Annotated in this window: 232 protein-coding genes, 2 tRNA genes and 7 pseudogenes (1 of these 241 running past the window's edge); 86 read left to right on the top strand and 155 right to left on the bottom strand. The window is 36.8% G+C overall.

Annotation, left to right across the window (positions count from 1 at the left end):
- The first annotated feature begins 178 nt into the window (after positions 1-178).
- Both ACHJH3_RS02050 and ACHJH3_RS02045 read left to right on the top strand, forming a co-directional pair.
- Entirely contained in the window at positions 179-1342 is a 1164-nt protein-coding gene (locus ACHJH3_RS02050) for a major outer membrane protein (protein ID WP_407063366.1), read from the top strand.
- A 321-nt stretch (positions 1343-1663) separates the two neighbouring features.
- A complete protein-coding gene (locus ACHJH3_RS02045; protein WP_407063365.1) occupies positions 1664-2095 on the top strand; it encodes a Dps family protein in 432 nt (143 codons plus the stop codon).
- A gap of 230 nt (positions 2096-2325) precedes the next feature.
- On the opposite strand, the gene ACHJH3_RS02040 is transcribed toward ACHJH3_RS02045, so the two are convergent.
- From ACHJH3_RS02040 to ACHJH3_RS01995, 10 genes are all read right to left on the bottom strand, one after another.
- Positions 2326-3549 carry a glucose-6-phosphate isomerase gene (locus tag ACHJH3_RS02040; protein ID WP_407063380.1) on the bottom strand — a complete coding sequence of 408 codons (1224 nt, stop codon included), beginning with the start codon at positions 3547-3549 and terminating at the stop codon, positions 2326-2328.
- Positions 3536-4372 carry a UTP--glucose-1-phosphate uridylyltransferase GalU gene (gene galU / locus ACHJH3_RS02035; RefSeq protein ID WP_407063364.1) on the bottom strand — a complete coding sequence of 279 codons (837 nt, stop codon included), beginning with the start codon at positions 4370-4372 and terminating at the stop codon, positions 3536-3538. The genes ACHJH3_RS02040 and galU overlap by 14 nt, the downstream gene beginning before the upstream one ends.
- A gap of 137 nt (positions 4373-4509) precedes the next feature.
- Positions 4510-5229 carry a fumarate reductase iron-sulfur subunit gene (locus ACHJH3_RS02030; protein WP_169940168.1) on the bottom strand — a complete coding sequence of 240 codons (720 nt, stop codon included), beginning with the start codon at positions 5227-5229 and terminating at the stop codon, positions 4510-4512.
- Positions 5222-7228 (bottom strand): fumarate reductase flavoprotein subunit, encoded by a 2007-nt coding sequence (locus ACHJH3_RS02025; protein WP_407063363.1) that lies wholly within the window; start codon positions 7226-7228, stop codon positions 5222-5224. The genes ACHJH3_RS02030 and ACHJH3_RS02025 overlap by 8 nt, the downstream gene beginning before the upstream one ends.
- 16 nt (positions 7229-7244) lie before the next feature.
- The gene (locus ACHJH3_RS02020; protein ID WP_172199803.1) at positions 7245-7946 is read right to left on the bottom strand and encodes a fumarate reductase cytochrome b subunit; all 702 of its coding nucleotides are present in this window, start codon (positions 7944-7946) and stop codon (positions 7245-7247) included.
- A 93-nt stretch (positions 7947-8039) separates the two neighbouring features.
- Positions 8040-8867 (bottom strand): prolipoprotein diacylglyceryl transferase, encoded by an 828-nt coding sequence (gene lgt / locus ACHJH3_RS02015; protein WP_407063362.1) that lies wholly within the window; start codon positions 8865-8867, stop codon positions 8040-8042.
- A complete protein-coding gene (locus tag ACHJH3_RS02010) occupies positions 8864-9421 on the bottom strand; it encodes a hypothetical protein (protein WP_407063361.1) in 558 nt (185 codons plus the stop codon). The genes lgt and ACHJH3_RS02010 overlap by 4 nt, the downstream gene beginning before the upstream one ends.
- A gap of 35 nt (positions 9422-9456) precedes the next feature.
- On the bottom strand, positions 9457-11625 hold the full coding sequence (locus ACHJH3_RS02005; RefSeq protein ID WP_407063360.1) for a heavy metal translocating P-type ATPase: 2169 nt from the start codon (positions 11623-11625) through the stop codon (positions 9457-9459).
- Positions 11626-11627: 2 nt separating this feature from the next.
- The gene (locus ACHJH3_RS02000) at positions 11628-11831 is read right to left on the bottom strand and encodes a heavy-metal-associated domain-containing protein (RefSeq protein WP_407063359.1); all 204 of its coding nucleotides are present in this window, start codon (positions 11829-11831) and stop codon (positions 11628-11630) included.
- The gene (locus tag ACHJH3_RS01995) at positions 11828-12382 is read right to left on the bottom strand and encodes a GNAT family N-acetyltransferase (RefSeq protein ID WP_407063358.1); all 555 of its coding nucleotides are present in this window, start codon (positions 12380-12382) and stop codon (positions 11828-11830) included. Before ACHJH3_RS01995 ends, ACHJH3_RS02000 begins: the two co-directional genes overlap by 4 nt.
- A gap of 120 nt (positions 12383-12502) precedes the next feature.
- Here ACHJH3_RS01995 and ACHJH3_RS01990 point away from each other — a divergent pair, with 120 nt between their 5' ends.
- The 3 genes from ACHJH3_RS01990 (at position 12503) to ACHJH3_RS01980 (ending at position 15175) form a co-directional block, all read left to right on the top strand.
- Positions 12503-13210, top strand: a complete 708-nt coding sequence (locus tag ACHJH3_RS01990; protein WP_172199815.1) for a YebC/PmpR family DNA-binding transcriptional regulator — start codon at positions 12503-12505, stop codon at positions 13208-13210.
- A 9-nt stretch (positions 13211-13219) separates the two neighbouring features.
- Positions 13220-13714 carry a peptidylprolyl isomerase gene (locus tag ACHJH3_RS01985; protein WP_173030723.1) on the top strand — a complete coding sequence of 165 codons (495 nt, stop codon included), beginning with the start codon at positions 13220-13222 and terminating at the stop codon, positions 13712-13714.
- 135 nt (positions 13715-13849) lie between these two features.
- Positions 13850-15175, top strand: coding sequence for a cation:dicarboxylate symporter family transporter (locus tag ACHJH3_RS01980; protein ID WP_169940150.1), 1326 nt, complete (start codon positions 13850-13852; stop codon positions 15173-15175).
- 63 nt (positions 15176-15238) lie between these two features.
- Here the strand turns inward: ACHJH3_RS01980 and ACHJH3_RS01975 are convergent, their stop codons facing one another.
- Complete coding sequence (locus ACHJH3_RS01975) at positions 15239-16528, bottom strand: dicarboxylate/amino acid:cation symporter (protein ID WP_407063357.1); 1290 nt, start codon at positions 16526-16528, stop codon at positions 15239-15241.
- Positions 16529-16952: 424 nt separating this feature from the next.
- On the opposite strand from ACHJH3_RS01975, the gene pepT reads away from it, so the two are divergent.
- Positions 16953-18185 (top strand): peptidase T, encoded by a 1233-nt coding sequence (gene pepT, locus ACHJH3_RS01970; RefSeq protein ID WP_407063356.1) that lies wholly within the window; start codon positions 16953-16955, stop codon positions 18183-18185.
- 46 nt (positions 18186-18231) lie between these two features.
- On the opposite strand, the gene ACHJH3_RS01965 is transcribed toward pepT, so the two are convergent.
- From ACHJH3_RS01965 to ACHJH3_RS01880, 18 genes are all read right to left on the bottom strand, one after another.
- A complete protein-coding gene (locus ACHJH3_RS01965; RefSeq protein ID WP_407063355.1) occupies positions 18232-18612 on the bottom strand; it encodes a LysE/ArgO family amino acid transporter in 381 nt (126 codons plus the stop codon).
- 106 nt (positions 18613-18718) lie between these two features.
- The gene (gene dcuC, locus ACHJH3_RS01960; RefSeq protein WP_407063354.1) at positions 18719-20008 is read right to left on the bottom strand and encodes a C4-dicarboxylate transporter DcuC; all 1290 of its coding nucleotides are present in this window, start codon (positions 20006-20008) and stop codon (positions 18719-18721) included.
- A gap of 90 nt (positions 20009-20098) precedes the next feature.
- Positions 20099-20803: a dipeptidase PepE gene (gene pepE, locus ACHJH3_RS01955; protein WP_407063353.1), complete on the bottom strand. Its 705-nt coding sequence runs from the start codon at positions 20801-20803 to the stop codon at positions 20099-20101.
- A 453-nt stretch (positions 20804-21256) separates the two neighbouring features.
- Positions 21257-21745 (bottom strand): heme utilization cystosolic carrier protein HutX, encoded by a 489-nt coding sequence (gene hutX / locus ACHJH3_RS01950; RefSeq protein WP_407063352.1) that lies wholly within the window; start codon positions 21743-21745, stop codon positions 21257-21259.
- A gap of 103 nt (positions 21746-21848) precedes the next feature.
- Positions 21849-23039 carry a DUF4857 domain-containing protein gene (locus ACHJH3_RS01945; protein WP_407063351.1) on the bottom strand — a complete coding sequence of 397 codons (1191 nt, stop codon included), beginning with the start codon at positions 23037-23039 and terminating at the stop codon, positions 21849-21851.
- Entirely contained in the window at positions 23036-23716 is a 681-nt protein-coding gene (locus ACHJH3_RS01940) for a hypothetical protein (protein ID WP_407063350.1), read from the bottom strand. Before ACHJH3_RS01940 ends, ACHJH3_RS01945 begins: the two co-directional genes overlap by 4 nt.
- The gene (locus ACHJH3_RS01935; RefSeq protein ID WP_407063349.1) at positions 23716-24558 is read right to left on the bottom strand and encodes an ATP-binding cassette domain-containing protein; all 843 of its coding nucleotides are present in this window, start codon (positions 24556-24558) and stop codon (positions 23716-23718) included. Before ACHJH3_RS01935 ends, ACHJH3_RS01940 begins: the two co-directional genes overlap by 1 nt.
- Positions 24559-24567: 9 nt before the next feature.
- Positions 24568-25437, bottom strand: a complete 870-nt coding sequence (locus tag ACHJH3_RS01930; RefSeq protein ID WP_407063348.1) for an energy transducer TonB — start codon at positions 25435-25437, stop codon at positions 24568-24570.
- Positions 25434-25817, bottom strand: a complete 384-nt coding sequence (locus tag ACHJH3_RS01925; RefSeq protein WP_407063347.1) for an ExbD/TolR family protein — start codon at positions 25815-25817, stop codon at positions 25434-25436. The genes ACHJH3_RS01930 and ACHJH3_RS01925 overlap by 4 nt, the downstream gene beginning before the upstream one ends.
- Complete coding sequence (exbB, locus tag ACHJH3_RS01920; RefSeq protein WP_407063346.1) at positions 25817-26245, bottom strand: TonB-system energizer ExbB; 429 nt, start codon at positions 26243-26245, stop codon at positions 25817-25819. Before exbB (ACHJH3_RS01920) ends, ACHJH3_RS01925 begins: the two co-directional genes overlap by 1 nt.
- Positions 26246-26250: 5 nt before the next feature.
- Entirely contained in the window at positions 26251-28851 is a 2601-nt protein-coding gene (locus tag ACHJH3_RS01915) for a TonB-dependent receptor plug domain-containing protein (protein ID WP_407063345.1), read from the bottom strand.
- Positions 28852-28876: 25 nt separating this feature from the next.
- Entirely contained in the window at positions 28877-29095 is a 219-nt protein-coding gene (locus ACHJH3_RS01910) for a hypothetical protein (RefSeq protein WP_407063344.1), read from the bottom strand.
- Positions 29092-30660, bottom strand: coding sequence for a PepSY-associated TM helix domain-containing protein (locus tag ACHJH3_RS01905; RefSeq protein ID WP_407063379.1), 1569 nt, complete (start codon positions 30658-30660; stop codon positions 29092-29094). The genes ACHJH3_RS01910 and ACHJH3_RS01905 overlap by 4 nt, the downstream gene beginning before the upstream one ends.
- Positions 30661-31850: 1190 nt before the next feature.
- A complete protein-coding gene (locus tag ACHJH3_RS01900; RefSeq protein ID WP_407063343.1) occupies positions 31851-32063 on the bottom strand; it encodes a hypothetical protein in 213 nt (70 codons plus the stop codon).
- A 2-nt stretch (positions 32064-32065) separates the two neighbouring features.
- Positions 32066-32377, bottom strand: a complete 312-nt coding sequence (locus ACHJH3_RS01895) for a hypothetical protein (protein WP_407063342.1) — start codon at positions 32375-32377, stop codon at positions 32066-32068.
- A 188-nt stretch (positions 32378-32565) separates the two neighbouring features.
- Positions 32566-32820, bottom strand: a complete 255-nt coding sequence (locus ACHJH3_RS01890; protein WP_407063341.1) for a hypothetical protein — start codon at positions 32818-32820, stop codon at positions 32566-32568.
- A 43-nt stretch (positions 32821-32863) separates the two neighbouring features.
- Complete coding sequence (locus ACHJH3_RS01885; RefSeq protein ID WP_407063340.1) at positions 32864-33121, bottom strand: hypothetical protein; 258 nt, start codon at positions 33119-33121, stop codon at positions 32864-32866.
- A gap of 200 nt (positions 33122-33321) precedes the next feature.
- Entirely contained in the window at positions 33322-33465 is a 144-nt protein-coding gene (locus ACHJH3_RS01880) for a hypothetical protein (RefSeq protein ID WP_407063339.1), read from the bottom strand.
- A 90-nt stretch (positions 33466-33555) separates the two neighbouring features.
- Here ACHJH3_RS01880 and ACHJH3_RS01875 point away from each other — a divergent pair, with 90 nt between their 5' ends.
- The 5 genes from ACHJH3_RS01875 (at position 33556) to ACHJH3_RS01855 (ending at position 35234) form a co-directional block, all read left to right on the top strand.
- The gene (locus ACHJH3_RS01875; protein WP_407063338.1) at positions 33556-33726 is read left to right on the top strand and encodes a hypothetical protein; all 171 of its coding nucleotides are present in this window, start codon (positions 33556-33558) and stop codon (positions 33724-33726) included.
- Between the two features lie 347 nt (positions 33727-34073).
- A complete protein-coding gene (locus ACHJH3_RS01870) occupies positions 34074-34325 on the top strand; it encodes a hypothetical protein (RefSeq protein WP_407063337.1) in 252 nt (83 codons plus the stop codon).
- Positions 34322-34615, top strand: coding sequence for a type II toxin-antitoxin system RelE/ParE family toxin (locus tag ACHJH3_RS01865; RefSeq protein WP_407063336.1), 294 nt, complete (start codon positions 34322-34324; stop codon positions 34613-34615). Before ACHJH3_RS01870 ends, ACHJH3_RS01865 begins: the two co-directional genes overlap by 4 nt.
- A 126-nt stretch (positions 34616-34741) precedes the next feature.
- Positions 34742-34957, top strand: a complete 216-nt coding sequence (locus ACHJH3_RS01860; protein WP_407063335.1) for a ribbon-helix-helix protein, CopG family — start codon at positions 34742-34744, stop codon at positions 34955-34957.
- Positions 34947-35234, top strand: a complete 288-nt coding sequence (locus ACHJH3_RS01855) for a type II toxin-antitoxin system RelE family toxin (protein ID WP_407063334.1) — start codon at positions 34947-34949, stop codon at positions 35232-35234. The genes ACHJH3_RS01860 and ACHJH3_RS01855 overlap by 11 nt, the downstream gene beginning before the upstream one ends.
- Positions 35235-35363: 129 nt before the next feature.
- Here the strand turns inward: ACHJH3_RS01855 and ACHJH3_RS01850 are convergent, their stop codons facing one another.
- The 3 genes from ACHJH3_RS01850 to ACHJH3_RS01840 all read right to left on the bottom strand — a co-directional run bounded on the left by ACHJH3_RS01850 (position 35364) and on the right by ACHJH3_RS01840 (position 37782).
- Entirely contained in the window at positions 35364-36104 is a 741-nt protein-coding gene (locus ACHJH3_RS01850) for a hypothetical protein (RefSeq protein WP_407063333.1), read from the bottom strand.
- Between the two features lie 10 nt (positions 36105-36114).
- On the bottom strand, positions 36115-36906 hold the full coding sequence (locus tag ACHJH3_RS01845) for a HipA family kinase (protein WP_407063332.1): 792 nt from the start codon (positions 36904-36906) through the stop codon (positions 36115-36117).
- Positions 36907-36999: 93 nt separating this feature from the next.
- Positions 37000-37782 carry an XRE family transcriptional regulator gene (locus tag ACHJH3_RS01840; protein ID WP_407063331.1) on the bottom strand — a complete coding sequence of 261 codons (783 nt, stop codon included), beginning with the start codon at positions 37780-37782 and terminating at the stop codon, positions 37000-37002.
- Positions 37783-37884: 102 nt separating this feature from the next.
- Between ACHJH3_RS01840 and ACHJH3_RS01835 the strand changes: the two genes are divergently transcribed.
- From ACHJH3_RS01835 to ACHJH3_RS01825, 3 genes are read left to right on the top strand one after another with little or no spacing between them, the layout of a single operon-like run.
- Complete coding sequence (locus ACHJH3_RS01835; RefSeq protein ID WP_407063330.1) at positions 37885-38067, top strand: helix-turn-helix domain-containing protein; 183 nt, start codon at positions 37885-37887, stop codon at positions 38065-38067.
- 51 nt (positions 38068-38118) lie between these two features.
- Positions 38119-38343, top strand: coding sequence for a hypothetical protein (locus ACHJH3_RS01830; protein WP_407063329.1), 225 nt, complete (start codon positions 38119-38121; stop codon positions 38341-38343).
- Complete coding sequence (locus ACHJH3_RS01825; protein WP_407063328.1) at positions 38344-38550, top strand: hypothetical protein; 207 nt, start codon at positions 38344-38346, stop codon at positions 38548-38550. It begins immediately after the preceding gene.
- On the opposite strand, the gene ACHJH3_RS01820 is transcribed toward ACHJH3_RS01825, so the two are convergent.
- Positions 38519-38713 (bottom strand): hypothetical protein, encoded by a 195-nt coding sequence (locus tag ACHJH3_RS01820; protein WP_407063327.1) that lies wholly within the window; start codon positions 38711-38713, stop codon positions 38519-38521. The two genes, ACHJH3_RS01825 and ACHJH3_RS01820, sit on opposite strands and share 32 nt — an antisense overlap.
- A gap of 255 nt (positions 38714-38968) precedes the next feature.
- Between ACHJH3_RS01820 and ACHJH3_RS01815 the strand changes: the two genes are divergently transcribed.
- From ACHJH3_RS01815 to ACHJH3_RS01805, 3 genes are all read left to right on the top strand, one after another.
- Entirely contained in the window at positions 38969-39532 is a 564-nt protein-coding gene (locus ACHJH3_RS01815; RefSeq protein WP_407063326.1) for a BRO-N domain-containing protein, read from the top strand.
- Positions 39495-39599 (top strand): phage antirepressor KilAC domain-containing protein, encoded by a 105-nt coding sequence (locus tag ACHJH3_RS01810; RefSeq protein ID WP_407063325.1) that lies wholly within the window; start codon positions 39495-39497, stop codon positions 39597-39599. Before ACHJH3_RS01815 ends, ACHJH3_RS01810 begins: the two co-directional genes overlap by 38 nt.
- Positions 39600-39784: 185 nt before the next feature.
- Complete coding sequence (locus ACHJH3_RS01805; protein WP_407063324.1) at positions 39785-40462, top strand: tape measure protein; 678 nt, start codon at positions 39785-39787, stop codon at positions 40460-40462.
- A 138-nt stretch (positions 40463-40600) separates the two neighbouring features.
- On the opposite strand, the gene ACHJH3_RS01800 is transcribed toward ACHJH3_RS01805, so the two are convergent.
- Positions 40601-41794 carry a PDDEXK-like family protein gene (locus tag ACHJH3_RS01800; protein WP_407063323.1) on the bottom strand — a complete coding sequence of 398 codons (1194 nt, stop codon included), beginning with the start codon at positions 41792-41794 and terminating at the stop codon, positions 40601-40603.
- Positions 41795-41907: 113 nt separating this feature from the next.
- On the opposite strand from ACHJH3_RS01800, the gene ACHJH3_RS01795 reads away from it, so the two are divergent.
- Positions 41908-42141 (top strand): hypothetical protein, encoded by a 234-nt coding sequence (locus ACHJH3_RS01795; protein WP_407063322.1) that lies wholly within the window; start codon positions 41908-41910, stop codon positions 42139-42141.
- Here the strand turns inward: ACHJH3_RS01795 and ACHJH3_RS01790 are convergent.
- Positions 42133-42519, bottom strand: coding sequence for a type II toxin-antitoxin system death-on-curing family toxin (locus ACHJH3_RS01790; protein WP_407063321.1), 387 nt, complete (start codon positions 42517-42519; stop codon positions 42133-42135). The two genes, ACHJH3_RS01795 and ACHJH3_RS01790, sit on opposite strands and share 9 nt — an antisense overlap.
- Before the next feature lie 569 nt (positions 42520-43088).
- On the opposite strand from ACHJH3_RS01790, the gene ACHJH3_RS01785 reads away from it, so the two are divergent.
- A complete protein-coding gene (locus tag ACHJH3_RS01785; protein WP_407063320.1) occupies positions 43089-44435 on the top strand; it encodes an ATP-binding protein in 1347 nt (448 codons plus the stop codon).
- 134 nt (positions 44436-44569) lie between these two features.
- On the opposite strand, the gene ACHJH3_RS01780 is transcribed toward ACHJH3_RS01785, so the two are convergent.
- From ACHJH3_RS01780 to ACHJH3_RS01725, 12 genes are all read right to left on the bottom strand, one after another.
- Positions 44570-44902, bottom strand: a complete 333-nt coding sequence (locus tag ACHJH3_RS01780) for a hypothetical protein (RefSeq protein ID WP_407063319.1) — start codon at positions 44900-44902, stop codon at positions 44570-44572.
- A gap of 45 nt (positions 44903-44947) precedes the next feature.
- Positions 44948-46444 (bottom strand): NERD domain-containing protein, encoded by a 1497-nt coding sequence (locus tag ACHJH3_RS01775; protein ID WP_407063318.1) that lies wholly within the window; start codon positions 46442-46444, stop codon positions 44948-44950.
- A gap of 172 nt (positions 46445-46616) precedes the next feature.
- Entirely contained in the window at positions 46617-46901 is a 285-nt protein-coding gene (locus tag ACHJH3_RS01770) for a hypothetical protein (protein ID WP_407063317.1), read from the bottom strand.
- 85 nt (positions 46902-46986) lie between these two features.
- On the bottom strand, positions 46987-47274 hold the full coding sequence (locus tag ACHJH3_RS01765; protein WP_407063316.1) for a metallophosphoesterase: 288 nt from the start codon (positions 47272-47274) through the stop codon (positions 46987-46989).
- A gap of 266 nt (positions 47275-47540) precedes the next feature.
- Positions 47541-48857, bottom strand: coding sequence for a tyrosine-type recombinase/integrase (locus ACHJH3_RS01760; RefSeq protein WP_407063315.1), 1317 nt, complete (start codon positions 48855-48857; stop codon positions 47541-47543).
- A gap of 144 nt (positions 48858-49001) precedes the next feature.
- Positions 49002-49092 (bottom strand) — tRNA-Ser (locus ACHJH3_RS01755).
- A gap of 147 nt (positions 49093-49239) precedes the next feature.
- Positions 49240-49482, bottom strand: a complete 243-nt coding sequence (locus ACHJH3_RS01750) for a helix-hairpin-helix domain-containing protein (protein WP_169940124.1) — start codon at positions 49480-49482, stop codon at positions 49240-49242.
- On the bottom strand, positions 49469-50170 hold the full coding sequence (gene pyrF, locus ACHJH3_RS01745; protein ID WP_407063314.1) for an orotidine-5'-phosphate decarboxylase: 702 nt from the start codon (positions 50168-50170) through the stop codon (positions 49469-49471). Before pyrF ends, ACHJH3_RS01750 begins: the two co-directional genes overlap by 14 nt.
- The gene (nusB, locus tag ACHJH3_RS01740; RefSeq protein ID WP_169940121.1) at positions 50167-50562 is read right to left on the bottom strand and encodes a transcription antitermination factor NusB; all 396 of its coding nucleotides are present in this window, start codon (positions 50560-50562) and stop codon (positions 50167-50169) included. The genes pyrF and nusB overlap by 4 nt, the downstream gene beginning before the upstream one ends.
- Position 50563: 1 nt before the next feature.
- Positions 50564-51034, bottom strand: coding sequence for a 6,7-dimethyl-8-ribityllumazine synthase (ribH, locus tag ACHJH3_RS01735; protein WP_170019359.1), 471 nt, complete (start codon positions 51032-51034; stop codon positions 50564-50566).
- Positions 51035-51036: 2 nt separating this feature from the next.
- Complete coding sequence (gene kdsA / locus ACHJH3_RS01730) at positions 51037-51837, bottom strand: 3-deoxy-8-phosphooctulonate synthase (RefSeq protein ID WP_407063313.1); 801 nt, start codon at positions 51835-51837, stop codon at positions 51037-51039.
- Complete coding sequence (locus ACHJH3_RS01725) at positions 51837-52727, bottom strand: DMT family transporter (RefSeq protein WP_407063312.1); 891 nt, start codon at positions 52725-52727, stop codon at positions 51837-51839. Before ACHJH3_RS01725 ends, kdsA begins: the two co-directional genes overlap by 1 nt.
- Before the next feature lie 107 nt (positions 52728-52834).
- Here ACHJH3_RS01725 and der point away from each other — a divergent pair, with 107 nt between their 5' ends.
- From der to ACHJH3_RS01695, 6 genes are read left to right on the top strand one after another with little or no spacing between them, the layout of a single operon-like run.
- The gene (der, locus tag ACHJH3_RS01720) at positions 52835-54223 is read left to right on the top strand and encodes a ribosome biogenesis GTPase Der (protein ID WP_407063311.1); all 1389 of its coding nucleotides are present in this window, start codon (positions 52835-52837) and stop codon (positions 54221-54223) included.
- Positions 54213-54737 carry a shikimate kinase gene (locus ACHJH3_RS01715; RefSeq protein WP_172199848.1) on the top strand — a complete coding sequence of 175 codons (525 nt, stop codon included), beginning with the start codon at positions 54213-54215 and terminating at the stop codon, positions 54735-54737. The genes der and ACHJH3_RS01715 overlap by 11 nt, the downstream gene beginning before the upstream one ends.
- A 4-nt stretch (positions 54738-54741) precedes the next feature.
- A complete protein-coding gene (trpS, locus tag ACHJH3_RS01710; protein ID WP_172199850.1) occupies positions 54742-55707 on the top strand; it encodes a tryptophan--tRNA ligase in 966 nt (321 codons plus the stop codon).
- A gap of 8 nt (positions 55708-55715) precedes the next feature.
- A complete protein-coding gene (gene serS, locus ACHJH3_RS01705; protein WP_407063310.1) occupies positions 55716-56960 on the top strand; it encodes a serine--tRNA ligase in 1245 nt (414 codons plus the stop codon).
- Positions 56960-59323 carry a tetratricopeptide repeat protein gene (locus tag ACHJH3_RS01700; RefSeq protein ID WP_407063309.1) on the top strand — a complete coding sequence of 788 codons (2364 nt, stop codon included), beginning with the start codon at positions 56960-56962 and terminating at the stop codon, positions 59321-59323. Before serS ends, ACHJH3_RS01700 begins: the two co-directional genes overlap by 1 nt.
- A gap of 28 nt (positions 59324-59351) precedes the next feature.
- The gene (locus ACHJH3_RS01695) at positions 59352-59714 is read left to right on the top strand and encodes a DUF1963 domain-containing protein (protein WP_407063308.1); all 363 of its coding nucleotides are present in this window, start codon (positions 59352-59354) and stop codon (positions 59712-59714) included.
- 142 nt (positions 59715-59856) lie between these two features.
- On the opposite strand, the gene ACHJH3_RS01690 is transcribed toward ACHJH3_RS01695, so the two are convergent.
- The 25 genes from ACHJH3_RS01690 to wecB all read right to left on the bottom strand — a co-directional run bounded on the left by ACHJH3_RS01690 (position 59857) and on the right by wecB (position 87438).
- Positions 59857-60576, bottom strand: coding sequence for a vWA domain-containing protein (locus ACHJH3_RS01690; RefSeq protein WP_407063307.1), 720 nt, complete (start codon positions 60574-60576; stop codon positions 59857-59859).
- A gap of 101 nt (positions 60577-60677) precedes the next feature.
- The gene (locus ACHJH3_RS01685; protein WP_407063306.1) at positions 60678-62201 is read right to left on the bottom strand and encodes a 2-isopropylmalate synthase; all 1524 of its coding nucleotides are present in this window, start codon (positions 62199-62201) and stop codon (positions 60678-60680) included.
- Between the two features lie 139 nt (positions 62202-62340).
- On the bottom strand, positions 62341-63075 hold the full coding sequence (gene pssA, locus ACHJH3_RS01680) for a CDP-diacylglycerol--serine O-phosphatidyltransferase (RefSeq protein ID WP_253908137.1): 735 nt from the start codon (positions 63073-63075) through the stop codon (positions 62341-62343).
- Positions 63075-63704, bottom strand: coding sequence for a phosphatidylserine decarboxylase (locus tag ACHJH3_RS01675; protein ID WP_407063305.1), 630 nt, complete (start codon positions 63702-63704; stop codon positions 63075-63077). Before ACHJH3_RS01675 ends, pssA begins: the two co-directional genes overlap by 1 nt.
- A 3-nt stretch (positions 63705-63707) precedes the next feature.
- Positions 63708-65672 carry an ATP-dependent zinc metalloprotease FtsH gene (ftsH, locus tag ACHJH3_RS01670; protein ID WP_407063304.1) on the bottom strand — a complete coding sequence of 655 codons (1965 nt, stop codon included), beginning with the start codon at positions 65670-65672 and terminating at the stop codon, positions 63708-63710.
- A 14-nt stretch (positions 65673-65686) separates the two neighbouring features.
- Positions 65687-66523, bottom strand: a complete 837-nt coding sequence (locus tag ACHJH3_RS01665; protein ID WP_407063303.1) for a 50S ribosomal protein L11 methyltransferase — start codon at positions 66521-66523, stop codon at positions 65687-65689.
- On the bottom strand, positions 66523-66888 hold the full coding sequence (locus tag ACHJH3_RS01660) for a chemotaxis response regulator CheY (protein ID WP_169940107.1): 366 nt from the start codon (positions 66886-66888) through the stop codon (positions 66523-66525). Before ACHJH3_RS01660 ends, ACHJH3_RS01665 begins: the two co-directional genes overlap by 1 nt.
- A 237-nt stretch (positions 66889-67125) precedes the next feature.
- Positions 67126-68265, bottom strand: coding sequence for a glycosyltransferase family 4 protein (locus tag ACHJH3_RS01655; RefSeq protein ID WP_407063302.1), 1140 nt, complete (start codon positions 68263-68265; stop codon positions 67126-67128).
- Positions 68252-69835, bottom strand: coding sequence for a heparinase II/III domain-containing protein (locus ACHJH3_RS01650; protein WP_407063301.1), 1584 nt, complete (start codon positions 69833-69835; stop codon positions 68252-68254). Before ACHJH3_RS01650 ends, ACHJH3_RS01655 begins: the two co-directional genes overlap by 14 nt.
- On the bottom strand, positions 69832-70839 hold the full coding sequence (locus ACHJH3_RS01645) for a glycosyltransferase family 2 protein (RefSeq protein ID WP_407063300.1): 1008 nt from the start codon (positions 70837-70839) through the stop codon (positions 69832-69834). Before ACHJH3_RS01645 ends, ACHJH3_RS01650 begins: the two co-directional genes overlap by 4 nt.
- The gene (locus ACHJH3_RS01640; RefSeq protein WP_407063299.1) at positions 70829-71851 is read right to left on the bottom strand and encodes a GDP-mannose 4,6-dehydratase; all 1023 of its coding nucleotides are present in this window, start codon (positions 71849-71851) and stop codon (positions 70829-70831) included. The genes ACHJH3_RS01645 and ACHJH3_RS01640 overlap by 11 nt, the downstream gene beginning before the upstream one ends.
- A gap of 12 nt (positions 71852-71863) precedes the next feature.
- A complete protein-coding gene (rfbH, locus tag ACHJH3_RS01635) occupies positions 71864-73198 on the bottom strand; it encodes a lipopolysaccharide biosynthesis protein RfbH (RefSeq protein WP_407063298.1) in 1335 nt (444 codons plus the stop codon).
- A 1-nt stretch (position 73199) separates the two neighbouring features.
- On the bottom strand, positions 73200-74072 hold the full coding sequence (locus ACHJH3_RS01630; protein ID WP_407063297.1) for an NAD-dependent epimerase/dehydratase family protein: 873 nt from the start codon (positions 74070-74072) through the stop codon (positions 73200-73202).
- The gene (rfbG, locus tag ACHJH3_RS01625; protein ID WP_407063378.1) at positions 74072-75163 is read right to left on the bottom strand and encodes a CDP-glucose 4,6-dehydratase; all 1092 of its coding nucleotides are present in this window, start codon (positions 75161-75163) and stop codon (positions 74072-74074) included. Before rfbG ends, ACHJH3_RS01630 begins: the two co-directional genes overlap by 1 nt.
- Before the next feature lie 8 nt (positions 75164-75171).
- A complete protein-coding gene (gene rfbF / locus ACHJH3_RS01620; protein WP_407063377.1) occupies positions 75172-75945 on the bottom strand; it encodes a glucose-1-phosphate cytidylyltransferase in 774 nt (257 codons plus the stop codon).
- A gap of 13 nt (positions 75946-75958) precedes the next feature.
- On the bottom strand, positions 75959-76423 hold the full coding sequence (locus tag ACHJH3_RS01615) for a serine O-acetyltransferase (RefSeq protein ID WP_407063296.1): 465 nt from the start codon (positions 76421-76423) through the stop codon (positions 75959-75961).
- Entirely contained in the window at positions 76416-77576 is a 1161-nt protein-coding gene (locus tag ACHJH3_RS01610) for a hypothetical protein (protein WP_407063295.1), read from the bottom strand. Before ACHJH3_RS01610 ends, ACHJH3_RS01615 begins: the two co-directional genes overlap by 8 nt.
- Positions 77569-78708 carry a glycosyltransferase gene (locus ACHJH3_RS01605; RefSeq protein WP_407063294.1) on the bottom strand — a complete coding sequence of 380 codons (1140 nt, stop codon included), beginning with the start codon at positions 78706-78708 and terminating at the stop codon, positions 77569-77571. Before ACHJH3_RS01605 ends, ACHJH3_RS01610 begins: the two co-directional genes overlap by 8 nt.
- A 1-nt stretch (position 78709) precedes the next feature.
- Positions 78710-79714 (bottom strand): acyltransferase family protein, encoded by a 1005-nt coding sequence (locus ACHJH3_RS01600; RefSeq protein WP_407063293.1) that lies wholly within the window; start codon positions 79712-79714, stop codon positions 78710-78712.
- Positions 79707-80483, bottom strand: coding sequence for a polysaccharide deacetylase family protein (locus tag ACHJH3_RS01595; RefSeq protein WP_407063292.1), 777 nt, complete (start codon positions 80481-80483; stop codon positions 79707-79709). The genes ACHJH3_RS01600 and ACHJH3_RS01595 overlap by 8 nt, the downstream gene beginning before the upstream one ends.
- Positions 80458-81696, bottom strand: a complete 1239-nt coding sequence (locus tag ACHJH3_RS01590; RefSeq protein ID WP_407063291.1) for a glycosyltransferase family 4 protein — start codon at positions 81694-81696, stop codon at positions 80458-80460. The genes ACHJH3_RS01595 and ACHJH3_RS01590 overlap by 26 nt, the downstream gene beginning before the upstream one ends.
- Positions 81683-82867 (bottom strand): O-antigen ligase family protein, encoded by a 1185-nt coding sequence (locus ACHJH3_RS01585; RefSeq protein WP_407063290.1) that lies wholly within the window; start codon positions 82865-82867, stop codon positions 81683-81685. Before ACHJH3_RS01585 ends, ACHJH3_RS01590 begins: the two co-directional genes overlap by 14 nt.
- Before the next feature lie 316 nt (positions 82868-83183).
- Positions 83184-84587 carry a mannose-1-phosphate guanylyltransferase/mannose-6-phosphate isomerase gene (locus tag ACHJH3_RS01580; protein ID WP_407063289.1) on the bottom strand — a complete coding sequence of 468 codons (1404 nt, stop codon included), beginning with the start codon at positions 84585-84587 and terminating at the stop codon, positions 83184-83186.
- A gap of 504 nt (positions 84588-85091) precedes the next feature.
- Positions 85092-86309: a UDP-N-acetyl-D-mannosamine dehydrogenase gene (gene wecC, locus ACHJH3_RS01575; protein ID WP_407063288.1), complete on the bottom strand. Its 1218-nt coding sequence runs from the start codon at positions 86307-86309 to the stop codon at positions 85092-85094.
- Entirely contained in the window at positions 86299-87438 is a 1140-nt protein-coding gene (gene wecB, locus ACHJH3_RS01570) for a non-hydrolyzing UDP-N-acetylglucosamine 2-epimerase (RefSeq protein ID WP_407063287.1), read from the bottom strand. Before wecB ends, wecC begins: the two co-directional genes overlap by 11 nt.
- 933 nt (positions 87439-88371) lie before the next feature.
- Here wecB and ACHJH3_RS01565 point away from each other — a divergent pair.
- Positions 88372-88710 carry a tyrosine-type recombinase/integrase gene (locus ACHJH3_RS01565; protein WP_407063376.1) on the top strand — a complete coding sequence of 113 codons (339 nt, stop codon included), beginning with the start codon at positions 88372-88374 and terminating at the stop codon, positions 88708-88710.
- A 101-nt stretch (positions 88711-88811) separates the two neighbouring features.
- Here the strand turns inward: ACHJH3_RS01565 and hisA are convergent, their stop codons facing one another.
- The 19 genes and pseudogenes from hisA to galE all read right to left on the bottom strand — a co-directional run bounded on the left by hisA (position 88812) and on the right by galE (position 109214).
- Positions 88812-89522, bottom strand: coding sequence for a 1-(5-phosphoribosyl)-5-[(5-phosphoribosylamino)methylideneamino]imidazole-4-carboxamide isomerase (hisA, locus tag ACHJH3_RS01560; RefSeq protein ID WP_407063286.1), 711 nt, complete (start codon positions 89520-89522; stop codon positions 88812-88814).
- Positions 89522-90142 carry an imidazole glycerol phosphate synthase subunit HisH gene (gene hisH / locus ACHJH3_RS01555; RefSeq protein ID WP_407063285.1) on the bottom strand — a complete coding sequence of 207 codons (621 nt, stop codon included), beginning with the start codon at positions 90140-90142 and terminating at the stop codon, positions 89522-89524. The genes hisA and hisH overlap by 1 nt, the downstream gene beginning before the upstream one ends.
- Positions 90139-91038: a PDC sensor domain-containing protein gene (locus tag ACHJH3_RS01550; RefSeq protein ID WP_172199873.1), complete on the bottom strand. Its 900-nt coding sequence runs from the start codon at positions 91036-91038 to the stop codon at positions 90139-90141. The genes hisH and ACHJH3_RS01550 overlap by 4 nt, the downstream gene beginning before the upstream one ends.
- Positions 91039-91040: 2 nt before the next feature.
- Positions 91041-92816 (bottom strand): polysaccharide biosynthesis protein, encoded by a 1776-nt coding sequence (locus ACHJH3_RS01545; RefSeq protein WP_407063284.1) that lies wholly within the window; start codon positions 92814-92816, stop codon positions 91041-91043.
- Positions 92816-93904: a UDP-N-acetylbacillosamine transaminase gene (pglE, locus tag ACHJH3_RS01540; protein WP_407063283.1), complete on the bottom strand. Its 1089-nt coding sequence runs from the start codon at positions 93902-93904 to the stop codon at positions 92816-92818. Before pglE ends, ACHJH3_RS01545 begins: the two co-directional genes overlap by 1 nt.
- A gap of 11 nt (positions 93905-93915) precedes the next feature.
- Positions 93916-94521: an acetyltransferase gene (locus ACHJH3_RS01535; RefSeq protein ID WP_407063282.1), complete on the bottom strand. Its 606-nt coding sequence runs from the start codon at positions 94519-94521 to the stop codon at positions 93916-93918.
- Complete coding sequence (locus ACHJH3_RS01530) at positions 94508-95113, bottom strand: sugar transferase (RefSeq protein WP_407063281.1); 606 nt, start codon at positions 95111-95113, stop codon at positions 94508-94510. The genes ACHJH3_RS01535 and ACHJH3_RS01530 overlap by 14 nt, the downstream gene beginning before the upstream one ends.
- Positions 95106-96221 carry a glycosyltransferase family 4 protein gene (locus ACHJH3_RS01525; protein WP_407063280.1) on the bottom strand — a complete coding sequence of 372 codons (1116 nt, stop codon included), beginning with the start codon at positions 96219-96221 and terminating at the stop codon, positions 95106-95108. Before ACHJH3_RS01525 ends, ACHJH3_RS01530 begins: the two co-directional genes overlap by 8 nt.
- 244 nt (positions 96222-96465) lie before the next feature.
- Positions 96466-98820: an STT3 domain-containing protein gene (locus ACHJH3_RS01520; protein ID WP_407063279.1), complete on the bottom strand. Its 2355-nt coding sequence runs from the start codon at positions 98818-98820 to the stop codon at positions 96466-96468.
- The gene (pglJ, locus tag ACHJH3_RS01515) at positions 98810-99937 is read right to left on the bottom strand and encodes an N-acetylgalactosamine-N,N'-diacetylbacillosaminyl-diphospho-undecaprenol 4-alpha-N-acetylgalactosaminyltransferase (protein WP_407063278.1); all 1128 of its coding nucleotides are present in this window, start codon (positions 99935-99937) and stop codon (positions 98810-98812) included. The genes ACHJH3_RS01520 and pglJ overlap by 11 nt, the downstream gene beginning before the upstream one ends.
- Entirely contained in the window at positions 99934-100977 is a 1044-nt protein-coding gene (locus ACHJH3_RS01510) for a glycosyltransferase (protein ID WP_407063277.1), read from the bottom strand. The genes pglJ and ACHJH3_RS01510 overlap by 4 nt, the downstream gene beginning before the upstream one ends.
- Positions 100974-101903 (bottom strand): glycosyltransferase family 2 protein, encoded by a 930-nt coding sequence (locus ACHJH3_RS01505; protein ID WP_407063276.1) that lies wholly within the window; start codon positions 101901-101903, stop codon positions 100974-100976. The genes ACHJH3_RS01510 and ACHJH3_RS01505 overlap by 4 nt, the downstream gene beginning before the upstream one ends.
- A 56-nt stretch (positions 101904-101959) precedes the next feature.
- Positions 101960-103021, bottom strand: a complete 1062-nt coding sequence (locus tag ACHJH3_RS01500) for a glycosyltransferase (protein WP_407063275.1) — start codon at positions 103019-103021, stop codon at positions 101960-101962.
- Positions 103022-103117: 96 nt separating this feature from the next.
- The gene (locus ACHJH3_RS01495) at positions 103118-103879 is read right to left on the bottom strand and encodes a glycosyltransferase family 25 protein (RefSeq protein WP_407063274.1); all 762 of its coding nucleotides are present in this window, start codon (positions 103877-103879) and stop codon (positions 103118-103120) included.
- Between the two features lies 1 nt (position 103880).
- The gene (locus tag ACHJH3_RS01490; protein WP_407063273.1) at positions 103881-105398 is read right to left on the bottom strand and encodes an MATE family efflux transporter; all 1518 of its coding nucleotides are present in this window, start codon (positions 105396-105398) and stop codon (positions 103881-103883) included.
- Between the two features lie 3 nt (positions 105399-105401).
- Positions 105402-106634 (bottom strand): Vi polysaccharide biosynthesis UDP-N-acetylglucosamine C-6 dehydrogenase TviB, encoded by a 1233-nt coding sequence (gene tviB, locus ACHJH3_RS01485; RefSeq protein ID WP_407063272.1) that lies wholly within the window; start codon positions 106632-106634, stop codon positions 105402-105404.
- 1 nt (position 106635) lies between these two features.
- On the bottom strand, positions 106636-107058 hold the full coding sequence (locus tag ACHJH3_RS01480) for an ecotin family protein (protein WP_407063271.1): 423 nt from the start codon (positions 107056-107058) through the stop codon (positions 106636-106638).
- A pseudogene (locus tag ACHJH3_RS01475) lies at positions 107055-108234 on the bottom strand (UDP-glucose dehydrogenase family protein). Before ACHJH3_RS01475 ends, ACHJH3_RS01480 begins: the two are co-directional and overlap by 4 nt.
- On the bottom strand, positions 108231-109214 hold the full coding sequence (gene galE / locus ACHJH3_RS01470; protein ID WP_407063270.1) for a UDP-glucose 4-epimerase GalE: 984 nt from the start codon (positions 109212-109214) through the stop codon (positions 108231-108233). Before galE ends, ACHJH3_RS01475 begins: the two are co-directional and overlap by 4 nt.
- A gap of 248 nt (positions 109215-109462) precedes the next feature.
- Here galE and nrfH point away from each other — a divergent pair, with 248 nt between their 5' ends.
- The 3 genes from nrfH (at position 109463) to ACHJH3_RS01455 (ending at position 112047) form a co-directional block, all read left to right on the top strand.
- Positions 109463-109966, top strand: a complete 504-nt coding sequence (nrfH, locus tag ACHJH3_RS01465) for a cytochrome c nitrite reductase small subunit (protein ID WP_407063269.1) — start codon at positions 109463-109465, stop codon at positions 109964-109966.
- Positions 109967-109986: 20 nt separating this feature from the next.
- Entirely contained in the window at positions 109987-111669 is a 1683-nt protein-coding gene (locus ACHJH3_RS01460; RefSeq protein WP_407063268.1) for an ammonia-forming cytochrome c nitrite reductase subunit c552, read from the top strand.
- Positions 111670-111807: 138 nt separating this feature from the next.
- On the top strand, positions 111808-112047 hold the full coding sequence (locus tag ACHJH3_RS01455) for an XRE family transcriptional regulator (protein WP_407063375.1): 240 nt from the start codon (positions 111808-111810) through the stop codon (positions 112045-112047).
- Between the two features lie 97 nt (positions 112048-112144).
- On the opposite strand, the gene ACHJH3_RS01450 is transcribed toward ACHJH3_RS01455, so the two are convergent.
- Genes ACHJH3_RS01450 through ACHJH3_RS01440 form a run of 3 tightly spaced genes read right to left on the bottom strand, consistent with a single transcriptional unit; the run spans position 112145 to position 115129 of the window.
- Entirely contained in the window at positions 112145-112999 is an 855-nt protein-coding gene (locus tag ACHJH3_RS01450) for a DNA ligase (protein WP_407063267.1), read from the bottom strand.
- Entirely contained in the window at positions 112996-114054 is a 1059-nt protein-coding gene (locus tag ACHJH3_RS01445; protein WP_407063266.1) for an NAD-dependent epimerase, read from the bottom strand. The genes ACHJH3_RS01450 and ACHJH3_RS01445 overlap by 4 nt, the downstream gene beginning before the upstream one ends.
- 55 nt (positions 114055-114109) lie before the next feature.
- Positions 114110-115129 carry a 3'-5' exonuclease gene (locus ACHJH3_RS01440; protein WP_407063265.1) on the bottom strand — a complete coding sequence of 340 codons (1020 nt, stop codon included), beginning with the start codon at positions 115127-115129 and terminating at the stop codon, positions 114110-114112.
- Between the two features lie 212 nt (positions 115130-115341).
- On the opposite strand from ACHJH3_RS01440, the gene ACHJH3_RS01435 reads away from it, so the two are divergent.
- Positions 115342-115797, top strand: a complete 456-nt coding sequence (locus tag ACHJH3_RS01435; protein ID WP_407063264.1) for a glycosyltransferase family 9 protein — start codon at positions 115342-115344, stop codon at positions 115795-115797.
- Positions 115798-115837: 40 nt separating this feature from the next.
- Here the strand turns inward: ACHJH3_RS01435 and ACHJH3_RS01430 are convergent.
- A pseudogene (locus ACHJH3_RS01430) lies at positions 115838-115969 on the bottom strand (D,D-heptose 1,7-bisphosphate phosphatase); the annotation flags it as partial.
- A 120-nt stretch (positions 115970-116089) separates the two neighbouring features.
- Here ACHJH3_RS01430 and ACHJH3_RS01425 point away from each other — a divergent pair.
- The 3 genes from ACHJH3_RS01425 (at position 116090) to ACHJH3_RS01415 (ending at position 117340) form a co-directional block, all read left to right on the top strand.
- The gene (locus ACHJH3_RS01425; RefSeq protein WP_169940034.1) at positions 116090-116398 is read left to right on the top strand and encodes a c-type cytochrome; all 309 of its coding nucleotides are present in this window, start codon (positions 116090-116092) and stop codon (positions 116396-116398) included.
- Positions 116399-116519: 121 nt separating this feature from the next.
- Positions 116520-116831, top strand: coding sequence for a c-type cytochrome (locus tag ACHJH3_RS01420; protein ID WP_407063263.1), 312 nt, complete (start codon positions 116520-116522; stop codon positions 116829-116831).
- Between the two features lie 206 nt (positions 116832-117037).
- Positions 117038-117340 (top strand): c-type cytochrome, encoded by a 303-nt coding sequence (locus ACHJH3_RS01415; RefSeq protein ID WP_407063262.1) that lies wholly within the window; start codon positions 117038-117040, stop codon positions 117338-117340.
- Between the two features lie 4 nt (positions 117341-117344).
- Here the strand turns inward: ACHJH3_RS01415 and ccoS are convergent, their stop codons facing one another.
- Both ccoS and ACHJH3_RS01405 read right to left on the bottom strand, forming a co-directional pair.
- Positions 117345-117566, bottom strand: coding sequence for a cbb3-type cytochrome oxidase assembly protein CcoS (gene ccoS, locus ACHJH3_RS01410; RefSeq protein ID WP_169940028.1), 222 nt, complete (start codon positions 117564-117566; stop codon positions 117345-117347).
- A gap of 11 nt (positions 117567-117577) precedes the next feature.
- Positions 117578-119962 (bottom strand): heavy metal translocating P-type ATPase, encoded by a 2385-nt coding sequence (locus tag ACHJH3_RS01405; RefSeq protein ID WP_407063261.1) that lies wholly within the window; start codon positions 119960-119962, stop codon positions 117578-117580.
- A 152-nt stretch (positions 119963-120114) separates the two neighbouring features.
- Between ACHJH3_RS01405 and ACHJH3_RS01400 the strand changes: the two genes are divergently transcribed.
- From ACHJH3_RS01400 to ACHJH3_RS01370, 7 genes are all read left to right on the top strand, one after another.
- Positions 120115-120492, top strand: a complete 378-nt coding sequence (locus ACHJH3_RS01400) for a RidA family protein (protein WP_407063260.1) — start codon at positions 120115-120117, stop codon at positions 120490-120492.
- A gap of 31 nt (positions 120493-120523) precedes the next feature.
- On the top strand, positions 120524-121609 hold the full coding sequence (locus ACHJH3_RS01395) for a threonine synthase (protein WP_407063259.1): 1086 nt from the start codon (positions 120524-120526) through the stop codon (positions 121607-121609).
- A 131-nt stretch (positions 121610-121740) separates the two neighbouring features.
- Positions 121741-122502, top strand: a complete 762-nt coding sequence (locus ACHJH3_RS01390; RefSeq protein ID WP_407063258.1) for an acyl-CoA dehydratase activase — start codon at positions 121741-121743, stop codon at positions 122500-122502.
- Positions 122499-123611 carry a double-cubane-cluster-containing anaerobic reductase gene (locus ACHJH3_RS01385; RefSeq protein WP_407063257.1) on the top strand — a complete coding sequence of 371 codons (1113 nt, stop codon included), beginning with the start codon at positions 122499-122501 and terminating at the stop codon, positions 123609-123611. Before ACHJH3_RS01390 ends, ACHJH3_RS01385 begins: the two co-directional genes overlap by 4 nt.
- Positions 123612-123632: 21 nt before the next feature.
- Positions 123633-124592, top strand: a complete 960-nt coding sequence (locus ACHJH3_RS01380) for a sugar ABC transporter substrate-binding protein (RefSeq protein WP_407063256.1) — start codon at positions 123633-123635, stop codon at positions 124590-124592.
- Positions 124579-125325 carry an ATP-binding cassette domain-containing protein gene (locus ACHJH3_RS01375; protein WP_407063255.1) on the top strand — a complete coding sequence of 249 codons (747 nt, stop codon included), beginning with the start codon at positions 124579-124581 and terminating at the stop codon, positions 125323-125325. Before ACHJH3_RS01380 ends, ACHJH3_RS01375 begins: the two co-directional genes overlap by 14 nt.
- On the top strand, positions 125318-126259 hold the full coding sequence (locus ACHJH3_RS01370) for an ABC transporter permease (protein ID WP_407063254.1): 942 nt from the start codon (positions 125318-125320) through the stop codon (positions 126257-126259). Before ACHJH3_RS01375 ends, ACHJH3_RS01370 begins: the two co-directional genes overlap by 8 nt.
- A gap of 28 nt (positions 126260-126287) precedes the next feature.
- On the opposite strand, the gene ACHJH3_RS01365 is transcribed toward ACHJH3_RS01370, so the two are convergent.
- Complete coding sequence (locus ACHJH3_RS01365) at positions 126288-127397, bottom strand: cation diffusion facilitator family transporter (RefSeq protein ID WP_407063253.1); 1110 nt, start codon at positions 127395-127397, stop codon at positions 126288-126290.
- A 174-nt stretch (positions 127398-127571) separates the two neighbouring features.
- On the opposite strand from ACHJH3_RS01365, the gene rho reads away from it, so the two are divergent.
- Positions 127572-128915 carry a transcription termination factor Rho gene (gene rho, locus ACHJH3_RS01360; RefSeq protein ID WP_407063252.1) on the top strand — a complete coding sequence of 448 codons (1344 nt, stop codon included), beginning with the start codon at positions 127572-127574 and terminating at the stop codon, positions 128913-128915.
- Between the two features lie 37 nt (positions 128916-128952).
- Here the strand turns inward: rho and ACHJH3_RS01355 are convergent, their stop codons facing one another.
- Positions 128953-130776 carry a DNA polymerase III subunit gamma/tau gene (locus tag ACHJH3_RS01355; RefSeq protein WP_455424388.1) on the bottom strand — a complete coding sequence of 608 codons (1824 nt, stop codon included), beginning with the start codon at positions 130774-130776 and terminating at the stop codon, positions 128953-128955.
- A gap of 302 nt (positions 130777-131078) precedes the next feature.
- Positions 131079-132185: a transcription termination factor NusA gene (gene nusA / locus ACHJH3_RS01350; protein WP_169940006.1), complete on the bottom strand. Its 1107-nt coding sequence runs from the start codon at positions 132183-132185 to the stop codon at positions 131079-131081.
- Positions 132186-132330: 145 nt separating this feature from the next.
- Here nusA and ACHJH3_RS01345 point away from each other — a divergent pair, with 145 nt between their 5' ends.
- The 7 genes from ACHJH3_RS01345 to ACHJH3_RS01315 are packed head-to-tail and all read left to right on the top strand — an operon-like array spanning position 132331 to position 137054.
- Positions 132331-132573: an HP0268 family nuclease gene (locus ACHJH3_RS01345; RefSeq protein ID WP_407063251.1), complete on the top strand. Its 243-nt coding sequence runs from the start codon at positions 132331-132333 to the stop codon at positions 132571-132573.
- The gene (gene miaB / locus ACHJH3_RS01340) at positions 132570-133883 is read left to right on the top strand and encodes a tRNA (N6-isopentenyl adenosine(37)-C2)-methylthiotransferase MiaB (protein ID WP_407063250.1); all 1314 of its coding nucleotides are present in this window, start codon (positions 132570-132572) and stop codon (positions 133881-133883) included. The genes ACHJH3_RS01345 and miaB overlap by 4 nt, the downstream gene beginning before the upstream one ends.
- Positions 133864-134499 (top strand): lysophospholipid acyltransferase family protein, encoded by a 636-nt coding sequence (locus ACHJH3_RS01335; RefSeq protein WP_407063249.1) that lies wholly within the window; start codon positions 133864-133866, stop codon positions 134497-134499. The genes miaB and ACHJH3_RS01335 overlap by 20 nt, the downstream gene beginning before the upstream one ends.
- Positions 134492-134944: a hypothetical protein gene (locus ACHJH3_RS01330; protein WP_407063248.1), complete on the top strand. Its 453-nt coding sequence runs from the start codon at positions 134492-134494 to the stop codon at positions 134942-134944. The genes ACHJH3_RS01335 and ACHJH3_RS01330 overlap by 8 nt, the downstream gene beginning before the upstream one ends.
- A 55-nt stretch (positions 134945-134999) precedes the next feature.
- Positions 135000-136010 carry a hypothetical protein gene (locus tag ACHJH3_RS01325; RefSeq protein ID WP_407063247.1) on the top strand — a complete coding sequence of 337 codons (1011 nt, stop codon included), beginning with the start codon at positions 135000-135002 and terminating at the stop codon, positions 136008-136010.
- Positions 136010-136534: a hypothetical protein gene (locus ACHJH3_RS01320; RefSeq protein WP_407063373.1), complete on the top strand. Its 525-nt coding sequence runs from the start codon at positions 136010-136012 to the stop codon at positions 136532-136534. Before ACHJH3_RS01325 ends, ACHJH3_RS01320 begins: the two co-directional genes overlap by 1 nt.
- On the top strand, positions 136527-137054 hold the full coding sequence (locus tag ACHJH3_RS01315; protein ID WP_407063246.1) for a hypothetical protein: 528 nt from the start codon (positions 136527-136529) through the stop codon (positions 137052-137054). The genes ACHJH3_RS01320 and ACHJH3_RS01315 overlap by 8 nt, the downstream gene beginning before the upstream one ends.
- A 10-nt stretch (positions 137055-137064) precedes the next feature.
- Here the strand turns inward: ACHJH3_RS01315 and tilS are convergent, their stop codons facing one another.
- From tilS to panC, 3 genes are read right to left on the bottom strand one after another with little or no spacing between them, the layout of a single operon-like run.
- Positions 137065-138063 carry a tRNA lysidine(34) synthetase TilS gene (gene tilS / locus ACHJH3_RS01310; protein WP_407063245.1) on the bottom strand — a complete coding sequence of 333 codons (999 nt, stop codon included), beginning with the start codon at positions 138061-138063 and terminating at the stop codon, positions 137065-137067.
- Entirely contained in the window at positions 138056-139387 is a 1332-nt protein-coding gene (rimO, locus tag ACHJH3_RS01305) for a 30S ribosomal protein S12 methylthiotransferase RimO (RefSeq protein ID WP_407063244.1), read from the bottom strand. The genes tilS and rimO overlap by 8 nt, the downstream gene beginning before the upstream one ends.
- Position 139388: 1 nt before the next feature.
- On the bottom strand, positions 139389-140210 hold the full coding sequence (gene panC / locus ACHJH3_RS01300; protein ID WP_172200040.1) for a pantoate--beta-alanine ligase: 822 nt from the start codon (positions 140208-140210) through the stop codon (positions 139389-139391).
- Between the two features lie 118 nt (positions 140211-140328).
- Between panC and prfB the strand changes: the two genes are divergently transcribed.
- The 8 genes from prfB to ACHJH3_RS01260 all read left to right on the top strand — a co-directional run bounded on the left by prfB (position 140329) and on the right by ACHJH3_RS01260 (position 147120).
- Positions 140329-141429 carry a peptide chain release factor 2 gene (gene prfB / locus ACHJH3_RS01295; RefSeq protein ID WP_407063243.1) on the top strand — a complete coding sequence of 367 codons (1101 nt, stop codon included), beginning with the start codon at positions 140329-140331 and terminating at the stop codon, positions 141427-141429.
- 20 nt (positions 141430-141449) lie between these two features.
- The gene (locus tag ACHJH3_RS01290; protein WP_172200043.1) at positions 141450-141767 is read left to right on the top strand and encodes a type II secretion system protein; all 318 of its coding nucleotides are present in this window, start codon (positions 141450-141452) and stop codon (positions 141765-141767) included.
- Between the two features lie 35 nt (positions 141768-141802).
- Positions 141803-142417: a tetratricopeptide repeat protein gene (locus tag ACHJH3_RS01285; protein ID WP_407063242.1), complete on the top strand. Its 615-nt coding sequence runs from the start codon at positions 141803-141805 to the stop codon at positions 142415-142417.
- Between the two features lie 271 nt (positions 142418-142688).
- Complete coding sequence (gene exbB / locus ACHJH3_RS01280) at positions 142689-143117, top strand: TonB-system energizer ExbB (protein ID WP_169939982.1); 429 nt, start codon at positions 142689-142691, stop codon at positions 143115-143117.
- The gene (gene exbD, locus ACHJH3_RS01275) at positions 143104-143484 is read left to right on the top strand and encodes a TonB system transport protein ExbD (RefSeq protein WP_407063241.1); all 381 of its coding nucleotides are present in this window, start codon (positions 143104-143106) and stop codon (positions 143482-143484) included. Before exbB (ACHJH3_RS01280) ends, exbD begins: the two co-directional genes overlap by 14 nt.
- Positions 143450-144286: an energy transducer TonB gene (locus ACHJH3_RS01270; RefSeq protein ID WP_407063240.1), complete on the top strand. Its 837-nt coding sequence runs from the start codon at positions 143450-143452 to the stop codon at positions 144284-144286. The genes exbD and ACHJH3_RS01270 overlap by 35 nt, the downstream gene beginning before the upstream one ends.
- 61 nt (positions 144287-144347) lie before the next feature.
- Positions 144348-144899, top strand: a complete 552-nt coding sequence (locus ACHJH3_RS01265; RefSeq protein WP_407063239.1) for a gamma-glutamylcyclotransferase — start codon at positions 144348-144350, stop codon at positions 144897-144899.
- Position 144900: 1 nt separating this feature from the next.
- Positions 144901-147120: a tetratricopeptide repeat protein gene (locus ACHJH3_RS01260; RefSeq protein ID WP_407063238.1), complete on the top strand. Its 2220-nt coding sequence runs from the start codon at positions 144901-144903 to the stop codon at positions 147118-147120.
- Between the two features lie 91 nt (positions 147121-147211).
- Here ACHJH3_RS01260 and ACHJH3_RS01255 read toward each other — a convergent pair whose 3' ends face one another.
- The 10 genes from ACHJH3_RS01255 to gap form a co-directional block, all read right to left on the bottom strand.
- Entirely contained in the window at positions 147212-147349 is a 138-nt protein-coding gene (locus tag ACHJH3_RS01255; RefSeq protein ID WP_169939972.1) for a FeoB-associated Cys-rich membrane protein, read from the bottom strand.
- A 52-nt stretch (positions 147350-147401) separates the two neighbouring features.
- On the bottom strand, positions 147402-148223 hold the full coding sequence (locus ACHJH3_RS01250; RefSeq protein ID WP_169939970.1) for a DUF4198 domain-containing protein: 822 nt from the start codon (positions 148221-148223) through the stop codon (positions 147402-147404).
- A 25-nt stretch (positions 148224-148248) separates the two neighbouring features.
- Positions 148249-148557, bottom strand: coding sequence for a hypothetical protein (locus ACHJH3_RS01245; protein ID WP_169939968.1), 309 nt, complete (start codon positions 148555-148557; stop codon positions 148249-148251).
- 26 nt (positions 148558-148583) lie between these two features.
- A complete protein-coding gene (gene feoB / locus ACHJH3_RS01240; RefSeq protein WP_407063237.1) occupies positions 148584-151082 on the bottom strand; it encodes a ferrous iron transport protein B in 2499 nt (832 codons plus the stop codon).
- A gap of 7 nt (positions 151083-151089) precedes the next feature.
- Complete coding sequence (locus ACHJH3_RS01235; protein ID WP_407063236.1) at positions 151090-151329, bottom strand: FeoA family protein; 240 nt, start codon at positions 151327-151329, stop codon at positions 151090-151092.
- A gap of 155 nt (positions 151330-151484) precedes the next feature.
- A complete protein-coding gene (locus ACHJH3_RS01230; protein ID WP_407063235.1) occupies positions 151485-152516 on the bottom strand; it encodes an NADH:flavin oxidoreductase/NADH oxidase in 1032 nt (343 codons plus the stop codon).
- 269 nt (positions 152517-152785) lie between these two features.
- Complete coding sequence (gene fabI / locus ACHJH3_RS01225; RefSeq protein WP_407063234.1) at positions 152786-153607, bottom strand: enoyl-ACP reductase FabI; 822 nt, start codon at positions 153605-153607, stop codon at positions 152786-152788.
- Between the two features lie 139 nt (positions 153608-153746).
- The gene (locus ACHJH3_RS01220) at positions 153747-154433 is read right to left on the bottom strand and encodes a triose-phosphate isomerase (RefSeq protein ID WP_407063233.1); all 687 of its coding nucleotides are present in this window, start codon (positions 154431-154433) and stop codon (positions 153747-153749) included.
- Positions 154430-155635, bottom strand: a complete 1206-nt coding sequence (locus tag ACHJH3_RS01215; protein ID WP_407063232.1) for a phosphoglycerate kinase — start codon at positions 155633-155635, stop codon at positions 154430-154432. Before ACHJH3_RS01215 ends, ACHJH3_RS01220 begins: the two co-directional genes overlap by 4 nt.
- Positions 155636-155637: 2 nt before the next feature.
- Positions 155638-156636: a type I glyceraldehyde-3-phosphate dehydrogenase gene (gene gap, locus ACHJH3_RS01210; protein ID WP_407063231.1), complete on the bottom strand. Its 999-nt coding sequence runs from the start codon at positions 156634-156636 to the stop codon at positions 155638-155640.
- 155 nt (positions 156637-156791) lie between these two features.
- Here gap and nadD point away from each other — a divergent pair, with 155 nt between their 5' ends.
- From nadD to ACHJH3_RS01190, 4 genes are all read left to right on the top strand, one after another.
- Positions 156792-157352: a nicotinate (nicotinamide) nucleotide adenylyltransferase gene (gene nadD / locus ACHJH3_RS01205; RefSeq protein ID WP_407063230.1), complete on the top strand. Its 561-nt coding sequence runs from the start codon at positions 156792-156794 to the stop codon at positions 157350-157352.
- A complete protein-coding gene (gene rsfS, locus ACHJH3_RS01200) occupies positions 157328-157654 on the top strand; it encodes a ribosome silencing factor (RefSeq protein WP_169939945.1) in 327 nt (108 codons plus the stop codon). Before nadD ends, rsfS begins: the two co-directional genes overlap by 25 nt.
- A gap of 89 nt (positions 157655-157743) precedes the next feature.
- Positions 157744-158094: a hypothetical protein gene (locus tag ACHJH3_RS01195; protein ID WP_173030614.1), complete on the top strand. Its 351-nt coding sequence runs from the start codon at positions 157744-157746 to the stop codon at positions 158092-158094.
- 11 nt (positions 158095-158105) lie between these two features.
- Entirely contained in the window at positions 158106-158573 is a 468-nt protein-coding gene (locus ACHJH3_RS01190; protein ID WP_407063229.1) for a hypothetical protein, read from the top strand.
- On the opposite strand, the gene ypfJ is transcribed toward ACHJH3_RS01190, so the two are convergent.
- From ypfJ to ACHJH3_RS01175, 3 genes are all read right to left on the bottom strand, one after another.
- On the bottom strand, positions 158570-159430 hold the full coding sequence (gene ypfJ, locus ACHJH3_RS01185; RefSeq protein ID WP_407063228.1) for a KPN_02809 family neutral zinc metallopeptidase: 861 nt from the start codon (positions 159428-159430) through the stop codon (positions 158570-158572). The two genes, ACHJH3_RS01190 and ypfJ, sit on opposite strands and share 4 nt — an antisense overlap.
- A 79-nt stretch (positions 159431-159509) precedes the next feature.
- Positions 159510-160277 carry a tetratricopeptide repeat protein gene (locus tag ACHJH3_RS01180; RefSeq protein ID WP_407063227.1) on the bottom strand — a complete coding sequence of 256 codons (768 nt, stop codon included), beginning with the start codon at positions 160275-160277 and terminating at the stop codon, positions 159510-159512.
- Between the two features lie 67 nt (positions 160278-160344).
- Positions 160345-161346 (bottom strand): YeiH family protein, encoded by a 1002-nt coding sequence (locus tag ACHJH3_RS01175; RefSeq protein ID WP_407063226.1) that lies wholly within the window; start codon positions 161344-161346, stop codon positions 160345-160347.
- A 166-nt stretch (positions 161347-161512) separates the two neighbouring features.
- Between ACHJH3_RS01175 and ACHJH3_RS01170 the strand changes: the two genes are divergently transcribed.
- On the top strand, positions 161513-162130 hold the full coding sequence (locus tag ACHJH3_RS01170) for a sugar transferase (protein WP_407063225.1): 618 nt from the start codon (positions 161513-161515) through the stop codon (positions 162128-162130).
- Positions 162131-162138: 8 nt separating this feature from the next.
- Here ACHJH3_RS01170 and argS read toward each other — a convergent pair whose 3' ends face one another.
- The 16 genes from argS to ACHJH3_RS01090 all read right to left on the bottom strand — a co-directional run bounded on the left by argS (position 162139) and on the right by ACHJH3_RS01090 (position 177493).
- A complete protein-coding gene (gene argS, locus ACHJH3_RS01165) occupies positions 162139-163725 on the bottom strand; it encodes an arginine--tRNA ligase (protein WP_407063224.1) in 1587 nt (528 codons plus the stop codon).
- A gap of 8 nt (positions 163726-163733) precedes the next feature.
- Positions 163734-163961, bottom strand: coding sequence for a Sec-independent protein translocase subunit TatA/TatB (locus ACHJH3_RS01160; protein WP_169939924.1), 228 nt, complete (start codon positions 163959-163961; stop codon positions 163734-163736).
- Positions 163962-164000: 39 nt separating this feature from the next.
- A complete protein-coding gene (gene gmk / locus ACHJH3_RS01155; RefSeq protein ID WP_169939922.1) occupies positions 164001-164612 on the bottom strand; it encodes a guanylate kinase in 612 nt (203 codons plus the stop codon).
- Positions 164613-164614: 2 nt separating this feature from the next.
- Positions 164615-165940, bottom strand: coding sequence for a hypothetical protein (locus tag ACHJH3_RS01150; protein WP_407063223.1), 1326 nt, complete (start codon positions 165938-165940; stop codon positions 164615-164617).
- A 55-nt stretch (positions 165941-165995) separates the two neighbouring features.
- Entirely contained in the window at positions 165996-166766 is a 771-nt protein-coding gene (fliR, locus tag ACHJH3_RS01145; RefSeq protein ID WP_407063222.1) for a flagellar biosynthetic protein FliR, read from the bottom strand.
- Between the two features lie 326 nt (positions 166767-167092).
- Positions 167093-167740, bottom strand: coding sequence for an ABC transporter ATP-binding protein (locus ACHJH3_RS01140; protein ID WP_407063221.1), 648 nt, complete (start codon positions 167738-167740; stop codon positions 167093-167095).
- 2 nt (positions 167741-167742) lie between these two features.
- On the bottom strand, positions 167743-168807 hold the full coding sequence (gene tsf, locus ACHJH3_RS01135; RefSeq protein ID WP_407063220.1) for a translation elongation factor Ts: 1065 nt from the start codon (positions 168805-168807) through the stop codon (positions 167743-167745).
- Positions 168807-169601: a 30S ribosomal protein S2 gene (gene rpsB, locus ACHJH3_RS01130; RefSeq protein WP_169939912.1), complete on the bottom strand. Its 795-nt coding sequence runs from the start codon at positions 169599-169601 to the stop codon at positions 168807-168809. Before rpsB ends, tsf begins: the two co-directional genes overlap by 1 nt.
- Positions 169602-169890: 289 nt before the next feature.
- A complete protein-coding gene (iadA, locus tag ACHJH3_RS01125) occupies positions 169891-171030 on the bottom strand; it encodes a beta-aspartyl-peptidase (protein WP_407063219.1) in 1140 nt (379 codons plus the stop codon).
- A gap of 79 nt (positions 171031-171109) precedes the next feature.
- The gene (locus tag ACHJH3_RS01120; protein WP_407063218.1) at positions 171110-171832 is read right to left on the bottom strand and encodes a tetratricopeptide repeat protein; all 723 of its coding nucleotides are present in this window, start codon (positions 171830-171832) and stop codon (positions 171110-171112) included.
- Positions 171833-171906: 74 nt separating this feature from the next.
- Entirely contained in the window at positions 171907-172512 is a 606-nt protein-coding gene (locus tag ACHJH3_RS01115) for a tetratricopeptide repeat protein (RefSeq protein ID WP_407063217.1), read from the bottom strand.
- 4 nt (positions 172513-172516) lie between these two features.
- The gene (locus ACHJH3_RS01110) at positions 172517-172732 is read right to left on the bottom strand and encodes an acetyltransferase (RefSeq protein WP_169939904.1); all 216 of its coding nucleotides are present in this window, start codon (positions 172730-172732) and stop codon (positions 172517-172519) included.
- 103 nt (positions 172733-172835) lie between these two features.
- Positions 172836-173591 (bottom strand): DUF4198 domain-containing protein, encoded by a 756-nt coding sequence (locus ACHJH3_RS01105; protein ID WP_407063216.1) that lies wholly within the window; start codon positions 173589-173591, stop codon positions 172836-172838.
- Positions 173592-173819: 228 nt separating this feature from the next.
- Positions 173820-174530, bottom strand: a complete 711-nt coding sequence (gene pgeF, locus ACHJH3_RS01100) for a peptidoglycan editing factor PgeF (protein WP_407063372.1) — start codon at positions 174528-174530, stop codon at positions 173820-173822.
- 8 nt (positions 174531-174538) lie between these two features.
- The gene (ribE, locus tag ACHJH3_RS01095; RefSeq protein WP_407063215.1) at positions 174539-175147 is read right to left on the bottom strand and encodes a riboflavin synthase; all 609 of its coding nucleotides are present in this window, start codon (positions 175145-175147) and stop codon (positions 174539-174541) included.
- A 102-nt stretch (positions 175148-175249) separates the two neighbouring features.
- On the bottom strand, positions 175250-177493 hold the full coding sequence (locus tag ACHJH3_RS01090) for a molybdopterin oxidoreductase family protein (protein ID WP_407063214.1): 2244 nt from the start codon (positions 177491-177493) through the stop codon (positions 175250-175252).
- A 405-nt stretch (positions 177494-177898) separates the two neighbouring features.
- Between ACHJH3_RS01090 and ACHJH3_RS01085 the strand changes: the two genes are divergently transcribed.
- Positions 177899-178537 carry a Crp/Fnr family transcriptional regulator gene (locus ACHJH3_RS01085; RefSeq protein WP_407063213.1) on the top strand — a complete coding sequence of 213 codons (639 nt, stop codon included), beginning with the start codon at positions 177899-177901 and terminating at the stop codon, positions 178535-178537.
- 116 nt (positions 178538-178653) lie between these two features.
- Here the strand turns inward: ACHJH3_RS01085 and ACHJH3_RS01080 are convergent, their stop codons facing one another.
- Genes ACHJH3_RS01080 through ACHJH3_RS01030 form a run of 11 tightly spaced genes read right to left on the bottom strand, consistent with a single transcriptional unit; the run spans position 178654 to position 189005 of the window.
- Entirely contained in the window at positions 178654-179508 is an 855-nt protein-coding gene (locus ACHJH3_RS01080; protein WP_169939892.1) for a formate/nitrite transporter family protein, read from the bottom strand.
- Positions 179502-179957, bottom strand: a complete 456-nt coding sequence (locus ACHJH3_RS01075) for a hydrogenase 3 maturation endopeptidase HyCI (RefSeq protein ID WP_169939890.1) — start codon at positions 179955-179957, stop codon at positions 179502-179504. Before ACHJH3_RS01075 ends, ACHJH3_RS01080 begins: the two co-directional genes overlap by 7 nt.
- Complete coding sequence (locus ACHJH3_RS01070) at positions 179957-180301, bottom strand: formate hydrogenlyase maturation HycH family protein (protein WP_172201493.1); 345 nt, start codon at positions 180299-180301, stop codon at positions 179957-179959. The genes ACHJH3_RS01075 and ACHJH3_RS01070 overlap by 1 nt, the downstream gene beginning before the upstream one ends.
- Positions 180298-181122: an NADH-quinone oxidoreductase subunit B family protein gene (locus tag ACHJH3_RS01065; protein ID WP_169939886.1), complete on the bottom strand. Its 825-nt coding sequence runs from the start codon at positions 181120-181122 to the stop codon at positions 180298-180300. Before ACHJH3_RS01065 ends, ACHJH3_RS01070 begins: the two co-directional genes overlap by 4 nt.
- Positions 181119-181658, bottom strand: coding sequence for a formate hydrogenlyase complex iron-sulfur subunit (locus ACHJH3_RS01060; protein ID WP_169939884.1), 540 nt, complete (start codon positions 181656-181658; stop codon positions 181119-181121). Before ACHJH3_RS01060 ends, ACHJH3_RS01065 begins: the two co-directional genes overlap by 4 nt.
- Positions 181655-183391: a hydrogenase large subunit gene (locus tag ACHJH3_RS01055; RefSeq protein WP_169939882.1), complete on the bottom strand. Its 1737-nt coding sequence runs from the start codon at positions 183389-183391 to the stop codon at positions 181655-181657. The genes ACHJH3_RS01060 and ACHJH3_RS01055 overlap by 4 nt, the downstream gene beginning before the upstream one ends.
- Before the next feature lies 1 nt (position 183392).
- A complete protein-coding gene (locus ACHJH3_RS01050; protein ID WP_172201495.1) occupies positions 183393-184868 on the bottom strand; it encodes a hydrogenase 4 subunit F in 1476 nt (491 codons plus the stop codon).
- Between the two features lie 2 nt (positions 184869-184870).
- Positions 184871-185515, bottom strand: a complete 645-nt coding sequence (gene hyfE / locus ACHJH3_RS01045) for a hydrogenase 4 membrane subunit (RefSeq protein ID WP_172201496.1) — start codon at positions 185513-185515, stop codon at positions 184871-184873.
- A gap of 1 nt (position 185516) precedes the next feature.
- Positions 185517-186437 carry a respiratory chain complex I subunit 1 family protein gene (locus tag ACHJH3_RS01040; protein WP_169939876.1) on the bottom strand — a complete coding sequence of 307 codons (921 nt, stop codon included), beginning with the start codon at positions 186435-186437 and terminating at the stop codon, positions 185517-185519.
- A 10-nt stretch (positions 186438-186447) separates the two neighbouring features.
- Positions 186448-188415, bottom strand: a complete 1968-nt coding sequence (locus ACHJH3_RS01035; RefSeq protein WP_407063212.1) for a proton-conducting transporter transmembrane domain-containing protein — start codon at positions 188413-188415, stop codon at positions 186448-186450.
- The gene (locus ACHJH3_RS01030; protein WP_169939872.1) at positions 188412-189005 is read right to left on the bottom strand and encodes a 4Fe-4S dicluster domain-containing protein; all 594 of its coding nucleotides are present in this window, start codon (positions 189003-189005) and stop codon (positions 188412-188414) included. The genes ACHJH3_RS01035 and ACHJH3_RS01030 overlap by 4 nt, the downstream gene beginning before the upstream one ends.
- 691 nt (positions 189006-189696) lie before the next feature.
- On the opposite strand from ACHJH3_RS01030, the gene mnmG reads away from it, so the two are divergent.
- From mnmG to ACHJH3_RS01015, 3 genes and pseudogenes are all read left to right on the top strand, one after another.
- Entirely contained in the window at positions 189697-191568 is a 1872-nt protein-coding gene (gene mnmG / locus ACHJH3_RS01025) for a tRNA uridine-5-carboxymethylaminomethyl(34) synthesis enzyme MnmG (protein ID WP_407063211.1), read from the top strand.
- A 60-nt stretch (positions 191569-191628) separates the two neighbouring features.
- Positions 191629-192729 (top strand): annotated as a pseudogene (locus ACHJH3_RS01020) (cache domain-containing protein); the annotation flags it as partial.
- A gap of 351 nt (positions 192730-193080) precedes the next feature.
- Positions 193081-193587 (top strand): annotated as a pseudogene (locus ACHJH3_RS01015) (methyl-accepting chemotaxis protein); the annotation flags it as partial.
- 44 nt (positions 193588-193631) lie between these two features.
- Here the strand turns inward: ACHJH3_RS01015 and ACHJH3_RS01010 are convergent.
- A complete protein-coding gene (locus ACHJH3_RS01010) occupies positions 193632-194039 on the bottom strand; it encodes a helix-turn-helix domain-containing protein (protein WP_407063210.1) in 408 nt (135 codons plus the stop codon).
- 2 nt (positions 194040-194041) lie between these two features.
- The gene (locus ACHJH3_RS01005; protein ID WP_407063209.1) at positions 194042-194584 is read right to left on the bottom strand and encodes a hypothetical protein; all 543 of its coding nucleotides are present in this window, start codon (positions 194582-194584) and stop codon (positions 194042-194044) included.
- Between the two features lie 115 nt (positions 194585-194699).
- Between ACHJH3_RS01005 and ACHJH3_RS01000 the strand changes: the two genes are divergently transcribed.
- From ACHJH3_RS01000 to ACHJH3_RS00975, 6 genes are all read left to right on the top strand, one after another.
- Positions 194700-196796 (top strand): TonB-dependent receptor, encoded by a 2097-nt coding sequence (locus ACHJH3_RS01000; RefSeq protein ID WP_407063208.1) that lies wholly within the window; start codon positions 194700-194702, stop codon positions 196794-196796.
- Between the two features lie 18 nt (positions 196797-196814).
- Positions 196815-197573 (top strand): DUF4198 domain-containing protein, encoded by a 759-nt coding sequence (locus ACHJH3_RS00995; RefSeq protein ID WP_407063207.1) that lies wholly within the window; start codon positions 196815-196817, stop codon positions 197571-197573.
- A 250-nt stretch (positions 197574-197823) separates the two neighbouring features.
- On the top strand, positions 197824-198327 hold the full coding sequence (gene petA, locus ACHJH3_RS00990; RefSeq protein ID WP_169939863.1) for a ubiquinol-cytochrome c reductase iron-sulfur subunit: 504 nt from the start codon (positions 197824-197826) through the stop codon (positions 198325-198327).
- A gap of 9 nt (positions 198328-198336) precedes the next feature.
- The gene (locus tag ACHJH3_RS00985) at positions 198337-199602 is read left to right on the top strand and encodes a cytochrome b (RefSeq protein WP_169972779.1); all 1266 of its coding nucleotides are present in this window, start codon (positions 198337-198339) and stop codon (positions 199600-199602) included.
- Positions 199599-200627 carry a c-type cytochrome gene (locus tag ACHJH3_RS00980; protein ID WP_407063206.1) on the top strand — a complete coding sequence of 343 codons (1029 nt, stop codon included), beginning with the start codon at positions 199599-199601 and terminating at the stop codon, positions 200625-200627. Before ACHJH3_RS00985 ends, ACHJH3_RS00980 begins: the two co-directional genes overlap by 4 nt.
- A gap of 122 nt (positions 200628-200749) precedes the next feature.
- Positions 200750-201079: a YnfA family protein gene (locus tag ACHJH3_RS00975; RefSeq protein ID WP_349304360.1), complete on the top strand. Its 330-nt coding sequence runs from the start codon at positions 200750-200752 to the stop codon at positions 201077-201079.
- Between the two features lie 37 nt (positions 201080-201116).
- On the opposite strand, the gene ACHJH3_RS00970 is transcribed toward ACHJH3_RS00975, so the two are convergent.
- The 6 genes from ACHJH3_RS00970 to gpmI all read right to left on the bottom strand — a co-directional run bounded on the left by ACHJH3_RS00970 (position 201117) and on the right by gpmI (position 206533).
- Positions 201117-201665, bottom strand: a complete 549-nt coding sequence (locus ACHJH3_RS00970) for a DUF4198 domain-containing protein (protein WP_407063371.1) — start codon at positions 201663-201665, stop codon at positions 201117-201119.
- Positions 201666-201730: 65 nt separating this feature from the next.
- The gene (gene accA / locus ACHJH3_RS00965) at positions 201731-202672 is read right to left on the bottom strand and encodes an acetyl-CoA carboxylase carboxyl transferase subunit alpha (RefSeq protein ID WP_407063205.1); all 942 of its coding nucleotides are present in this window, start codon (positions 202670-202672) and stop codon (positions 201731-201733) included.
- A gap of 1 nt (position 202673) precedes the next feature.
- Entirely contained in the window at positions 202674-203885 is a 1212-nt protein-coding gene (locus ACHJH3_RS00960) for a beta-ketoacyl-ACP synthase II (protein ID WP_407063204.1), read from the bottom strand.
- A gap of 31 nt (positions 203886-203916) precedes the next feature.
- Positions 203917-204150, bottom strand: coding sequence for an acyl carrier protein (acpP, locus tag ACHJH3_RS00955; RefSeq protein WP_169939845.1), 234 nt, complete (start codon positions 204148-204150; stop codon positions 203917-203919).
- Positions 204151-204203: 53 nt separating this feature from the next.
- Positions 204204-204947, bottom strand: coding sequence for a 3-oxoacyl-ACP reductase FabG (gene fabG / locus ACHJH3_RS00950; protein ID WP_407063203.1), 744 nt, complete (start codon positions 204945-204947; stop codon positions 204204-204206).
- Between the two features lie 125 nt (positions 204948-205072).
- Positions 205073-206533 (bottom strand): 2,3-bisphosphoglycerate-independent phosphoglycerate mutase, encoded by a 1461-nt coding sequence (gene gpmI, locus ACHJH3_RS00945; protein ID WP_407063202.1) that lies wholly within the window; start codon positions 206531-206533, stop codon positions 205073-205075.
- Between the two features lie 74 nt (positions 206534-206607).
- Here gpmI and mraY point away from each other — a divergent pair, with 74 nt between their 5' ends.
- From mraY to ACHJH3_RS00885, 12 genes are all read left to right on the top strand, one after another.
- A complete protein-coding gene (mraY, locus tag ACHJH3_RS00940) occupies positions 206608-207672 on the top strand; it encodes a phospho-N-acetylmuramoyl-pentapeptide-transferase (RefSeq protein ID WP_407063201.1) in 1065 nt (354 codons plus the stop codon).
- Positions 207672-208916: a UDP-N-acetylmuramoyl-L-alanine--D-glutamate ligase gene (murD, locus tag ACHJH3_RS00935; RefSeq protein ID WP_407063200.1), complete on the top strand. Its 1245-nt coding sequence runs from the start codon at positions 207672-207674 to the stop codon at positions 208914-208916. The genes mraY and murD overlap by 1 nt, the downstream gene beginning before the upstream one ends.
- A gap of 66 nt (positions 208917-208982) precedes the next feature.
- Positions 208983-209058, top strand: a tRNA-Phe gene (locus ACHJH3_RS00930).
- A 218-nt stretch (positions 209059-209276) separates the two neighbouring features.
- Positions 209277-210560: a tyrosine-type recombinase/integrase gene (locus tag ACHJH3_RS00925; RefSeq protein ID WP_314399719.1), complete on the top strand. Its 1284-nt coding sequence runs from the start codon at positions 209277-209279 to the stop codon at positions 210558-210560.
- A gap of 73 nt (positions 210561-210633) precedes the next feature.
- Positions 210634-211620, top strand: a complete 987-nt coding sequence (locus ACHJH3_RS00920; RefSeq protein ID WP_407063199.1) for an AAA family ATPase — start codon at positions 210634-210636, stop codon at positions 211618-211620.
- A 345-nt stretch (positions 211621-211965) separates the two neighbouring features.
- Positions 211966-212316, top strand: coding sequence for a ribbon-helix-helix domain-containing protein (locus ACHJH3_RS00915; RefSeq protein ID WP_407063198.1), 351 nt, complete (start codon positions 211966-211968; stop codon positions 212314-212316).
- Between the two features lie 374 nt (positions 212317-212690).
- Positions 212691-213701 (top strand): DNA adenine methylase, encoded by a 1011-nt coding sequence (locus ACHJH3_RS00910; RefSeq protein WP_407063197.1) that lies wholly within the window; start codon positions 212691-212693, stop codon positions 213699-213701.
- Positions 213698-214600, top strand: a complete 903-nt coding sequence (locus ACHJH3_RS00905; protein ID WP_002953027.1) for a DNA adenine methylase — start codon at positions 213698-213700, stop codon at positions 214598-214600. Before ACHJH3_RS00910 ends, ACHJH3_RS00905 begins: the two co-directional genes overlap by 4 nt.
- Before the next feature lies 1 nt (position 214601).
- Positions 214602-216221 carry an AlwI family type II restriction endonuclease gene (locus ACHJH3_RS00900; RefSeq protein ID WP_002953024.1) on the top strand — a complete coding sequence of 540 codons (1620 nt, stop codon included), beginning with the start codon at positions 214602-214604 and terminating at the stop codon, positions 216219-216221.
- Complete coding sequence (locus ACHJH3_RS00895; protein ID WP_223154715.1) at positions 216218-216589, top strand: nucleotidyltransferase family protein; 372 nt, start codon at positions 216218-216220, stop codon at positions 216587-216589. The genes ACHJH3_RS00900 and ACHJH3_RS00895 overlap by 4 nt, the downstream gene beginning before the upstream one ends.
- Positions 216582-216713, top strand: coding sequence for a hypothetical protein (locus ACHJH3_RS00890; RefSeq protein ID WP_258032803.1), 132 nt, complete (start codon positions 216582-216584; stop codon positions 216711-216713). Before ACHJH3_RS00895 ends, ACHJH3_RS00890 begins: the two co-directional genes overlap by 8 nt.
- 421 nt (positions 216714-217134) lie before the next feature.
- The gene (locus ACHJH3_RS00885) at positions 217135-217347 is read left to right on the top strand and encodes a MerR family transcriptional regulator (protein ID WP_002953022.1); all 213 of its coding nucleotides are present in this window, start codon (positions 217135-217137) and stop codon (positions 217345-217347) included.
- Positions 217348-217813: 466 nt separating this feature from the next.
- On the opposite strand, the pseudogene ACHJH3_RS00880 reads toward ACHJH3_RS00885, so the two are convergent.
- Positions 217814-218380, bottom strand: a pseudogene (locus ACHJH3_RS00880) (methyl-accepting chemotaxis protein); the annotation flags it as partial.
- 612 nt (positions 218381-218992) lie between these two features.
- Positions 218993-219874, bottom strand: a pseudogene (locus ACHJH3_RS00875) (cache domain-containing protein); the annotation flags it as partial.
- Between the two features lie 301 nt (positions 219875-220175).
- Here ACHJH3_RS00875 and ACHJH3_RS11310 point away from each other — a divergent pair.
- Positions 220176-221009: pseudogene (locus ACHJH3_RS11310) on the top strand (cache domain-containing protein); the annotation flags it as partial.
- 153 nt (positions 221010-221162) lie between these two features.
- Positions 221163-221879 (top strand): methyl-accepting chemotaxis protein, encoded by a 717-nt coding sequence (locus ACHJH3_RS11305; protein ID WP_455424389.1) that lies wholly within the window; start codon positions 221163-221165, stop codon positions 221877-221879.
- A 123-nt stretch (positions 221880-222002) separates the two neighbouring features.
- Here the strand turns inward: ACHJH3_RS11305 and ACHJH3_RS00865 are convergent, their stop codons facing one another.
- Together ACHJH3_RS00865 and ACHJH3_RS00860 are read right to left on the bottom strand one after the other, a co-directional pair.
- Positions 222003-222410 carry a hypothetical protein gene (locus tag ACHJH3_RS00865; RefSeq protein WP_407063195.1) on the bottom strand — a complete coding sequence of 136 codons (408 nt, stop codon included), beginning with the start codon at positions 222408-222410 and terminating at the stop codon, positions 222003-222005.
- Positions 222410-222781, bottom strand: a complete 372-nt coding sequence (locus ACHJH3_RS00860) for an L-arabinose ABC transporter (protein WP_407063194.1) — start codon at positions 222779-222781, stop codon at positions 222410-222412. The genes ACHJH3_RS00865 and ACHJH3_RS00860 overlap by 1 nt, the downstream gene beginning before the upstream one ends.
- A gap of 84 nt (positions 222782-222865) precedes the next feature.
- On the opposite strand from ACHJH3_RS00860, the gene ACHJH3_RS00855 reads away from it, so the two are divergent.
- Positions 222866-223164: the 5' portion of an ATP/GTP-binding protein gene (locus ACHJH3_RS00855; RefSeq protein ID WP_407063193.1), read on the top strand. Its footprint extends 214 nt past the window's final position; the window shows 299 of its 513 coding nt (coding positions 1-299); the start codon lies at positions 222866-222868; its stop codon lies beyond the right edge, outside the window.

Below are 223164 nucleotides of genomic sequence, written 5' to 3'. Positions count from 1 at the left end.
TAAAAATTAAAAATATTTATATCCTAAGTAAGGGGTATTACAAAGCTTAAATATCAATGAAGTATTTTAACAGAGCCTCTATAATATATATACTAAATTTCATATGTTTTTAAGCTAATTAAATAGCTTTTTATGCTACTATTGCTTCGTGTATTTTAAAATTCTAAAAGGAGTTAAAATGAAACTAACTAAAATTAGTCTAGCGACTTTAGTTGCTCTAGGTGCTTTCTCAAGCGTTGCAAGCGCAACCCCGCTTGAAGAAGCTATTAAAAATGTAGATCTTTCAGGTTTTGCAAGATATAGATATAATAACACAAAAACAAAACCAAGCATTGAAAGCACAGAGGCTGAGCATAGTTTTTGGTCAATACTAACATTTAAAGCTGCGCTTGATGATAATTTCTTTGGTGTTCTAAGCTTGAGATATAGTTCATCAGACGGGTCAGGTAGTGCAACTGCCGGAGACACGACTAACACAACAAGCACGTTTGCAGTCAATGAATTCTATCTTGGTTATACTAGAGATAACACCACCTTCACTGCAGGTAAGCAGGTTATAGGAACATACTTCACGGATGATGAAGCCGGAACAGGTATCAAGATTGTAAACACAGACATAAAAGGTCTTACTCTTGCAGCTCTTGCATTTGATGCTCTTGAGAATAGTGGCGAAACAGATAGCGAAATTAAAAACACTGCTCCTAATGCTTTTCAAAACAATCTTTACGGTGTTGCCGCTATCGGCTCATATGATCCTGTAAATTTCCAACTATGGTATGCTACTCTTGTTGATGTTGCAAGCCTTATAGCTGCCGACGTTTCTTTTAGCTTTGATATAAACGAAGGAACAAGTTTTGGTCTTCAAGCTCAATATGGACACACTAATGTAGATGATAAAGTTGTTCCTGCTTATCAAGATACAGACTTTTATGCTGCGGAATTAAGTACGGGACTTTTTGGGGCCGACTTATCTGCAGGATATATCGGCTGGAAAGTAAAAGACAGAGCAAATGGTTTTTCAACTCTTGAAGATCAAGGAGAATTTATAAGCCCTGCTGAGCAATATCTTGATTATACAGCTCTTAATGGAAAAGCAAATTTCTGGTTCCTAACTGCAGGATATATGTTTGATAAATTTGGTATCGGAGCTGATTACCTAAAAGGTAATGTGAAAGACGATACTAATAACAAAACAAAAGTTGAAGAGTATGTGGGTAGACTATCTTATGATTATAGCTCAAAACTAACATTTGAGAGCTGGTATTCTCATTTAACAACAAAAGTTAATACTAATAAAGAAAAATCTGAGAAATTTAGATTTCAAGCTAAATACTCATTCTAATTTTTCTTATTACCTTGAGCGAATTATTTCGCTCAAGGCTGTTTTAAAATCACATATTTATTACAATTTTTTGTATCTACAGTAGAAAATATATCAAGCAATTAAATTATTTTTGTAAAAATTCATCTAACTTTATTTAAAAGCATAAGCTATTAAAGTTGTCTATGTAAATATTGCCAATTTAATTCCATCTATTAACCTACATACTATATAATATATTAAACAAAAATACAAATAATAAAAATTATTATTTAAAAATAATTTTTATTTAAGAATATTTTGCTATAATTCCTCATATAAAATTTAAAACAAGGAGACAATATGTCAAAAGTTATCGAACAACTAAACCAAATTCAGGCTGATGCTCATGCATTATTTATCAAATTTCACGACTATCATTGGAATGTAAAAGGTATTCAATTTTTTAGCATTCATGAGTATACAGAAAAAGCATATGATGAATTTGCTGAAATTTTTGACGAAATGGCAGAAAGAGCTATTCAATTAGGCGGTAAAGCTATAACATGCCCTGAAGAGTTAAATAAACGCTCTCACATTAAGCCTGAAGGTAAAAATAGCTATACTCCGACAGAAGTACTAAAAGGAGTTTTAGCTGATTATAAACACTTGCTTGGCGAATTTAAAAAACTTGCAGAAGTTGCAGATGGTGATAGCACGACAGTTGCAATCGCAGAAGACAATATAGCGAAATACGAAAAAGCTATTTGGATGCTTGAAGCTACTTTAGCTTAATAAATCTTCAATTTAAGGGGCTCAATACCCCTTAAATTTTTATTCTTTTTTCTTTAATCTTTAACTTTTATTATATAGGTAAAGCCTAAAGTTAAGTATCTAGTCAGTGTTTAATTCTAAAGTATCTTTTTTGGCTCCAAATAAAATAAAGGCTTGACCACAATTTATTTTTAAGAGATCGGTATGCTTAAAAACCTTGCATAATCTCTAAAAAGACTACGTATGCAAATTCATCTTCCAAGCATGGTTTTTAAAATTCTTTTTCCCACTTCCACGCCCGGCTGATCGTAAGTGTTTATTCCAAGCATTATTCCTGTTGCTGAAGTTAAAAGCTCGTAGTAGTATATCAGATATCCTGCGTGCCACTCATCAAGCTTGCTTACTGTGATCACGTCTACGCTTATACCCTCTTGTATGAGTGCGTGAGTTGTAGCATCGCATTGTGCGTTTATGAGGGAATTTAAGCTGATGTCGTTTGCAAAATCACACTCTTCGAGGTGTTTTAGGCTCAAATTCGGCGTTATCGCAATGCTATTTTGATCCTCAACTTTGATAAAAGTTACCGTCTTATCTTTAACTCCGTCCATTATGAGTTGCAAAAACGAGTGTTGATCGCGTGATCCGATAAGCCCCACCGGTGTTAGTCCATATCGCTTAAATCCCTTTTTCTTACCCAGGCTTTCCGCCCAAAGTTGCACATACCAGTCATTAAATGCGAGCAATCTATCCGAATAGCTAAATATCACGTTTATTTTAGCGCTTTTATGCGTTGCGTAGTGATATGCCTTATGCATTAAAGTATCGTCTTTATCGCTTAAAAATTGCTTTTTGCACTCTCTTGCGCCTTCAAGCAGGGCTTTTATGTCATATCCGCATAGACTTAGAGGCACTAATCCTATCGCGCTTAGCACGCTAAAGCGACCGCCTACGTTTTTTGGGATATTAAAATAAGTTATTTGATTTTCTTTAGCATAGATTTCAAGCGGAGAGTTCGGATCCGTGATGATAAGAAAATTTTGGCTTAAATTTTCAGGCTTGAAACGCTGTAAAATACACTTAAAAAGTGTGATAGTTTCTATGGTCGTGCCTGATTTTGACGATATGATAAATAGGCTTTTTTTAAATTCTATCTTTTTCATAAGTTTTTCAAAGCTAAATCCGTCTACATTATCAAGGAAGTAAAGCTCTCTTGAGCCATCTTTTGTTTCGGCTTTTAGCATTTGCTTGAGTGCTTTTACCCCAAGAGAGCTGCCGCCTATGCCTACTAGCACGACATTTTTTATATCGGCGAATTTGCTTTCGATATTTTTTATTGAAGCCAACATATCGTTTCCAAGCTCTGGTAGGTGATAGTATCCTATATCCCCACTTTCCAGTTCGTCATTCATGCGCTTGGCGTAAGAAGTTATCGTGTCTAGCGGTGTTTTTTTAAAGTAGAGGTTATTTTTTACCATCTTTTTGCAACTTTTCATAGAAGAAATTCGTAGCCTCGACAAAACCTGTCACGTTTCCGCAGTCAAAGCGTCTACCCTTAAATTTATAAGCTAGTACCATGCCATCTTTTGCTTGCTGCATAAGAGCATCGGTTATCTGTACTTCACCATTTTTGCCCGGTTTTGTCTGCTCTAAGATGGCAAAAATATCAGGTGTCAGTATATATCTTCCGATGATGGCTAAATTTGTAGGCGCATCTTCTACGTTTGGTTTTTCGATCATATCATCAACCATTATCAGGTCGTCTTCTATATATCTTCCGTTTATTATGCCGTAACTGCTGACTTGCTCTTTTGGCACTTCCATAACGGCTACGATGGAGCAGCGATATTTTTCATAAATTCTTACCATCTGCGTAAGTATACCAACGCCTTGTTCGTTGATACAAAGATCATCTGCGAGTATAACGCCAAAAGGCTCATCCCTTACGAGAGTTTTGCCTGTGTGTATGGCGTTGCCAAGCCCTCGCATACTCTCTTGACGCGTAAATGAAAATGTGCATTTTGCCATGAGATCGCGAATTTCGGTTAGTAGATACTCTTTGTTTGTGCCTGAAATTTGATGCTCAAGCTCGTAGCTTATATCAAAATAATCTTCAAGCGCACGCTTGCCGCGCCCTGTTATAAACGCCATGTTTTTCATACCGGCTTCCAAGGCCTCATCAACACCGTAATGAATAAGAGGCTTAGTAAGTATCGGTAGCATCTCTTTTGGAAGTGATTTTGTCGCAGGCAAAAATCTAGTACCGTAGCCAGCGGCAGGAAAAAGACATGTTTGTATCATAAAATTTCCTCTAATTTTTATGATATTTTAACGAAGCCTTACTAAATGCTAAATTAAGAGTATAAAATATAAAAATAAATGTTGAAGATATTATTGTATAAAAAGAGAGGAAAATACCTCTCTTTAAAATTAGGCTTTTATTTAATTACAGCCATCTTTCTACGCATATATGCGATTTTGCTTTGAAGCGGAAGGTGTTTTGGACAGTTATCCTCACACGCTAGCAAGGTCATACAACCAAACACTCCGTCATCATCGCCTATCAGCTCATAAAAGTCCTCATCGGTTCTCTTATCAAGTGCATCGATCTTAAATCTCGCAACACGGTTAAGCCCCACGGCACCGATAAAATCAGGTCTCATGATCGCAGTTCCGCAAGCGGCTACGCAAATTCCGCACTCTATACATCTATCAAGCTCAAAAACCTCTTGCGCCACTTCAGGCTCGACTTTTTCTTCAAGCTTGCTTATGTCGGTCTCGTGATCGGTATGTATCCAACTTTCTACGCGCTTACTCATAGCGTTCATCCAGTTACCCGTATCTACACTTAGATCTTTTAAAAGCTTAAACACAGGAAGCGGCATAAGCTCGATAACTCCGCTTTCAAAATCTTTAGTAAGAGTTCTGCAAGCAAGCACAGGCTTGCCGTTTACCAGCATTGCGCAACTTCCGCAAATTCCCGCGCGACACACAAAGTCAAAGCTAAGATCAGGATCAAATTTCTCACGAATTTGATTAAGCGCGATAAATAGCGACATACCCGGTGTCTCCTCAAGCTCATAAGTCGCAAAATGCGGCTTTGAAATTTTGCTTAATGGATTATATTTAAAAGCTTTTATCGTAATTTTTCTACTCATATCCTATACCTGCTCTTTCATTTGGTGCTTTATATTTTGGTTGTAACTCATAAGGCATAAGCGCATCTTGAATTTCATATCTGCCTTTGCCTTCTGCCTCCATTTTAGCGCGAATTTCATCAACTTCTTTTTGGCGAACTGCGCTATCTGGGTGCTCGATGATGTTTCCTTTGGCTCCGTATCCTCTAAATGCAGGTGGAATTTCCATCTTCATTATATCAAGCGGTTCGTATTCAACTGTTGGCATTGTAGCGCCCTCTTTCCAGCTTGTTAGAGTTCTGTTTAGCCAGTTTGCATCATCCCTTTTCGGATAATCCTCTCTACTGTGAGCGCCGCGACTTTCGGTTCTTAAAAGCGCGCCGTAAGCTACACAAAGAGCAAGCTTTAGCATCTTTGGTACGCGGTAAGCCTCTTCAAGCTCAGGATTGCCAAATAGATTTTTGTTTGCAACTTTAACGTCAAGCGAGTGTTTATAAAGCTCTTCAAGCTCTCTTACGGCTGTCTCAAGCCCTTCGCCCGTTCTAAAGATCGCAACATAATCCCACATGATGTCTTTCATCTTGTTTTTGATCTCAAATACGTTAAATTTACCCTCTTTATCAAGGAGTCCTTGCAGGTAGTCGTTTTGAGATTTTACGAATTTTTCTATATCTTTTGTATTTATCTCTATATCGTGGCTCTTGCAATAATCAGCAAAATAATCACCCACAATCATACCCGCAACAACCGTTTCAGAAACAGAGTTTCCGCCAAGGCGGTTAAATCCGTGCATATCCCAGCAAGCAGCCTCGCCGGCGCTAAATAAGCCTGCTAATGTCGGGCTTTCGCCGTTTGGCTTGGTTTTAATACCACCCATTGAATAATGCTGCATAGGAAGTATCGGTGCCCAGCCTTTACCGATTCCGTTTTCATCAAGTTCGGTATCCGCAGGATCTATGCCGTTAAATATCTCGCAAATTTCTTGAACGTCGCGTAAATTTTTCTCGATATGCTCACGGCCAAGTATGCTTATATCAAGCCACACGTGCTCGCCGTAAGGGCTTTTTACGCCTTTGCCTTTTCTTATGTGCTCCATGATACGACGACTTACGACGTCACGGCTTGCAAGCTCTTTTTTCTCAGGCTCATAATCAGGCATAAAGCGGTATCCGTCCACATCACGCAAAATTCCGCCGTCACCGCGACAACCTTCCGTTAATAAAATTCCGCTTGGAACGATCGGTGTCGGGTGAAACTGAACCGCTTCCATATTACCAAGTTGCGCGATACCTGTTTCAAGAGCGATCGCAGCACCGATACCTTCACAAACTACGGCATTTGTGGTGTGTTTATATACTCTTCCATATCCGCCTGTTGCTATCAAGGTGCCTTTTGAAACGTAAGCAGTGACCTCGCCATTTACTAAATCTCTTACGATAGCGCCGTAGCAGCGGTTGTTTTGGTGGATTAGAGCGATAGCCTCTTTTCTGTCATGAATTTCAACGTTATGTTTTAACGCCTCGTTTGCCACGGCAAAAAGCATAGTATGACCCGTAGCGTCAGCCGTATAGCAGGTTCTCCATTTTTTAGTACCGCCAAAGTCGCGGCTGTGAATAAGTCCGTGAACCTCTTCTTTTTCTACTATGGTTGTCTTTTGTGCGTTGATAATAGCACTTCTTTCGCCTTTAGTAATTCTCGTCCAAGGCACACCCCAAGCGGCAAGCTCACGGATAGCTTTTGGAGCTGTTTGACAAAACATTCTAGCCACTTCTTGATCGCAACCCCAGTCGCTTCCTTTTACCGTATCGGCAAAATGCACATCCTCATTATCGCCTTCACTCATTTTAGAATTTCCAAGGCTCGCTTGCATACCGCCTTGAGCAGCCGCAGAGTGAGATCTCTTAACAGGAATTAAACTCAAAACGATAGTGCTAAGTCCCTTTTCTCCTGCGGCAACCGCGGCTCTAAGTCCTGCAAGTCCGCCGCCTATAACCAATGCATCACAATATTTTATATTCATTACTAGCTCCTATCTACTAACTAAGGCTGATCCAGACAAAGTCCGCAATCAAAGCGATCACGGCTAGTCCGCCAAAAACCGCAAATATAACTGTTCTAGCCTTATTTCTCTTAGCTAGCATTTCGGCTCTATTAACACCTTCTATACTCACCCATTTTACATATAGTCTATACATACCTACACCTGCATGAACAACCATGAAGACAAGTAAAGCAAGGTAGAAAAACTCAAGTCTAGCAAAATTTAAAGCAGAGCTATCGGCAGTGATATGCCCGCCAAAAACTATATCCACTAAGTGTCCGCTTGCTGCGAAAAATAGCGCGAATCCGGTTAAAAACTGAAACCACCAAAGTGTAGTATCAAGGTGTCTGATGCGATCTTTATGTCCTCTAAACATCAAATACTGTCTAAAATTCGCAGGAAATTTTCGCATAGCCAAAAACGCATGAGCGATAAAAACTACAAAAATTATAGCCGCTATTACGTTTGTAATCCACCAAGTGGACTCACCAAACAGAAATTTAGCCTCGGCAAAACCTACAACCGCATTAAAAGCGTCCTTGCCAAACAAGATAGTTGATGTAAAAACCATATGACAAAGAATAAAACAGGCGAGAATAAATCCCGTGATACTCTGCCATCTGTCCCAAACCGCCGGCAAACGACTTTTTTTGCAGTCCGCCTGCCTCCCCAAGAAACCTTCGATTAGCCCACTCATGAGCACTCCTATATTGAAATTTGTTATTAATAACTTATAATAATTTTAAATTATAAATTTAAAATTTAATTGTTATATTATCACAAAGCAACTTTAAATAGATTTAAAATTTTGTCTATTTTTATCTCTTAAATAGAAGTAAGCAAGCACTCCTGCAAGAAGCATCGCAAGAGATAAAATTTGGCCCATCGAAAGACCTAAAAATACAAAGCCAAGCCCGAAATCAGGCTCTCTGTAAAACTCGCATATAAATCTTGCGATAGTATATAAAATAGCATATAAAGCTATGAGTTCGCCGTCAAATTTCTTAAATTTTCTATAAGTAAATAAAATTAAAAATATCACGATGCCTTCTAAAACAGCCTCATAAATTTGAGAAGGGTGTCTAAGCATACCTGCTACATATATCCCCCAAGGTACGTCCGTAACCCTACCAAAGAGCTCTTGATTTAAAAAATTTCCGATCCGTCCGAAAAAATATCCAAGCGGGATACTGAGCGCAACCAGATCAAGCAAAGCCCAAGTATTTTGCTTGTATTTTTTACAAAACGCCCACGTAGCAAGCAAAAATCCAACTACCGCACCATGATAACTCATGCCGCGAATTCCTACGAATTCTCCGTTGTAAAAAGGATTAAAAATTTGCCAAGGCTGAGTTATATAATAAAGTGTATTTGGATCGTAAATGAGTATATATCCGACTCTAGCGCCTAAAATAACGCCTATCTCAACCCAGAAAAAGTAATTATCAAGAAGCGAATTTGAGATATTAACCTTGTCAAATTTAACGATAAATTTAGCCACACCAAGTGCGACAAGTAGAGCCAAAACATACATCAGCCCGTACCAATGAACACTTATACTAAAAATTTTAAAAGCTACGGGATCAAAGTTATTGTAAATTTCGTTCCACCAACTCATCTAGGAACGACCCTTATCTTAAGAGTCTTTTCAAGTCCGCCGGCAAAATCTTCAAAAAGATATCCAAGTCCGCGGTAAAATTTGCTTTTTGCCTCTTTTTGAAGCGTAGGAGCTAGTTTTGCAGCATAAGGAAGCAGATATGAGCTTAAAAACACGCCTAAAATTTCCTCTGTCTTTTCATTGGCTTCAAGCTTTAAGATAGCCGATAAAAACGATAGCTGATTGCTTATGCTGTCTATCTTTAAGGATTTTAAATTCGGCTCAAATCCGCAAATTTGATAAAGCTTAGCAAGCCTTTCATCATCACCTTTGAAAAAATATGTAGCAACAAAATACTTTTGCAAATTCTTAAAGTCAGCCTCTATATCCTTTATATCCTCGCTCTCAATCGCTTCTTTATAAAGAGATCTTCCTTTATTATTGGCTTCGGTATCATTTTGCAAAAACCACTCGCCGTTTTTCTTGATCTGTTCAAAAATTTTGTCACTTAACGAATTTGAAAAACCGACAGCAAAAACTCTACACACAACCGAATAAAATTCGCCAAGCTTCATGATAGTCCTTTTAAATTTTTGTGATTTTACTAAATTTAAATTTTTTTAAACCTTAGGCGAATCGAATTTAAAACAACGGTTACCGAGCTAAAGCACATCGCAATCGCTCCATAAACAGGAGTTAAAACTATCTTAAATACCGGATAGAGCGCGCCTGCAGCCACTGGAATGCAGATTAGATTGTAGATAAACGCCCAGAACAAATTTTCCTTGATCGTTTTCATCGTATCTTTAGCCAAATTTATCGCTTTAACAACGCTTTCAAGGTCATTTTTTATAAGAACTATATCGCCCGCGTCCTTTGCGATGTCGGCTCCACTGCTCATAGCTATGCCTACATCGGCTTGCTTAAGCGAAGGCGAATCGTTTATACCGTCTCCGATAAATACAACCTTGGCATCCTTTTGAAGCTCTTTGATAATCTCAAATTTTTCATTAGGCAAAACTCCTGCAAAGACCTTTTCGATACCGATCTTTAGCGCTACGTTTTTAGCGGTAAAAACATTATCCCCCGTTAGCATCACAGGAATTATATTTTTATTTTTCAGTTCGTCTATAATCTCTTTAGCATTTTCCTTTAAGGTATCGCTAAGACTTATAAATCCTACGAATTTTTTCTTTATCGCAGCCAAAACCACGCCGTTTCCGTCATTTTGCATCTTTAAAATTTGCTCTTTTGAAGAATCGGGAATCTCTATGCCAAATTCTTTCAAAAAGCCTTCATTGCCCACGACTATCTCGCTTTCATCAAGGCTTCTTATGCCTTTTCCTGCGATATTTTCAAAACCGCTGTCGTTGCCTAAAATTTTAAGATCAAGCTCGTTTGCATACTCAACAATCGCTTTTGATATAGGGTGCGAGCTTTTTGCTTCAAGAGCTGCGATTAGAGCCAAATCATCTTCGTTTATATCGGTAAAATTAACCGAAATTTCACCTTTTGTAAGAGTGCCGGTTTTATCAAATATCGCGTATTTAGCGGTGTGAAGCACCTCTATAACTTCGGGATTTTTTATCAAAATTCCGTTTTTAGCGCCCAAAGAAAGTGACGAGATAATAGCAATAGGCGTAGCAAGTCCAAGCGCGCAAGGACAAGATATGATAAGTACGCAAATCGCACTTAAAACGCCTTGCATAGCATTTCCGGTAACTGCAAACCAGATCAAAAACGTAACCACGGCTATAATAATAACGGCCGGCACAAAGATATTTGCAACCCTATCGGCAAATCGACTAATCGGCATTTTTTTGGTGCTGGCATCGCTTAATAGATGTAAAATTTGAGCTAGCAAAGTTTGATTTGACGGCTTTGTAACTTTTACATTCAGATAGCCGTTTGTGTTTATAGTACCTGCGTTTACCTCATCGCCCGTTTTTTTATACACAGGCAGGCTCTCGCCCGTAAGCATAGACATGTCAAGCTCGGCTCCGCCGTTTATAATAACTCCGTCGCAAGGCACGTGAAAGCCCGCTTTTACCATTACGATGTCGCCTATTTTTAGGTTTTGCACATCTGTTTCTACGGCTTGTCCGTCAGGCTTTAGCACTAAAGCTACCTTAGGAGAAAGATCCATAAGGCTTTTTAGATAATCTCCCGCCCTAGCCTTTGAGCGCTCCTCAAGAAATTTGCCAAGCAGGATAAAAGTAATAATCATTGCAGAGCCTGAAACATACATATGGCGCATATTTTCAGGCATCAAATTTGGGGCTAAAAAGACAAACACCGAGTAAAGAAACGCCATCAAAGTGCCAAGCGCTACAAGCACGTTCATATCGTAGTTTCTGTTTTTAAGCGCACCGTAAGCGTGTACGAAAAACTCCTTACCGCAAACCGCAAGCGCGATAAAAGCCAAAAATAGCATTACAAACGCCTTTAGCTCGCTCATAGCGCCCGTCATCTCAAGCCACATTATCACAGCACTGATAACGGCTGCAGCGATGAAGTTGTTACGCAAATTTTTGATATAACTAGCTCTTTTTTTCTCAAATTCGCTCATATCCTTAGCGATCTCGTAGCCCAGCTTTTTGATCTTTTCTTCAAGCTTGGTTCTTACTTCTTCACTAGCTACTATAAATTCGCCCGTAGCATTAGCAAAGCTAACCTTAGCGTCCTCTACGCCATCCATCTTTTTAGCGACTCTTTCTATAGCGTTTGAACAATTCACGCAGGTCATGCCAGCGATATTGAGCTTGATAGTTTTTGACATAGCTAAATCTGCTCTATTACTTCAAATCCAAGATCATCAAGCTCGGATATAAATTTACCTACATCTTTATCGTCTAAATTTACACTAACCACTTTTGGCTCACGACTTAAATCAACTTCAATCGTTCCAAATTCATCTTCAAGCGCACTTTTTATGGTATTTGCGCAGTTTTGACAATGCACATTGGCAACTTTAAAATGTTTCATAGAATTTCCTTTATCATGTGATAATATTTATGCGAATTTATCGTCATTTCCTGATTGATTACAAAGCCTAGTCTCTGGTAAAATTCTCTCTCTTTTACCTTATCTTGATCTACTATCAAAGATACTTTTTCATATTCTTTGAGTTTAGCCACTTCAAATATAAATTTTATCAGCCTTCCTGCGATTCCCTGCCCGCGAAATCTCTCGTCAACCGCGATACTATCGATATAAAACTCATCCTCAAAGCACTCTTTTTCTACTTTAGCGGCCGGATTAAATTTCTTAAGATGTTCTAAAATAGGAGCGTCAAGACTATTTGCATCTCCTCCGTAGTAGGCGCAAACGGCTGCGACTATATCTTTTTCGTGTTTAAAAACATAAACGTTTTTATAGCTTAATCTATTAATATCCTGAACGAAAAAAGAGGTTAGAATTTCGTTACTTTTTAACTTGTCGGTAGTTCCGCTAAGTGCAAAAGCGATATCATCCATAGCTAAATTCAGTAGTTCGATACAACGCAAAGCGTCTTGTTTGGTAGCTTGTGTAATCATTTGGTAATTATAGTATTTTAACTATAAATTTTAAGCTAACAGCTCGCAAAACATCTTAAATTTTAAAAAGATAATAATCTTTTTTGGCTATAATTTCCAAAATTTTTTTAAGGAAAATTTATGGGAAGAGCATTTGAATACCGAAGAGCAGCCAAAGAGGCTCGCTGGGACAAGATGAGTAAGGTATTTCCAAAACTGGCTAAAGCTATAACGGTAGCCGCCAAAGAGGGCGGAACAGATCCTGATATGAATCCTAAACTCCGCGCAGCGATAGCAGCCGCAAAGAGCGAAAATATGCCAAAAGACAACATCGACGCGGCGATAAAAAGAGCAAACGGCAAAGATAGCGCCGATATCAAGACTATATTTTACGACGGAAAAGCAGCTCACGGAGTGCAAATAATCGTAGAATGCGCCACTGATAATCCTACCAGAACTGTTGCAAACGTCAAGGCGATATTTAGCAAAAACGGCGGAGAGGTGCTTCCAAGCGGAAGCTTAAGCTTTATGTTTACCAGAAAGAGCGTCTTTGAGCTCAATATGCCTCAAATCGAGCCTGATGAGATTGAGCTAGAACTAATTGATTTCGGACTTACCGAGCTTGAAAGCGAAGGCGATACGCTTTACATATACGGAGATTATACAAGCTTTGGCACGCTTCACGAGGGTATAGAAAAGCTTGGGCTTGAGAGCAAAAAGGCAAGCTTGCAATACATCGCAAATTCGCCGATAAGCTTAAGCGAAGAAGAGATGCAAGAGGTAGAAAAACTGCTTGACAAGCTCGAAGACGATGATGACGTACAAGCCGTTTATACAAATATAGAATAAAGGAAAAAAATGAGAAATGATGAGTTAAAAATTTACGAGATCAATCAAGACGAGTTGGCAAAATTTAAATTTGCCGTTATCCATACCGAAAAAGGCGATATAAAACTTGAGCTTTTTGGCGAAGAAACGCCTCAAACGGTTATGAATTTCGCTACTTTGGCAAACGACGGATTTTATGACGGGCTAAATTTCCACCGTGTTATACCGAATTTCGTTATCCAAGGCGGCTGTCCTTACGGAACAGGCACCGGCGGTCCCGGTTGGAGGATAAAATGCGAATGCAGAGGTCAAAAGAGCAAGCATAAACGCGGAAGCCTATCTATGGCGCACGCAGGTCCTGATACGGGAGGGAGCCAGTTTTTCGTATGTCATAGCGCGCAACCTCATCTTGACGGAGTTCATACGGTTTTTGGGCAAGCGATAGACGAAGACAGTCTAAAGGTACTTGACAGCGTAAGAGGCGGCGATAAGATCGAATCTATCGAGATAAAAGAGAGTTTATAATACTTATTTAAAGGGAGAATTTCTCCCTCTTTCTACTACTTTAAAATTTTATAATTTTTAAAATTTAATTTTATTTTTAATATTGTTTCTGATAAAATAAGCACCTTGAAAGTATTTAAGAAAAAAGGAGGTTTCTTGTCAGAAGCTCATCTAATTCAACCAAAATCTAAAAGCAAATTCACAAAAATCATTACCAGTCTCGCCTTTTGGGTGGTTTTGGGCATAGCTGCAGGTATAGCAGTAGGTATGGCTTTGCCTGATATAGGAGTAGCGAGCAAACCTGGAATTGATTGGTTCATAAAAGCTTTAAAAGCGCTAATAGGACCGATTATTTTTCTTACTATAGTTTCAGGCATAATCGGGCTTGAAAGCATGAAAGAGCTTGGAAGCATAGGACTTAAAGGCTTTATATATTTTGAAATAGTAAGCACGATAGCGCTTGCGGTGGGAATTTTATTTGGAGAGGTTTTAAAGCCGGGTCACAACATGCATCTTGACTACACCACGCTAGATCCGGGAAGTGTCGAAAAATACACTCACATAGATAAAGACGTGGGCTCAGTTTGGGCCATCTTAAAAAGTGCCGTTCCAAGTGATCCTATCACTCCGTTTCTTACTTCAAACACCCTTCAAGTGCTATTTATGGCGATAGTTACGGCAGTGATCATATCGTTTTTAAAGCACGAGCATAAAAAGAAAATTTTAAAGCCGCTTGAGGTAGTTCAGCATTGGGTCTTAAAACTGCTTACGATTTTAATGCTATTTAGCCCGGTGGCTGCATTTTCCGCTATGGCGTTTCTGATAGGAAAATTCGGCATAGACTCTTTGCTTGGTATGCTTGAATTGCTTTTTGTAATGGCTGCCGCGAGCTTATTTTTTATATTCGGCGTTCTTGGGCTGATATGCTATCTCGTAAAGGTTAATATCTTTAAATTTATGCGCTTTATAGCCAAAGAGGTTTTAGTGGTATTTGCCACAAGCTCCAGCGAAACGGCACTTGCTCCGCTTATGCAAAAGCTAGAAGCCGCAGGAATTCATCGCGGAGCCGTGGGTCTTATCATACCTACTGGATATTCGTTTAATCTTGACTGCACCAACATCTATCTAAGCTTAAGCGTAATCTTCTTGGCTCAAGCGTTTGGAATTCCGCTTAGCATAGAGCATCTCATACAAATTTTAATCATCCTTATGGTTACCAGCAAGGGCGCGGTCGGAGTAACGGGCTCAGGTTTTATCGTGCTTGCAGGCACCCTAGCCGCTCTTCCAAGCGCAGGAATTCCCGTAGTTACGGTAGCGGTATTGTTAGGGGTTGATAAATTTATGTCTGAAATGCGTGCAGTGGGAAATCTTTGCGGAAATGCCGTAGGATGCTTAATAATCTCAATATGGGATAAAAAAGTAGATATGGAAAAATTTAATTACGCTCTTAATCATCCCGAAGAGTTTAATTTTCATGCGTAAATTTTATACAAGAAAGTTCATTACTAATTCAAAGAGAGTTTTTGCTCTCTTTGAATTTTAATTCTACTCCCAAAGCTTTTCATCAAGCTCTTTTTCACTTTTTGCGACAAATATCGCTCCCATCATATCGCCAACGACGTTCATAGATGTTCTTCCCATGTCAAGCACGGCATCAATTCCTAAAATCATACCGTATGCTATGGCTATAACGCTTCCGGCTTCTACTTTTAACCCGACGGACTCAAGAACCATAAGAAGCATTATGGCTCCGGCACCCGGCACTCCTGCCGTTCCTATGGAAGCCAGAACCGCCGTGATAACTACGGTTAGTTGCTGAGAGAAATCAAGCGGCATACCCACGACATTAGCTACAAATATCGCACAAACGCCAAGATAGATAGTCGTTCCGTCCATATTTATGGTTGCACCCACGGGCAAAGTAAATCCATATACACCTCTTGGCACACCCATATCCTTTTCAGCCGTCTCCATAGAAATAGGCAAAGTAGCGCCTGACGATCTGGTAACAAACGCGGTAATCATCGGCGGGCGGACTTTGGATAAAAATTTAATAGGGCTAAGCCTAATAAAAACACAAATGACACAATAAACAAGCAAAATTTGTAAAATTAGTCCGACATAAACACTTACCGTAACATTTATAAGCGGTCCAAACGCCTCGGCTCCGCTCTTTGAAAATACGATAAAAATAAGAGCAAAAACGCCTATAGGAGCATATTGCATAACCCAATGAACCACTTTAAACATTATGCTATTCATGCCTTCAAAAAACGAAAATACGATTTTGGCAGAATTTCTAACCTGCTCATTTTCGCTATCAAGACTAAACGCAAGCGCAATCCCGAAAAATAGACAAAAACATATAGTAGGCAAAACCTCTCCCTTGGCTATAGCCTCAAAAGGATTTGTCGGAATGATGTTTAGCAAGATATCCACAAGCCCAGGAGCTTTAACCTCCTTGCCTGCGCTTGCTACGTTTGTAGCTAGCTCTAGACCTACGCCCGGCTGAAGGATAGAGCCAACGGCAAGTCCTATGACAATGGCACAGAGCGAAGTAAACATGTAAAAAGCGATGACTTTTACACCCACCTTACCAAGATGAGAAGGAGATATCGAGCTAGCTCCAACGATTAGCGTACAGACTATGACAGGCAAAACTATCATCTTAAGCAGTCTGATAAACAGATCTCCAAATGGCTTTAATATCTCTATCGCACCGCCTGCGTTTTGAAAAATCATACCAAATATCGCACCTAAAACAAGTCCGATAAGGATACGTAAAAGCAAATTGCTTTTAAAATAAAAGTCTAAAATACCTTTTTTATCAGGCATACCCTCTCCTTATTTTCATTTAATCAAATTTTATTGTATCTTTGTTTTCTTTAAAATCGTAAAAAAGACAAATGTGACATAAATAAATTTAAAAATTTATAGCAATTTCGTATCAAAGCGTTACATGAAGCATTAAATTTAAGCCTAAATTTATATAACCGAACTGCTCTACTTAGAGAATTTTCCGCCTGAAATTTGCTGAGTAAATTTGAATTTAGCCCCTAAAATACTATCTTTTCTCTTAAATTTATTACAGTTAAAATATAAAAACTCCTTAAAAACTTGATAATAGGCATTAAATTTTATAAACTCTTCATAGTTATAAATGCCTATTTTAAGGTTTGGCTATAAATTTACTAAATACTTTTTTAATTTTTATTGCACTATAATTTTGTGATCAAATCACCAATTCTAGGAGGCTTAAATGGATATAGTAAATAGGTTTTTACGATACACCAAGATCAATACTACGACAAACAGAGAAGCGGGTGCCGCCGGCATCATGCCTTCAAATCCCGTAGAAATGGAGCTTGCAAAGCTTCTTGAAAGCGAGCTAAAAGAGCTTGGATTAAGCAATATCAAAAGACGAGAAAATTCGATAACAACTGCGATTTTGCCGTCAAATTCAAGTAAAAAAATTCCTTCGGTTGCGTTTTTTGCCCACCTTGACACAAGCGCGGAGCAAACAAACGATACAAAAGCTCAAATAGTCGCCTACAAAGGCGGAGATATAACGCTAAACAAAGAGTTAAACATCGTCATGAAAGAGAGCGAATTTCCCGAGCTTAAAAACTATGTGGATGACGATATAATCGTAACGGACGGAACAAGCCTACTTGGAGCCGACGATAAAGCGGCGATCGCAAGCATAATGAATGCGGTAAAATATTTCGTAGACAACCCAAGCGTAGAGCATGGCGATATCATCGTAGGATTTTTACCTGATGAAGAGCAAGGTTTAAGAGGTGCAAAAGCGCTTGTAGCAAGCGAGATAAATGCCGATTTTGGCTACTGTTTAGACTGCTGCGGTATAGGCGAATTTATCTATGAAAACTGGAATGCAGGAGACGCTATAGTAACATTTACGGGACAATCAGCTCACCCGATGAACGCTAAAGGCAAGCTTATAAATTCGCTTTTAATGGCGCATAAATTTATATCCATGCTGCCTGGCGGCGAAGCTCCCGAATACACCGAAAATCGCGAAGGATACTACTGGGTAAAAGAGCTTAGCGGAAACAGCGCAAAGACTATCTTAAAGCTTGATATAAGAGAATTTAACGAGAAAAAATACGAAGAGCGTATGCAATTTTTGCAGGATTTAACCGACGCATGCGCTAAATTGTGGGGCGAAAATAGAGTAAGCATAAAGCTTGCCGACAGATACAAAAACGTCTTTAACTACCTAAAAGACGGCGAAAATAGCCTGCCTATACAAGCTGCGAAAGAGGCTTACAAAAATTTAGGAATAGAGCCTAAAGTCATACCTATGAGAGGTGGCTATGACGGAGCGGTGATCTCAGAAAAAGGCATTCCTTGTCCGAATTTATTTACCGGAGCTCATAATTTCCACTCGATTTATGAATATCTGCCAGTAAAATCACTGCGCGCTTCAAGCGACGTGGTTAAAGAGATAATCAAAATTTTAGCCAAATGAATTTACAAATTCCCGCTATAAATTTGCGGGAATTTCTCCTTTAAATTTAAGCAAAGATTAGAGGATTTATCCAAGTAAAGGCAAGCGTCAAAAAAGCTGTTTTAGCCAAAGATGGCGTGGAAAGCAATTTTAAGATTAGCGCATGGTTCATAGTGTAAGCCGTATAAAAGCTTTTTATCGCGTAAAAGAGCAAAAATGCCGCTCCGCCGTATCTGGCTATGTATTCAAGATAGCTATATTTATATACCAGATACCCAAATCCCATAACTCCCGCAAAGATCAAAACGGCATCCGAAACGGCGCAAATAATACAGACTAAAAACACATATTGCTTTTTGATGCCTTGCTTTAGCACAAAAGCGTTTTGGGCTCCGATGGCTAAAATAAGCGACAATCCTATGCCAAATCCCGATATAAAAGCGTCCATAAATAAATTAGTTAAAATTTCTTGTATGTATTGATGTGTAAATTTGATTAGAGTGAGAAATTAAAAATTTATAAAGCAAAGGTCGCGAGATGCGACCTTTTGAATGCTAAATCATAAAAAACGCTATTATACAAACAGCTACGGCCATAGCAGGAGCCGTTCTTTTTGCAATCTCAACAGGACTTACCATGGCAAGACCGGCACAAACTATAGCAGCACCGGCTATAGGAGATGACGAGCGACCAAGAGCGCCTGCGATAGCAGCGGCCATACCTAATTTGGTTTGCTCAAATCCAAGATCTTGTGCATGCACTGTTATAGCACCGTTAAACGCCATAGTAGCAGCATCTCCCGATCCTGTAACTACCGCCATAAGATAAGGTATGAAAGTTCCGCCTAGTCTTACGAACTCTTCTGAGTGTTTTAAAACCTCGGTTATAGCATCTATCGCCCCGCAAGCTCTAAGACCTGCGACGAAAACACCAGCTGCGATGATGATACCGATAACTTCGGCATATGCGCTTCCCATACCCTTAAAGAACTCGGTTGTGATCTTTTCAGGGCTTGTCCAAGTAACAAATACCGCCAAAATAGCACCAAGAAGCATCGCCTCGGCAACACCCATCTTAGTCCAAGTTAAAAATGAAATTTTATGCAGATCGGTTCCGCCGATGATCAAGATGACAAGCGGCACTAAAGGCATAAGAGCGTATAGCAAATTTACTTTGATAGGCTCTGCGGCTACGCCGTCGTTTGCCTTATGTGAAAAATCTTGACCCTTTTGGTAGTCTTTCAACAAAAGCGCAGTTATGCTTAATATAACCAAAACCACTATAAACGCTGCCATTGCATTTGGAAACTGAACCTTGATAACATCAGGAATTGTTACCTTAGCCATCTCTGAAACGTATGCGTTGTGAGCCGAACCGGGACTTAAAACACCTCCAAAAGTTCCTGCAAACACCGCAGCTCCAGCCATCGCAGGACGAACGCCTGAGGCCATAAGAAGAGGTATCATCGTAGCACCGACCGCAGCAGAACAACCGGCTGCAGAAGGGATGGCGATATTAACGAAAAACGTTATAACAAAAGTAATAGGAACAAGCAAAAAGCCTACATTTTTCATAGGTTTTGTAAGCAACACTACAAGATGCTGATCACACTTAGTAACCTTCATAACGTAAGCAAAACCCATACTGGCACAAATAGCTTTAATTAGTCCGGCCGAAGTCATCGACTTGGTAAATTGTGCAAGCGCCTCAAGCGGCGTCAAACAAATAACGCAAAGGGTAAGACCTACACCGATCAAAACGGTTTTCGTCTCTCGCTTTTTAATAAGCAGATAAACAACTGCAACTAGACCTAAAACGGCGCATATTAGCTTAAAAGTAGCCATATTTAACCTTTCTTGTAAATTTTGTCTTCTTTGTATTTATCTATTGTTTAATTATATTCACCGTAAATTTAAATAAAAATTAAAATCTATTTAAAATGTAAAACTATTTCCCACCGCGATACTTTCTGTATCTTTTTTATACATCATCTTTAAGACGGCATCATTTCCAATAACGGTTGCACTATTGCCGGCTATCTTAAGCGCAACGCCTTCAGGAAGAGCATATATGGTGCTTTGCTGGTTTACGATTAAAAATTCTTCCAGCCTCTCTTCTCTGCTTTCACCGTTATGCCCCGCGATCTTACCGCTTATGAAGTGAGGATTTATCTGATGAGGAAACAATTTTAGCGCATCAAATAGCTTTGGCATGATTATAGGCATATCGTTTGTCGTCATTATCGTGCTTCCCGCCACATTTGCGCCTGCAGACCAGCCAAAGTAAGGCACTCCCGCCTCAACTCTTTCTCTTATCGCATCAACGAGGTCAAATTTATAAAGGTAGTGAAGTAAAACAAAGGTATTTCCTCCGCCTATAGATATCACTTTAGCATCTTTTACGGCTTGTTTTAGGTCGCTAAATTTGTGGATTGATTTTACTTTTTTGTTTTGCAAGCAGTCTTGAACCTTTAGCTCATATTCATCGTTTGTGCGTCTTACTCCCGCATAAGGGATAAAAAGTATCTCCTCATAGGCTACTCCGCACTCTTGCAAAAACTCATTTATCCAAGGTCTGCAGTGATTTAAGTATCCTGTATCCTTGTAACTTGAACTGCTTAAAAGCAAAGCTTTTTTCATGACATTCTCCTATATATAAATATGATTGGCATTCTTAGACATAATAAATAACTTATAAATTTAAAAAAATATTAAAAATAATTTTTAAAAATTTATTTTATAAAACAATATATAAACAGTGCTTAAAAAGGGGTTAAAAGCTCTAAAGCTGGTAAATATTTGTTTAATAAATTTAAGCTTAAACACCACATGGCTATTTGCACAAAGCTTTCACAGATAAATATATTGGGAATAATTTATTATCAGTAAGCTATTTTGTATTAAAAAAGTGGCTTTATTGCCTAAGTATAAATTTTAATTGTGCATAAACGTTTTAGCACGATGAATAAAATTTAAATTTATTGAGAATATCTCCTTAAATTTGACCTATTTTAAAGATTAAGGATGAGTATGTGGCGGTAAATTTTAACCAAATTATTACCGCCAATACAGTAAAACAGAAAAATTTAAAGTCTAAAATTTTGCTTTTAAATCCTCAAAAGCCTTCTCTTGGCATTCTAAAAGATTTCTTTTTTCATCTCTTGCGATATAAAGCTTGAAGATATTTTCTCCGTTTTTATCGTAAAATTGAACCGATTTTGAGAGCATACCCATAAATGTTTGAGTCACGAAAAATATCTTATCTATATCGCTTGCTTTTAAATGTCCGCCAAAATTTGACTCTTTCATACTAAAATTATAATATCCCTGAGCGTGCTGCCCGCTTGGAATTTTTGTTTTGAACTCTATTATGAAAGAAGGTGTGTTTTTAACAAACAAAACCTCTCCCCAGCCACCTATCTCGCCGATAATTTCATCAAATTTATCTCCGCCGGCGACTTTGCAAAACTCACAAGGCAAATTCAAAAGCACTTCCATCTCTTTAAGCTCAAGCTCTTTGCCGATTTCACCCAATGAAATTTTTGGATTTTTCTCGATTAGAGATTTTACTTTTTCTTTCATTTTAATCCTTTGTAAATAAAATTTCCAAAAATTATAGCATATTATTTTAATTTAGATAATAATTATCAACCAATAAAATAAAATATATTTTATACACACAAACTTAAGCAATCAAAGCTGCTATAAATCCATAAATCCCGGTTAAAAGCACCACTAAAGCTCTAAAAATAGATCTATTTCTTTTAAAATTTATCATTAAAAAAACAATGCATAAAACAAGATTAAGAAATAAAGCATTTTTGCTAAAATCACTAAAATTTAATTTATAAGCATAACTTGGCTCTTGTTTAATCTCAAAAGCGAAAAACGTCTTTTTAGCGTTCTCGTATGATTCATTGCCACTAAAGGTATATTCAAATTTATCTAAGACTTTATACTTATTATCAAGCTTATACACAGTAGTGTTGCCTTCATTTTCTATTGTTACGGTTTTACTCAAAGGCGTTATAGCAAGTTGAAATTTAGAACTCTTTGGATCATAATTTTCACTTACAAGATCAATTAATTGATACTTATCATAGCTTATCAACTTGACACCATCTCTATCTATAAGGGCTCCGTAAAATTCTTTTCTAGGATTTTCAGCCATCAGTATAAAAGAAATAGAGTCATTTTTAATACCTGTTCTTACTACAACAGGACTATTTTGTACCATTTTTAAATGATAAACCTCATATTTGTCATCTATAAGAAATACGCCTTCATCAAAAGGTTTTTTTGTGTTTGGATTTGAGTAAGCCTCTTTAAAAGGAAACTTAAATTCTAACTCTTTTAGCGCATTTGTATATCTTTGACTTATATTAGCATCTATTTTAAGCGTATCAAAACTTATAAACTCTAGCCCTTCTTTTGCGTTTCTTATGCCAAATTCATTAAATTTTAGCTTTAAATATTTTGGTTTTGACTCAAATATAGTAAAAATAGGGACTTGTTTTTGATTAAACATATCGGGCTTGATATTTAAGTTTTGAGAATTGTCCATTATCTTATCATCATTGGCCCACTCACTAAGCTCTTTTGGAAAAAGATTTTTGGAAAGCAAATATGAGTAAAATTTAAACGGCAAATTCTCCATAAACTCATCAAGGCTTATATTTTGATCTAGTCCTATCTTAAAAAATGGCTCTTTTTTCTGACGATCATATCCTTGAAGTAAAAATTTATCTAGCGTTTCAGAGTAATAAATTCGAGCAGTATCTTTACTCTCGCTAAAAACCGTATCAGTCATAAGTGGTAAAAAAACAGCAAGCAAAAGAGTAACAATCACAAAATTTATATCTTTTAAAATTTTCATTTTATATACCCTTTTTTATAATCATCAAAAGCTATTGCAGTAGAATTTGCCGCATAAATTCCACATATCCCCAAGTACAGCCACCCGAATTCATTTGCATAAAAGCTAAAAAGTGCATATATGTCAGGGTTTATTTCATAATACAAATACACACAGGCTATCATAACTATAAAATTTAGAATTACTCTTTTTCTGGCAGGCTCTATAACAAGCCCTGCGCAAAAAAGATATAAAATAAGTCCAAATACAAAATTTTGAAGCAAAGAGATATTTAAAATTTCCATTATTTCACTTGGGAAAAGTCTCATAGCGATTACATTAAATACCAAAAATTCAACCGCATAAAAAGCGGCCACAAAGAAAAATCCCGTAAATACGATATAGCATATGTTTAAAAATGTGCTTCTTGGAAAATGAAGCGAGAGCCTAAGCCTGCCGTTAATTCGCTCTCTTAAAAAGACAAATGCTGCGACAGCGACAGAAAAAGCTAAGTTAAGATCATTTAAGTGATAAAAGCTGAAGCCTTTTTTAAACAAAAAAGTAAGGTTTAAACCGAGCCCTCCAAGATCGGTAAAATTTGTTTTCAACTTAAAGCCAAGATATATCAAAAATGCACAAGACAAAACCGCAAACAGTAAATAAATTTCTTTAAATTTATAAAATTCCTTTTTTATCATTAATATCTCCCCGTAAAACCCAAAAAAGCGTCCTCGAAGCTTAATTTTATCTCTTTTGAGCCTAGAATTTCTTGATCGAAAAATCCAAAAATTTGTCTCTCGTCGCTTAGTTCGAGCATACTCTCTATGCCTTTTATAGCGCTTAAATCAATATCTTTTGCAAGGCTTAACCCTTTAAATTTGGACTTGAATTCATCAAAACTAATCTGAAGAGGCTCAAACCCTCTTCTCATGATAATCAGTTCGTTTAAGAGCCCCTCAAGGTCATTGACTATGTGAGTAGTCATCAAAACGCTCTTGTCACCGCTCTTTATAAAATCTTTAAGATAATCGATAAAAAGTCGCCTATATCCCGTATCAAGTCCAAGAGAGTAATCATCCAAAATCAACAAATCAGGATCGCTTGCAAAAATAAGCCCTAAAACAACCTGTGATCTCTGTCCGCAGGATAGAGTTGAAATTTTTTGCTTTTCATCGACTTCTAGTTTTCTAAAAAGGTCAAAAAAGCGTTCTTTTTTAAATTTCGCCTTATACTCTTGATGATAAAGCTCGTATAAATCTTTAATTCTTAGATAATCATAAGTCACATGCCCCTCATACAAAAGCCCTATCCTAGCCTTTGTTTTAGCGCTTAACTTATCACTCTCTTCCCCATATATTAGGCATTTACCGGAAGTAGGTTTCAAATTTCCCATAAGTATATTTATAGTAGTTGATTTGCCAACCCCGTTTTTACCAAGCAATCCTACTACACCGCCTTCTTTAACACTAAAATTTAAATTTTCATATATTTTTTTATTGCCAAAATATTGAGTTAAATTTTGACACTCTATTACATTCATCAAAATCCTTTAAAAATTGTTTATATCAAAAGTGATAGGAACTTTTATACTTAGATTGTAAGACGCCTTTGGAAGTGATTTTCTAGCTGATTTTACTATCTTAATCGCATGCAAATCAAGCATCTTAAAACCGCTACTTTCAATAACATTAATGTATTCAAATTCATCTTCATTAAGTTGTTTAAACTCGACTACCGTTCTGCCTTCAATCTTTCTTTCAAGGGCTCGCTTTGGATAGGTAGTGTGTTTTTTGATAGCGGCATAAATTTCGCCGTTTAAGTTTGATCCTCCATCTTGTCTACTATCCGAACTTCCGCTACTTTTACTACCTCCGATTGAATTCACATCATTATTTGCTTGTGTATTTGAGCCAACCATGGACTCAACATAAGCTTTAGTATCGGTAGGTTCATCTAATTTCTTTTCACGATTTACACAATGCTCGCAGACATGCTTTTTTTCAATTATTTTTTCCGGCTTTGGCTGTTTATTCTGCTTAATCTTTTTTATTTTCTTTTTAGGCTTAGGAGGTTGTGGCTGTGGCGTTGGCTCCTGAACAGGGCTATCATTATCTATATTTTCAGCGACAACATCTTGGGGTACATCCTCGACAACTTCATTATCAACTTCCTCCACGGGAGGTTTCATCTCTTCTACGGCATGAGAAATTTCTTCGCTCTTTGAGGCCGCTTCATAATTAGTATTTATATCGGCAATTTGAGCAAAATTTAAGCCAAAAGCTGCTTTTTGGATATCATTCTTTGATATATTGGTTTCACTGTCTTTAAAATTTCCATATACTACAAATCCTACGGCTGCGGCATGCAAGCAGAAAGATATCAAAAAAGCAAAGACTAAATTTAATCTCTTTCGCTTCAATTTTTAACCTCTGTCATAATTAAAAAATTTGATAAACCAAGCTCTTTTAAAATTTGCAAAATATCTACAAATTTTCCAAACTCGGAACGCTCATCGCCTTTAAAAAGTATAAATTTATCTTTTGGAAACTCGCTCAACCTCTCTTTAAGAACTTGCAAATCAAGCCCCTCTTCATCCAAAATTATCTCTCCGCTTGCTTTTAGTAAAATTTCAGATCTATCTTTCGGGAACTCCTTGTCCGATTTGCTTGATTTTGGAAGCTGCACCTCAACTTTGCCATATTCTATAAAACTAGCCGCACAAAGAACTATGACCAAGAGGACAAGCATAACGTCAATGAGTGGGACAACGTTTAGTTTAAAATCTTCTTTCATATCCATTATTTTATGCCGTGCAAACTTTTAAATTCATTTACTTTTTTTTGTGCCGATCTTAAGGCAAAACTATATATAACAAGGCTAGGTATAGCTACACAAAGCCCAAGAGCGGTTGCCTTTAAAGCGATGGAAAGTCCTGTCATAATAGTTGATGTCTCAAAATTTCCACTTTGTCCCATATCGTAAAATGTTATGATGATACCTATAACAGTTCCAAGAAGCCCAACATAAGGAGCGTTTGAGCCGATAACTCCTATGCAGGTTAAATTTCTTGTTACATCTGTTTCAAGCTCGTTTAAGTCTTTATAATATTCCTGTTTAAAGCGAGCGAAAAATATCGCTCGCTCAATTCCAAGTGTAAGAGCTATGAAGCTCATGGCTCCTAAAACGGAAAATATTATATAGTCTATATATTGAGTTAAAAAACTCATTATCTCTACCACTTGTAACCAACCTCAAACCAAAATTGTCTGCCTGTTTGATAAGTAACAACATCCACAAATGACATTTCAGACCTTACGAATTTATTCTCACTTCCTGCTACATTTTTTCTGTTTAAAACATTTAAGATGTCTATGTTTGCAAATAGTTTAGACTTCTTAGGCATATTCCACTCAAAGCCAAATGACGTATCCCAATTAAAAGCATTGCTAATCTTTTTGGTTTTATAAACGCTTATAAGCTCACCTTTATATTCCTCGCCTTTCTCTTCTACTAAATACTTCTGTCCGCTATCTAATCTAAAAATATTTCCCCAAGTGAGATTAATCTGAGGAAAGGATGATATAGTGGCAACTCTTAATGTCCAAGGCTTATTATAATCTTTAGACGGAAGTTCTGAATATTTTATATATTTTCCGTCAAGTTTTACCGTAGGATTTTGTGATATATCTTTCATTTCACCTCTATCTGTTGTTATATCAAGCTCATAGCTAGAGGAGTTGGTTTTATAATCGCTATAGCTAAATCCAAGCTCAAATTTATGTCTAGTTCCATGAAATTCATAAGGCATTACATTTTTAAGACTAAGTGTGTATGTGTCGCTTTTGCTCTTACCTTTATTTGTAAAAACTGTCACATTTTTTTCTTTGTACCTACTTCCGTCAGGCTTAATGCCTTCATTTTCGATTAAACTTTTTACCACTTGATCTTTTCCGTTTCTTTTGACATATTTTACCGACATATCAAAATTTGCAAAGCGCTGATTAAGACCTATGGCGATCTCATCATCGTAAGGTATTTTTAACTCTTTAAAGAAGTGTCCTTTTAGAGCATTCCAGTCAGGATCTTTTTCCCACTCACTATATATGCCTGTCCTGCCTACATTGCGCCCCTTTCTAACCCATCTTTCTTTCAGAGTGTCTCTACTTGATTGCAAAGCATAGGCAAAAGAACTACGACCATAATATCTATTGGCTCCAAAAGTTATCTGAGTGCTTTTATCTCCAAACACATCATACACAGAACTAAATCTAGGTGCAATAGTGTCTTTATTCATATAATTATCACTATCAAACCTTAAGCCAGGTCTAAGTGATAAATTTCCTATTTTCATCTCATCCTCAAGCCAAAATGAAATTTGATCTATCTTTGCAGTAGCTTTTCCCTTTTTATATTTTTCCCATATTCTTTGATAATGATTTCTACCGCCGTGAAGAGCATCCATGGAGCACCATGGATCATTTGGCAAGCATTTCTCCCCTGCTTTTAAAAAGCCAATGCTTGTTACAGTATAAAAATCTTTAGATATTCCATAAATTCCTTTGGAGTGCTTAAACTGCAAACCCGTTGCAAAATTATGCTCTATATTTAAAAATTCAATAGGTGCAAAATCTAATGTTGCGTCATAAGAAAATGTCTCTTGCTCTTGAGTGATATCACCATATCCTCCTTCATAGCTATTGGCTTTACCCCAAGGACGTTTATCACTAGGTAGCCATTGTATCCAATACTCCTTCTCAGCATCTCTTGAGCTCTCAAGCTTTGAATATCCAAAAATTTGTTTAAAGTTTAGCCAGTCAAAATCATAGTTTACATCAACCGAAGTAGTCAGACCTCCTGAATTCATAGTCTGCTTACTGTCTTTTGTCGTATTGTTATAATAAATACCGCTACTTGGAGCATAAATAATAGTAGGAGTAATGGTAAGACGATCAGTCGCAAACCATTTGGCTTTCAAAAAGAAATTCTCATTTTTTCTTATTTGAACTCTTTCTTGCTCGTAAGAGTCTTTTTTATCACTCATAAATATTGACCAATAACCTACTAGCGGTATCTTTGATCTTATTTGAGAATAGTTAAATATCATACCAAAATCATCAGTTAGAGAGCCGTCAAGCTCTAAGACATGCTTCCATTTACTAAATTTAGGCTGATTTATATGCTCAAAAGAATTTTTAAATGAATCTTTTTCAAATTTATCTATATGAAATTTTGTAAGCTTATCGCTAGTGTGAGAAGTGCTTATTTTACCGTGAAAACCTTTCTGCGGATCTCTTGTCTTGGTATCTATAACACCGCCTTGAAACCCGCCATATCTAGCGCTAACAGAGCTATCATGAACAGTAATGCTTTCAATAAGACCGCTATCTATATTTATACCTTGAGATATAGATCCTAGATCCGGCAGAATTTTCCCTGGAATGTTAGTTTGATCCTGTATTCTCTTGCCTGGATTTAAATCATTGTTTATATTTAGCCCATCAATCATAAAGTTATTTTGATAAAACTTAGCTCCGTTTATACTTATATCCTGAGGATCAATTTCACCCGAATTCTTAGATGTTATCTGAGTGTTGCCAAACTGAACATTTGGGTTTACTCTAAGTATATCCGTAAGCCCCCTATTGACTGAAGGCAAAGACTCTATAGTATCTTTTGATACTTTTGATTCACCAAGATACTTACCTTGTTTTTGTATGGTGTCTGCGCTAGACAAATTTGCAGTGACATTTAAGTCTGCAAGCTCAATATCTTTTGCGTAGCCGACTATAGACATTGCTGCAATTGAGCTCATTATAAGCATTTGCTTTTTCAAAGTTTCTCCTTTTGTTAAGATATTTTTAATTTTTAATTTCTTTAAAATTAATTGCAAAACTAATTAGTATTTGCGAAATCCCTGTCGCAAAGAAAAAATATGTAAAATCTAAAAATTTATTATCATTTAAAAACATAAGCAAAATAAACAAAAAGAAGCATAAGATAGCCCCTAAATAAAATTTCCTATCTAGTTTGGCAAGGGCTATGAAAAATATACTTAAAGTCCCAAGGATAATACTCACGCCTTCTCCTTTGCAAATTTAAATGATAGATAGATAAAAATGACAGATACCAAAGCGCAAGTAATGGAAATTTTAAAGACGGCAAAATTCGCAAAAGAGCCATTGCCAATTGAAACAACAGACACGACTATAAAAACCAAAGATGTAATCGTAGATGTAATCGCATAAGCATAACGCTTAACAAATAAAATTCCAAACAAAAAAGCAATTGCAAAAGCTGTGAAAAATGCGTAAACTTCATACTCGTATCTTAGTTTAACCTCATAAGAAATTAGCTGATTTGCTAAAAAGTATGAGCCAAGAGCAGTAAAAAGACCTATAAAAAAAGTATTGTTAAGGGTTTTAATTACGTTTTTAGCAAAATGAGAGTGTCGTTTTTTGCTCCATAAAAATACTCCGGAAGCACACATGATAAGACCAGCACAACCGAAAATAAAAAATATAAATTTAACTATACTTCCGCCAAATTCACCTATATGAAAAAGCTTCATAAAAACCGCTACAAAACTTGCTCTATCAAGTTTTCTTTCGGCAATCTCTTCAACTTGATCACCTGTCGACAAATCAAAAATTTTGGCGCTCAAACCAACTCCGCTATCGGTAAATGGTTTTTCTGAAGTAAAATTTAATTGAACATAAGCAGTATCTTTAAAATTTCTTTGAATGATAATAGTTTCAATATTTTTATTATTATTTTTACCTATTATATTTTTGATCTGCTCTATACTAGGAATAAACTTATGAGTTTTAGCAACAGTTTCTGATACGTTTTTATCCAAATTATTAGTCAAAATTTGAGTCGAAACAGAAGTTAAATTTTGCTCCGCAGAGAGCTTTGCAAGAGCTCTTTGCTTTTTACGCTCTTCATTTCTAGCCTTTGCTTTGGCATTAAAATTTTCTTGCAAATTTGCTTTATTTTCTTCTGCAACTTGCAAATAAATATCTTTTAGCATAAATCTTTCTACCAAATAAAGTCCTGAAACTGCGAGCATAAAAAATATCACAAATCCACTTACACTACTTAAAATATGCAAATCTAGCCAAGCAGATTTTTTCTTAAATTTAAAAAAATCTTTTAAAATTCTGCCGTGAATGAAGATGCCAGATATAAGAATAAATAGCATTACTACCGTTATGTATCCCATAATTTCACGTGCAGCAATCCTCTTTACAAACCACAAATCATAATGAAGAGCGCTCAAAAAAGCTCCTCCGTAAGTGGTTCTGCCTTTAAGTAGCTCTGAAGTATTTGGGTCTATTTTTACACTTTTTCTATTACGCCTATGCTCTTTCACTTTTGCATTATCTTGCCAAGACAGGCTTATATACGGAGTCAAATCACCTGGAGGTGTTATCCTCCAGATATCTGAATTTGGATGATGTTTTTTAAAATACTCAACCGCAGTATCTATATACTCGCTATTTTTATAATTAACTTCATAGTATTCAGGCTGCATAAATAAAGTTATGTCATCTCTGTAATAAGCTAACGTTCCGCTAAAAAAAATAAAAAATGCAATCCACGCAAAAACAAGACCAAAATATCTATGAAATAGTCTTAACATAATCACAGAGACACCGCCAAAACGGTTAATATAGAAGTTGCTATAAATAAAAATTTCAATCTAATCATATAAGCAAACAAAAACCATGCAGAAAAAATTATCATGAAAAGAAAGTTTGCAATAACAAGCTTTTCATTTTGTAATACGTCTAAAAAATTTGGAATTTTGACACTAAAACTATAAGCTAAATAAAAACCAAACATTATACAGGCTATAGTTCTAATCAAAAACTCCTTAACTTTTAAACGCAAAAAATACATCCTTGATTATCAAAATTAATTCTGAATTATAATTTAATATTAGTAAAAACTAACTTAATACAATTATGATATTTACTATTGATTAATGAGCTATTTTGTCTTTTTTGAAGGAATTTAATAACAGTAACCAATATAATTAAATTTTAAATTTAAATATGGCTTGCCATATCGAGATACTTATATATTCCAGCATAACTTTTGGAAAACTATACTAAAGAAACTAGAAATAAGATACAGATGACCTTATATTATGCGTCATACTTACGCTACAAATATGCTTTATAAAAATTTAGTTACTCCGGTTGAACTTGCAAATTTATTAGGTCATTCATCTACAAAAATGATTTATGATGTCTATGTAAATTACCTTAATCAAAACTTAGATGATTTTAATAGAGATATAAATATTTATGCTTAAAAATTGTCGACGGGTCGGCAGAGGGATTTTTCATTTTAAAAAAGTGCTTTGAAATGCTGTAGTTTGGGGATTAGTGGCGGACAGAAGATGGACACTGGGACACTTTTATTGCTAAGCATGATTCTTAAGCCTTTCTAAGCCCTTATTTGGGGGTTTTATTGGATATGATTTTAAAATTTTATAGCTTAAAAATCGATAATTTTCTGTAACAAAACTTCAAATTTTCTGCAACAAACATGAACACCGATAAAAACACATTTTTATGAATACTGCGATCAAAAAAAATGTCTGAATTTTTGGACATATTTTTGGCTATAATTTACACCTGCAGATAAATCTAAAATGGAACAATTAACAATATTTATAATAAGCCCTTTCCTAAATAGATAGTTTATATTTGATATAATAATCATGTAAAAACTTTATAGACAAGTGTTCTATTAAGAGATTTTGTTTTGGATTGGTTGCATCATTTTATTTGATTCAAATCAGTGTAGCTTCAAGCAAATAAATTAATGTATTGCCTGCGAAGTAGCAGTAAGACCTAAAACAACATCGTTGCCGTCCTTGCTGTCTATTTTTGATAATTCGTCTAAAACTTCACTAGCTAAGACAATCGGAACGCTCGCTTTTGGCAAGAATATAGAAGCTAAAGCACCTAAACCCTTAACAATAGGATTTACCTTATCTGTAAAATCCGCAATTTTTTCTTTATTGATTGACATTTTTACTCCTTGTCATATAAATTTAATGTATTTTCTTTGATAGCAAAAAGATACTTAACCCCACGAACAAGATAATAACCCTTTTCATCTGTAAGCTTTGCTAAATTTATTTGATAGCTTTGATTTTTATATTCAATCATAGCCTTATCAAAAAGCCACGAACCCTCTTTTATATGCCTACCCGTATTCAGATAGTGCATATCATCATACCTTTTAAAAAATTCTTTCTTAAGCTTAGGATTATTGAAATCAACACAGACTTTTTTATCTCCCTTGCCTAATAAATCACTTAAGATACTTTCTAAAATAGTCATTTTAAAACCTTTAAAACATAAAATTTAAAAGGATTTCCGACAACAACAAAACCCCTTTTAAGCCATAATGCTTGAAACCTAGTCCAATTCATCATTTAACCTTTGATATTTAATGGCGGTTAAAGCGTCTATAATAGGCTTTTTATAATCCTCGTTTATCATCTCCTTTAAAGCGATAATAAATTGGTCTAAAGCAAAATAAACCAAGCTTGAATAAGGATTAACAATATCAAGCCCGTTATCGTTGTAGTCATCTTTAACTCTTTTAACGCATTGTTTAACGAAACGATAGGGTCGCTTTTGCCTTGATACTTAAAAGATGCATTGCATACGGTGCAACCTATCGGAGCGGTTTTAAATTCATCGATATTAAATATAAGCTGTGTATCGCATTCTTTACAGCGATACTCAATTTTCATTATTTTGTTTATGTTTTTTTTCATTATTTATCCTTAAAATTTAGCCTTGATTATACAAAAAACCTGCTTAGTCTTTTTTAACCTTACTTCTGTATCTCTCTATCTCTTTGTAGTCAAATTTTAAAACAACCATACCTAAAATGCTTATTATAAATAAAACGACAAAAAAGTATGGTATAAACACAAGGGCTATTTTTAAAATTAGACTATATCTTTTATCATACGGCGATTTATAGTCTTTTGGATAAATGGCTTTAATTATAATCCATAATAAAACCAAAGAATATACATTAAGAGCAATTCCCCAAAAAATAAAATTTAACATTTTTAATCCTTTTGTGTATATTTTTTTTGAGATTATTAATACACAAGCGTTTTTGTGTATTAAAATTAATCCACTAAGCCTTTAAGCTTAGAAATCTAATGTTTGATATGATGTATTTTTTGGCTTTAAAGCCTAGTAGTAGTTTTAGGAATTTCATTGTTCAACTCCTATAAATTCTGCTATTCTGATGTCAAAATGATTTACTTCGTAAAACTCTGCAAAGCTGTTTTTTTGGCTAATTCTAAATATTGTTTTGCTTCTTTCTCGTTTGTAAAAACAGCCAAAGCCTGATAGTCTTCGCTATCTTTGTCTTTAAAGCCTGCAATTATCCAGCATGTTTTCATCATTTTTCCTTTTGTTTAATTTACCCACAAAGAAGCCTTTATGTAGATCACGAATTAGCTTCACCACAGCAGAAACATAAAGGCTTTTGTATGGGTAATGTAATAACGGGAAAGACGGCGTTTTACTTAAAACTATGCACCGCTCAAGGTAAGAGCGCTACAAGCCGATTTGACGGCAATCTCTGTCTTTTACTCATCAACTCCCTTCGGATACGAAACCCGTTTTGGTGGCGGACGGCAGGAGCTACCTGCATTTATTGAGGCTTTAAGGGCGCTCGCACATTTTAACTAAACTACATCCGCCATATAAAATTTGTGTACGATTTTTCTACCCCTGAACTACACTCTTTCAGGGCTTAAACCGAATATGTATTTATCGCCTAAATACTGACGCTTCCCGTAGCTTCTGCCTTACGTAGGCTAGGAGTGGGTCTCCTTTGTTTGGATAATGAAATATTAGCATTTCCTATTTTAAAACAACCTTAAATTAATAGGTATTGCTAATATTTTTTACAATATAATCATTTATAGCTTTTTAACAAACCGCCGAAACATATTTTTAACTTTAAATGATATAATTTAATTAACCTAGACTAAGGAGCGTACCTATGCAAGTGATACTTAAAAACGTAGATAGCTCATTTTTGCCTATCTTAGAAAGCTTTAAATCCATAATGCCTAATTTGCAGATAGAAAAAATCAAAGAGTGGGATGATAAAAGAACGCCCGAACAGATAAGCCTTGAGCTTGAAACGGCGGTCAATGATTATAAAAGCGGCGATATTTCTAAATTTCAAGGCTTTGACGAAGCAAAAAAACACGGAGAAAACACTTTAAAAAGACTAGGCGCGGACGTATGAAAATTATCTTTAGGCAAGAGTTTTTAACCGCACTTGATAGTATCTTAGAATTTATCGCTAAGGATAGCTTGGATAGAGCGGTAAAATTTCACGATGAGCTTTACGGCAAGATTTACGAATTAGGCTTTATGCCTTATAAATTCAGGCAGTCGTTAAGCTTTGATGATGAAAATATCCGTGATTTTATATTTAAGGGTTACGTTATCCCGTATCTTGTCGATAAGCAAAACGACACTATTGCCGTGCTCGGCGTATTTAAAGAAAATACGTTTAAAACACTTCAAATTTAACGCTTTCTCCACTCCCACGGGGCGATAGGCTCTTTATCAGACCACAGTCCAAATTTCTTTGACAGTGCTATTAATATTGACAAAACTATATATAAAACTATATAATCCGATAAAAAAGGAGCTGATATGCGAGATAATATAATGGTATCTTTGCCTAGCGGACTAAATGCCGAACTTGCAAGCATGGCAAAAGAATTGGGCGAAAGCAAGAGCGCATTAGTAAGACAAGCGCTTGATTATTACTTTGATGTTTTAGATCTAAAAATAGCCGAAAGCAGAGCCAAAAACAAGCAAAAGGGCAAAAGCTTAGATGAGCTTATAAAGCTAAGCGATGAGTTATAGGGTAGAGTTTGATAAAAGAGCCGAAAAGGAAATTTTAGCTCTTGAAAAAAGCGTGAGAACTTTTATACTAAGAAGCTTAAAGGAGTTTGAGGCTAACTTTAGCCCCGAATACGAAAATGAGCTTATAAAAACCGAGAAGATAAAGCATTTAAAGGGAAGCTTGTCGGGACTTTATAGACTGCGTCTTAGAAGCTTTAGAGTGATTTACGAAAAGCTTAATGATACTCTCATAATATACGTTTTGAAAGTAACGGATAGAAAAGACGCTTACAGGTAGTCGCCGTCTGATACTTTGATGACTTTACCCGAGAGGGCAAAGAGGGGGCAGACCATCACAAGGATAGCCAAACCTATTTTAAAAAAAGCATTATTGCTGTGACAGAGCATGCTTTTACTCATCTTTTATTTAAGCTACGACTAGGAGCTTTTCTAGGCTATCTTGTATCTGTTCTTTGTCGGCAAAAGGCATAGGTCTATAGCCGATGTTTAGAAGAGTGTCTTTAAACATAGCTACTCTTACCGTGTTTTTATGCACAGTATTTGTAATACCATATATTCCTTTGAACTCCGGTATTTCCAACTGCCTGCTAAACGCACGGCTAATATCCTCTTTGTTTTCTATACTACCTAAAATTGATGGGTATTCGCGTTTTTGTAATATTAGGCTAAAATCAAACCCATTGCGCTTGCTAAATTTGACGTAGTTTTTAAATTCTTTTTCCGCAAGCTCTTTCACAGCTTGTTTTATATGTTCTCTGTTTGCATTATGCGGTTTGCTTAACTTATCGTCAAACTTATAACCGACATAACGCTCAAATAGTGCGTCTATCTCTATGTCTAGCGGAGAAAAAGGGCTAAAAAGTTGTGTCCGGCTAAATCTAAAATTATCAAAATACTCCTTAGATAATGCCTGCTCTAATTCCCTTTCGTTCTTAACTTTAGCAAGAAGCTCTCCAATGTATTCGGCGGTATAGGCTAGTATTTTTCTATTTATAAAATTTGCCGAACTCATTGCTTTTATCAAAGAGTTATCTATAAGCCTAAATTTAAAATCGTAATCATCAAAAGCAACCACGCCGATATTTAAAAATTCAAGCGAAAGTTTATCCATATACCAATGAATGACTTTATATTTTGCAAAGCTCATATCATCACTCCTAAAAATCATAGCAAGGGCACGCATTGCCAAAAGTGTTATTTACTATACGCCAAGCCACAATATCTTTTATTACATCAACATACTTCAACACTTCCCACTCTTGCGGGCATTGTTCTATTATGTTATCCAATGTTTGAATTATGCTATTGTATTTTCGATTAAAATTCAATTTATTCTGGTTTTTAAACAAATAATGTCTATCTTTGGTTGCATCCCCTACAGTCCAATTCAAATACCGCTCATTTAAGACATCGCCGTTTTTGATAGCGTCATATACCCTATGGCTAAGTAAAGACAGCCCGAAGTCTATCGGCGAATATGACTTGTTTTTTGGGTCATAAAGCATATTTGGGTTGTCTGCGGTTCGGTCGGAATTCATCATAATGTTGTCGATATTAGCTATGCGTTTAATTAAACTTTTTGGCATATTGTCAATATCTGACGGTTTAAATTTTTGTGAATTTTCAATTTTTAATATACCGATATTTGTTCCTATGGAGTTATGAGCGTTGATTAAGCTTTCAGCAGAAACTTTATTGTGAAATAATTGCAAGGATTGCTCGTTAATGTCGATAAAAGCTATGTTATATTTATAAATTTTAAGCCCAAGCTCTTTCATTAGCATAAAAGCCAGAAATTCGTTAAAATTCGATATGTCTTTTTCTGCGTCCTTTTCGTGCCTAAATTTTAAAAGATACGTTTTGTTGTTGCTTGCTCGTATCCATACCGGTGCAGTTGCCCCATAGTCTGCATTTTCTAACACATCTTTTATTGTTAATCTCTCTATCATTCTTAATCAATCCTTGCTTTTCGTTAAAAGCTTATCCTCTTTTAATACTCTAACACTCTAATTCCCTAAAACCTCTTTGAGTTTATGGAGTAGCTAGCTAATCCCGTTATCGTCAAAAGTTAGCCCTTTTTGTATTTCGTAATGAATTTTGCCACAAACTTTGCCTAATATTTCACAATCATATCCGTGCTGATGTGGATAAATTTCGCCGTATATCGGGTTTAGGCTTATTAACTTGATTTTATTTTCAGGTAGAAATTCAACTCTTTTTACATAAACGACATCGACTACTCTAACGATATAAATTCCTGCTATTTTGGTAAAGTTGTCTCTGCCGTTTGCCATATCTACGATCGCTAAATCGCCCTCGTGGTATTCTGGCTGCATACTGTCGCCTACAACCTCAAAAAGCTTCAAATTTGCAGGGTTTAAGCCTTTTAAAACAGCTCTATCTACAGCCACTCTTCTTTCTTCGCTCTCAAATAGAGTTAAATCAAAAACACCCTCTGCCCCCGCATCGATACGCATTTCGGACTTAGAAAGAAAAGCAATTTCTTTAATATTTTTTCCGTCCGGTATGTATTCTGCATATTTTTCAAAATTGTTTTTAAGCTCTTTTTTTACTATTTGTTTTTTTATACTAGGGTGCGATGGGAAAAAATCAGTTACATCAATTTCTAGTATTTCAGCCATTTCTGGTATTTTGTCCAAAGATGGGGATGCCGTCTTTTTTTCTTTGCCATCTTTACCTATCTCGCCTTTTTTTGTTTCATATTGCCCGATAGTTCCTTGTGTTAACCCCATTCTGTCTGCTAATTCTTTTTGCGTTAACCCCTTTTTTAGTCTGGCTTTTTTAATTACTTCTGACAATTCCATTTTATTATCACTCCTTATATTTTAATATTTTAACAAACTAAATATTAGTAATGCCTATTAGATTAAGCTTATCTTAAAATAGGAATTGCTAATATTGCTCCTATGAAAACAGAAAAAATAACTCAAAACCAAATAGCTAAAGAGCTAAACATAACACAAGGTGCAGTCTCTGGCTGGTTTACTCGTGATAGTAAGCCGAGCAGACCGCATGCCAATCAACTTCACAAGAAGTTCGACATCAACCCTGATATATGGGATGACGACGAGCTTTTTACTCTTTCATGAAAGATAATAGCGAACGTTTCGGAGCTATAAAAATATTACGAGAGAAACACAATGATAACACCGAAGTATGACATAAGCAAATCATTCAAGTTGTCAAATGAAAACATCGCAAACATTGTTTATATTCAAAACAAAAAAGGCTTTAAAAACGATAGTGAAGTAGTGCGTATGGGCATTGATATTTTGACGGCATTAGTGAAGATGAATTTAGAAACATCGACTATGGCAAAGATATTAGAAGCGGTTGCAAATATGCAAAAACTCAAAGGAGAGTAGATGAACGAGGAAAAATTAAAAGAATTAGAAGCCAAAGAGAGAATTAGGCATTTTGATAAAACATTTATCAAAATATCCAAGAAACTAAGAGCACTTAAGGGTGACGACCAAATTAAGATGGTTAGGCTCATTATAGGCAGATTTGACTACGATGAGCGACTACAAAAGAGAAGAATTAATTGTTTTGGGTTATCTCCTGAAAAATAGTGTTATAGATTGTCGCAGCCTCTTTTGCGACATCTGTTTTACTAATAGGCGTTGAATTAGCCTCACCTGTTTCTGGGTCGTAGGTGCTTTCAGTGTAGGTTTTTAAATTTGTGTGGGCTATAACAATTTTGGTTAGCTCTAAAGCTATTTCTTTGTCGGTCATGTAAGTCCTTTAAGTTGAATTTCTTAACTTGGTCGTTTTTAAATTCTACTACCAAAGGGCTTACATGAATGTCAAATTCATTGTAACGGCTCCTTTTAGTGAATTTTTGTGAGGACTTCTATTTTACAAAAGGAGCTTTTCTCAAAGAGAGCGCAAAGCGCAAGAGAGTGAATATGGATTTCTTAAACAAGCCTGCCAATTCTCACCTTTCTTACAGGCAGGCTTGTTTAAGAAATTTAATATAAGAGGTGAAAGATGAATTTAGAAATCTTTAAAAATGCAGATTTTGAGATCAGAGTTGCGGTTAATGAAAATAACGAACCGCTTTTTTGTCTAGTTGATGTGTGCAAAATCTTAGAGCTTGATAACTCACGACAAGTTAAAACTAGGCTTAATCAAGATGGCGTCATTACTACTGACGTCATAGATAGTTTAGGCAGAACCCAGCAGGCAGATTTTATAAACGAACCAAATCTATATCGTTTAATATTCCAAAGTCGAAAACCAGAAGCAGGAGTGTTTCAAGAGTGGGTATTTAGCGAAGTCCTACCAGCCATAAGAAAACACGGCGGATATTTAACCCCACAAAAAATAGATGAAGTATTAAGTGACCCTGACACGATCATAAAACTAGCTACGGATTTAAAAGCCGAACGCGCTAAACGTAAAGAGCTAGAACAAAGAGAGATTATAAATTTGCCTTACGTAAGCTTTGCTAAAAGCGTTGAGGCTAGTATAGACGGTGTATTAATCGGCAATTATGCAAAGCTCCTAAGCGATAGTGAGGGGGTTAAGATTGGGCAAAACAACCTTTTTTGAGTGGCTAAGAAATAGCGGGTATCTAATTACGGGAGGTTCAAGACATAATGTGCCTTATCAGGGCTAGAAACCGCACAGCAAGGACTAGATAAATTAGGTCAAAAAGCACATAAAGCGGAGACTAGCGCGCAACAACTAGCCAACTCTTTTAAAAGTCTAAATACGGTAATCGCAGGAGTTGCAAGCTCTTTGGTCGTGCGTGAATTCATAAAAACAGCCGATGAAATGAGCCTTTTAAATTAACGCCTTAACATGACTACTTCGTCTATGGGTGAATTTACAAGACAGCAAAAAGAGATGCATAAGATCGCAAGAGATACGCACTCATCTATTAAAGACGTTACAAACTTATACGTAAAACTAGCCCCTGCTTTAAAAGGTGTAGGCAAAAGCACTCAAGAGATAAACAAAATCACATCAAGCTTTACTAAGGCTTTACAACTAGGCGGAGCGAGTGCGGAAGAAAGTGCATCGGCGATTAAACAGTTCGGTCAGGCTATGGGTAGCGGTGTTTTAAGGGGCGAGGAGTTTAACGCAATAGCGGAAGCTTCGCCTACATTGCTTCGTTATCTTGCAGAGGGGTTAAACGTTCCTATCGGTAAATTAAGAGAGCTAGGCAGTCAGGGCAAATTAACAGCCGAAGCATTAGCAAATGCTTTTGACAAGATGAACGACAAGATAAGTGCAGATTTTAAAAATATGCCGCTTACGGTCGGCAAGGCCGTAACGGATTTAAGAACCGAGATAACTTTACTTACGAATGAAATAAACCAAACGGCGGGAGTTACACAAGGCATAAGTGAGATTATTGCAGGGGTATCGGATATTATCAAAGAAAATAAAGACGGCATAGTTAGCGTTACACCCTTCATCTTTATTACCTTCTATATCTCCTTTTTGGATAAACTTTATATTCTCTTTCTTTTATAAAAACCTACTCAGAATCAAAAATCTTTTCCACTCTTTAATATATACTCCTCTGTAGTTTGCAGGGCAACGGCCATATTTTCTCCTTTTTAAAATTTAAGAAATTATAACCATCTAGTCTGGAAATTTTATATCCTATTTTCAGAATTTATTTTCTGATATTGCCTCTACCCTCTGAACAATCTCGGCTATATCTTGTGCAAGTTTTTCAGAATTCAACCCTTGTACTATAGCTTCGCATACATCATCTTGTAATTGTTTATAAGCCACAAACCATTCAGTTTGATTTTCATATTCTTTTTGCAATTCACTCAGTAATTTACCTTGAATTTTATACTCGGCTGCATTTATTTCATTATTTGTTCTTTTGAACCCCATAAACGGCATTAACCAGTTTCCAGGTTTTTGAAATTCTATAACAAAATCAAAATATGTCCACTTTTCGCTTTTTATCCTGAGGGCTATATGTCTGTCCCATGTTTTAATCTCATAATCTTTATTTTCCTTAAGGTTGTTTTCTAAGTAACTATGAACCTCATTAAAAAAATTTTTCATAATTTCTTCTCTTGTTTTATTATAGTTTTCAAATATGTTTTTTACTTCTTTATAGTTTGATTTAAACACTTCTTTTAAGCTATCATTACTCATCTTATCGACCCTTTCGTATTTTCCGTATATCATATCTATTACGCTTTCGTATTGTGAAAAAAATGAACTCAAGTCAGATAAATTTGCTACCTCCTGTTTGCATTTTTGCACCCACTCTCTTATCTCTTTGTCATAGCTAATCGGCTTTATCTTTATCTCATTGTTGTGTTTATTTTTAAGCACTTCTTTATCTTTATCATACTCATAATCCCCTAAACTATACTCGCTAGGCGTTTTGTCATCAGGATGAAGATAAAGCACATAAATATTTTCATGTTTTATGCCTTTATCTTCTAGCAAGGTATTAACATATCTTTGTATCTGCCTATCTTGATCCTTTGCATAGACCTTATTTTCTATGATTATATGCTTTTGATTATCAAATATATGTATATCTATGTGACTATCCTCAGTCCATACCGTAGCACTTGTAGCATCAAGCCCAAAATCCGCAATGCCACAAACATCTACAAAAATATCAAGAAACAAGCTACCCTTGTAATGATCGCCGCTCGGATCTAGCATTGAAGCGATAAACCTTGAATGCAGCCTCACTTCGTCATAAGCTTTAAAAAATGTCGTAAATATATTGTAGTCATGTTTGCCTCTTGATTTTTGCTGGTCTGCTTTCTCTTTTTCCAGTTTGTATTTTAAGCGCATATCTAAAAATAACTTTTCATAATTCATTTTTTATCCTTTTTTTGTTGTTATTTTATCATTTTAAAAAAAAATAAATTAAGACAAAATTTTGTCTATTTATAGAGATAAAATGGCTCTAAATTTTAAAAAAGGATGGCAAAATGAATAACAAAGAGAGATTTTTATCACTTCTAAAAGTCCTAAATAAGGACTTAGTTGAAAAAGAGGAAAGTATTTCTCTAGCACCCACTAATAAACTGCCACAAAAAAGACAAGGACTTGAGGCTTTATATGATAGATTTGAGATATGTCTGATTATGTCAAGATTCAAGATAAGGATAGTTTCTACACAGCAACAGCAGGTATCTCAACAATACAAAAAGCTCTCACGTTAATGGCTTTATAAACTCACCTATTATTCGTCTAAGTTCATCTTTGCTTATACTTCCAGCAGCCACTTCCACTACCACATCCTCCATGAGAGTTGTAAACTCTTCATATATATCGGTCTTGTCGTTTAGTTCCATAAAAAATATTGCTAAAAATATAGCACCTCTTTTATTGCCATCTAGGAATGGATGAAATTTAACACAAGAAAAGATAAGATGTGTTAGTTTGTCTATAAAGCTAGGGTAGTAATTATCATTTTGTATAGAGGAGAGCACAGAGTCAAGAAGCGAAATTTGACTCTCGTTAAATCCACGCTTGCCGCCTATTTCGCTCATTATGATATCATGAAGCTCTATGGTTTCATTTATATCAAAGTATCTCATTTGTCTTTTAACCTGATAAATACTAATCTAACAGTAGGATTTTTTATAATTACCTCTTTTAGCTTTTTAATTATTTGTTCGTTTGTTTTCATTTTTATCCTTTTAGGCTTCAAAGTATTCGTTAAATTTTATCGCATATATTGACTTAAATAGCTTATAACTAAAGACATGTGGCATTTAGTAAGTTTTATGAGTTTAAAATATCTTTTATTTGTCTCAATATATCTTTTTTGTACAAGAACTATTTCCAACTTTCCTTGTAACAACTCATTTTTATTTTAGCTATCCATCGCTAAAGATATGTTTTGCGTGCAAAATTAAAGCTTTTTAAGAATCCTATTCTTGATATTAAACATCCCTTTTAATAACTAACACCTTTTTTGCGTTCAGTCATTAGCCCGATTTTAATTTCAGATATATCTTTAAGCTCAATCCTCAAAATTCAAATCCTTTTTGTTATATTCAAAAATTATACAACATGCAACTATCTAAATCAAGGCAAATTTAAGCATATATCTAAATTAGTTTTGATATTATTATAATCTAAAAACGATATTTTAAGGATTAGTATGTTTGCCAATAGAGTTAAAGAGCTTAAGCTACTAAATGATGAGTATTATAGTTCCAAATTCTCTTTTACAGTGCTATACGGCAGAATAAGAATCGGCAAAACAACGCTTTTAAAAGAGTATATAAAAGATAAACCCTCTATATACTTTTTGGCTACTCTTGAAAACTTTAATGTAGTTTTAAATAGATTTAAAGATATAGTGGCGGAGTTTTTACAAGATAGTCTTTTAAAGAGCTTAGAGCTAACTGATATAAAGCAGCTATTTAAATATCTCTCAAGCAAAAAATTTGATAAAAAACTAATAATAATCATAGATGAATTTCAATATCTTAGCAAAATAGATAGCTCTATACCATCACAATTCCAATACATAATAGATGAGCTACTAAAAGATAAAAGTATCCACCTAATACTTTGCGGCTCTATAATATCGATGATGTACGAGCAAACTCTATCTTACAATTCTCCTTTGTATGGCAGAAGAACAAGCGATATAAAACTTGAGGCTATAGAGTTTGATTATCTAAAAGAATTTTTTAATAATAAGTCAAAAGAGGAGCTAATAGAGCTTTATAGTGTGCTTTATGGAGTACCTAAATACCTAGAGATGTTTAGAGATAGCGGTAATATATTTAAAAGTATAGAGACAAATATATTAAATCCGAATGGATATTTATACAACGAACCTCAATTCATCTTGCAAAATGAGGTAAACGAACCAATCACCTACTTTTCTATACTTGAAGCTATAGCGAACGGAGAACATAAGATAGGAAATATAGCCGGCAAGCTAAATAAGAATGTTCAAAACATCACCTCTTTTATATCAAAGCTCATGGAGCTTGATATCATATATAAAGATGTTCCGATAACCGAGAGCAATCCGCTAAAGAGCAAAAAAGGGCTTTACTTTATCAAAGATAATTTTTTTAGATTCTGGTTTAGCTATGTACTACCTTACAAGAGCCAGCTAGAAATAGGTAATACTAACTATGTTTTAAGTATATTAAAAGAAAACTTTAATAGCTTTATATCGCCTATATATGAAAAACTGTCCATAAAATATCTACTGGGCAACTATAATCTTATTAAATGTGGTAGATGGTGGGATAAAGATACTGAAATAGATGCCGTAGGCATAGCACAAGACTACTTAATAGTAGCAGAATGTAAATACTCTAATAAAAAAGTAGGTATAGACGTATTAAAAGACTTACAAGAAAAATCTAAAAAGGTAGATTCAAATTTGCCAATAAAGCATTTTTTTATATTTAGCAAAAGCGGATTTACCGATGAACTAAAGAAGCTTAATGGTGATGAAATTATATTGGTGGAGTTGGTGTAGATAATTTTGACTGCAGAAACAATTCTTTTTAATAATTAAATAGCATTTTTAAAATTTAATATTAAAAGCCAAAACTTATTTCCACAATACTTTATTTATTATAAAGCAAAATATCATTAATAATACTGCATTACCTACCCAAACAACCCGGCAATTATAGCAAATAGCTGTGAACCAGCCACAACAAGTTCTGCTCCATCTTTTACATCCCTTAACACAGGCTTTATAGATGCAAGCTTGATCTTCGAGCAAAATTTACTGCTGGATACCTCTTGGTTTCGCTCTTCTATTTTGCAAGCGTGCTCTTTTATTATAGATATTACCTCTTTTATCTCTTTAGGCAAGTTTTCATCAATTTTATCAGGCAAAGATATGTATAAATTTTCCTTGCTTCTGGTGAGCAATACGTAAATCTTTCTATAAAATAGCTTTTTGTCGTTTTCAAAGGTCATTTTTATAAAAGGCAAGAAGTTGTGTATGATAATATTTTGAGCTTCTAGTCCTTTGATTGATTACATAGTCATCACATCTATATTTTTGTTATTTGGAACTACGCTTGTCTTTATAGCCTCTACAGATTTTTTACTATTACTTAATACCACACTAGTTTCATCGTTTGGCAAAGTTTTTAAAAAGCTTCTTAAATGATTAAACTCATCGACATCTGCTAACTTTATAGTTCCGCTTTGAAGAACGCAGTCTATATCCGTTAAAAAGTTATTGTTTAGATAGTAGCTATTTTTATAGTAACTATTTATTGCAGCATCTAGTCCTAAAATTTCAAAAGCGCATTTAGCTATATTTGAAGGAGTTCGGTAGACATTTTTTAAATTTTTAACTCTACCTCTCATATCTAGACGTTGAAATTTTGGATGATGAAAAATATCTGCTATGCTATTCATAGTATAAGAGTAGAATTTTTGCGCCTCGTCTATAAAAAATATCGAATCATTTATCTCTTCATATATGATACGCATAAAGCCGGCGGGCATATCTTGAGTCTCATCGCATAAAACATAATCAATCGGATGCTTTGCAAGGTGCGCTTTGAATTTAGTTCTAAATTCACTGAGAGCTTCATCGCTTTCATAGATCTTATATGTCTCATCAAGACTTGTAGTATCGGTTATCCCGACTTTAGCTTTATCAAATCCTATCCTCGTTAAAAGCGATACGATAGGATAAATAGCTATATTGCTCTTTGAAAATCTCTCCCCAAAGCTTGATTTAATACTCTCGGCAAGATTCTTATTGAAACAAAGTATCAAGAATTTCTCACTCTCATCTCTTTCTATCCTATTGGCTACGAAATTTGCAAGTATCATTGTCTTGCCTGTTCCAGCAACTCCTCTTATGATGCGAAATCCACCTGTATAGCCATTCATGATGCTTAGTTGCTTATGGTCAAAAAACATTATCTCATCTTTAGTAATAATAGGGATTACTTTGTTTTGTTTGATTTTACTTTGAGAGACCAAAAGCTCTGAAATTTTTAGAAACTCTTTTTTATTAGGTAGGATATTAACCGATGAGTTAAAAAATTTAGCAAATATCTCTTTATCTGCTAAATCGTCTTTAAAGAAAGTATGATTTTTGAAATTTGCATAGTTTGGATTTGTTTTATAAAAATCACCGGCATCTTTTCTCTCAATAGATGGAAATATAACCCTGTATTCGATATTGATTGGAATTTTACCAAGAATTTTGTCTATCTTTGCAAGTAGCATTTTATGATAGATTTTAACCTGCTCATATGGATCATTTTTATCATCTAGCATATTTAGACTAGACCAATTCTTAACTTCTATGACATAAATACCAAGCACCGGGTGAAGCAATAAAAGATCTATCTCTTTAGAACCTCCTGCAGCATCATCAATAGTTGCTTTAGGAATGAGATAGTAGTTTTCTCCGCCATCATTATTTAAAATTTTACTAATAGCCTCAAATACATCAACTTCACCCTGTTCGCCTTTAAAAATTTTACCAAAAATGCTTTTTATATTCATAGAGTGTTCCTTTTTGTAATTTTTGTATTATATCTTATTTGAGGCTTGCAGGCTAAGGTTTAACTAAAATTTCTTCTAGCGTCTTAGTATAAAAGTTTTGATGTCTTTTAAGAGTCACAAGCACCTTTTATTTTGTTGACAATATGGCTTTATATAGTTTTTGTATCATACTTCACCCAACCCCAAACACCTCCTTACTCTTTATCTCCATTATCGATAACTTATCAAAGAACACGGCTCCTACATCCATGCCGTAGCAGCCATTCTCTCTTATCTTTATCTTATTGTCTCTGTTTGGAGTATGTCCGTAGTATATCTCTTTGCCTGTATTATTCATTATCCAAAAAGGACTTCTATTCCACATTAGACATTCGGGATCTTGTTTTATTTCATCTAAGCTAGGGTTATAAGAAGCATGAACGAATATATAGCTCTTTGAGCTTATCATATGAGGCATTGTTTTTATGTAGCTTATTAACCATTTTAGATCTTTGATAGTTAAATTTCTATATTCTATTGATTTAACCGTCTCATATCCTCCGTTATTTCCCCCACTGCATAGTAATACTTCCTCGTAAAAGATAGTGATTTAAAAACATATACTCATGATTGCCCATTATATGTTTTATACTATATCCATCTTTTATCATCTCGGTATATCTTATATATAGCCCTATTGAGTCTTTGCCTCTATCGCAGCTATCTCCAAGGATGATTACTAGATCATCTTTAGTTATGAAGCTATACTTTTCCTTTAAATATTCAGAATAAGATTTTGATGTATATTCACACATAAGTTTTACAGTGTCATAAATTTTTTGATCATACAATTCTTTCTTTTTAGGACTTTTGACCCTTTTAAATTCTCTTTATAAGCCTATTGAGCTCACGCTCCATTTTTTTATGATTATTGTTAAATAAATTGGACATCTCACCATAATCAGTTTCTGGATTTGCCTGAAGAGTACTTTTGGTAGGTATTTTTACAGACATAGTTTTCCCTTATTTAGTGATTTTATGAATTAATAAATTATAATATATAATGATTTATCTTTCAAGGAAAATGAGATATTGTGTTTTGTGGATATTTTTATTATCAAAATAACGATTTAAACGCATTTAATCCATTCATCGCCTTTACTTTGGCCACTAAAGATATCTCTTTTGCATATACAAACGTAGATAAATCTGTACTATGGCCTAGAAGGGTTAATGTTAAGTCGGAAATGCCATTCTCCAAGCAGTAGTCCTTAATACATTTTGCAAAATTTCCACGAAGCCTATGAAAACTCACATTTGAATTAGGCAATAGATCATGAATATGCCTATTGGGCCTCTTTCCAAAATAATCACAACCATTTTTACCAAACTTAATCTCTTCTAGCCAATTCATGCTTGATAGATATTCTATATTTTTATGTAAAGGAATTTCTCTATATTTTATTACTCCACCTTTTTGTTTTGCGGTTTTTACTTTTATATATTTAATATTGTCTTTTGATTCTACGCTGCTAGCATCAAGATCCCATATTTCACTAATTCTAAGCCCTGTATGTAGCGCAAACATCATATAGTCTTTTAAATCCTGTCTATCAGTATTCATTATAAGCTTCAGTTCTTGCATAGTAAAATTATCTTTAGGGGATCGTTCTTCTTTTGAAATCTTAAAGGGAGTAAGCAGCTTAAACGGATTTGATGCAATCAAATCCATCTTAATGGCGTAATCAAATATTCTAGAAGAATAACAGGTGTAATTATTTACAGTCTTTTTATTAAGCTTTCGGCTATTAGCTAAATACAACTGAAAGTCTTCACAGTCTTTATATGCTATTTCCGAAATGGATTTTGAATCGAAAAACAAATCCAATAAAGCACCTGTTTTAATATAATATCTTTTAGTACGACTCCCACTCTTTAATTTTTCACACTCAGTTCTGGTATATCTTGTGGCTATTTCTTTGTATGAGTAGTTTTGTTTTTGGTCTATTGTATATAATTTATTATATACAATAGACTGATCTATATTGTCTTTATTTAAATTTTGTTTATTATTGCATGAGACATAGAAACCTTTTAATATATTTTCAAAAATTTCTCTATACTCACTAGCTTTCAAATATTCTTTATTTTTCTTTAATTTAATGCAAGTACTTTGCTGTTCTTTTATGCTGTTTTTTATAATAGCTTTAAAACTTACTTTGTTAAAGTATTTTACATCCCTATAATTATCCAAGACTGACAAAAGTCTTTTATTCACCTCATCTTTGATTTTTTTAGCTAGTATCATAGCCAAATACTCATCCTCTGTAAAAAGACAGTATTTAACAGTAATTTTTTTACCATTATTAATAGCCGTATCAAAATAGTATAAATTAGGTCTATTTTTGATTTTTGTTATCAGTTTATGAGTCATTACAGTACTCCTTTTTCTGCAACAAAAGCTTTGATTTTCTGTAACAAATAAAAATATGCACAAAATTTATTACATAATTTTATAAGTAAAAAATCTTTCAAATAACGATTTTTAGGAAGTTTGTGAATAAATATAGATGCACTCTGGCGGACAGAGAGGGATTTGAACCCTCGAAGCCCGATTAAGACTTGCACCCTTAGCAGGGGTGTGGTTTCAGCCGCTCACCCATCTGTCCATCTGAATAAAAAGAGTTATTTTACTTATTTATCTTTATAAAACACTTAAAATTTGACAAATACGCCAATTTAAAAACGTTTAAATTTTAAACTCAAGCTAAAATTTCCAACAAATCCAAAAGTCTAAAACCAAACAATAAAACCGCTCAATCCTTCCAAAGCCACCATTTAAGCTTGCTCTTATCAGGATTTGGCGTATTTGCGTAGTAACATATCATACGATAAACATAAAGTATACACCTATCGCTTCCTCGTCCAAGAGCTTTAGTGCGCTCATACATATCCTCTGCATTTGCACCCTTTAGTGAAGCGATGTCGGTATACCCAAGTGCTATAAGATCAGCCTCGGTAGCAGCTCCAACATAAGGAATATCCTTAAACCGACTCACGAGGTATCTCTATCTCGGCAAGAATTCTTTCACAAATTTCGCGAGGATTGTCATCTTCATAAATTGGTCTTCCAACAACGATAAAGTCGCTATTTTCTTGCTTTGCAACTTCAAGATCGGCAACTCTATTTTGATCGTTTACCTCTTCGTTAAACGGACGAATTCCCGGCGTTAACGTCAGAAAAAATCGCGATGTTGCGTCTTTTATCATATTGCTTTCAAAAACAGAACAAACCATACCGTCAAGCCCAGCCTCATAAGCACTCACGCAAAATTTGAGCACAAAATCCTTAATGCTGTCATTATAAACAATCCTAAACGAATTATCGCTAAAGCTTGTAAGTGCGGACACGGCTAAAACTATCGGGCGAGTTTTAAGCGCATTCAAGCGGTTCATAACCTCGCTCATCGCCCTTTTACCTGCACTTGCGTGCACGTTTATCATATCAACAGGCAAGCTTGCTATCACTTCTGCGGCATCAGCCATAGTGTTTGGTATATCATGCAGCTTAAGATCTAAGAAAATTTTAAAATCATCAATCTTTTTTATATCGTCAATTATCTTAGCTCCGTCTCTTAAATAGCTTCTAAGCCCCACTTTAAGCCATACATCAAGTCCTTTTAGCTCTCTGGCCAAAGCTAAATTTTGCTCTATCGTCGCCATATCAAGCGCTACGCAAAGTTTCATATATCACTCCTTACCGCATCAAGCACGCCGTTTATGAATTTTGGCGCAGAGTCGCTGCCAAGCTCTTTGGCAAGCTCTATCGCCTCGTTTATCACGACCGCTTTATCGGTGTCCGTAAATTTCATCTCGTAAGCGCCAAGACGGAGTATCGCTCTTTCTACAACGCCGATTTCGTGGATTTTATACTCTTTTAAGTGGGAGTTAAGCAACTCATCAAGAGCGGTCAAATTCTCATTTACGCCGTCATAAAGCGAAGTCGTGAAATTTCTTTGCTCATTTCTTATCTTTTTTTCCTCTAAAAATTCATCCTTAAATTCACTCATCTCGCTACCCATCTCCTGAGCGTAAAGAAGCGATATTACGGCTTGTCTAACCTGATGACGAGTTGCCATTTTAAGCCTTTATGTTTTTGTATAGATTTAGTAGCTCTATCGCTCCACTCATCGCTTCAAATCCCTTATTTCCGGCTTTACTGCCCGCTCGCTCAATGGCCTGCTCGATACTATCTACCGTTAGCACGCCAAATGTTACGGGCTTGCCGTATTTAAGAGTTACGTTTGCGATGCCTTTTGTGGTTTCAGCCGAAACATAGTCAAAATGAGGGGTTGAGCCTCTAATAACCGCTCCAACGCAGCATATCGCGTCCCATTTGCCGCTCTCAAGTGCCTTTTCAAGAGCCATAGGGATTTCAAATGCTCCCGGAACTAAAATAAGGCTTAAATTTTTCTCATCTCCGCCGTGTCGCAAAAATGCATCCCTAGCTCCTTCGACAAGCCTATCAGTGATGATGTGGTTAAACCTTGCATTGATAATTGCGATTTTTTCTTTTCCGCTTAGTTTTAAATTTCCTTCGATTATGTTCATAATTATCCCCTTAAAATTTCTTGTATTTTTAAAGTCTGCTCTACAACTCTATCCAGCTCGTCTAAATTTAACATATTTGGTCCATCACACATCGCTTCGCACGGATTTATATGCGTCTCATAAAAAAACCCGTCCACACCCACACTTGCCGCCGCTCTTGCAAGATACGGCACAAATCTTGCATCTCCGCCACTCTTTTCACCAAGAGCCGAAGGCATCTGAACGCTATGCGTAGCGTCAAATATCACAGGTGCAAATTCTCTCATTAAAACCAAATTTCTCATATCAACGACCAAATTTCCATATCCAAAAGTGCTTCCGCGCTCAGTTAACCAAATTCCGTTTTGTTTAGCTATTTCATATCCGTCGCTATCTACACCGCGAGTTTCAAGCACTTTTTTAACCGAATGCTTCATCGCGCTTGCTGCTAAAAACTGCCCTTTTTTGATATTTACGACCGAATTTGTCTTAGCCGCAGCCACAAGCAAGTCTGTCTGACGGCATAAAAATGCAGGAATTTGAAGCACATCCGCAACCTCAGCCACAGGCTTAGCTTGATAGCTCTCGTGAATGTCCGTTAAAATTTTAAAGCCGAATTCCTTTTTCACGCGAGCTAAAATTTCACAACCCTTTTCAAGCCCGGGACCGCGAAAGCTATTTATACTAGTGCGATTTGCCTTATCAAAACTTGACTTAAAATAAAACTCTACCCTATTATCTTCATTAAATTTCACAAGCCTTTTTGCCACGTCAAACACAAGCTCTTCGCTCTCGATGACGCAAGGCCCTGCGATTAGTATCATTATTTCTCCTTTACCACTATAATTCCGCTAAGAATTACTAGAATTATACCCAAAAATGCAACAGTGTTTGGCAGTCCGTCCCCCATAAAATACCCGATGATAATGGTAAAGATTACGTCGGCGTAGCTTACAGCCGCAACCGTACCGGCCTTTTTACTTGCCGCATAAGCTTTAGTAAGATACATCTGAAAGTAAAGCCCCGCAACGCCCATTAAAAGGATCAAAAAGATATTTTTAGTATCAGGCAGGACAAATTTGGAAAACAAAAATTCAAAGCCATCTATCTGAATAAATTCCGCCAAACCCATAAAAACGATCGGAAGAGCCGTGCCAAACCCCATAAAAGAAAAGACTATAACGCGAGTATCATAGCTCTTTTTAAGCTCTCTAACGCTCGTATACGCCATCGCAGCCCCTACTCCGCTCCAAATTCCAAGCCAATCGGTCTTTGAGATACCAAGCTCAGGCTGTATGATAAGCAAAATCCCGCCAAAACCGATAAATATCGCCATCCATCCGCGCGAGCTTAGCTTCTCACCCATAAACATCGCGGCAAGCAGTGCCGTAAATATCGGGCTTGTTTTAGAAAATGTAAATGCCGCGCCTAAATTTATATGAGCGATGTTATAAAAAAACGCAAAGAGCGCAAGCGTGCCGATAACTCCTCTAAATATGAGCAGATACGGATGTCCGCCCTTTTGATGAGCAGGCTTTTTATAAAGCGAATAAACGATCATCACAAGACCGATCAAATTTCTAAAAAAGACAACTTCGATAGACGGCATATCGGCACTTATTACTTTTGCAAGAGCTCCCGTTATCGCAAAAAGCATACAAGCGATAATCATATAATAAGTGCCCAAATGCCTCATTAAAAATTTATGTAACAACTATTAACCTTCTTTGAAATTTGAGCGTATTGTAGTGCAAAACGGCTTAATTTATAAACATTGTAAGTTAAAAATTTGTATAATAGCAAAATTTAAAGGAATATAAAGTGCAAAAAATCATACTTGTCGGAAAGCCAAATGTAGGTAAAAGTTCGCTTTTTAATCGCTTGGCAAAAAGGCGCATAGCTATCACTTCAGACGTAAGCGGAACCACTCGCGACACGAACAAAGCCCAGATCACGATAGATGATAAAAGGTGTATTTTGATAGATAGCGGCGGGCTTGATGACAGTAGCGAGCTTTTTAGAAACGTTAAAGAAAAAACCCTCAAAGAGGCGCAGAATTCAGACGCGATTATCTACATGGTGGACGGCAAAAATTTCCCTGATGATGAAGATAAGGCTATGTTTTATGCGCTTTTAAAGCTAAATTTGCCGACCGCGCTTGTCGTAAATAAAGTAGATAGCAAAAAAGACGAGCAGCGAGCTTGGGAATTTGATAGCTTCGGCGCAAAAGATATTTTTAGCATATCCGTCACTCACAATGCGGGAGTAGATGAGCTTAGCGACTGGATTTATAAACACCTTAAAGACGAGATCAGACCCGACTTGGATGATGATTTTGACGAATTTTTAGAAAATTTCGATGAAGAGGGCGAATTTAGCGATACTATCCAAGAGCAAAATTTTGAATCAAAAAATATAAAAGTAGGAATTATAGGTCGCGTAAATGTGGGCAAAAGCTCGCTTTTAAACGCTTTGGTTAAGGATGCAAGAGCCGTAGTGAGCGATGTGGCAGGCACTACCATAGATCCCGTAAATGAAACATTCGTTTATGAAGATAGAGTAATAGAATTTGTCGATACCGCAGGCATCAGAAAGCGCGGCAAGATAGAAGGCATCGAAAGATACGCGCTAAATAGAACAGAAAGTGTGCTTGAAAACACCGATATCACCCTACTCGTGCTTGACTCTAGCGAGCCTCTGACCGAGCTTGATGAGCGTATCGCAGGGCTTGCGAGCAAATTTAACCTCGGCGTGATAATCGTGCTAAACAAATGGGACAAAAGCGAAGTAGAGTTTGACGAGATGAAAAAGATCATCAAAGATAAGTTTAAATTTCTAACATACGCGCCAATAATCAGCGTTAGTGCGCTTGGCGGCAAGAGAGTGCATAAAATTTACTCGCTCATCTTTGAAGTTTATAAAAATTTCACTCAAAAAATTCAAACCTCAAAACTAAACGAACTCATCGAAGAAGCTACCAAAATCCACCCGATACCGCGTGAAAAAGGCAAGAGTGTTAGGATTTATTATGCCGTGCAGTTTGGCTTTGCGCCGCCTAAGATAGCTCTTATTATGAATCGTCCGCGCGCGCTTCACTTTAGCTATAAACGCTATCTTACAAACAAACTGCGCGAAAGATTTGATCTAAATGGCGTTCCTGTCGTGCTCATACCAAAAAACAGAAGCAGCGAGGAAAAAGATGAGCAGTAACTTAGTCTTAATCGGCTTCATGGGTGTTGGAAAAGGAACGGTCACAAGGGAACTTTGCAAAAAATTAAAGCGACTCATGCTTGATACGGACGATCTTATCGAAAGTAGCGAGAATTTAAAAATTCGCGAAATTTTTGAGACAAAGGGCGAAGAGTATTTTAGAAAGCAAGAGCGATTAGTCGCTAAAAATTTAGCCGCTAACGTGCAAAACTGCGTGATAGCAGGCGGTGGAGGCTTCGTAAACGTTAAAAATTTAAACAAAATCGGCACTGTTATATATCTTAAATCAAGCTTTGAGGGCATAATAAAACGCATAGAAAATAGCCAAAACGCCCAGAAGAAATTTGCTAAACGTCCGCTTTTAAAAGATAGAGACAAAGCAAAAGAGCTATTTAAAACAAGAAAGAAAATTTACGAGAAAAAAGCCGATATCACCATCGATGTCGAAGGTAAAACCCCTGAAAAAATAGCAAAAGAGATTATTAAAAAATTTAAAGACAGGCAAAAAGGATAGAAATTTGAGAGTATTAACGGGACTTCAGCCCTCGGGCAAGCTGCATCTTGGCAACTATTTCGCCTCGATAAAGCAAATGGTTGATGCGCAAGATAGTAGCGATATGTTTATGTTTATCGCAAACTACCACGCCATGACTTCGGTTAGCGAGGCGAGCAGACTTAAGCAAAATACCTTTGAAGCGGCATGTGCGTTTCTTGCGCTTGGTATTGATCCTAACAAAAGCGTGTTTTGGGTGCAAAGCGACGTAAAAGAGGTGCTTGAGCTATACTGGGTGCTAAGCCAATACACTCCGATGGGACTGCTTGAACGCGCTCACAGCTACAAAGACAAAACAGCAAAAGGCATAAGCGCAAATCACGGGCTTTTTAGCTATCCTGTGCTTATGGCTGCCGATATTTTGCTTTTTAGTGCAAATGTCGTTCCAGTAGGCAAGGATCAAATTCAGCACGTTGAGATAGCTCGCGACATAGCTATTAAATTTAACAACGAACATGGAGAAATTTTTACTCTACCCGAGAGCAAAGTCGATGAAAACGTTGCAACCGTTCCAGGAACGGACGGAGCTAAGATGAGTAAGAGCTACGGAAATACAATAGACATCTTTAGCGATGCAAAAGCGCTTAAAAAGCAAATAGGCTCTATAACAACCTCATCCGAACCGCTTGAAGCCCCTAAGCAGTGGCAAACCTGCAATGTATATAATATAGCAAAGTTGTTTTTAAACCAAAGCGGACAAAAAGCGCTGCAAGAGCGTTACGAGCGCGGCGGTGAAGGGCATGGACACTTTAAAATGTATCTAAACGAACTGGTGTGGGAGTATTTTGCTTCAGCAAGGCAAAAATACGAATACTACTTAAGTCATGAAAACGAGGTGAATGAGATATTGTTGGCGGGCGCAAAAAAGGCTCGCGAAGTAGCGCTTCCGCTCATTGAAAGAGTGCGTGAAGCAACGGGAATTTATAGATAGGTATTAGAATGATAAATTTAAAACTACTTGAAACAAACTACGATGAATTCGTATCGAAACTACGAGGGAAAAAGATAAAAGAAGAGGTTCTAAGCGAACTTTTAGCGACTTTTAACGAACTTAAAGCAAAACGCCAAAATTTAGAAAGCCTTCAAGCTATCCAAAACGCTAAAAGCAAGGAGCTTGGTATAAAGGCAAGAAACGGCGAAGACGTAAGCGCGCTTAAAGAGGAACTAAATCTAAACAAAGCCGCGATGAGCGAAGCTGAAAAAGTAGTTCGCGAGCTTGACGAAAAGCTTGACGGCATAGCTTCGGGTGTGCCAAATATCACCGATGACGATGTGCCTTTTGGAAAAGACGAGGATGATAATGTCGAGCTTAAAAAAGTGCTTGAGCCGCGCAAATTTGACTTCGAGCCAAAGGAGCACTACGAGCTTGGCGAGAAGCTTGGTTGGCTTGATTTCGAGCGTGGGGCAAAGCTTGCGGGAAGCCGCTTTACGGTGCTCAAAGGAGACGGTGCAAAGCTTAGCAGAGCGCTTGTTAATTATATGATTGATTTTAATATGTCTCGCGGATTTGAGCTGGTAAATGTGCCGTTTTTAGTAAATTCTCGCACACTTTACGGCACAGGACAGCTGCCAAAATTTGAAGAAGATCTTTATAAAATTCGCGACGAAGATCTCTATCTAATCCCAACCAGCGAAGTTCCTGTTACAAATTTATATAACGACGAAATCATCGATGCCGGCAACCTACCTATAAAGATGACTTGCTACTCGGCTTGCTTTCGCCAAGAAGCGGGCTCTGCGGGCAAAGATACGCGCGGCATGATACGCCAACACCAGTTTGAAAAGGTAGAACTTGTAAGCATAACCGCGCCTGATCAAAGCGAAAAAGTATTTGAGGACATGGTAGCGTGTGCTAGCGACCTGCTTACTTCGCTTGGCTTGCCACACCGACATTTGCTTCTTTGCAGCGGAGATCTTGGCTTTAGCGCGGCAAAAACCATCGACCTTGAAGTTTGGTTACCTGGGCAAAATAGATACCGAGAGATAAGCTCGGTTTCAAACACTCGCGATTTCCAAGCAAGAAGAGCTAAAATTCGCTTTAAAGACGGTAAGAAAAACACACTCGTTCACACGCTTAACGGCTCAAGCCTAGCCGTAGGTAGAACACTCATAGCCATCATGGAAAACTACCAAAAAAGCAACGGCACGATCGAAATTCCGGAAGTTCTTAAAAGGTATATGTAGTGGCTGACGATAATGTCGTAATACTAGAAGAGGCCGATCCTAAAAGCCCAAGCGATGAGCAAAAAGGCGCAAGCCAAGAAGAAAACCTCATATCGCTTGATGAACTGCAAGATAGTAGCGAGGAAACACCAAGCGAAGATATCTCGCCAAAAAAGAGCAGGAAAAAGCTATTTTTATTTGGTGCAATCGGCATTTTGCTTGTAATCGCTCTAGTAACGACACTATTTTTTGCAACTAGAGATAAAAAGCCCGAATTTGATCCAAGCCAGCTTGCAAGAGATATCGAAGATCGTTTTGAAGTGCAGAAATTCGGGGCTTCAAAGATTGAAGATATGATACAAAAAGCAAATATACTATACGAAAAAGGCAATAAATTTGAGGCTCTTAAAATTTATGAAAACGTAGCCATCTATAACGAATCGCTATCTAATTACAACTTAGGCGTTTCGCAGATGAAACAGGAGAAATTCACAGAAGCCATAGAGTCCTTTAAAAAAGCGATAAATAACAAAGAAAATATCGCAGTAAGTGCTATAAATGCCGCCGTAAGTTCTCTTGAGTTAAATAACACAAAAAGCTTTGAATACTATATAGATCTAGCAAATTCGTTCTTGCAAGAAGAAGCGGGCTCCCCTCTTTATAATTACTATTACGCCCTTATACGCTACTACAAAGGAGAGTATATCGAGGCCTTACGCGCTCTTTCTTATCCTACCGAGCGTCACTATAAAAACAAATACGACTACTTAAGCGCTAAAATTCTAACACATCTTGGAGAAGATGAAGAGGCGATACAAAAGCTGGAAAATCAAAAAGAATTTGACGCAAATTTGGCTCTTGGCATGCTTTATGCCAGAAACGCTCAGTACGATAAGGCTAGAAGCAAGCTAAATTTGGCCCTTAAAAATAGCGACGAAATAAATAAAATAGACACGATACTAGCTCTTATCGACATCAAAACGGGCAATTATGCCTTAGGAGCGGACGGCTTAAAGACGGTTTTTGCCAAGGACAAGCTATTTATCGAAAACACATTCCCTATAAAAGCGATCTTAAAATCCGAACTTTTTGACGTAAATTTGGCTCAAATGCACTTTAGAAACGATATATTTTTCGACAAGACAAGACGGTATGAAGTGCTGTTTTATTTCGCGCCTTATAAGGTTTTTGACGCGAGCCAAACGATAAACTACATAAGAAAGGGCGGAGTTAGCCTATTTCTTGATGATGCAAGCTCGGCAAGTAGCTATCTAAGCGCCAGCGGGACGATATCAAAAGTAAATTTAGAGCTTTCAAAGGCTATCGCAAGCGCATTAAACTACAAGCTAAAAGATGCTAATGCGCACTTTGCAACGCTAATATCGCTATACCCTGAGCATTCGGTCCTGCATTACAATCTCGCCTTAAGCTATGCTCAGCTTGGCAACTTCTCGCTTGCGGCAAAGCACTTCATCACAAGCTATCATCTTGATCCTACAAATCACTTTGCAGGAGTCTTTGGCGCGATAGCAAACGATATAAACAACGAAAATAACGCCAAGTTGCTCCAAGAGATAAGCGAAAATTTAGAGCACGACAGCAAGATAAAAGAGGTAAATTTATATAAAGCCCTAACCGAACTTGTTACCGGAAATCAAAATGCGCTCATAAGGTGGCTTGAGGAAGATAAGGAGCAAAACGCTTTAAATTTGGCCTTTGATGCAATAATCGCTAAAATTTCAAATAGAAATAACGAATTTATAGCAAAAAGCGAGGTTTTAAAATCAAAATTACCTGATGACGTCATCGCAAATATCTTAAATTTTATCGCCAAATTTGACGATAAAAATATCAAAGAGTACGTCAAGCAGATACAAATTCATTTCCACACCAAAAATCTAAACGAAGCGGCGTTTTATCACGGTGCAAACATCATCAAAGAGCAATACATAAAGCTGCTGCAAATTTCAGGGCTTTTAAATTACGAAAGAGAGAAGCTTAAAAATTTAATCCTAAACGGCAACAAAGATGATACAAATTTGCTTCAAACTCTTGCTTATATCGATATTTTCACAAATGATTTCAAGGAAAGCTACGGCATATACAACCGCTTGATAGACGAATTTAAGATAAATGACGCAGGCACGCTCTTTATGGCTGCGGTCGCAGCGATTGGCTCGAATAATCCGCAAAACGCAATAGCTCTTTTAGAGCTTTCAAAGCTAACCGATCCAAACTCATCAGATAGTCGCCTTGCGCTTGCTTATCTTTACCAAGAAGTAGGCAATATCGAAGCTGCAGCCATCCAATACAATCTTATAAAAAGCGATAAATTCCGAAGCAAATTTTTTGATTTCAGGATTGATTACGATAGATTAAGATAAAGAGTGGATACTTCCACATTCGAGCATCTTGTATCTGTTCTACGACTGTATTGATATGCCGTGGGGTTATGACCCAAAAGATAAAAACGGCAAAGAAGAAAACAGCAATAAAATTCTAGGACACTCAAACAATATCCAAGATGGCATGGAGTTAGAATGCGAACTTGTAACAAACGGGCTATACTGCGGAGACGAAAGAGTGTATGAAAGCCCTAAAAGATTTGAACTTGAGAAAAACATCCCTGATTGGAAGTTGCTTTTGCAAATTGACAGCAACGAAGAAACCGATATGATGTGGTGTGATTACGGCAAAATTTATCTGTGGATTACAAAGCAAAATTTAAAAGATAAGAAATTTGAAAACGGCTGGCTGATTTTACAGTGTGACTGATAAATTTGACTAATACTAAAGCTCGGCAAGTTTGCACGTACCGACCGAATTAAAATAAAATCCTAAATTTCAAGCCCGATATAGCTTAAATCATAAATTCAAACAGCCCGTCTTGCTATCCAAGCGAGACGGACCGATAAATTTATCTTTGTTTATCTTCTAAAACTTTTTCCTTCCATTTTGAGCTCTCTTTTTTATTATCCATTATATCTTTTGAAAATTCAGCCGCCGCTTCAAAATTCTTCCTTACTCCGTCGCTTGAATTTTGATATTTTACGGCATTTGAGCCCTTGATGCCGATACTCTCCGCCTCGCTAACCGCATCGATGTTTGCACCTAAAAATATAAATTCCCAGTCATATTTGCTCTGCTTTGCCGTTATCATCTGCTTTATTTGAGATTTTGAAAATTCCTTGCTTGAGTTCTCCTGTCCGTCGGTGATGATCACAAAAAGCACTCTATTGTCCCTTGCGTATATGTCGCTCACGCGCTCAATCTTATTTATCGCATTTCCTACCGCATCAAGCAAGGCCGTGTTGCCGCTTGCAAAATACTCTTTATTTGTTAGCTTTTCTATCTTTTTTATATCGACTCTATCGTGGATAATGTTAAAATTCGTATCAAATAAAATGGTCGTAACATGAGTTTTTAGTCCAAGTTCTCTTTGTTTATCTATCATCGAGTTAAAGCCGCCTATAGTATCGCTCTCAAGTCCACTCATAGAGCCTGATTTATCAAGGACAAGCACCATCTCAAGATGATTTGCGCAAGGAGCTTTGCAGTCTGTATCAAGAGGTTTTTCTTGAGCGAAACTTAAAATCGCGGACAAAAATATAGCTAACAAAAATGCAAATTTTTTCATCGTTTTTCCTTATGTGAATTTGTATGGATTATAGCAGATTAGTTAAAATCATCGGTAGCAAATTTAAATTCGGGTTAAGATAACCTTAACCCGAAAAAGTATTATCTGTTTAAATTTTTAATTCTTACGTAGCTGTTTAGTGCGCCCACATAAGCCTTTGCGCTTGCCATCATAGTGTCTATATCAAGTCCGTGTCCTATAACTGCATTTTGCTCGTCAAATTCGACCTTAACTACTACGCTTGCAAGTGCGTCTTTGCCTTGACTTACGGCATTTACCTTATAATCTTTTAAAAGTCCATTTATGCCGCTTATACGGTCAATCACTTTAAATATCGCATCCACGGTTCCGTTGCCAAGTGCGGCGTCACTTATTAGCTCATTGTCAAATTTGATCGTTACGGATGCGCTTGCAAGACCTTTGTTGCAGTTGCTTTGACCAAGCGTAACGATCTCGTAAATTTCAGGAATCTTAATAAATTCGCTGGTAACAAGAGCCCTGATATCATCATCAAACACCTCTTTTTTCTTATCGGCCAACTCTTTAAATTTATCAAACGCTTCGTTTAACGCATCGTTATTAAGCTCAAATCCTAAACTAGCAAGCTTATCTTTGAATGCATGACGACCCGAATGCTTGCCAAGTACAAGAGAATTTCGCTCAAGACCGATACTTTCGGCACTTATGATCTCGTAAGTCTCTTTGTGTTTTAGCACGCCGTCTTGATGTATGCCGCTTTCATGAGCAAAGGCATTTTTGCCCACTATCGCCTTGTTTGGTTGAGGCTCTATGCCTGTTATGCTTGCCACCATCCTTGAGCTTGGATAAATTTCTTTACAGATTATATCGGTATAAAGCGGTGCAAATATATCATGGCGCGTCTTTATAGCCATTACTATTTCTTCCAAGCTGGCATTTCCTGCACGCTCCCCAAGTCCGTTTAGGGTGCACTCTACCTGCCTTGCACCTGCCATGATAGCAGCTAACGAGTTTGCGGTAGCAAGCCCCAAGTCGTTATGGTTATGCACGGATACGACAGCTCTTCCTTTTACAAACTCAACCATCTGCTTTATCATCTCGCCTATTTCCGTAGGCAACCTATATCCAACGGTATCAGGCAAATTTATAGTTCCCGCGCCCGCTTCTATAACGGCATCACAAATTTCTTTCATAAATACTATATCCGTTCTGCCTGCATCCTCGCAACTAAACTCAACATCATCACAAAAAGTTTTAGCGTATTTTACGGCATCCACGGCACGTCTTATAACTTCATCGGGCTTCATTTTAAGCTTATACTCCATGTGTATCGGGCTTGTTGCTATGAAGGTGTGAATTCTTTTTTTATTTGCAGGAGCTACGGCCTCTCCGGCAGCCTTGATGTCGCGCTCAACAGCCCTTGCAAGAGAGCAAATTCTGATATTTGAAGCTTGTTTTGCTATCTGGGTTATAGCATCAAAATCTCCGGGACTTGCCGCCGCAAATCCGGCCTCCATGACATCTACTCCAAGACGCTCTAGCTGAAGTGCTATACGCAACTTCTCTTCTGTATTCATCGATGCTCCGGGGCTTTGCTCACCGTCTCTTAAAGTAGTATCAAATATTATTATTTTATTATTATCCATTTTGTATCCTTTTTTGGTATTTTTAGTTTTGTAAATTTTAATGAAGTTTTATGAATAGTAGCTGCTTAGCTCAGCAGCAGAGAGCTGTTTGAAAGTAGTTTTGATAAAGTTACGATAAATTTAACGGAATAGATATCGCTCATTCGCTCTCCTTTTTAAATTTTGGATTTTTTATGATAAACATATAAACAAACCGAACTATACCATAAAAAACATAAATACTCATTAACGCTGTCGGAGCTTCGATAGGATAGATATAAAGAAGCGAGCAGACTATGATAAGCAGAGTTAAAATTTTTAAAGAATTTGTCTTTTTTAGATCTAGTTTTTTAAAGCTAGGGTAGCGGATATTGCTTACCATAAGGATTGCCAATACGGCTTGTAAAATAAGTAAAAACCATTTTGAATTTGCGCTAAATTCATACTCCAAACTAAGTCCGACCCAAAATGCGCTAACTATAGCAGCTGTAGGTATAGGAAGTCCGATAAAAACAGAAGGCTCAGAGCTGCCTGTCATTACGTTAAATCTAGCAAGCCTGATAGCGCCAAACACTACAAAAAGTGCCGCTATAAGAGAGCCCAACCGACCGAAATTTTGACCCACCGAAAAATAAAAAAGCATAGCCGGAGCCACGCCAAAAGCAACTATATCGGCAAGACTGTCAAATTCTACTCCGAATTTTGAAGTAGTCTTGGTAAGTCTAGCCACGCGTCCGTCAAGTCCGTCAAGTATAAGAGAAAGAACGATATAAGATATCGCCTTAAAATACTGTCCGTTAACAGAAGCAATTATGCTGATAACACCCAAAAATGCACTAGCTGCCGTAAATAAATTCGGAAATATATACATAAGCTTAAGTTTATCGCCGCCCATCATCTCTTACCCTCATAGTTAAAAAATCCTATTAGGCTTGAAGCCTTCAAGCACTCTCCCACAACTACGCTTATGCGCGTATTCGCAGGCAGTATAAGTGCCACTTTTCCGTCGCTCATAAAGCCAAATTTTTCACCCGCTTTGATACTATCAAATTTTTCAGCGTATAAATTCCTGCTCATAGCGCCGCTAATAAGCCTTAAAGCTATTTTATTTTTACCTTTTACGGCTACAAAAAGAGCTCTTTCGTTTAAGAAATTTGCAGCTTTCATAAAGCTACACAAAAAAAGTCCGTGTCTTTGCTTAAATTCCACCAAATTCATATCGCAAGGAGCTTTTATGGCTCCTGCACCAAATATAGTCTTACAAATCACTATCTGTGTGCATTCGGTATCAAAATATGAAATTTTCTCTATGCTTATTATCTTGCCGTCTATAGGGCTTAAGATAGCAAATTCATCATTACTGCTTATAGCCCTATTTGGCTCTCTGAATAAAAATAAAATAATTAGCAAAATAACAAAAAACAGCCACTCAAATTCACCAAAAACAATCGCTACGAGAAATAAAATCCCAAAAATTAGCAGATATTTATAGCCCTCTTTAGCGATTATTTTCATACTTTGCATCATCTATTCTTTGGAATTTGCCTTATGATCTTCCTCTTTAGCCTCTTGTAAATTTACAAGACGAGTCGGCAAGCCTTTTTCCTTCTCATACTCTTCTATAATCGATCTAACCCTAGCGCCTTCGATAGTCTCTTCTTCGTAAAGCGCTTCAACCATCTTTTCTATCGCACCTTCATAAAGCCTAAGAGTATCAAGAACCTCTTTGTATCTGTTTTCAAGAGTGCTCTTAACGAATTCATCGACCTTTTCAGCCATCTTATCACTATAGTCTTTCATGCTCTGACCACCGGTTAAGAAAGTATTTCTTTGTTTTTCAAGCACCATAAGACCCGCAACTTCGCTCATGCCATACATCGAAACCATAGCTTTTAGTATATCGGTTGCTCTTTCTAGATCATTTCCCGCACCGGTTGAAATTTCTTTGATAAACACCTCTTCGGCCGCCCTGCCCGCTAAAAGCACATCAACACGAGCGATTAACTCATGACGCTGCATCATAAATTTATTCTCTTCAGGAGTATTTAGAGTGTACCCAAGAGCGGCAAGTCCTCGAGGTATGATAGAAACTTTTGTTACTTTATCGGCACCTTTAGTGGTTTCTGAAATCAGCGCATGACCGCTTTCATGATACGCAACTATACGCTTTTCTTTTGGATTTATACGTCTTGATTTCTTCTCAAGTCCGGCTATGGCTCTTTCTACGGCTTCAACCAGATCTTTTTGCTCTACGTAATTTTTCTCTTTTCTTCCCGCTAGAAGTGCGGCTTCATTTATGATATTTGCTAGATCCGCCCCCGCAAGACCTGCCGTCATACGAGCAATCTCTTCGATATCGGCTTTTGAATCAAGCTTAATATCCTTCATATGAACACGTAAAATATCAATTCTGCCCTTAAAATCAGGCTTATCTACAAGCACTTGCCTATCAAATCTTCCCGGTCTTAAAAGTGCAGCATCAAGCACTTCAGGGCGGTTTGTCGCAGCCAAAACTATAACAGGCGAAGCGTCCGAGCTAAAGCCGTCCATCTCGGCTAAAAGCTGGTTTAGAGTCTGTTCTCTCTCATCGTTTCCACCTATCATTCCGCTTGCCGCACGGCTTTTGCCTATAGCATCTATCTCGTCTATGAAAACTATTGCAGGCGCTTCTTTTTTAGCATTTTCAAAAAGATCCCTAACGCGACTTGCGCCAACACCCACAAACATCTCTATGAAGCTAGATCCTGATACCGAGAAAAACGGCACATCAGCCTCTCCTGCAACCGCTTTTGCTAAAAGAGTTTTACCGGTACCCGGAGGTCCAACCAAAAGCACGCCTTTTGGAATTTTAGCTCCTAAATTTATATATCTGTCAGGATGCTTTAAGAAATCAACAATCTCCTTAACCTCGTCTTTTGCTTCCTCAACGCCTGCGACATCGGTAAATTTAACCTTTGGTTTTTCGGAATTTACAAGCTTTTTCGAGCTTCCCATTCCAAGTATGCCTCCGCCCATATTTTTTTGCATTCTACTTGCAAGAAACATCCAAATTCCAAAGAATATAAATATCGGAAGCACCCAAGAAAACAGTAGTTCGCTAAACCAATTCGTCTCGCTATATGCGCCGTAAGGAATTTTATTTTCCTCAAGAAGAGGAACCAAGGTAGGATCACTTACTCTTTTTGCTATATAAACGGCTTTACCGTCACTCATGTTAGCCACAGCCTTAATAGAAGTTTCAGCAATTCCTACTTGAGATACTTGCTTATTTTTTATCATTTCTTTTAGATCAGAATACGATACGTTTTTCGTCGTTGCCGCGCCTCCAAGAGAGCTCGTACCCATATCCATACCACCCGTAAAACTTCTAAAAACCAAAATTATAACAATTGCAAAAATGGCAAAAATAAAAATCGGATTTTTATTGAAAAAATTATTTCCGCCATTGTTATTGTTTAAATTTCTATCGTCATTAAATCTTTTATTATTCATTATGTCCCTTAAAACTATTTTTGAAATACAAAGCTGCTCCACTCGTTTTTGCTCTTGCTCTCAACAAGCTTAAGCGACGAGAAAGCATCTAAAATTCGCTCTTTATACTTATCAAGCACACCCGCTAAAATAAGATAAGAGCCATTTTGAAGTAATTTTATCAAATCATTTTTTAATATTAAAATAACGTCGGCTATTATATTTGCAACTACCACGTCATACTTTTCATCCAAATTCGATATAGAACCGGTCCAAATTTTATTTAGCTTAACGCCGTTAAGAGCGGCATTTTGTCTTGAACTATCTACGGCTTGCTCATCCGTATCGCAAGCATCAACTACGCATCCAAGCTTTGCCATAACTATACTTAATATCCCACTTCCACATCCCACATCTATAGCTTTCATGTCGCTTTTGGCATATTTTTGTAAAAACCCCACGCACGCATTAGTGCTTTCGTGATGTCCAGAACCAAAGGCAAGAGCCGGATCGATTATGATGTTAGTAAAGCCGTCTTTTGGCTCTTCCCAGCTTGGATGTATATAAATTTTATCTATTAAAATAGGCTTAATGTTTCTTTTGTATTCGTTTATCCAGTCTTTATTCTCTTTTGTTTGTAAATTTATCTCAAGATCAACGTTGCGCCCTAACTCTTCAAGCTTTTTAGCAAATTCCTTTAAACCGAATTCTATCTCGTCAAGCTCGTTTTCATCGCGAATTATAAAGCCGTCTTTAATCTCTTCAATACAAGTTATGCCAAACGAAAAAACAAGATCGCGCAAAAGCTCACAAGAGCTTTTTGAAACTACGGTAAGTTCGTAAAATTTATCTTTTAAAGCGGAATTTTGCATTAGCCAAGAACGTCTTCAAGCTTCTCTTTTAATACCTGCGGTGTAAAAGGCTTAACGATATAGTTATTTACGCCCGCTTTTAGAGCTGTTATAACCTCGGCTTTACCGCCTTCTGTCGTAACCATAATTATAGGCATATCGACATATTTTTGCTCTGCACGCACTTTTTTTACAAGTTCAAGCCCGTTCATTTCAGGCATGTTCCAATCTGTTATAAGTATTGCTATATCGTCATTTTGACCAAGAATTTGCCAAGCTTCAACTCCGTGCTCAGCCTCTAAAATATCAGCGTGTCCGAGCCTTTGAAGGGTATTTTTTATAATTCTTCTCATTGTAGAACTATCATCTACTACCAAAATTTTCACAATAACATCCTTTTTTAAATTTGCCCCATTTTATCAAAATTTATATTTAAATAAACTTTAAAAAAGTTTTGCTTATAAATAGTCGCATATTGCCTAAAAAGTCTAAAATAAGTAAGGTTTCGCTATTTATTAAATAATAATTTGTTCTATGTTAATATTTTTCACATATTTTAAAATATACTATACTCTAAGCATAATAAAGAAATACGACACTAATAAAAGATAATTATATTTAATCTATACAATCATTTTATATTTTTCCATTATATCTTCTCTGATAAAATTATCAAATACTATTTGTATAGTTTCATAAGATTTTGAGCAATCAATCTTTAAAATTTCATTGGCTAGCAATTGGGCTCTTTCGGGAATTATACAAACTGAATTTTTAAACATTTTAATTACCCTTTCACTTTCCCCAATTCCTGCAAAAATTATTGGAAATCCTGTAGAGGCATATTCAAATATTTTTGATGGCTGAGCTGTTCTGAAAGAAGTTTTATCCTTTAGTTGAGCGTACAAAATGTGAGAGTTGGCATAAATTTTTTTAAGAGATTCCCAATCTAATTCTCCAAAATAATTAACATTGATTAATTTATTTTGATCAATATATTCCAATATACGTTTTAAATCGCTACCTTTTCCAACCAAATTAAAAACATATCTACTGTCATAATATTGTAATATATTTGCAGCTTCTACAAATGTCATCAGATTTTGAGGAAACCCTATTGTTCCAGCATATGTAATGTATATTTTAGATTCAATTTTTGGATATTGGATGTTTGACAATTGATAAAATTTTGTTTTTTCTATACCATTTTCTATAACTAATCCATTTTTATTAAAATAATCTAACTGGGATTTTGTGGTTGCTACAAGCACATCAAATTTAGCCGCAGACCATATGCAAATTTTTTCTAAAAACGCTTTTGCTTTCTGCAAATATTTTTTTTCAGAAAAGTCCAAATAAAGCCAAATAAGATCTCTGATATCCAATATTGTTTTCCTATTATAAAACAATATAAAAAGAGCAGAAATTGGTAGCAACATCAAATATGGTATAGAAACAATAGTCACATCGGATTTAATGAATATATTTTTAATATTAAGTTTTAAAGAATATAAAATTTCATAAAAACATCTCTCCAAAAACCTGTCATTTTTAAATTTTTTTTGTAAAATTGGGTGAAAGTTTACATGTGAATTAAATTGACTCTTAGTTAATTTTAAATCTAGTTCTTTGCCTCTCTCTACTAGGTAAATTACGTTTACCATATTCTCTTTTGAAAGCTCCTTCACTATACTATTGACTCTATTTGCCCCAGCTGATTTTTCAGGAAAGAAATATGATGTTACAATATTAACTGTCTTCAAAAACTATCTCCGTATTTAAATTTTTTTCAAATACAATACATGCCTTTTTTGCTTTTATGTACTTATTGAATTCCGGTTGGTAAAAGTATTCTTGAAGACATACCTCTTTTGAAGAAAAACTAATTTTACAAAAATTATCTACAACAATACAATTGGCCTTTAATTCAACTCTACACAATGGATGAAAATGCAAGAAAGCCGTTGCTTTACAATTTGTAGTTAAATTATCTTTGATTGAAATACTATTTGAATCGACTTTAAATTCTCTTTTATGTACAATTCCAAATTTTTTTGCATACCCGTCATGTTCGCCAGATAATAATTTCGCATTAGCAAAAACATTATATACATTAGCCCTATTTGCAACTCTAAAGCTCCCCCAAATTTCAGATTGCTCAGTATTATTTACTATTACAGTATTGTGAGACAATACACTTCTTAGATTCATCCTAGCTGTATTATTCTCATAAGTTGCTGTTCCTGTATCTACTATAATTGGTTTTTTTTGATAATATAATTCAAAATTAAATATATCACAATGTGAATGTCCTGGATTATAATCAGGACCAATATTGCCAAAATCTGCAATTAACTCATATTGAGTATTTTGATATTTATAATAACCACTATATTTTAATGGTATAAAATTACTTTGTTGTTTTTTCCATTTAAGCTTTAGATTAGAAGCATAGTCAAATAATTGATTCGAATTTGGTGCCACACAAAATGCACTATCATTAAAAAGAGGGATATTTCCATTTTTATATGTGATAGACTCAAGCCATTCTAACATCTTAATAGCTCTTGTTTCTAAAAAATGCAATAGTTCTTTATCAAATAAAATATTATTTTTAACTATATTTATACACTCTAAAATCCTAAACAAAATCAACTGATGATACATTGGACTTAGCTCAAAATGCCCCCCATCTTCTAATATTTGCTCTTTTAACTCTCTTAGTAAATATTTTTTTGACTGCAGATAAAAATTAACATCATTAAAATAATATGAACCAAACAGTAAAGAACATGCGTTTTCTAGAAGATGGTTACCTAAAAGATGAAACTCAAAATTGTCTTTTAATATATAATATTGTGCATATAAACTATCATCTATTTTTTTATTTTTAATATTATGCTTTATTAAAAACTTTATCCAATTAACACATCTTAAGGATATAGGGAAAGGATCCATACCCGACTTGATAGTACTTGCATCATTTATATATTTATTAATCAAATACAATCCATCATGTTTTGATAAATAATTTAGATATTCAAAATAATTTAAATTATAGCACCAAAGCTTACCAAATTCCGAGAAATTCCAATTAATGGCATTATCAAAACTTTTAGATCTATTTAAAAAATAAAATTCTCTATTGCGATAACTACCTTTAATGCAAATACTATCAATTAATTTTATAGTATGACTTTTTGAATCCTTTGAAATATCATATTTAAATCCTATGATTTTTCTGTATTCGCTACGAATTTTATAATAAAACCTCCAATAAATTTGAGATACTTTAAGAAATTTTAAAGTATTTAAAAATCTGAATAAAATCACAATCTGTATATTCCAAGCATCTTTTTTATTTTTAATAAAAAAAATACTAATTTTTTATTAGCTATCATGTTTATTACATTTAACAAACAAGGATTATAACCGATTTCTTTTAGTATACAATATAATTCTTCATGTTCTTGTTCGCTTAGATTTTGCGAAAATAATTTCAAAACCCTAAGATATCCATGCTCTTTTTTTAAAACAGACAAAAACAATCTGCGATTATTTATTTGAATTAATTTTGATAGCTGAATATATCCTCTAAAATCTAACATTACACGTCTATAAAACCCGTCTTTACTAAAATAATCATTTCCACTTCTAAAAAGAATTAAAGATTTGTTTAAAAATAAAAGTTTTGAGTTAAATCTAGTAATCATAGTCAATATATAATATACATGAGAATATCCGGTATTATTAAAAGCATTGTCAAAACTAACTTTGTCCCAAATTTCTTTTTTTATAATTATACTGCTTAAGTAACTAAAAAAGGCGCCTAAATATTTTGCTCTATTGCAATAATCAATAAAATGTTCTGATATCGTCAGATCAAATTCCTTACAAGCATTTTTTACATTTAGCCATTTTGTTTCTTCAATAATATTCATATTCAAATCACAAGCAGTTCTATTAAATAAAAATATATCGACTCCATTATTGCTAAATAGTATTTGAAATAGTTCTTTTATGGCATTTGGCTTTAATAAATCGTCACTACCCACTAACCAACAATATTTTCCGTTAGCCATATTTACTGCTTTTAGATAATTCAGATCAGGACCTAAATTTTTGTCATTAACAATATATGTTATTTTACAAGGAATAATTTGCTTCCATTTGGCAACTATATTATTAGTATTGTCGATGGAACAATTATCGCTTATTACAATTTCAATATTAAAATTATCTATATCTATCAAATTATCATTTATACTAGCTATCAATTCATCTAAAAACTTATCACGGTTATATGTAGGAATACATATAGAAACATCATATTGCATCACTTATCCATTGAATCATTTTTCCGAGCCCTTCTTCTTTAGAAACTTTTGGTTCCCATCCTATTCGTTCCTTTGCTTTTGTTATATCAGCCACAAAGACTCTTTGGTCAGATTCCCTTATTGGCAATTGCTTATATCTCATTTTTACATTTAGTTCTTTTTCCAGAAATAAAAAAAGTTCAATTAAAGAAGATGAATTGTTTAGTCCACCTCCTATGTTAAAAGCTTCCCCTTTTATTAGATCTATTTTTTTTGATGCATTAATATATAAATCTACGCAATCACTTACATATAGCAAATCCCTTACTTGTTTTCCATTACCAGAGATAGTAAAAGGTTCTGTTAAAATATTTGCTTTAATTTCTATTGCTTTTTGAATAAACCATCCCACCCATCCTTGATCGTAAGTGGCAAATTGCCTTCCTCCAAATATAGAGGAATGTCTGAATACAACTGTATTTAGTCCATATATTCTAGCAAAATCAAGCATATACTGATCTGCACTTCCTTTTGATGTGCCATAAGGCGAGTGGAAGTCTAAAGGTACTTTTTCATCAAATCCACTTGGCTTATCTATACACTTATATCTTGTGTCACTTTCTTCATAAGAATATTGCTCCAAGTCACCATAAACTTTATTTGTAGATGAGTATATAATGGCCGATTTTGGACTATAAAGTCTTACTGCATTTAAAATATTAAAACTTCCTATCGTATTTATCTCAAAATCCATTTTGGGATCGTCTATGGAAGTTGTCATCGCAACTTGACCAGCAAGATGGTAAATAATATCGGGCTTATAAATTTTTACTAATTTTTCTACATCATTTGTATTTCTTATGTCTCCATAGACAAATATAAATTTACCTAGAGTCTCAAGCCATTCTTTGTTTTGAGAGCTTCCAAATCTATATAGGTTATCAAACAATATTAATTCATGCCCATCTTGTATAATTTTACTAGCTATATTTGATCCTAAAAATCCACATCCACCTGTTATTAAATATTTCACCATATACCCTTTCTATTTACTTTTCTGTATAAAATGTCTAATTTTTTTAATTATATAATCAATTGCATCATCACAGATTCCAGGATACAATCCAACCCAGAAACCATCACTCATAATCTTATTTGTTACCTTAAGATCTCCGACAACTCTATAATCAGAATTTAAAATTAATGAATCAAACATTGGATGTTTAATCATGTTGCCCGCAAAAAGATTTCTTGTTTGAATTTTATTTTCTTCAAGATATTTAACAATTTCATTCCTTGCAAAACCAGCATTGTCTTTTAATATCATCATAAACCCAAACCAACTCGGTTCAGAGTTGGGCTGAGCTTTAACTAAATATAATTCTTGCATATCCTGAAGACCATTATAAAGTTTTTTCTGATTTTCTTTTCTTTTCTCTATAAACACTGATAACTTTTTGAGCTGAGCACAGCCAATTGCTGCTTGCATATCAGATGCTTTAAGATTGAATCCAAAATGAGAATATACATATTTATGATCATATCCTTTTGGAAGGTCTCCAAATTTTTTAGAAAATCTACATCCGCAAGTATTATCCATACCACTTTCGCACCAGCAATCTCTGCCCCAGTCTCTCATGCTAAGAATTATTTTTTTTAAAAGAGAATTATTGGTATACACGGCACCACCTTCTCCAGTAGTTATGTGGTGAGCTGGATAAAAAGAGCTTGTTCCTATATCTCCCCATGTACCAGTTAACCTCCCTTCATATTTTGAACCGAGGGCATCACAATTGTCTTCTATAAGCCATAAATTATGCTTATTGCAAAAATCCTTTACCGCTTTCAAATTGAAAGGGTTTCCTAGGGTATGTGCTATCATAACAGCTTTGGTTTTTCTACTTAATGCAAATTCAAGTTGGCTCACATCGATATTTATATAATCCAAATCCATATCCACGAATACAGGAATAGCTCCATACTGTATAATTGGGGCAACAGTTGTTGGAAATCCAGCAGCAACTGTAATAACCTCATCTCCACGCATTATCCGTCTATCTTTTAGCAATGGTGAAGTTAAAGCATAAAATGCAAGAAGGTTTGCGCTACTGCCACTATTGACTAAAAAAGACCATTTAACACCTAAATATTTTGCCAATTCCTTTTCAAATCTTCTCGAATAATCTCCATAAGTTAACCAAAAATCGAGCGAGCTATCAACTAAATACTCCATTTCAAGCTCATCAAAAACTCTGCCTCCATAAATTACTCGGCTTTCACCACTTACGAATTTTTTCTCTCTAAGAGGCTTATGAACCAACTTATAGTACTCTTTTGTTTTCTGTAAAATTTCCTGCTTTAAGCGCCATGCTTCTGTCAATTTACTTTTCTCCTTCTATTGTTTTTTTAATTCCCTCTCTTATAGAAACTTTTGCATTCCACCCTAAACACTTCAGCTTTTCAATATTTACTTTAATATCCATATTTTCATTTGCTCTATAATTTATTGCTCCAAAATTAAGTTTTGTAGTTATATTATGTTTTCTGCCTAATTCTTCAACTGTATTACTTATAAACTCTTTTACTTGAATAGATTGTCCGCTTCCCAATTCATACTCTTCAAAAAAAGAAAATTTATCTATATTGTTAATAATGGTTTGGTATGCCCTAACAACATCATCAATATAAATAAAATCTCTTTTTTGCATACCGGAAGTTAAATCTATTTTTTCCACGTTTTTTTTCAATTGTTTTATTAACCAATACACAAATTTATTTTCATCATCAAAAGGTCCGTACATATGCTCTATTTTAATATTTATAATCTTGCAATTTTTATTTAACAAAAAAAGCATCCATTCTACAAATTGACTTTTTGATAAAGAATATGAATCTATGTTTCTGTCGAGTAAAGTATCTGTGTTTATAAATGCTTTTATATCTGCATAAATAGATTCCTCTAAAAGCCTTAATCCAAACATTAGATTTGTATCCAATACTGATGTTATACTATCATTATGTCTCCCATAATGAGTGGCAGCATGAACCACTATATCAATTTTATGTTTTTTGAAAATATATGACAACTTGGTTCTATCGGCATTATAAAAATTGGCTTTATGTAAATACTCATTAATTCTATATGTATTGGACAAACTTCTTTTAAGAGCAATAACTTTGTGTCCATCATCCACAAAAGACTTTAAAAGATAACTTCCCAGAAAACCAGTTGCTCCAGATAACAATATTGTCATTAACTAAATGCCCATTCTATATTTTTTATTTTGGCATCTGCAATATAGCTTTTCAAATCATTCTCAGTTAATACAGCCCCATTATTTTCATAATAAGCCTTATACCATTCAATTGTTTTTTTGAACGTTACTTCATTACTCCATACATTCTGCCATTTAAGTAAAGTATTTGCTTTACTACAATCAAGCTTAAGCAAATTTGCTTCATGGGGTTGATTTTCTGCAATGTTTACTTCATAATCTATCTTATTCCAATATTTCTGCATTTTTTTTACTACTTCTTCTACAGTAATGTCGATAGTGTTGTTTGGACCAAAATTCCAAGCCTGAGCAAATTCTATTTTTTCTTCGAGAAGCTTTTGTCCAATATGTAAATATCCACTAAGAGGCTCAAGAACATGCTCCCATGGTCTAGTAGATTTTGGATTTCTAATTTTTACTTTTTTTCCATTAAGTGTAGAAAGTATAATATCTGGAATCAGTCTATCCTCTGCCCAATCTCCACCACCTATTACATTTCCTGCTCTGCAAGTCGCAAGCAAAGTGTTGTGAGTCTTATTGTAGTCTTTAATATTAAAATAAGAATTTCTATAAGAAGAAGCTAACAAATCAGCACATCCTTTTGAGGAGCTATATGGATCATACCCCCCTATTGGGTCATTTTCCCTATAGCCCCATATCCACTCTTTATTATCATATACTTTATCACTTGTAACATTAACTATTGCTTTGATGTCATTTATTCTGCAAGCCTCAAGAACATTGAGAGTTCCAAGAACATTTGTTTCATATGTTTCAATTGGATTTTTATAAGAGGTTCTAACGAGAGCTTGAGCAGCTAAATGAAATACTATATCAGGCTTGCTTATTTTCAAGGCATGATTTAGTTTATCAAAACATCTAATATCTCCTATGACAGAATTTATATCTAGATTTAGAAGCCCTATATGATTTGGATTAGTTGGGGCATTCAAAGAATATCCAATTACTTTTGAACCCATTTGAGAAAGCCAATATACCAACCATGCACCCTTAAATCCAGTATGTCCTGTAACAAATACGGTCTTGTCTTTGTAGATTCCATTAAACATATTTTTAATTACCAAATTTTCCATGGCGCTTTCCCACTTTCCCAAAGTTTGTTTAAATCATTTTTATCTTTTAGGCTATCCATAGGCTTCCAGAAACCTTCATGCTTAAAAGTATATATCTCACCATCTTTCGCTAAATTGATTAATGGCTCTTGTTCAAAGATAGTCTCATCACCTTCTTTGATATAGCTAAATACTTTTGGTTCACACACAAAAAAACCAGCATTTATCCAATTACCGTCCCCTTTAGGCTTTTCTTTAAATTCATTAACCATATTTTTTGTATCAATATTCAAAGATCCAAACCTTCCCTCAGGCTGAACAGAAGTCATAGTCATAGCTTTTCCATGTCTTTTATGAAATTTTATAAGTTCTTGTATGTTAATATCGCTTACACCATCCCCATAAGTCAACATAAAAGGATGATTACCTACAAAATCCTGTGCTCTTTTAATTCTTCCTCCGGTCATAGTATCCAATCCAGTATCTAAAAGAGTTATTACCCATGGCTCAGAAGAACTATTAAGAACTTTCATTTTCCCTGTTTGCATTTCTATAGTCACATTACTTTGATGCAAAAAATAGTTTGCAAAATATTCTTTAATATAATACCCTTTATATCCAAGCAAAACTATAAACTCATTAAAGCCATACGAAGAGTAAATTTTCATTATATGCCAGAGTATCGGCTTGCCACCTATCTCTACCATCGGTTTTGGTCTAACACCAGTTTCTTCGGATAAACGAGTACCAAAACCTCCGGCCAACAATAGAACTTTCATCGAGTTTACACATTTATATTTCATATTTATCTCCCTCTAGCCTTTTTTTAATTATTTTTATTCGTTTTGCTGGAGACCCGACTACTATAGACTGCCTAGATACATTTTTAATTACAGTTGAATTTGCTCCAACAATAACATTATCTTCTATCAAAATTGGTCCTAAAACAGCACTTCCGGGTCCAATAAAGGTGTTATGCATTATTTTTGGATATCCTTTTTTAACTTCATTAGCTGAATATCTACCGCCAATAGTTACATTTTGACCAATTTCGCAATTTGCTCCAACTTCAGAATCTCCTCCAATAACTATCCCCAATCCTTGATAGCAAAATTTTACAGTATGATCGATTTTAGCCAATGGGGAAATGTAAATTGAAAATACAAATCTATTAATTATCACAAAAGTATAGCTAATAAATTTGATATTTTTACTTGCATGGGATAAAAAATATATAAACCATATAATTCTAGACATATTGTAGCCTTTTTATAAAATATTTTATACATATAACTAAAAATGCCTCTAAACATAATGTTATTATTAATATTGTCTTAATATCAATTTTTAACAAAAAAGATAACCACAAATACAAAAATATATATGAAATAAGTATTTTTTGAAGCATTTCAAATGCACTTTTATGATACAATTCAAATATTACAATCTGCTTATGGCTTCTTATTAAAATCAATAAAATAAAAAATAATATATAAGTTTTTAATTCATAAAAATAAAATATATCGCCATTATTAACAAAAAAACTGACTATATAATCAAAAAATAATATTTCTAGTGTAATAGCTATAACAGAAAGAATTGTGGCTAATTTTTTAGCATATTTTAAATTACTATACTTTTTAAACTGTGTATAGTTGAGTTGCGATATCAAATTTGCAGGAATATCGGCTAGTTTAAAAACCAAATTATAGATCGCGATCGATTGTCCTGTAGCAAAAACAATTAAAACTATTTTATCAATATCTTTAGAGAGTGATTTAATAAGCTCAACTACTGAAACATGTATGTAACTATAAAAATCATTTAGGCTAAAGAAACTACTGAGACTTGTCATAAAATATGCTCTTATATTTATATTGAATAATAATACAATATTAAATATAGCATATTCTAGCATTATAGAAAGCGCATAGATAGTAGACTCAGAAAAATGTGCAAATTTAATCATAAAAAACAAACTTGACAAAAACAAAGCTTTAGTAAATATATTTGCAACAAAAAGGTATTTAAACTCCTCTATTTTCACTATAAGCCAATATGATGCAATTGATGATGATAATAGATAAATAAAAAATATTATATTCAATGATATAAAACTACTAATATAAAATGATACTAACAAAAACAAAAAAGATACAGCGGATGAAATAATAAACTGAATTCTAAAAATAATGCTCTCATCAATTAAAATATTATTTTTACCTTTACCAGTAACTCCTATCACAGAACTTCCACCACCTATCATAATCAATAAAATCTGAGCTATAATATTATAAGAAAGTACTACGCCTATATTACTTAGAATAAAATTTTTATATACTATAGGGATAAGCAAAAGCTGAAAGATCAAATTAGTAATTTGGTATCCTAGAAAAAACTTCTTATTCATTTAAAAATTTTTCCATCTTTTGAGTTATTATGTCCCACTCATAATCTTTAGCAATTCTAGAGCATCTCTTTGCATAAACATCATATTTAGATCTATTTGTTGCTAATTCAACTATCTTATCTATTAATTCCGAACTTGAACTACTTGCAAAATCGGATGCTTCTTTTATACCCTGAAATGTCAACGGATAACCTACAACAGGTATCCCGTAGCCAAAAGACTCTAATACTTTAAGCTTACTTCCTCCACCCATCTTATACGGAAGTACGCTAATTGAACCATACTCATAATATGATGCAAGATTGTCTACGAATAGATGAACAGAAATATTGTATTTTTTAAAGTCAATAAATTTCAAATCTTCAATCTTAAAAGCTCCAACGATATACACAGGTATGCCATTCGCTTTTTTATACAAATAAGGCAATATATTAAAATAAAATTCATGCAATGCATTTAAATTTCTTTGATGAGATGTCCCTACTATGACAATTCTAGGATCAAACACACTTTTAATATCTTTAGACATAGTAAATCCATTCTCTATTACTTCAACTTGACTATTTTTGACAATGGCTTTAGTCTTTATAGAATCTTCAATTTTGACGCACATGATTTTTGTATGTCTATTGTCATATTTTTTATAAAAATAATTTTCATATTTTTCAAATTTTTTATACTCCAAAAAATAAATTAATTTAAAAAAGATTCTTTTTTGAGCCATATACGCATTTTTCATTGTCTCACTAATAAAGTCATGCTGATCAACTATAAGATTTAAATGCTCATGAATATTTATATCATACACAGTCATATTCATATATATAGTATCAATATCATATTCCTGTATCATTTTATCCACTATAGCCTGTAAGCCTTTTGGAGAAAACCTGAATAGCAAGAAAGGCTTAATTAGTATATTTGCATAAATTAAATTATAAAATTTTTTTTGTCTTGCTTGTAAAAAACTATATGAATTATATTCACAATACGCCTCCTTAAAATCACAAATATGCAGTATGTGAATATTGTATAGTTTTGACAATCTGTTCAATGTGTTATATGTTCTTATTCTGTACCCAGAATTTAGTTTAATTGGTACATCTGTAGTTAAAAATAGTAGATTTTTCAAGCTAATTATTTCCTCTAAAATATATTTTGCCGAATAAATAAATCGATCTTTTTCCAAATATAACTTCTGATAAGTAAACCACTATAAAAGTTAGAATTATTCCATAAATCAAACTTAAACATATGTATGAAATAATATTATCCACTAAAAATTTTGATGATAATTTTAAAAAAGGAAAAGAGAGATTATGGATTAAAAATATTGGAAAGCTAAGCTTGCCAATATTTGTTAATATAGTTTTAGTATTTACAATGGCAACATCCTTTAACTTCATCAGCATAAGTATTAGAAGTATACTATAGCAAAAGCTTTGCCAAGTAAAGTAATCATATCCACTTTTATAAACATTCCTATAGTCCAAGTAATCTAAAAATAAAAAAGAGATGGTCAATGCAATAATTATAGATGTATTTACTTTATTCAAATAAGCACCTAATATCAAGTCATATTTTAATCCCATTACAAAGTAAAATATCCAATTAAAATAATTTAAATACAAAATACTTCTTTCAAACAACAATATATCCATGTCTTTCAATATCAAATATTGAGAAAAAATATTTGATATCAATGAAAAGAAAAACAACACTATAAAATAATTTTTAGTTATACTAACTAAAAATGGTGCAAAAATAAATGATATAAACAATACAAATAAAAAATAATACTGCCCAGAAGTTGTAAATGTAATTAACCTAAATAAAAAATCAGTAGTTGAAAAACTATGAGAATTGTTGTACAAAAAGTAAAGTATGTAAATAATAACGCTCCATATCAAATAAGGAACTAGATACCTTTTAAAATTAATTTTAAACTTTATATTACTTAAAATATAACCCGTAATAAAAATAAACAATGGCACTGCAAAACTAAAAATAGAATGAAATAATTCCATAATAAGCCTATTATCTATTGTGTTAAAAGCATAGAATAATCTAGTATGAATCAAAAGCACTCCTATGATTGCTATTCCCTTATAATTATCCAAAAATACTTTTCTATTCATTATTTACTTCTTGTAGTTTTAATAATACAAATTCCTTGAACGTCATAAATACATAATTTTGACTTTTAAGTATATCTATATAAGATTGAATTTTTTTTCTACCTACCGGGTAAAAATCAGGACCATGAACATTTAAAACAACTAATTCTGGCAACTCATCATGCAAATCAATGTTATTCACATATCTAGCCTGAATGAAATTTTTAGAAATTTCATCATCAAACTTCCAAACTCTAAAACCTATAAATCCATTATCGCAAAGAATTTTTCTTGTTGATTTCTGATCCGCGCCCCATGGTGAACTATATGTTTGTAATTCAGTATTTAAAAGTTCTCTTGCCAACTTTATTGAATGCTGGCATTCGCTATTTGTTAACACACCATGTCTATAGCCATGCAACCCTAATTCGTGTCCATTTTCAATAATTTTTTTAAAAATATTTATATAGAACAAATATTCCTTTTCTATATTTTTATCAATTAAATTAAATACACCAAAAAAAGTTCCTTTTATATTATTTTTATTTAAAAAGTCAAAAATTGTTTCAGAATAGAAAAATTTACTTTTTAATTTAAAATACATTTGAGCAAATAAAAAAAACAATCCCTTATAAAAAGGTCTATTTTTAAAAACGCCTGTATGAATTTTACTCATTTTAACTTTACCCGTAAAAAACACCTCTCCAAACATTCCTTTTCCAAAATTCCTTGTATTAATATACGAAGGCTCAAATTCAGGTTCGTCAAATGTAAGTATGGCTATTTTCATTATCTACTACCCTATAGTTATTAATATAAATTTCATTGGAACTACTATAATCACTTAGCAAATCTTTAAAGATTTTATAAAATGAACTAGAAACAGCATTGTAAGAAAAAAAATTCTTTACTCTATACAAACCTAATTGTGAATATTCTTTTATTAATTGATGATTTTTTAAAAATTCCATTATTAAATTTGAAAGCTCAATATGATCGCCTTCCTCAAATTTTTTCACAGCAACACCTCCAACATAAGGCATTCCTCCTGAATTAGAAACAATAACTGGTATGCCACATGCCATACCTTCTATGATTACTCTTCCAAATTTTTCTTTTACGACTCCATCAGTTATGCTTGGCACAACTAAAATGTCAAAACTGTTCATGATGCTATTTAGCTCATTATAATTATAAAATCCGCGCCATAAAATATTTTGATTTAAATTGTTTTGATTACAATATTTCATAAACTCATTCTTTTTTCCTCCATCTCCATACACCAACAATCTAAATGATTCAATCTTATGATGCTTTTTAAGTACGTTGATTGCCTTTAGCAAAATTTGAAGTCCTTTTTGGTACTCTAATCTCCCAATAAATCCTATTTGGAATATTTCATTTTGTTTATTTATTGGAAAAAGAAAATTTAAATCTATAGCATGAGTATGAGTAATATATATTTTTTTAAAATATTTTTTTCTTCTTAATACATCTTTAGCTTCAACAGATGTAGCAATTGAAGCATCTGTTAATAAAGAATTTATTTTAATATTAAAATCAAACAGATATCTTCTAATATCATAAAATTTATATATTTTTTTATAGTTTCTAAACACATCATTTGATGTCCAAATAATTATTTTTGTTTTTCTAGAAAATATTTTAGACAACAATACAAATTCCAATGTAACTAAACTGTTAGGTTCCTCATATAAATACAGTATATCAGGCTTATTGATCATAAAAAGATAAGCTATCTTTAATAAATTAATATAAATGTGAAAATGCTGCTTCCCCTGTTTGCCAAACAACGTACTGAATCTATAATGCTTTATATTGCCTGATAATGTACTGGCATTGATATACCTTCCTCCTTCTTTATAGGCATCAGGAGTCAGAAGAGTGATAGCAAAACCATTATCTCCTAGAATATCAAGCGCCTTCTGATATTCTTTAACTACATACGAATGCCCAACAGCAAATAACTTAATTAGTGACATTGTTAGCTCTTTTTTGCGATTTAATAATTAAGCCAAATATAAATGCATACAACAAATCCCATAAACCATTAAATGCGAACATATAGATAAATATTAAAAAAATCATCATTTTATACTTAGAATACTTATAATAAAAATAAAATAACATTGCCAAATATAAAATAAGTCCCATTATACCAAATTGGTACAATATTTCAAAAAATTGGGAATCGGTTCCTGGTGTATTTGTAATTAATTTATAAACTGAAAACCCACTACCAGCAATAGGATATTGATAAAATGCCTCTATCGCCTGTAATGTTCCTTGTATTCTAATAGAATAGGAGCCAGCCACTTCTTCTGGATTTGTAAAATTTAAAAAAATGGATGTAAATTTTCTTTGAAAAACATCTGATGATAAAGCAGAAAAAATAGACAAAGTAATTAAAATTATATATTTTAAATTGATTTTTTTTGAACAAAGTAAATATACAATAAATGATGTCAACATCACAATAAATGCCCCGAGTGAGAAAGTGGTTACTAAAGCGATCAGAAAAATATATAAATATAAACTTTTAACTCTAACTTTAGCATCCACTAAAAATAGATAGAAAAATATTGAAAAAACTAAATATCTACCAAAATAAGAAGGCTCTAAAAATGTACTTGACGAATTCCAATACGGTGGTTGAATATCCCTTGTAAGATTAAAACCAGTTATCGATCCGGATACATTATGATAACTCGCATTAGTTATTGGCAAATAGTCAAGAGGAAAATTATATTTTCTTGCTATAAACTGATATATGCCAAATATGGCAACCAAAAAGCTAACTTGCATAAAAAATCTAATATCTTCCAATGGATTTCCATATTTTGAAAAAAAAATTACAACAACAAAAAATACTACTGCATATAAAGACGAAAAAAATGATTTTTTGAAATATAATTCACTTTCCATAATACAAAAAGGCAAAAAAACAGCATAATATAGCCAAAAAAGAATAAAGAATATTATTAGTAAAACAATATTCTTTTTAAATTTAAAATTAGCAAATAAAATCAAACTCATCATTATTATACTAATTATAGTAACTGTTATTCCCTTCTCTCCAATGTTTATAATAGAAAAAATATCTATAGGTATGCCTATAATAAATATTTTTTTAATTAAATTTAAAAATACCATGCTAAATCAATTCAAATAAATATTTTTAGAGTTATATTTTTAATTTTATATTTGATTTTAATTTTAGCTAACATTCCATACATTACATTAAAGACCATATATGCCAAATAAATCCTCCGTTTTATTTTTGATTATTGACGTTCAGCTATTAAGTCAAAATAACTTCTACAATAAATTATATGTCTTATGGCTAAATAATGTTCATAAAATTTTTAAATATATAGCGCCTTTATTGCCTCAACCATTCTCAATTTCATTAAATATAAATATTATATATTTTATTTATAAGAAAATATGAGTTGAATATAAAGCAATTCTACCTTTTAAAATCATCCTCAATTCTTATGATATCATCTTCTTCTGTATATTCGCCAACTTGAACCTCTATAAGAATAACTGGGGCTTTGCTTTCATTTGACAAACGATGAACTTCACCAATTTTTATATAAGTTGATTCGTTTGGTCCAATCAATCTTGTTTCGGTTCCTATAGTTACTGTTGCTATTCCAGATACAACAATCCAATGCTCACTTCTATGCAAATGTTTTTGTAAAGATAGTCTACATCCAGGCTTAACTTCTATTCTTTTTATTTTATACCCAGGCGCATGCTCAAGCACAGTATATGTGCCCCATGGACGATATGTTTCTAAATGAGTATAACTTAATTCGATATTATCATTCTTTATTCTTTCAACAACTTCTTTTAGCTTATGCGAACTCCCCTTTTTAGATATTAATAATGCATCTGAAGTATCCACTATAATACAGTCTTCAATATCAACTGTTGCTATCTTTCTGGCTTTTCCATATACTAAATTATTTTTACTATTGACTGAAATATGATTATAATTTTTAGTATTTCCATCATTATCTTTTAACAATTCATTATAAAGAGAATCAAAACTTCCAACATCACTCCATTCTATACAAGATGGAAGTACTTTTATATTTTTTGATTTCTCCATAACAGCATAATCTATACTAATTTGTGGAATATTCATCATATACTCTTGTTCGATTCTAATTAGCCCACTATTATCTTCTTGTGTATTATTAAAAGCTTGTAAAGATGTCTTGTAGATTTCGGGTGAATGTTTTTTAAGCTCATCCAAAAACACTCCTGCTTTAAACATATAAATACCAGAATTCCAGTAATAATTTCCTGCATTTAAATACTCTATGGCTGTTTCAAAATCAGGCTTTTCGTGAAAACTTTTCACATCACAAGCACAAAAATTTTGATTTTTAATTTTAGTATTTTCACTTTCTATGTATCCAAACCCAACTTGTGGAGAAGTTGGAATTATACCAAATGTTACAAGATTATCTTTAAGAGCTATCTTTTCTGCTCTCTTTAATATTTTCAAATATTCTATTTCATCTTTAATCAAATGATCCGATGGAGTCACTAGCACTAAATCTTCTGGATTTATAGCAAAACAAGCCAATGCAATAGCAGGAGCTGTATTTCTTCCTATTGGCTCTAATAAATATTTACTTTTAGTTAAATTTAACTCTTGTAGCTGTTCAGCTGCTATAAAGTATTGGTCTGAATTTGAAACAATAATTTTCGTATCACATATTTTAGAATTTCTATCAACCGTGAGTTGAAATAATGACTTATTGCCAAATATCTTCATAAACTGTTTTGGCATAAGAGTTCTACTAATTGGCCACAATCTGGTACCACTTCCTCCGCATAAAATTATATTTATCATTGAATGCCTTTCAATACTTATAAAATGCCATATATCTAATCTAATAAAATAATTTTAAAACATAAAATACAAAAACACAATTAATAACTATGTTATTTTTTATATTAATCAATCATATATTAAATAAACTTTAACTTACAAACATTTTATCTTGTCTAAGCATTCAAGTGTAAAAATTAATTATTATTTTAAAATTAAACTTGATTATACTTAAAATTAAAAAGCTTTAAATAATTATTAATATTTAAAATTAGATATGTTAGTTTTTCTATACTGCTTAATCAATGTTTTATATATTATAATAAAACATTATTTTTAAAATTTAGTTTTATAAATAAATTAAATTTAACTTTTTTAGTTATTTATTTAAGTTATAATACATTTTTAAATTTTAATTAAAGCAACTAAGTATTCATGCATAACATAAAATTAAAAACAAGTAATTTTAAATACAAATATAGTTATGTTTAAAAATTAATATACGACCTCTTTTAAAATGATTATCTATGAATTTAAAACTCCACAAAAATCAAGTGCATTCTCTATATTAAGATTTCTAAACTCTTTATGGGCAACCAAAAAAACTATTAAGTCTGCTGTTACCAAAGCTTCTTCAAGTTTTTCAAGTTTTAATTTATTATTAATAGTTGACAAATGGCAACTCAAAGGAATATTGGGTTCTACACAGACTACATTTACAATTTCATCTGTAATTCTTTTGGATATATACAATGCTGGGGATTCCCTTAGATCATCTATATCTGGCTTAAAAGTCAACCCCATACAAGCTATTTTTGGTTTTCTATTATTTTCACTTTCAAAAAGTATGGCTTTGTTTTTAATTTTCTCTATTACCCACTCCGTCTTATTGTTATTTACTTCACGACTCGTTTTAATAAGACGTGCAGTTTCTTGACTAGAGTGCACTATAAACCATGGATCTACGGCTATGCAGTGCCCACCAACACCAGCTCCAGGTTTTAGTATTTCTACCCTTGGATGACGATTTGCTAGCCTTATTAGCTCCCATACATTAATATCAAATTTATCACACAACATGCTAATTTCATTTGCAAATGCTATATTGGTATCTCTGAACGAATTTTCAGTTAGTTTTGTCATTTCTGCTGTCTTGGCGTCTGTTTCTAATACCTCGCCATGGACAAATTCTCTATAAAAATCTGCTATTATTTTAGTGGATTCTGACCTAGTTCCACCTACTATCCTATCATTCTCTATAAGCTCCTTCATAATATGTCCTGGAAGAACTCTTTCAGGACAGTAAGCAACAAATATTTTTGATATATCAACTCCACATATTTTAAGAGTGTTTTCTACCATATTTGTTGTACCCACAGGAGAAGTCGATTCTAAAATAACCATACAATCATCCCGAATATAAGGTGCTATAGACTTGGTAGCATTCATTACATATTCAATATTTGGTACATACCCATTATGAAAAGGTGTAGGTACAGCTATAATAAAGACATCTGCATTTTCTGGTGCGAGACTGGCTTTAAATTTACCGCTTTTTACTGCCAAATCTAGAAATGCATCAAGATCAGGCTCTACAATATGTGGCTTTCCTGTATTTATAGCATCTACAGTTGATTGAACAACATCTACACCATGCACACAATATCCTCTATTAGCCAACAATACCGATGTTGGTAAACCTATATACCCTAGACCAAGAATACATATTTTCTTATTTGCCATTAATTTCTATCCTTTTGATAAATTCGACTATTCTATTAGAAGCATACCCATCCCCATATGGATTATTTAATATGATCATTTTTTCATATTCGCTTCTATCGTCTATCAATTTTTGAGCCTGCTTGATAATGTTTTCTGTGTTTGTCCCAACAAGCTTAACTGCTCCTGCCTCTATTGCTTCGGATCGTTCTGTAGTATTTCTTGTTAAAAGTACTGGCTTAAACAAAGATGGTGCTTCTTCCTGAATTCCTCCGCTGTCAGTAATGATAAAGTATGACTTGTGCATAAGATATACAAATTGTTCATATCGCAAAGGTTGGATTAAATGAATATTTGATACACAAGACAATAACTCCCTTGCTGGTTTTTGTACTTTAGGGTTTAAGTGCAAAGGATATATTATATCTATATTCTGATTTTTATTAGCTAAAATTTTTAAAGCCTCACAAATATTGATAAAATTTTGTCCATGATTTTCTCTTCTGTGACCTGTTACAAGTATAATTTTTTTATTATTATTTATAGTTGGAATTTGTTTTTTAATTTTTAATTCTAAATTTTTATCACTTTTTATTTTATCTAATGTTAAAAACAGTGCATCGATTACTGTATTTCCAGTAACCATAATATTTCTATCATCTTTGTTTTCTCTCAACAAATTATTTCTTGATTTGTCAGTTGGAGCAAAATGATAATTTGAGATAGACGAACACAACAACCTATTCATTTCTTCTGGAAATGGCGAATAAATATTTCCTGTCCTAAGTCCGGCTTCTATATGTCCCAATTTAATATTTTCATAAAAAGTAGCCAAAGCAGTAGATAATGCTGTAGTGGTATCTCCATGCACTAAAACAATATCTGGCTTAAAATCATTCAATACTTCCTTAATATGCAAAAGTATACTGGTGGTAATATCATACAAGTCTTGCCCATGCTTCATTATATTTAAATCATATTCAGGTTTGATCTCAAAAAACTCCAATACCTGATCCAACATCTCTCTGTGCTGACCAGTCACGCATATCTTGCATTGTATCAATGATTCTTTTTGAAAAGCTTTAATTACAGGAGCCATCTTTATGGCCTCAGGTCTTGTTCCAAATACCAACAATACTTTTTTTTTCAAGCATTATCCTTAAATTATTAATAAAATTAAATATTAAATACAAAACTACTATTTAAATATTAACTAATATTAAAATAAAAACTTAAAAACTATTTTAATTTACTTTATTTCAAGACAATTAATTATTTATTTTTTAAATCTGATATATAAATAAATATTTAATTAATTTGTAATCAGAAGCATTATTTAAACAAAACAACACATATTTATCCTAATATCATTATAATAATTCTTAACCCTTCTATTGTATTTGATAAGCAATAATTTAATCGACTAGAAAAAATATAAAATATAAATTTTTATTGAATTATATCCGATTTATACTGTAAACATACTTAACATTATTTCCGAATGCTATTTGGGATTTGCACAATAATATTATTGATTTAGTATTAATATTACTAAAAGTACTCACTCAAACAATATCGATTATTTTTTAGTTTTCTAAAGGCTTTTTATTATTTTATCCATCTCCTCATTCAAAGTCTCTTTTGCTTTAATTATCCAATTCTTTTTATTATCAAGCTCACTTAGATAATCAGAAATATATTTATTTTGCTGATCAATAGATACGTATTCAATATAGTATTATGAGAGTTCTTTATTTTTCGCTATTATGTAGCAAATACACAAGACTTTTATCATCAAAGAGGCTAAGATTATGTCATAGCTTTAAATAATAGATATTTCTTTTTAAGCCATAAAAACATTTACTTTAAAAGGATTTGTTATGGAAGAATATCATGTAATATTGGCTCTCGTATCTAAACACTCTGAAATTAAAGGAAATATCGAATATTATAAATAAATCATCTCAAATTTACAATCTGAGCTTGAAGCTATTAATAAAGCCATTATAATATTTGATTCAAACTATAAAGTTAGCACACTATCTGCTAAAAAGTTAACAACAAAACTTACGCAAGAGGAGTCATTAATAGCCCCAAGAACGGCAAATCAAGAAGGGTTATACTCTTAGAGCCTTTAAAGAATTACCTGAACGAGCTGCCTCGAGATAGAGATTTAATATTTAAATCGAATTACGAAAGCATAGCTAGGTTTTTTAAGATATTGCAGACAAAACTAGGATTAAAACCTCAAGGACTTCATATCACAAGGCACACCTACGCAAGCTTATTAATAGATGCCAATATTAAGCCCACATTGGCTCAGCAGATGTTAGGGCATAGCTCTTTAATGATGACAAATTTATATACTCACTACTTGCAAAATAAGAGCGATAAAATAGAACTAGAGAGGGCTTTATTTTAACTCTTTGGCACAAATTTTGGCACACTTGCAAAAAACAATCTAAGAAAAGCCCTAAAATACGGGGTGTTTAGTAGTTTTTTTGTTTAAATAAACTTTAAACGTTATCTTGCAAGCCTGAAAGCCTCTTTTAAATCAATCCTTCCTTCATAATAAGCCTTGCCTATTATCACGCCGTAGATTCCTCCCGCCTCTTTAAGTGCGGTTATGTCATTTAAATCCTTAACGCCACCGCTTGCTATCGTATCTATGCCGCTAGCAAGGGCTATCTCTTTTGTAAATTTTACATTTACACCCTCAAGCATCCCGTCTTTGCTGATATCGGTGCAAATTATCGCTTCAGCTCCCGCTCCCGCAAATTCACGCGCAAGATCGGTTGCTTTCATATTTGACACGTCAGCCCAGCCCTCAGTCGCCACATAACCGTTTAATGCGTCTATGCCGATTGCCACCGGATAAATTTTAGCCACTTCTTTTACGAAATTTGGATTTTTAAGTGCGATTGAGCCTAAAATCACTCTTGAAATTCCGCTGTCAAGATAGCTTTTTATACGCTCTTTTGTGCGGATTCCTCCACCTAGCTGGATCTTTAAATTCGTAGCACTCGCTATCTTTTCAACAGTTTTTAGGTTTATCGCTTCTCCGGCAAAAGCTCCGTCTAGATCGACTACATGAAGCCATTTTGCACCCAAATTTTCAAATTCTTTCGCAAGCTCTTCAGGGTTATTGGAGTAAATTTTAGCAGTTGCCATATCCCCCTTGCTAAGTCTTACCGCCTTGCCTTCTTTTAGATCGATAGCAGGAAAAATTTCCATCACAACCTCCCGAAATTTCGTAAAATTTTAAGCCCCACATCGCTGCTTTTTTCAGGATGAGGCTGAAATCCATAAATATTATCCGCGCAAACCGCACTTATAAACTCATATCCGTATTCACTCGTTGCAAGAGCGAATTTCGGCTCGCAAACCACGTGATAGCTATGCACGAAGTAAAGATACTCGCTTGCGCCTAAATTCGCATTTAAAGCAGTTTGACGAGTGAAATTTAAACCGTTCCAGCCGATATGAGGGATCTTAAGAGGAGTTTTAAATTCCGCCTCGTTAAATTTCTTAACTCTCCCGCTTATGAGCTCAAGTCCCTTGCTAACGCCAAATTCATCGCTCTCATCAAATAAAAGCTGCATGCCAAGGCAAATTCCCAAAAACGGCTTGCCGCTTTTGGCAAATTCCTTTATCGCCTCATCCATATCAAGCTCTTTTAATCTATCCATCGCTAAGGCAAACGCCCCGACTCCGGGCAAAACAGCCTTATCAAATTTAGCCAATTCATCGGCACTTTTTACTAATTTAGCCTCAAAGCCTACGAATTTAAAAGCATTTACAACGCTTTGTAAATTTCCTGCTCCGTAGTCGATGATACCGATATTTGAGCTCATTGCCCGCTCTTTTGCCTAACAACGGCAAGATAAACGCTCAGCGCTATCATAAGCATAGCAACGCCGCCTATTAAGTAAATAGCGTTGATGATGTGATCAGGCGCGGTTATGGCGTATTTAAAGACCAGCATAAGCGCCTCTATGGCAAGCGCGATGATGATAGATCCGATAAATCTAACCATAGTCTTATACATGCCCGTATCGTCATTTTGCCCGCCCTTGCCAAGCACCTCTTCTTCAAAGATCGCCTTAACCAGATCAAAAATCGCTAAAGCAAGCGTTAAAACGATGGTTGATTCAAACATCTCCTCGACATTTATAAGCATAAAGCTCTTTGATAAAAAGCTCTCCACTCCGTAATAAAACAAAAACGAAGCCACCATAAAAAGCGCAATCGCAAAAGCGGTATAAACAACTTTTAAAAATTTACCGAAATAGCTCTCAACCGCACCGGGACTTGCCAAATTTAGAATTTTTTCAAGCGAGATATCTATGCAGGCTACGAATTTAAGCTCGTTTTTATCATCATATATCGGTGTTGAAGCCGTTACGCAAAGCTCGTTAGTAAGCGTAGAAGGATACGGATCCGTTAGCACGCAACGCTTTTCGCGAACGGCTCTATAATAATAAGCCTTATTGCTTCTATCTCCGCCCTTGCCCTCTATGTAGCTTGGGTTTAGGCTGATTGAGTTTTCAAGCTGAATGCCGTTTTCATCAAGCACGTAAAACGCGTCAAATTCCTCTATCTCGTGAGCTATCTTATCAAAGCCTTTGTTTATAGCCTCCAAGCTAACGCCGGGCAGTTTGTTTGGCAAATTTCTGCTAAAAAGATAGCACAAATACGCCCTTGCCTTATATCTAATGTCCGAAAACCTCTGAATGTCCTTTATAACCAACTCTATCCTTTCGTATTTAGCGCGTGATTAAACTCGGGCACGATCTCTTTTAGCTTGCCGGCTATATCATCGCAATTTAAAAGCTCTTTTATATCGTTATTTAGCTTAGTTAAATCATAAATTTGAGATTTAGTTACAAAAATCGACTCAAATTTCGTCCTTGCGTCAGCCTCGTTTATCAGCAACTCCTCATATAACTTCTCGCCCGGTCTAAGCCCTACAAATTCGATACCTAAGTGCTCTTTATTTGAAAGAAGCAACATCTTTTTAGCAAGATCGACTATCTTAACGGGCTCTCCCATATCAAGCACAAAGAGCTCTCCTCCTTCGGCTATAGAGGCTGCTTGAAGCACGAGCTGGCAGGCTTCTGAAGTAAGCATAAAATATCGCGTTATATCAGGATGAGTAACCTTTAACGGCTGATTTGCCGCGATTAGCTCTTTAAATTTAGGTATCACACTACCGCTACTTCCAAGCACGTTTCCAAACCGCACGCAAACGATCTCGGTCTTATCGGGCAAATTTGAATTTAGAGCGTATAGCTCGCAAACCCGCTTCGTTGCGCCCATGATGTTTGTCGGGCGAACGGCTTTATCAGATGAGATGATGACCACTTTTTTAACGCCAAATTCAAGCGATAGATCAACTACGAATTTTGTGCCTAAGATATTGTTTTCAACAGCCGATTTTGGATTTTGTTCGCAAAGAGGCACATGCTTATAGGCTGCCGCGTGGATTACGATTTCCGGTTTAAATTCGCTAAAAACCGGCTTAAGTTCATCAAAATTTGTGATATTTATCATCTTGCTTGCGGTTTTATCGCTGTTTGTCATCTCGCCTATTTGATAGAGGTTATATTCGCTATGATCAAGCATTATAAGCTTTTTAACGCCAAATTTCAGACACTGCTTGCAAATCTCGCTTCCTATACTTCCGCCCGCACCCGTTACAAGAACAACCTTGCCTTCTAAAAATTCCCTTACGGCTTTTTCGTCTAAATCCTTTGGCTTCCTTGCAAGCAAGTCTTCAATAGAGATATTTTTAATAGGCTCATTTCCAAAAAGAGAGAAAATTTTAATATCGCGAATTCCATACTCGGTAAGCTCGTCAAAGAGCTCTTTTAGCTCTTCTTGAGGCAAAGCAAGAGCGATAATAGCCGTTTTTACGTTGTATTCTTTTATCAAACTTGAAATTTTACTCTTTGGTTGCACCAAAAATCCGTCGCAATAAGTCCCCACAAGCTCGCTTCTGCCGTCAACTACGCTGGTAGCGTAAAGATCGGCATATCCCTGCCTAAGTCCTTTTAATACGTGCAACGCCTTTGAAGTAGCGCCTATTACGATACAAGGCTTGCTGGTGTCGTCTTTTTTGGAAAAGTCAAGAAACATCCGCTTTGAAATTCTTAAGCTTCCAACAAGCAAGCAAGATACGATAGCATCGATTAAAATTACGCTTCTTGGGAAAGGATCAAAGAGATCATAAAAGCTAAAAAACAGAGCGAAAAACACCAAGATCGTGCAGATATGCACAAGGAAAATTTTCCTAGCTTCATTAAGTCCGAAAAACCTCCAAGGCACTTTGTAAATTTTAAAAAGCCACATAAAAAACAGCTTAAGCAAGACAACGGTAACCATCGCGATATATAGGCTTGTTTTAAAAAATTCAGGTATAACGCCGCTAAATCTAAGCAGATACGCCGCATAAAAACTTCCCGCAAATATCGCGATATCAAAGCTTAAGAAAAATATCAGCCTTTTTAGCTTGGTTGCTTTAAACATTATAAATTTTCCCTTACTATCTTTACTACTCGCTCAAATTCATCTTCGCTCATAGCAGTGCCGCTCGGCAGGCAAATTCCTCTTTCAAACATATCTTCACTAACTGAGTTTATAAAGCCAAGAGCTCCCTTAAACACAGGCTGCATATGCATAGGCTTCCATAGCGGACGGCTCTCTATACCCTCTTTGCTAAGAGCTTCTATAACCTTTAAATGAGTGCCCTTTTCTTTAAAAAGAGCGGTCGTTAGCCATCTGTTGCCTCTTGAATTTTCAAGCTCGGGCATAAATTCAAGCTCGCTTAAAGCCTCTTGATAGCGAGCGAAAATTTCTCGCTTTTTAAGCACTCTGCTTTCCAAAACCTCCATTTGAGCCACACCGATAGCGCCCAAAACGTTACTTAAGCGGTAGTTATATCCGTAATCCTCATGCTCGTAATGCAAAAATGGCTCTCTAGCCTGAGTCGAATAAAACCTAGCCTTTTTAACCGGCTCATCATCTCCTACAAGCATACCGCCGCCTGAAGTTGTTATGATCTTGTTGCCGTTAAAGCTATAAACTCCAAGCTCGCCAAAACTTCCAAGCGCTTTATTATTATAAAATCCTCCAAGTGCCTCCGCGGCATCTTCTACCAAAGCGATATTTTCATTTTTGCAAATTTCACAAATTTCATCCATCTTGGCAGCCTGTCCGTAAAGATGAGTAAGAACTAGGGCTTTTGGCTTTTTAGGCAAATTCAAAATCGCCTTTTTAAGTAGCTCTGGGCTTAAATTCCAGCTCTCATCGCTATCTATAAAAACGGGTGTTGCGCCCTGATATAAAATCGGTGAAACCGAAGCCATAAATGTAAAGCTTGAAGCAAGCACGAAATCGCCCTGAGCTACGCCAAGCACCCTAAGTGCCAGATGAAGACCCGCAGTCGCCGAGCTAAGAGCTAGCGCGCTACTTACACTTGCATACTCCTTGACGCTTGCTTCAAATTTATCCACAAATTCGCCAAGCGGAGCGATGTAATTGCTCTTAAAAACCTCATCTATATACTTTTGCTCGTTTCCGCTCATATGCGGCGGACTTAAAAAAACTCGCTTCATAATCAACTGCCTTAATCTAAGTTTTTACTAATTCTTGCGGGATTTCCGTATGCCAAAACGCCATCGTCCACATCTCTTACCACAACGCTTCCTGCGCCTATTACGGAATTTGCACCGATCTTAATGCCCTGAATCACGCAAGAGCCTATACCAACATGCGTAAGATTGCCTACCTCTACGCCGCCTGCAAGCGCGGCATTTGGGCTGATGTGCGCAAACTCGCCGATTACGCAATCATGCTCGATGACCGAAGCGCTATTTATGATAGCACCTTGCTTGATAACTGCACGTGCGTTTATAACAGCATTTGGCATAACAACTACTCCACGACAAATTTTTGCGCTCGTGCTTATAACCGCACTTGGATGAATGAGGCTAACTACGTTAAATCCCGCTTCACAGACTAAATTTTGCAAATTTTTGCGTGCGTTATTATCGCCTACGCCTATGATGATGTCGGCTTTTTTTAACTCAGGGCTAAATTTAAGTATATTTACGCCATTAAATTTAGCATCATCAAGAAATACAACCTTCTCATATCCACACTCTGCCGCTATATCAGCGATAACCGCGGCATGCCCGCCACATCCGTATATATAAATCTCAGTTGGTTCCATCAAATTTCACCGTCGTAGCCTCTCCGTGCTTATTTATATCACTTCGTTTTAGCACTTTTTTTATCGTTAAAAGAACTATTTGGATATCCATTTTAAGGCTCAAATTTTGCGCGTATTCCACATCGTATCTAAATTTTTGCTCCCAGCTTATGGCGTTTCTACCGTTAACCTGCGCAAGGCCTGTTATACCGGGGCGCACATCATGTCTTTTAGCTTGCTCGGCGCTATAAAGCGGCAGATACTCTATAAGAAGCGGGCGCGGGCCGATAAAGCTCATATCGCCTTTTAGCACATTAAAAAGCTGTGGAAGCTCATCTAGGCTAAGGCTTCTTATCATTTTGCCGAATTTATTAAGCCTTAACTCATCGCTTAAAAGCTCTCCGCTCTCATCTCTTTCATCGCTCATCGTTTTAAACTTATAAATCTTAAAAATTTTAGCATTTAGTCCCGGACGAGCCTGAGTAAAAATCACATCTTTACTAATCTTAAAATATATAAAAATTCCCGTTACAAGCATAATTGGAAATGTTAAAGTTATCAAAAAAACTGAGCCCAAAATGTCTAAAAATCTTTTAAAAAACGCCTTATACATCTATAAATTTCCTATAAACTTCAATGTATTTTTTAGCTATTATCTTTTCGTCAAATTCCATAACCGCCATATCCCTGCCACTTTGCCCAAGCCTTTTAGTTAAACTCTCGTCATCAAGCAAAATTTCTATCTTTTTAGCTAGATCGCTGGAATTTTTAACTTCGCAAAGAAGTCCGTTTACCCCGTCTATGATAGCCTCATTGCACCCGCTAACATCGCTTGCCACAACCGCCCTGCTCATACTCATAGCCTCCAGTACCGTTCTTGGAAAGCCCTCTTTATAGCTTGGAAGAGCTAAGATATAAGATGATTTTAAAAGCCTAGCCACATCATCTCTTGCTCCAAGATACTTTACGCTTCCGCCCTTTAAGAACTCCAAATTTGCAGTGCTTTTGTTGCCGTCAAAGCCCTCTCCGACAAAGACGAATAAAGCATCCTTTCTGTCTTTTAAAATTTCAGCCGCTTCGTAAAATTCACGCACGCCTTTATGCCACATGGCTCTAGCTATCATCAAAACTACTTTTTTGCCACCAAAATCAATGCTTTGATACAAATTTTCATCAAATTTTGCCGTATCGACTCCGACACTTTTTATCTTGATAACCTTATCTTCATCTATCAAATTTTGGCTTAAAAAATATCTCGGATCGGCTTCATTTACGAAAATACAAGCATCGCTTAATTTAAGAGCTTTTTTATAAAGCAACTCGATACTTTTTCTAACAAGTCTTGTCTTTAGGTCATCGTCTATGTAAAAGCTTCCAAGTCCTTCGACAAGATTTATCACCCGCTTTATGCCCGCTTTTTTGGCTGCAAAGGTTCCAAATACGTTTGATTTGTGAGCTGAAGTTTGAAGGAGGTCTAAATTTAAAGAACAAAGAATTTCGCTTAATTTTTCAGTGTTTTTAAATACTACAAACGGGTTTAGGCTGGCTCTATCAAGCTCGTAATAAACGCAGCTAAACTCACTTTCAAGGCGAGTTGAGAATTCACCCTTAGGACAGATTGCAAAAACCTCATGTCCTAAATTTTGTAAAGCCCTCATGATAGGCGAGCGGAAGAAGTAAATGCTCATATCGGCGTGAGATAAAAAGCCTATTTTAGCCATAAAAAGCAACTTTATTTAAAATTCTCGCCGATATTTGCGCAAAGTGGTTCGCAAAGCCGCAAAGATAATTTGTATCTTTGCTTTGTTTGCTCATATCAGCTTGAGATAAAAAGCCTATTTTAGCCATGATTCATGGCTTTCTTTAAGATAAAACAGCCTGCAAGATAGCTCAAGCAAAATCTACTAAAATGCCTAAATTTCATCATCAAATTTCACTTTTTAAATTTTAGATACGATACATCAACTACTTTAACAGTTTATAAATTTTTACCGCTCCGTTTAAAAGCACAGGCTCAAACAACTCCTTGTCGTAATTTTCAAAGACAAAAAGCTGCACGTAGGTCGAGTCTAAACTCTGCTTGTCAAGCACTAAAAATCGCCCGTAATCTTTCATATAAACTACATAAATTTTACCGTCTTTATCACGCTCAAATTTCTTTACTACAAGCTCTTCTTTTTCGTTATAGCTTGTTTCATAGTATGTGTTCATAGGTATCTTTTCGCCTGCAAAGCTGAGAATAGTAGCGTCATTTGATATGCTAAAGCCGTTACCGATATCTATCTTGTCTTTACTAAGCGAATAAGGTCTTCCTATATGAAAGAGCAAGTCTTCATACTTCTTGCCGCTACTTAGATCAAGACGTGAAAACTGAAGAGCTACCGGAAATATATGTATCATCGCATCGGGAAGATAATAATATATATCTCGCGTCTTGTTTGGTAGCTTAAATTCCTTATCGTTTAATGAGTTTAAAAATAAATTCACATCGGTAAAATTATATTCTTTCATCATTTGAGCTAAATTTGAGCCGAATTTCTCGCTAAATTTTCGCTCCGTGTACTCAACCTCAAGACGAGCCATATTTGCAGAAGCTCTCTGGGGCTCTCCAAGAGCGAAACTAACGGCGAAGTTATCCCTGCCAAGGTGCTTACCGCCGTCAATTAACGTCTTGGTATCGGCATAATAACGAATCGGATATCCATAGTCCCACCAAGCAAGCGTATAATCCTCTCTGCCTGCGATTTGTCCCAACTTGCTTACGCTTTCAACCTCTTTTTGAACAAAAACGGTTGAGACCTTGTATCCGTATATGTGCCAAACACATGGTGCAAGCGCAACCAGTGTAATGCTGATTAAAGCAAGCCTGCTTAAAATTTTATTTGATTTTACTGAATTTATGATTAGGTAACTAATGCCGCAAGCAAACGCAAAAACAAGAGCAAAGATAAGATAAGAGCCGATCTTAACTTCGCTTGCAGGCATAACAAGAGCTAAATTTTGCCCAAACACCGGCAAACTTTCATTGATAGCGCCGTAAAATCTATCAAAATAAAGGCACAAAGTAGCGATAAAAACAGCCAAAGCGGCGATACAAAATTTCTTAAAATGCTTGCCGTCTTTTAAAGAATTTATGCTCAAATTTAAGATATACCCAAATCCAAGCGCCATAACAGGAACGGCATAAACGGTAAACCTAAGACCTCCTTTAACCGCTAAAAATCCTAGCAAAAGCATAGGCGCAGCAAGCAAAAACGAACGGAATTTAAAAGCCATAAGCACGGTACCGATAAAAGCTACGATAAATGTAATCACATGCCCGCTTATACGCCGCGCAAACGTGTCAAAAGGCACTATACTTGACTCTCTTATGGTTTGATTTACGTTGTAGTAATGAAATGTAAGCCCCGTGCTTTCGGCTACATCTCTAAAGATATAAAATTTAAGCTGAAAAATTATAGGCTTAAGCCCGCCGCAAGCCGCAAATAGGGCAACCGCACAAGCCGCTAGGATAGCGATTGTCTTTTTATTCCAAATTTCAGGCTTAAAATAAATCGCCGCATAAAGCGCGATAATAATGCTAAATTTAGGCACGTAATCGATATTTGTAAGTGCTATAATCATAAAAATAAGCGCTTCGTAATTTAGCTTATTTGTCCGATCAAATATCAAAGTATAGATCAAAAACAGACCTATCATCGCCGAATTTAACGAAAAAGAGCTAGGATACCACCAGTTATAAATCAAAATAAAAACAGGGATATATATGAGGTTTGATCGCTGCTTGCTCTCAACTAGACGCACCATCGACCAAAGCACAAACACCGCAAGCACGATAACAAGCATATCCGTATCATAATACCCTGCCATAGTTCGGTTGTAGTAGCTATTTGCGATACTTGCAAGAAGTGCGGCTACAAAGCCGACCTTTAGCATGCCGTATTCGCGCGCTATCAAGATCACGGGAACAACGATAAGCGAGCTAAAAAACACACTCATATAAAGGATTATCGTCTCAAATTTAAACGGCAAAAAGCTAGCCAGCACATAAGTAAGCGATGATAGCGAACGTCCGTAGTAGCTAAGGTCGTTAGGCTGATGAAATCCGGCCATCATATCTCTTGCACCTTCGGCAAAAGCATAGCCGTCGTTAGTGCTTATCATAAGCTGATCGTTCCAAAAAAACGGCTCATAGGCACTTGCCCAATACACCCAATACATCCTGCAAAATACGCTAAAAGCAAATGCAACCGCGATCAGGAAAAACGTCTGCTTTGAAAACTGAATATTTTTAAAACCGTCTATAAATTTATTGCCCATCAATACCCTCTAAGTGCTCTATAAGCTGCTTAGCTATAGCAGTCTTGTCAAAATTTTTAATGCGATTATACGCTTTTTTTTCATAAGTTTTTCTCAAATTTTCATCATCTAAAGCTTTTTTCATCGCTTCTTGCATGGCTTTTTCATCATTCACACCTACTAAAACACCAAATTCATCATCGCCCAAAAGCTCCCTAGCGCCACTTTTATGATCGGTTGAGATGATAAATTTCTCGCATGCCAAAGCCTCAAGAAGCACGTTTGAAAATCCTTCAAAACGTGAAGCGCAGAGGAAACATTGCGAATTTTTGATAAATTTAAACGGATTTTTGCTTACTCCAAGAAGTTTTACGCGATCTTGCACGTCAAGCTCGTTTATAAGGCTTTCAAGCTCGGTTTTTAAGTTTCCCTTGCCTAAAATTCCAAGTGTCGCTCGTTCGTCGTTTAAATTTGCAATTATTCTTATTAGCATAGCTTGGTTTTTACCGCTATCAAGCCTGCCTATATTTAAGAAAAACGGTTTAAAATCGCTATCAAAAGGCTCATTTGCAAGCTTTTTAATAAGGTCTAAATCAAGTGCATTGTATAGCACCTTTGTCTTTTTTGCATCGCAGCCAAAATTCTCTATAAGATCTTGCGCATTTCCCTGTGCATTTGCAAGGATTAAATCGGCTTTGTTGTAAAGCGCTTTTAGCAAAATTTTATTGGCAAATCCGCTAATTCCGCAACCATAAATAACAGAAGGAGAGCTTCGCTCGCTTATAACTATCCTACCTTTAAGCCCCAAAACTCTAGCCATCAAAGCGATATAACAGGGGCGGTTCATCAGCACGAAGTGAGTATCTATCCTTAAATTTTCGCAAAGTTTTTTGTATTTAAAGGCTAGCTGCGGCAAAGCGAAAAATAGCCTAAAAAGCTTTAAAATTCCACCTTCATAAGGATCTGAGCGCTCTATGAAGTGGATTTTCACTTCGCTTGGTATATCATAGGCTATAACTTCACTCATTAAGATTAGATGAATTTCATAGCTCTTTACAAGCTCGGGCAATAAATTTGAGACAACTCGCTCCGCTCCTCCCGAGCCCATTGAATAAAGAAAAATCGCAAGCTTTTTCATTGTTTTAACACGTCATTAACGATTTTAAGCCAACTTCGGCGAAAATTTTCAAGCTTAAATTCGTCCTTTCTGGCTCTTGCGTTTATGATAAATTCTTGCGCCTTCTTCTCGTCATTTATCAAAATTTCAAGCTTTTTGGCAAATTCCGTCTCGTCGTTTAACCCACATAAAAATCCGTCAAACCCGTCTTTAATAAGCTCGCTTGGACCGCATATACAATCAACCGAAATTCTCGCACAATCAAAAAATATAGCTTCTATTAAGATATTTGAAAGTCCCTCGCTAAGGCTTGTAAGAGCTACTATCTTGGCTCTTTGGTAGAAATTTTCTATATCCTTAACCGCACCTGCAAACTCTATACTAACGCTTTTTTCATCGGCTAAATTTTGATATTTTTGTATATTTCCTGCTCCGCAAACTACTATTTTATAGCCGTTTCGCCTGCTAGGCGGTATTAAAGCAAACGCGTTTATGAGAAATTCAAGGCGCTTGTTTGAACTTAAATTTGAAGGAAAGAGGACGATATTTTCTTTTGTTATCTTTTTGTCCCCGTCGCTTGCCATAAAAAACGGATTTTTGATGATGGCTGAGTGTTTAAGAGCGTAAAAATCATAATCGAATTTCGTTAGAAACGTTATAAAATCAGCCTTTTTATAAGCTAGATTTACAAGGGTTTTGCTTAGTAAATTTTTGTGATTGGTATGATTTCCATGCTCTGAAATGATGAGCTTTGAATTTGCTTTGGCAAACGCTAAAGGATAGGCTCCAAAGCCTGCAAAGCTGATAATTAGATCGAATTTATTTTTTGCAAAAAATTTCTTAAACTCTAAAAACGAATTGCGCAAAAAACCGATTGTTTCGAGGTTTAAATTTGTCATTTCAACATCGTCAAAAAACCCCTCTTGATCACTTTTAAGTACGCTTAATAAGCTTACTTCAAAACCTTCATCAACAAGTGCGTCATAGACCGCGCGCGCTACTTTTATGCTGCCTCCAAGCATATTTATATAAATCACCAAACAAATTCTAGTGCCTTTCAAGCAGAGCCTTTTAGCCAAAGTCTAAATTTGCTAAGCGATATAATCAAAGAGCGAGGAAATGGGCTTAAAGCAAGCATCGCAAGCGCTTCTTTAGTCGGTTTTGCGCGAAGACTTTTAAATATAAATTGATACATTTTTTTATACTCACCGCCCATCTTTGCATAGTAAGCAGCAGTTTTATACAAGATAGCTATGCGATTAGGCTCTGTTTGAGGGGCTTTTTTTATAAGCAAATCAGCCATAAGAGCGTAGCCTTTCATAATGCTAAGCGGTCGCTTGAGTGCGTTTGTAGTAACGCTATCATCTCTTTGAAACCTGTAAATTCTAACGGCTTCATGAAGATAATACGCAGGAAAATCAAAAAGATATATCCAAAGCGTATTTTCACTACCGTACAGACCCTTTTCAAAGCGTCTATCACCGATGGCTACGCGCCTAAACATAACTAAAAATTCGCCTCTTATCTTGCCGTCATAATAGTCTTGCTTATTTATTTCTTGGCTTTTTTCAAGCCCAAAGCCAGAAAATTTCTCTGTTTTTTCGCCGTTAATCTCATAATAACAATTCGCCCAAACGCTATGATAACCTAAATTTAGAACGCTTACCATCTTGGATATCGCGCCTTCAAGCAACAAATCATCATCATCAAGTATCACGAAAGCATCGCCGCTTGATTTGTCAAAGCCGTTGTTTTTATTGCCGTTTGGTCCGCGCTCGTAAGTTTGATTTGTGAAGTATTTTACGCACTCGAATTTAGCCTCATACTCTTTAGCAAGCTCGCTTGTGCCGTCATTTGAGTTATCATCGGTAATCACTATCTCTTTATTTTCATAGTCTTGCGCCAAAGCGCTTTTTAGAGCTAACTCAAATAAATTTTTACGATTATAAGTGGGTATGATTATGCTAACTTTTAAATTTTTGTTCATAAATCTCCGCCTCAAAATATAACCGAGTATATCAAATTTTAATTAATATAAATTTTTTATATTTTAACGGAGCTATTTATGAATTCCATCCATTTTTTGTAGATTTGCTCTATTTTGAAGCTATCGGCTTTAAGGTTTGCGTTTTTTACGAATTTTTCTCTTAACGCATCGTCATTTACAAGAATTTCTATCTTTTCGCTAAGCGCTTTAGTATCATCAATCGGAACCAAGAAGCCATCCACATCATCTTCTATAAGCTCACTGGCTCCAGTTGTCGCGGTTGCAATTCTAGCGCAGTCAAAAAATATGCTTTCTATCAAAACATTAGGAAGCCCTTCTGTTTTAGAGCTTGAAACAATGATCTTGGAACGCTCGTAAAGAGAAGCTATATCTTCGGTTTGACCGACAAATTCGACATCTATATGCAGATCGTGAGCTATAAGATCAAGGCGCTGTTTTTCATCGCCCGATCCGGCTATAACGATTCGGTAATCCTTTAAAATTTCTTTATCTATTAAACTAATTGATTTTAAAAAGACGTCACAGCCCTTAAGAGCCACCAATCTACCTACAAAAAGTATTATATTTTCTTTAGGCAAACCCTTTTTGCTGGCTTCAAACATAGGGTTATACATAACTGTTTTATTTTTTACGAATTTATAGTAGTCAAAATCGCTCTTGGTAAGCACCGTAAGGCCTGTCGCATAAGGATAAAGAAGGCATCTTAACCACACCCAAAGCTTAGGTTTAAGAAAGCTTGAGCTTGAATGCTCGCTTATAAAAAGCGGCTTGTTTATAAAGATATTTGACAGTATTACATTTATATTTGTACTATCCATAAAAGATATCACGACATCGAAATTTCCCTCTTTAATGAGTTTTCTTTGGTAAAAAAACTTCTTAATCCGCCTAACAAAATTGGTAAAAAATCCCTTCTTAAGCATAGGATAAGGAAGATCTATAAGCTTAACTCGCTTGTCGATATCGTAAAAAGAAGGTTTTGAGTCAAATTTAAGCAAGGTAACATCATGAAAATTTGCAAAATATCCGGACAATATCGCCATAACCCGCTCGGCACCGCCCGCTTGCATAGTCGATATCACAAACAAAACTCTCATTATTTATCTCCAAAATTTATTTATAACCTTGCAAAAAACAATTAAAATTCATAAAAAAGAAATTGGCATTTTATAAATTTCATCCTTTATAACTGCTTACTTTTTCTTTTTAAAAATTCGCTCATAGCCTTTAAATTTGGCTTCAAAACGAGTCGATAAAATGTATTTTACCGAATTAAAGTAAGCTTTTAAATTTTGTCTTTCATAGCCCCTTATATCTCTTGCCTCTTGGATAGCAGAACAACTTAGATCAACAGGATGAGCAAAAATATCGCTAAAATACATCTTAAGTCCGTTTTTCTTAAGCAGATAGCTCCAAAAGTCAGTCGTGCAAACAGCCTCGTTGTGCGTTTGAAGCAACGCTTTAGCACTTGATTTTGTAACTATATAAGCCGCCGCCCTATAAATACTTGAGCGCGAATACTTTGAAACTTCATAAAGCTCAGCATTAAGCCTTTTGCCAAATGCGCTAAATCTTCCGTTAAGTCCGTTCTGACAACCGCATATCAAAATCGAATTTTCACATATATTTTGAGCAAGTTCAAAGGATTTTTTAATACCCTCATCATCTCCGATAACATCATCTTCAAGGATAAGAGCAAATTTTGACTCGCTTTTTAAAAACTCCTCATAAGCCTTCATGTGAGAAAGCGTACACCCTATCTCAGCCGGGCTTAAAAGCTTGCCGTAAGCCTTAAATGAGGCAACTGCGTATTTAAAATACTCCATCGCGTTCATGATCCTACCGTCAACAGCCTCGATAAGCGTAAATTTATCATAGCTTTTAAACCGCTCTTTTAACTTTTGTCTGCGAGATTCATCGCTTTTTAAGGAGATTAGAAAAATTTGATTATCCACTTTAAAGCCTTTTAAATTTACTCTTTACTTTATTTAACAAAGCCGTGCGCTCATCTTTGCTAAAAATTAAAAATAGATTAATCCCGTATCCTGCAAATAAAAATATCAGCGAAAAACATATAAATCTCGTCCAATTTGTAATCTCAACAAATTTAGAAGCTCCCCAAAAAACCGCGCAAGTCAGTGCAAACATGGCTAAATTTCTAAAAAACAGCGGATAAAAAGCACTTAATCTTATACGCAAATTTAATGCAGCGTTTATAAGATCAAAGCAAACTATGCGAATAGAGTAAAATATCGCTCCAACAACGACAACTCCGTAAATTCCGTAGTCGCTAAATTTCAAAATCCAAATTTGAGCGGCGATAGTGCTCACTCCCAAAATAGTATTTGCGATCGCCGGTCGGCGCAGTTTATTTGTTGCGCTATCTATGTTAAACAGCGCAAATACATAGCCTATAAGCAAGATCGGAACAAGAGTTATGATAGAAAGATTATAGATCAAATTTATCTCATCACTCGTTTTAAAAGGAAGCCAAAGAGTGTAAAATTCCAGCCCGAAAACTACAAAAATAGCTACAGGAACGCTCATGATAAAAGCAACTACCTTCATAGCAAATTTCGCTTCGGCTATTAATGCACGCAAGTTTTTTTGAGAGTAAAGTTGCACGAATTTAGGCGCAAAGATCGTACTAAGCTGAGCCACAAAGCTTTCAAGTATGATAGGAGCGGCCTTTGCTACGGCTAAAATTCCAGTTAAATTCGCGTTTAAAAATATATTGCAGATAAATAGATCCATTCCCGTTAAAAGTATGCGGTTTAAGGCGTTAAAACTATTCCAAATTCCCGAGCTTGCAAGCTCTTTTATCATCGAAAAATTAAAATTTGAAAGAGTAAATTTAAGCTCTGGAGTAATTTTTGAAGAGATAAAAACGGTGCTAAAAAACACAAAAACCGAAGATGCAAGCGCAGAAATTGCTATATAGGCTATCATCGGCTTAAAAAAGTAAAAAAGAGTCACGATAAGAGCGGCTAAAATCACCATGGAAATAGCGTTTCGAACGGATATTAGATAAAGCTTATTTCGCACGAAAGCGCATACGGAGATCACGCCGTTAAAAAGTCCTACGCAAAAATTTATAAAATAAAATATAAAAGTAAGCCGCACATCATGCGTAAGATATTCGGGCACGTTTAAAACGCGACTTAGATTTAAGATAAAAACTGCCGAAATAGCGGCTATGGCAAATGAAAATATTATATTTACGGCTAGAACCGAGGAGTAATAGTCATTTGCCTTTTTTATATCGCCTCTATGCCACTCATACGCGACAAATCGCCCGCTTACGGAATTTATAGCAACCGTAACGACCGAAGCGTATGCGACGATAGCGTTAGCAAGCCCGACAAAGCCGTAAGCCTCGTTTCCAAGGCTTTTTAGTATATAAGGGGTTAGAAAAAAATTTATCCCCAAATATACGATAAAAACGATAACCGAGCTGATTAAATTTATAAACAAATTCTAAAGTCTCGCATCGGCTTTTGGGTAGATATTTTTGATATCGTAAACTAGCGTATCGCTTAAATTTAGTCCCTTAAATTTATCGTGAGCTACCGCTATAACTACGCAGTCATAGTTGCTTGCATCATAATTTTCAAGCGGATTTAAGCCATACTCTTTTTGCACCTCCCCAGCATCCACCCAAGGATCATGCACGTCAACTCCGCAACCAAAATCCTTAAGCTCATCTATAACGTCTATAACGCGAGAATTTCTTATATCGGGGCAATTTTCCTTAAAGGTAAGTCCAAGCACAAGTACTTTAGCGTCGCTTATCTTAACGCCGTTTTTTATCATCAGCTTTACGACTTCGCCAGCTACGTATCTGCCCATACTATCGTTTATTCTGCGTCCTGCAAGGATAATTTCAGGGTGAAAGCCAAGCTCTTGAGCCTTATGGGTAAGATAGTAAGGATCCACGCCGATACAGTGGCCTCCCACTAGACCCGGGCGAAAATTTAAGAAATTCCACTTCGTGCCGGCAGCTTCTAAAACCGCGTTTGTATCGATATTCATCTTATTAAATATCATTGCAAGCTCGTTAATAAAAGCTATATTTATATCGCGCTGAGTATTTTCTATCACCTTTGCGGCTTCTGCTACTTTAATGCTTGGGGCTTTATGAGTGCCTGCGGTAATTACGCTTGCGTAAATTTGATCGATCTTACCTGCTATCTGCGGTGTTGAGCCTGAGGTGATTTTTTTTATTTTAGTTACGGTGTGCTCTTTATCGCCAGGATTTATCCGCTCAGGAGAGTAACCGCAGTAAAAGTCCTCATTAAATTTAAGCCCCGAACTTTCAAGTATCGGCACGCAAATCTCCTCGGTAACGCCCGGATAAACAGTACTTTCATATACTACTATATCGCCTTTTTTAAGCACTTTCGCCACACTTTGGCTGGCTTTTATGACAGGCGTCAAGTCAGGTCGCTTGTTTTTATCTATGGGCGTGGGAACGGTAACGATAAAAAGCTCGCAATCTTTTATATCATCTAAATCGGTGCTAAATTTCATCCCGTTTTCTATCGCTTTTCGTACCTGATCGCCATCAAGCTCAAGCGTGCGATCAAATCCATCTTTAAGCTCTTGTACACGAGATTTATTAATATCAAAACCTACTACATTATATTTCTCGCTAAAAGCCACAGCCAAAGGAAATCCAACATATCCTAAACCAACTATTGCTATTTTCATATTATTTTATTACCTCCGTATTTTTTTCATCTATCTTTTTATAAATTTTATACTTTACCATGACATCCTTAGGCGCTTTAATGACAATCGGCGTGTAACTATCATAATCAAACATTTTTGTAAAAGAGTAATGAACGAATTTTTTATTCTTTTTGCCGTCAGGACACAACATCATAGTTGAGGCAAGTTCGGCTTTAGTGTCAAATTCATAAAGAGCAATAGGCTCTTTTGAAGGCTTTTCTTTAAGCTTTCCGCCTCCTAAAAAGTGATTGTTGCAATCAACTTTAAGCTCTTTGCCGAAGATCACTTCAATCTTATAATCTCTTTCGTTTTCAAGCTTTTTAAGTTCTATTTTATTATTTACCAATTGGCTGCTGGCAAAAATAACCACTGGCAAGGCTAGTAAAAATGTGAATTTCTTCATGATTTTACTCCTATTTGAAAATATTTAAATCCAAGATCTTTTAAATTTTTAGCATTGTACTGATTTCTTCCGTCAAAAATCGCAGGATTTTTCATGCGATTTTTCATCTCATGAAAATCAGGCGATCTAAACTCGCTCCACTCCGTTAAAAGCACCATTAAGCGAGCTAGCCTCTCTCATATCATCGGTATTTGGCTTAAAATCAAGTCCCCAAAGGGCTATTTTTTTGCCTTTTAAATCGCCTCCGAAAAACTCATAAATTTTATCAAATAAAACTCACTTTTGAGCCTTATTTCTAGCCTCAACTGCATTTAAAAGCTCAGGCTCAAATCCGTTTTGTCTAGCAGTATAAATAAGAGCCTCCACATCCTTTGGAAAGCAGCTTCCACCGTATCCGCATCCCGGATATATAAAGCTATAGCCGATTCTAGAGTCGCTTCCTATGCCTTTACGCACCAAATTTACATCAGCCCCTACTCTTTCGCAGATATTTGCTATCTCGTTTATAAAGCTAATTTTAGTAGCAAGCATAGAATTTGCAGCGTACTTAGTCATTTCAGCCGACTTTACATCCATGGCGATAAATTTATCGTGATTTTTCATAAAAGGCGTATACAGCTCTCTCATAACCTCTTCACCCCAACTACTGCTAGAACCTACCACAACCCGATCAGGCTTTAAAAAATCCTCAATCGCAGCCCCCTCTTTTAAAAACTCAGGATTGCTAACGACTTCAAATTTTATATCCAAATTTCTATTTTTAAGCTCATTTGCGATAATCTCGCTCACTTTTTCGCCTGTTCCTACAGGCACGGTTGATTTATCAACTATGATCATAGAATGACTCATGTGTTCGCCGATACTTTTTGCAACTTGAAGGACGTATTTCAAATCAGCCTGTCCGTCAGCTCCCATAGGTGTTCCGACCGCTATAAAAAGCACGCTTGCATGAGCTAAAGCCTCTTTTATATCGGTGCTAAATTTAAGAGTTTCGTTTTCAAAGCACTCCTTAACCATCTCGGCAAGTCCAGGCTCATAGATAGGCACTACGCCTTGTTTAAGTGCGTTTATCTTAGCTTCATCGACATCTACGCATATCACGCTATTTCCCATTTTAGCTAGACATGCCCCGCTTACAAGCCCCACATAACCCGTTCCTATAACTGCTATTTTCATATTTTCCTTTCCCATTCAAGAGCGGTTTTAACGATAAGCGCTAGATCATCGCGCTTTGGCTTCCAACCAGTTAAATTTCTAATCTTTTTCGATTTTGCTATAAGCACCGCAGGATCACCTTCTCTGCGAGGAGCCTCTATCACCTTAAAATCAACTCCGCTAACCTCTTTAACCGTTTTAATAACGTCTCTTACGCTAAATCCTCTACCATACCCTACGTTAAATACTTCACTAGAGCCGTTTTCAAGGTATTTTAGAGCAGACAGATGCGCATCTGCAAGATCGCTTACGTGTATATAGTCCCTTACGCAAGTACCGTCACTCGTGTCATAATCACTCCCAAATACACTCATTTTATCTCGCTTACCAAGCGCCGTTTGAGTAGCTATCTTTATAAGATGAGTGGCGTTTGGATAGTTTTGACCGATAAGTCCTTCTTCATCCGCACCTGCTACGTTAAAATATCTTAAAATCGCAAATTTAAAGCTCTGATTTGCCGCCGCATAGTCCTTTATGATCATCTCGCTCATTAGCTTGCTTCTGCCGTATGGATTTATCGGCTCGGGCGATGTTAGCTCGTCAACCTCTCTTATATCGGGCTCACCGTAAACGGCAGCCGTTGAAGAGAAGATAAATTTATTTACGTTAAATTTCTTGCAGTAAGTTAAAATTTTAGCCACATTTGCGGTGTTATTTAGATAGTATTTAAGCGGATCTTGTGTGCTTTCAAAAACCTCTATAAATGCCGCAAAATGAATAATAGCATCAAATTTTCCTTCGGCAAAAATTTGAGTTAAGTCATCTTCCAAATTTGCATTTACAAACTCGAATTTATTAAGTTTCTTAAGAGCTTCAACAGCTTTTATTGAGCCTTTACAGAGGTTGTCTATGACAGTTATATTGTGCTCACCCTCCTTTAAAAGCGCTTTTAAAACATGAGAGCCTATGTAGCCCGCTCCTCCTGTTATTAAAATATTCATCAAAAACCTTTGGCATAAATTTTGCTAATTTTATCAAATGTCTTATTAATAAAGAGTAATAAAATATTCGGAATTTTTAATGATATTTAAACTCTATTTAATTAGTAACTTATTTGTTACAGAAGCGTTTTTACAGAGTATTTATTATTATATTTAACTTTTTTTATAAAGAATTGACATAAATCAATTAATTTTTCATTTAAAGACTGTATCATTGCTCAATATTATTTTATCCATAAGGAGGTTTTTTGAAAGTCATACAAAAGGCTAAAAAGCAACCTTATTTCTTGGCTACACTCATCCTTGTGCTTAGCATAGGTGTTGTTTTAGGTCATGGGCTCTATACCTTCGTATATGCAAAAGGCTTTTCATATATGAGCGATGATCCATTGGCTTGCAAAAACTGCCATGTTATGAATCAGGTGTTTGAAAGCTGGGAAAGAGGCGGTCATCAGCACGTTGCAACCTGTAACGATTGTCATGTCCCTCATGACTTTATAGGCAAATGGATGATGAAAGCTGAGAGCGGTTTTGGACACAGCTACGCTTTTACGGCTAAAGATAATCCGGTACCTTTCACGGCTAACGCAAAGAGCAAAAAGGTCATCCAAAACAACTGCATAGAGTGTCATGGAGAGTATGCCGCAGCCTCGGTAAATGCTAAAGCTCACGGCGGCGATGCAAATATCCAAAACGAATCATTAAGCTGCGTATCTTGCCACAGGCAAGTAGGTCATGCTCATAATTACTAATACAACATCAAGGAGTTAAAATGAAAAACAAGCTATTTTTTAGCATAATTTTTATTATAGCTGTTATCGGAGGTGCGGCAATGTTTGCACTATTTAGCGATATCAGTGAGAAAAAGGCGCAAGAGAGGCATTACCCTCTAATGCTTAACAAAGTTAGCGACTTAAACCCTGATATCAGAGAGTGGGGCAAAAATTTCCCGACTCAATACGATGACACGGTAGCTATGAAAGATATTTTCTTTGAAACGCCTTTTGCCGGTTCGCTTCCATACAGCAAGCTTATGAGATGGCCTGCAGCTACGGTTTTCTGGCAAGGATATGCATTTGCGGTAGATTATAACAGACCTAGACTTCATTTTTATTCTCAAATTGATCAAATCGAAACTATGAGAAATAATAAAGAGTATCTAAACGCTCACGGCCTTCCTGCATTTAACGGACAACCGGGATTTTGTGTAAACTGCCACACCGGACACTTAACTGCAATCATGAACGATCCTGATTACGATAAAATTTTACAAGCTAATCCTACCGAGTCAAGTAAGCTTGAAATGGGCTTTTTTGAAGTAGATAAAGAAAATGGAGAAAAAAGAAAGCTGGCTTGGACTAAGATGAACTCTATTCCATATTTTGACGTTATGAAAATGGTTGAAGAAAAACACGGCAAAGATCCTTACGGCGGCTCGCACCTTGGTTCAAGCTGTGCCGACTGCCACAACCCTGACGATATGAGCTTAAGAGTTACAAGACCGGGTTTTGTTAATGCAATGGTTAAGCGTGGCTATGAGGCTGATTTAAAACAAGGAATTAAGGCTACAAGGGCCGAAATGAGAGATTATGTCTGTATGCAATGTCACGTTGAATACTACCCTGGATTAAACGCGGATCTAGTTTTTCCATGGTCAAAATGGCCTAAGGACGAACCTTTTAAAATAGAGATGTTTGACGAATATTTTGACGAAGTGCATGACAAGGGTCTATTCCAAGCAGATTATAGACACAAACAAACAGACGCTAAGATGATTAAGATGCAACACCCTGAAGCAGAGCTACACTCAACCAGCGTTCACGCTAGAAGCGGCGTAACATGCGTTGATTGCCATATGCCTTATAAAAGAGTTGGAGCTACGAAAGTTACAAACCATACAATTCAAACTCCGTTTGCAGACATAACGGCTAGTTGCAAAACTTGCCATATGCAAAGCGAAGATGAGCTAAGAGATAGAATTATGTTTATACAAAATCGCCACGCTCACGAGCTTAGAAATTGTGAAAACGATCTATTGTCTCTAATCGAAGATCTAAAAACCGCAAGAGCGGAGCTAGCTAAACATAAAGAGTTCGCAGGACTTAATGCCGATGAGCAGAAAAAGGCTATAAGCGAAGTGCTAAAAGAGCCGTTATGGATGCAAAGAAAAGCTCACATCAGATGGGACTTTGCGTTTAGTGAAAATAGCTATGGATTCCACGGACCACAAGAGGCTGCAAGAATCACAGGCCAATGCCAATCGGTGGCAAGAGAGGGTCAGCTACACCTAGCTAACGCATTATCTAAATACGGTATAACAATAGCTCTAACACAACAAGCTACTATACCTGAGCCACCTGCCAAGATTGAGCTTCACCATGGTCTAGTCGGCACTCCTCCGTCAGATAGACTAAAGAAACTTGACGAAGACGTTAAAAATCTAAACTTTAAATAAGAAGTTTTTAATAACCCTATCCGAACCATTCGGGTAGGGTTTATTTATTCAAATTAACTTTTCAATCAACTTGCTATCATAGCTAATAACTTTAAAATCAAAATAATGAACCCACTTAGATAACTTTATAAATTTTTCATTCAATCTTTAATCATAAGTTTTATCAAGGCTTCAAACGTAAAGAAAATTAGACAAGATAGGAGTTTAAGTCAGCTCGAAACAGCTCTGAGTATAGGGCAAGCATCAAGCGGATTTTACGCCAATATGGAAAATAATGCTCACGGCAAACACTTTAACCTGCTGCATCTATTTAAGCTATCCAAACTATTTAAATGTGATATTTGCTATTTTTTTAAGGATACAGAAATAAAAAAATAAAAAACCTGAAAATAAATATAAGTCATAACTCTTAAATTTAAGTCTTAAAAATTATAAAATTTAATACAAAATAATTTGGGGTCAGTAAAACGGCTTCTTAATCCTTTCTAACTCTTACAAAAACAGGAAATCTAGGAATTCCGTTTGCGGTTAAATTTTGAAATTTATATGTTATTATTTCGCCTATTTTTGGCGGATTTATTCGCTCCTCATCGCTAAAACCTGAGCCTATCTTAAAGCGCTTTTTGTCGCTCTTTTCGCAGGTTACAGAGCCTAATTTGCCTTTAAGCTTACCGCTGCCTTCATTAAGCGAAACGACTTCGCATTCTGCGTCCTTAAATTTTTTATATTTCATATCGTTTTTACTTCTGCCGTGATAATAGGCTAAATTTGGCTTACGAACTACTACACCTTCGCCGCCAAGTGCAATTATCTCATCTAAAATTTCTTCAAGATGGGCATTATCTCTTAATTTTATCTGCTTGATTATCTTTATTTTTTCGCCACTAATCTCATTTTTTGATAGAAAATTTTCAAGTTTTTCAAGGCGTTTAAGCAGTTCCTTTTCACTGCTTGGAGCGTCAAAAACGTAAAATTTTATCTCTTGCCAAGACTTTTCATCTGGGTTTTTATCCATCACTATCGACTGGATTTTTTCAAACTCGCCTCGCTTTGTATAAAGCTCACCGTCAAGCGCAAAAGGCGGAAAATTCAAAATGAAATTTTTAGGAGCGTTTATCTTTTTACCGCTTCTTGAGAGTAAATTTTCTCCGTCCCAATAAGCTCTAACGCCGTCAAGCTTTTCGCTTACTAGATACCCGCTTACGCCTCTTTGGTCAAATTCGCTAAGCTTTAAAAGCTCAAATTTTGTGTTTTTACTTGCTTGCTCGCCAGCCAAAGAAGGCAGAACAAGAGCAGCAAAAAACAGCAAAACAAGAGTAAAAATTCTCAAATCTTAACCCCGTAAAATTCCACATACCACTCTATAAATTTCGCTACTCCATCATTTACGCTTGTGCTTGGCTTATAATCAAAGTCGTTGATCAGCCCGCTTACGTCCGCATATGTAGCAGGCACGTCACCAGCTTGTATAGGCATGAAATTTTTCTTTATCTCGCGCCCGATTTTTATCTCGATAGCCTTTATATAATCCATCAGCTCAACAGGATTATTATTGCCGATATTGTAAATTTTATAAGGCGCTTTTGATGTGGCGGGATCGGGATTTAAACCGCTCCAAGATTCGTTTTTGCGCGCAGGATTATCCACGCATTTGATTATGCCTTTTACAATGTCATCGATATAAGTAAAATCACGCTTCATCTTTCCATGATTAAAGACGTCTATCTCCTTATTTTTAAGCGCCGCATCGACAAATAAAAACAAAGCCATATCAGGTCGCCCCCAAGGTCCATACACCGTAAAAAACCTAAGTCCCGTAGTCGGCAAGCCAAAAAGATGGCTATAAGTGTGCGCCATAAGCTCATTGCTCTTTTTGCTTGCGGCATATAAGCTTATAGGATGTTCGGTGCTGTGCTGAGTGCTAAAAGGCATCGTTTCGTTTAATCCATAAACCGAGCTTGAGCTTGCGTAGACAAAATTTTTAAGCTCAAATTTGCGCGCGCACTCAAGTAAATTTACAAAGCCGACCAGATTGCTTTGCACATAAGCATGAGGGTTGATTAGCGAGTAGCGAACTCCGGCTTGAGCGGCTAAATTTACGACACAATCGAATTTAAATTCGCTAAAAAGCCTCTCAAGCACGACCAAATCAGCTAAATCAGCTTTAATAAAATGTAAATTCGGATATTTTTTAGATGTTATGAGCTCATTTTCTTTGATATCTTGTCTGCTAAAGCCCGCGTTTTCAAGCCTTGCATATTTTAATTTTACATCATAATAGTCATTTATATTATCAAACCCCACGACCTCATCGCCACGCTTTGCAAGCGCTAAAGACAGGTGATATCCGATAAATCCCGCAGTTCCCGTTAATAAAATTTTCATCTGTATTCCTTTTTGATTTAAGCATATAAATTCCGTCTAAATTTAAAAGACGCAACTACTCCTCGTCGATATTTATCTCTGGTAGTTTTTCTTCAAATTTAGGCTCGGCTTTTGATTTTAATTTAACCTCGCCTCCCTTTTTTACTAAGCCTTCAAGACCGCTCTTTGCCAAATGCTCATCAAGCTTGCCGACATCAACAGCCTCAAACTCTTCACAAGTCTCATCCCAAGCGTCCTCTTGGCGATCCGTAATCTCATAATCAAGCTCACCTCTTAATCTCGCAAGCTCCATATCCACAGCCTCGCAAAAAACCGGAGTATAACTCATCTCAGGGCAGTTTTTAAGTAAAAATTCACTCATTGCGGCTAGGAAATCAGCATAATCCTCGCTCGTTAAATTTCCGCGCAAGAGCTCGTATTTAAGGAAAAGCCAATATGTATTTAAAGTGTCTGATTCGCAGTATTCATTTATCTTGGCAAGCTCACCTCTAAAAAACATATCAGTTACCTGATCGCCATGCACGTCGTATTTGCCCGGCAAATTTAAGCTCGCACAAAGCGTATCAAGCTTAAGTCCGCTAACGGCGCGAAAATCACTGATATGATCAAGCAAATCAAGATGAAATCGTCCATCATAACGGCTTCGGTAGTTCTCCCATTTGTTTTTGTTAAGCTCTTTATTTTCACTCTCGAAGTAAGCCGGACTTGAAAGATTATACCTCATGGCACGCACCATTATCATAGGCAGATCAAATCCTCGCCCGTTAAAGCTAACTAAGCGAGGGTTGTGTTCGTTTAAAAATCCTATAAATTTAGCCAAAATTTCATGCTCATTGGCTCCTTTCATCGTGCTAACTCGCAAAAATTTACCAAATTCATCCGCCATAACAGCAGAGATAGCAACAACCTTATGAAAACACACTGGCAAAAACTCGCTTCCGCTAAGTTCTTTTTGAGCTGCAAACGCCTGCTTACAAACGCTTAAATCATCGCCCTTATAGCCATAAATTTGGCGTAAAAGCGCCACATCTGGGATGGTCTCGCAGTCAAACACGCAGATATAATTTTTAGCCATTTCAAACCTTTTTTAGCCAAATATTTGTAAAATCATATCAAATTTTAAGACAAAGCGGTAAATGAATTCTGATTTTAAAGGCTCAAATTTAAGCATTTATTGTTTATAGTTAAGTTTTTATCAAAAAATGTTAAATCCTGATTTTAAAAAACATTGTTTATGGAAATAAACTCAGATAAAAATGATAAATTATATTTAGAAGAAGCAAAAGAATGAAAAATAAAAAAAATAAAATCTTAATAATGAATATAGGCTCAACCGAAAATATCATACAGTTTAATTTTATTACAAATTTAATTAGAGAAATAAATTTGCAAATAGATATATGTTTGGCCACTAGTGAAAATAACAAGTACAATAACGAATCAATTTTAAAAACGCATATTTACCCAATTATTAATAAACAAGATATATTTATAAAGAGACTATTTTATGAATTAAAATTTATTTTTTCAATCAAAAAAGAAAAGTACAAAATTGCAATAGTGATAAATCAAAGTAATAAAAATATTATCATAGCAAAATATGCAAAAATAAAAAATATAATTGGGTATAAAACAAACAATAAAAAAATCAACAACCTTATAACACATAAAATTTTACCAAACAGCGATAAAAGTATAGAAAATCAGATCATAGAAGCATTAAAATGTGTGAAAAATATTTAATTTGACTCTTCAATAGGCGTATGGGCATAAAATAATTCATAAAGCCTTGAACCGCTTTAAAAATTCCATCCTTAAAGATAAAATTTTCAATCTCGTAAACATAGCCGAAATCCTCGTTTATAACGCCGTCGCGATCTAAAAATATGGCTTTTTGGATTTTGCAATCATTCATGAGTTAAATTATACTTAAAATTGCTAAAATTTAAGAAGAGCGGTAAATATTTACAAAATATATACTAACGTTAATCTTTTTATATTATAATGCGCCCGATATTTTACTAAAGGGGATAAAATGAAAAAATTACTTATCGTTTCAGGTGCTGCAGCGCTTCTTGCTTCAAGCCTCTTTGCTGCCGACGGCGCTACGCTTTACAAAAAATGTGTTGCCTGTCACGGTCCTAAAGCTGAGAAATCTTTCCTAAATAAGGTTCCTGTTCTTACAACTCTTTCAAAAGAAGAGATGGTAGAGGCTCTTAAAGCTTACAAAGCAGGTACTTTGAACAAATTTAACTCAGCAGCTATGATGAAACCTATCGTAGCTCCAATGAGTGAAGCTGATATGGAAGCTGTTTCAGAGTATATAACAACTCTAAAAAAATAACCATAGGCGGATTTTCCGCCTTTTTCTCTCTTTATAATTACATTTTCATTTCTTTTTCATTCTTAGATTTACAAAATCAAACTATAATAAGCTCTTAAAATTTAAAACAAGGACATTTTTAATGAAAAAATCATCTGCTTTTGCCGTAATTTTAACGCTTAGCTATTATTTATACGCTGCAGACGGAGCTGAAATTTATAAACAATGCGCCGGCTGTCACGGAGAAAAGGGCGATTTAAAATACCACTACAAAGCCTCGCCTATCATCAAAATATCCAAAGAAAGACGCTTAAAAGCGCTTGAGGGCTACAAATACGGCACTCAAAGCAGATACGGAATGGGTAGCGCGATGAGCGATCAAGTAAAACACTTAAGTATGGAAGAGCTAATTGCGGTAAATGATTTTATAGAGTCTTTGAAAGATTCAAAATAAATTTAAAGCATTACATAATCATTAAAAGCCCTGCAAATTCGGCTTTTAATGCTTCCTGCGGAATCAAAAAGAAAACACTTATTTACATATAAATTTATAAAATTTTAAATACAAATTTCATATAACATTTTAGTTTCTTTTTACAACTTACTTTAAGAAAATTAAGAATATAATAAGCTCCGATTTTTATCAAATAAGGATACAAAATGAAAAAAGTATATATTTTGGCGGCTGCCTGCTTACTAGGCTCATCTCTATACGCAGCTGACGGTGCGGAAATTTATAAAAAATGCGTAGCCTGTCATGGTCAATCTGCCGAAAAAAAGTATGCGAACAAAGTTCCGCCACTTGTTTCGGTATCTAAAGAGGATCGTTTAAAAGCTCTTGAAGGCTATAAAGAAGGCACAAACAATACTTACGGTATGGGTGCTGTTATGAAAACTCAGGTTAGAAGCTTAAGCGCAGAAGATCTAAAAGCGGTTAACGACTTCATAGAAACTTTAAAATAATCCATCAATCAGGCGGCCTATAACCTTTTTTGGTCGCCTCTTTTTGTTTTAACTCCATTTTATAAGCGTCATTTAGCGCATCTTCGCCGTCATATTTCGTTCCGTCTAAAAATTTACGATAGTCCTCAAACTGCCTAGTCTTAAGCCCCCAAAGTAGAGCAAATAGTCCAAAGGCTCCAAGCAGAGTCGAAACGCCTATCATTAAAGCTATTATACTTATATCCATTCTGTACTCATTTACCTCGAATTTTGCCTAATACGCATTGAATTTAGCACCACCACGACCGAGCTTAACGACATTGAAACCGCCGCAACCACGGGCGAAACATACCCTGCCATAGCAAGTGGGATAGTTAGCGCGTTATAAACAAGCGAAAAAGCCAAATTTTGATTTATCGCCCTAAAGGTTCTCTTGGCAAGCCAAATAGCCTCTTTTAGCAAATTTAAATCATCCTTCATAAGCACTGCATCGCTTCTTTGCAAGCTCACATCAGCCCCGCTTCCAAGGCAGATAGCGACATTAGCGTAACTTAGCGCAAGCGCATCGTTTATCCCGTCTCCGACCATCACGACCTTTTTTCCACTTTGAGTTAAATTCTCTATGAAGTTAGCCTTATCCACAGGCAAGCAGTTTGCCTTAAACTCCTTTATACCAAGCTCATTAGCCACTTTTTGAGCCGCAAATTCATTATCGCCCGTTAGCATTACGATCCTAAATTTAGCCTGTCTTAAGGCATCAAAGCACTCCTTTGCGCCGCTTCTTATATTATCGCTTAGTTCAAATTTTGCCGCTATTTGACCATCAATGGCAAAATAATAATTAGTTCCCCTGCTCTCTTTGCGCAAATTTATCCCAAGCTCCAGCATAAATCGCTCACTGCCCGCATAAATTTCGCTTCCGTTAAATTTAGCGCTAACGCCTTTTGCCTCGATGTTTTTAAAATTTTGCAAATCATAAATTTTAAGAGCGTCGAATTCCGCCTTCAAATACTCGCTAACGGCTACACTTACAGGATGAGACGAGCTTTTTGCAAGAGAGTAGAGCAAATTTATATCATACCGGCTAAAACTCTCAAATTTATCCACCGCCATCTTGCCGGTGGTTATGGTTCCTGTTTTATCAAACACTATCGTATCGCATTTTGCGAGGCTTTCAAGCACCTTAGCCTCTTTAAATATCACGCCCTTTTTAAACCCCACCCCAAGCCCCACAAGCGTACTAACGGGAGTTGCAAGTCCAAGCGCGCAAGGACAAGCAATGACTACGACCGAAATTCCCACGATCAAAGCCGCTTCAAAAGAGCCCGTATGCCAAAGCCAAAAACAAAACGTAATCGCACTTAAAATCATAATAACGCTTGAAAATTTGCTTGAAATTTCATTGGCAAGCTTTTCTATGTGAGGCTTTTTGGTTATGGCTTTTTCAAGCAGATGAATGATCTTACTAAGAGTCGAGTCGCTAAATTTAGCGCTTGCTTCATACTCAATAAACCCGTCAAGACATATGGAACCGCTGTTTAAAGGATCGTTTTTTTCTTTAAAAACCGCCGAGCTTTCGCCCGTAAGACTTGAATAATCAAAACTGGCAGAGCCGCTAGTTACCACACCGTCTATAAGTGCGCGCTCGCCCGCTCTAAGCACGATTATATCGCCTATTTGCACTTCGCTTACATCTTTAAGCGAGGTTTTACCCTCCGTCTTTACGCTAACCTTGCTTGACACCATCGAATTTAGGCTATCAAGAGTATCTCCTGCTCGCTTTTTGCTTAAGACTTCTAGGTACTTGCCGATAAATACGAAAGTAATTATCATCGCAACCGAATCAAAATAAACCTCGCCGCTCCTTGAAAACATCGCATATATCGAAAATATATAAGCCGAAAGCGCACCTGAAGCGATAAGCAAATCCATATTTTGTCTTCTATTTTTAATCGCTGCAAGCGCGCCTTTAAAAAAACCGCTTCCCGTATAAAAAAGCACCGGAGTAGCCAAAACAAACTCCGCAAAGCTTAAAACGGCCTTTACGTCATCTCTTATGCCCGTAAAATAACCGCCGTATTTTGCAACACTTAGCCACATTATGTTCATAGTGGCAAAAATCCCCACCAAAAGCTTTGCGTAAAATTCTCGCCTTTTATTGGTTATATACTCCTCTTCGCGGCTTGGATCGTAAGCGTAAGCGTCATATCCGATAGATCTTATAAGCCTTAAAATTTCGGACAAATTCGTCTCACTCTCATCCCAAACGATAGTGGCTTTATTATTTAACGAATTTATATTGGCTTCTAAAATTCCTTTGGTGTTAAATAAAACTTTTTCATTTAGCCAGATACAAGCTGCGCAGTGAATGCCGTCTATCACGAGTGAAATTTTGCTAAATCCATTCTCGTTTTTTACATAATTTTGATAAGCCAATTCTAAATTTTCATATTTTTGAGCGCTAGACTTAACTGGACTTAAGACATTTTTACCAAGACGATCGTAAAACTCACTCAGTCCGCTGGAAGAAAGAATTTCAAATACGCTTTTACAGCCGTTACAACAAAATTTATTGTCGCCGGATTCAATCATAACGCTATCTTCAAAGCTCTGATGACAATGCGCGCACTTGGTTTTACTCATGAATTACATTTTTCTTTCAAATTTAGATTTGTAAATTATACAGCTAATGTTTTGATTTTAAGGTTAAATCAAATTTGTATATCAAGCCAAATTTTACATAGAATTTATAAAAAAGGTTGTAAATTTTGATAATTTTCATCAAAGGAGCGAATTTGAAAAAGATAGAGACTCAAAATTCAAAAAACAGAAAGGCTCACTACACCCCCGCTATAGAGTATAACGGCATACTTTATGTCTCAGGTCAGCTTAGCATCGACACGGCAACCATGCAATTGCCAAAAGGCGGCGCTAGAGAGCATGCTAGGCAGGCGCTTGCAAATTTACAAGCGGTTTTAACTGAAGCTGGAGCCAAAAAAGAAAACGTGATAATGTGCAGAGTTTATACGCCCGATATAGCGTTTTGGGACGATATAGACGATGAGTATGCGAAGTTTTTTGGTGAGCATAAACCTGCGCGCGTAGTCGTGCCTACCTCGGCACTTCATTTTGGCTGCCTAGTTGAGATAGAAGCTCAAGTGGCGATGATTTAGGCTTAAAATATCAAATTCATAAGGAATAAAAATGGCAAATTTCAAATGCACAAGTTGTGGCAGCGAGGCTTCGCTTGAAAATTTAAACTTTGAGTGCAAGTGCGGTGGGCTTTACGAGCTTAAATTTACTCCGCCTAAATTATCGCTTGATCTTGTGGATAAGAGCGAATTTAGCCTATTTCGCTACCGCAAATTTATGCCGCTTCAAAATGAAATTTGGAAGCAGATCACGCTTGGCGAGGGCATGACGGCATGCGTTAAATTTGACGATAAGCTTTATTTTAAGCTTGATTATGCGATGCCTACGCTTTCGTTTAAAGATCGCGGAGCGGCACTTCTTATCTGGCTTTGCAAGAGTATAGGAGTTAAAAAAGTCCTTCAAGACAGTAGCGGAAATGCCGGAAATTCGGTTGCTGCCTATTGCGCTAGAGCGGGGATTGAGTGTGAAATTTACGTCCCTAAAGGCACGTCTGAAAAAAAGATAAACATGATAAAAGCTTTTGGCGCTACGGCAACGGTGTTTGACGGAACTCGCGACGAAACGGCCGATGCATGCCGTAAAAAAGCTCGAGATGAAGGCATTTATTACGCAAATCACGTCTATAATCCGATCTTTTATCAAGGCACCAAAACTTACGTGTATGAAATTTACGAGCAGCTCGGACGTGTGCCTGATAACTTCTTCTTGCCTGTTGGAAATGGAACGCTGCTAATCGGCTGTGAGCTTGCACTTACGGAGCTTTTTGAAGCGGGGCTTATAAAAAAGCTGCCTAAAATTTTTATCGTACAAAGCGAAAATTGCGCTCCATTTTTCGGCGCTAAAGATAAGCCGCTTGATATCGTCGTAAAGCCGACCGAAGCTGAAGGCATAGCCATAGGAAAGCCGATGAGAGGGCGTGAAATTTTAACAAGCAAATACGCAGGCGAGCGCGAGGTGATAACGATACCCGAAAGTGCGATTTTGCCTGCTAGAAAGAGCTTGGCGCGAAACGGATTTTACGTAGAGCATACTACGGCTGCGATATATGCCGCGTATGAAAAGTATGTAAAAACTCACGAGATCGTAGGAGACAGCATTATCTCACTTTGCGGCGCAGGGGTTAAAAGCGAACACTAATTTTGATTGATTAAGCAAATTTAAAATTTAGGATATGCGCTCATATCCTAAATTTATCGTTTGACAAAACATCATTACTTTGTTACAATTTTGCAAGTTCTAAGGTTAGAAACACAAACGCAAGGCACACAATGTATCTCATCGGTATAGACATCGGCTCGACATCTACAAAAGTGGCTGTTTTTAATAAAAACGATCAAAAATTCACAGAGTTGTTTTTACGCCCTACGGGATTTAGCGGGGTAAAAATAGCGGATGAAATTTATGAAATTCTAAAAGAGAAAAACTACTCCCCAAGCTTCATAACCGCAACAGGATACGGCAGAGTAAGCGTTAAATACGCAAATTTTACTACGACTGAAATTTTATGTCACGCATTGGGGGCGAATTTTTTATTCCCGAAAGACTGCACGGTAATCGACGTAGGCGGGCAAGACACAAAGGCTATCAAAATCGTAGTAAACAGGCCTGAAGACTTTATAATGAACGATAAATGCTCCGCAGGAACGGGCAAATTTATCGAAGTTATGGCAAATCGTCTCGGGCTTGATATAAACGAACTTTACGCCACTGCAAAGAAAAATTTAAATATCAAACTAAGCTCCACTTGTACCGTATTTGCCGAATCAGAAATAATCTCGCTAATGGCAAACGGCGTAGATAAAACGCAAATCGCTTACGGTATCATCGATTCGTCCGCTCAAAAGGTAGCCTCCTTAACCAAAAGACTAGAGAGTGAAATTTACTTTTTAAGCGGCGGGCTTAGCAGAGTAAGTCTTTTTAAAAATTTGCTCGCAAATCACTTGCAAAGAGAAGTTTTTACCGATGAAAATGCGATATTTTGCGGAGCGATGGGAGCTAGCCTGATCGGACTTAAAAAGGAAAAATCATGAGAATGGATTTTGAAAAACTTAAAAAACGCAACTCCTTTGAACTGCAAAATTTAAAAGCAGAGGGCAAGCCTATAATAGGCACGTTTTGTACATATTCGCCAAAAGAGCTGATATACGCCGCAGGCGGAGTTGCCGTTAGTATTTGTGCAAATGACGAAAGCCCTATAAATATCGCGCATAAAGAGCTTCCAAGAAATCTCTGTCCGCTTATAAAGGCAAGCTACGGATATGCGGTTAGCAAAAAATGCCCTTATATGAACGCAAGCGATATCATCGTGGGAGAGACTACTTGCGACGGCAAAAAGAAGATGTATGAGCTGCTTGCAAACCACAAGCCGGTGTATGTTTTAGAGCTTCCAAATATGACAAATAAGCGCTCGCTGGCTCTTTGGAAGGACGAGCTAATAAGCTTTAAGGAGTTTTTACAAGAGAAATTCAAAGCTAAGATAACCCAAGAAAAGCTCCTTGAAGCGGTAAAAATCCACAACGAGGAGCGCGAGCTGATGTGTGAGCTGATGGAGCTAAACAAGGCCATCCCAAGCCCTATTAAAGGTAGCGAACTTCACGAGATACTATTTGCAAGCGAATTTATTTACGATAAAAAAGAGAAGATAAAAACTCTAAAAGCCTTTATAGAGGCAACTAAACAAAATTTAGAAGCTAAAATTTCAGATAAAAAGCGTATAATCATAACCGGCTGTCCAAGCGGCGGAGTGTATGAAAAAATAATAAAACAGATAGAAAATTTAGGCGCTGACGTGGTCGCTTTTGAAAACTGCGTCGGAACGAAAAATTACCGAAATTTGGTCGAAGAAGAAGGAAATTTGATAGAAAATATCGCTAAAAGATATCTTGAAATTCCATGTTCGGTGATGTATAAAAACGACAAAAGAGCGCAAATCATCAAAGAATTTATAAAAGAATACAGCGCAGACGGCGTCATAGATATAGTTTTAAGCGGATGTCATACATACGCTATAGAGACAAATAAAATAAGAGAAGCTAGTAAGGAGGCGGGTGCGAATTATATGAGTTTAGAGACTGATTATTCCAGGCAAGACAGCGGACAAATACGTACAAGACTAGAGGCTTTTATAGAGCTTTTATAAACAAAATTTTAAGGAGAAAATATGAAATTTAAGAGCATTTTACTAAGTTGCTTACTGCTTGCGGGCTCGGTTACGGCAAGCGATAAGCTTAAAGTTTATTTTGAAGCCGGAAGTATCGGCGATAACTTCTCAAGCGTTATCTCAAACGGCGCAAAAATGGCGGCAAAAGACCTAAATGTCGATCTTAAGGTGGTATATTCCGAGTGGGATCCAAACAAGATGGTTGAAAATTTCAAAAACGCCGTCGCAACATCGCCTGACGGCATCATAGTGATGGGTCATCCGGGAGACGAGCTATATCAGCCGCTTATCAAAAATGCGATAGAAAAAGGCATAAATGTAACAAGCATAGACACCGAGCTTCCAAAAAGCCTAGAAGCCTTTAAGTCAAGCGGATTTGGCTACACGGGAAGCAACAACTACGAAAGCGGCAAGGCTATGGCGCACGAAGCTGTGCAAAAATTTGATATGAAAAGCGGCGAAAAGGTGATGGTTTGGGGCTTGCTTAGCATGCCTGTAAGAGGTCTTAGAGCAAAGGCTATGCTTGAGGTGTTTAAAGAAAAAGGTTTAAAGGTAGAATACATCGAAATTTCACCTGAGATAAACAAAGACCCAAGCTTAGGGCTTAGTGTGTTTGGCGCTTACATGGCAAAGCATCCCGATACCAAGCTTGTAGTGCTTGATCACGGTGCGCTAACGGCGCAATCACCGCAATTCATGAAAAGCTTAAATTTGGATAAAGAAAAGCTAAACATCGCAGGATTTTCGCTCTCTCCTGCCACGATTGCAGGGATTAAAGACGGCTCAATCGACCTAGTTGCCGACGCGCAGCCGTTTTTTCAAGGATATTTTAGCGTCGTGCAAATCGTAATGAGCAAAAAATACGGATTTTCAGGATTTAAGGTTGATACGGGAGGTGGATTTATAACCTCTAAAAATATCGCTCTTATCGAGCCTTTAGTAAAAAATGGCATCAGATAACGCGATAGAGCTTAAAAACGCTTTTAAAAGTTTTGGAAATACCAAAATTTTAAAAGGCATAAATTTTAACCTAAAAAAGAGCGAGACAATCGCTCTTTTAGGCGATAACGGAGCGGGCAAATCAACTCTTATCAAGTGCCTTTGCGGTTATGATAGGTTTGATAAATTTGATAGCTTTAGCGTGCTTGATACTCCTATAAAGCAAGGAGAATTTGACCTGCTACAAGCTAGAAATTTAGGCATGGAAGTAGTCTTTCAAGATAGCTCGCTCGGGCTTTCTCAAGAGATTTATCGAAACATATTCGCCACTCGTCATATCACGAAATTCGGTCTTATCGATAAGAAAAAAGAGATAGAAATTTCAAATCAAATTTTAAAAGAATTCATGGGTTTTAGCGGAGCGGGAATCGACGCTACAAGCCTTGCAAGCAACTTAAGCGGAGGCGAAAAGCAAGGACTTGCTATAGCTAGAGCGATTTATTTTAAATCACAAATTTTAATTTTAGACGAGCCTACAACAGCGCTTGGAGTAAATGAGACCGAGCGATTTATGGGATTTTTAGATAAGCTCAAAGAGCAAAATTTAAGCATCATAATCATCACTCACAACTTAAATCAAGCCTTTCATATCGCCGATAAATTCGTGCTTTTGAGAAGCGGAGTGATAGAGCAAGAACTGGACAAAAGCGAAATTTCGGATCTAAATTCACTCTACAAGGTATTTTATGAGTAAAAACTTAGTCATTACCGCGATACTTTTTGTGATTTTAGGAGTGTTTGCAGCCTTTTCGCCCGAGGTGTTTTTAGCCAAAAACATCTATTTTAGCTACCTAACCTCAGTGCCTATCATACTCATACTCTGCCTTGGCCTGCTTCCTCTTATCATCTCAGGCGAGTTTGACATGAGCTTTCCTGCGACGATGGCGATGAGCGGATTTGTATTTTCTTACGTTTTTAAAGCAAGCGGAAATTTAGCCTTAGCTACGCTTGCAAGCCTTAGCTTTGGTGCACTTAGCGGAGCTTTTAACGCACTTTTGGTTATAAACGCAAAAATACCTTCCATTATCGCAACTATCGGAACTCAGTTTTTCTGGCGAGGACTTGCCGTGGTGCTAAGCGGAGGACTTTCGCTATCTTTAGCGAGTGCCGAAGGCTTTTTAAAGGAATTTTTTGTAGGCAGACTCGCAGGAATACCCGCCCAATCAATCATCGCGACCGTTTTGGCGATACTAACTTACATCATGATCTTTAAACACAAATTCGGAGACAATATCTTGTTTTCAGGCGATAACGCAAAAGCCGCCAAAATGCTAAGCATAAACGTTGCTAAGAGCAAATATCTGCTTTTCATCAATATGGGCGTGATGAGCGCACTTGCAAGCATTATCTTGAGTCTTGAGTTTATCAACTGGTGGCCTACGCAAGGAGACGGATACATGTTGCTTGTATTTGCGGCGATCTTTATCGGCGGTACGGGCGTAAGCGGAGGAAGCGGAAGCGTATATGGAACGCTCATAGGCAGCATAATCATCGGCATAATGGAAAGCGGTATCGTAGCCATGGGCTTTGACGCATTTTATACGCGAGTGATTTACGGAGCTATCATAATCGTATCTGTCGTGATATACGCTAAATTTGATAAAAATTCCAAAGCGCGCAGCTTCTAATCAAACTTTGCGCGCCAAAGGATAAATTCTAAGCAAACTCCCTATCGATAACGATAAAAATTTTATATCCGGGAAACTGCGCCGAAACGACACTTTCCATTTTGGCTCTAAGCTCGTCTAAATTTCGCTCCTTAAAGCTAACCACGACATCAAATCTAACCGTTTTTTTATCCGTATTTATAAAAAATGCATGCAAATTTAGTATGCTTTTAAATTCGCTTAATAGATTTTTTACGCACTCTTTGGTGTCGTTTTGTCCTAAATTTACGCTATAAATTCCAAAAACAAGATATATGCGATATCTGCGGTAAATTTCTATCTGAAGCTCATTTAGTCGCTGAGAAATTTCTGAAATTTTCATATGTTCGTCAATTTCTACGTTTATCGAGCCTACATATCGCTCAACGCCGTAGTTGTGAAGTATCAGATCATACGCATCAAGAACTATCTCGCACTCCTTAACCGCCTTATAAATTTCATCGCTTACTTCTTTTTCTACTCGCCCGCCGATGATCCTATCAAAGGTTTCTTTGATCAAAATAACGCCGTTATAAATGATAAAAAGCGAAGCCAAGGCTCCTGCGTAGCCGTCAACTTGGATATTTGCAAAGTACGAAAGTCCTGCGCTAACAAGTATTACGCAAGAGATGATAGCGTCTCCTAAGGCTTCCTGTCCGACTGCTTTTAAGGCTATGGACTTGGTTAAATTTCCCATCTTTTTATAGTAAAACGCTATGGCAAATTTTACAAATATGGCGATAAAAAGTATGATTAAAAGAGCCTGAGTAAATGTCGTTGTAACGGGCTCTATGATGTTTTCTATCGAAGTTTTTAAAAACTCAAAACCAAGCATTAAAACTACAATAGAGACTATAAGCCCTCCGATATACTCGACCCTTCCGTATCCGTACGGGTGGCTCTCGTCAGGCAACTTTTGAGCAAGCTTTGATCCAAAAATCGTTATCAAGCTTGAAAATGCGTCGCTTAGGTTATTTACCGCATCAGAGATGATAGCTACGGAATTTGAAGCAAGCGCTATAAAAATTTTAATGCTTGCTAAAATCACATTCGTAACTATACCTATAAAAGCGGTTTTTATTATCTTTTTTTCACGTTCGCCGTCTTTAAATTGCATCATTTTAAACTTCTTTTTATTAAGATTTTTCGCCATTTTATCATATTTTTTAACTATTTTAGAGCACGAGTTAAACTTGACAACAAAGCAAATTTTATATAAAATACGAACTTCAAAGAACTTCTTTTGAAACTTTATTTTCTACTATAATTTATCCAGTAAATTTAAAGAGGACTAATGGAAAACACCAATCAATCTACGCAAGCAAATTCAGAGACCACAAAAACTACGAAAAAACATCAAAATACTCGCACTCATATTCCTGTAGACGGACACAAGATAGAAGAACTTCGCATGCTAAGTCTGGAAGATCTGGTGCAAATAGCAAACACCGTAGGTGTGGAAAATCCTCGCGAATTTCGCAGACAAGATTTGATATTTGAAATCCTAAAAACGCAGACTAAACAAGGTGGTTTTATATTATTTACGGGGATTTTAGAAATCACAAACGAGGGTTACGGATTTTTACGCTCGGTCGATGCAAATTTAAGCGACAGCTCTAACGACGCTTACGTTTCAAACTCTCAAATTCGCAAATTCGCCCTGCGCGTAGGCGACATCGTAACAGGTCAAGTTAGAGAGCCAAAAGATCAAGAAAAATATTACGCTCTGCTTAAAATCGAAGCGGTTAATTACATGCCTCTAGCGGAAGCCAAAGAAAGACCGCTTTTTGATAACTTAACTCCGCTATTTCCGACTCAAAAGCTTCATCTTGAATATGATGCGATGAAGCTTACGGGTCGCGTGCTTGATCTCTTTACACCTATAGGAAAGGGACAGCGCGGACTTATCGTCGCACCTCCAAGAAGCGGTAAAACCGAGCTTATGAAAGAGCTTGCTCACGGTATCGCAAGAAACCATCCCGAAGCGCATCTTATGGTGCTTTTGGTTGATGAGCGCCCTGAAGAGGTTACCGATATGCAACGCTGCGTAAAAGGCGAAGTATTTAGCTCGACCTTTGATCTTCCCGCGCTTAATCACGTGCGAGTTGCCGAGCTTGTTATCGAAAAAGCAAAGCGTTTAGTTGAAATGGGCAAGGATGTCATCATCTTGCTTGACAGTATAACCCGTCTTGCACGCGCCTACAACACCGTAACTCCGCCAAGTGGCAAGGTGCTAACGGGCGGCGTTGACGCAAACGCACTTCACAAACCGAAAAGATTTTTCGGAGCGGCTAGAAATATCGAAGACGGCGGAAGCTTAACGATAGTAGCAACCGCGCTTATCGACACAGGCTCAAGGATGGATGAAGTTATATTTGAAGAATTTAAAGGCACGGGAAACAGCGAAATCGTGCTTGATCGCAACATCTCCGATCGCAGAATTTATCCGGCTATCAATATCTTAAAATCAGGTACAAGAAAAGAAGAGCTTCTTCAAAAGCCTGACGAACTTCAAAAAATTTGGGCTATACGCTCGGCCATCGCTTCAATGGATGATGTGGAAGCGCTTAAATTCCTGTATGCAAAAATGCTTAAAACAAAAGACAATAAAGAGCTTTTGTCGATATTAAATGATTAAAATTGAGCCTTTTAAAGCTCAAATTTTAGCTTTTTTACTAACTCAAATTTAAAATTTCAGGTTCACCAAAAAGCCTATGCGCCTCTTTTAATACGGCTTGGTTTTTGGCGTTTTGCAACTCTTCGGGCGATTTTGACTCGCTTGATTCCGGCTTAAGCATAGCAGAATCGTCTATCTTGACCTTTACTTCGGGAATTTCGCTTGGCTTACTTGTATCCTTGCTTTGCTCCTCAATCTTTTCAAGCTCCATATCAAGCAAGGCCATATCATCAACCACAATGCCCGAATCGGTTTGAAATTTGAGCGAATAAGCGGTAGTAAAATCCTCGGTATTATCTCTTTTATCGCCAAGATAAGGCTTAAAATTTGACTGAAACTCTTGGCTTGACTCAGCTAAATTCGAGCTTGAATTTTGCTCCATATCTTGCCTAGCTCTAGTTATATCGCTCTCGTCTGAATTTGATTCGTTTTGATCATCTGTTTTAGGCTCGGCTTGCTTTGGAGCGATCTTAATCTTTGCATCTACTCCAAAATTCGCACGTAAAATTTCCATTATAACTTTTGAACTAGAGCGCAATTTTTCCTGATTTGCCCCGCTTGCGTTTGAAGAAAGACTCAAGCAGTTATCTTTAAACTCCAAAAACTCAATGCACTCCTTAAAGCACTCTCCAAGAGAATAATCTCTATCGTAAATTTTATCCAAAAACAGTTCATACGGGCTTTTTGATACTATTTTAGCAGGCGTATTTACTTGAGCTTTTTGAGGCTGCTTAACAGTAGCCGTGCTTAAATTTAAGCCCTGCTCTTTTAGCTCAAAAATTCCTATCATGTCGTCAATAGGCTTTAAATTTATCGCTTCCATCATCATAAAAAGCATTATGCTAAGCACGAAACCGTTATCACTACTTACGCTAAGCATGCTCTTGGCTTCTGATAAAATCCTAAAAAATCTCTCGTATAAAAGCAGTGAGTATTTATTGCTTCCGCTTAAAAAATTCTCTTTTAAATTTGCGATTAATTCATCAATTATCATCTCGCCGTCATAGCTTTCAAGCTCGCCTACAAGCCTACTCATCGCGGCCCTATCGCCGCTCATCACAACTTGCATAATCTCTTCGATACGTGCAGGATCTAAAAGCCCAAGCATATCGGCAACCACGCTTTGAGTGATCTTTGCATGCGAATAAACAATAGCTTGATCAAGCAAAGTAAGCGTATCCCTAAGTGAGCCCGAGCCGCTACGAGCGAGAATTTCTACGGCCTCGCTCTCATACTCTACACCCTCTTTACTCAGGATAAATTCAAGATGCTTGATGATGCTTTGCTTTGAAATTTGCTTAAATCTAAAATGCTGAGTGCGCGAAAGGACGGTAGCGGGAAGCTTAAGCGGATCGGTTGTAGCAAGGATAAATTTCACATAGCTTGGAGGCTCTTCAAGCGTCTTTAAAAGCGCATTAAAGGCTTCGCGAGTGAGCATATGCACCTCGTCTATGATAAAAATTTTATATCGCGCCGCCGCAGGGGCGTATTTCGTCTGCTCGATAAGCTCTCTGATGTCGTCTATCTTTCTGTGGCTTGCCGCGTCCATCTCGATGATATCGATGTGGCGAGACTCGTTAGCCATGATGCAATGAGCGCACTTTTCACACGGCTTTGAAGTGGGACCGTTCTCGCACACTAGAGCCTTTGAAAAAATTCTAGCGCTTGAAGTCTTACCGCTTCCGCGAAGACCCGAAAACAGATACGCATGAGTTAGGCGATTTTCGCTAAGTGCGTGAGTTAGGCTTTTACTTACCGATTCTTGTCCGATAAGTTCGTCGAAATTTCGGGGGCGATATCTAAGTGCGAGTGCTTGCAACACAAATTTTCCTTAATTTTAAATTTCTAGATTGTAGCCATTTTTGCATAAATTTTTAATATAGTGAAATTTTTGGATATAATCGCGAAAATTCAAAAAACAAGGGAAATAAATGAAAAAAGTGTTGCTTGTATCGATGATATTTTTAGCTGGATTTTTACTAAGCGGCTGCGAGAGAAACGACTACCAACATCCGCTTCACAGATCTACGAAAAATAAATAATTAGTTTAAATTTACACTATTTTAACTAGCAAATTTACTATTCGGCAAAGCTGTTTTTAGCCTTGCCGAATCAAATTTCAACTTACAAATCCCCAAACAGAGCCTTAAGATCTTTCATGCTCTCTTCTTTATCTTCGGTTGCTTTCACGCTTCCAAGCTCGACAAGCTCGATCTCAAATCCGCTGAGCATGCTTGCTAAACGTATGTTTATACCGCTTTTGCCGATCGCCTTGCTCTTTTGCTCGCTTGCGATAGTTACGACGGCTTTTTTCTCATCAACGATCTTAACGGCACTTATTATAGCAGGCGCCATCGCTCGAGTTATAAGGATAGTCGGCTCACTTGAAAACTCTATCGCATCTATGTTTTCTCCATTTAGCTCTTTTGTCACGGCATTTATGCGCACGCCTTTAGTGCCGACCGTTGCGCCCACAGGATCTACGTTTGGAGTGGTTGAGATAAGCGCTACTTTGGCTCTCTCACCGGGAATTCTGGCGCTTGCGGCAATCAATACAAGTCCATCTTTGATCTCTGGGACTTCGGCTTTTAAAAGAGCTTCTAAAAATTTTGGAGATGTCCTGCTAAGCTCAACTCTAATGCCTTGAGATTTATCTATATACACGCTTTTAATAACCGCTTTTACGACGTTTCCGACTCTAAATTTCTCGCCTTTGATACGGTTTTTACGCGGCATAACGGCACGAATTTCATCTATCTCTATGAATGTATTTTCTTCGCTATCTACGCGAGTAACGGTTCCAAATACCATTTGCCCTATCATATCTTGATATTTTTGGAAAATTTTCTCTTCCATTAGGCGTTGTATGTGGTATTCAAGCTCTTTATGAAGCGTTTGAGCGGCAGTTCTGCCTAGATTATCAGTGCTTAGCTCATAAGTAAGCTCATCTCCTACCTCAACCCCGCTATCTATCTTTTTAGCCTCATCCAAGCTTAAAAAATGCTCGTTATCCTCTTGCAAACGCTCATCGTCATTAGCCACTATCGTGATTTTTTGATACAAACGAAGCGAGCGACTTGCGCTGTCTATAACGACATCGTATTCGTAATTTTCGCCATAAACGCGCTTAGCCGTATTTACAAGAGCCCTTATAACGCGCTCTTTTACATCCTCTATCTCTAAACCTTTTTCGTTTGCTATTGACTCTATGATATCTGCTATCTTTTCCACTATATCTCCAAATAATAAATTTCACGGGATTTTATCTGCGTAGATTCGTATTATATAAAATATATACTTTTAATAAGTTTAATAGCCATTTTATGATATTTTTGATATATTAATAGATTACGAAACAGAACTTTAAGGATAAAAGATGGAGCTAAAACTAGCCAGAAACGAGATTGACGCGAAAACAAAGACAATTTCGCTCGATAAGATCGAAGCCGCAGTTTCCAAAGATGGACAGAAAATTTTTTATTTCGATAAAGACAATAGCCACAAGCAGCTAATCGCCCTAATAGAGCATTTCGAAGAAAAAGGGCTAAGCGTATATCACAGAACGGTCAAATACGGACTTGACGAGAACGACTACATGTACGAGGTTCATATTCTTTGAGTAACGCTACGCAAAAAAAGCTCTTCATACAGACATTAGGTTGTGCTATGAATGTGCGCGATAGCGAGCATATCATCGCAGAACTTAAGCAAAAAGAGGACTACGAGCTAACAGATAAGATGGAGGATGCCGATCTCATCCTTATCAACACCTGCTCGGTTCGCGAAAAGCCCGTGCATAAGCTATTTAGCGAAGTTGGTGGCTTTGAAAAAGCCAAAAAAAGCGGAGCTAAAATCGGAGTGTGTGGTTGCACGGCAAGTCATCTTGGGAGTGAAATTTTTAAGCGCGCCCCTTATGTGGATTTCGTTTTGGGTGCAAGAAACGTAAGTAAAATTTCACAGGCCGTAAACACTCCGAAATTTATAAGCACGGACATAAATCACGACGAGAGCGAATATGCCTTTGGAGAATTTAGAAGCTCACCATATAAATCACACATAAACATCTCTATAGGCTGTGATAAAAAATGCACCTATTGTATCGTGCCGCATACCAGAGGCGACGAGATCTCAATACCTGCGAATTTGATCTTAAACGAAGTTAAAAAAGCAGCAGACGGTGGCGCTAAAGAGATATTTTTACTGGGACAAAACGTAAATAACTACGGCAAACGCTTTTCGGCCTCGCATGAGAAAATGGATTTTAGCGATCTACTGGTTAAGATTAGCGAAGTAAATGGGGTTGAGAGAATTCGCTTTACTAGCCCTCATCCGCTTCATATGGATGATAAATTTTTAGAAGTTTTTGTAAATAATCCCAAAATTTGCAAATCAATGCACATGCCGCTTCAAAGCGGTAATACAAAAGTTCTTCGCGAGATGAAGCGAGGATATACTAAAGAGTGGTTTTTAGACCGCGCACTTAAACTTCGCTCGATGTGTCCTGATGTAAGCATAAGCACCGATATCATCGTGGCTTTCCCCGGTGAAACGGACGCTGAATTTGAAGATACGATGGATGTGCTTGAGCGTGTTAGATTTGAGCAAATTTTTAGCTTTAAGTACTCCCCTCGCCCTCTTACAAAGGCGGCGGAATTTACAAATCAAATTCCAGACAACATCGCTTCGGCTCGTTTAACAAGGCTTCAAAGCAGGCACAATGAAATTTTAGACGAGATAACAGCCTCTCAAAAAGATAAAATTTTAGAGGTTTATTTTGAGGAACTAAGAGCAAACGGCGCAGTTGCCGGAAGAAGCTTTAATAATTTCTTGGTTCAAGTAGATGGCAGCGAAGAGCTACTTGGCAAAACACTAAAAGTAAAAATCACAAATCCAAAAAGAATGGTTCTTTATGGCGAGTTGGTGGGCTAAATTTAAAAGAGCGCTCTTTATAAATTTCACCACTTGCGCCATATATTTTCTTATTTGGCTCATATTTTTAACCTGCAAAAAGACCTACTCAAAGACAAATTTACAAAATTCTCCATGCGTCGTGCTCTTTTGGCATGGGCGCATAGCCATGATGAGCTTTGCCTACTTGCACTGGTGGGGCAAATTTAAAAGGCACGGCAAAGTAATTATCAGCGATCATAAAGACGGCGAGATAATCGCAAGAGTGATTAAATTTTTTGGTATCGGAACTATCAGGGGAAGTAGCTCAAAAGGCGGCGCAAAAGCTCTTATAAACGCCTTTAAAGAGATAAAATCAGGCAATGACGTGATAATCACTCCCGACGGACCAAGAGGCCCACGTCACAGCGTAGCGGACGGAGCCGTGATAATAGCTCAAAAGCAAAATGTAAATATCCAAATTCTAAACTACGAGGCGAGTAAATTTTGGCAGTTTAAAAGCTGGGATAAGATGATCCTACCAAAGCCGTTTTCAGCTATAAATTTTACTCTATCAGAGCCTTTTAGTGTCGCGAATTTAAGCCTTGAAGAGGCTAGAAATTTGATAAAAAAGAAAATGGGAGCCGGCGATGAATAGTAAATTTTTCATAGTAGTTTTAGCAACTGCGATCATAGTCGCTTCTTGGGCGTTTTTTGCCACAAACGGCTCGTATCAGGACGCTTTGCAATCTAAATTTTATTACCAAATCGGCAATTATCAAAAAGCTTATGAGTTAGCTCAAAAAGCTTACGAAAAAGACATCTATAACAAGATGGCAAATACGGTGATGAAGCAAAGCGAAATCGCACTCAAATACGCAAAATACATAAAGGAAGCAAATAGTTATTTAGAGCAAATTTTAAACATAAGCAAGGCTAAAGAGATTGGCAAAGCAGACACCAATCGTATCCGCATAATGTGCGAGATCGCTATCGAAGGATACGACAAACTAAAGCCTTCAACCCTAACGCCAAAAGATATCCAAGATGAAGCAAAAGATATGCGAGATAAATTTGTAAAGCTTAAAGAAGAGCTGTTTTAATTGCAATTAATGCCAATTTTAGGTAAGATAAAGCACTATAAATTTTAGGAGAATTATGTCGTTTTCTATTCGCCGTTTTTTTAGTATCTTATATCTTAGCGTAGTTATAGAGGCTAAACAGTGTCTATTTTACGGTAAAGTTATGAGAGGCGGCAAAGTGATAAAAACCGTTGAAGCCAAATTTGATAACGACGATGAAAACAACATAAACGATAAGATAATCAACTACCTCAAAAGACAGCAAAAAGAGTACAAATGGCTTTACCTTGCGCTATTTTTTGACTCTTTAAGACAAGGTGCTCTTCCTTGTAGAAGCGATGATGATTTTAAAAAATTTGGTATAGATCTTAAGAGTATTGGTTATACTAAAGTAGATAAAAACTGGTACGTATACGCTGATCTTATCGATATTGCCGAGGCTAAAGCCAAATTTAAAAATATCGGAGTCGATCTTATCTTTTCGCCGATAGCTTTGCTTCATAAGATGATACTTCAAAAAGGCTTAAGCGAAAAAAACACCCTTTATATCTACAATCACAAAGACTCTTTTGCGCTTTGCATAGCTTCTCATTCAAAGCTTAAATTCGGAGCTTTTGCTAAGACAACCGATACGGTAGCCTCTATCGGCGAAGAGGCCGGAGAATTTGATAAAGAAAGCATTGACGATATCGATGATTTTATAGCTGAGGTTGATAGTAGTTTTGAGAGTTTAGACAGTCTTGATAGCCTTGACGATCTGGTTAAAACGGAAGGCAATGAAGAGGATTTTGCCGATTTGGATTATGATATCAACATGCCAAATTCAAGCGACGTAACGGCATCCGTGTCTATATTTGGCAGAGATATGAGTATGTATCAATATATAACTTCGGCTCTAAGGGAATTTTACTCAAATCCGCTTTATGAGAGCGATTTTATCGAGCAAATTATCATATTTGACAACGCTAAAACAAGCGCAACGTTTCTACACTTCCTAGAAACGGAGTTGCTCGTTGAAACTTCGATATATCCGATAAATACGCTTAAACTAATGACCGAACTTATGATAGACGAGGCGGGAATATGATGTATAGCTATAGCCTGATCAAACCTCTTAAAAAGCCTATTTTTAGCCTATTTAGTAAAATTTGGATTTCTCTTATCGGTATTGTGTTTTTGCTTTTAGTATCGCTAAATTTATTTCTTGTTTTTAAAAACCATATGCTTGAACAAAGTATCCTTTCAGCTAAGCAAACTTACGAGCAAATTTCAAGCGATATCGCTCAAAACGATGCAGTTACTGCAAAACTGCAAGAGCAACGCGACTTGGCAAATGAAATTTTTGCCTCAAATACCATACTAAAACAAAGCCTAAACAACCTTTTTGACCTGGTTCCTGATAGCATTACTCTTAATGAAGTCGTGATGGATAAAAACTCGCTTATCATAAAAGGCGTTACACCAAATAAAGATACTTACAATATGCTTTTACTGGCACCGCTGAAATCGATTTTTAGCACGTCAAACACGACATTTTATCAGCTTAAAAACGGCTGGCTAAATTTCATCAGCACAAACAAAATCGACAACTCGGAAGGTTACAATGAGTAAAGATACAGGCCTAGAAGAGATCGATATAGCAAAGCTTTTAATCTATATGCTGGTATTTGTGGTAGTTTGTCTAGTGATGATCTTTGCTTTTATCGTGCCAAACATCAAAGAGTATCGCGAGATAAATTTACAAAATCGCTCTCAAACTGCAAGCGTAACCAAAATCAATCAAATTTATAACGCTAAAAACGCAAATTTAAATGATATGAAAGAGAAACAAAGGCTTGTATTTAAAGCTTTTGAAACCAAATTCGACAAGGCAAATTTCAGCGCTTTTGCAAGTAAATTTTTCAGCGAAGTAAGACTTGCCGAAGTTCCGCCAAAAGACACTAATGAGAAGTTTTTAAGATACGAGCTAGAAGTTACGACATCACTTCAAACTCCGAGTAAATTCTATGATTTTATAGATGCGCTTGCCAAATACGACAATATAATAAAAGTAGATTTCCCTATAAACATGCGCGGACAAGAGGATAAAATACACACGACTTTTAACATCAAAGTTTACGGACAACGCTAAATTTAAGCTTTCAGCAGGCTAAAATATCTTTTAATTTATTTAGGTCAAAATCTCTACCAAAAAGATAAGGTCTGACTGCTTTAGGCACTCTTAGCACTCTGCAAGCCTCTTTAAATTTCTTATCCATAACGGCTTTTATAAATGGCGATATAAAGATAAAATTTTGTGTGTATCCTACTGATATTTTGCCGCTTACAACTAAATCGGCTCCGGATTTTAGACATCTGGAGCACTCTTTTCTTTGAGCTTCACTCATCACTACACCTAAAATTTTACACACCCTATCAATCCCGCGAATTACGTTTATATCGTTTTTAACCAGATAAAAATTCTCAAAAACATATAAAATTTCAGGCTCTAAAATTTCTTTATCTTTTTGTAAAAGCTCAAAGCTTTTTGCCACTCCGCGGGCAAATTTATGCAAAAACGGCTCGCTAAATTTAGCTCTAAATTTGTTGCGAGTAAAGTCGCTTTGCAAATTTGTCTCATCGACAAAATACTTAAGCCTGCGCTCTTGCAAAAACTCTAAAAGCTGTTTTTTGCTTACGGCTAAAAGCGGTCTAATGAGATTAAAATTCGCTCTTTTTTCAAACGAACTCATGCCAAGAAGCTCGTTTAATCCTGCTCCCTTGCTAAGTTGCATCAAAAACCACTCGAATTTATCATCAAGCTGATGAGCTAAAATCAAATTCGTATATCCAAATTCCTTACAAATTCCCTCAAAAAACTCATATCTAGCCTCTCTTGCCCTGCACTCAAAATTTGCGCCCTCAAGCCTAACGCTAAGCTCAAAAATCTGCTTTGCAAATTTTACAGCCAGCTCCTTAGCGCTTGCTATCTCTTGCTTGCTTTGAACTCTTAAGTTATAATCAACAATCGCGATATCAAATTTAACCCCCGCGTCCTCAAGCAGGTAAAAAAGAGCCGTGCTATCAACTCCGTGCGAAAAAGCAAGTAAATTCTTACCGCTTTTTAGAGTTTCAAGCTCGGCAAGGCTGATATCAGGCATGCTTTATTACGCGGGCAAGTAGAGTTTTATCCACGACTTCGCTTACTTCACACTCATAAAGACCGCCCGTTTCAAGCTCTTGTATGTCGCTTTCGTTTATAAGAATTTCACCGTCTATGTCTTTATCCCAAATGAGCTTTTTAGCGCCATAAAACATCTCTCCCTCGCTACTTATGCCGTCTATTGAGACTAAAATTCGCTTGCCTTGCTCATTTGCAAAGCTCTCTTTTATCGCGCTATTTATGATCTTTTCTATCTTTGAGAGGCGAGTTTGTATTGTTTTTGCAGGGATTTGCTCCATCTCATAAGCCAAAGTATCCTCTTCGCAAGAATAGGCAAAAGCTGAAATTCTATCGAATTTAAATTCGCTTAAAAATTCGCAAAGCTCTTTAAAGTCAGCCTCGCTTTCACCCGGATGTCCTACGATGACGCCCGTTCTTAAAAACGAATCTTCAGCTTGCCTCATCATGGTTAAAAGCTCTTTTATACGCTTTGCGCCGCTTCCTCTTCTCATAACCTTTAACATCTTATCGCTGATATGTTGAATAGGCATGTCAAAGTAGTTATGAAATACCGGCGAAGCGATAATACGGCGTATAAGCGCGTCTGAAGTAGTGCTTGGATAAAGATATAAAATTCTAGCCGATTTCACTCCGTCTATCTTCTCAATCGCGTCTATAAGACTGATAAGTCCATCACTAACGGCTTGATCCCTCATATAAGAGCTTGAATCCTGACTTAAAAAGCTAAAATCATAATATCCTTTTGCAACTAGATTTTTTACCTCATCTACGATATTTTCAAGAGCGCGCGACTTTAGCTTACCCTTAAAGGTAGGTATAGCGCAAAAGCTGCATTTTTGATTACAGCCTTCTGAAATTTTGATGTAAGCGTGGTAGTTTGAGCCTGTTATAACGCGCTCTTCGTTAGCTTGCAAGTAAGTAGAGGGGCTAAATAAATTTTGCTTTTTAAGTATAATCTCATCAATCTTGTCATAGTCCCCAACTCCCGTAAAAAGATCAACCTCAGGAAGCTCTTTCATAAGCTCCTCGCGGTATCTTTGCATCAAACAGCCCGTAACAACAAGCAAAGAGTCCTTTTTGCGCGCTTCATGCATCCTAAGTATGGCGTTTATACTCTCTTCTTTGGCAGAATCGATAAATCCGCAAGTATTGACTATGATAACATCCGCATGTCCGATATCATCGGTTATAGCATAGCTTTTAAGTCTGCCTAGCATTATTTCGCTATCTACTAAATTTTTATTACAGCCAAGCGAGATAAGGTGAAGCTGCTTTTGATTTTTTGTATTTAAATTTTGCATTTTATACCCATAAATTATCGATTAAACGAGTTTTGCCTACATAAGCCGCGATTAAAATTATGCTATTTTTTAGCTCAACTCTTGGAATTTCATGAAAGCTTCTATCAACGATCGCTACATAATCCACCTTAAGAGGTCTTAGAATTTCAAGCATCTGCTCTTTTATCTCTTTAGCTCCAAAATGCTTCATTTTAATCAAATTTGAAGCGTGCATAAGAGATGATGAAAGCTTAAGGGCGGCTTCTTTTTCATCTTCGTTCAAATAAGCATTGCGCGAAGAAAGAGCAAGTCCTTTATTGTCTCTTACGATTTCGCAAGGAACTATCTCTAAATTCATAAAATTAGTAGCGACCATGTTTTGCACGATCGCAAGCTGCTGAGCGTCCTTTTTGCCAAAATAAGCTCTTTTTGCGCAAGTTATATTAAATAGCTTATTTAGCACTCTTAAAACTCCGTCAAAGTGCCCCGGTCTTGTAGCTCCTTCTAAAATAGAAGCTAAATTTTCAGGTGCGCTGATAAGAGGTTCATTTTTAAAATAAAGTTGATTTGCCGTAGGAATAAACATCACATCAACCCCGCACTGCTTGCAAATTTCAATATCTCTAGCCTCGTTTCTAGGATACGCATCCAAATCCTCGCCCGGTAAAAACTGAGTCGGATTTACAAACGTAGAAACGATAGAAATTTCATTTTCGCTTATACATCTTTTAATAAGGCTTATATGCCCGTCGTGCAGCGCCCCCATGGTAGGCACGAAACCGATTTCAGGATTTACCAAATTTATAAATTCTCTTAATTCATTAACGGTTCTAAATATTTGCATCTTATATTTCTACCTTAATCTTAAAATTCGCCAATTATATCAAAATTTTATCTTTTAAAAATTAAGCTTTAATCAAATATGTTATAATCACGCAAAAAACATAAATTTGGAGATAAATTTGGACAACTACGAATACACCGAACTTCTTAAAAAACTTGAAACCAAAACCAACAATATCGCCCTTATAATTAAACCAAACGAGATAGAAAAACGCCTTGAAGCCATAAGCGAACTTGAAAACGATCCAAGCTTTTGGCAAGATATCACGCGCGCAGGACAAATAGGCAAAGAAAAGACTAAAATAACAAATATACTCGCAAAATTTAAAGAAGCCAAAAACGCGCTTACCGACACAAGAGACCTTTACGAGCTTGCAAATTTAGAAAATGACGAAGAGACGCTAAATTCGCTCTACGAAGACGCAGACGCACTTGAAGAAAAGATAGTAAATTTAGAAATTTCGATGCTACTTAGCGGCGAAGATGACAACAAAAACGCTATCGTTACCATTCATCCTGGCGCAGGAGGCACTGAGAGTAACGACTGGGCGAGCATGCTATATCGTATGTATCTGCGCTTTTGTGAAAGAGAAGGCTTCAAGGTAGAAACGCTTGATTTTCAAGAGGGCGATGAAGCGGGTCTTAAAGACGTAAGCTTCATAGTAAAAGGTGAAAACGCTTATGGCTACTTAAAGGCGGAAAACGGAATTCACCGACTTGTGCGAACAAGCCCGTTTGATAGTGCAGGACGCAGACATACGAGCTTTACAAGCGTAATGGTAAGCCCTGAGATTGATGATGATATAGAGATACAAATCGATGAAAAAGATATCAAGATAGACACTTATAGAGCAAGCGGTGCCGGCGGTCAGCACGTAAATAAAACCGAAAGTGCGATTAGGATCACGCACTATCCGACAGGTATAGTCGTGCAGTGTCAAAACGATAGAAGCCAACATAAAAACAAAGCAACCGCTATGAAAATGCTAAAATCTCGTCTTTATGAGCTTGAGCTTATGAAGCAGCAAGAAGCGAGCGCAAGTGTCGAAAAAAGCGAGATCGGCTGGGGTCATCAGATACGCTCTTACGTGCTTTTCCCGTATCAGCAAGTAAAAGACAACCGCTCAAATTTAGCCTACTCTCAAACCGACGCAATCCTTGACGGCGACATAAAAAAGATCATCGAAGGCGTCTTAATAAGTCAAAAAAGCATAATGTAATAAATTAAGAAAGGACAAAAATGGAGTTAGAAGCACTTCTTAACCAACTAAACTACGGCGTAAACGATACTACGCTAAATCAACTAAAAAGAGTTCTAAACAACTCAAGCGGAGTAAGCACGGAAGAGATAATTACTCTAAACGATCATTTAAAACCGCATCGTTGCTTTGTCGCTTTAAGCGGAAGTGAGGATTATTTTAAGATTAAAAATGTCGCAACCTCCGAGGAGATAAAGCAAGAAGTCGAAGAGATAATCCAAAAATGGGCGAGCAAGCACAAATTCTCCCTTAAAAAAGTAAATGATACAACGCATTATATATTAGGAAGAGTCGAGTAAGAAAAATAGCAAACGAGACGCAATAAAGGAGTAAAATGAAAAAACTAATCTTAGCTTTTGTATGTTTTTTTATGGCAGGTTGTGCATCTTCAAATGCTCCATCTCCAAAAAATATTTCAGTAGACACCGATTTTAACACTACCGCAATAGCCATTTTAAAGCCAAAATGCGAATCTGGAAATTTTTCGGCGTGCAATGATTTAGGATTAAGTTACCAAAATTTACAAGATCACAAAACGGCCTTTGTAGTTTATGAAAAAGCTTGCAAAAGCGGATATCAAAAGGCTTGCACGAACTTAGGCAATATGTATATGTATGGAAATCAGCTAGGTCTTGCTAAAAATACGCAAAAAGCCATTGAAGTATATCAAAACTCATGTCTAAACCAAGGCGCTGAATCTTGCTACTATCTAGGCGAATATTACAGATCAAGCATAGACAAAGAGCCTAACTATCAAATGGCTTTTGACGCATACTCAAGAGGTTGCACGCTTGGTGATATGCCTTCTTGTACCAATATGGGAATTTTATACGAGCTTGGTCTTGGAACACAAAAAGATGAGTATAAAGCTCTTCAAATTTATAAATCATCCTGCTTTAGCGGCGAGGTTTCAGGATGTGATAATATGAAGAGAATTCAAGGAAGATAAAAGTAAAAGAGGGTTACTATCTCTCTTTTACTTCTCAAAATTTTTAATTTAAAATTTCATTTAACTATTTTTAATTATACTTTATATAAACTACTGCTTAAAATTAATCATTTTAAAAATATAAAAAATAATATAAACTAAAATTCAATCTTTTTAATTTATGCTCAAAATGATATTTATTTTAAACAAATCGCCTATATTGCGATATATAATTGACAATAAATATCGTAATTGATATAATGCTTTTCTATTTTTTAAAATAAGGTGTTAAATGGAATTTTTAAAAGCGAATGTGGATTACATCATCATAGCTATTTTGGGTTTTATGAGCTTTTTGGTTGTTTGGTTTACTATCGAACGTATAATATTTTACGCTAATGTCAAGCTTGAGAACTATAAAAAAGTTGAAGAATTTGAAGAAGCTCTTACAAAAAATCTCACAACGCTTTACATAGTCTATTCAAACGCTCCATATATAGGTCTTTTAGGAACGGTTGCAGGTATTATGATCACGTTTTACGATATGGGTATGAGCGGAGGAATCGATACTAAAAGCATCATGGTCGGACTATCTTTAGCCCTTAAGGCTACGGCTCTTGGGCTTATAGTGGCTATCCCTACGCTTATGCTTTATAACGGCTTTATGAGAAAGGTAGAAGTTTTAATCAATCGCTATAAGGCAAAATATGAGAATGCCTAAAAAAGAGGGCTTAAACGTAATTCCTCTGATAGATATCATGCTTGTGCTATTAGCCATAGTGCTAAGCGTTTCTACATTCATCGCGCAAGGAAACATACCTATTGATTTACCTAGTAGCGAAAGCGCGAAGACGGAGCAAGAGGATAATAAAATAGCCGTTATCATCAACAAAGACAATGAATTTTTCGTTGATGATGAAAAGATTGCCGAGGAGAATTTAAAAGAGAGATTAAGTGATATCGACGCAAAGACTTTGATTGAGTTAAAAAGCGACAAAAACAGCAAATTTGAGATGTTTGTAAAGGTTATTGATATCTTAAAAGAGAAAAATCATGAAAATTTTGCCATCACAACTCTCACTGAATAAAAAATCAAATCTAAGCGGACTTGCAGGATCTGCGCTATTTCATGCAATTTTAATAGTCGCCTTCATCAATCTTCCAACGCAAATCAAACCTAGCATGGAAGAAAGCATAAAAATAAGCTTACAATCATTCAAGCCTCCGGCAGCACCTCTTCCTCCTGCACCACAACCAGCACCCGTACAAAGCCTGCCCGAGCCCATAGTAGTTCCCCCACCCCCAGAGCCTGTAATAATCCCTGAACCGGTTGTCGTACCACAGCCTGTAGTGGTGCCTGAGCCCGTTAAAAAAGTAGAACCGAAACCGGTTGAAAAACCAAAGCCTAAGCCAAAGCCCAAAAAAGTAGCAAAAAAAGTGGAAAAACCGGTTGAACCTATACCTGCCGAGCCTGTAGTTACGGCTACAGTAGAGCCTGCCACACCTAAAGAAGTAGCGCAGCCTTCAACTCCGACACCCGTAGCTACCACTACAACCCAAAAAGCAAGTCCAGCCGCCACTCAAACCGTAGGCGAATTTAGCTTTGCTACATCTGCGGGCGATGAGAGATTTGCCAAGATGCAAAGCGCTATCAAAAAACACCAAAAATACCCTAAAAGAGCTACTAAGATGAGACATCAAGGAGTCGTGGAAGTAAGTTTTTTCTTTAAAACAAACGGCACGGTAAGCGATGTAAAAGTAATTAAAAGCTCAGGATTTGATAGTCTTGACGAAGCTGCAATGGAAGCAATCAGAAAAGCTTCAAAAGAATTTCCGATACTTGAAAAAGACTACCTTATCAAAATCCCAATGGCATATAAGCTTATATGAATTTATCTGCCTTAAATAACAAAAATGCCATAATAAAGCCATTAAATTCAAAGGCTTTATTATGTATATATTTGGCTTTGGCTCGCTAATAAATTTAAAAAGCGCACAAAAAAGTTTTAAGAGAATACTAACGCAAGATGATCTAATTCCAATTAAAATAAAAGGCTACAGGCGCGTTTGGAATGCAGTTTCACATATAAATTTTGATAAAGAGCAGGTAAAAGGTGTGTTTTTAAATATCAAAGAGGATGCAAATAGCGAAATTTGGGGAGTGGCTATAAAAGTTAAAAATGACGAGTTTGAAGAGCTAAAGCTAAGAGAGAAAAACTATAGTCAAATTTACATAAATAAAGAGCAAATTTTAGATGAAAATTTTAATGCGGAGCTCATGGCTTTTATAACGACAAACGATAAATTTATAGCTCATAAAGGCGATAAAAATAGCTTTATACCGATAAAATATATAAACATAATAAAAGATGCGCTAGATAATTACGGCGATGAATTTAAGCGGAATTTCGCCGAAATTTTAAAAGATTTTCCGTTTGAACTAAAAGACGGAGAATACACCTTTGCCGATAGCTTGCAAAACAAAGCGGCAAAAGGTAACTGATATGCAAAATATCAAAATTCATACTCTAAATTTGCAAAGTTCTAAAAGAAAAAGCGTAGATGAAAGCTCAGTATTTAAAGATGAAAGCGGGCTTTACATAACATTTTGCAAGGACGACAGTCTTGATAAATTTATCCTAGACATAGCGTCTTTAAACAGAAAGAAAAAGCTATTTTCAGCGCTTTTTATAAAAAGGATAATCTCTAAATTTATCTCTATCGCGGCGGTATTTTTCATACTTTTATCGCTTTTAGCGGTTAGTATTTATGAAGATTTTTTTAAAAAACTCATATTTGAAACGCCTTTAAAATTTAGTAGCACAGAGATGATATCGCTTATCTTTGTAGCTATTTTATTTCTCGGGCTGCTGCTGCTTCCTCAAGCCTTTGACACCGAAGGAAACGGCATCAAAAACATCATAAACTCATGGTTAAACACCGACTCAAGAAGAGCCAAAAAGCTAAAGCTCACGCTTTTAAATTTTAGCCTAGAAACACAAATTCATCTTTACAACTTTGATTTAAAAAGAAGCGACGAGTGGCTTTGGAAAGTATTTGCAAAAGAGATTTTAAAGCGTTTTGAAAATGTAAATTTTTATATTAGAAGCGACAAAGTAGCCGATATCAAGAGAATTTTAACCGAGCTTGGCGTAAAAGAGATTCAAATTCATGAAAACGAGGCAAATTTTTACTCTAAAGACAAATTTGATTTTAGAGTCATGTTCTCTCATAGAGAGAGTAAATTTTATGATTTGATGAGGCTTTGTTCGACATTTATAACCAAAAAACCCAGCCAAAAGACCTATATCTCGCTCGAGCTTTTTGAATATTGCGGAAAGAATTTCTTTGAAGATAAACAAGCAGAAAATAGTTCAAAACTAATATTTGGATTTCAAAATTTCATAACAAGAAGCTTTAAGGATTTTGGATTTTTAGCGCAGCAAAGATCTCTTCAGATATTTTTCACTCCTTGTGTAAGATATGATGACCTAGAAACGGAAGAGCGTGAACTAGCGCAATACCTAAGAAACCACATAGAGCATTGCACTGATATTTTTGACAATCCGCTATCTCTTTTGATACTTTATCATTACACCAAAGATCTCGTGCTTGATCACAAAAGAAGTGTAAAGATTTTAGAAAAATTTATAAAAAAAGTAAAAGAAAAGCAGCATTACGAGCTTATAAACAGCTACTGGTTTGAGATAGCTGGCAAGATGTTTGACACAAACGACATAGAAAGCTTTGATAGCTCAAACGGCTCAATCTACAGAAAGCTTAGTTTAAGCGCGCTTGATGATTTGGTATTTTTATTTAAACGAAACGGGCAATTTAGCGAGGCTATCTTGCTCAATAGATACCTTTACGAGATCAATCCAAATAGATATGCTCTAAACATCAGCTCGCTTTATGAGCGAGCAGGAAAGCTAAAGGAAGCATACGAAAATTTCCCAAAAGAGCTAAATTTAGAAGCAAAGCCGTCTGACATAGAGGTAAGATACCACCAAAGAAAAGCGGCTTGGATAATAATCTCTCAAAGAGACGAAGCGCTAAAAGATGAGGCTAAGGATATCTTAGATAGGCTTGAAAAGATGCTGTTTTCTCATAGCGAAAATAACGAGCCTCTTTGGCTATGGCACTTTTATAACATCAAAGCGAATTTATACGAGTGGGAAAATGACTTCGACGAGGCTATCAAATTTTATAAAAAATGCTTATTTGTGCCGGCTTTAGGCGCTTTTGAATACGGAGCAAGCTTTGTAAATATGGCTATCTCTTATAGACTCAAGTTTATATCACAAAATTTTAGCGATATGACAAGCATTGACACCGCTATAAAATTCGGCAAAATCGGGCTAAATTTGAAGCAATCGGTAGGCGATAGGGACGAGCTTGCCATATCTTTACACAATCTTGTGCTAAATATGCTTTATAAAATTCTAATTGATCCTAATGAGGATTTATATCAAGAAACGCTAAATTTAGCAACTAGAGCGCTTGAAATTCTAGACGAAACAAATTCGGTTAAAAGGCTTGGGATAGTGCTGGTTGAAAATTTCATTGCTTCATCTCTTTTAGCTCTTGATACTTCGCGTATCAAAACAAGACTGCAAGAGAGCTGCGAACACATAAGCTCTGACGAACTTACTCAAATCAAGAGAATATATTTTGAATTTAGAAAAAACGACTCTATAGAAAAGCTTGAATTTTTAGAAAGTTAGTTAAGAAGTAAAATTTAATTGCAAAAGTGGTTATCGTGGTTGCTTTTAGAATTCAAACATCAAAATAAGAAGTAGCTAAAATTTGCTTTAGCTACCCGCGCTGTTGTTTTTTGTGACAATTTCCCTTGTTGCCGCATCCGCAGTCTTTTTGCTTAAATTCTTTTACGTAAACAAAATATCCCGCCGCAAGTGCGATAACTATCAGAAAACCCGCTTCTAATCCACTCATTTTATATCCTTGTAAATTTGAGCAAGAGGCTTTACTCTTGCTCAAATTTTAATTATTTCATATCTTTTGCTTGAACCCAGATAACTGCGTCTTGGCCTAGCTCTTTGCCTTTATACTCTTTGTCAGGACCTACGCCAAGCGCTGCAAATCCCCACCAACCTGCTTTTGGTATACCGAATGTAAATTCACCTCTTTCGTTAGCTTTAATAGTAAGCGTTACAAAGCTATCTTGCGGAGCTTCAAATTTGCCTTTTGGATTTGTCATGTTTTTCTTCATGTCAATAGCGTGGTTAACGTACTCAACCTCGATTTCCGCAAACGGAACAGGCTTACCTTCCGATTTAACGATGCCCGTAAATGTGCTTCCCGCCCAGATTGAGTAAGGTTTAGTTAAAGGCACGATCTCTGCTTTTAGTCCTAGCTCGGCATCCCAATCAGTCGGAGCGCCGCCTACGTTTACGATCATTTTTGTAATTTGTTGAATATATGCTTCCTCGTTTGCTTCATAGTAAGGCGCTGGAGTTAGTGCAAACACGTGATCGCCAAGACCTCTTGCTTTATATTCAGAGTCATATCCCATGCCCGCGTTGTGGCTACCTTTAAATTTCATCTCTTTTAAGGTAGCTAGCATATCTGTCTTTTTCTCTTTGTGAACTACGAAAAAATCAACCACTTTTTCTCTGCTTTTATCCTCTTGAAGACCCATATCCATAGTGTGCTCATCAGCAAACGGGTGAGTGAAAACTATCTTTAAAGGTATAGTGCCGCCTTTGTTTAGTGCAGATTCCGGAGTGTAAAGCATTTGAAAATGAGCAAATGCAGAAGTAGCTAAAGCGCCTGCTACCGCAGCTGAAACGATAACTTTTTTAAACATATCTATCCTTTTTGTGAAATTTAAATTATTGTGCTATATCTTTTGATTTTACGATTACTTCGTGCCCTTCTCCGGCAAAGAATTTAGCCTCGTATTCGCCTTCCGGTTTTTTAAACGTGAAGCTGCTATCTTTATCGAATTTGCCCTCTATGATGACTTTGCCGTTTTGAATAACGGTAAATTGTACGCCACTTGCGCTTGATCCGTCGCTAAAGCCGCCTTCGCAAGTAACGGTATCATCTCCGTTGTCAAAGCAACTCATGAGAGCGGTATGAGCAAAAGCAGATGAGCTCATAAGAGCAACTACAAATGATGAAAATAGTAATTTTTTCATTTCTTCTCCTTTGGTTATTAAATTTATCATTTTTTAATTCCTCCGCTCCAGTTTATACGTTTTTCAGGAACAAACCAAAGCACCAAAACCGCCAAGAGCATTATAAAATAATATATACTCATAGCCGCAAGTCCGCTTAGCCCAAACGCTTGCGAAATGCTAAAAAATAGCGATGAAACAACAAGTGCAAGCGCAAACGGGAAGAATATCCCAAAACACATCCAAAAGTAACTGTTCGTCTGCATCTTAACAACGATCATCGTAGCGATACAAGGCGGAGTAAGCAACATAAAGATAATGATAGAAGCGGCGTGTAAAGGCGTATAGCCGCTATTTTTAGCCATCTTCTCTTCAGGTCTTAATTCTTTATCGCTACTTAGCGGAACAATCACTTCAGGCTGAGCCACAGAAGTATCATCTTTGCCTGTTTCATAGATACTACCAAGAGTAGCGACGGCTGATTCTCTAGCCGCAAAAGAGCTTAAAAACGCTACGTTGATCTTCCAGTCAAATCCTGCAAACTGCGATATAGGCTCAAGTGCGCGTCCCGCCATGCCAAGAAGGGAATTTTCTATCTTATCGTTTTTTTGATCTCGTAAAATTTTATTTCTAGCGGTTGAGAGCTTTCTAAGAGCGGTATTTATAGATTTTGCGTCTTTATCATCCTTTGGAACTCGCAAGAATTTATAAAATTCGGCATTTTTGGCCTCATATTTCTCATCGACATCCTTACTTCCACCCATCTTTTTAGCTCTATAGCCGTCATAAAAATTTAAAAGCGCAGCAACCTCATCTCTACTGTCGATAAGCTCATAATAAGCGGTTTTCTTAGCTACTTTATCAAATGCTGCTAAAATTTTCGCCTCTTCTTGCGCATAGTGTTCTTGTCTTTCTTTTGAAATTCCCGGAAACTGCAAAAGCGCAAAAAGCACGATAGCAACTGCTATAACGATAGTACAAACCTTTTTGATATATATCCAAACTCTTTCAATAGATCTTAATATCACGCCCTTAAATGTAGGCAAATGATAAGGTGGCAGCTCCATAACAAAAGGTGCCGTTTCACGAGTTTTAAGTATGGTTGAAGTTAAAAATTTCGCTATCACAAGTGCGGCCAAAACCGTAACCGTAGAGATATAAAAGAGCATTATACTCATCTGTGTCGGGAAAAACGCACCAAGTAAAAGCGTATAAAAAGGCACTTTAGCAAGACAGTTCATAAGCGGAACGGTTAAAATAGTAGCCATCCTTGCCCTATCGTCTGCAATTCCCTTTGTCGACATGACTCCCGGCACAGCACAACCGCCTACAAATGCACCCCCAAGTACAAGAGGTAGAGTGCTCTGCCCATGAAGTCCAAATTTTCTAAAAAGTTTATCAAGTATAAACGCCATTCTAGGCATGTAGCCCACGTCTTCAAGTATAGCTATCATGGCAAAAAGTATGAAAAATATAGGCAGATAGTTAAGTAGCGCAACAGCTGAATTTACAAGCCAATTGGCAAGATCAGTGATCATAGGAATTTGAGCTATATTCGCTTCGGGCGTAATATCTGTAACGAAATTTTTAATCGCCGCAAAAACAGGCCATGTATAGTCCGTTAGCTTATAGCCAAATACGATGCTGCTTTCATAAATTATAAAAATAATCGCAAGTAAAATAGGGAAACTAAGCCATCTGTTTAAGACTACCCTATCGGCCTTATCGGTTAGAGTAACTTCGCCTTTTTTAGTCTCTTCTACACATTTATGAAAGATAATATCGGCACTTTCATATCTAAACGAAGCCAAAAAGCTCTCGATATCTTTATCAAAAGTATCGTGAAATTTAGTTCGCCCGCTATCGACAATATCGTTTACATTTGGGTTTTCAGGCTTGATCAAATCGATGATAGTTTGATCTTTTTCCAAAGCTTTTATACAAAGCCATCTTTTGCTTATATTTTTATCCGTAAATTTAAGGCTGCTTTCAAGCTCGGATATATAAATTTCAAGCTCGTCATAGTTGATTTTAAACTCTTCATAGTTCTCTTTAAGCTTCCGGACATTTCTAAGAGCTTCAAAAATTTCCTCTTTGCCTTCGCCCTTTGAAGCGCTTGCGCATATTACCGGACATCTTAAAAGCTCACTCATCTTCTTATGATCGATAATAATACCGCGTCTTTTAGCTACATCATGCATATTTAGCACAAGCACTACAGGCACGCCTATTTCTAAAAGCTGAAAAGTAAGATATAAATTTCTTTTTAAATTCGAAGAGTCTATTATGTTTAAAATCACATCGGGATTTTCATTGATGATAACCTCTTTAGCCACCTTCTCTTCAAGCGAATAAGAGCTAAAAGAGTAAGTTCCGGGAAGATCTATCATCTCTATATCAAGATCACCGACGCTAAAAAAGCCCGATTTTTTATCTACCGTTACGCCCGGATAGTTTGCGATATGCTGATGGATACCGCTTAGCATATTAAATATAGTCGATTTGCCGCAGTTTGGCTGCCCCGCTAAAGCTACTTTTATCTCCATGTTACACCTATGCGCTTTCTTTTAGGAGCTCTTCAACTTCGATAAGCTCCGCTTCGCTTTTTCTAAGCGATATTAAGTAATTATGAATTTTAAGCTCTACAGGATCATAAAGCGGCGCTTCTCTTATGACTTCTATAGTAGCGCCTATAACAAATCCCATATCTAAGAGCTTTTGCAGTAGCTTTCCCGTGGCATTTAACTTTGTTATTTTGCATTTTTTGCCTGAACTTATAAGACCAAGGTTCATCAAGTATCCTTAAATATAATAACCGATTTCGTTATTATATTGCATTTAGCCTTTAAGTAAATTAAAATGATAATTTCTATTATTAAAAATTTTAAAAAGTATCTTAAGTATTAGATATATTTTATCCGCTTAAACTATGCAAGCGGATAAATTTATCAAAATGCTCTTTTATAAGGCTTTTCTATGAGGTCTGTTACACCTAGCTCGCTCATTGCAAGCTGCGGAAAATTCGGATTTCTAAGCAGTTCTCTTCCGTAAGCCACTGCGTCGCAAACCTCGCCAAGAAGCAAGGCTTCGCCTTCACTGGCGGTAGTTATGAGTCCAACGGCTATAACAGGTATATTTACAGCTTTTTTAATAGCCTTTGCATAAGAGCACTGATATAACGGCACAAGGCGAGGCATAAAATCAACTTTTTCAAAAAACCCGCCTGAAGAAACATGTATAAACGCCGCTCCTAAATTTTCAAGCTCGCGCGCCAAAGTAACACTATCTTCTATACTCCAGTCACCATTTACGAAGCTATGTGCGCTTATTCTAACTCCTACCGGGATACTCACAGCCGCTTTTGCTTCGGTTAAAATTTCTCTTAAAAGCCTTGTGCGGTTTTCAAAGTTTCCGCCGTAATCATCACTTCTTTTATTGATATTTGGCGATAGGAATTCACTTATGAGATATCCGTGTGCAGCGTGAATTTTGATGATCTCATATCCTGCTTCTTGCGCTCTAGCGGCAGCTTCTATGAATTTAGTTTTAATCAAATTTATATCACTCAAACTCATCTCTTTTGGAGTTTTATATCTGTCGCTAAATTTAATCGCGCTTGGAGCGATCGGCTCGCTACTACACTCGCTCTTCCTGCCTGCGTGAGCTAGCTGGATAGCCATTTTAGATCCGTATTTGACGCACTCTTTAACAAGTTTTGCGTGATCTTCTATCTGCTCATCGCTCCACAGACCAAGGTCATTATGCGTGATCCTTCCCCTTGGCTCAACAGCAGTCGCCTCAACGATGATAAGCCCTACTCCTCCAAGCGAACGCGCCGCATAGTGAAGCTTGTGAAAGCATCTTGGCATTCCGTTGTCATCTTTTGCTTTGTACATGCACATAGGCGGCATAACTATGCGATTTTTTATCTCTACGTCACCGATCTTAAACGGCGTAAATAAAAGCGGTAAATCACTCATCATTTTTCCTTAAAAATTTTTATTAATTTTACACATTTGGACTAAATTTCATATAAACTTAAAAATACTTTATGCAAATACAACTGAAATTTCTTTAATATTTTTAATCAAATTTCAAAAAAACAAGCGGCAAATTTATAAAAAAACATAGAACTAAATTAAATATTTAAAAAGATAAAGAGTGGCGAAGTTTAAAAATTTATGAAAGCAAAGCGAGATTAGCTTTATAAATTTAAGATAAAGCCTGCAAAAGGCTTTATCTAGTAGTTTTATTTATGCGCATCCCAAGCTAAGATAGTATTTCCCTCTTCGTCTTTTGCGATATCGCTCATGCCCATTATATTGTATCCGCAATCCACATAGTGAATCTCACCCGTAACGCCGCTTGCAAGGTCGCTTAGCAGATACATAGCGCTCTTGCCGACATCTTCGGTTGAGACGTTGCGTTTTAACGGAGCGTTGCATTCGTTGTATTTAAGTATCATCTTAAAGTCGCCTATGCCGCTTGCCGCCAACGTTTTAATAGGTCCTGCACTGATAGCATTTACGCGGATATTTTTAGCTCCTAGATCATGCGCCAGGTATCTTACCGAGCTTTCAAGCGCGGCTTTTGCTACTCCCATTACGTTGTAGTGCGGCACGAATTTAGGTCCGCCAAGATAGCTTAAAGTAAGCACTGAACCACCTTCTTTAAGGACGGGCATAACCGCTCTTGTAAGGCTTAAAAGCGAATAAACCGAAGTTCCCATAGCGATATCAAACGCCTCTTTGCTCGTATTTATAAACTCGCCCTCAAGCGCCTCTCTTGGAGCAAAAGCCACGGCATGAACGACGAAATCTATCTCGCCAAAATCGGCTCTTATCTTCTCGGCTAACCCATTTAAATGCTCCTCGTTATTTACATCAAGCTCATAGACGAATTTGCTTCCAAGTTCTTCGGCAATCGGCTCAACGCGCTTTTTAAGAGCGTCGTTTAAGTATGTAAATGCAAGCTGCGCACCTTGAGCGTGACACGCTTCAGCGATTCCGTGAGCGATTGATTTGGCGTTTGCAACGCCTACTATAAGACCTTTTTTGCCCTTCATTATCATTATGTTCTCCTTAAAAATTTAAATTATAAAATTTAACATTATCCAACAAGTTATAATCATCACGAAATAAATTTGAATATTTTAAAGCTAAATTTAGCGCACTCAAAGTTGGTCTAAATTTCGGCAAATTCATTTAAATTTACTCGCGAGATAAAGCTTTTATTAAATTTAAAAAATTATGCGCATCCCAGCTTGCAGTACCTACCAAAACCCCTTTGCAGCTTTTGATTTGTGCGATCTGGGAGATATTTTTAGCATTTACGCTTCCGCCGTAAAGCAAAGGTGCAGTCGTTAAAGTAGATAAGAAATCTAAAATTTCAGCTATCTGCTCGTTTGTAGCGCTCTTGCCCGTGCCTATAGCCCAGATCGGCTCGTAAGCTATAGTCAAATTCAAGTAGCCTAAATCGATATTTTCAAGCTGTTTTTTTAAAAATTCCTTTGTGCCACCTGCCTCGTTTATCTCTAGGCTCTCGCCTATGCAATAAACTATATGCCAGCCGTTTTTTACCGCAAATTCAAATTTAGCTTTTAGCATCTCTTCGCACTCGCCAAGCACCTCGCGCCTTTCAGAGTGTCCAATGAGAACGCAATTAATGCCAAATTCATCAAGCATCGCCTTGCCGATCTCGCCCGTAAATGCTCCGTTTTCGCACGGATAGAAATTTTGCGCGCCAAGAGTAAATTTATGCTTTTCATCCTCAAAAGCCGTAAATGGCGCAAATACTATCACATCGTCGTTTGAGCTTAAATTTCCATCTAAAATTTGAGCATACTGCTTAAAGCTTGCTCTTGTGTGGTTACACTTTAAATTTGCTGCAAATCTCACGATTCACGCGCCTTTCTAAGAGGTTTTATGCCAGGAAGCTCTTTGCCTTCGATTAGCTCAAGGCTAGCTCCGCCACCCGTTGAGATAAAGGTCATCTCATCGGCATTGCCCGCACGCTCGACCACATCGGCGGTATCTCCGCCTCCTACAACCGTAGTGGCGTGAGTCTCGACGATCGCGTGGCTCATCTTGATACTTCCCTTGCTAAATTTATCCATCTCAAAAACACCCATAGGGCCGTTCCACCAGATAGTTTGAGCATCGGCTAACACCTCTTTAAAAAGCCTCGTTGAGGCAGGTCCTATATCAAGCCCCATCCAGCCGCTTGGAATTTCTTGAGCAGGCACGTATTTGACGGCACTGTCTTGTGAAAATGTCTGAGCCGCCACCACATCAACAGGCAAGTAAATTTTAACTCCAAGCTCTTTTCCCTTTTTTAAAATTTCTTTTGCGTCCTCTATGAGATCCTCTTCAAGAAGCGAATTTCCGATATTTTCGCCAAGAGCTTTTAAGAAAGTAAAAGCCATTCCGCCGCCGATTATTAGCTTATCAACACGCGGAAGTAGATTATGAAGCGCTTGAAGCTTGCCGCTTACTTTTGAGCCGCCCACAACGGCTACAAACGGACGTGAAGGATGTTTTATCAAATTTTGAGCGAAATTTATCTCTTTTTGCAGTAAAAATCCCGCAGCCTTGTGGTTATCGTCATAAAATTTAGTTATTGCCTCAACAGAAGCATGAGCTCTGTGGCATACGCCAAATGCGTCATTTACGTAAAATTCGCCAAATTTTGCAAGCTCGCTAGCAAGAGTCTGGTCATTTTTGGTTTCACCTTTTTCAAAGCGCAAATTTTCAATCATTAAAATTTCACCGCTTTTTAGATTCTCGGCCTTGCTTTTAGCGTCTTCACCGACTACATCGCTTGCAAATTTCACATCCCTATCAAGAAGGCGAGAAAGTCTTTTGGCAACATTTTTAAGCGAAAATTTCTCTTCAAAGCCGCTTTTCGGGCGACCAAGATGGCTTGCTAAAACGATAGAGCAGCCGTGATCAAGGCAGTATCTTATGGTAGGAATTGCGGAGCGAATTCTCCTATCGTCGGTTATGTTTAAAAATTCATCCATAGGGACGTTAAAATCGCACCTTATAAATACTTTTTTGCCGTTAAGCTCAAGATCGTTTATCGATAATATATCGCTCATCTTTAAGCCTTTTTCATAGCATGAACAGCCATATCCACAAGGCGCTCGGAGTAGCCCCACTCGTTGTCATACCAAGCCATAACCTTTACCATGTCACCGCAAATAACTTGCGTAATATCGCTTGCAACGATAGAGCTATAGCTTGAAGTCATAAAGTCGCTTGATACTCTCTGATCGTCATCTACGAGTAAAATTCCTTTCATAGCGCCATTTGCAGCGTTTCTAAAGGCGTTATTTACATCTTCTACGCTTACTTCTTTATCCAAAACCACGGTTAAATCAACCATAGACACGTTAGCAACAGGCACCCTAACGCTTTGTCCGTGCATCTTGCCTTTAAGCTGAGGAAGCACTTTGCTTATGGCTTTTGCAGCTCCGGTTGTAGTAGGTCCGATATTTAAAGCAGCAGCGCGAGAGCGTCTAAAATCTTTTGCTTTTACATCAACTAAGCTTTGCCCGTGGGTGTAGGCGTGAATCGTAGTCATAAGACCCTTTTTGATGCCAAATACGTCATCAAGCACCTTTGCGACAGGTCCAAGGCAGTTTGTCGTGCAGCTTGCGTTTGAGATGACGGCTTCACCTTTGTATTGGCTTTCATTTACGCCTATAACGTATGTAGGCGTATCATCCTTAGCAGGTGCGCTCATGATAACTTTTTTAATGCCGTTTTTAAGATAAGGTTCGCATTTTTCGGTAGTTAGATAAGCTCCCGTACATTCAAGAACCACATCAGCCCCGCAACCTGCAAAATCAAGCTCGTTTGCGTCTCTTGTTGAAAAAACTCTAATTTTTTTACCGTTTACTTCGATATAATCATCACTAAGCACTTTTACATCTTGCTTAAATTCCCCATGCACGGTGTCGTATTTAAGCAGATATCTTGTCATATCTCTTTTTGCCGTGTCGTTTATAGCGACTAGTTCCACATCATCGCGCTGTAAGATTATGCGAGCGGCACACCTTCCGATTCTTCCAAAACCGTTGATCGCAATTTTAACCATATGTGTTCCTTAGTAGAAATTTGGCAAAATTTTACACATAAAGAACTTTAACCCTGCTTTATCACGGGAATTTTTGCTTAAGGCTCATCTTTCAACTCGTTTTTACCTCATTTTTGATAAGCTTTGCTTTTAAATTTAAGAGGTTAAGGCGCAAGATGAAGTTGGCATTTTTCGGCGGAAGCTTTGATCCGCCGCATTTGGGGCACGATACGATAGTAAAGAGTGCTTTAAAGAGTCTTGATATAGATAAACTTATCATTATGCCTACATACATAAGCCCTTTTAAGAGTGAATTTTCGGCTCCGCCCGAGCTTAGATTTAAGTGGATCAGTGAAATTTGGGGTGATTTAAAAGGCGTTGAGATAAGCAAATTCGAGATAGATCAAAACCGCCCCGTGCCTACGATAGAGAGTGTTTTACATCTTTATGAAATTTATGATATCAAGAAATTTTATCTGCTTATAGGCGCTGATCACCTTGAAAATTTACACAAATGGCACGATATAGATAGACTTAAAGAGCTAGTGGAATTTGTTATCGCCCAGCGCGATAAAATCGAAATTCCAAAGATACTTCACAAGATGAACATGCACGTTAATATCTCCTCTTCGCAGATACGAGCAGATCTTGCTCAAGAGGGACTGCCTGAAAAAATCAAAGATGAAGTTATAAAATTTTACCAAGGATTAAAATGCAAGAAAGAATCGACAAAATAGTAAAAATACTGGATGAGAAAAAGGCTGAGGCGATAGAAGTTTTTGATATGAGAGATCGTGATTATTTCGTTAAATTCGTAGTTATCGCAACAACGATGGGCGAAAGGCACGCTTATGCTTTAACGGACGATCTTAAAATAGGACTTAAGCCTTTTGGAGAAGAATTTTTGGGCATTGAAAGCTCTCCTGATTGGGTCGTAATCGATCTTGGCGATATTTTAGTGCATCTTTTAAGCCCTGAGCACCGAGCAAAATACAATATAGAAGAGTTTTTAGCGAAGCTAAAAGAGCAAAGAGAGTAGATAAATTTAGCTCTGTCAAACTTGCACGGCTTTGAAATTTAGCTTTTGCCTGATCGCCGTGCAGGTAAAATAGATAAAAGAAGCGAATTTTGGAAAAGCTTGATTTTCTTTTTATCAAAACGCAAAGCATGATATCTTTTCTTGATATGCTTTACTTTGCAAGAGTTTTCTTGCTCGTTATCGCGATCATTATTTGCATTAAAATTTGGCTTAACAAAAATAGGAATTTAAAAGAATATCTGTTTTGTCTTGGAATTTTAATATTTTCTCACATTATAACACCGCAAGCAAGCAAAGTCTTAGAGCTTGATGAGTGGGACAAGCTAAATTTCGTCTTTATTTTGCCTCCTAAATCAATTTTGACCCCAAATATCTTGTTTTTCTTCTTCATATCTTTATTTTTTTGGTATTATTTCAGAGATAATAAATTTAGGAGATAAAGTAAGATAAAATGGACACGATAGAGTTTAAGTTGGATAAATTTGACTTTACTTTAGGAGTTCAAAATGACGTTGTATCAATTCTAATCAACAAAAAACATCTTCTTGAAACAATAAAAAATTATGAAATTCCATTTGCCAACAGAGAAGGATATGAAAATTTAGCAGGCGGATACTCTTATCTTCATAAATACGACTTTCAAAGGCTATTCCTTGACGCAAATTTGGATAAGAAAGTAGTGTTGCTAGGCTGTCCGTGCGGCACGTATGAGTGCTGGTATCTGGAAGCTAAGCTTAAATTTGAAGAAGATAGCGTCATGCTTTGCGATTTTAAAAATAGACAAAGACGCGACTGGATCTATGATATAAGCTTTAAATTTGATAAAAAGCAGTTTGAAAGCGAGCTTGCAAATATCAAAAATTTACTTATCCAAGAGCCTTGCGAAGAAAAGAAAAGCAAGTTCGCATTTGAAAACTAAATCTCAAACGAGCAAGAGCTTAATTTGCCGCCTTCAAAGCCTTTCTTAAACCACTGCATTCTTTGTTTTGAGCTTCCGTGCGTAAACGAATCAGGAACCACGTGCCCTTGGTATTTTTTCTGAAGAGTATCATCGCCTATTGCGCTTGCGGCATTTAGCGCCTCTTCTATATCGCCGTCATCTAAAATTTGATACTTTTGCATATAATGAGCCCAAATTCCGGCATAACAATCCGCTTGAAGCTCAACTTTTACCTGAAGCGCATTTTGCTTGCTTAAATCCTTGCTTCTTGCTTTTAGGTTGTGAATTTTGCCAAGCGTGCCCGTGATATTTTGGACGTGATGACCTATTTCATGAGCTATGACATAAGCCTGAGCAAAATCCCCGCCGGCCTTATGCTTGCTAGCAAGTTCGTCAAAAAAGCTAAGATCAAGATAGACCTTCTCATCGGCAGGACAATAAAACGGACCAACTTGTGAGCTTGCTAAACCGCATTTGCTAGACACGGAATTTCTAAAAATAACAAGACTTGGCTCTTTGTATCTTGCTCCATGCTCGCTAAAAATTTTACTCCACACGCTCTCGGTTTCAGCTAAAACGGCAGAGACAAATTCCACCTTTTGACTCTCATTTGGATCATTTAAGCTCTTGTTTACGGAAGCTCCGCTTGGCTCAAGCAAGGCTAGCGGGTTAAATCCCATGAAGTAAGCCACAACGCCGACAGCAAGCACAACCCGCCCGATATTTGAACCGAGCAAAAACCTAACAAGCGGCAAAAGAGCCCCCATAGATACACCGCCACCGCTTGCCCTTCTATCTTCGATATTTGAACTTCGTCTTCTGCCTTGCCATCTCATTTATCACCTCAACTTCGTTAAATTTACAGATCTCATAGCGATAATATATAAAATTTCAAGTCAAAATCGCTACGACAAATTATTTTATTCGGCTATCTTTTAGCCTTTTAGCCTCATCGCAAGAATGCTTCTCGCCAAGCTCGCATGCTCTTTCATAAAGCCTTAGCGCCTCTTTAGGCTTGGCTACTATACCTTCGGCTCCTTTTTCGTAGATATACCCAAGCGCGTAGCAAGCAAGCTGATCTTCGCCCTTGCAAGCCATATCGTAAAATTTCATCGCTTCAAGCAGATTAAACTCCACACCGCTTCCTCGCTCATACATATAGCCGATGTTTGAGCAGCTATCTACATGTCCATTTTGACAAGCTAAATTTAGGTATTTAAAATAATTAGCCTCGTCTTTTTTATCTTTATACGCAAGAGCTAAGGCTTCGCATCCCACACCGTATCGTAGCTCGCAAGATCTTTCATAAAGCTCAAAAGCTCTGTTTTCGTCCTTCTTAACGCCAAGCCCGTAAGAGTACAAATACCCCAAATTCCAGCACCCGTCGCCCAAATTCATATCGCAAGCCTTGTGCATATAAAAGCTTGCTTTGGCATGATCGGGTGTTGATTTTAAAGAATACACAACCCCCGCATACGAACAGCCCTGCGCATTGTCAAGCGCGCAAGACTTCTTAAGAAGCGTTAAAATCCTCTCTTCGTTTATTTCGTTCATCTCTAAATTTAAAGCAAGCTTCAAACAAGCTTTAGCATCGTTTTTATCGCATTTTCTCTCAAGTTTAGCATAATCTTGTGAAGCAAATAAGGCAAGACAAAGCATTAAAAATGGCGCTATTTTTCTCAAATTTCATCCTTGTTTTGAATTTAAGTATTTTACAAAACAGCTGCTAAATGACAGATAAACGACTATATCAAAGCCAAAATTTAACCATAAAAAATCCGCTTACAAAAAGCCACACAAATAGCAAAAAGGCTAAAATAAACGGCTTTTTGCCCGCATTTAAAAGCACGTCTTTTCTGATAGTCGTTCCAAGCGCACCCATAGCGATACAGAGCAAAATAGTGTCGATGAAGTTTATAGTAGGCAAAATTTGCTTTGGGAAAATAGGAAAAGAGCCTGCCAAAACGGCCGCCAAAAACCAAAGCGCAAAATAAGGCACGAAATTTTTTATACCGGAGCCCTTTTCTCCGCTTTGTCTAAAGCTAAAAATTCCAAGCATTAGTAAAAACGGAACGAGCATAAGCACTCTTAACATCTTCATGATCACGGCGCCTGCGCCTGCGTTTTCACCTATACCGGCTGCTGCTCCTATCACGTGAGCGACCTCGTGAAGAGTAGAACCCGTAAAAAGCCCCATGGTCGCTGCATCAAAGCCTAAAATTTCACTTCTAAATAAAATAGGATAGACAAACATCCCGATAGTTCCAAAAAGTACTACCGTACTAACCGCAACCGCCACGCGATCGCCATCTGCCTTGACTACGCTTTGAGTTGCAAGAACCGCCGCAGCTCCGCAAATAGAGGCGCCCGAGCTTATAAGCGTAGCGCTTTTAGACTCTATGCCCATAGCGCGCCCAAGAAAAATACCTAAAAAAAATGTCGAAAAAACCACTATAAAAGCTATCAAAACACCCAAAAATCCAACCTCATAGATATCTTGAAGCGTTAATCTAAATCCAAAAAGTATGATACCAAGTCTTAAAATTTGCTTTGTAGCTATGGTTAAAATTCCGCTATCTTTAAGTATCGTAACGGCCGATTTGAAGCTATTTCCGATAATCATACCAAGCAAAATGGCTATAATAAGCGGGCTTAGCTGAAACGTCTTAACAAAATCCAAATTTGACGCAAAATAAGCCGACAGAGCTAACACGAGCAGCAAAAAAACGGCTTTGATTTTCATTGTATTCATATTGCAACCTTAAAAAAGGAAGAATTTTAACAAAATATGATTAGAATATTAATCATGCCAAGTTTCAATTAAAAAATAACTTAATAACAAAAAACATATAAGAGATTTGAAGCAAATTAGATATAATTATAGATTATAATTTTATTGCTAAAATAGAAAGGCTTACATGAAAGATCTTATAAAAAGACTATTTGATATATTTTTTTCATTAGTTGCAATTATTATGCTACTTCCTGTTTTTTTATTTATATACATCTCAATAAAAATTAAATCTCCAGGCTCCCCTGCTATTTTTAAACATACTAGGATAGGAAAGCATGGAAAATGCTTTCAAGTTTATAAATTTAGAACAATGGTAATTGATGCTGAAAAAATATTAGAACAATGGCTCAGAGATAATCCTTTAATCAAAAAAGAGTATGAGAAAGATTTTAAACTAAAAGAAGACCCAAGAATAATACCCGGAATCGGAAGTTTTTTAAGAAAATATAGCCTAGATGAATTACCACAATTTTTTAACTCATTATTAGGAGACATGTCTATTGTTGGTCCAAGACCAATAGTAGAGAAAGAAAAACTAAAATATGGAAAATACTCAGAAAAACTACTTAGCGTAAAACCTGGGATAACTGGGCTTTGGCAAGTAAGTGGCAGAAATGATATAGACTATAAAGAACGAATAGCAATAGACATGCAATATATAGATAATTGGTCAATAATATATGACATAAAAATTATTATAAAAACAATTGAGGTTGTAGTCTTTACAAAAGGAGCTTATTAAAGCAACTATTACATCCTGTCCTTAGCAGTTATCCCCATAAGCGCTAAAGCGGTTTTTATCGAGAGGGCTACAACAGCAAAGAGCTTTAGTAGCTCATCTTCATTTTGGCTTCCCACAACGCGATTTTCGTTATAAAATTTATGAAAATTTGCGGCAAGCGATTTTAGATAGTCGCAAATTTTCTGCATTGCACGAGCGTTAAATGCATCCACAAGCACGTCATTTAAAGAAAGGGCTTCGAAAAGTAAATTCTTAGCATCCTCACTTAAGCTCTTAAACTCAATGTTATTTACGTCATCTATACTTTTACTCGCTTTTGCAAAAATTTGATTCACACGCGCATGAGCGTAGTTGATATAAAAAATCGGGTTGGAACTATCTTCTCGCTTTAGTTCATCCACATCAAATTCAAGATGTGTGTCGCTCTTTTTGCTTAAAAACATAAACCTAAGCGCTTCATACCCTATCTCGGCAGTTACGTCGCTCATAAGAACCACATTGCCCGAACGCTTGCTCATCTTAAACTGCTCGCCGTTTTTAAGAAGCGAAACCATCTGAGTTAGCAGCACCTCAAGCCTGCTTTCGTCATATCCTAAAAAGTGTATCGCGGCTTTCATTCTGGCTATATATCCGTGATGATCGGCACCCCAGATATTGATATACCTATCATATCCGCGCTCAAATTTGTCATTGTGATAGACTATGTCGCCCGCAAGGTAGGTTTCTCGTCCGTCTTCCCTAACTATCACGCGATCTTTTTCATCTCCCGCTTCGCTTGATCTTATCCAAATTTTACCATCATCCTCATATATGCCGCCGCATTTTTTAAGCTTTTCAAGAGTGGCTTGAAGCTTGTTATAATAACTTCTCTCGCTAGCCCAATTATCTATAAAAATTTTTGCTTCAGCCAAATTTTGTTTGATGAGACCCAACACTATATCCTTGCCAAACTCTGCAAGCTCTAAATTTCTACTTTCATCATAAAAAATTTCTTTACCGAATTTATCGTTTGCTTCGCGTGCGATATCTAAGATATAATCACCTCTATAATACTTTTCAGGATAATTTACTTCTTCTTTAAACAGCTCTTCGCGAGCCCTAAGACTTATGGAAATTCCAAGCAGGTCTATTTGGTTGCCTGCGTCGTTTATATAGTACTCAGTCGTGATACCCTTGCCGATATAAGCTCCTACGCGAGCTAATGTATCGCCAAATACGGCACCTCTTACATGTCCGATATGAAGTGGGCCTGTTGGATTAGCGCTTACATACTCTATCAGTATCTTTTCTCTATCCGCTCCGCCTTTTGCGAAATTTTGAGGATCTGCAAGGCTATCGCCGGCAAGTCTATCTAAAAATTTGCTATTTAATTTAAAATTTATATATCCGTTTAGTGCGCTTGCTTCAAGAATTTCGCTACCGCTAAATTTAGAAACGATCTCTTCGGCTATGATTTTTGGAGATTTCTTAAGCTCTTTTGCAAGAGAAAAAGCAAGAGGTGTGGCATAATGCGCCAAACTCTTGTCTTTTGGCTTTTCTAATACAAAATCATCACTTATGTATTTTTTTATCTCATCTATGACTAAATTTTTCACTCTTATCCTCAGGCGTTCTTAGTTGTCTCGTCAGCCTTAGTAGCGGTTAGCGTATCTTCTTTCTTCTCTTCGACTTTTTCTATATTTTCAGCTTTTTTATCGTCACTTTCCATCTCTGATTTAAAGCTTTTTATGCCCTTACCAAGTCCCTTTGCAAGTTCAGGTATCTTCTTTGCACCAAATAGCAATACGACTATAAGAAGTATTATAAGTAGTTGTTGGACGCTTGGACCCATTTTCTCTCCTTTAAATTTTTCGTAATCTTATCATAAATTTTAGCAATCTATCCAATTATTAATGGTTTGGCGTAAATTTATATTCGCACTTTTTAGCTTCATTGATTTTAAAATAGCCCTTAAATTTTCATAACTTTTTTCCACATCATCATTAATAAGCAAATAGTCATACTCCAAGATGTGCTCCATCTCGCCGGCTGCGTTCATAAGGCGATTTTCTATCATTTCGGCAGTATCGGTTCCCCTGCCTTCAAGCCTACGTCTAAGCTCTTTTTTATCCGTTGTCGTGATAAAAACGGAAGTGATTAAATTTGCAAATTTCTCTTTGGTTAAATGAAACCCCTGAACATCAACGTCAAACACGACTATTTTGCCTTCATTTAATGCCGCAAGAACAGGTTTTAGAGAAGTTCCGTAATAGTTTTTATGCACATTTGCCCATTCTAAAAAGCTTCCCTCTTCAATACCCTTCTTAAACTCATCTTCGCTTATATAGTAATAATTCACTCCATCTTTTTCACCATCTCTTATCTTTCTGGTGGTAGATGAAATAGAAAAATATAAATTGCTCTCTTCGGCCAAAAGCCTGTTTAAAAGAGTGCTTTTACCACTTCCGCTTGGACCGCTGATGATTAAAATTTGTCCTTTCAAATTCACTTTTCCTCAAACGTTATATTTATCTTTATATTCATGCCTTTTAGTGCGTCTTTTATAGAGCTTACGCTTAGCGAAGTAGCGATATGCTCGGTGATTTTATGAGTTAGTTCGTTTTTTACATCCGTTTGGTTTATTTGCACCGCTTCTTCGTTGCCTTCTTCAAGAGCTCGCTTGATCTCGGTTTCGCTTATCTGATCGATATTTTCATAATCCGACCCGTCAGATTGATAAATTTTAAAATCTTCAATTTCCGCTTTGCTAGAAGCCTCTTCATCTTTGGCTGCAACGAACTCTTCTTGCTCTTTTATCTCAAATTCCACTTCGTTTGCGGTATCAAATTTTTCATCATCTAATTCACTGTCAAATTCATCAGGCAACTCAAGCTTTTGAGCGAAATTTTGCATATCCTCTTTTGTAGGTTCATCTAAAGATTCTTCATTGACACTAAACTGCTCAAACTCTTCTTGCAGCTCTTCTTCAAATTTAGCGTCTAAATTTTCTATCTCGTCTATATCGTTTTTAATGCTTTCTATCACATCAAGCTCTTCATCATACGCACTCAAAGTAAGCTCGCTCATTAACTCGTCGAATTTTTCCTCTTTAGACTCTGCTTTTTCCTCTTCATCTTGCTCTAAAGACTCATCACTAAAGTCAAATTCTTTTAACAGCTCCTCTTCACGAGCTAGCATTTCAGCCTGCATAGCTTCATCTTCTGCTTGATTTAAATTTTCATCCTCGGCAACTTCTTTAGGCATATCATCAATTGATTTTACAAGCTCGCTCAGCTGCTTAGTTAGTTCATCATCTTTTAAATTCGGTTCATCAAAGCCATCTTTATCAAATTCAGCGCCCAAATCCAAATCATCAAGAGCAAATTCCTTATCCTGCACCTCGTCAATCTCAGACAGATCATCGTCAAACATCTTATCGTCAAACTCATCTATAAATTCGCTCTCTTCAAGAGGCGCTACGAATTCCTGAGTATCTTTAAATTCTTCAATCTCACTTGGCTCTTCTTCTTTTGGACTTAATTTTTCCATCACAGATACGAATTCCGTCGGCAAAAAAGGCTTAAATAAGACTTTATCTGCACCGGCAAATTCAGGTGAGTTCTTTGAAGCAAGGTATAAAATTTTATCTGCAAGGTTTTTTAAATCAACATCCTCTATCTGAGTGTCGCTATCAATGATGAGCACGTCAAAAAGTCCACTATCAAGCATGTCTAAACTTGCAACCTCGACATATTCGCAACCCATTTTGCTTAAACTAAGCGTAGCCAAGCGAGAAACTGCGGGATTGTTATTAACAAGCGCGACTTTCATGAAGACTCCTTTGAAAAAACCTTAAGAAGGTATTTTAAGATATTTTTGATTACTCTTAGCTTAGTTTAAAAAACAAAGAGGGCATGTCGTTTATCACTCTAAGCATAAGCTCGCTAAAAAGCTCCATCATACCCGTTAAAATAGCTATAAGCACGACAAAACCTATAACGATTTTGATAGGATAGCCTACGACTAACAGGTTAAACTGCGGCATGGTTTTCATAAGCATCCCAAAGATAAGATCAGACAGCAAAGAAAGCGCAAGGATAGGAAACGACATGATAAAACCAAACATAAAGAGATTTATCATGGATTTTGAAGTGTAGTGGACTATATTTGCGCTTGGGTAAAATTCGCCAAGCGGGATATGGGTGAGTGAATTTGCGAAAAATAGCAACAAAAGATGATGTCCGTCAAATGCCAAGAATGTCATCAAGGCAAGAAAATTTATGATATTTGACATCACGGGCGAGTTTATACCAGTCTGAGGATCAAGCACGCTAGCCATAGAAAATCCCATAACCATAGAAATTTGCTCGCCGGCAAGCTGAAGTATGCCAAATACTATAGTTACAAGCAGTCCTGCACAAAGTCCGAGCATAAGTTCGCTTAAAATTTCAACTGCAAGATAGTAAATTTCGCCGTTTTTAACGCTTGCTACGGGAAATAAAAAAATCGTTAGAAAAAATGTTAAAGCGGTTTTTGCAGAAATTGGAATTTGAGAGTGTCCAAAAAACGGGAAAAACACCATAAGCCCGCTTAATCTGGCAAATAACAGCATAAAAGTTATCACTCTATCTGCGCCGAAAAATTGAACTATCTCCATACCGCTCTTTTAAAATTTTTATCTATTTTACAAAATTTTACTTTGTTTTGGCTTGAAATTTTAAATTTGCAACAAGAGATTTAAGCCCTATTTTGAGCCTAAAAACTGTTTTATGGCTTTTATTTATCGCAGTGTTTTTTATAGTCTCAGGCTTGCAACTACCTTAAAGTAAGACTACGAGTTATTTGTTTAAGCGCTAAAATAGACCGAAATTAAAGGCATTTACGACATTAATAAGAAATATAGGCTTACTCTTTGACTTTTGATTTTAATTTGAGCGTTTATGGCTTATATATGCAAAAAACAATATATAGATAAAAAATATACTAAATGGAAATTTTTGCCAACTCTTTGTTGTCAAGCCTATATTGATTATCGCACTTTGCGGCTAAATCATTATCATGAGTTACTAGCACAAGTGCCGCATCGTTTGCTTTGATATACTCAAAAAGAGTTTGCATTACGTCATTTGCAGTTTGTTTGTCCAAATTTCCGGTAGGCTCGTCGGCAAATATTATTTTTGGCTTTTTACATAGCACTCTAGCGATACTCACGCGCTGCTGCTGCCCTCCACTCAATTCGCCTACTTTTTGATTTAAAATATCTTTGATTTTTAAATTTTCGAGGATATTTTCATCTATATTTTGACTCGATAAAATTCCTGCAAGTTCGATATTTTCCCTTGCGTTAAAGCCTTTAAACAGATAGTGCGCTTGAAAAATAATTCCGAAATCAAGTCTACGAATTTGCAAAAGCTCGTTTAAAGAGAGATCATAAAGCGACTTGCCTTTATAAATAACCTCGCCCGTTTTAGGCTTAAGCAGTGTTGAAAGTATATGAAGTATAGTTGATTTCCCGCATCCGCTTACGCCTAAAATAGCCGAGCTTTGGCGGGAATTTAAAGATATATTGACATTTTCAAAGAGCGTATAATCATACGCAAAGCTAAGATTTACGCCCTTTAAAATTTCCATTTTTAAGCCATTTGCGCCGCAACTTCCGCCGCAAAATCTTCGTTTTTCTTCTCTAAGCCTTCGCCAAGCTCAAATCTAACGTACTTTACGATCTCGATTTTACCGCCAAGCTCTTTGCTCTTTTCAGTTATTACCTGCTCAACAGTTTTCTTATCGTCCATTACGTAAAATTGACCTAAAAGAGTAAGTCTTTGATCTAGTACGGTATTGTCCGCAAAAAATCTTTCGATCTTACCAGGTATGATTTTATCCCAAATTTTCTCAGGCTTACCTTCGGCTTTTAGCTCTTCTTTTATCGCGTCTTCGGCTTTTGCTACGACATCATCGGTAAGTTGCAATCTACTTGCGTAACTTGGAATGTGGTGAAGCGGTTTGCCAAGACGAACTAGCTCTTCATTGTCTTTTTCAAGCTCGGCTTTAAGAGCGATAAATTCTTTTTCCACAAATTCTCTATCAAGATCTTTGTAGCTTATCACACTTGGCTTCATAGCGGCTGCATGCATACATAAATTTCTTATGAAATCCTCTGCTTTTTGAGCTGTTTGAGCGCTATCGCAAGCTGCAGCGATGATAACGCCAACACGTCCGTTTGAATGCACATATCCGTTTACTACGCCGTTTTCATCAACTTTAACCGTCTCAAAGCGTCTTACTACCAAATTTTCGCCGATTGTAGCGATTTGACCCTTGAAATAATCTTCAAATTTAACACCGTTTATAACGCTCTCATTGAGGCTTTCTACACTAGAGATAGAGTTTGCTTGGATATGAGCGGTAGTGTCTTTTGTAAGGTTTTGAAACTGAACGTTTTTAGCAACAAAATCTGTTTCTGAATTTATTTCCGTAATAGTTGCTTTCTTGCAGTGTTCACATACTTCAACCGTTACAAGACCCTCGCTTGCAAGTCTGTCGGCTTTTTTAGCGGCTTGTCCAAGACCTTTTTCGCGAAGTATATCTACGGCTTTTTCCATATCTCCGTTAGCTTCGGCTAAAGCCTTTTTACAATCCATCATTCCGGCTCCGGTTGCTTCACGGAGCTCTTTTACCATTTGTGCGGTTATTTCCATTATTCTTCATCCTCCGCTTCAAATTCTTCTTCGCTAAATGCCTCTTCTAGCACAGCGTCTTTTTCATCTTGAGTAACCTCTTCTTTGCCCTCTTCGGCTACGCCGCCGTCTTTTTCAAGTTGTGAGCGTCCTTCGATGATAGCCTCAGCCATCTCTTGGCAGAAAAGTTGCACCGAGCGGATAGCATCGTCATTTCCAGGGATTGGATAATCAATTACGTCAGGATCGCAGTTTGTATCTATCGGAGCAACTACAGGGATTTTTAGTCTGTTAGCTTCTTGAACTGCTATTTTTTCTTTAACTGTATCGATAACAAAGATCATATCAGGTGGAGTTTTCATATTTCTAATTCCGCCAAGGTAGGCTACAAGCTTCTCTTTTTTTCTTCTTAGCATCAAAGCTTCTTTTTTGGTTAGAAGATTGATTGAGCCATCCTCTTCCATAGCTTCGATAACTTCAAGCTTGCGTATGCTTTGGCGGATTGTTCCGAAGTTTGTCATCATGCCGCCCAACCAGCGGTGATTTACGTATGGCATTCCGCATTTTTCAGCGTATTCGCCAACTGTTTGACCGGCTTGTTTTTTTGTTCCGACAAAAAGGATAGTTTTACCCTCTGCAGCTGCGTCACGAACGATGTTGTATGTGTAGCGGAAGTAGCGGATAGTTTTTTGTAGATCTATAATGTAGATACCTTTTCTCTCGCCAAAAATGAATTTTTTCATCTTTGGGTTCCATCTGCGTGTTTGGTGTCCGAAGTGAACGCCGCACTCTAGCAAATCTCTCATTGTTACCATATCGGTTCTCCTTGTGCTCTATCGAGCGAAATTTAGGTTTCTCCTCCACACCCATTAACGACAAATTTGCACCTGTCGCAACCAAATTTTAGGATTGGTGTGTGTGAATTGAAGCTTGGATTATACTGAAAGCAATATAAAATTAAGCTAAATTTTATGAATAGGCTTTGGTTAAAAGCAAAATTATTAGTAAATTTTAATTATCAAAATTTATAGGCTCCAGCACACTAAACTAGAGCCTATAAATTTCAAACACAATCGCAAATTTACTATCACGGTCGCAATAAAATCACTCGAAAAATCCCTTTTTAACTATCTTTTCTTCCTTCACGCAAAACTCGCCTTTTGCGATCACATCTTGAACTACCATATCTTCATCAAAGCTTGTAAAGTCCGCATCAAAACCGACTTTTATAGAGCCTTTACCTTCCAAATTCAAAAATTTAGCCACATTTTTTCCCATCAAAGAAAAAGCCTGCGTACGAGTTAAAATTTTGTTTTTGACCACATCTCTTAGCACGTCTAAATTTGCACTGCAACTTGCACATCCATACCCAACTAAAGCTCCGTTTTCATCAAATTTAGGCACGCTTCCGTTGCCATCAGAGCTCATCGTCATCATGTCTAGCTTTAAGCCCTTTTCGATGCCGTAAGCGATCACCTCATGAAGCGGAGCAAACTGGCTTCCGCCGCTTGTGATATCAAAAAATCCGCCCATCTTTTGCAGTTTCAAGCACTCATCAAAGAGATCTTTTGTCCTGGCACAATGCGTCGGAGAGAAGTACTGAACAGGAAATTCGCAGTCTTTTAGTATCCTAAACACCGCATCAAGCTTGCTAGATAATCCGCCCATGTGCATATGCATCACGCCACCCTTTTTGGATATCATGCCGCCTATTCTTATCTGAGTTAGGATTTTGATGAGCTCTTCATCGGTCGGATAACTGCTTCTGTTATCCGACATTGCGATTTTAACGCCTCTAACTTTATCGATTAGCACTAAGTCTTTAGTAATACTTCCCGTAAAAGTAACGGTTGGCGTAGCGTATGAACCTGTATGGATAAATGTCGAGATGCCCTCAAATTCAAGCGCTTTTGCTTTGGAGTAAAGATTTTCAAGACTTCTGGTACAGCCATCAGTGCCTAAAACTCCAACGACAGTCGTGATACCGTGTTTTACGATTTCGCTTAACTTAATTTCAGGAGTTCTTGAATGATATCCAGCTTCGCCTCCTCCACCCGTTATATGGACGTGCTGATCGATTAGCCCTGGAGCTAAAATTTTGCCTTTAAGATCGTAAGTTTCAAGGCTTTCACAGCGGAAATCAAGTCCTTTTCCGATAGCTAAAATTTTACCTCCGCCCACAAGCACATCACTATCTCCGACATGCTCAGGGGTAAATAAATTTGCATTTTTAAGTAGTAGCATGCTAACTCCTTTAAATTTCAAATGTAGATTTTTTATTTTAGCAAATTTAAAGAAATTTTAGCCTTTATGCAAAATTAAATCAAAGCTTTCCAAGCTCCATAAACATTAAATTTTCACAGCTTTGCTCATCACCCAGATCGCAGCCTTGCTTAAAAAACTCCTTAGCCTTATCTCTATCTTGATTCATGTGAGCTTTGGCTTTCGGATTTGTATTTAACGCACCCACGTTGTAGCAGCCTCTTGCGTGATGCATCCGGCAAGCTTTAGCGTGAAACTCTTCGGCTTTTTTGAAATTTAGCTCAATCCCTTGACCTCTTACATAAGAGCGCGCAAGCTCGTAGCAACCTTCAGGAGTGCCGTATTCGCAAGCTTTTTTAAAGAATTCGTTGCCTACTTTTTTATCTTCTTTTATACCTTCGCCTTTGAAGTTAAACACGCCCAAGTTAAAGCACGCCATGCCGTCTTCGCCGCTGCAAGCTTTCGTTAGAAGCGCAACAGCTTTTGAGTAATCTTTCAAATCGCTATAAACCATAGCAAGATTATAACAGCCATAGACATTATCGCCGTTGCAAGCTTTTTCATAGAGGTTTACCGCCTTTTGCATGTCGTATTTAACACCTCTTTCGTTTTCATACATGGCGCCAAGGTTATAGCATCCCTGCATATCGCCCTCATCGCAAGCCTTCTCGTAAAGCTTCGCCGCCTCTTCGTATCTGCCCTCTACATAAGCATCATCGGCTTTGTTTAAAGTCGAGGCAAAAAGCGCTCCCGCGCAAACCATCATACAGATAATCTTTTTCAAATTTGTCCTTTGTGTGAAATTTTAAGGACGTGATATTAACAAATCATCTCTTTTTGCGAGATTAAATTTATCGTTTATTTTAGATTTTGAGCTTTGTCACAGCTTGGCTTAGCCCCAAGAATGCAAGCTTTGTCGTGATAAAGAAGCGACTTTTGCATATCCTTTGGCGCACCCTCGCCTTTTTCATGCATCTTTGCCGCCATAACGCAACTTGAAGCCGTCTCAAGCTCACATGCCCGCTCGTAAAATTTAAGCGCCTGCGCATGATCTTTTACGACACCGTTTCCGTAGTAGTGCAAATTCGCTAAGACTATGCAGCTATACGAGATCTCGCCATCACAAGCTTGCATGGCAAATTTCGCAGCAAACGCGAAGTCTTGCTTAACCCCTCTGCCCTCATAATAAGCGCCCGCAAGTCTGTCACAACCAAGCAAATTTCCGCCATCGCATGCTTTTGCGTAGAGATCAACCGCCTTTTCATACTCAAATTTGCGTTTGTCGTTTGAAAAGTAAAAATTACCAAGCATAATACAAGAGTCTAAAAGCCCGCTATCGCAAGACTTTGTTAGAATTTCTATCGCGGCTTTTTCATCTCCTATGCGAAAGAGTCTTTGCGCTTCTTGCAACTGCGCGCCAAAAAGAGTAAAGGCCAACAAAACAATCAAAGCTATCTTTTTCATGATCTCACCCGCTTAATTGCACTTCCTCTTCAATCTTCATCAAATTTATAAAAATTTGTCTTATATTTTCGCGCTCATCTTCGCTTAATGAAATTTGCTCGCGATTTAAGAATTCCTTTACCAAAGCTTCGTTTTGAAGTCTTTCCACTCCAAATTTCTTGGCGTTTTGAATTATTTTTACTACTCTTAAATCCTTAGGCGCAAATGCTTCATATCCCATTATGCAGTCCTTTAAGTATTTTAAAAAATAAAATTATAAAACAACAAAACTGAATTATCAAAGCAAAAAGAGGCGATCGGAGCTAGTCCGATCAAGAGAAAAGTTATTTTTTTACGTCAATTACAAGAGTTGCCGAAAGCGTTTCTTCATCGCATTTATTAGCATCGGCATAAGGAGCTTTATACGTAGCCTCTAAAAGCCATTTGCCCTCTTTGATAGCTATTACTTCAATCATTCCTTTTAAGTCCGTAGTTCCTAAAAACGTATATTTACCCTCAGGAAATCCCTCTATAGCGCCTGTGACTTTAGCGACCTTAGCAGGCTTGCCGTTAGCGAAAAACTGAACCTTAAACGGCTCTCCGGCTTTAATCTTAGTTACATCGCTTAATGGCACGATCTCGGCAATTTGACCTATCGGCTTATAAACAAACTCATCTATCTCGCCGCCTTCTACAACGATATCTTTTGCGGTCCTTCCTATGTATCCGCAAGACTCGACATTCTTTACATTTTCTCTAGTGCCGTCCATATGCCACTTGCCGTCTTTATCTTTTGTCCAAAAAGTAGGCTTATAATCGCCCGCTAGGACGTAAGTTCCTTTTTGAAGCTTTTCACCCTCATAATGATAGTTTTCGCCAGCTTGCTTTAAAACGGTTTTGGCACCGCTTTTATCCACTATATATAGCGGAGCAAAAAGACTTAATCTCTTCTCGGCTATCGCTTCAGGTTTTGGGAAGCTATGTCCGTAACCGATGTCGGCGCTAAATTTATCCATATTTTTTCCTACGACCCAAAAATCATGTGCAAAAGCACCGCTTAACGCACCTGCTACGACTAAAGAAGTTAATATCTTCTTCATTGCTATCTCCTTGTGAAATTTTTAAGATTAGACAAGCAGAGTATAACACAACTAATAATTAAAATCAAATTTTGTTTAGTTAAAAAATTAAATAATAATTTTAAATGAGAAATAAAATAAAAAAGTTAAATTTCTTATTTTGCAAAGTTTATTAACAATTAGGCAAATTCCAGCATTAGAATTTAATCACCAATATCAAATCAACAATCAAACAGCTAAGCTTAATCTCTATCTCGCCATAATAAAACCCGCAAATCTTCCCGTAACTCGCTCTCTGCGATAGGAAAAATACCTCTCATCGCAATGCGTGCAAATTTCATCAAATTTTACGCTCTTTACGCCAAGTTCCTTAAATTCATCAGCCAAAGCGGCGTTTATATCAAATTTACCATCGTTTTTGTATCTATTAAACTCGCCAAGATCAAGCCCGCCTATATCATAGCAACCGCCTTTGATATTTGGTCCAACAAAAACGCTTAAATTTTGCTCGCTGCACCCAAATTCGCGCTTCATTAAATTTACGGTATTGGTGCAAATCTTACCTACGGTTCCCGCTCTTCCCGCATGGATAGCAGCCACAACCTCACGCACCTCATCCACAATCAAAATAGGCGAGCAGTCAGCAACCAAAACGCAAAGCACAACGCCTTTTAAATTTGTGATTATGCCGTCGCAAGGAAGTATTTCATCATCTAAATTTCTAATTATTTCTACTCGGTTTGAGTGAATTTGATGCATGAATTTTAGATTTTCTATCTCCACACCAAGCAAATTCGCTAAAATTTCCCGATTTTTAGATACATTTTTAGGCTCGTCTCCTACATGATCACCTAAATTTAAGCCTTCATAATCCCCTACGCTCACTCCGCCAAATTTGCTAGTAAATCCGCCACAAAAACGCTCATCATCAAATACTAAATTTACACCGACATCTTGCATAAAGACTCTTAATAAAGACTTGCGATATGATCTATATCTTCCCAACTCATCTGCTTTTTAAAGCCAAGCTGGTGAGCCACGTAGCGCGCTAAAAGATCGCTTTCGATATTTACTCTTCGGCCTATTTTAAACTCGCTAAAAAGGCTCTCGCGAAACGTTATAGGAATGATCGTTAGGCGCACTCCGTTTGGCGTAACCTCGTTTATCGTAAGGCTTACCCCATCCACGCAGATACTGCCCTTGTTTGCCATTAAGCGCATGATATCTTGCGGTAAATTTATATAAAAATCCACTCCGTTTTCATGCCTAACTATCTTTGAAATTTCGCCTAGCGCATCGATATGACCTTGTACTAAATGCCCGTCCACTCTATCGCTAAGCCTCATAGCAGGCTCCATATGAACCCGCCCTTTTAAATTTTCAGTCGCTATAACGGCTCTGGTTTCCGCACTTAGCTCCACGCTAAAGCCGTCATTAAAAAGCTCTATAACGCTTAAACAAGCGCCGTTTACCGCGATACTATCGCCTAAATTTGGTCTATGTTTCGCCTTTAGTCTAAGCTTGTTTTGAGAGTAGCTAACAACCTCGGCTATCTCGCGAATAAGTCCGTTAAACATAATTTAGCCTTTAAATTTTTAAAAATTTTACTAAATTTCTACTCACAGCAAGCTTATTTACAAAAGATAAGAAGTAGGCTCTAAAATTTAGAGCCTAAGAATTTAATATCGTCTAACCGATAAATAAGGGGTTTCAGAGTGCATACTCATCTCGTTTTTCTCTCTGAAATCAATAAATTCGCTCTCGCTTAATCTTTTGATATTTGCTATCGTCATTTTAAGCGGAGTGATACCTGATAGCGGATCCGGATCATCTGCGTTTGCAAGCTCGTTTCCATCCGCCTCGCTATAATGAAACGTCGTAAATATAGTTCCCTCTTTCAGATCGGGATTTATGCGAAGTTTTGCTGCTATCTTGCCTCGTTTGTTCTCTACAAGAGCGTAACATCCTTCATCAAGCTCGCGCTCTCTGGCTATATCGGGGCTTACTTCTATAAGCGCGCCTTCCATGCCCGCTCCATACTCAAGCGCAGGGCACTCTCTAGTCATAGTTCCCGTATGATAGTGATATACCTTTCTTCCCGTGGTGAAAAGACAAGGATAAATCTCATCCGGAATTTCGCTAAGCGCGCCGCTTCCCACCGGATAATCGCTAGGGATATCAAATTTTTGTCTAAATTCCGCTTCAGCCTTTGCGCGACTTGCTTTATCATCTACGTAAAGCACCGGCACAAGGCGAAATTTTCCGTCAGGAAGCATGGATTTTTTATCAGTGTAAAGATCAGGCGTTCCCGCATGCTCCTCATCAGGACAAGGCCAGCTTATACCGCCGAGTTTTTCAAGCCTATAGTAGCTTATACCGCCAAAGAATTTAGGCATAAGCTCGCGCAGTTCATTCCAAATTTGCTCCGCGTCGTTAAATTTAAAGCCCTCAAGCCCCATGCGATTAGCGATATTGCAAACCACCTTCCAGTCAGGCTCAACTCCGCTTACAGGCTCGCTTGCTTTTCTTGTTCGCTGAACCCTGCGAGAGGTGTTGATAAACGTTCCGTCTTTTTCGCCCCAACCTGCTGCTGGCAAGACCACATCGGCTTTTTGAGCGCTTTCGGTTAGGAACAAATCCTGCACGATAAAGCAGTCAAGATGATGAACGGCATGCACAAAGTGCTCCGTCCAAGGGTCGCTCATCACAGGATTTTCACCAAATACATAAAGCAGCTTAAGCTCGCCGCTATCCATCTTTTCAGGAGCTTGCGTTAGCTTAATTCCAGGAGTTGGGTTTAGCTCAAAATGCCAAATTTTGCGCGCTTGCTCTTGTGCATACTCGCTGTTTACGGCACCTGCTGGGATGACGTTTGGAAGTGCACCCATATCACAAGCTCCCTGAACGTTATTTTGCCCGCGAAGCGGATTTACTCCTGCGCCTTTTTTGCCTAAATTTCCTGTTATAAGAGCCAAATTTGATAAAGAAAATACATTTGATGTGCCGTCGGTAAACTGAGTAATGCCCATAGTGTAGCAAATTGCTGCCGCATCGGCTTTGGCATACATTCTGGCAGCCTCTATAATAAGCTCTTTTTTAACTCCCGTTTCAGCCTCGTATCGCTCCGGCGTGAAGTCCTTAACCGCTTCTTTTAAATACTCAAAACCGTGAGTATAGTTTTTGATAAATTCATCATCGCACAAATTTTCATTTATGATTAAATTTATCATCGTATTTAGCGTTTTTATATTTGACCCGATCGGAATTTGCATGTATATATCGGCTTTTTTTGCCATATCGGTGCGTTTTGGATCAATTACTATCATTTTAGCGCCGCGCTCCAAGCCTCTTTGCATCTGCATGGCTATGATCGGATGGCACTCGCTCGTGTTCGTGCCTATTAGCAAAAACACATCGGTATCGGTAGCAAATTCAACTAAATCGTTTGTCATTGTTCCGTTTCCAAGTGTACTGGCAAGACCTGCCACAGTCGGAGCGTGTCAAAGACGAGCGCAGTGATCTACGTTGTTGCTTCCTTGAGCGCGAAAGAATTTTTGAAAGACATAGTTATCTTCGTTGTTTGAGCGAGCGGAACTAAAGCCCATGATCGAATTTGGGCCGTATTTTTCAACCGTGCTCTTAAATTTATCGGCGATAAATTCATAAGCCTCGTCAAAGCTTACCTCTTCAAGCTCACCGTGCTTATCGTAAACCCCGTTTCTTTTACGGATCATAGGCTTCGTTAAGCGTTTTGGAGAATTTACAAACTCCCAGCCAAACATACCTTTTAAGCAAAGTTCGCCGTCATTTACATGATGCTTTTCAGTCGGCTTTGCACCTGTGATTCTGCCGTTTTCAACGATCAGATCAATACCGCAACCCGTGCCGCAATATGGACAGGTGGTTTTTACAATGGTTTGCATATTCACTCCCCCTTTCTAAAATTATTAAATTTATATACGAAAAATATTATACTCCTAAAAAAATAAATTTAATTTTAAAATTAATTATTTTATTTAAAAAAATTTTAAGTAATATGCTAAATTTGCATATTATATATTGCTTTATTTTACGACATATTAGTATTTAATTAACTTAGTGTTTAGATATATTTAAACATAAGATATCAGTATATGTTTTAAATATTTTGTTGTATCTTTAAAATTTTAAAATATAAAAAGAATCTATTTACTTAAGTTTATATATTAACTTTTATATTTTATATTTATATTGATTAATAAGAATATTTCAGATAATCTGTTTTGATTAATAAAGCGTTTTATCTGATTAAGATAAAATACAAAAATTTATTACAAACAGAGAAAAAAGTGAAAACATCTCGTTTAGGCCTATTAGAAACACAAACCATGGATATACTAAGCAAGGCCGAGCTATCTAAATTTAAACACGAAACCCTAGAAAAAGGCTGCATCCTTTATAGCGATTTCATAAAAATCATAATCTTTAAAAGCGGATCTGCAAAGTTATCGTTTTTTGAAGACGGAGAAGAATTTATCATATATCACTTACAAAAAAACAACATCACCATACTTGATGAAACCTGCGCTATTGAAATTTTAGAAGATAGCGAAATTTACTCCATAGAAACTCAAAATATAGAAGAGATGCTGCAAAATCACGAATTTACAAAAGGTCTTTATCAGACAATGCTAAACATAACTTTACTGCAAAGACAGATAATAAAATCGATATTGTTTGAAGATGCAAAAGGTCGCATATCAAGCTTTTTGATAGAGCTTGCAAACGAACAAGATCTCAAACAAAACGGATATAGATATGTGTTTTTGCCTTTTTCGGTTAAAATTTTATCTTCGTTTGTCGGGCTTAAAAGACAAAGTGCATCAACGGCATTTAACGAACTGATCAAAGAAGACGTCATCAGAAAGATAACTCCGCACGAATTTTTGATTATAGATTATGAAAGATTACAAAGCTACACAAACTGATTTTTAAAAGCTAATTTCAGATATCTAAAATTTAAAGCGGGCTAAGAGAATTTAGGCCTCTTGATAAAACCAAAAAGCCTAAATTCGCAGCTAAATTTTAAAATAGCAAACAAATATCAATCCTTCATATCAAATTTATTTGCCATAAATCCTACAAGTCCTACGAAAAATAGTCCTCCTACGATATTTCCAAGAGTTACGGGAACTAAATTTTTAACCAAGAAATTTGTCCAATTTAACTCGTTTAATCCGGCCACGCTAGTATGCAGCATATGGGCTAGCTCGCTCATATCTCCGCCTACTTGAGCCAGATAGTGAGCCTTGGCTATAAGCGCTTCTGTTATGATAAACATATTTGCCACGCAGTGCTCCATAGAACAAGCCACAAATGCGCCTATCATCCACATAATGGCAAAAAATTTGCCCGCTAAATTACTTTCTGATGTTGCAGTCCATATAGACATACAAACAAAGACGTTACAAAAAATGCCCCTTATAAAAAGCTCGTGAAAAGGCGCGGTTACCTTGCCTACGCCCGCAGGAACAAAGTGTTGCAAGATATATCCGTCAAATTTCAAAGGCAATCCCGAATAGTAATACATATAAGCAATCAGCGCTCCGCCCGCAAAATTACAAAGCCAGACAACCGCCCAATAAAATACCGCCTGACTTGGCTTAACCTTGCCCTCATAGGCGCTAACTCCCGATAGAACCGAACTTGTAAAAAGATGACCTCCGTAAAAAACAACCATCATAAGACCGCAACTAAAAGTTATGCCGCCTATGAAATTTGCCATGCCGATTGACTGCTTTTCAGCCATACCGACAGTAGAATGAGCCCAAAATATATCGCCCATAGCTATCGCGGCTCCTGCCATAATAGCTAAAAATATGACGCTTATGAGCGGAGTGTGAGCCTTGTGTTCCATTGAGCCTGATATGGCTTGAGCCGTTTGCGCAGGATTTAACATGCTGTCTCCTTTAAATTCAAATCAATTTGTAAAATTTTTTCATAAGCTTTTTTAGCGCTTTGTTTAGCTGTCTCGCTCATCCCCTCTTTAAAATCAAGGACGTTTTCAAGAAGCACGCTAATGCCTAAAAAAAGCGTTTTTGGACAAATTTTACGAAGATAACTCAAAAGAACGGGAGTTGGCAAATTATGGGTTGAATAGATATAGTCCTTTTCGTCGCTTAGATCAAAAAACTCGATCTTGCCTTCGCTAAAGCCGCTCATCGCATCAACGACAATCAAAATTTCAGGCGCAAATTCTCTAATCGCACCAAATTCGTCCTCAGGCACATCTTGCCCGTAAAATACCCTCCACTCTTTTAAATTCTCTTCAACTATTCGTCCTACCTCATTACCCACATCATCATCCCCGCGAAGCGGATTTCCTATACAAAGAATAGCCTTTTTCATCAAAAATCCTTTCTAAGCACAAGATATCCCTCTTTTAGATTAAGTAAAATTTCTTTAAATTTACCCTCTGCTAGCTGCGGGATAAGCCTAGCTGCATGCTCAGGGAAAATTTCAACTTCAAAATACTTGCTTAAATTTCCGATTTTGAATTTCACATATTCGCCCGAATTGCTTAGAATTTCTTCAAATTCATCATCGCTAAGCTCTAAAATTTTCTCACTGAAATCAATAGTCCCGACTCCATGACCAACGCATGTGGAGAAAATTTTGATATCCTTAAGCTCTCTTGGCATCTTCTCGTTTTCATCCATATGGCGTTTTGTGAGTTTGTAAATTTGTATCATCTTTTATCCCAAATTTCTTTTTGAACATCTATTGAAAATTCGCTATCCGCTTTTGCGTATTTTAGATAAACATCATTATGAAGCAGCGCCATGCACTCAGCGTACCTTGGGTCGTCTTCATGCTTGATGGCTTCAAGGATGGCTTCTTTGCTCGCTTTTGGGTTTTTTGCATCGGTTGATGTTTTAATAGCGCTCATATATTTTTCAAAAAGAGTTCTACCAAAGATATAGCTCATTAGCCTCTTTGACTCGGCTTGCAAATCTCTTTCAAAAAGAGTATCGCCCAAAACGGACTTTTCAACAGGCGGAGGCAAGGTATTGTCTTGCTCATAGCTTCTTCTTTGAAGCTTTTGATCGATTATGCCAAGAGCCATGCCAAGACCGTAAATCACACTTGCAGGATGTGGCGGACAACCGGGGATATACACATCCACGGGGATTATCTTGTCAATTCCTCCCCAAACGCTATAAGCGTCATAAAATATACCGCCGCTACTTCCGCACGCACCAAAAGCCACGACTATCTTCGGATCGGGTGCCGCTTCATAAGCACGAAGAAGAGGATAATACATCTGTCTGGTAACAGGTCCTGAGCAGACCAATATATCCGCATGACGAGGATTTGCCACTAGTTTAAAGCCAAACCTCTCAGGATCCCACATAGGAGTAATAGCTGCAAAAATTTCTATCTCGCAACCGTTGCAACTTCCGCAATCTATCCTATAAACGCTAAAGCTTCTTTTTATATTTTTAAGATGCTCCAGCTTTGCGGTTAGATCGTTTGCCGTTTTTATATTTTCAGGAACTTGATATAAACTCATTTTATCGCCTCCTCTGTGCCCTTGGTTAATCTTGTAACCGCTTGGGCTTTTTTGCATTCAGGACAGATATAAAGATACTCTTTTGCTTCCTGCAATCTTCCCGGAAGCAAATTTGCGCCGGCAAGCTTTTCGTAGCTGTAGTTAATTAATCTTTTTGGAGTAAAGGATTTCCCGCAACATTTGCATTTTTCAACCTCAAGCTCTCCTCTTTGAATAAGTGCGGTTTTATCAAATTTAACCGCCAGCTCAAAGCTATCGCTTAGTCTTACCGCTCCTGTCGGGCAAACCTCATCACAGCGTCCGCAAAATATACATCTAGCGCAATCAAACTGCCATATAAGCTTGTCTTGACTCTCGTTCATTTTTATCTCTATGGCATTGCTTGGACAAGCGACTCCACAAGCCGCACAGCCTACACAAAGATCATAAGTATAGTGTGGCTGACCACGGAAATTTTCATGAACTTTATACGGTTCAAACGGATAAGCATATGTCGCTTTTCCGTATTTCTCGGTTATGTCAAAGAGTTTCATCATCTTAGATCCTTTTTACTGACCCCGCCTGATTGGCAGAATTTTTTAAGGTCTTTTTCTGTTAAAATTTTAGATTTCTTGCTTCTTACATCGACTAATGTTACACGCTCGGTACATGAATAGCACGGATCAAGCGAACAGACTATAAGCGCGGCATCGGCTATCGTGTTACCTCTAAACTGATATCTAAGGCTTGGCCAGTTGTTATAAGTTGCTGCTCTACATCTCCAGCGAAATACCTTTTGAGCGCTTCCTTGCATGATCCAATGCACATTTTCGCCTCTAGGCGCTTCATCATGACCAAGAGCGAAATTTTCAGGCTTGATCATGGTTTTTGGATCTATCATAATAGGAGTTTGAGGCATGAGCTCTAAGCATTGGCGTATGATATGAATGGAGCTTTTTAGCTCTTTATATCTTACGACCTCCCTACTAAAGACATCTCCTCCGTGCTCAACAGCAACTTCAAATTCAAGCTGATTAAAAAAATCGTAAGGATGATCGTAGCGATTATCTCGCTTAAAGCCCGAACCTCTCATATTTGGACCAACGGGACTAAAGTCTCTGGCAACTTGTTTATCAAGTACGCCCACACCCTTCCAGCGCCCTATCTGACGCTTATCATCCATGACCGCATCCCAAATTTCAGTTATCTGAACGTCAAGATTGTTTATTATCTCGATAGCTTTTTTGATCTCATTATTTGTCATATCGCGTCTTAAACCGCCCATTATGACGTTTCCGTATGTCTTGCGACCTCCCGTTACAAGTTGAGCTAGTTCCATAGAGTATTCCCTTACTCTAAAGATATGCATAAATGCGTTATAGTTGCCCGTAACCTCGCAGGCTAAGCCGATATTTAAAAGATGGCTATGAAGACGCTCTATCTCAAGGCATATCACGCGAATAGCTTGAGCCCTAAGCGGAATTTCAAGACGGATAGCCTTTTCTGCCGCTTCTATACAAGCGATTGCGTGAGCGTATCCGCAAATTCCGCATACGCGTTCTGCAAGATAGCCCATTTGATCGTAGTTCATTCTGTTTTCGGCGAGCTTTTCCATACCTCTGTGCTGATAAAAGAGGCGATAATCGGCATCTATTATCTCATCTCCGTCACAAAATAGCCTAAAGTGACCCGGCTCATCGCTTGTTACGTGAAGAGGTCCAAGCGGAACATCCACTACGCTATCTCCGCTAGGAAATAAAAATTCCGCCTCCGGCTCGTCTTGATGAGCTACCGCATTTGGTCTATAGCGATAGTCCATAGCGTCTTTTCTTAGCGGATGAAGTCCATCGGGCCAATCATCGCTTAGAACCAACCTGCGCTTATCGGGAAGTCCTTCTGCGATAAGTCCGAACATATCATAAGCCTCACGCTCATACCAAACGCAAGCCGGAACCAAAGGAGTAACCGATGGAAATGTCGGGTCATTTCCAGGGATTAAGGTCTTAACGGTGATAAAGCACTTATCCTCAGGTGCAAAATCATCAGCCTCGGTCATCTTTGAGCCCTCCATAGAAATAGCGTAATAAAGCGCGAAATTTCCGTTTATGGCTCTTTCGTCATTTGGTATCATAGTAGAAATAAATCCGCCTATATCATAATAAAGCGTTTTTACCGCAAGCGGAAGATCGTTTCTATCAACCAAAACAGTGATCTGATCCTCGGCTTGTCTTGTTACTTCAAGGATTTTGACCTTAGTTTTTAAAATTTCTATAAATTTATCTCCACGCATCTTAAGCTCCCATTATTATTTTAACGCCGCTTTCAACCAAGACGAAAAAGCTATCCACATGCCAAACGCCAAAGATGATAATAAGCGCACAAAGTCCGATAAGCGGTAAATTTTCAAACATACTCATCTCTTTATTGTGAACGATCACTCCTTTTGGCTCACCAAAGCTTGCCATATTAAAGTGCGAAAAGTCGGCTATAAAGATGATGGCAAGGGCTATTGCAAATAGCGCAACTGCGAAATACTGACCCGTAACTATCGCGCCTTTAAAAACTAAAAATTCGCTAACAAATATCGCAAAAGCAGGCACTCCAACCAAAGAGCAAACCGCTGCGCCAAACATTATCGTAGTAATAGGCGCTATCTTTATCATGCCGCCCATCTTGCTCATGTCTTTGTGTCCGTAAATTCTTGCTATATTTCCGGTAGAACAAAACGCAAGCGCTTTTGTAAAGCTATGAGCCAAGCAGTGAAAGATCGCAGCAAAAATTCCAAGTTCTCCTCCGATACCCAAAGCAAAAGCTATAACGCCCATATGAACTATAGAGTGGTATGCAAACATTCTTTTTACGTCGTGTTGTCTAACTAGGAAAATTCCCGCTATAAATAGTGTCAAAGTGCCCGAAATCAGCATAATATCTTGCACGAATTCAAACCCCGTAGCATTAGCGGTAACGGCGTAGTATCTTAAAAGTGCAAGCATAGCGCATTTTAAAAGAACGCCCGAAAGAAGCGCTGATATAGGTGCAGGACCTTGAGCATGAACATCAGGTAGCCAAGTATGCGTAGGAGCAAGACCTGCTTTCGTACCAAAACCGATAAGAGCCAAAACAAATATCAATTTAGCGGCATCTGAATTTAACTCCTTGGCATTACTCATGATAGTAGTCCAAAGCATCGCCTCTTCGCCGTTTCCTACATTTGAGAAAGTAGCAGAGTATAAAACAACCGTAGCATATAGAGCAAATGCTAAGCCGATAGAGCAAAGCACTATGTATTTATAGCCACTCTCCGTTGATTTTTGATCTTTGTTGATAGCAACCAAAAAAACGGAAGCCAGCGTTGTAGCCTCGATAGCGGCCCACATAAAGGCTATGTTGTTGCAAATAACGCTTAAAGTCATAGTAAATACGAAAACATGGCAAAGCGCATAGTATTTTCTAAGATCTTCTAAATTTATATGCCCCTCTTCAAGCTCCCACTTCATATATTGGGTGGAATATAAATTTACTAAAAATCCGGTTACCGCAATAAGTATCAAAAATACGCAACCAAGACCGTCAAGAAACAAAAACTCATCATAGCTAAAAAACGTACCGTCGCTAAGCACTTTACAGACGTTATAAAGCAGCGCAAAAGATGTTGCGCCCGATATTGCGGCATGCTCCGTGCTAAGAAGCGTATAATTTTTAGGAGATAAGAACAAAACCAAAGCTCCTATAAGCGGTAAAATTAATATCAAAATTAAACTATCCATCTTTAACCCCTTAAATTCGTAGCTTTAGACGTATCAAGACTATCGTAAGCCTTGTAAAATCTAATAGCCAGAACACTCATTATGATTACTGCAAATATCGCGTCGGTTAAGATTCCAAGCTCGACAAGCTCGTGAGAGTTGTAAGCCATAAGAGCCAAGCTTAGATGTATGCCGTTTTCAAAAAGGCAGTAAGCTAAAATTTGTTTTACGAAAGAATTTCTAAGCATAAAACCGAAAATTCCCATCATAAATACGCATACGGCAGCCAGTAGCATAATCTGATCTTTTATAAGCGAAAATTCCAAAAAGATAGGATTTATGCTCATAGAACACGCCAGACTAAAACCCATTGCTATAACGGGACTTACGAAAAACCCTGCTACAGGCTCGTCTTCAGATACGACTCCAAGCTTTTTAATTAGCCAAAACAAAATAGCAGGCACAAATAAAACCTTGGTAAAAAATGCCACTATCGCCCAAGTTGAGAGCTGAGGAGCGTTAAATTTAGAAGATAGCATGAAAAAGATGCTAACTAATATCAAAGTTTGGATTGCATAAACGCCCACCGAGGCTTTTAAATTTCTAAGTCCGAAGACAGCCAAAGATGTTACTATCATACATATTGCTAAAATATCTAGAGTTTGCATCTTACACTCCTACAACATAAAGCGTCAACGCTATAAAGGATATGGCAAGCGCGCCGATAGCGTTTTTGCGAAGGCTTGACGTCATCTTAAAGCGTGGGCCGAAGTTATCTATAAACACCGCAGCTACATAAAACACTCCCGCTTTTAGAACAAATATAATAATGGCTAAAAACGGATTTGAAAAATTCCAAGGCTCAAATATAGTTAAAAAGAGTCCTATCATTGCAAATTGTTTTAGGATAAGAGACGCTTGCACTAAGCCCAAATCACTTCCTGCATACTCTCCGAGCAAACCTTCTTGAAGCTCTTGTTCGGCTTCTGCCAAGTCAAAAGGCTTTCTACCCGTTTCTACATACATACACCATAAAAAGGCGATTGACGCAACCGCAAAGCTTGGAATTTGATATCCTATGGTTCCGTCTTTTACCATTTGTTGAATTTCAACCAAATTTGAAGTCTTTGCGCTAAGCATAACGACGATCAAACACATAATCATAACGGGCTCTACATATACGGCAAGCATCTGTTCGCGTCCGCCGCCCGTTGCCGCATAAGGATTTCCGCTATCCATAGATGCCGCGCCAAAGACAAATCTTAAAAGCGCGCCCAGATAAAGAATAACGAATATATCAGAATAAGCGCCAAATATTGTCTCCTTGCTATATGTTATAGGGATAGCAGCCAAAATCGCAGCAGATGTTGCAAACAAGAAAAACGGCGCATATCTAAACACCCAGTGAGAGCATTCAGGCACTGTTCTTCCCCGTCTAAATAGCTTTATAATGTCGCGATACGTTTGAAAAAAATCGCTTCCTTGTTTTGACTGAAGCTTAGCTCTAAGCTTTCTAGCTATACCGTCAAATAAAGGCGCAACCAAGACGATAACGACAACTTGAAATATCATTAAAAGTATAGTTTCCATCTTACGCCCCTTAAATCAAAAAGTAACTAACTGCGAGTATCGCACACAAATAGACAATAATATAAAGAGAATACACGTTTGTATAACCGCTTTGCATTACGCCTATCTTATCGGCTATGCTCTTGCAGCGGTTGATGATAGGCTCATATATCATTCCCCACCAGATGTCTTGCGGGTGATTATGATACTCTACGGGATTAAAATAGCCCTTTGTAACTATTTTTTTATGCCCTTTAAACAGCCAATCCATAATCTTTCTAAGATCGCCCGTAAAAGGACCTCCTGTCATTTGCATACGCGAACTGTATTTAAATCCGCAAGCCCAAGGATCAGTCTCTCTTGGTTTGGTTCTATTTGCCTTCATTACAACCAAGATCGCAAAAGGAAGTATCATAGTAGAGCATAAAATAATCGCTATTAAAGGAGTGGATACGAAACTTCCGATAGGAGATGTGATAGATGTGGCACCCAAACTCGCATCATATCCGCTTGGAGATATTGAATTAACAGCTTGCATGATATAATCGACAATGATATTTGCTCCAACACCAAAGCCGACACAACCTATCATCAAAATCACCATTCCTAAAACCATGCCCACAGGGCTTTCTTTTGCATTTTCCCAAATTTTCTTATCTCTTGGAGTTCCTGCAAATATAACCGCATAAAGTTTTAAGTGCATGCCCACCAAAACTCCCGTAAGTGCAAGAGCTACAACAGAAAGGGTAAATGCATATCTGGTAAAAATTCCTTGCTCCATGGCTCCTTGAAGCATACCTTGATAGGTAAACCACTCGGACACAAAGCCGTTTACAGGCGGAAGCGCGGCAATACCCATGATGCCTATAAACATACCCACGCTCGTCCAAGGCATTTTTTTAGCAAGTCCGCCAAGCACGTCCATATCTCTTGTATGAGTTGCATGAAGAACCGAACCTGCACAAAGAAAGAGAAGCCCTTTAAATATCGCGTGGTTTACTACGTGATAGCAACCCGCTAAAAAGCCTACCGCAGCTAGCGTCATATTGCCTGCTGCAACGCCGTAAATTCCGGTTCCCAAACCAAGTAAAATAATTCCTATATTTTCAACGGAGTGATAAGCAAGCAAGGCTTTATAGTCGTGTTGACAAAGCGCATAAAGAACGCCAAAGAGCGAACTAGCGGCACCTAAAATCAATATAGTAAGCCCAAAATATATACTCATCGGCAAAAACAGAGTAAATTTGACAAGAGTAAATAATGCAACTTTAATCATAACGCCGCTCATAAGCGCTGAAACGTTTGAAGGCGCTGCCGGGTGAGCAAGCGGAAGCCAAACGTGAAACGGCCACATACCCGCCTTACTTCCAAAGCCGACAAGAAATAGTATAAACACTATAACAGAAGCGCCCATAGGCATTTTTACGTTCATAAACGCAGAAAATTCCGAGCTTCCCGCATAATAAGCCATAAGAAGCAAGCCGCATGTGATACAAAATGCTCCGACTTGAGCTATGCCAAGATATATCATCACCGCTCTTAAAGTGCCTTTTCCGTCATTTACAAGGATTAAAAACGACGATATAAGAGTCATAAGCTCCCAAAGCACGATAAAGCAAAATACATTGTTTGCGCTAATAACTAGAAGCATTGATAGTATAAACAGATTAAACAAACAGGCAAAAACTCCTACATTGGCTTTTTTGACGTATTCCTCAGCATAGCTCATGCCGTAAACGCTACTTGCAAAGCCGATAAATACAACAACAAAGCTAAAGAAATTTCCAAGCGGATTTAAAGCGAAATTCGGAGAATAAAGGAAATTGCCAAAAAGCGCAAAACTATCGCTTGAGCCCATATTGCTTACAAAGTGAACCATAGCGTAAAAACAGCTTAACGCGCTAAGCCCAAAGCCTACTTTAACGGCAGCCTTTGGAGCGCCGTAAAGCAAAATACTAATAATCGAGCTTACGCAAAAAAGAGTATAAACACTTATCATAGCTCACCCCCTTGAGGAGAGCAAATTTTAGCTCCTTGTAAAATTTTATTTACAAATTTATCCGCCGCTTCAAAATCTATCTTCCTGCCAAGCTTGTGCTCGTTAAGCATAGGATCAACCATTATAAGAGCGCTTGTAGGACAAACATCGACACAAGCGGGACCTCCCTCGCGACCGTAGCACATATCGCATTTTATAGCGATATTTTTTGCACCGGCTTGAGACTCTATCTCAAGATAGTATTTTGGCTCAACCGCATAATTAACAGACGGCATAAGCTCTGCACTTGAGCTAATAGCACCATAAGGGCAAGCGATAGTGCACATCTTACAGCCTATACAAATTTCCTCGTGAAGCTCTATGCAGTTATCATCAAACCTAAGAGCTCCGGTCGGACAAACGTTTGCGCACGGTCCGTCATCGCACTGCCTGCATTGAGACGGCATAACGCCACCCGCTTGTCTAAGAACCGTTAGACGAGCTTTTGACAGCTTGCCTCGCTCATAAGCGCTCTTAAAACAGGCCGCCATGCAAGTAGCGCAACCTATACAGCGCTTATAATCAGCAATTACAAATTTATGCTTTTTCATAAATTCCTCCTAATATAAACAAGAACCGCCACAAATGAGCTCTTGCTTACTTGATTTAGGTTAAGCAACCCATAGTATTTCCCTGCCGCTATTTCTTTTTCGGTGTTTTGAAATTTAATACACGCATATGATATGTTGTTAGAAATTTTATAAATCAATATATGTTTAAAGGTATTTATTGATTTATACAAATTCAAAAGCTTTGATACACTCATCTTACAACCACCGCTTTTCTTAAAATAGATAAGACAATTCTATATGATTTGCAAGAAAATTTCCGTCATCTATCTGACAAATTTTTAATTTTTATATTAAGTCTTATAATTTATATTTTTTTAATATTTATTAATGAAAACAGGGCTATTTTTATATAATTAGCGTATGTATAAGGAATATATAAAATAAAAAATTCTGAGATTTTATATTTTATATTATCAATTTCTATTAATTTTATATAGATGATTATAATTTACTTGATAAAATATTATATTATTTCTTAAATTTAATATATAAAATTAAAAATTAATATATTTTACTCATTTAAATTTCTAAAATTCTCTATACTTACTATAAAAAATGTAGTCAAAAAGTGTTTTAGAGATTTTCAAATTTCAATTTTTAAATCAATCAAGTCAGCTAACCTTTATAACTTTTTGGCTAAAATCCCCCTTATTTTTAAAAGGCAAATTTAGTGGATAATTATGATGTAGTCGTGATCGGCGGCGGTCATGCGGGCATTGAAGCTTGCACGGCGGCTGCAAAAATGGGCAAAAAAACACTTCTTATAACAATTCTAGCAGAGCAAATCGGTGCGGCAAGCTGTAATCCTGCAATCGGCGGACTAGCAAAAGGTCATCTCGTAAAAGAGATAGACGCACTTGGCGGAGCCATGGGGCTTGCAACGGACGCTACGGGAATTCAGTTTCGCGTGCTAAATGAGAGCAAAGGTCCTGCTGTTCGCGGTTCAAGAGTGCAAATTGATATGGATAGATATAGAGTCTATATGCGAAATTTGCTTTTAAACACTCCAAATTTGGAAATTTCTCAAGAGATAGCAACTGAAATTTTAACTCAAAACGGCGAGATAACAGGCGTAAAAACACATCTTGAAAATACGTATGGCGCCAAAAAGCTTATCATTACCACCGGAACTTTTTTAAACGGGCTTATTCACGTTGGATTTAACAAGCTTAAAGCAGGTCGCGTTGGCGAACTAAGCTCTACAAATTTAAGCTCAAGCCTTGCAGGTTTAGGGCTTAAAATGGGCAGGCTAAAAACGGGAACTTGCCCAAGGATAGACGCTAAAACGATTGATTTTAGCGTGCTTGAAAAGCAAGGCGGAGATGAAAATCCAAAACCGTTTAGCTTTAGAACGGAGAATTTTAACCCTACCCAACTGCCTTGCTACATCGCTTACACAAACGACATCACGCACGAAACTATCCGCTCAAATTTCGATAAAGCGCCGCTTTTTACAGGGCAAATCGAGGGTGTCGGACCAAGATACTGCCCAAGCATAGAGGATAAGATAAATCGCTTTGCAGATAAAGAGCGCCACCATCTTTTCATCGAGCCTCAAACTCTTGAAGCGACTGAATACTACATCAACGGATTTTCAACGAGCCTTCCTTACGAAGTGCAAGTTAAGATGCTACGCTCGGTAAAAGGCTTTGAAAAGGCTCGCATAGTTCGCCACGGATATGCTATCGAATACGACTACGTCGAGCCTACCGAGCTAAAACACAGTTTAGAAACCAAAAAGATAAAAGGGCTTTACCTAGCAGGTCAAATAAACGGCACGACAGGCTACGAAGAAGCAGGCGCACAAGGGCTAATGGCAGGCATAAATGCGGTTTTAAGTATCGATGAAAAAGAGCCTTTAGTCTTGCGCCGAGATGAAGCGTATATAGGCGTGATGATAGATGATCTGGTCACAAAAGGCACAAAAGAGCCTTATAGAATGTTTACCAGCCGCGCTGAATACCGCTTGCTTTTGCGCGAAGATAACGCGATCTTAAGACTTGGCTCATACGGACGCGAACTTGGGCTGATAGATGCAAAAACTTATGAAAAAATAGAAAGCATAAGAGCAAATTTAGCTAAAGGGCTTGAAATTTTAGAAAGTCGCGAGCTAACTCCGTCAAAAGAGAATTTAGCTATGCTTGCAAGCTTAAATGAAGATATCATCAGCGAAAAGATAACACTTCAAAAGATAGTTGCCAGAAAGAGCTTTAACGAAGAAAAACTGCGAAAACTGGATGAATTCTTTGAAAATTTAGACGAAGCTAGCTTGGAGCAAATTCTAATCGAATGCAAATACAAGCACTACATAAACGAGCAAAAAAACCAAATCGATAAGATGAAAGATATGATGAGCATCAAAATTCCTGAAGGCTTTAGCTTCCGCGGTATCAGCGGGCTTAGTAACGAAGTAGTAGAAAAACTTGAAAAATTTGCGCCGCCTACGCTATTTGCAGCAAGTGAAATTTCGGGCATTACACCTGCTGCGATTGATATTTTACACATTTATATTAAGCAATTTTGTAAAAAATCATCGCTTTAAGTCATAATTTAATTTATATTTATAATAATTAAAAGAGTTACAAAAAGGAGTTTTGCAAAAATGAAAAATTTGTCCATCAAATGGAAAATTTACGTTCCGCTTTTAGCGTTGTTTGCCTTGGCTATAGGTGTTATGTTCGTATTTTTCTTAAACAACACCAAAAATATACAAAAAAGAGTATTTGAGCAAAAAGAATCGGCATTTGCTCTGTTTATAAAAGAAAAAATCAACACCAAATTTCAAGTAGGCGTTATGAATGCCATAAATTTAGCCCAAAACAAATATGTCATCGAAGCCTTGTCATATCAAGATAAAAAGATAGCCAAAGATAAAATAAACGAACTTGCAAATTCATTAAAAGAGTTTTCCGACTACAAAAATATAAGAATTCACATACACACCGCTGATATAAAAAGCTTTTTAAGGCATTGGAGCGATAAATCAGGAGATGATCTAAGTTCGTTTAGAAAGACGATAAAAAAGGTAAAAGAGAGTAAAAAACCGCTTCACGGAATAGAAGTGGGCAAAAGCGGTTTGGTACTAAGAGGTCTTGCGCCGATATTTGATGAAAATGGCGTTTATATAGGTTCGGTTGAGTTTATACAATCCTTTGAATCAGTCGTTAAAGATCTAAATAAAAATTTAGGAGCGAATTTAATCATCGCCATGAATTCTTCTCTGCTTGAAGTAGCCGACGGCTTAAAAGATGCGCCTAAAATAATCTCAAACAGATACGTTGTCGCACAAGATCTTAAAAATTTAGACGAAAATTTACTAAAAGAGCTTGCAAACTTAAGCGAAAGCGAAGCTGCACAGGCATTTACTACTAAAAGCTATTTTGTAACCAAAATTCCTATGTTTGACTTTGAGGGCGCACAGATAGGATATGTATTTGCCGCAGATAGCAACGAACACGTTTATGGCGATATCAAAACAGCCACGCAAGGGATGGTTGATCAGATGGTAGTAAGTGGTATTGCTACGATAATTATCACGATCGCGCTTATGATTTTAATGAAACTCTTTATAATCAACCCTATAAACAGGCTAAAAGATCATGCAAACGACCTTGCCGAGGGCGAAGGAGATCTAACTCAAAGAATTCCTGTCGAAAGTAGCGATGAGTTGGGACAAAGCGCTCAGGAATTTAACAATTTCATAGAAAAAGTTCGCGCAGCTATCGAGGTTGCTAAAGAGAGCAGCAACGAAAACTCATCTGTTTCAAGCGAACTTTCTTCCACATCTATAACAGTCGGTAAAAGCGTGGAAAACACTACTAAAAAAGTAGAAGACACGTTTAACATGTCAAGCGAGCTAAAAGATGAGATAAAAAGCTCTATAGAAAGCCTTGTCATCTCCTCTGAAACTCTTAAAAACTCAAATTTAAAGTTGCAAGAAGCCAGAAACAATATCATAGAAATTTCAAATAGCGTCGAGCAGACCTCTCAAAGCGAAATGCGGCTTTCTGCCAATATGAGTGCGCTTAGCTCGCAAGCAACCAAGATAAAAGACGTGCTAAACGTAATTTCAGATATAGCAGATCAGACAAATTTACTTGCTCTAAACGCAGCCATAGAAGCAGCACGCGCAGGAGAGCACGGAAGAGGCTTTGCGGTAGTTGCCGATGAGGTTAGAAAACTTGCAGAAGGAACTCAAAGCAGCCTAGACGAGATAAGCGCAACCGTAAATACGATAGTAAGATCAATCTCTGAAATTTCAGACAGTATAGAGAAAAATTCAAAAGGCATTAAAGTGCTCATAACAAAAACAGGAGCGACTATAGAAGCGGTTGATTTTGCCACAGAAGCGATGAAACAAAGCGAAGAACAAGCCGCCAGCAGCATAAATGACTTTAACAAAACAAGCGACGCAATAGCCGAGGTGCTTAAAAATATGAACGAAATAAATCAGATAAGCTCGCTAAATATGCGAAATACCGAAGAGATAGCAACGGCTGCAAATCACCTTTATAATGTAGGCGAAAAGCTAAATCAAATGCTGAGCAAATTTAAAACATGATTTAATATTACTCTTAGCCTTAAATTTATAAGTTAAATTTAAGGCTAAAATATATAAATTTTACGCTCTTTTATAAGTTCGTTGGGCAAGATGCCGAATTTCTCTTTAAAAATTTTACTGAAGTGAGCGAAGTTATTATATCCAACCATCATAGCGGCTTCCTTAACGCTTATGTCATCAGACTTTAATAATTTTTTAGAAATTTCAAGTCTCTCATTTTGCAAAAATTTATGAATACTGACGCCAAAAGAGCGCTTAAAGCCGATCTTGAGTTTAAATTCATTCGTAGCACAAAGTCGCGCAAGCTCTTTTATAGTAGGTGGATTTTGTAGATTCTTAAGTAAAATTTCTTTCGCTTTCATTATATTTTTAATATCTATGTCATCAAATTTAAGACTTTTGCATACAGATAATTTTTCACTTTGCGCATATCCTAAAGTCTTATAAACCATCTCTAAAATTTAGACTCTATAAAAATTTCTCTCATTTTTCCGCTATAAATTTGAGAATTTAAAAGCTCTTTTAGTATCAAGCTTTGAGAGGGATTTATCAAATTTGTCTTTGCATTAAATTTCTCATCACCAAAATTTAGCCCAAATTCGCTCATTAACTCGTTGCTTATAATTATCGTCTGAGTTTTACAGCTTTTGACTTTATGCTCACCGCCAGATAATACCTCATCTTGAACGGTGCCTATGCAAAAATTAGTCGGCTTTAAAACTACACTTTTTAAATCACTGTCTATAAAAGCATGTTCGTTTCCGACATTAAAGCACAAAAAAGACTGAGCGTTTCGCTTAAAAGAATACTTCAAATTTTCGTTATAAATGCCTTCATAAGCGCAATATCCAAGCCCATTGCCCACATCAAAATATTCAAGCTTGCAATCTACAGCACTGTTTTTAAACGAAATCTCACCAAATCTCTTGTTGTTTTTTAATCTTATTTCCAAAACCACATCATTAAAAAACTTACAAAGGCTTGTATCAATACCCATATTAATTTTATCCCGTTTGCGTTAGTTTTTAATCCCTTTAGCGTTATTATCATATTGATAGTAATTATCTGATTATAATAAAATGAAGCTTAAATTTTATAATTAGGAGTAAGCTTTGAAGACAAAATATATAAAATTTGCGGTTACTCTGTCTGCCATAACCGCTTCGGCAGTGTTTGGTGCAGAGAGTATCGCTCTTGGCGAAGTTAAAGTCTTAGCAAATAAAATCAGCGAAAATTTAGAAAAAATCCCACAAAGTATAAGTGTCATTAGCGGAGTTGAGCTTGAAGAAAAGGGTATAAAAAATATAAGCGAATTAACGCAAATTTTACCAAATACCTATGCCACTACGGGTATTCATGAGGGGGTTACGGCGCGTGGACTTAACGGCTCTGCGTTTACCAGCTCAAATCCCGTAATGATTTATATAAACGGCGTTTCGCAAGCCAATAGATACGGATATTACATACCTACTACAAATATCCAAAGAATAGAAGTCTTACGAGGACCAAGTAGTACGATTTACGGCAAAGACTCTATCGGAGGCGTTATAAATATCGTACTAAAAGAGCCTAGCGAGGAACTATCAGGAAGTATCGCAAGCGAATTTGGCTCTTATAGATACTTTACCGCAATGTTTGATGCCAGCGGAGCGATCATACAAGATACACTTTATCTTGGACTTAACGGCTCTGCGTCAAAAGACGGCGGCTGGATTACAAATGAGCTTAAAGGCGAAAAAGCAAATGATAAAAAAGATCACAATTTCGGTCTAAATTTGAAATTTACGCCTACAGATAAGCTTGCGATGAAGCTATTTTTTGACACTTACCGCAAAAGACTCAACGGAAACGACGGCATAATGATACCTTATGCGAAATTTAACTCCATAAAAAGAGAAGATGTGAAACATGCGGAATTTCTAAGCGACACATACTCGATAGAAAAATCAAATTCACTCGCACTAAATTTAACCTATGATTTTGATAAATTTGACTTTACTTCCGTTACAGCGCTTAAAAATACAAAACAAAGAGGAAATTTCGATATGAGTTTTGGAGGCAAAGACTTTAAAAACTATCTTGGATTTAACGCATTTAGCGACATCAGGATCAAAGACATCTCCCAAGAGCTAAGAGTCGGAAGCAAAGAGGGGCAAGATACTAAATGGATAGGCGGAATTTATTTTGAAAACGAAACAATAGACAAAAAAAGAGTCGGACAGCAGCTTCCGCCAATGCCTCCGTTTTTGCCTAATGCAAACGAATCGGATGCGCCTTCAAAAACTCACGAAAAGACAATGTCCGCATTTGGGCAAATAGGCTATCTAATTACGCCAAAGCTTGAAGCAACGCTTGGCGGAAGATACCAAAGAATCAAAAAAGACGTAATCGTAAGATCATATTCATACCCTATCGGAGGAGCCAAAGGCGCTCCTTTTGTTTTTGAAGATGAAAGAACTTTTAATTCATTTTTGCCTAAATTTGCTCTTAGTTACGCATTCACAGAAGCTCTTAGCGCATACGCTTCTTATTCTAAAGGATATTTATCCGGCGGCTTTAATCTCTTTGCCGCAGGAGGCGAAAAAGAAGACAATAGATTTGATTCTCAAACGAGCGATAACTATGAGATAGGTATTAAAGGTGCGTATGAAAATTTTAGATTTTCAGCTGCCGCGTTTTACATGGATATAAAAGATACTCATATTTATTTCGTTGATCCTGCAAATCCAAACGATATCAAAACAGGAAATGCCGATAAAGCCGTTTCAAAAGGGCTTGAATTTGAAAGCACGGCAAGATTAAGTAAGCAAATCGATCTAAATTTCGCAGCGAGCTTACTAAAGACCAAATACGGCAACTACCCGAATTTAGACGGAACAAACGCCAAAGGCAACAGGATAGAAAAAAATCCAAGCTATAAATTTACTACGGGCTTAAGCTATCATGCTCCTTTCGGGTTATATGCAAGACTTGATACGAATTTAGTAGGCAAAACTTACTTCAATCCGCAAAATACTCTTATGCAAAAGAGCTATTTTACAGCCGACACCAAGATAGGCTATGCAAAGGGAAATTTTGATATATACGCTTATGTTAGAAATTTGACCGATAAACAGTATTTTTCAAACGTATTTGATAGGGGCTACGGGCTGCTTGTCGCTTACGATAAGGGTAGAGTCTTTGGGCTTGGCGTTAGATATAGTTTTTAAATTTATAAAGGAGAATTTATGAAAACGATTAAAATTTTATCCATTTTTACCGCATTTATGATTACAAACATCGCTTTAGCTCATGATGTTTGGGTATTTGGACAAAACGGAGATAAATTTACTGCAGATATCGGGTTTGGGCATGATTTCCCAAAGTACGAAGAGATTCCCAAAAATAAACAAAAATCATTTGCCCCTTTAGTCGTGGTAAAAAAAGACGGCAGCAAGATAGAGCTAAAACAAACAGGCGAAAGCTACCACTATGAAGGCGATAAGCTTAAAGAGGGAAGTTACTTGTTATTAGGCGAATTTATGCCTACTTTTTTAACTCAAGACGAAGATGGAAACTGGCATGATGACGGCACTAAACAAAACGTAAAAAATCCAAAATACTGCTTACACGCCAGTTTGCCTGCAAAAAGCGTGATAAATATAGGAAGTTCAAAAAATGAATTTGTAACCAAGCCTGCAGGGCAACGCCTTGAAATAATCCCGCTTGAAAATCCTGCGAATTTCAAAGTGGACAAACCGTTTAAAATAAAAGTCTTATTTGAAGGAAAACCTTTAAAAACAGCAAAGATTGAAGGAACGCTTGAGGGATTTTTAAAAGATAAAAGTGCATTTTACGCTACAACGGATTTAAAAGGCGAAACGGAAGTCTTGGCACTTAAAAAAGGAAAGTGGATACTAAAAGCCACTCACAAATTCAACTTTGAGGACAAAAATATATGTGATGATGAGCTTATAATCGCCTCTTTTACGTTTGAGATAAAGTAAATTTATAAATCTTAACCGCGAAATTTCGGCTAAATTTACTTGGTCGAAATTTGGATTTTATAAATTTAGCCTATCATAAAATTATACTTACTAAAATTTCAATACAAATACAACATCTTGATAAAAAATATTATTATTCATTAATAAATTCTTAATCAAATTTAAAAATATTTTTATCTTTAGTTCATAAAATAAAGTTTTAAAGTTTAAAAGATATAATAGCTAAAAATTATTATAAGAAAGGAAAATAATGTCCGTAACACAAGACAGACGGAATTTTATCGGATTGGCATTCGGTGCGGTTGCTGCCGTAGGCGGTGCTTTTTCGCTTGTAGCCGTCAAAAAAACTTGGGATCCGCTCCCGAGCGTAAAAGCGGCAGGATTTACTACCGTAGATCTTAGTCCCATGAAAGACGGTGAAATGCGCCAAATCGAATGGCGTAAAAAACCTATCTTTATTCTAAAAAAAGATGCAAATATGCCTGCTAACGACAAAAGAGACGTAGTAGTCGGGGATTCAAGATACATAGTAGCCATAGCGCTTTGCACCCATCTTGGCTGTATTCCTGAGTGGAGAGCAAGCAAGCAAGTCTTTATCTGCGCCTGTCACGCGGGAGAATTTAACGTAGACGGTATCAACACCTTCGGTCCTCCTCCAAGACCTCTTGATATACCGCCGTTTAAGATAGACGGGACCAAGCTAGTACTTGGCGAAACGGGTCCTGAGTATGAAAAACTTGTAGCTCAGGCATAGGAGGAAAATATGGCACAAATTCGTAAATCAACAGGGATAATGGACTGGCTAGATCAAAGAATAGCGCTTAATAAAATGATGAAAGTGCTAGTTAGCGAGTACTGGATACCGAAAAACATCAATTTCTTGTGGGCTATGGGCGTTATTCTTACGACGCTTTTCGTATTGCTTTTGGTAACGGGCTTTTTACTTATGATGTATTACAAGCCTGATATAAATTTAGCCTTTGACAGCGTAAACTACACTATCATGAAAGAGGTTGAATACGGCTGGCTATGGCGACATATACACGCAGTTGCAGCATCTGTGATCTTTTTAATCATCTACATTCACACTTTTACCGCGATTTATTACGGCTCATATAAAAAAGGAAGAGAGCTTATCTGGGTAAGCGGTATGTTGCTTTTCATACTATTTTCGGCTGAAGCTTTTAGCGGATATATGCTTCCATGGGGTCAAATGAGCTACTGGGCTGCGATGGTTATCACGAACCTATTTGGCGGAATTCCAGTGATAGGAGATGCCGTAGTTGAGTGGATCAGAGGCGACTATGCGGTTAGCGACTCGACTCTAACGCGCTTTTTCATGCTTCACGTATGCTTACTTCCGCTTGTTTTGATAGCGGTTATCGCGCTTCACTTTTATACGCTTAGAATTCCTCACGTAAACAACGAAACAGGCGAGGAAATAGACTTTGACGTAGAGGCTGAAAAATATCTAAAAGGCGACAAGGCAAACGCGAAGGTTATACCTTTCTGGCCGGGATTTTTAGCAAAAGACTTCATGTATATCGGATTTTTCATGATCTTTTTCTTTTATCTTGTGTGTTTTCACTTCAACTTCGCGATGGATCCGATCAACTTTGAGCCGGGCAACCCTCTAAAAACTCCACCGCACATCTATCCTGAGTGGTATTTCTTGTGGCAGTATGAAATTTTACGCGGATTTTTCTTTGATATATTTGGCTTCTCTGCTTACAATATCGGTCTTATCGCATTTGCATTTGCAGGTATCGCGCTATTTTTCATGCCGATATACGATAGAAGCGACGTTGTTGCTCCTGCCCATGAGAGAAAAGGCTTTTTCGTATGGTTCTGGCTACTAGTGATTGACATGATAGTTCTTACGATATTTGGAAAGCTTCCTGCAGACGGAGTTACAATGGGAATTTCAAATTCATGGATAGGATTTTACTCAACGATTACATTCTTTATCTTGCTTCTTGTGGTACTACCTATCATAACTACGCTTGAAAAGAAAAGGGGTGGCAAATGAGAGAGCTAAAAATTCTTATAGTTGTTGTTGTTCTATCACTGATAACATACTGGGGCATTGAGCCTTACGCTCACTCGATCATGCATCCTAAGGTAGATCCTGTTAATTACAACTTTGCCGAGGGCGACGTAAAGCAAGCTGAAGTAGTAGTTAGCAAAAGAGAGGCTGATTTAGAGAGCGCAAAAAAGCTTGGAGAGACAGCTAAGATAAAAAATGCGGAAAAAGACCTGCAAGAGGCAAAAGATTCTCTTGAAGAGTACAAAACATTTTGGGCTGAAATAGGCGCTATAGACTTCAAAAAAGGCAACGCCGAAAAGGGTGCAGAGGTATTTATGAACGCAGGCTGTGCGGGTTGTCACGGACTTGAGGCTGCAGGCATGCCTGCTCCTATGGATAATGCAAGTGCAAGCGAAGCTTATAAGGTGGTTCCGCCTGATCTAAGCACTGCGGGATATCTATATGATGACGCTTTCCTTGCAGCGGTCATAAAAAATCCAAATATAGCGCTAAAACTAAAGCATAAATTTAATGACGAAAATCCTTACCCGATGCCTGCGTTTTTTGGAGCCGGCGGTGAAGACATAAATCAAGAGCTTGCCGATATGGTTGCCTATCTTAAGTCAGTTGCACCAAAAGAGGTAAGTGATGAGAAAGTATTTGCAGACTCTTGCCAAAGATGTCACGACATGAAATACGAAAAACAATACGTCTTTACAAACCGCGTAAATTTAGCCGAATACATGGGATCAAACCCGCCTGATCTATCTATGATGATACGCTCAAAGGGTACTGATTACCTACACAAATTTATTAACGACACACAAAAAATGCTTCCTGGAACGGCTATGCCAAGAGTCGGTCTAAACAAAAAAGCCGAAGAGCAAGTCGTAGCTTATATGCAAAAAGCAGGCGATGAGAAAAAAGCCGAAAGGGAGAGCTTGGGAATTTACATAATGATATACTTCCTAATCTTTGGAATCTTTGGCTGGCTATGGAAACGCAAAGTTTGGAGCGAGCTTCACTAAAATTTAAGAGCCTATTTTTAGGCTCTTTTCTCTTTTTAATCAACTTCATTATCTGATTTTAACTATCAAAATTTATCCAAATTTCTGATATAATTCGCTCAAATTTTAGACAAAGGCAACTTGTGATAACAAACATCTATCTATTTTTAGCTGCGTCATTTTTTGAAATTTTTGGCTGTTTTTCATTTTGGCTATATTTTAGACTTGCTAAATCTCCTGCTTGGCTTGGAGCAGGACTAATCTCACTCATACTATTTGCCTACATCCTAACCAAAATCGACCTTGAAGCTGCGGGCAGAATTTACGCGATATATGGTGGCATATACATACTATCTTCGTTTTTATGGATGATATTTGTAGAAAAAGAAATGATGAACAAATTTGACATCATAGGACTAGCCTTTGTGATCTTGGGAGCGGGAATTATATATTTTGGCAACAAGCTAGCTTGAGCGCAAATTTTATTCACGCTCAAATTTTGCTTTTAGATTACCTCTCTTTTACGAAAAACGTAGCGCTTGCATTGTATCCTTTATGCAGGGCTTTTCCGATAAGCTCAGGAGCCATATCTTTGCCAACAAGCTTTTTCAAGCTTAAATTTACGACCCATTTGCCGCTTGAAGTGACTTTAAATTTAGTTTTTCCTTTCATCACAAAAGAACCTATAAATCCCGCCTCGCTTTGCTCGCCGTAAGCTCTGATCTGCAAAGGCATTCCATCAACTATCTCATGTAAAGGCTCGCCCATAAAAAACACTTCAAATTCGACCACATCTCCAACCTTCACGTTTGAAAGGTCACTCACAGGCAAAAATTCAAGATCATGCCCTACGAGCTTTGGCTTTGCCCATTTACCGTAGCTTATAAAAGCCTTGGCGAAGCTTTGAAAGTTAAAGCAGAGCAAAATCTCCTTGGCGTCTTTTATCTGATCCAGATAGATCATATCCCATTTGCTGTGTCCCTTTGCATCCTTCCACCAAGAAAACTGCATCTTTTCCGTAGATGCCGCTACTTGATAAACACCTTCGGTTGCGTTTATAGAGTAAGTAAAAAAGTAAATATTTTGAAGTAGACAAAACTATAAAGAGCAAGGGCTAATGCAGCCTACTTGCCCTCTTGGAAAGCTCCGACAGATAAAATTTTATTCATTCTAGCGCTTAAAATTTGATCCATGCTTTGATCTTCAAGCTTAGCAAGTTCATCCGTAAAATATGTCGCAAGCGCTTTTACAGCACTATCTTTATCTCTATGAGCGCCATTAAGCGGCTCTTCTATAACGTCATCTATTAAATTCAAGCTCTTTAGATCATCTGCGGTTATCTTCATAGCCTTAGTTGCTTGTTCTTGCTTGCTTGGATCGTTCCAAAGTATCGCTGCACAACCTTCAGGAGAGATAACCGAAAATACCGAGTTTCTCATCATAGCAAGTTTATCGGCTACGCCTATTGCAAGAGCTCCACCACTACCGCCTTCGCCTATTACGACCGCTATCATTGGAGTTTTTAAATTTGCAAATTCAAAGAGGTTTCTAGCTATAGCTTCGCTCTGTCCGCGCTCTTCGGCAGCAATTCCGGGATAAGCACCCGGAGTATCTATGAGAAAAAGTATCGGCAAGCTAAATTTCTCGGCAAGTTTTGCTACGCGAAGCGCTTTTCTATACCCTTCGGGATGAGGCATACCGAAATTTCTTTTAAGTTTATTTTTAGTTCCGCGACCCTTTTGCTCACCTATAACGACCACCTTTTTAGAGCCGATATATCCGATATAACAAACTATCGCATGATCATCACGAAATGCCCTATCACCGTGAATTTCGTAATAATCAGTCATCATCCCGCGCACATAATCTATAGCATACGGGCGATCAGGATGACGAGCAAGGCTTAGCCTTTGATACTCGTTTAAATTTTTGTAAATTTTAGCAGTCTCTTTTTCTAGATTTTTATTTAAAATTTCAACAGCATGCTCATCGCCGCGAATTTTAGCATTCGCTATATCATCATCAATCTGCTTAATACTCTTTTCAAAATCTAAATAACTAGCCATTTTAGTCCAATTTTTTAAATACTACCGAACCGTTGGTTCCGCCAAAGCCAAACGAGTTGCTCATGATAGCTTTAAGCTCGGCTTTCCTAGCGACATTTGGTACATAGTCCAAATCGCACTCAGGATCTTTTGTTGTCTGATTTATGGTTGGAGGTATAATCCCGTCACGTAAAGCCATTATAGAGATGACCGCCTCTATAGCTCCTGCGGCTCCCAAGCAGTGTCCTGTTTGACCTTTTGTAGAACTAACCGGCGGACAATCGTTGCCAAAGAGCTCTTTTAGCGCAGCTGTTTCATTTTTGTCATTTGTCGGAGTCGAAGTTCCATGAGCGTTAATGTAGTCAATCTTAATATCTCCTGCCATTTTAAGAGCTTTTTTCATAGCATTTAGCGGTCCTTCAAGAGTCGGTGCAGTAATGTGATAAGCATCTCCACTCTCTCCAAAGCCTACTATCTCTGCATAAATTTTAGCTCCTCTTGCCTTAGCGCTTTCGAATTCTTCAAGCACTAAAGCCCCACTTCCTTCACCCATAACAAAGCCGTCTCGCTCTGCATCAAAAGGACGAGAAGCTTTTTCCGGCTCATCGTTTCTGGTTGAAAGTGCCTTCATGGCAGCAAATCCACCGACACCAACACCGCATATTGTGGATTCCGCACCTACGACAAGCATCTTCTCGGCTTCGCCTATCATTATGGTCTTAGCCGCTTCACATATCGCATGCGTAGAAGCCGCACAAGCCGTAACGCTTGAAATATTCGGTCCTCTAAGTCCATGCTCTATGGAAACTATTCCGCCAAGCATATTTACTAGCGCAGAAGGGATAAAAAACGGAGATATTTTTTTAGGACCTTTTTCGAGCAGTATATTTGAGTTCTTCTCGATATTTGGCAGTCCTCCGATACCTGCTGCCGAGCTTATGCCAAATTCGTTAGCGTCAAATTCGCCAAAATTTGCGTCAGTCATAGCTTCGCGAGCTGCTTTGATACCAAGTTGTATGAATCTATCGACTTTCTTAACCTCTTTACCGTCCATTACGGTCAAAGGATCAAAGTCGGTAATTTCAGCGGCGATTTGAACAGGATATTCAGAAACGTCAAAAGACGTTATCTTCTTCACTCCGCTCTTGCCCTCGCAGATAGCTTTAAAAGAGCTCTCTTTATCAAGTCCAAGAGCATTTATCATACCGATTCCGGTGACTACAACTCTTCTCAATATATCTCCTTATTTTTATCTATAAAAAGAATTATTTATTTAGTTTTTCTATATAAGTTACAACGTCGTTAATGCTTATTAGTTTTTCAGCTTCGCTATCAGGAATTTCAACTTCAAATTTCTCTTCTAAAGCCATAACAAGCTCAACAACGTCAAGTGAATCAGCGCCTAGATCTTCGATAATCTTTGACTCAGGCTTAACAGCCTCAGGGCTTACGCTAAGTTGCTCAACAACAACATCTCTAACATCATCAAAAACTGCCATTTGGGGTCTCCTTATTAAAAAATGTTTCAGATTTTAATATATTTTTGCTTAAACTACATATAAAGTCCGCCGTTTACCTTAAGCACATCACCTGTAATATAACTTGCGTGATCGCTTAGCAAAAATGCTATAGTTTCGGCTACTTCGCTTGCATCTCCAAGACGTTTTAGCGGGATATTGTTTATATAGTTTTGCTTAATCTCTTCGCTTAAAACCTCCGTCATATCCGTTTGTATAAAGCCCGGTGTTACGCAGTTAAATCGCACGTTTCTGCTCGCTCCCTCTTTAGCAAGGCTCTTTGTCATAGCTATCATGCCGCCTTTACTTGCCGAATAATTAACCTGTCCAGCATTTCCCATCTCGCCTACTATGGAAGCTACGTTAACAACAGCTCCAAAGCGCTTTTTGCTCATCACTTTTAAAGCCTCTCTTGAGCCGATAAATGCTGATGTCAAATTCGCATTTAGCACGTTTATAAACTCGTCCGTTTTCATACGAAGTGCAAGTTTATCGTTTGTAATGCCTGCGTTATTTACGAGGTAGCTTAGCTCGCCGTCGGTATCAACGATTAAATTTATGCCTTTTATAAATTCATCTTCATCCGTAGCGTCAAATTTTATCACAGCTGCGGCTCCGCCGTTAGATACGATTTCAGCTTGTAAAGCATCTGCTATCTCAGGCTTTGAGCGGTAGTTTATCCATACTTTTAGCCCCATGTTTGCAAGCGTTTTTGCTATCTGCGCACCTATACCGCGGCTTGCACCGGTAATCAGAACGTTTTTTCCACTAAATTTCATATATTGCCTTTCTTGACGTATTTTTTCGCCTCTGTTTATAAATTTAAAATTTAGACAATTTTAGCAAAGTAAAGTTAAAAAAGCTTAACTAGACTTAAATTTTCAAACCAACTTAAATATCGCATCTAAAAAAGTGGCTCATCCATCTCGGTCGGTTTTTCAAGCCCCATTAGCTTAAGAACGCTTGCTGCGATATTGTTTAGCCCACCGGTTTTTACTCCTTTCACTCCATCACCCAGCACGAAGCAAAACACATCGTAAGTCGTGTGATTTGTAAGCATTCCGCTTTTATCTCGCATCTCTTCGCAGTTACCGTGATCGCTCGTAATTATCATCGCATAGCCCTTTTCCTCTACCTTAGCGACAATCTTACCAAGCGCGCTATCTACAGCCTCTACGGCTTTTACGCCCGCATTAAAATCACCGGTATGCCCTACCATGTCGCCGTTTGCGAAATTTACTACGATAAAATCCTGCCCGTCATCAATCGCTTTTAAAACCGCATCGCAAACGCCTTCAGCGCTCATCTCGGGCTTTTCGTCATAAGTTTTAACTTTTGGGCTTGGGATTAAAATTCTAGTTTCGTTTTCAAGCAGTTCCTCAACTCCGCCGTTAAAGAAAAAAGTCACATGAGCGTATTTCTCCGTCTCTGCCGTGTGAAGCTGGCGAAGTCCGGCACGAGATATAACCTCTGCTAAAGTATTTGTTATCTTGTCGTTTTCAAATAAAACAGGAAAGCTAAAATTTGCGTCGTATTCCGTCATCGTTACTAAATTTTCCATTACGAAAGGGCGCTTGAATTCACTAAATTCGCTCACGCCAAACGCCGCTACAATCTGCCTCATCCTATCGTTTCTAAAATTTATAAACACAACTCCGTCATCTTTGCCTATACCTTTAAAGCCGTTAAAACTGGCAGGCTTTATAAACTCGTCCAAAACGCCATCATTATAGCTATTTTGGATATATTCGCTTGGTTTTAAGCTCTGTAAATTTGCACCATCAATCATAGTCTTATAAGCCTCGCTTACCCTATCCCAGCGCTTATCCCTATCCATAGCGTAAAATCTACCGCAAATCGTAGCTACGTTAAATTTCTCTTCAAGCTGCCTTACAAACTCCGCCGCACTCGTAGGCGCTACGTCCCTACCGTCGGTTATAGCGTGAGCATAGACACTACAACCGTTATTTATAGCAAGCTTGCACATATCGTCGAAATGCTCAAGATGAGAGTGCACGCCTCCATCGCTATAAAGCCCGATTATATGGATATTTTTACACTTTGTAAAAAGCTCTTTTAGTTTTGCGTTTTGAGAGAGTGAGCCGTCTTTAAACCCAAGCGAAATTTTTACTAAATTTTGATACAAAACCCGCCCGCTTCCTATGGACATATGCCCTACTTCGCTATTTCCCATTTGCCCCTCAGGTAAGCCTACCGCAAGACCTGAAGTCTTGATAAGCGAATTTGGCACATTTTTAAATAACCAATCATAAGTCGGCTTTTTCGCCGCTGCAAATGCGTTAAATTCCGAGTTTGGATTAAATCCTATGCCGTCTGTTATTACTAAAATAGTTTTTTGTTTCATATTTCATTCTTTAAATTTAGATAAATTTTAAGAGCATTATACTAAAATTACTCTTTTTAAAAATAAAGGCTCACATGTTTTATTATCTTTATGAAATCCTAAATTTTAACATCTTTCAATACATCACAGTTCGCGCAGGCATAGCGTTTTTCATATCTTTTGCACTTACCGTTTATCTTATGCCTAAATTTATCGCTTGGGCAAGGGCTAAAAACGCCAGTCAGCCGATTTACGAGCTTGCTCCAAAAACACACCAAAAAAAAGAAAAAACCCCGACCATGGGAGGCGTAGTCTTTATGGTAACGGCGATACTGGCAACTATCATCTGCGCCAGGCTTGATAATAGCTTCGTTATAGCCTCTTTGCTCTGTCTTGCGGGTTTTACGGCGATCGGGTTTAAAGACGACATATCAAAAATTCTAGGCGCAAACAACCACGCGGGGCTAAGTCCTAAAGCCAAGCTTTTAGCTCAAATTTTAGTATCTTTTGCGGTTTCAACCGTACTTTATCTTAGCGGCGATATAGGAACTGAATTTTATGTGCCGTTTTATAAATTCCCGTTACTAGATCTTAAAATTTTTGCTATAGTCTTTTGGACGCTAGTTATAGTTGCGGCTTCAAATGCGGTAAATTTAACAGACGGGCTTGACGGGCTTGCAGCCGTTCCCGCTATGCTTTCGCTTGTCACGTTAGGAATTTTTGCCTATATCTGCGGACATGCGCTATTTAGCTCTTATTTGCTACTTCCAAAGATCATCGGTGTGGGCGAAACTATCATCATCGCTTCGGCTCTAATCGGCTCTTTGATGGGGTTTTTGTGGTTTAACTGCCATCCAGCACAAGTTTTCATGGGTGATAGTGGAAGCCTTAGCATAGGCGCTTACATAGGACTTATGGGAGTTATGACTAAAAACGAAATTTTGCTTATTATCATAGGATTTATCTTTGTGATTGAGACTTTAAGCGTTATTTTGCAAGTTGGAAGCTTTAAAATTTTCAAAAAGAGAATTTTTTTAATGGCGCCTATTCATCATCATTTTGAGATCAAAGGCTGGGTTGAAAACAAAATCATCGTTAGGTTTTGGATTATTGCGCTTTTAGCAAATCTAATCGCTCTAACGGCGTTAAAGATAAGATAATGAAAAGAAGTTTGTTCGGTTACGGCGGCACGACGAAGGCTATTGCCAAAAACTGCCAAGATGAAGGAATTTGGGATGTATATGATGACAAATTTAGCCAAATTTCAAAGGATGAATTTGGAAATAATCTTTTGCCGGCAAGTGAATTTAATCCCGATAAAAGCGAACTTGAGATCCCAAGCCCTGGCTTTCCTCCGTATCATGAGCTGGTTAAAAAATCGCAAAATTTGATAAGCGAATATGATTTTTTCGCATCCAAAATGCCTTTTAGCGTATGGATAAGCGGAACAAACGGCAAAACAACCACAACCAAGATGATGCAACACCTACTAGAAGCAAAAGGCTCGGTAATGGGCGGAAACGTAGGCACTCCGCTAGCCGAGTTAGATACTAAAGCTAAAATTTGGATACTGGAGACGAGCTCTTTCACGCTTCACTATACAAACCTTGCAAAGCCTGATGTATACGTGCTTTTGCCTATAACGCCCGATCATCTTACTTGGCACGGCGATATGAGCTCTTATGAAGCCGCTAAGCTTAAGCCGCTTGGTATAATGAGAGAAAACTCAGTCGCGATAGTCCCTGAAATTTATGCAAATACGCCTACACTCGCTAAGGTAATAAGCTATAAAAACGAAAAGGATTTAGCTAAATTTTGCGGAGTTACCACAAATGAGATAAATTTCAAAGTGCCGTTTTTAATGGACGCTCTTTTAGCGCTGGCGGTACAAAAAATAATTTTTGATAGATGCGACGCGAATTTACTAAACAAATTTGTGATAGAGAGCAATAAACTTGAAGAATTTAAGGACAAATTCGGGCGAATTTGGGTAAATGACACAAAAGCTACCAATATCGACGCGACCATTCAAGCTCTAAAGCGGTATGAGGATAAATTCCTGCACCTAATCTTAGGCGGAGATGATAAGGGTGTTGATATGACGCAGCTTTTTGAGGCTATAAATAGCGCAAATACTAAAATTTACGCTATTGGCTCAAATAGCGATAAGATTATGAAACTGGCTGAGAAATTTCAAATTCCCGCTCTAAAATGCGAATTTTTAGATGTAGCCGTAACGCAAATAGATAAAAATTTAAAAAAATCGACTAAGAAAGCGAATTCAAAAGAAGCTCGAATTTTAGACGAGATAGCTCTTCTAAGTCCTGCTGCTGCAAGCCTTGATCAGTTTAATAGCTACGCCGAGCGAGGAGATAAGTTTAAAGAATTTGTTGCAAATTTATAAAATTTAATTTTGTTTTTAACCTAATTTTAAAATTTAAAAGTGTATAATCACATTTCTTTTTTAGGTGGTTGGATAGCTCAGTCGGTAGAGCAGCAGACTGAAAATCTGCGTGTCGGCAGTTCGATTCTGCCTCTAACCACCATTTAAGTTTATTTTAAGTTCCTTTCAGCTATAAATCAATCCCTTTAAATTGCTGTTAATTCCCTTGTTTGCGAAGCGGGGAGCGATACTTAATTGCAAAAAGTTACTTTAACCAAGTTTTTAATTCGCTTTAATTTCAGTGGATTTAGGGCAGTAATTAAAGCAGTAAATTTTATTAAGGAAGTATTGCTCAAAAAATCATCCAAAAAAGGGATAAAAATGAGCAATGTCGCTTCTACCACTCTGCAAGATAGAGAGATCAAAAATCTTGCACCACGATCCACACAATACAAAAAAGTTGTCGGCAACCCAAAAGAACTATACATATTTGTTAATCCAAAAGGCACAAAAACCTTCTCACTCAAATACAAAGAGAGCAAATACGACAAAGAGCAGTTTATAAAAATCGGCGAGTGGCGCGAGGGCGTCTTTACAGCTCAAATGGCACGCACCAAAGCCACGAAAATGCTAAGAGAGCTAAATGGCGGAAAGCTGAGCATTGATGAACTAAGGGGCAGGCAAATAGGCAAATACATCTATGAAAACCTATTTAATAGGATAGTAGAACACAAGCGAAAAAGCGGTAAAAAGCAAAGCTATCTTGAAAAAGTCGTGCTAAGACACCAAAAATACTTCTTGCCAGCCTTTGGTAAAAGGGATATAAAAGATATAAGATACAGCGAGATAAAAGAAGTCCTAAGTGCCATTTTTAACCCACATGACCCAAACAAAAGCAGGCTTGAGACGATACATCGCCTGATAGACAATATAAACGAAGTCTTTATGATAGCTGAGCGAGACGATTATATCGCTAAAAACTTCATCCCAGCACTTCACAAAGAGTTCCCCACTTCACGTAGTTACAAACAACGCCACAACATAGACAGCAGACTAAGTGCGATAACCGACGAGAAAGCCCTAGCCCAGTTCCTGCACGACTTAAAGAGTGATGGCAAGATGGACTTGCAAACCAAAAGAGCGATTTATTTGCAAATTTTATGCGTAAATCGCCCTATCAACACCGCAAGCGTAAAATGGGAGTACATAAACTTTGATGAGCAGACTTGGACTATCCCAGCAGATGAGATGAAAATGAGCTACGCTCATCAGGTCGCCCTGAACTCCTACGCTTTAAAAATCCTAAAAGAGCAAAGAAATTTCTGCATTATAGAAAACGGCTTTGTCTTCCCAGCCCTTAACAAACAAGAGCATATCCACAAAGATAGTCTTAACAAAGCTATCATAAATTTAAACGGTGGATTATACAAAGGTATAGCTACCGCTCACGGCTTTCGTGCGACTTTTCGCACCATTTGCACGCAAAACAAAGCTCAGCTTTTACAAATGGGCATAAGCGATGAAGTCATAGAGACCGCCCTAGCCCACAAAGAGAGCGATGCGGTCAAATTCGCATACGAGCGAAGCCGTAGCACCAAAGAGCAACTCGCAAGGCTCATGCAGTGGTATGGCGACTATTTAAATAACCTAGAGACACTATTTTAAAAAGGAAAAAAATGAGATAAAACACGAAATTTTTAAAATTTGCAAGCAAAAATAAATATATTAAGGATAAAAGATGAGTAAGAAAATCCAAGCGATAGATCTAGACCATTCAAACCTATCGCTTAGCACAAAATACATTTCGGATTATATGCAAAAATGGCTTATATCAAACTTCATAGAGACAAATAAGCTCATTTGCTTTTATGCCAAAGCTGGCAACGGCAAGAGCATAACCGCGCTTTTTTTGGCGGTATATCTACTAAAAATAGGAGCCGTTAAAAAGGTGTATTACATAGACGCAGATAATGGCATCGGCACTCTTAAAAATCGTGGCTTAGATAGGATTTTGGCTGAATATCCCAACCTAACTTATATCAGCTTTTCTAAAAAGGTAAAGGAAAAAGACCTTGATACAAGGTCAATTATCTTCACGCTCTCAAAATTTGCAAACGACGAGCATAAGGACGCACTCATCGTCTTTGATAGTATGCGAAATTTCATAAAAGGTTCTATGAGCCTTGATGAAGTGGTCATGCCCTATCTTACAGCCATGCAAGAGATGCGTAATTATTACGCTGGCGTGTGGTTTTTACATCACCAAAATAAGCAAAGTTTTAGCGATAAGGACAACAAAGAGCATAAAGGCTCAACCGCCTTTATAGATAGCTCAGACGAAGCCTACTATGTCAAAAAAAGGGAGCGAAATGGCAGTCAGCTTATCGTAACACTTGAGCCACAAAAAGGCAGAGATGACACCGCCCCACAAGCCGTGATATTAGACACCGCAGAGCTTAGCGTAAGTCTTAGCGACTTTTATCTTTATGATTTAAATGACGAGCAAAAACAAGCCCTAGAATACACAAAAGAGATCATCGCCAAAAATCCAAGTGGTATAAATTTACAAAATTTAACCAACGAGATAAAACGACTAGCAAAGATAGATGAAACGCAAGTGTGCGGAGCTAAGGCTATAAAATTTCTTTTAAAAAGATTTGATGGTAAATTTTACACCATAGAAACGAGCAATCAGCACAATCAAACTATTTTCAAAATGCTTTGATTTTCTCCCCCTTTTTTTCTTTACTTTTTCAGTTCGGCAGAGTTTGGCAAGAGCCTTGCCGAACTGACCTTGCTCTCAAAGTCCCAAAACAAGGGATAAAAATAGTAAAAAATTTTTAGTTTGGCAGTTTGGCAAATTTTATACACAAGATCTCAAATTTCAGTACAAATCCTGCCGAACTGCCGAACTAAACTAAAAGCAACTTGCAAAGTGCCATTTTATCGGCATAAAAAACTTTTTTAGTTCGGCAAGGCTCCTGCCAAACTCTGCCAAACTAAATTTTTTACTATTTTTGCTTTACTTATTTTTTATTTGATTGTATGATGAAAATAAAAAGGGGAGAAAATGCAAGACCTGCACATAAACTTAACCGAGCAAGACTACAAAACACTTGAAAAACTCTCTAAAAAATTTGAAGTGAGCAAGTCAAACATCATTAGAAAACTTTTGCGTTATGAAAAATATGCAAACGCAGTGGAGCGAATGGGGATACGAAATGAAATTTTAGCCGAGTTTTTACTAGAATTTATGTATATCGCAAATAACATAAACCAAATCACATATCATCTAAACATAGATATTTTTGAAAATGACCTAGAAAATAAAATGGCACAATATCTAAAAGAGATTAGAAAAATTTGCAATGAAATAAAAAAGGAGATTAGAAACACACGAAAAATTATCTACTATCGCTAAAATATTTCTCTCCCCTTTTTCATTGCAAGCCAAGCAAAGCTTTCTAAATTTCAAAAAATTTTCTTAAATCTTTCTCACGCAAAAATCTATAAATTTTTAAAACTACCAAAGAAAAATAAAGATGAAAGTAGCAGGGCAGGATAACCCCTTTTATGGCTGTGTTTTGGGGTGAAATGGCGAGTTCATCGCCATTTGTGAGCAAAATTTTAAAAATTACGCAAATTTCTAAAAAAGAAAAATTTAATTGTAAATTGGCTAGCTACTAGCGTCTATTTTACAGCTATGCCCGACTTTTTTCTAGTATATTTCAGTGCTTTTTTATGCGACGAAATATATAATCCTAAATAAATGTAGCACAAAAGAAAATATAAAAAATGCAAGAACAAAATTATTTTAATATTTCAAATCGTAGATACATCGGCTCAAAAGCAAAGCTTGGCGAGTGGATATTTCAAAATTTGGATTTATCTGACATCAAGAGTGTTTGTGATATTTTTGCTGGCAGTGGTGTCGTGGCAAGTAAATTTGTAGAAATCTCTCACATCAAAAAAATAATAATAAACGATTTTTTATATTCAAACGAAGTTATTTACAACTCTTTTTTTAATTCATCAAATGCTGACCTTAATAAATTAAACGAGCTTAAGAATTTTTACAACAACTCGGTGGCTTTGAAAAAAAACTATTTTAGTGAAAATTTCAGTGATAAATTTTTTAGCAATGGCGATTGTCTTAAGATTGGCTCAATTAGAGAGCATATCGCATTAAACAAGTTTGGCAAAACCACTGAAAATATTTTACTAACAAGTCTTATTTACTCAATGGATAAAATAGCAAATACTGTCGGTCACTATGAAGCATATAGAAAAAACGAAAGCCCCAAAGATAGATTTGAGTTTGATTTGATTTTGCCTATAAAGCACAACAAAACTATTGAAATCCACAGAGAAAATGCAAACAATCTAGCAAGAAAAATTAAGACAGATTTGGTATTTATCGACCCGCCTTACAACTCTCGTCAATATAGCCGTTTTTATCATGTTTATGAGAATTTAATTCAGTGGAAAAAACCAAAATTAAGCGGAACAGCACTTAAACCACCGCCTGAAAATATGAGCAACTATTGCCGAAGCAGTGCTGTAAAAGAGCTTGATGATTTAGTTGCGAATCTTGACTGCAAGCAAATCGCTTTGACATATAATAACACTTATAATTCAAAATCAAGTTCATCACAGAATAAAATAAGCTTTGAACAAATAGAGCAAATTTTGAGCAAAAAAGGTAAGTTAAGTATAAAAGAGAAATCACACAACTATTTTAACGCTGGAAAAACTGAACTTAACGGACATAAAGAATTTTTATTCATTGTAAAGGTAAAAAAATGAAAGCCATTCGTTCCCCGCTGTTTTATGTCGGCGACAAGTATAAACTTATGGGGCAACTTGGCGAGTTATTCCCAAAAAAAATAGAGCGATTTATTGAGCCGTTTGTTGGTGGCGGAAGTGTATTTTTAAACACGAAGGCAAAGGAATACCTAGCTAATGATATAGACACAAATATAATCAATCTGCATAAAACACTGAGCAAATTTGATATAGACGAATTGTTTAGTAAGCTATCAGAAATAATATCTAGTTATGGATTGTCATTTTCACTTAATGGCAAAATAGCTCCTGACGAGCTTAAAAAAAGATATATAAAAACATATTATGCGAAATACAACAAAACAGCCTATGAAGCTTTAAGAGCTGATTATAATAAAGATCAAACAAACATGCTCTATCTTTATCTACTTTTGATTTACGGCTTTAATCGCATTATTAGATTTAATTCAAACGGGCTTTTTAACCTACCAGTGGGGAATGTAGATTTTAATGCAAATGTCTATGAAGCACTAAAAAACTATACAAATTTTATGAGCAAAAATAAAATTTCATTTTCAAATCTTGATTATATAGATTTTTTAAATAGCGTTAAATTTAAAAAAGATGATTATGTCTATTTAGACCCACCCTATCTAATCTCTAACAGCGAATACAATAAGCTTTGGAGTAAATTTGATGAGACTATACTTTATGAAACACTGGATAGATTGGATAAAAAGGGGATAAAATTTGGCATTACAAATCTAGTAAATCACAAAGGACAGACGAACGAAATTATCAAGTCTTGGTCTAAAAAATACAAAATTTACAATATAACTAGCAATTACATAAGCTTTAATGACAATACCATAAAAGCTGATAGCAAAGAAATTTTTGTAACAAATTACATAAGGAAATAAGATGCCACGAAGTGCCGAAAGGAAAATCATAAGCTTTTCAACAACTATGAGAAATCCGCGCAGGATTGGTGAATTTTTAACTATAATCGCAAAATTTGAAAATGAAATTTTAGATAACCAAACAATTATGCAAATCGTAAGAGAAGTTCTGGCATATAGATTATACAGACCAAATTCAATTAACAAAAATCAAGAGCTAAAAAGGAAATTTGATAACGACGAATATATTTTTAGCGACAATGAGTTAAATCATATTTGCGAAATTTCGCCACAAAACCATAAAGAAAAAGGTTTTGAAAAAGGCTGGGAAAGTCGCTTTGATACTTGGTATAAACTGATGAGCGAATTTGGCTTTTGTTACTATGCAAAAAATGAAAGAATTTTAATTAGTGATAGTGCAAAAATGCTAATAAATGCATACTATGACAGCCAAAATGAAAAATTTAAAGATGAAATTGATGAAAATCTCGTAAATGCTGTATTTTTAAATGCTCTTAGCAAATATGAAGTCGGCAATCCATACAAGAAAAATTTAAATCACAACGCACCTTTAAGGCTCTTATTATCACTTTTAAAAACACTAAAAGAACAAGAACAAAATCCGCTTAGCACAAAAGAAATTCCAATTTTACTTTGCTGGCAAAACGATGATGGCAACGAGTTATTTAATTATATTGTGAGCTTAAGAAGCGAAATTTATGAATTGACAAATACTAAATTTGGCTATTCAGATGAATTTATATATGAAAAATGCTTAAATCTCTTAGAAAGTGACAACAGGACAAGATTTAAAATAAATCAAATCACGAGCGAAGCAGTAGATGAGTATATCCGCAAAATGCGCATTACTGGGCTTATTTCGCTTCGTGGAAATGGTAGATTTATTGATATTAATAGCAACGAAATTAAAAAAGCCGAATATATTTTAAGCTTAACAACTCTATTTAACGGCGACTATTTAGATGACGGTAATGCAAATAAACTTGCATTTTATAACTATATGGCAAGTATTGATAATAATTTAATCACTACAGAATCAGCCGTCATAAGTGATGATGTTAAAACGACAAAACTAAGAGAATTTGCCTCATCATATGAAATTGATTTTATCAAAAACGAGCTGCTTATAACTTGCGATAAAAGAAAAGCTTCGACTGATGAACTCTTAAGGCTAATTGACAAGCCACTTAGATTAGAGTTTTTAACAGCCATATATTTAACAAAAAGCTTTGATAATATAAGCATCATTCCAAATTATAAAAGCGATGACGAAGGACTTCCAGTATTTACGGCAAGCGGTGGCAAAGCAGATATTGTAGCATTTGACGACAAAGCAGAAAGCTATGTGGAAGTAAGTCTAATAAGAGATAGAAGTCAAAGCACAAATGAAATGATACCGATCGAGAGACATTTAATAGAAAATATCTCAAATAGCGATAATGACAAGGAAAAATTTAGTATTTTTATAGCACCGATTATCCACGATGATGCAAAAAGATATGCAAAATTTGCCAAATTCAGTAACAAAATAAATATTTCATATTATGCCATTAATGATTTTATCGTAAAAGTTGAAAGCAGTAGCAAATTATCAAATTTAAACGATGAGAGCTTATTGTGAGAAGTTGCACTGACAATATCTACGGCAATAATCCACTGGTGCGTAAACCAACTTTAACCAAAGAAGCCATACTCGCATATTTGAGCGAAATAAAGCCAAGTCTTGAAAGAGACGGCATCCTAAAAATAGGACTTTTTGGAAGCTATGCCAAGGGTTATGCGGACGAAAACTCTGATATAGATATAGTCATATTAGCCGATAAAAAGAGCTTTTTGGATAGATTGCACGCATTTAAGGCACTTGAATATCTAGATGATTTAAAAAAGCAAATCGCTAACAAATTTCAAAAACCTGTTGATATTTGTGACTTTTACTCTGAGCAAAAAATACAAGAGAGCAAGATAGTAAAAGGGGCGATATATGTCTAGCAAAGAACCCATGCCAAATTTAGATGAAGCAAAACCACGCTTGAGTCTAAAAAGCCGAGTATCTACGCAAAGTGGTAACATCGGCGTTCAAATTTATCAACAGTCAAGCTTGGGCATTTTTTAAAAAACTTAAATTATGCTTTTTTTATCTTGTTTTAATGCATTTCTTTATGTTTTGTTTCAAAATATTTATAATTCAATATTTTATTTATCTATACCTTACTTATTTTTAAACATAATCAGGAAAACCATCCATAACCATATCCTTAAAGATAGCCAAAATATTATCTTATTTTTTAGTAATTTTTGGCGATTTTACTATTTAAATTTTTATACTTTTTTAGCGAAAATATATCTTATGTTTTTAGAAATTTATTATTTTTAAAGCAAAATCAACACCCACCATTTGCGGATTCTACCCCCCCCCCTTTTTTTTTGCCACTCAGCGTAGTGTTAAAATTTTATATACCTTTTTTCTAAGATGTGTTTAGGCTTGCTTTGAGTATCGTTACGCAACCAAAACAAATAAACCAAAAGGAGCAAAAATGAAAATAATCCAAAACGATGATTTGATGAGCATAGAGCAGTTAGAGTTAGAATTTGGCATATCAAAACACATGCAAGCAAGACTAAGAATGAAAATAAATCAAGGCAAGCCAGACTCCATCCCCTATATCAAGGTCAAAAGGGTAATACTATACAGCAGAAAAGCCATAAACGAGTGGCTTAAAAAATTTGCTGTAAATCCGCTAGTATAAGCAAAGCTCAAGCTAAAAAATAAGAAAAACTAAGCTTGATTTTTATACAATTGCAATTCAAGTCTTTTCAAGCAAATACAAAAGCTTTAAAAGCCCATAAAAAAAGGTATTTTAAGCGGAGTATTAAGGAAGTTATTTTTATTTAGAGAAGTTTGCTAAATTTTGGCAAATTTACTAAGAAAAAGTAAATACAGCAGTGTTTAAAGCAGTATTGAAAGCTTAAACTTTTAAATACCGACAAAATGGCAGTTCCAAGGATTAAATCTAGTTAGCCTCTAACCACCATTTTCTTTTTAATCCTTTTATCTTTACACTTCAAAGCTTAAAAATTTAGTCATATACTCTTTTAAATATGGTTTGTATATTTAAACAATTTTTTCTAATTACGGTTATCTTATTTGAAATAATTTATGCAGTTAAATTTACCTTGCCCATAAATTTAGGCAAGGCAAATTAAAGATAGTAGTTAAAATTTATTTTTCTTTACATCGGCAAGGATGTGTTTAGACATATTTTCAACTTCGATAGTGATAGAGTTTGTGTTGTTCACTATCTCGACATTTTGTTTTGTCAAGTTATCCACATTTACAACGGCTTCGTTTATCTGATTTATAGCATCGGTTTGCTCTTTGATGCTCTCACTCATCTCGTTTATGCCTTGAGCTAAGACATTTGTATTTGCCTCTATCTCACCAAGACTTTTTTGAGTTCGCTCGGCTAGCTTTCTAACCTCGTCCGCAACAACCGCAAAGCCTCTTCCGTGCTCTCCTGCTCTGGCTGCTTCTATGGCTGCATTTAATGCTAACAAATTAGTTTGATCGGCGATGTCGCGGATGATAACGATGATATTTTTTATATCTTCGCTTTGTCTTATTACATCTTGAGTCTTTTGAGATATTGCAGACATTGACGAGCTCATCTGCTCTACGGCAGCCGCACTTTCTTGCAAGCTATTTGCCTGAGATCTTGCACTTTTATTTAGGGTATCAACATACTCTTTAAGAGTATTTGATTTTTGCTGCAATAGATCAGATTGATTAAGACTAGAGCTAAGCATTTTTGAAATTTCGTCTCCAAGATGGTTTATTTTATCTATCATCTCTTTTGTATCGCCGACCAGCTCGCTGCTATCTAACCTTTTTGTAAAGTCGTTAGTGCTATATGTATTAAGGGTATCTACTATGCGGTTTATATTTCTAGCAAGTCCTTCCAGCATAGCATTAAGAAGCGATTTCAGCTCGTCTAGTTTTGGATCGTTTGCATTGGCTTTGATAAGCCCTCCCAAAAGTCCGCTCTTAACTTCTTTAACAATCTTAGAAACATCCTCGGTAAAGACCGCATCTTGCCTAATTCCCGCTTCAATGGTTTTAATATTATCATTAATCATATCGGACATAGCACCAAATTCATCTTTGGATTTTATGCCTATCGTCTCAACCTTGTCTGTTTTATGGTTGATAAATTTGAAAAATTCTTCAAGACCTTTTTCGATGACACTAAGCGGTTTTAGCTGATTTTTTGTATAAAACCAGATAAGAACTAAACATACCACAATGATCGGAAACACGATAGATAGTATAGATACCATTATATCAGTCGCCAATGCGGTGATATTTTCCTGTGGTGTTACAAGACCAAGCGTCCAGCCTGTTTCTTGCATTTTTAAAAGCGTTATATTGCTTTTATTTTTTAGTATCTCGTCATTATTAACCGAGACATTTGCAATATCTTGCAAATTTAACACATGCGGTTTTATCTGCTCTAAAAATTTAAATTTGCTAGCTAGCGTATCAAAATTTATCAGCTCTTTATCTGCTAAATTTGGAAAATACAAGACATTATTGTCGCTATCAAGCATAAAAAGATAGGCTATTTTAGACTCGGTTCCGCTTGTTAAATACCCCTGCTTAGCTAAAAAATCCTCTATTCCGACCAATGAGTAATCAACAGTAACCACACCCTCAAAATTTGAATTTTTAAAATACGCAACACTACAAGTTACCATATTTACTTTTGAGACAGGGTCTTGATAAGCGCTTGACCATGTGCATTTGTTTTGCCTAACGTTTACCACATCCTTATACCAGTCATCGTTATGATAATCCGGAGTCTGATCGCTATTATAGCCCTCGTCATAATCAAGCTTATTTCCGTTTCTAACCCAGAAAAAGCTTCGTTTTTTCTCGCTAGGGCTAAATTTATACGGCTCAGGCCAGATACCTCCTCCGGCTATAGCAACGTTTCCGTCGTTGTTTATGACATTTTCCCCAACCGGTTTAAACATATCTATCTCATTAGGTAGTTTTTCGACAACTTTTGCAAGATTTGTCGTCACCCCTTCGATATTTTTCAAAGATAGAGCGATATCGCCGATTGTCGAGCGACCTATCTCGTTTATAAGATTTAAACTCTCTTTTTGCACCTTCGGAACAGCGACAAGCTGTATGATAAGCACGATACTAACGGCAATTGCTATTAAAGTAGTAGCAATTGCTACGCTTAGTTTATTAAATACACTAAATTTCATAAATACCCTTTTATAACAAATATCAAATTTTACGTGATTCGTAATTATAGCAGATAAATAAAAAAAGAGTTAGGCTGTTGCTATTATATTATTTTTACCATCTTTTATCGTATTATTCTTAAACCCTAAAATAAGGGTTATCTTTATTTCATACTGTATATTTTTTAAAATTTATTTTAAATTTATATTTAATTTTTAAAAATTATTTTTAAATCAAATTTAGTAAAAATTTACAGTTACTTAAGAAATAAAGAGTTAGAATTAACTTAATATTTAATATTCATTATTAAAAGGAAATTTCATGAAAATTTCAACAAAAGTAATGATGCTATTTGTTGTATCAATGGCTGTTATTAGCACGGTTTTGTCGGTGTTAAATGCTAAATTTTCATCAGATTTGACATCGTTTTTTACTCAAAAATCATATAACGACATGATGCAGGCTAAGAGAGATTGGCTAAAAGATACGGTTCATACAATAAATAAAATTATGCATGAAATTTATAACGACGGCAAACAAAAAAACTTAAGCGATAGCGAGATAAAAGCCGAAATAATTAAAACCGTCGATCGCATTAGATTTCTTGAAAATAAAACAGGATATATATTTTTATACGAACAAGACGGAACCGTCGTCATAGTGCCCGGAGCTCCTTCGCTGAGCGGTAAAAACCTCACGCAAAACAAAGATAGTAATGGTGTATTTTACGTTCAAGAACTTTTAAACAACGCCAAAAAGGGAGGCGATTTCGTTGGGTATTTCTTTCCTAAAAAAGAGGGGGAGCCACCGCTTGAAAAGCTGGCTTACTCAATGGTTTTTGCGCCATATAACTGGATGATGGGAAGCGGAATTTACGTAGATGACCTTCAAGAAGAGGTAGAAAAAACAAGAAGCGTCTTAAACGATACGAATTCAAAAAATAGCCTTGCTTTTATAGGGGTTTGTGCGATATTTACGGCGGTATTTATCTTGCTAGTTCTTGGTGTATTAAACAAAATCATAATCAAGCCAATGAGGAATATCTCTGAAATTTTGCATAAAATGTCAAGCGAAATCAAATCAGGCAGAGGAGATCTCACGACAAAATTGCAGACAAAAGGACGTGATGAGATAGCTCAAATTTCAATATCCATAAATGATCTTACGAGCGAATTTAGAGCCGTTATAGAAAAAGCCAAAGAGCTATCAAACGAAAATTCATCCATAGCCCAAGAGCTATCTTCTACATCGATTGAGACAGGCAAAAGAGTTGATAATTCAACCCAGATTATAAACGAAACTACAAAAATGGCTAAAGACATAGGCGCAGAGATCAAAGACTCTCTTGAAGAGGCGAAAACAAGCAGGCAAAATTTAGAAAAAACCGCATCTTATATCAGCGAGGTTGCAAGCTCGGTACTAGAGCTTAGCCACCATATAAATATCAATGCTCAAACCGAGATTGAGATGTCTCAGGGCATGCAAACTCTCTCAAAAGATACAGAAAACGTAAGAGAAATCCTAAATGTCATTAACGATATCGCCGATCAGACAAATTTACTCGCACTAAATGCCGCTATAGAAGCAGCCAGAGCTGGAGAGCACGGGCGAGGCTTTGCCGTAGTTGCAGATGAGGTTAGAAAGCTAGCCGAGCGAACTCAAAAGAGTCTAACGGAGATAAACGCTACCATAAATGTCATAGTTCAGGGCATATCGGATTCAAGCGAGCATATCAGCGAAAATGCCGACAAAGCTCAAAATTTGATAAAAATTTCAAGCGGAATAGAAGAAAAGATATCGCACATGAACGAACTTATGAGCGATACAATGTCGCTTAGCAAAGTAGCTACGCAACACTACATAAAGACCGCGGGCGGACTTGAAGCGATGGTAAAAAGCATAACAAACATAGACTTAATCTCATCCCAAAACGCAAAAAGCGTAGAAGAGATAGCATCATCGGCGGCTCATCTGAATAAAATGACGGAAAATCTAAATCAAAATTTAAGCAGATTTCGCACTTAAGAAACTTAAATTTGCTAGATAAACTCTAGCAAATTTAGTCTTTATCTAGGCAAAATTTAAGATCAAATTTATAGCTTTAAATTCTAAAATCAAAAAGCAGAAATTTAAGCCATCAAGCTACTACTACACCCTACTCCACTCTATCTTCTTGCCAAAGCCAAGTGCGTTGTTAGTAAATTTTATCCAGTTTAAATTTATAGCGTAAATTTGCGGATTCATAGCAAGAGCATAAAGAAATCGCTTAAAATAAATCTTACGCTCATCTTCGCTTGCTTTACTCATCGTGCCCTTAAATTGCACGCCTTTTATATTGCCCACTATCTTCGTATCAAGTGCAATGGTGCCTGCAACCTCACTTGAAATTTCAAGCGCTTTAATGTGAGTCGTTTTATCATCTCCGGCTACGATAAGGCTAAAATTCTCTCTATCAAAGGCATAAAAACAGCTTGCCGCGTAAGGTTTAGCTTCACTTATCACCGCAAGGCTAAGCAGGTGCATCTTGCTTATAAATTTTAAAATTCTCTCATCCATTAGCTTAAAAATCCCGCAAAAAATGCCGAAACTTGAGTGAAATTTAGCGTTATGTAAGATACGATCAATATCCAAAAAGCAAGCAAAACAAGCTCGATTTTTAAGAAATTTCCATCAAATTTTTTAAATGCTAAAGTTGCAGCAAGTCCGCCTAAAACGCCGCCGATTAACGAAAAATAGTGAATCGCGGAAGGCTTTACAAATTTAGGCAAAAGATCTTTAAAAAATAGCGCAAACATAACAAATGCAAGCGAATTTGCAAGCAGCAGATAATAAGCGATAACCGGGATTTGCGGATAGAATTTATGCAGGATAAAACTCAGACAAGTTATCGCAATAAGCGCAAAAACTCTCGCTCCAAAGCAGCACATCTTAAGCCTTTTTGTTTAATTTTACAAAATTTGGTATTAAGTTTGGTTGAGATTTGACGATTTAAAAAACAAAAAAGGATTTTTATGCAGATTAATTCAAGTTACGCAAATTTCAACAACTTTGACTTCAGCTTCAAGACAAGCAGCGGAGATCAGATCAAATTTTCAATGTACGACAATAAAAGCGTTGAATACGAAAGCTCTCGCTCCTCAAACGCTCAAAGCCGATCTTTGACACTAACGCACGAGTATGGATATAGCTTTTCTTATGTCGGAAACGGGCTTGATGAAAATGATAAAAAAGAGCTAGCTAAAGCGCTTGAAAGTATCGCTCCTAAAATAGACGAGTTTATGAAAAACGTAAAAGCCGGCGAAACTCCTGC

Source organism: Campylobacter canis, from assembly GCF_045504005.1.
Taxonomy (GTDB): domain Bacteria; phylum Campylobacterota; class Campylobacteria; order Campylobacterales; family Campylobacteraceae; genus Campylobacter_A; species Campylobacter_A canis.
The sequence above is the reverse complement of the archived record's forward strand: the minus strand, read 5'-3'. Positions and strand labels throughout refer to the sequence as shown.

Bases quoted from the DNA above. Each gene is read 5' to 3' on its own strand.
- ACHJH3_RS02050 (WP_407063366.1), top strand. From the start codon at position 179: ATGAAACTAACTAAAATTAGTCTAGCGACTTTAGTTGCTCTAGGTGCT.
- ACHJH3_RS02045 (WP_407063365.1), top strand. From the start codon at position 1,664: ATGTCAAAAGTTATCGAACAACTAAACCAAATTCAGGCTGATGCTCAT.
- ACHJH3_RS02040 (WP_407063380.1), bottom strand. From the start codon at position 3,549: ATGGTAAAAAATAACCTCTACTTTAAAAAAACACCGCTAGACACGATA.
- galU (WP_407063364.1), bottom strand. From the start codon at position 4,372: ATGATACAAACATGTCTTTTTCCTGCCGCTGGCTACGGTACTAGATTT.
- ACHJH3_RS02030 (WP_169940168.1), bottom strand. From the start codon at position 5,229: ATGAGTAGAAAAATTACGATAAAAGCTTTTAAATATAATCCATTAAGC.
- ACHJH3_RS02025 (WP_407063363.1), bottom strand. From the start codon at position 7,228: ATGAATATAAAATATTGTGATGCATTGGTTATAGGCGGCGGACTTGCA.
- ACHJH3_RS02020 (WP_172199803.1), bottom strand. From the start codon at position 7,946: ATGAGTGGGCTAATCGAAGGTTTCTTGGGGAGGCAGGCGGACTGCAAA.
- lgt (WP_407063362.1), bottom strand. From the start codon at position 8,867: ATGAGTTGGTGGAACGAAATTTACAATAACTTTGATCCCGTAGCTTTT.
- ACHJH3_RS02010 (WP_407063361.1), bottom strand. From the start codon at position 9,421: ATGAAGCTTGGCGAATTTTATTCGGTTGTGTGTAGAGTTTTTGCTGTC.
- ACHJH3_RS02005 (WP_407063360.1), bottom strand. From the start codon at position 11,625: ATGTCAAAAACTATCAAGCTCAATATCGCTGGCATGACCTGCGTGAAT.
- ACHJH3_RS02000 (WP_407063359.1), bottom strand. From the start codon at position 11,831: ATGAAACATTTTAAAGTTGCCAATGTGCATTGTCAAAACTGCGCAAAT.
- ACHJH3_RS01995 (WP_407063358.1), bottom strand. From the start codon at position 12,382: ATGATTACACAAGCTACCAAACAAGACGCTTTGCGTTGTATCGAACTA.
- ACHJH3_RS01990 (WP_172199815.1), top strand. From the start codon at position 12,503: ATGGGAAGAGCATTTGAATACCGAAGAGCAGCCAAAGAGGCTCGCTGG.
- ACHJH3_RS01985 (WP_173030723.1), top strand. From the start codon at position 13,220: ATGAGAAATGATGAGTTAAAAATTTACGAGATCAATCAAGACGAGTTG.
- ACHJH3_RS01975 (WP_407063357.1), bottom strand. From the start codon at position 16,528: ATGCCTGATAAAAAAGGTATTTTAGACTTTTATTTTAAAAGCAATTTG.
- pepT (WP_407063356.1), top strand. From the start codon at position 16,953: ATGGATATAGTAAATAGGTTTTTACGATACACCAAGATCAATACTACG.
- ACHJH3_RS01965 (WP_407063355.1), bottom strand. From the start codon at position 18,612: ATGGACGCTTTTATATCGGGATTTGGCATAGGATTGTCGCTTATTTTA.
- dcuC (WP_407063354.1), bottom strand. From the start codon at position 20,008: ATGGCTACTTTTAAGCTAATATGCGCCGTTTTAGGTCTAGTTGCAGTT.
- pepE (WP_407063353.1), bottom strand. From the start codon at position 20,803: ATGAAAAAAGCTTTGCTTTTAAGCAGTTCAAGTTACAAGGATACAGGA.
- hutX (WP_407063352.1), bottom strand. From the start codon at position 21,745: ATGAAAGAAAAAGTAAAATCTCTAATCGAGAAAAATCCAAAAATTTCA.
- ACHJH3_RS01945 (WP_407063351.1), bottom strand. From the start codon at position 23,039: ATGAAAATTTTAAAAGATATAAATTTTGTGATTGTTACTCTTTTGCTT.
- ACHJH3_RS01940 (WP_407063350.1), bottom strand. From the start codon at position 23,716: ATGATAAAAAAGGAATTTTATAAATTTAAAGAAATTTATTTACTGTTT.
- ACHJH3_RS01935 (WP_407063349.1), bottom strand. From the start codon at position 24,558: ATGAATGTAATAGAGTGTCAAAATTTAACTCAATATTTTGGCAATAAA.
- ACHJH3_RS01925 (WP_407063347.1), bottom strand. From the start codon at position 25,817: ATGGATATGAAAGAAGATTTTAAACTAAACGTTGTCCCACTCATTGAC.
- exbB (WP_407063346.1), bottom strand. From the start codon at position 26,245: ATGAGTTTTTTAACTCAATATATAGACTATATAATATTTTCCGTTTTA.
- ACHJH3_RS01905 (WP_407063379.1), bottom strand. From the start codon at position 30,660: ATGTTAAGACTATTTCATAGATATTTTGGTCTTGTTTTTGCGTGGATT.
- ACHJH3_RS01900 (WP_407063343.1), bottom strand. From the start codon at position 32,063: ATGTCAATCAATAAAGAAAAAATTGCGGATTTTACAGATAAGGTAAAT.
- ACHJH3_RS01895 (WP_407063342.1), bottom strand. From the start codon at position 32,377: ATGACTATTTTAGAAAGTATCTTAAGTGATTTATTAGGCAAGGGAGAT.
- ACHJH3_RS01890 (WP_407063341.1), bottom strand. From the start codon at position 32,820: ATGAAAAAAAACATAAACAAAATAATGAAAATTGAGTATCGCTGTAAA.
- ACHJH3_RS01885 (WP_407063340.1), bottom strand. From the start codon at position 33,121: ATGTTAAATTTTATTTTTTGGGGAATTGCTCTTAATGTATATTCTTTG.
- ACHJH3_RS01880 (WP_407063339.1), bottom strand. From the start codon at position 33,465: ATGAAAACATGCTGGATAATTGCAGGCTTTAAAGACAAAGATAGCGAA.
- ACHJH3_RS01875 (WP_407063338.1), top strand. From the start codon at position 33,556: ATGGGTAATGTAATAACGGGAAAGACGGCGTTTTACTTAAAACTATGC.
- ACHJH3_RS01870 (WP_407063337.1), top strand. From the start codon at position 34,074: ATGCAAGTGATACTTAAAAACGTAGATAGCTCATTTTTGCCTATCTTA.
- ACHJH3_RS01865 (WP_407063336.1), top strand. From the start codon at position 34,322: ATGAAAATTATCTTTAGGCAAGAGTTTTTAACCGCACTTGATAGTATC.
- ACHJH3_RS01860 (WP_407063335.1), top strand. From the start codon at position 34,742: ATGCGAGATAATATAATGGTATCTTTGCCTAGCGGACTAAATGCCGAA.
- ACHJH3_RS01855 (WP_407063334.1), top strand. From the start codon at position 34,947: ATGAGTTATAGGGTAGAGTTTGATAAAAGAGCCGAAAAGGAAATTTTA.
- ACHJH3_RS01850 (WP_407063333.1), bottom strand. From the start codon at position 36,104: ATGAGCTTTGCAAAATATAAAGTCATTCATTGGTATATGGATAAACTT.
- ACHJH3_RS01845 (WP_407063332.1), bottom strand. From the start codon at position 36,906: ATGATAGAGAGATTAACAATAAAAGATGTGTTAGAAAATGCAGACTAT.
- ACHJH3_RS01840 (WP_407063331.1), bottom strand. From the start codon at position 37,782: ATGGAATTGTCAGAAGTAATTAAAAAAGCCAGACTAAAAAAGGGGTTA.
- ACHJH3_RS01835 (WP_407063330.1), top strand. From the start codon at position 37,885: ATGAAAACAGAAAAAATAACTCAAAACCAAATAGCTAAAGAGCTAAAC.
- ACHJH3_RS01830 (WP_407063329.1), top strand. From the start codon at position 38,119: ATGATAACACCGAAGTATGACATAAGCAAATCATTCAAGTTGTCAAAT.
- ACHJH3_RS01825 (WP_407063328.1), top strand. From the start codon at position 38,344: ATGAACGAGGAAAAATTAAAAGAATTAGAAGCCAAAGAGAGAATTAGG.
- ACHJH3_RS01820 (WP_407063327.1), bottom strand. From the start codon at position 38,713: ATGACCGACAAAGAAATAGCTTTAGAGCTAACCAAAATTGTTATAGCC.
- ACHJH3_RS01815 (WP_407063326.1), top strand. From the start codon at position 38,969: ATGAATTTAGAAATCTTTAAAAATGCAGATTTTGAGATCAGAGTTGCG.
- ACHJH3_RS01805 (WP_407063324.1), top strand. From the start codon at position 39,785: ATGACTACTTCGTCTATGGGTGAATTTACAAGACAGCAAAAAGAGATG.
- ACHJH3_RS01800 (WP_407063323.1), bottom strand. From the start codon at position 41,794: ATGAATTATGAAAAGTTATTTTTAGATATGCGCTTAAAATACAAACTG.
- ACHJH3_RS01795 (WP_407063322.1), top strand. From the start codon at position 41,908: ATGAATAACAAAGAGAGATTTTTATCACTTCTAAAAGTCCTAAATAAG.
- ACHJH3_RS01790 (WP_407063321.1), bottom strand. From the start codon at position 42,519: ATGAGATACTTTGATATAAATGAAACCATAGAGCTTCATGATATCATA.
- ACHJH3_RS01785 (WP_407063320.1), top strand. From the start codon at position 43,089: ATGTTTGCCAATAGAGTTAAAGAGCTTAAGCTACTAAATGATGAGTAT.
- ACHJH3_RS01775 (WP_407063318.1), bottom strand. From the start codon at position 46,444: ATGAATATAAAAAGCATTTTTGGTAAAATTTTTAAAGGCGAACAGGGT.
- ACHJH3_RS01770 (WP_407063317.1), bottom strand. From the start codon at position 46,901: ATGCCTCATATGATAAGCTCAAAGAGCTATATATTCGTTCATGCTTCT.
- ACHJH3_RS01760 (WP_407063315.1), bottom strand. From the start codon at position 48,857: ATGACTCATAAACTGATAACAAAAATCAAAAATAGACCTAATTTATAC.
- pyrF (WP_407063314.1), bottom strand. From the start codon at position 50,170: ATGAAACTTTGCGTAGCGCTTGATATGGCGACGATAGAGCAAAATTTA.
- nusB (WP_169940121.1), bottom strand. From the start codon at position 50,562: ATGGCAACTCGTCATCAGGTTAGACAAGCCGTAATATCGCTTCTTTAC.
- ribH (WP_170019359.1), bottom strand. From the start codon at position 51,034: ATGAACATAATCGAAGGAAATTTAAAACTAAGCGGAAAAGAAAAAATC.
- kdsA (WP_407063313.1), bottom strand. From the start codon at position 51,837: ATGATACTAATCGCAGGGCCTTGCGTCATCGAGAGCGAAGAGCTTGTG.
- ACHJH3_RS01715 (WP_172199848.1), top strand. From the start codon at position 54,213: ATGAGCAGTAACTTAGTCTTAATCGGCTTCATGGGTGTTGGAAAAGGA.
- serS (WP_407063310.1), top strand. From the start codon at position 55,716: ATGATAAATTTAAAACTACTTGAAACAAACTACGATGAATTCGTATCG.
- ACHJH3_RS01690 (WP_407063307.1), bottom strand. From the start codon at position 60,576: ATGAAAAAATTTGCATTTTTGTTAGCTATATTTTTGTCCGCGATTTTA.
- ACHJH3_RS01685 (WP_407063306.1), bottom strand. From the start codon at position 62,201: ATGGATAATAATAAAATAATAATATTTGATACTACTTTAAGAGACGGT.
- pssA (WP_253908137.1), bottom strand. From the start codon at position 63,075: ATGGGCGGCGATAAACTTAAGCTTATGTATATATTTCCGAATTTATTT.
- ACHJH3_RS01675 (WP_407063305.1), bottom strand. From the start codon at position 63,704: ATGCAAAGTATGAAAATAATCGCTAAAGAGGGCTATAAATATCTGCTA.
- ftsH (WP_407063304.1), bottom strand. From the start codon at position 65,672: ATGAATAATAAAAGATTTAATGACGATAGAAATTTAAACAATAACAAT.
- ACHJH3_RS01665 (WP_407063303.1), bottom strand. From the start codon at position 66,523: ATGCAAAATTCCGCTTTAAAAGATAAATTTTACGAACTTACCGTAGTT.
- ACHJH3_RS01645 (WP_407063300.1), bottom strand. From the start codon at position 70,839: ATGCAATATGATGTTTCTATATGTATTCCTACATATAACCGTGATAAG.
- ACHJH3_RS01630 (WP_407063297.1), bottom strand. From the start codon at position 74,072: ATGACAATATTGTTATCTGGAGCAACTGGTTTTCTGGGAAGTTATCTT.
- rfbG (WP_407063378.1), bottom strand. From the start codon at position 75,163: ATGTTTAATGGAATCTACAAAGACAAGACCGTATTTGTTACAGGACAT.
- rfbF (WP_407063377.1), bottom strand. From the start codon at position 75,945: ATGAAAGTTCTATTGTTGGCCGGAGGTTTTGGTACTCGTTTATCCGAA.
- ACHJH3_RS01615 (WP_407063296.1), bottom strand. From the start codon at position 76,423: ATGTCTAGAATTATATGGTTTATATATTTTTTATCCCATGCAAGTAAA.
- ACHJH3_RS01610 (WP_407063295.1), bottom strand. From the start codon at position 77,576: ATGAATAAGAAGTTTTTTCTAGGATACCAAATTACTAATTTGATCTTT.
- ACHJH3_RS01600 (WP_407063293.1), bottom strand. From the start codon at position 79,714: ATGAATAGAAAAGTATTTTTGGATAATTATAAGGGAATAGCAATCATA.
- ACHJH3_RS01595 (WP_407063292.1), bottom strand. From the start codon at position 80,483: ATGAAAATAGCCATACTTACATTTGACGAACCTGAATTTGAGCCTTCG.
- ACHJH3_RS01590 (WP_407063291.1), bottom strand. From the start codon at position 81,696: ATGTCACTAATTAAGTTATTTGCTGTTGGGCATTCGTATGTAGTTAAA.
- ACHJH3_RS01585 (WP_407063290.1), bottom strand. From the start codon at position 82,867: ATGGTATTTTTAAATTTAATTAAAAAAATATTTATTATAGGCATACCT.
- ACHJH3_RS01580 (WP_407063289.1), bottom strand. From the start codon at position 84,587: ATGATAAATATAATTTTATGCGGAGGAAGTGGTACCAGATTGTGGCCA.
- wecC (WP_407063288.1), bottom strand. From the start codon at position 86,309: ATGGCAAATAAGAAAATATGTATTCTTGGTCTAGGGTATATAGGTTTA.
- hisA (WP_407063286.1), bottom strand. From the start codon at position 89,522: ATGGAAATTTTTCCTGCTATCGATCTAAAAGAAGGCAAGGCGGTAAGA.
- hisH (WP_407063285.1), bottom strand. From the start codon at position 90,142: ATGAGCTCAAATATCGGTATCATCGACTACGGAGCAGGAAATTTACAA.
- ACHJH3_RS01545 (WP_407063284.1), bottom strand. From the start codon at position 92,816: ATGTTTAAAGCAACCAAGCTAAAAAGGCTGATATTTTTCTTAAGCTTT.
- pglE (WP_407063283.1), bottom strand. From the start codon at position 93,904: ATGAAGCGAGTTTTTTTAAGTCCGCCGCATATGAGCGGAAACGAGCAA.
- ACHJH3_RS01535 (WP_407063282.1), bottom strand. From the start codon at position 94,521: ATGGAACCAACTGAGATTTATATATACGGATGTGGCGGGCATGCCGCG.
- ACHJH3_RS01530 (WP_407063281.1), bottom strand. From the start codon at position 95,113: ATGTATAAGGCGTTTTTTAAAAGATTTTTAGACATTTTGGGCTCAGTT.
- ACHJH3_RS01525 (WP_407063280.1), bottom strand. From the start codon at position 96,221: ATGGCTAAAATAGGCTTTTTATCTCACGCCGATATGAGCATTTACTTC.
- ACHJH3_RS01520 (WP_407063279.1), bottom strand. From the start codon at position 98,820: ATGGGCAATAAATTTATAGACGGTTTTAAAAATATTCAGTTTTCAAAG.
- pglJ (WP_407063278.1), bottom strand. From the start codon at position 99,937: ATGAAAAAGCTTGCGATTTTTCTTTATTCAATGGGCTCGGGAGGAGCG.
- ACHJH3_RS01505 (WP_407063276.1), bottom strand. From the start codon at position 101,903: ATGAACAAAAATTTAAAAGTTAGCATAATCATACCCACTTATAATCGT.
- ACHJH3_RS01500 (WP_407063275.1), bottom strand. From the start codon at position 103,021: ATGAGAGTTTTGTTTGTGATATCGACTATGCAAGCGGGCGGTGCCGAG.
- tviB (WP_407063272.1), bottom strand. From the start codon at position 106,634: ATGAAAATAGCAATAGTTGGTTTAGGATATGTTGGATTTCCTTTGGCT.
- ACHJH3_RS01480 (WP_407063271.1), bottom strand. From the start codon at position 107,058: ATGAAGAAATTCACATTTTTACTAGCCTTGCCAGTGGTTATTTTTGCC.
- galE (WP_407063270.1), bottom strand. From the start codon at position 109,214: ATGAATATTTTAATAACAGGAGGAGCGGGCTACATAGGCTCTCATGTT.
- ACHJH3_RS01460 (WP_407063268.1), top strand. From the start codon at position 109,987: ATGAAAAACAAGCTATTTTTTAGCATAATTTTTATTATAGCTGTTATC.
- ACHJH3_RS01445 (WP_407063266.1), bottom strand. From the start codon at position 114,054: ATGAAAATTTTATTAACGGGAACTGCGGGATTTATCGGATATCACCTG.
- ACHJH3_RS01440 (WP_407063265.1), bottom strand. From the start codon at position 115,129: ATGGCTAAAAATTATATCTGCGTGTTTGACTGCGAGACCATCCCAGAT.
- ACHJH3_RS01435 (WP_407063264.1), top strand. From the start codon at position 115,342: ATGAAAAATAAAAAAAATAAAATCTTAATAATGAATATAGGCTCAACC.
- ACHJH3_RS01425 (WP_169940034.1), top strand. From the start codon at position 116,090: ATGAAAAAATTACTTATCGTTTCAGGTGCTGCAGCGCTTCTTGCTTCA.
- ACHJH3_RS01420 (WP_407063263.1), top strand. From the start codon at position 116,520: ATGAAAAAATCATCTGCTTTTGCCGTAATTTTAACGCTTAGCTATTAT.
- ACHJH3_RS01415 (WP_407063262.1), top strand. From the start codon at position 117,038: ATGAAAAAAGTATATATTTTGGCGGCTGCCTGCTTACTAGGCTCATCT.
- ccoS (WP_169940028.1), bottom strand. From the start codon at position 117,566: ATGGATATAAGTATAATAGCTTTAATGATAGGCGTTTCGACTCTGCTT.
- ACHJH3_RS01405 (WP_407063261.1), bottom strand. From the start codon at position 119,962: ATGAGTAAAACCAAGTGCGCGCATTGTCATCAGAGCTTTGAAGATAGC.
- ACHJH3_RS01395 (WP_407063259.1), top strand. From the start codon at position 120,524: ATGGCAAATTTCAAATGCACAAGTTGTGGCAGCGAGGCTTCGCTTGAA.
- ACHJH3_RS01390 (WP_407063258.1), top strand. From the start codon at position 121,741: ATGTATCTCATCGGTATAGACATCGGCTCGACATCTACAAAAGTGGCT.
- ACHJH3_RS01385 (WP_407063257.1), top strand. From the start codon at position 122,499: ATGAGAATGGATTTTGAAAAACTTAAAAAACGCAACTCCTTTGAACTG.
- ACHJH3_RS01380 (WP_407063256.1), top strand. From the start codon at position 123,633: ATGAAATTTAAGAGCATTTTACTAAGTTGCTTACTGCTTGCGGGCTCG.
- ACHJH3_RS01375 (WP_407063255.1), top strand. From the start codon at position 124,579: ATGGCATCAGATAACGCGATAGAGCTTAAAAACGCTTTTAAAAGTTTT.
- ACHJH3_RS01370 (WP_407063254.1), top strand. From the start codon at position 125,318: ATGAGTAAAAACTTAGTCATTACCGCGATACTTTTTGTGATTTTAGGA.
- ACHJH3_RS01365 (WP_407063253.1), bottom strand. From the start codon at position 127,397: ATGATGCAATTTAAAGACGGCGAACGTGAAAAAAAGATAATAAAAACC.
- rho (WP_407063252.1), top strand. From the start codon at position 127,572: ATGGAAAACACCAATCAATCTACGCAAGCAAATTCAGAGACCACAAAA.
- ACHJH3_RS01345 (WP_407063251.1), top strand. From the start codon at position 132,331: ATGGAGCTAAAACTAGCCAGAAACGAGATTGACGCGAAAACAAAGACA.
- ACHJH3_RS01335 (WP_407063249.1), top strand. From the start codon at position 133,864: ATGGCGAGTTGGTGGGCTAAATTTAAAAGAGCGCTCTTTATAAATTTC.
- ACHJH3_RS01330 (WP_407063248.1), top strand. From the start codon at position 134,492: ATGAATAGTAAATTTTTCATAGTAGTTTTAGCAACTGCGATCATAGTC.
- ACHJH3_RS01325 (WP_407063247.1), top strand. From the start codon at position 135,000: ATGTCGTTTTCTATTCGCCGTTTTTTTAGTATCTTATATCTTAGCGTA.
- ACHJH3_RS01320 (WP_407063373.1), top strand. From the start codon at position 136,010: ATGTATAGCTATAGCCTGATCAAACCTCTTAAAAAGCCTATTTTTAGC.
- ACHJH3_RS01315 (WP_407063246.1), top strand. From the start codon at position 136,527: ATGAGTAAAGATACAGGCCTAGAAGAGATCGATATAGCAAAGCTTTTA.
- tilS (WP_407063245.1), bottom strand. From the start codon at position 138,063: ATGCCTGATATCAGCCTTGCCGAGCTTGAAACTCTAAAAAGCGGTAAG.
- rimO (WP_407063244.1), bottom strand. From the start codon at position 139,387: ATGCAAAATTTAAATACAAAAAATCAAAAGCAGCTTCACCTTATCTCG.
- panC (WP_172200040.1), bottom strand. From the start codon at position 140,210: ATGCAAATATTTAGAACCGTTAATGAATTAAGAGAATTTATAAATTTG.
- ACHJH3_RS01290 (WP_172200043.1), top strand. From the start codon at position 141,450: ATGGAGTTAGAAGCACTTCTTAACCAACTAAACTACGGCGTAAACGAT.
- ACHJH3_RS01285 (WP_407063242.1), top strand. From the start codon at position 141,803: ATGAAAAAACTAATCTTAGCTTTTGTATGTTTTTTTATGGCAGGTTGT.
- exbB (WP_169939982.1), top strand. From the start codon at position 142,689: ATGGAATTTTTAAAAGCGAATGTGGATTACATCATCATAGCTATTTTG.
- exbD (WP_407063241.1), top strand. From the start codon at position 143,104: ATGAGAATGCCTAAAAAAGAGGGCTTAAACGTAATTCCTCTGATAGAT.
- ACHJH3_RS01270 (WP_407063240.1), top strand. From the start codon at position 143,450: ATGAAAATTTTGCCATCACAACTCTCACTGAATAAAAAATCAAATCTA.
- ACHJH3_RS01265 (WP_407063239.1), top strand. From the start codon at position 144,348: ATGTATATATTTGGCTTTGGCTCGCTAATAAATTTAAAAAGCGCACAA.
- ACHJH3_RS01260 (WP_407063238.1), top strand. From the start codon at position 144,901: ATGCAAAATATCAAAATTCATACTCTAAATTTGCAAAGTTCTAAAAGA.
- ACHJH3_RS01255 (WP_169939972.1), bottom strand. From the start codon at position 147,349: ATGAGTGGATTAGAAGCGGGTTTTCTGATAGTTATCGCACTTGCGGCG.
- ACHJH3_RS01250 (WP_169939970.1), bottom strand. From the start codon at position 148,223: ATGTTTAAAAAAGTTATCGTTTCAGCTGCGGTAGCAGGCGCTTTAGCT.
- ACHJH3_RS01245 (WP_169939968.1), bottom strand. From the start codon at position 148,557: ATGAAAAAATTACTATTTTCATCATTTGTAGTTGCTCTTATGAGCTCA.
- feoB (WP_407063237.1), bottom strand. From the start codon at position 151,082: ATGGAGATAAAAGTAGCTTTAGCGGGGCAGCCAAACTGCGGCAAATCG.
- ACHJH3_RS01235 (WP_407063236.1), bottom strand. From the start codon at position 151,329: ATGAACCTTGGTCTTATAAGTTCAGGCAAAAAATGCAAAATAACAAAG.
- ACHJH3_RS01230 (WP_407063235.1), bottom strand. From the start codon at position 152,516: ATGAGTGATTTACCGCTTTTATTTACGCCGTTTAAGATCGGTGACGTA.
- fabI (WP_407063234.1), bottom strand. From the start codon at position 153,607: ATGATAATGAAGGGCAAAAAAGGTCTTATAGTAGGCGTTGCAAACGCC.
- ACHJH3_RS01215 (WP_407063232.1), bottom strand. From the start codon at position 155,635: ATGAGCGATATATTATCGATAAACGATCTTGAGCTTAACGGCAAAAAA.
- gap (WP_407063231.1), bottom strand. From the start codon at position 156,636: ATGGTTAAAATTGCGATCAACGGTTTTGGAAGAATCGGAAGGTGTGCC.
- nadD (WP_407063230.1), top strand. From the start codon at position 156,792: ATGAAGTTGGCATTTTTCGGCGGAAGCTTTGATCCGCCGCATTTGGGG.
- rsfS (WP_169939945.1), top strand. From the start codon at position 157,328: ATGCAAGAAAGAATCGACAAAATAGTAAAAATACTGGATGAGAAAAAG.
- ACHJH3_RS01190 (WP_407063229.1), top strand. From the start codon at position 158,106: ATGGACACGATAGAGTTTAAGTTGGATAAATTTGACTTTACTTTAGGA.
- ypfJ (WP_407063228.1), bottom strand. From the start codon at position 159,430: ATGAGATGGCAAGGCAGAAGACGAAGTTCAAATATCGAAGATAGAAGG.
- ACHJH3_RS01175 (WP_407063226.1), bottom strand. From the start codon at position 161,346: ATGAATACAATGAAAATCAAAGCCGTTTTTTTGCTGCTCGTGTTAGCT.
- ACHJH3_RS01170 (WP_407063225.1), top strand. From the start codon at position 161,513: ATGAAAGATCTTATAAAAAGACTATTTGATATATTTTTTTCATTAGTT.
- ACHJH3_RS01160 (WP_169939924.1), bottom strand. From the start codon at position 163,961: ATGGGTCCAAGCGTCCAACAACTACTTATAATACTTCTTATAGTCGTA.
- ACHJH3_RS01150 (WP_407063223.1), bottom strand. From the start codon at position 165,940: ATGAAAGTCGCGCTTGTTAATAACAATCCCGCAGTTTCTCGCTTGGCT.
- fliR (WP_407063222.1), bottom strand. From the start codon at position 166,766: ATGGAGATAGTTCAATTTTTCGGCGCAGATAGAGTGATAACTTTTATG.
- ACHJH3_RS01140 (WP_407063221.1), bottom strand. From the start codon at position 167,740: ATGGAAATTTTAAAGGGCGTAAATCTTAGCTTTGCGTATGATTATACG.
- tsf (WP_407063220.1), bottom strand. From the start codon at position 168,807: ATGGAAATAACCGCACAAATGGTAAAAGAGCTCCGTGAAGCAACCGGA.
- rpsB (WP_169939912.1), bottom strand. From the start codon at position 169,601: ATGGTAACAATGAGAGATTTGCTAGAGTGCGGCGTTCACTTCGGACAC.
- iadA (WP_407063219.1), bottom strand. From the start codon at position 171,030: ATGCTACTACTTAAAAATGCAAATTTATTTACCCCTGAGCATGTCGGA.
- ACHJH3_RS01115 (WP_407063217.1), bottom strand. From the start codon at position 172,512: ATGAAAAAGATAGCTTTGATTGTTTTGTTGGCCTTTACTCTTTTTGGC.
- ACHJH3_RS01110 (WP_169939904.1), bottom strand. From the start codon at position 172,732: ATGGGATATGAAGCATTTGCGCCTAAGGATTTAAGAGTAGTAAAAATA.
- ACHJH3_RS01105 (WP_407063216.1), bottom strand. From the start codon at position 173,591: ATGAAGAAGATATTAACTTCTTTAGTCGTAGCAGGTGCGTTAAGCGGT.
- pgeF (WP_407063372.1), bottom strand. From the start codon at position 174,530: ATGCAAGATGTCGGTGTAAATTTAGTATTTGATGATGAGCGTTTTTGT.
- ribE (WP_407063215.1), bottom strand. From the start codon at position 175,147: ATGTTTAACGGACTTATTCGCGAGATAGCCGAGGTTGTTAGCTACTCT.
- ACHJH3_RS01080 (WP_169939892.1), bottom strand. From the start codon at position 179,508: ATGTTAAATCCTGCGCAAACGGCTCAAGCCATATCAGGCTCAATGGAA.
- ACHJH3_RS01075 (WP_169939890.1), bottom strand. From the start codon at position 179,957: ATGAAAAAGGCTATTCTTTGTATAGGAAATCCGCTTCGCGGGGATGAT.
- ACHJH3_RS01070 (WP_172201493.1), bottom strand. From the start codon at position 180,301: ATGATACAAATTTACAAACTCACAAAACGCCATATGGATGAAAACGAG.
- ACHJH3_RS01065 (WP_169939886.1), bottom strand. From the start codon at position 181,122: ATGAGTTTATATCAAGTTCCTGAAAATATAAAAACGGCAAACGATCTA.
- ACHJH3_RS01060 (WP_169939884.1), bottom strand. From the start codon at position 181,658: ATGATGAAACTCTTTGACATAACCGAGAAATACGGAAAAGCGACATAT.
- ACHJH3_RS01055 (WP_169939882.1), bottom strand. From the start codon at position 183,391: ATGCGTGGAGATAAATTTATAGAAATTTTAAAAACTAAGGTCAAAATC.
- ACHJH3_RS01050 (WP_172201495.1), bottom strand. From the start codon at position 184,868: ATGGATAGTTTAATTTTGATATTAATTTTACCGCTTATAGGAGCTTTG.
- hyfE (WP_172201496.1), bottom strand. From the start codon at position 185,515: ATGCAAACTCTAGATATTTTAGCAATATGTATGATAGTAACATCTTTG.
- ACHJH3_RS01040 (WP_169939876.1), bottom strand. From the start codon at position 186,437: ATGGAAACTATACTTTTAATGATATTTCAAGTTGTCGTTATCGTCTTG.
- ACHJH3_RS01035 (WP_407063212.1), bottom strand. From the start codon at position 188,415: ATGATAAGTGTTTATACTCTTTTTTGCGTAAGCTCGATTATTAGTATT.
- ACHJH3_RS01030 (WP_169939872.1), bottom strand. From the start codon at position 189,005: ATGAAAAAGCATAAATTTGTAATTGCTGATTATAAGCGCTGTATAGGT.
- ACHJH3_RS01010 (WP_407063210.1), bottom strand. From the start codon at position 194,039: ATGGTTTATAAGACTTTAGGATATGCGCAAAGTGAAAAATTATCTGTA.
- ACHJH3_RS01005 (WP_407063209.1), bottom strand. From the start codon at position 194,584: ATGGGTATTGATACAAGCCTTTGTAAGTTTTTTAATGATGTGGTTTTG.
- ACHJH3_RS00995 (WP_407063207.1), top strand. From the start codon at position 196,815: ATGAAAACGATTAAAATTTTATCCATTTTTACCGCATTTATGATTACA.
- petA (WP_169939863.1), top strand. From the start codon at position 197,824: ATGTCCGTAACACAAGACAGACGGAATTTTATCGGATTGGCATTCGGT.
- ACHJH3_RS00985 (WP_169972779.1), top strand. From the start codon at position 198,337: ATGGCACAAATTCGTAAATCAACAGGGATAATGGACTGGCTAGATCAA.
- ACHJH3_RS00980 (WP_407063206.1), top strand. From the start codon at position 199,599: ATGAGAGAGCTAAAAATTCTTATAGTTGTTGTTGTTCTATCACTGATA.
- accA (WP_407063205.1), bottom strand. From the start codon at position 202,672: ATGGCTAGTTATTTAGATTTTGAAAAGAGTATTAAGCAGATTGATGAT.
- acpP (WP_169939845.1), bottom strand. From the start codon at position 204,150: ATGGCAGTTTTTGATGATGTTAGAGATGTTGTTGTTGAGCAACTTAGC.
- fabG (WP_407063203.1), bottom strand. From the start codon at position 204,947: ATGAAATTTAGTGGAAAAAACGTTCTGATTACCGGTGCAAGCCGCGGT.
- gpmI (WP_407063202.1), bottom strand. From the start codon at position 206,533: ATGAAACAAAAAACTATTTTAGTAATAACAGACGGCATAGGATTTAAT.
- mraY (WP_407063201.1), top strand. From the start codon at position 206,608: ATGTTTTATTATCTTTATGAAATCCTAAATTTTAACATCTTTCAATAC.
- murD (WP_407063200.1), top strand. From the start codon at position 207,672: ATGAAAAGAAGTTTGTTCGGTTACGGCGGCACGACGAAGGCTATTGCC.
- ACHJH3_RS00925 (WP_314399719.1), top strand. From the start codon at position 209,277: ATGAGCAATGTCGCTTCTACCACTCTGCAAGATAGAGAGATCAAAAAT.
- ACHJH3_RS00920 (WP_407063199.1), top strand. From the start codon at position 210,634: ATGAGTAAGAAAATCCAAGCGATAGATCTAGACCATTCAAACCTATCG.
- ACHJH3_RS00915 (WP_407063198.1), top strand. From the start codon at position 211,966: ATGCAAGACCTGCACATAAACTTAACCGAGCAAGACTACAAAACACTT.
- ACHJH3_RS00910 (WP_407063197.1), top strand. From the start codon at position 212,691: ATGCAAGAACAAAATTATTTTAATATTTCAAATCGTAGATACATCGGC.
- ACHJH3_RS00905 (WP_002953027.1), top strand. From the start codon at position 213,698: ATGAAAGCCATTCGTTCCCCGCTGTTTTATGTCGGCGACAAGTATAAA.
- ACHJH3_RS00900 (WP_002953024.1), top strand. From the start codon at position 214,602: ATGCCACGAAGTGCCGAAAGGAAAATCATAAGCTTTTCAACAACTATG.
- ACHJH3_RS00890 (WP_258032803.1), top strand. From the start codon at position 216,582: ATGTCTAGCAAAGAACCCATGCCAAATTTAGATGAAGCAAAACCACGC.
- ACHJH3_RS00885 (WP_002953022.1), top strand. From the start codon at position 217,135: ATGAAAATAATCCAAAACGATGATTTGATGAGCATAGAGCAGTTAGAG.
- ACHJH3_RS11305 (WP_455424389.1), top strand. From the start codon at position 221,163: ATGGCTAAAGACATAGGCGCAGAGATCAAAGACTCTCTTGAAGAGGCG.
- ACHJH3_RS00865 (WP_407063195.1), bottom strand. From the start codon at position 222,410: ATGGATGAGAGAATTTTAAAATTTATAAGCAAGATGCACCTGCTTAGC.
- ACHJH3_RS00860 (WP_407063194.1), bottom strand. From the start codon at position 222,781: ATGTGCTGCTTTGGAGCGAGAGTTTTTGCGCTTATTGCGATAACTTGT.